Below are 224,055 nucleotides of genomic sequence, written 5' to 3'. Positions count from 1 at the left end.
ATCATCAGCGACGCGGCCGCCATGCCCGTCAGGAGGGAGAGCTGTGCGTTCCATTCCTCGACGGAGAGCGGATGCCGTCGCTCGATCGAGTAGCTTCCGTCGGCGCCGCGCACGACCTCTACGTCCGGAAGATTCAAGCTCGCTCCGCCGCGGAGCTTCTCCTGCGCGATCCGCAGAGCTCCGATCTCCGGCAGCAGTGCGGCCGGGCCGTCCTCGCCCCGGTCGAGTGCCGCCTGAGTGCTGGCGTAGTCGAGCTGGGCGCGCGAGCGGATCAGTGCGCGCTCGAGCCGGAAGTCCTCGACGACCCCTGCCGAATCGAGGGCGAAGGTCCAGACGAGCGCGGGACGATCCGCATCCGCCAGCAGCGAGGCGCGATCCTCGCTCAGTACCTTCGGATGCAGCGGGATCGTGCCGTCGGCCGCATACAACGTCTGACCGCGACGGCGGGCCTCCTCGTCCACCGCGCCGCCGGGCGTCACGAATCCCGGCACATCGGCGATCGCGTAGCGGACGGTGTATCCGGAACCCCGCCGTTCGAGGTGAAAGGCCTGATCGAGGTCACGCGACCCGCGGGGATCGAGCGTGGCGAAGGCGATGTCGCGCAGGTCGAGTTCGGGCGTCACGGCCTCCGACGCCGCTGCCTCGGCGAGCACTGCGGCAGGGAAGTCTGCGGGCGCGTCCATGGATTCCTTGAGCGCGGCGAGAGCCGTGGCGAGTTCCGTCTGCGCGGCGGACGGAGCAACGTGGGATCGGCGCTGAGGCATGCCCCCACACTATGTCGCCCGCCGTGAATGGGAGGAACCCCTCAGAAGGGTGGTGGTGTGTCGTCTTCGGCGGTCGTGGTGTTCTGCGCCGGAGGTGCGTCGACGTATATCCGGCCGGTCGGGCTGGTCCAAGCGAGGACGCCGTCGCCGAGACTCTCGACATGCCTGGGCGTGTGGTGCGTCAGCGGCCACCTGCTCCACCGTCGCATCCATCAATGCCGTCATAGCTGCATCACACCACCGACCATAGACATTCCTGCCCCAGATCAGGGGCGAAAACCCGCCCCCAGGTCTAGGACATCGACATGCCGGAACGAGACAACGGCTCGCAGACAGAACAGCGCTGCGAGAGCCGGGTCGATGAATGTCGGCGCGCTGCCCCGAACCTGTGATTCGCGTGTTCGTCCGGCCCCGACCGGAATGCTGGGCGTTAGCGTGGGGGCATGACCACTGCTGCGAAAGCCCAGACCCTGATCGGACTCTACGAAGCACCGGAGATCCTCCGCGTCGTGAATGTGTGGGACGTCGTCTCCGCCCGCGCCGTCGCGGCACTCCCCGAGACGAAGGCCATCGCCACCGCGGGGCACGGCATCGCCGCATCGTTCGGTTTCGAAGACGGCACCATCACCCGCGACATCATGATCGACATGGTCGGACGCATCGCGGCGGCCGTCTCGGTGCCCGTGACCGCCGACCTCGATGACGGATACGGCGACGCCGGCGAGACGACCCGCCTCGCGATCGGCGCAGGTGTCGTGGGCGCCAACATCGAGGACCGCCTCAAGCCCTTCGACGAGTCCGTCGCGGCGGTCGAGGCCATCGTCAAGGCCGCGGAGGCCGAGGGAGTCCCGTTCGCTCTCAACGCCCGCACGGACGCCTTCGTGCGCGCCGGCCACCGCCCGGTCGCCGAGAGCATCGCCGACGCGATCCAGCGCGGCCGCGCGTTCCTCGACGCGGGAGCCACGGCGGTGTTCGTGCCGGGCATGCTCGACGCCGCCATCACCCGCCAGCTCGTGGAGGGACTGGGGGAGGGGAAGCTCAGTGTCATCGGGCTCCCCGGCACCCTCGCAGCTTCCGAGTACGAGAAGCTCGGTGTCGCCCGCATCTCGTACGGACCCCTGCCGCAGCGGGTCGCGCTCACCGCGACCCAGGAGCTGGCGGCGAGCCTGTACGCGGGCGGAGTGATCCCCAACGGGCTCCCCGCGCTCAACTGACGCACCGTGAAGACGAGTGGCCGCGGTCAGTAGACTTGCCCCGTGGTCACTCGTCTTTCGAACTTCTTCCTCCGTACGCTCCGTGAAGACCCTGCAGGCGCAGAGGTCGCGAGCCATAAGCTGCTGATCCGCGCCGGATACATCCGACCGCAGGCCGCCGGGATCTTCGCCTGGCTGCCGCTGGGTCTGCGGGTCAAGGCCAAGATCGAGACCGTCGTCCGCGAGGAGATGGCCGCGGCCGGTGCCCAGGAGGTGCACTTCCCTGCGCTGATGCCGCGTGAGTCCTACGAGGCGACCGGTCGCTGGGAGGAGTACGGCGACCTGCTGTTCCGCCTCCAGGATCGCAAGGGCGGTGACTACCTGCTCGCGCCGACGCACGAGGAGGCCTTCACGCTGCTGGTGAAGGACCTCTACTCGTCGTACAAGGACCTGCCCCTGACGATCTATCAGATCCAGGACAAGTACCGCGATGAGGCCCGTCCCCGTGCCGGCCTGCTCCGCGGGCGCGAGTTCACGATGAAGGACGCCTACTCCTTCGACGCGTCCGACGAAGGCCTCGATGTCAGCTATCAGGCGCAGCGAGACGCGTACGAGCGCATCTTCCAGCGCCTCGGACTCGAGTACGTCATCGTCCAGGCGGATGCGGGGGCGATGGGAGGCTCGCGCAGCGAGGAGTTCCTGCACCCGACGCCCGTGGGCGAAGACACGTTCGTGCGCAGTGCCGGCGGCTACGCCGCGAACGTCGAGGCGTTCACCACGGCCGTCCCCGAGGCGGTGTCCTTCGACGCCGATGCGTCGCCCGTCATCTTCGACTCGCCCGACACTCCGACCATCGAGACCCTGGTCGCACACGTCAACGCGCATCTCGACGGCGAGTACACCGCGGCCCACACGCTCAAGAACGTCGTGCTCGCGCTCACCCACCTCGACGGCTCCCGTGAGCTCGTCGTCGTGGGGCTCCCCGGTGACCGCGAGGTCGACCAGAAGCGCGCCGAGGTCGCGTTCGCACCGGCCGAGGTCGACACCGCCACGGCCGACGACTTCGAGAACAACCCGCTGCTTGTCAAGGGATACATCGGCCCCTGGTCGACCACCGGCGCCGTGCTGGGCGAGGAATCGGCCACCGGCATCCGCTACCTGGTCGACCCGCGCGTGAGCGAGGGCACCTCGTGGATCACCGGCGCGAACATCGACCAGCAGCACGCCCACTCGGTCGTCGCGGGGCGGGACTTCTTCGCCGACGGCGTCGTCGAGATCGCTAACGTCCGTGCGGGCGACCCCGCACCCGACGGCTCCGGTCCGGTGGAACTCGCCCGCGGCATGGAGATCGGCCACGTCTTCCAGCTGGGGCGCAAGTACGCCGAGGCGCTCGGTCTCAAGGTGCTGAACGAGAACGGCAAGCTCGTCACGGTCACGATGGGCTCCTACGGGATCGGCGTGACCCGCATCCTCGCCATCATCGCCGAGCTGAACAACGATGAGAAGGGGCTCATCTGGCCCGCATCCGTCTCTCCGTTCGACGTGCAGGTCGTGGCCGCGGGCCGCGATCAGGTCGCGTTCGACGTGGCGGCGGACCTCGCCGCACAGCTCGAGTCGAGCGGACTCGACGTGCTCTACGACGACCGCCCCAAGGTCTCTCCCGGGGTGAAGTTCGGGGATGCGGAGCTCGTCGGCGTCCCGAAGATCGTCATCGTCGGCCGTGGTGCCGCCGACGGCCAGGTCGAGCTGTGGGACCGCAGCACAGGAGACCGGGATGCCGTGTCGATCGTCGAGGCCGTGGAGCGGCTCACGCAGCGCTGATCTCTCATGCAGAACGCCGCGCGTCCCTCGGGGCGCGCGGCGTTCTGCGTCAAGGGATGCGATCAGCGGACGATGCGCCCGTGGTTCATGGTGTCGTCGTCAGGGGTGTCTCGCGTGACCAGAGCCTTGAGCATCCCGGCGGCCAACGCGATCTTGCCCTTCGACGGCTCCCAGAACTCCGTCACCGTCGGGGTCACCTTCAGCAGCGCGATGCCGGGGGTGTCGAGCCCTTCCTCGAACCAGATGTCGAGCGACGGAGAGTAGAGCTCCTCCATCTTCGCCCGGTCGCGGACGACCGACGCGTTCCCCGCGACCGACACGTAGCGCATGCCGCCGGCATCGCAGTAGGAGAGCCCCACCTGGCGGTGCTCCTTCACCTCGTCGACCTTCTCGGTGTCCTCCGCGGTGAAGAACCAGATGTCGCCGGCCTCGTCCATCTGTCGGGTCGACATCGGGCGGCTGACCAGATTGCCGTCGTCGTCGATCGTCGTCAGCATCGTGAAGTCGATGTCCTCCACGAGCTCGGTGACTCGTGCCAGTGCCTCAGGTCCGGTGATCTCTGTCATGCCGACAATGCTGGTGCACCGCGGGCGGACGCGCACGGGGTTGACAGGTCTCGTGGCGCGTGCTGCGCCACGGGCTGTCGAATCCCGATCCGTGGCTCGTGCGTCTCGACGCTCGCGTGTGACAGGCTGGAGGCATGACCGACGACGTGCTGCCGGAATCGCTGAGTGCCGAGATCAACACCGTGCTCGATGAGGCGGGGGTCACGACGGACCGACGACTCGTCCTGCGCATGATGCGCACCGCTCTGCTTCTGGGCGAGGACGGCACCGACAGGCTGGACCTCAAGATCGCGTCCGCGGCGCTGGCCGAGATGCGCGACGCCTTCCGGCTCTTCGCCCCTTTCGAAGGAGTGCCCAAGGTCACGGTCTTCGGCTCCGCCCGTACGCGGCAGGACGATCCTCTCTACGTCCAGGCGCGAGACGTCGCCCAGGCCCTCGCCGCGGACGGCTGGATGGTCGTGACCGGCGCCGGCCCCGGCATCATGCAGGCAGCCGCCGAGGGTGCGGGTCCTGCGCTCTCACTGGGCGTGTCGATCCGGCTGCCGTTCGAGGAGAAGGCGAACAGCCTCGTCGCGGGGAGCGATCACGTCGTCGCGATGAAGTACTTCTTCACCCGCAAACTGATGCTGATCAAGGAATCCATCGGATTCATCTGCCTCCCCGGCGGCTTCGGCACCCTCGACGAGATGTTCGAGCTCCTCACTCTGCAGCAGACCGGCAAGGCCGAGCCGACCCCCATCGTGCTGCTCGACGAACCGGGCGGCACCTTCTGGAACGGGCTCAAGCGGTTCATCGATGAAGATCTCGCGCCCACCGGGGTGATCTCCGAGGGCGACTTCGACCGCGTCGTCATCACGGACTCGGTCCAGTCGGCGGCCGGCGTGATCGCCGGATTCTGGCGCAACTACGACTCGCTGCGGTGGGTGGGCGACACGCTCGTGCTCCGCCTCCGCGCAGAGCCGACCGATGCCGAGCTCGAGGCACTCAACGAGCAGTTCGCCGGGATGCTGATCAGTGGCCGTATCGAGCGGTCCGCGCCGCGGTCACCCGAGGTCGCCGACGACGATGTTCTGCATCTGCCGAGGCTCGCGCTCCACCTGGACCAGCGACAGGTCGGCAATCTGTTCCGTCTGATCGGCGCGATCAACGCGCTGGAGTCTGCTCCCGCGCTCTGATGCCTGCCGCGAAGGCGGCGGGGTCGACCGACCGACCGAGGATGCGCGCGGCGGCTCGGTGCCCCGAATAGTAGGCGGCCCCCACCGTGGCGGGTTCGTCTCCCCAGGTGGCCTCGCCCGCGAAGTGCAGCACGCCGTCGACCGGGCCGGCGAGGTCGTCGTGATCGCGGTGCGAGGACCCGACGGCGAGATGCGAGTACGACCCGTTCGAGAACGGGTCGTGTCCCCACCTGGTGATCCACCGTGCCGTGGGGGCTCCGACGGCGTCGCCGTACAGCCTGTGCAGGGCGGCGAGCACGTCTGCGACGATCTCGTCGTCGGGGAGTTCCTGCATCCGCTTCCCGAACGGGCCGGCGGCGAAGGTGAGGAGGGTGGGCAGACCGCTGACGGCCGACACGTCGTACCAGGAGTGCCAGTGCTCGCCCGCCTCGCCGAGCGCCCGTAGCACATAGCTGTCGTTGTCCCAGAAGCGCACCGGGAACTGGAGGAAGATCTTGTTGAAGACGCCCATTCCGAGACGCTCCACGGGGCCCGCGACGGCATCGGGCAGCGGAGGGGTGAAGTCGATCGAACCGGCCTTGAGCACGCCGAGCGGCACCGTGACCAGCGCGGTGCGGGCCGAGAATTCGCCCTCCGCCGTCGTGACGGTCACTCCGTCCGCGGTGCGCGCCACGCGCGTCACGACGTGGTCGAACCGGATGTCGAGGCCGGCAGCGATGCGCCGGGGGAGCTCGTCGTACCCACGGGGGAAGATCACCTCGTCGCCGTCGATCTCGTCCTCGTCGAGCCCGTGCGCGTCGAGGTCGCCGATCCACGCCCCGCACTGCTCCTCGACCCGGTGGCGGAAGAACTCGCGGATCTCGTCGATCCGCTCCGGCGCAAGGCCCGATCTGTCGAGGGCGCGCTCGGTGACATCGAGATAGGTGTCGCCGGGAGAGGAGGCCGCGATCTCCTCGACGAGCAGGCGATCGGCCTCGGCGACGTCCTCGACCCACTGAGCGGTGGTGGCGGCGTCCATACGCGCACCGTCTCCGTCGAAGTTCTCGATCGGTCGGCCGCCGGCCTGGAAGCTGCCGACCGTGTACTCGATGCTGGGGATGCCGAGTGCCTGCACGAGTTCCCAGAGCGGCGAGTCGTCGATCCCGTGGACCCACGAGGCACCGAGGTCGACGGGGAAGTCCGCGGAGCGGTCGGTGTTCATCCGTCCGCCGATGCGGTCGCGACCCTCCAGCACGAGCACCGACTCGCCGGCGTCCGCGAGCATCCGCGCCGCGGTCACGCCCGACATCCCGGCGCCGATCACGATCGTGTCGTACGTGGTCACTGGATCCTCCTGCGGGTGTCACCGGGCTGCGCTGCGCCGCACTCGTGGCACGGGCGGTGGGCACAGGGTATCGTGGTACGGATGTCGCGTGTGCACACCCGCGCGACGAGAGCTGAATAGGGAGTTGTCATGGATATCGAACTGAGTCTGCTGCGTGGGATCGAGAAGGAGAAGGCGATTCCCTTCGACGAACTCGTCTCGATCATCGAACAGGCCATCCTGACCGCCTACTCCAAGCACGTCTCCGAAGACGGCGCCACCCCTGAGGGCGTGCGCGTCGAGCTCGACCGCCGCACCGGCCACGTCGCCGTGCTGCAGGTCGTCAAGGACGACGAGGGCGCGATCATCGGCGAGGAGGATGCGACTCCCGGTGACTTCGGTCGTATCGCCGCTTTCGCCGCGAAGCAGGTCATCAGCCAGCGTCTTCGCGACATCGCCGACGACGTCGTGCTCGGCGACTTCAAGGACAAGGAAGGCGACATCGTCGCCGGCGTCGTGCAGCAGGGGCCGAACCCGCGCATGATCCACGTCGACCTCGGAGCCGTCGAGGCGATCCTGCCGCCCGAGGAGCAGGTCCCCGGCGAGGTGTACGCGCACGGTTCGCGTCTGCGCGTGTACGTCACCAGCGTCGCCAAGGGACTCAAGGGCCCGCAGATCACGGTCTCGCGCACGCACCCCGGACTCGTCCGCAAGCTGTTCGCGCTCGAGGTTCCCGAGATCGCCGCCGGGCTCGTCGAGATCGTGTCCCTCGCGCGAGAGGCCGGGCACCGCACCAAGATCGCCGTCAGGGCGAACGACCCCGCGATCAACGCCAAGGGCGCCTGCATCGGCGAGATGGGGCGACGCGTCCGCGCCGTCACCGAGGAGCTCGCGGGGGAGAAGATCGACATCGTCGACTACGACCCCGAGCTCGCTCCCTTCGTGGCCAACGCGCTGTCGCCGGCGAAGGTGACCAGCTCGTTCATCCTCGATGCGAACACCAAGGCCGTGCGCGCACTCGTGCCGGACTACCAGCTCTCGCTGGCGATCGGCAAGGAGGGGCAGAACGCGCGCCTCGCCGCCAAGCTCACCGGTGCGAAGATCGACATCCAGCCCGACAGCGTCCTCGACTGACCACGCGGCACGTACGACTCGCGGCTCTCACGTGAGTCGTACGGGAACTCAGGTGTAAGATGGAACCCGTACGAACGTGCGTCGGCTGTCGCACGCGTGCTCCCCGCTCCACTCTGCTCAGGGTGGTGTCCCAGAACGACATCCTCATCCTCGATGAGAGTGCTGTCCTGCCGGGGCGCGGCGCGTGGGTGCATCCGACACCGGAATGCATGGAAGCCGCTCTGCGGCGCCGCGCCTTCGGAAGAGCACTGCGCGTGACCAGCGAACTGGACACGCGGAACATCGCACAGCATCCACCAAGAAACAAAGGCTGAACAGCTATGGAAACAAAGTGAACGGCTCGAAATGAGACCCGTCCGCGACTAGTGGTCTGCCCTGTCTGGGTGGACCGACTCAGACAGGAGAATTGTGGCTGGTAAACCACGCGTACACGAGATCGCCGCCGAACTCGGCGTCGACAGCAAGATCGCACTTGCAAAGCTCAAGGAACTCGGAGAGTTCGTCAAGAGCCCCTCTTCGACCATCGAACCGCCGGTGGCGCGCAAGTTGCGCGCGGCGATCGAGGCGGATGCTTCGCTGAAGCCGTCCGCAGACACCACGTCGGCCGCGAAGCCCGGTGCCGCGAAGCCCGGTGCCGCCAAGACCGGTGCTGCCAAGCCCGCGGCCGCACGGCCCGGCGCCCCGACCCCCGGCCCCAAGCCCGGTCCGAAGCCGGCACCCGCGCCCGAGCAGCCCGCTGCTCCGGTCGAGGCGGCTCCGGCTCCGCAGGCTGCACCCGCAGCGGCGACCCCCGGACCCGCCGAGGCGAAACCCGCCGAGGCGAAGTCCGAAGAGGCGAAGCCCGCCGATGGTGGAGCGCCGAAGCCCGGTGCCCCCCGCCCCGGCAACAACCCGTTCTCGTCGGCTCAGGGCATGGGCCAGCGCCCGGCCGGCCCTCGTCCGGGCAACAACCCGTTCGCGTCGGCTCAGGGCATGGGCCAGCGCCCGAGCCCGACCCCCGGCAACATCCCGCGTCCGCAGGCGCCTCGTCCCGGCGCGCCGCGTCCGGGTGCGCCTCGTCCCGGTTCCCCCCGTCCCGGCGCTCCGCGCGGTGGTCAGGGTGGTCGTCCCGGCGGCGCACCGTTCCAGCAGCGTCCCGGCGGCCCCGGTCGTCCCGGCGGTGCCGGTGGACCCGGTGGTGCAGGTGGCCCCGGCGCACGTCCCGGTGGCGGCTTCGCAGGTCGTCCCGGTGGCGGCGGAGGCCGTGGTCGTGGTCCCGGTGGAGGTACCGCAGGTGCCTTCGGCAAGGGCGGCGGCAAGAGCAAGCAGCGCAAGTCGCGGCGGGCGAAGCGGCAAGAATTCGAGATGCGGAGTGCTCCGGTCGTCGGTGGCGTCAACGTCACCCGCGGTAACGGAGAGGTCATCCGCATGCGCCGTGGCGCGTCCATCGCGGACTTCGCCGACAAGATCGAGACGCTGACCGGCTACACGGTCCAGCCCGGAACCCTCGTGACGATCCTCTTCAACCTCGGCGAGATGGCCACGGCCACCGAGTCGCTGGACGAGGCGACGTTCGAGGTGCTCGGCGAGGAGCTCGGCTACAAGATCCAGATGGTCTCGCCCGAGGACGAGGACAAGGAGCTCCTCGAGGGCTTCGGTCTCGACCTCGAGGCCGAGCTGGAGGCGGAGAGCGAGGACGACCTCGAGATCCGTCCCCCGGTCGTCACCGTAATGGGTCACGTCGACCACGGTAAGACCCGACTGCTCGACGCGATCCGTCAGACCAACGTCATCGACGGCGAAGCGGGTGGCATCACCCAGCACATCGGTGCGTACCAGGTCTGGACGGAGCACGAGGGCATCGAGCGGGCCATCACCTTCATCGACACCCCGGGTCACGAGGCGTTCACCGCCATGCGTGCCCGTGGTGCGCAGGTGACCGACCTCGCGATCCTCGTGGTCGCGGCCGACGACGGCATCATGCCGCAGACGGTCGAGGCCCTCAACCACGCCCAGGCGGCCAATGTGCCGATCGTGGTCGCGGTGAACAAGGTCGACAAGCCTGACGCCAACCCGGCCAAGGTCCGTCAGCAGCTGACCGAGTACGGTCTGGTCGCTGAGGAGTACGGCGGAGACGTGCTGTTCGTCGATGTGTCGGCTCGTGCCAACACCGGCATCCAGGAACTCCTGGACGCGGTGCTGCTCACCGCCGATGCGGGTCTCGACCTCACCGCGAACCCGAACAAGGGTGCGCGTGGTGTGGCCATCGAGGCGAAGCTCGACAAGGGCCGCGGATCGGTCGCCACGGTGCTCATCCAGTCCGGAACGCTCCGGATCGGAGACGCCATCGTCGCCGGAACCGCGTACGGACGAGTTCGTGCGATGGCCGACGAGAACGGCGAGCAGGTCCTCGAGGCCTACCCGTCGCGTCCCGTGCAGGTCCAGGGTCTCAACTCGGTGCCTCGTGCCGGTGACGTCTTCATCGTGACCGAGGAAGACCGTATGGCTCGTCAGATCGCTGAGAAGCGTGAAGCGGTCGAGCGCAACGCGCAGCTGGCCAAGGCCCGCAAGCGCATCTCGCTCGAGGACTTCACACGCGCTCTCGAGGACGGCAAGGTCGAGTCGCTCAACCTCATCATCAAGGGTGACGTCTCCGGTGCCGTCGAGGCGCTGGAGGAGTCGCTGCTCAAGATCGAGGTCGACGACTCGGTGCAGCTCCGCATCATCCACCGCGGTGTCGGTGCGATCACGGAGTCCGACGTGAACCTGGCGACGATCGACAATGCGATCATCGTGGGCTTCAACGTCCGTCCCGACACGAAGGCGCGCGAGCGCGCTCAGCGTGAGGGCGTCGACATCCGGTTCTACTCGGTGATCTACAACGCGATCGACGAGATCGAGAGCTCGCTCAAGGGCATGCTCAAGCCGGAGTACGAAGAGATCCAGTCGGGTGTCGCCGAGATCCGCGAGGTGTTCCGCTCCTCGAAGTTCGGCAACATCGCCGGTGTCATCGTGCGGTCGGGAACGATCACGCGAAACGCCAAGGCTCGTGTCATCCGCGATGGCGTCGTCATCGCCGATGGTCTCGCCATCGAGTCGCTGCGTCGCTTCAAGGACGACGTCACCGAGGTGCGCACGGACTACGAGGCCGGTATCGGCCTCGGCAAGTTCAACGACATCCAGATCGGCGACGAGATCGAGACGACGGAACTGGTCGAGAAGCCGCGCGGCTGATCGAGTTCGATATATCTTCGGGCGTCCTTCGCTCCGGCTCCTCAGCGGGCCAGCGAGACGAAGGGCGCCCGAAGGGTACTCAGAGAGAGAGAACAATGGCTGGTGAACGTCAGGCCCGTCTGGCCGATCGGATCCGAGTGATCCTTGCCGAGCGACTGGAGAAGGGGCTGCGCGACCCGCGCCTCGGCTTCGTGACCATCACCGACTGCCGCGTCAGCGGCGATCTGCAGCACGCCTCCGTCTTCTACACCGTGCTCGGCACGGAGGAGGAGCGGATCGCCAGCGGTGCCGCCCTGGCATCGGCGACGGGCATGCTGCGCAGCGAGGTGGGACGGCAGCTGAGCACCCGACTGGTGCCGACGCTCGAGTTCATCCCGGATGCTCTGCCCGAGAACGCCGACCACATCTCCGCGCTGCTCCGCGAGGCGCAGCAGCGTGACGCGGAGGTCGCGGCGCTCGCGTCGTCGGCGTCGCACGCGGGAGAGGCTGACCCCTACTTGCATCCGGATGAGGACGACTCGCGCTCCTGACCTGTGCCTGCCCCGCTTCGAGTGCGAGGGCTTGCTACCCTCACCTGAACGAGCGGACGCTCGTACGGACTCGGGGGGTTCGGCATCGACGGATCGAGTGCGCGGGGGGCTGTCTCGATCGACCCCGCCTCACTGGAGGCTCTGGTCTCCGCATTGCTGGATGACGACCTGAGTTGTGCTCCGCACGTGGTCGCGAGGCTCGTGTCGGAGGTGACGGGAGACACGGCGACCGTCAGGGCCATGGCGGCCAGGCTCGATTTCGCGCAGCGCCAGGGGCTCAGGGCGCTGCCGTCACCGTTGCCCTCGGTGCCCGAGATCGACGCCCTCTACGAGAGCCTGCAGCTCGCCGAGCGCGATCGTGATCTGCTCCTCGCGGTGGCGCTGCACTTCAGCGACTCCCTCGAGCCGATCCTCGCGTTCGACGGGCGCACTGCCGGTGAGCTGGCGTCCGGCCCGGTCGGGGATCTGATCGAGATGCACGCCGGAAGGATCCGACTGATCGACCCCCGGCTCGCCATCTGGATGCAGGCCGGGACGCCCGCCTCGCAGACGGTGGCCGTGCACGCGCGTCTGCACCGTGTCTTCCTGGCCCGCGGGGAGCAGGTGTGCGCGGACTGGCATGCGGCGAGGTCGTCCACGTCTCCGAGCCCCGTGGCCGCGAGCGAGCTCATTCGCACGGCCCGCATCCTCTCGCAGGCCGGGCGGAGCGGGCGGGCGTTCCAGATCGCCGGCGAGGCGGCGTCCCACACGTCCGGCGCAGAGCACGACGAAGCCACGCTCGTGGCCGGGGTCTCGGCGATCGCCGCGGGCCACGCGGTGGACGCCGTGCGACTGCTCGTCGGGCTGTACCCCGATGCCGCCGAGCGCCACCGCCTGCAGGGTCTCGGGGGGCTGCTGGTCGCTCAGGCCTGCGTCCGGGGTGCCGTGCCGGAGCTGGACGCCCACACGTTCACGCCGCGGACCGACGACCTCGACGACTGGTATTCCTGGACGCGGGCCTCGGCGCTCGCGGCGTTCTTCTGCGCCGAGCGCGGCGATCGCCGGGGGATGCGTGCCTGGCTCGATGCCATGCGGGAGGGCAGCGCGAAGGTGGGCGCGGACCGCTGCCTGCGCGACCCCGTCGTGGCCCTCTCATGGTTGGTCCTCGGCGACAGGGACATCGACGACGTGCAGGGGACGGGTCCGCTCTCGCGTGGCATCCTCGGCGCGCTTCACGCGGGTATGGAGGGGGACATCGATCTCGGCCTCCGCCTGCTGGCCGCCTGGGACACGGGGATGGCCGCGGAGGTCGATCCGCTCGTCGCCGGGTTCGAGCGCAGTCCGCTGGTCGCCGCCTACCGCGCGGTGGTCGAGGTGCTGCTGCTGATGTGGCGGGGCGATATCGGTGCGGCCCGCATCAGGATGATGAGGGCGGCTGTCGCGCTGCCCGTCGCACTGCCGTTCGCGGGCCTCGGCGTGGTGATCACCCGCCGTCTCGACCTCGCCGTGCTCGGCACGCTCGGCCCCTTCGCCCGCGCTCTCACGGCCGCGCTCCCGACGCCGCAGCGGATAGATCGGCTGGTGGATCGGGGCATAGAGGCCTTCCTGTCCGGCGAGGAGGACGAGGCCATCGCGCTGATGCGACTGTGGCACGATCGCGGGGCGCCCCGGCCGGCGCTGTCGGTGCCGGGGCTGGAGGAGGCGAGTATCGAGCGCGACGAAGACCCGCCGCGGTCCGCGCCGATCGAACCACCAGAAATCGCCCTTGCCCGCAGGCTTCGCTCCCGCATCCTGAACCTGCCAGGACAGGAATGGCGGGCCGAGCGCGCCTCGATCTCCGAGGTGGCACGCACCCTCCGATCCCCGTTCACCCGCGGTCGCGTCGAGGCCATGATCGGCATCCGGTGGATTCGCGACGGCGAGGTCGCGGTCGGCCGCGACTACCTTGCGGCCGCCCGGCATCTGCTGGAGGTGTCGGGTGCGACCGCCTGGTCTCGCGCAGTGGAGAGTCGGATCGACCGGGTGGATGCCGAAGAGACGGCGCCGCTCGCGAAGGATCCCCTCTCCTCGTCGCGGCGGGTGTGGGAGGCGCAGCTGACCGCCCGCGAGCTCGAGGTGGCCATGCTGGCCGTGGAGGGGGCGTCGAACCGTGATATCGCCGATGCGCTGCACGTGTCCGTGCGAACCGTCGAGGTGCACCTCGGGCGGGTCTTCGGCAAGCTCGACGTGCGCACACGCGTCGAGCTCACGGTCCTGGCCCACCGGATCGGTGGGTAGCGTGACTGCTCGGCACGGATCGGCGTCCTGGCGAGGGGCGAGTGCTCAGCGGGGGAGAGAGATCAGCTCGCCGTCGGCCTCGGCCAGCCCGTCGGCGATGAGGGAGTCGATGGCACGGTGTCGTTGCAACGGGTCCGGCCATTCGGGCAGCACGGATTCGAGCGGCACCGAGTCCGGAGCGGCGTCGCGGAGGATCTTGAGCACCGCCCCGCGCGCCTGTCGATCCGAGCCTTCGAACGACGCCTGACGGCGCCGGACATCGCCGGTGTCCGGCCGACCGGCGGCGACCCAGGCGCAGCCCCCGAGGAGGGGGCAGGCCTCGCACCGGGGCGATCTCGAGGTGCACACCGTCGCGCCGAGCTCCATCGCCGCGGCGTTGAACACGGCAGATTCTCCGACGTCCTCCGGCAGGAGCTCTTCCATGAGCACCAGATCTCGGCGGGACGGAGGTCCGGGCTGCGCCTGCCCGAGGACCGCCCGGGCCAGCACCCTGCGGGTGTTCGTGTCGACGACGGGGTGACGGTCGGCGTAGGCGAACACGGCGACCGCCCGTGCCGTGTAGTCGCCGATCCCGGACAGTCTCAGCAACGCCTCCACGTCGCGCGGCACGACGCCGTCGTGGCGTTCCGTGATCTCGACGGCCGCCCGGTGCAGCCAGAGTGCGCGGCGGGGATAGCCGAGGTTGGCCCACTGCTGCACGACCTCGGCCGTCGTCGCCGCGGCGAGGGCCGACGGTGTGGGCCAGCGGGCGAGCCATGCCTCCAGATGCGGGATCACTCGATTCACCGGTGTCTGCTGCAGCATGAACTCGCTGACCAGCGTTCCCCAGGCGCCGAACTCGTCGTGGAACTCCGACCGTCTCCACGGGAGGTCGCGTGCGGCGTCGCGGTACCACCGGGCCAGAGGCATCGTCACGGCATCGGCGGGAGGGGAAGTCGAGCGCACCTCGACAGCCTAGGCGAACGGTGCCGGGCCGCGACCGCCCCGACGACCCTCGATGTCCGTGCCGATGCGGCGCCGGCCGCACCGTAGGCTTGAGGAATGGTCTCGCCCGGCATCCTCCTCGTCGACAAGCCCGCTGGGCTGACCAGCCACGATGTCGTCGCCCGCACGCGGCGCGCCCTCGGCACCCGCAAGGTCGGGCACGCCGGCACGCTCGATCCGATGGCCACGGGGCTGCTCGTGATCGGTGTCGAAGGAGCCACGCGACTGCTGACGTTCATCGTCGGTGCGGACAAGACGTACGAGGCGACGATCCGACTCGGACAGACCACGGGAACCGACGACGCGGACGGCGAGATCCTGACCCGCGCCCCCGAGCAGGCCTGGGCCGCGGTCACCCCCGAGCGCGTGGCCGCCGGCATCGCATCGCTCACCGGTGCGATCTCCCAGGTCCCGAGCTCCGTGTCCGCGATCAAGGTCGACGGACGTCGTGCCTACGATCGTGTGCGCGACGGCGAGGAGGTCGTCCTCGCGGCGCGCGAGGTGACCGTCTCCCGGTTCGATGTCCTCGCAGAGCGCCGCGGCGAGGGCTTCCTCGACCTCGATGTCGTCGTCGACTGCTCCTCGGGCACCTACATCCGCTCGCTTGCCCGCGATCTGGGCGCCGACCTCGGCGTCGGCGGTCACCTGACGGCGCTGCGCCGCACGCGCGTCGGGGACTTCGACGTCGCGGATGCCGTGCAGATCGAGGAGGCGACGGAGTCCGCGCTGCTCACCCCTGCGGCCGCAGCCGTGCGCGTGCTCGATGCCCTGCGGGTGTCGGACGACGAGGCACGCGACCTCCGGCACGGCAAACGGCTCGCACAGCAGGCCGTGCGCCTGAACGGGGCGCTCGCTGCCGCGATCGATGAGGAGGACGTCCTCGTCGGCGTGGTCGAGAAGCGCGGCACCGACCTGAAGAGCGTCATGAACATGCCCGAGGTGCAGCGATGATCCTGTGGCTGACTCTCGCGCAGGTGGCCGTCGCGGTCATAGCGGGTCTCTTCTGCCTCGTCGCCGGGCTCGCAGGCAGGCGTCCGAGCGACTACACGGTGGGTGCTCTCGCCCTCGTCGAGCTGCTGCTGCTGGTGCAGGTGGTCGTCGCCATCGTCGCACCGTTCGCGGGCAACCCTCCCACCGGCGATCTGCTCGAATACTGGGTCTACCTCGTCTCGGCCGTGCTGCTGCCGATCGGCGCCGTGCTCTGGGCTCTCATGGAGCGCAGCCGGTGGAGCACCGTCATCCTCGGGGTCGCCGGGCTCGCCGTCGCGATCATGGTGTGGCGCATGCACGTCATCTGGACGATCCAGATCGCCTGAGCCGCTGGGGCGCTGCCGGGGCGCGCATCTCGTGCCCCGGCCCGGAACTAGAATGGGTGGCGCTATGAGCACCACCGTCCCCACCTCCCGGATGACCGGCATCGGCCGCGTCCTCGTGATCATCTACGCCGTGATGGCACTGGCCGCGACCGGTCGGAGCTTCGTGCAGATCTTCCGACAGTTCGACGAGGCACCGGTGGCGTACGCGCTCTCGGCACTCGCCGCCGCCGTGTACATCCTCGCGACACTCGCCCTCGTGCTCGCCGGCAGTCGCGGCTGGTACGTCGTGGCCTGGGTGGCGATCGTGTTCGAGCTCACCGGCGTGCTGGTGGTCGGTGCGCTGAGCATCTTCCTTCCCGATCTGTTCCCGCACGACACCGTGTGGTCGATGTTCGGTCGCGGGTACCTGTTCATCCCGCTGGTCCTGCCGGTGTTCGGCATCTGGTGGCTCCGCACCCACCGGCCGGTCGACAGCACCGCGGCACGGGCGTCCGTCGAGGTGGGCGCATGATCGTCTTCCGCGACCCGAACGAGGTTCCGAAAGACTTCGGTGCCTCCGCCGTCGCGATCGGCAAGTTCGACGGGGTGCACGCGGGACACCGCGCGGTCATCCGCCGTCTGACGGAGGTCGCCGCCGAGTCCGGTCTGCGCACCGTCGCGGTCACGTTCGACCGCAACCCGCTCGCGGTGCTCCGCCCCGATCGGTGCCCCGAGAACGTGGTCACGGTCGATCGCAAGCTCGAGCTGCTCGGTGAGCTGGCTCTCGACGCCACCCTTCTGCTGACCTTCGACGCGGAGTTCGCCTCCCGCAGTGCCGAGGACTTCGTCACCGGCATCCTCGTCGATGCGCTCCGGGTCTCGACCGTGCTGGTGGGCGAGGATTTCCGATTCGGCCGCGGCGGAGAGGGCACGCCGGCTCTGCTGCGGGAACTCGGGCCGCGGTACGGGTTCACGGTGGAGGTGGTCGACGACGTCTTCCTCGACGGCTCCGACCGCCGTGTGTCCTCGACCTGGATCCGGGAGCTGCTGATGGACGGCGACGTGACGGCCGCCGCGCGGGTGCTCGATCGCAACGTCGACGTGCGCGGCGAGGTCGTGCATGGTCTCAAGCGCGGCCGAGAGCTGGGCTTCCCGACCGCCAACCTCTCGGCATCCGTCGACTCCTTCGTGCCGGCGGACGGTGTGTACGCGGGGTGGCTGATCGATCACGTGACCGGCATCCGTCATCGCTCCGCGATCTCGGTGGGCACCAACCCCACCTTCGACGACGTGCTCGAGCGTCAGGTCGAGGCCCACGTCATCGGCGAGACGGACCTCGATCTCTACGGTCATGACGTGACCGTCGAGTTCGTGAGCCGTCTGCGCGGCATGGTGGCCTTCGAGGGCATCGAGAAGCTCAAGGATCAGATGGCCGCCGACGTCGACGACGCGGAGCGCGTGCTCGCCGGGGCGCACTGACGGGATTCCGACTCTCCTGCGATGTTCCGCGTCCTCCGGCGTGATGGCATAGGATTGGCGTCGGTGGTTCACGGTCCTCGCGTCAGTCGTGTCGACGATCACCGGAATCACCGTTCGTACGGTCCTGGCTCACGCCACACGCGGACATCGAGAACGGCCTCTGCATCCCCGGGATGCTTCGGCCTTCACGCTCAGGAGGAGCATGCCGACCACGGCAACCGCCGCATCGCGGCGCAAGAAGACGTCTCGTCGCGATGACGAGGCACCACTCATCCCGATCCTCGCGCGCAAGGTGCGCGAGATCGAGGCGAAGTCCCAGCGCGGAAAGCTCGGCCCGACCAATCGGGTCAAGTTCCAGGTGATCGCCTTCCTGGTGCGCGAGGAGCGCGCCAGGGTGAAGGCGGACACCGAGATCGTCGACTCCGCCAGGGCGGAGCTGCTCAAGCGGCTCGACGGCGTGGCGACGATCCTGGCGAAGACCGCGGCGCGCGACACCTCGCTGATCCAGCTGCTCGAAGCGGATCAGGCGACGTCTCCGGTGGCGAAGCGCATGCGTCGCGACTGGCTGCTCGAATCGGGTGCGGAGCTCGCGCCCGAGGAACTGATCATCGCGGACGTCGCTCCGGTGCAGACGCCCGTCGTCTCCGCGGCGATCGCCGAGCGCCAGGTCACGCCGCCGTCCGTCGAGGCGCGCCAGCTCGCCAACCCGTTCCTCGTGCCCGACCTCACGCCTCGCGCGGCCACCACGCCCCGCCGTCGTCTGGACGGCTGGGAGCTCATGGGCCCGCTGTACAAGTCGTTCGAGACGGGAGCCGGGGGAGGGGCGGCCAGCATGGATCTGCCTCCCGCACCCGAGTACGACCACCTCTCGCCCAAGGGGCTCGAGATCATGGTGCACCAGTCCCGGTTCCTCGAGGCCGTGCGAGAGGGCCATCGGAGCTTCCTGCTCGCCGATGAGCCCGGCCTGGGCAAGACCGCGCAGTCGGTGCTGGCCGCCTCCGTCGCCGGGGCCTACCCGCTGCTGGTCGTCGTGCCCAACGTCGTGAAGATGAACTGGGCCCGCGAGGTCGAGCGGTGGACGCCGCAGCGGCGCGCGACGGTGATCCAGGGCGACGGAACGGACATCGACGCCTTCGCCGACATCTTCATCGTGAACTATGAGATCCTCGACCGGCACATGTCGTGGCTCGCCTCGATCGGACTGCGGGGCATGGTCGTCGATGAAGCGCACTTCATCAAGAACCTCAGCTCGCAGCGTTCGCAGAACGTGCTGTCGCTCGCCAACCGGGTGCGCGAGCGCACCCCGGGCGGAAAGCCGCTCATGCTGGCGCTCACCGGAACCCCGCTCATCAACGACGTCGAGGACTTCGACGCGATCTGGCGCTTCCTCGGCTGGACCACGGGCGAGAAGCCCGGACCGGAGCTGATGGAGAAGCTCGACGCGACCGGGTTCACGCCGGCCGACAAGGCCTTCTATCCCGAGGCGCGTGAAGCGGTGATCTCGATGGGGATCGTCCGTCGGAAGAAGAAGGACGTCGCCGCCGATCTGCCGGACAAGCTCATCGCCGATCTGCCCGTGCAGCTCGACGACGAGTTCGGGCGCAGCATCCGCCAGGCGGAGCGCGAGCTGGGCGAGCGGCTCGCCGCGCGCTACCGTCGCATCCTCGAGGCCCGCGGCGACCGCGGGCTCGCGCCGGGGGAGATCGACGACGACATCGTGCGTCTCGTCTCGCAGAACGAACTCGAGGAGTCCAAGGCCGCGGGAACCGGGGGCGACAACGTCTTCACCATGGTCCGCCGGATCGGACAGGCCAAGGCGCATCTCGCCGCGGACTACGCCGCCCAGCTGCAGCGCTCGGTCGGCAAGGTCGTGTTCTTCGCGAAGCACATCGACGTGATGGATCAGGCGGAGGCGCACTTCGCGTCTGTCGGGATCCGTGCGGTGTCGATCCGTGGAGATCAGACCACGACGACGCGCCAGCAGGCGATCGATGACTTCAACGGCGATCCGGGAGTCGGCATCGCCGTCTGCTCGCTCACCGCGGCGGGTGTGGGCCTCAACCTGCAGGCCGCATCGAACGTCGTGCTCGCGGAGCTCTCGTGGACGGCCGCCGAGCAGACGCAGGCGATCGACCGCGTGCACCGAATCGGTCAGGACGAGCCGGTGACCGCCTGGCGGATCATCGCGGCGCACACGATCGACGCGAAGATCGCAGAGCTCATCGACCAGAAGCAGGGGCTCGCCGCCCGTGCACTCGATGGTGAGGCCATGGACCAGGCTGCGGCCGAGCCCGTGCAGCTCGGTGCGCTCATGCACCTGCTCCGGGAGACGCTCGCCACCTCCTGAGCGAAGCAGTCCTCCGAGATCGGCGTCAAGAACCACGGTTCTTGACGCCGATTTCGCGCCGTACAGGGCGTGATCGCGAATATTCGGGAGATCGTGGCCGGACCTCGGGCAAGATCCGCGGTTTTCCTCCTCTCGAATGGCGCCCGCACGTCGCAGACCGATAGTGTCGATCGCAGGCACCGTCGCCTGTTCCCTTTCCCCCTGAACCCGTCTGAGGCAAGCATGAAGATCGGCATTCTGACGAGCGGCGGCGACTGCCCCGGACTCAACGCGGTCATCCGCGGCATCGTGCTCAAGGGCACCACCACGTACGATCTCGAGTTCGTCGGCATCCGCGACGGATGGCGCGGAGTCGTCGACGGCGACTTCTTCCCGCTCACCCGTCACGAGGTCAAGGGACTCTCGAAGGTCGGCGGCACGATCCTCGGCACGAGCCGGACGAACCCGTACGAGGGGGAGCGCGGCGGAGCGGAGAACATCGCCAAGACCCTGTACGGCCACAAGATCGACGGAATCATCGCGATCGGCGGCGAGGGGACCCTGGCCGCGGCCGACCGTCTCGCGAAGGACGGCATCAACGTCATCGGCGTGCCCAAGACGATCGACAACGACCTGCGGGCGACCGACTACTCCTTCGGCTTCGACACCGCCGTGAACATCGCCACGGACGCCATGGATCGACTGCGCACCACGGGCGACTCCCACCAGCGCTGCATGGTCGCCGAGGTCATGGGACGTCACGTCGGATGGATCGCGCTGCACGCCGGCATGGCCGCGGGCGCCCACGCGATCTGCATCCCCGAGGTCCCGATGTCGATCGACGACATCTGCGATCTCGTCTCGAGCGCCCACGATCGCGGTCGCGCCCCGCTGGTCGTGGTGTCCGAGGGCTTCAAGCTGCTCGGCATGGACGAGGCCTTCAGCGACAAGGGCCTGGATGCCTTCAACCGCCCGCGTCTCGGCGGCATCGGCGATCAGCTCGCCCCCGCCATCGAGCGGATCACCGGCATCGAGACGCGCGCGACGATCCTCGGGCACATCCAGCGCGGCGGCTCCCCGTCGGCATTCGACCGCGTGCTCGCCACGCGCCTCGGTCTGCACGCCGCGGACGCGATCGTCGAGGGCTCCTGGGGGCAGATGGTCGCCATGCAGGGCACCGACATCGTCCGGGTCCCGTTCGCCGAGGCGCTGGGCGAGCTCAACACGGTTCCGCGCAGCCGCTACGACGAGGCCGCGGCGCTCTTCGGCTGATCTCGGACTCGGCTACTGATCCCGCGGGGTGCCCACCCCGCGGGTCTCACTCCCGGGCGAGCCCCACCGTGTCGAGGATCCAGGCCAGCTCGAACGCGCGCTCCCGCCACGAGTTGTAGCGGCCGCTGACGCCGCCGTGCCCGGCGACCATCTCGCACTTGAGCAGCGCGTCCGCGGCACCGGCGACGCGCAGCGCGGCGATCCACTTCGCCGGCTCCACGTAGAGCACGCGCGTGTCGTTGAGTGAGGTCACCGCGAGGATGCGGGGGTAGGCGACGCCGTCACGGACGTTCTCGTAGGGCGAGTACGACTTCATGTACTCGTACACGTCGGCCCCGTGCAGCGGGTCTCCCCACTCGTCCCATTCGATGACGGTCAGGGGGAGCGACGGATCGAGGATCGTGGTGAGGGCGTCCACGAAGGGAACAGCCGCCAGCACTCCGGCGAAGAGCTCGGGAGCGAGGTTGGTGATCGCCCCCATCAGCAGTCCACCCGCGCTGCCGCCCTCGGCGACCAGCGTCTCGGCGGAGGTGATCCCCTCGTCGACGAGGTGCCTGGCGCACGCCACGAAATCGGTGAACGTATTGCGCTTGTTCAGCAGTTTGCCGTCCTCGTACCACTGGCGCCCCATCTCACCCCCGCCGCGGACGTGCGCGACGGCGAAGACGATGCCGCGGTCGAGCTCCGAGAGGCGTGCGACCGAGAAGCCCGGGTCGATCGAGTGCTCGTACGACCCGTAGCCGTAGAGGTGCACGGGGCGAGGCTCGGCTCCGGGGGTGCCGAACGAGCGCTTCCAGACGAGTGAGATCGGCACTCTCGTGCCGTCGGATGCCGTCGCCCAGGCGCGCTCCTGGCCGTAGTCGAGCGGGTCGTAGCCGCCCAGCACCGACACCTGCTTGCGCAGCTCGAGCTCACGGGTGGCGAGGTCGAGCTCGTAGACCGTCCCGGGAGTGACGAACGAGGTGTACCCGAGCCGGAGGAACGGCGAGTGCCACTCGGGGTTGCCGCTGACTCCCGCCGAGTACAGTGGCTCGTCGAAGACGACATCCTCCACGTCATCCGTCGCGTAGTCGAGGAGTCCGACGCGCTCCAGTCCCTCGCTGCGGTACTCCACGGTCGCGAAGTCGCGGAACGCGTCCATGCCGAGCAGTCGCCGGCCCGGCTCGTGCGCGAGCACCACACGCCGTTCGCCGAGAGGGTCGGCGGCGGTCACCGAGACGAGCTCGAAGTCCAGAGCGCCGTCGTTGTGCAGGATGTAGAGCCGGTCCTCGCCGTCGACCACGGCGTGCTCGAGCGAGTATTCGACGCCCTCGCGACGCGGCCACACGATCTGCGGCGCCGCGGTCAGGTCACCGGACAGGTCGACGAGGTACTCCTCGCTCGTGATGCTGGAGCCGACGGCGATCACGAGGTACTTCCGGCTGCGCGTGATGCCCGCGCCGAGCCAGTACTTCTCGTCGGGCTCGTGGAAGAGCTTCACGTCATCCGTCACGGGGGTGCCGAGGCGGTGCAGCCAGAGGGTGTCGGGACGCCAGGCGTCGTCGCGCGTCGTGTAGAGGATGCCGGTGCCGTCGGGGGTGAAGAACGCGCCGCCGGTGTCGGGGATCTCGTCGGCGAGGGTCTCGCCGGTCACGAGGTCTCGAACGTGCACCGTGTACAGCTCGTCACCCTCGAAGTCGGTGGCCCAGAGCATCTTCGTGGCATCGTCCGAGGTGTCGAAGGCGCCGAGCGAGAAGAACTCGTGTCCCTCTGCCTCGACGTTGCCGTCGAGCAGCACCGTCTCTCCCGGGACCGGGACGCCGGGTTCGAGGACAGGAGGAGTCCAGTCTCCCTCGGCCGCGGCGGTGCGGCAGTGGATGCCGTACTGGGCGCCCTCCTCGGTGCGGCTGTAGTACCACCAGTCGCCGCGGCGGGTGGGGACCGAGAGGTCCGTCTCCTGAACGCGTCCCTTGATCTCCTGGAACAGCGTCTCCCGCAGCGGAGCCAGGTGATCGAGTTCGGCGTCGGTGTGGGCGTTCTCGGCCTCGAGGTGCGCGATCACCTCGGGGGAGTCCTTCGCGCGAAGCCACTCGTACGGATCGTCGAACGTGTCGCCGTGGTGAGTGCGGAGGGTCGAGCGGCGGTCTGCGATCGGAGCATCAGTCACGGGATCCACGCTAGCCCAGGTCGAGTTGACCGGCACTCGGGAGGGTGGGAAGATTCAACGGGGCCGGTTAACGGAAGTCAAACCCACGGTGAACTCTTCGTTCGTCACGTCGATCACGTCGACATCTCCTTCTTCCTCAACGACCGAAAGCGACCGGTGGAAACCGCAGCCCTCATCGTCGTGCTGGTGATCCTGCTGGCACTCTTCTTCGACTTCACCAACGGGTTCCACGACACCGCGAACGCGATGGCCACGCCCATCGCGACCGGCGCCCTCAAGCCCAAGACCGCGGTCCTCCTCGCGGCCGTGCTCAATCTCGTCGGAGCCTTCCTCTCGACGGAGGTCTCGAAGACCGTCTCGCACGGCATCATCCGGGAGGACACGATCCAGGGCGATGCGTTCCTGCCCATGATCTTCGCCGGGCTGATCGGCGCGATCACCTGGAACATGTTGACCTGGCTGCTCGGCCTGCCCTCGAGCTCCTCGCACGCCCTGTTCGGCGGACTGATCGGCGCGACGCTGGTCGGCGTCGGCGTCGGAGGAATCGACTTCGGCATGGTGCTGTCGAAGATCATCCTCCCGGCTCTGATCGCGCCGCTGACCGCCGGCATCATCGCCTTCGCGGCCACCAAGCTCGCCTACTCGATCACCCGGCGCTACGACGGCAAGCCCGACGGACGCGACGGCTTCCGGTGGGGACAGATCTTCACGTCGTCGCTCGTCGCCCTCGCGCACGGCACGAACGACGCGCAGAAGACCATGGGCGTCATCACGCTCGCGCTGATCACCGTCGGCTGGCAGAGCAGCTCGCAGGCGGATCCGCACCTGTGGGTCATCATCGCCTGCGCCGTCACGATCGCCCTCGGCACGTACCTCGGCGGATGGCGCATCATCCGCACGCTCGGCAAGGGGCTCACCGAGGTCAAGCCGGCGCAGGGGTTCTCGGCCGAGAGCTCCACGGCCGCGACGATCCTCGCCTCCAGCGCGTTCGGCTTCGCGCTGTCGACCACTCAGGTCGCCTCGGGCTCGGTCATCGGCTCCGGTCTCGGCCGTCGCGGTTCGACCGTGCGCTGGCGGACAGCCGGGCGCATCGCGATCGGATGGCTGCTCACGCTTCCCGCCGCCGGCGCGGTCGGTGCTCTCGCGGCGCTGTTGATCACCTGGCTCGGCACCTGGGGCATCGCGATCGATGCGGTGCTCGCCCTCGTGGTCATCATCGGACTGTTCGTCCGTTCGCGCAAGGACGCCGTGACGCCTGCGAACGCGATGAGCGACGTGGCGGAATCCGGTCTCGCCGTCGAGCACCCGGACATGCCGCCGCCCACCCGCCGTCAGCAGCGGGCGATCGAGGCGAAGGCCGAGGCCAAGGCGCGTGCCGACGCGCGGGAGAAGGCCAAGGCGAAGGCGAAGGCCGAGGCCAAGGAGAAGGCCGCGGCCAAAGCTGCCAAGCGCGGACCGAGCACCGGTGCCGCGACAAGGATCGACAATGCCGGGACGACGGACAGCGAGGAGGCGAAGTGAGTGTCGACATCGACTGGAGCGCGTTCCTCCAGGTCTTCCTCGCCGCGCTGATCGGCGCATGCGCCGTCGTGACCTTCTACTCGCTGGGTCTGCGCCTGCTGGTGCGCAGCGGCCGTGCGCCGGTCGTGAGCCCGGCCGAGTTCACGGATGCCATCACCGTGATCACCGAGAAAGAGCTGCGTCGCGCGGCCAAGCAGGCGGCGAAGGCCGCGAAGAAGAGCCCGCTGACCGAGGCGCAGCGTCGGGTCGCACTGCTCGGCGCCTACGGCTGCTTCGGGCTGTGCGCGGTCGCCGTCGTCGCCGGCATCCTCATCATCGTCGTCGGGCACTGATCGTCGGCGGGCCCCGAGTCATCGTCCGGCGCTGAGCACCCGCTGAGATGCCGCTCCTGCGTCCTCAGCGCAGCAGCCCCGCCACGAGTCGGTCGATGATCTCGTCCGTCGAGGTGTCGGGGTCGATCGGCGTGGTCAGCCGGTCGAGCAGGAGACCGTCGATGGCGTAGTGGAACAGCGCGATCTCATGCCGTCCCCCGGGCAGAGAGGCAGAGGCGTTGAAGGCCACGTCGGCCTCGAACCCCGCCCGCTGCCAGGCACCGAGCAGCGCGGCGACCTCGGGGCGTCGGCTGCTCTCGAGCCTCAACTCGAACAGTGCCACCGTCACGTCGCGGTCATCGCTGAGCCGTCTGACGATGTCACGCAGGTAGTCGGCGAACAGCTCGGCGCTCGGGGTCGCCGATGCCCGACGCGCCAGGTCGTCCTCGCTCGGCGCCAGACGCTCCCCGATCCGATCGACCAGCCCCTCGATGAGGGCGTCACGACTGCGGAAGTAGTTCGACGTCGTGCCGACCGGGAGTCCTGCGACCACGTCGACCCCGCGATGGGTGAGTCCGCGCGAGCCCTCCGTCGCGAGGATCGTCAGTCCCGCGTCCGCGATGAGCCGTCTGCGTGCCTCGTTCTTCGCCATCCGAGAACCCTATCGTGATCACTACACCTGACGTGGTGCCGAGCCGGGCCGGTGTCGGAGCGCGGCCTAGGCTGGGAGCATGTCAGCGCATTCCGAGAGCGAGCACGTCTTCGGTCGCCACCAGCCCGCGTCCCACGTGATCATCCACGTGAGCGATCCGCACTTCCTCGCCGAGGGCGCGCGACTGGGCGGGCGGTACGACGTCGAGTCGAACTTCGCCCGGACGCTCGAGGCCGTCCGCGCCGTGCATCCGCACCCCACGGCGATCGTCGTCACCGGCGATCTCGCCGATCTCGGCGAGCCGGATGCCTATCGTCGGCTCCGTGCGGCGGTCGAGCCGGTGGCCGAGGAGCTGAGCACCACCGTGGTGTGGGTGGCCGGAAACCACGATGAGCGCCCGGCGCTGCGCGAGGGGCTGCTGGATCTGGAGCCGACCTCGGATCCGGTGACGGGGGTCTGGGATCTCGACGGACTGCGGCTCATCGCCCTCGACACGAGTGTTCCGGGCTGGCATCACGGCGATCTCGACGAGGGCCAGCTGTCGTGGCTGCGAGAGATCCTGAGTGAGCCGGCCCCGCACGGCACACTGCTCGCGATGCATCACCCGCCGCTGCCGAGTCACCTGCCGCTGTTCGACATCCTCGAGCTTCGTCATCAGGACGAGCTGGCCGAGGCGATCCGGGGGAGCGACGTGCGCGGGATCCTCGCCGGGCACCTGCACTATTCCGCACACGGGACCTTCGCGGGTGTGCCCGTCAGCGTCTCGTCGGCCACCTGCTACACCATGAACGTCGCGCGTCCCGCGGCCGACGTCAACGGCATGGATGCGGCGCAGGCGTTCCAGATCGTGCATGTGCGCGCCGACACGATCACGCACACCGTGGTGCCGGTCGTCGACGCGCCGACCGGAGACGTGTTCTCGCAGGCGTGGGTCGAGCGCATGGCCGCGCTCAGCCCCGAGGAGCGGCTCGAGGTCTTCTCGCGGAAACGCTGATCGGGACACGTATCCCGGTGTGCGCATGTGCTCGGGCGTAGACTTGGGTCATCCCCCGCACTCCACACTCGCCACTACCCACAAGGATGTGACATGGCTTCTGCCGCGCCTACCCGTACCCGCACCGAGACCGATTCGCTCGGGAGCATGGAGATTCCCGCCGACGCGTACTGGGGGATCCACACCGCTCGCGCCGATGCGAACTTCCCGATCACCAAGCGTCCGATCTCGGTCTACCCCGATCTCGTGGTCGCTCTCGCGATGGTCAAGCAGGCGAGCGCCCGTGCGAACCGACAGATCGGCGTCCTCGATGCCGAGCGTGCCGATCTGATCGATCGTGCGGCACAGCGGGTGATCGACGGCGAGTTCCACGACCAGTTCACGGTGGGCGTCATCCAGGGCGGTGCCGGCACCTCGACGAACATGAACGCGAATGAGGTCATCACCAACATCGCGCTCGAGCTCGCGGGTCGCGAGAAGGGCGACTACGCGTTCCTGTCGCCCATCGATCACACCAACCGCAGCCAGTCGACCAACGACGTCTACCCCACCGCGGTGAAGATCGGCCTCTCGCTCACACTGCGCTCGCTGCTCGAGGAACTCGATCTCCTGCGGATCTCCTTCCTCAACAAGTCGCGCGAGTTCCACGACGTGTTGAAGGTCGGTCGCACGCAGCTGCAGGATGCCGTGCCGATGACCCTCGGCCAGGAGTTCCACGGCTTCGCCTCGACGCTCGGCTACGACCACACGCGTCTGACCGAGAACGCGTCGCTGATGTTCGAGATCAACATGGGCGCGACGGCGATCGGCACGGGAATCACCACGCACGCCGATTACGCGCCCGCCGTGCTCAAGCACCTGCGCGAGATCACCACTCTCGACCTCGTGACCTCCGCCGACCTCGTCGAGGCCACCAGCGACACCGGTTCGTTCATGTCGTTCTCGTCGACCCTGAAGCGCAACGCGATGAAGCTGTCGAAGATCTGCAACGATCTGCGGCTGCTGTCGTCGGGGCCGCAGGCCGGTTTCGGCGAGATCAACCTCCCGGCGATGCAGGCCGGTTCCAGCATCATGCCGGGCAAGGTCAACCCGGTGATCCCCGAGGTCGTCAACCAGGTCGCCTTCGCCGTCGCGGGTGCCGACATGACCGTGACGATGGCGGCCGAGGCGGGTCAGCTGCAGCTGAACGCCTTCGAGCCGGTGATCGCGCACTCGATCTTCCAGTCGATCACCTGGATGCGTCAGGCCATGTGGACGCTTCGGGTGAACTGCGTCGACGGGATCACCGCGAACCGTGACCGTCTCGGCGCCATGGTCGGTGCATCCGTCGGCGTCATCACCGCACTCACCCCGTTCATCGGCTACGCGGCGGCTGCCGCCCTCGCGAAGACCGCTCTCCTCACGAACCGCAACGTCGCCGATCTGGTCGTCGAGGCCGGACTCATGTCTCGCGACGAGGTCATCAAGCAGCTGTCGCCTGCGCGCCTGTCGGGTCTTGAGGCGATCACCGCCGCGATCCCGATCATCGCCTCCGAGGATCTGATCGAGATCTGAGCGGACTCCGCACACGACGAAGGGCCCGGCGGAGTCGCCGGGCCCTTCGTCGTCCGCGATGATGCGGGGTCTGCGGTCAGTCCTGCACGCGGCAGTGGGTCGTGAGTTCGCCGATGCCGTCGATGCCGACGGTGACGGTGGAACGGTCGCGGAGGAAGATCTGCGGATCGCGCGAGTAGCCCGCACCGCCGGGGCTGCCGGTGGAGATCAGGGTTCCCGGCAGCAGGGTCAGCGACTGCGAGAGGTGCGCGATGAGCTTCGCGACGGACCGCACCATCTGGTCGGTGCTGGCGTCCTGCACGGTCTGCCCGTCGACGACGGCCCAGATGTGGAGGTCCTGAGGATCCGCGATCTCCTCGGCCGTGACGGCGAAGGGGCCGGTCGGGGTGAAGCCGTCGAACGACTTGCAGCGCGACCACTGCGCCTCGGAGAACTGCACGTTGCGCGCCGTGATGTCGTTGACGACGGTGTAGCCCCATACGTGCGACAGGGCCTCGGCCTCTGCGACGTCCTTCGCCGGGGTGCCGATGAGCACCCCGAGCTCGGCCTCGTAGTCGACGGCCTCGCTCAGCGCGCGCGGCCAGGAGGTGGTCTGCTCATGGCCGGTGAGCGAGTTCGGCCACAGCGTGAACACCGTCGGCGCCGCGTCGGTCTTCAGACCGAGTTCGCTGGAGTGCGCGGCGTAGTTGAGTCCCACGGCGAGCACCGCCGGGGGAGCGATGACGGCGGATGCGTAGTCCCAGCCGTCGAGCGGATGCCGGGGCGCCTCGCCGTCGGCGACCGCCGAGCGCAGCGCGGCGAGAGCCGGCTCACCGCCCTCGATCAGCTGCTGCAGAGTCGCAGGAGGGTCGGTGAGGAGATCGGAGACGAGGATGGCGTCGGCCCCCTCCACCACTGCGAGATGCACAGTCGAGGAGTCGGCACGGCGCAGATGAGCGAACCGCATACTCCTACGCTATCCGGTGCCGCCCCGGATCGGCTGGAGGAAGTCGCCAGACCCGGGCGGAGGAGCTTGTTCGCCATATGCTTTCGCTATGAGTTCCGGAGGACCGTCCCAGCCATCGCCCTACTCGCCGCCGCCCGCACAGCCGCAGCACCAGGGACAGCAGCCGCAGTACGCGCAGCCGCCGCAGTACTCGGCCCAGCAGTATGCGCGGTCGAACCACATGCCGCCGCAGTTCGCGCAGCAGCCCGTGTACGCATCGGTGCTCGCGCAGCCGACCCCGTACTCGCCGCCGGCTCCTGCCGCGCCGTCGCCGGCACAGGGGCTTCCCCCTCTTCCGCCGGGGCGACGGGGCGGCCGGATCGCTCTCTACTCGCTCTTCGGCTTCCTCGGTCTGCTGATGCTCGCTCTCGTGGCCTACTTCGGCCTGTTCCTCGGAGCGGCGGCGTCGGTCATCGGCCTGGTGCTCGCTCTCGTGCCGCTGGCCATCGTCTTCTTCGTCGTGCGCATGATCGACCGCTGGGAACCGGAGCCCAAGTCGCTGGTGTTCTTCGCGATCGCTTGGGGAGCCATCGCCGCGGTGGGCCTCACCCTGCTGGTCGATCTCGGCCTCACCGCGGTCCTCGGATTCCGCGGCGAGGTGGCGGGAGCAGTGGTCCAGGCCCCGATCGTCGAGGAGTTCTGGAAGGGCCTCGGCGTCTTCCTGATCTTCCTGATCGCGCGCCGGTCGTTCGACGGTCCGGTCGACGGCGTCGTCTACGGTGCGCTGGTCGGCGCCGGCTTCGCCTTCACCGAGAACATCCAGTACTTCGCGATCAGCCTCATCGAGGGCGGCGGCGGGCAGCTCACCGTGACCTTCATCCTGCGGGCGATCATGTCGCCGTTCGCGCACGCGATGTTCACCTCGCTGACGGGCCTGGCTATCGGCCTCGCGGCCCGGCGCCACGCCTCCGCCGGCGCGGCGCTCGGATTCGGCGTGCTCGGCATGCTCGGCGCGATGGTGCTGCACGGCCTGTGGAACGGATCGTCCTTCGTGAACTTCTTCCTGCTGTACTTCGTGCTGCAGGTTCCGCTGTTCGTCGGCTTCATCTTCGGCATCATCGCGTTGCGGCGGGAGGAGTCCCGCCTCACCAGGGCGCGACTCGGCGACTACGCCTCCGCCGGATGGTTCACCCCCGAGGAGGTCACGATGCTGGCGACGCCGGCCGGGCGCAAGACCGGGCTGGCCTGGGCATCGCAGCTGCGCGGCGACCGACGCCCCCTCATGCGGCAGTTCATCAAGGACGCGACGATGCTCGCCTCGGTGCGCCAGCGGGCGATCACCGGCCGCGACCCGATGGCCCCCGCCGACGAGCAGGCGCTGCTCGCGCGCACCCGTGCGGCGAGGGCGGCCCTGCTGGCGTACTGATCGCCGCGGCGGGGGAGTGATCGCCTCGAGCGGTGTGTCGGGTCTGTCGTGGCAAAGACTCAGCGCCCGGTGCTGCGGCGATGCCTGCATGTCTACCGGGCGCTGAGTTGATCTGTAAACAGGGTGCACCCGGTATCGACGGGTGTCAAGACCTCCTGCGCTCGTGAGGGCGGTCGCCCTGCCGGGCGAGCGGGCGGGTTCTGACGTGTTCGCTGTGAGCGGGCGCCGTCGCGTTGACCGTGCCCCCGGTGCTCGGGTTGGATGGACATCATGACTGATCGCACAAAGCCTGAGTTCGACGCCCCCACCGGCCCCGCACCCGCGGAGCTCGTGGTCCGCGACATCATCGAAGGAGACGGGGCCGAGGCGAAGCCCGGCGACACCGTCACCGTGCACTACGCCGGAGTCGAGTTCGAGTCCGGCGAGGAGTTCGACTCCTCGTGGGGTCGTGGGGAGACCATCCAGTTCCCGCTGCGCGGCCTAATCCAGGGATGGCAGGACGGAATCCCCGGCATGAAGGAGGGCGGCCGACGTGAGCTCGTCATCCCGCCGCACCTCGCCTACGGTCCCGTCGGGGGTGGGCACTTCCTCTCCGGCAAGACGCTCATCTTCATCATCGACCTCGTGAAGGTCGGCTGACGCCGACGAGCGACGAAGGCGCCGCACCCCGTCGGGGTCGGCGCCTTCTGCGAACGCGGACGACTTTTCGTCGCATACAGCGGAATATATGCGTACGCATGTAAGTTGTTACGCGTGACGCCGTGAACACGGCCCCTCATCCCTGCCGCCACCCGCGGCCCCCGTCTCCCGAGGAGAAAACCATGACCAGCATCGACATCCCGGGCTACCGTCCCGGCACCTACGTCCTCGACCCCGCTCACAGCGAGGTCACCTTCAGCGTCCGCCACATGATGATCTCCAAGGTGCGCGGCACCTTCGGTGTGAAGAGCGCGACGCTCACCGCCCCGGAGAACCCCCTCGAGACCACGGTCGAGGCCAGCGTCGACGTCACGTCCGTCGACACGAAGGACGAGGGCCGCGACCAGCACCTCCGCTCGGCCGAGTTCTTCGACACCGAGAACTTCCCGACCATGGACTTCGTCTCCACCGGTGCACGCGCCGAGAAGGGCGAGCTGTTCGTCGACGGTGACCTCACGATCCGCGGCATCACCAAGCCCGTCACGTTCGAGGTCGACTTCGGCGGCTTCGGCTCCGACCCGTGGGGCAACTACAAGGCGGGCGCGTCGGCGAAGGCCGTCATCAACCGCGAGGACTTCGGTCTGACCTGGAACGCCGCACTCGAGACCGGCGGCGTGCTCGTCGGCAAGGACGTCACGATCAACCTCGACCTGCAGGCGGCTCTGCAGCAGGACTGATCCCGCACCGCATCGGAGGACCCCGGGCCCGTGAGGGCTCGGGGTCCTCTCTGCATCCGGGGCCTGAGCGTTCGGAGTCTGCTCGCGTCGTGCGACGGGGCGGATGCCTGGTAGACTCGACAGGTTGCCGTTTGATCGGCCGCGGATAAAGAGAGCTCACGCATCAGGCGTCGGGCACCGCGCAACAAGCAGAGAGGGGATCGAATCTATGGCACTGGAAGCAGACGTCAAGAAGGCGATCATCGAAGAGTACGCGACGCACCCCGGTGACACCGGATCCCCCGAGGTGCAGGCCGCGATGCTGACGCAGCGCATCAAGGACCTCACCGAGCACCTGAAGGAGCACAAGCACGACCACCACTCGCGTCGTGGCCTCTTCCTGCTCGTGGGTCAGCGCCGTCGTCTGCTCGGCTACCTCCAGAGCGTCGACATCGAGCGTTACCGCTCGCTGATCGCTCGCCTGGGTCTCCGCCGATAACGCAGAGCGCTCGCGCGTACAATCGCGCAAAACATTCTTGAGAAGGCCGTCCCAGGTGTGGGGCGGCCTTCGTCATGTCCGGGGTTGATCTCTCGGTCGCTTTCCAGTAGGAAAGTAATGTGCTTTCCTACTGGAAAGCGATCGGAGGACACACGATGGAGCAGAAGCCGGTCCAGGGACAGGAGGCGCTCGCACCGCCGAGCGCGGAGCTCGCCCAGAGCTATCTCGACGAGGCGGATGCGGTGGTGCACCGACGCGGGCGTGTCGTCGATCGGCGAGGGCTGGCGTGGTTGCAGATCGCGAACGCCGTCATCACCGCCGTGTACCTCGTCGCGATGGCGGCGGCCCTGCGTGGCGACCATCACGCGGGGGCGAGCCAGGTGATGCTCTTCGGGTTCCTCCTGTGGGGGCAGCTGGCCAGCGGCATCGCGCAGCGCAATGGGATGCAGTGGCGCCTGACGCGGTCGCGTTGGCTGCTGTGGGTCTCAGGTGCGGTGTTGACGGTCGCGGCACTCGTCGTATTCGGCTTCGTGGTCTGGGATCCCCGATTTCCGACGATCGGGATGTGGATCCCTGCCGCGCTCGTACTCATCGGGTATGGCGGCTACGGGGTGGTGCAGCTCGCTCGGGCGGCCGATGACGGTCGCCCTCCACGGTCGCATCCTGCCCCGCTTCCGCGCGGCGTGCGGTGGGGAACGATCGGCGTCGGCGTCGCCGTCGGTGTGCTTGCGATGCTCGGGTCCTCGTCGGACGGGAATCTCACGAGCGCGCTGCTCCTGCTCGTCGTGCTGATGTTGTTCGCCTGGCTCATGGCGGCGCGCACGGAGATGGGGCTCCCGGCCGTCGGTGCCTCCTGGCGCTGGCCTCACCTCGCTGCCTTCGCCGTATCCGCCTCCGTGCTGTCGCTGGCGGTGCTCGTCGATGACCTTCCGATTCTGGTCGGCGTGCTGAGCGGTCTGGGCATCATCGCGCTGTTCATCGCCGTCTCGTTCGTCCCCGGGCGTGATCTGCGTGAGTGAGAGTCCATCTCGGCCGCACCCGCGGACCAGGCTCGACGACAACTTCGCTTCGCCGATCCGCTTCTCGCTCCTGGCATCGCTCGGCGACGGCGTCGAACTGGATTTCGCGGCGTTGCGCGAGATCCTCCAATGCGGCGACTCGCCATTGAGCAAGGCCATCTCGCACCTTCAGGCGGCGGAGTACGTCGTCGCCCGCAAGGGTAGCCTCGGCAATCGCCCACGCACGTGGGTCCACTCGACAGCCGCCGGTCGCGCGGCTTTCGCCGGCCACCTCCAGGCGCTGCGGGAGATCGTCGCGCTCGGCGGCGGCGCCTCGCTCTGATCGGTTCAGTCCCGGGGCGACACCAGGTCGGGGTGGTGGATCGCCGCGACATCCGGATGCGCGCGAAGGCGCGACTTCATCGCGTTCTCGCCATAGGTCGCGTGGATGGGGTTGCTCGGGTCCTCGGTGATCCCGGTCGCCTCGGCGGCGAGATCCGCGGGGAGCTCGAGCAGAGGCAGCTGCTGATCCAGCGCGGGGTTGAAGAAGAACGGGATCGAGATGCGCTCCTCGGGGGCGCGAGGCGAGATCACCCGGTGATTGGTCGCCTTGAGGTAACCACCGGTGGCGTACTCCAGAAGCTCACCGATGTTGACGACGAAGGCGCCGGGGACCGGCGGTGCGGACACCCATTCGCCGTCGCGCTCCACCTGGAGACCGCCCTTTCCCGGTTCGACCCACAGCAGCGTGAGCACGCCCGAGTCCTTGTGCGCGCCGACGCCCTGCTGCGGCTCGGGGTCGTGCGTGCCCGGATAGCGCACGATCTTGATGAGGGTCGACGGGTCGTGGAAGGGCTCGTCGAAGTAGGACTCGTCCGCCCCCAGGGTGAGCGCCCAGGCGCGCAGCAGCTTGCGGGCGATCTCGGTCAGGGTGTCGTGCCATTCGGTGACGACGGCCTTGAGCTCGGGCTGCGCGGCGGGCCACAGGTTCGGACCGGTCAGCCGGTTGAAGGCCGGGCCTCCCTCGAGGGGCTCGCGCTCGGGGCCGATGTCGATCTGCTCCCGCCAATCGACCTTGCCCTGCGTGCGCTCTCCGCCGATGCGCGTGTAGCCGCGGAAGTGCGGACTCTTCACGTTCTCGATGGCGAGCTTGTCCTCCTCCGGGAGCGCGAAGAAGTCGAGGGCCGCACGATGCAGACGTTCCTCGAGAGCGGGGGAGATGCCGGTGCCCGTCAGGTAGAAGAACCCCACGTCGTGGGTCGCGGCGCGCAGATCGTCACGGAACCGCGCCGCGGCCTCGGGGCCGGCGTCGAGCTGGGACAGGTCGAGGATGGGGAGCGAGAGATCAGCCATGACCCGAGCGTAATTCGGCCCCGTCGCGGGTGGCGCTGTGTTGCGTCGCGTTACCCGTGGACGGCCCGGTGGGCGTGTGGTGAAACACGCATGGGCGGTGGTGCTAAAGTCTCTGGAGGTAAGGGATGCCTTACCTCATTTCTTGTGTCAGAGAGTGTTCCTCCGTGCTCGCCACCTTCCTCATCGGCCTCCGTGAAGGCCTCGAAGCCGCACTCGTCGTCGGCATCCTCGTCGCCTACCTCCGTCGGCTCGGACGCGGCGATGCGCTGCCGAGGCTCTGGATCGGAGTCGGACTCGCCATCGCCCTGGCGCTGGGCATCGGAGCGATCCTCACCTTCGGCGCCTACACGCTCACCTTCGAAGCGCAGGAGCTGATCGGCGGTCTGCTCTCCCTGCTCGCGGTGGGCATGGTGACCTGGATGATCTTCTGGATGCAGAAGGCCGGCCGCACCATGAAGGCGACCCTCGAGGGCGGGCTCGACCGGGCGCTCACCCAGGGCGGCATCTGGGCGCTGATCGCGATCGGGTTCGTCTCCGTCGCACGCGAGGGCATCGAGACCACGCTTCTGCTGTGGTCGATGGTGCAGTCGTTCGGTGACGCACCGACCGCGCTCATCGGTGCCGTCCTCGGTCTGCTCGTCGCCGTGGTGATCGGCTGGCTCCTCGCACGCGGTGCGGTGCGACTCGACCTCCGTCGGTTCTTCACCTGGACGAGCGGATTCCTCGTCATCGTCGCGGCCGGTGTCCTCGCCTACGCCGTCATGGATCTGCAGGAGGCCGGCGCGCTGCCAGGGCCCTTCACGGCCGCGGCACCGATCGACGCGGTCACAGGCGCCGTGGCGCTCGGCTGGGCTGCGTTCCCCTTCGGCTGGGCCTTCGACGTCACGAGCGTCATCGCTCCGGACAGCGCCTGGGCGACCGTCCTCCAGGCGACCGTCGGCTTCATGCCCCGCATGACCTGGCTCCAGGTCGCCGCGTGGTCGGTGTACATCCTCATCGTCGGATTCTTCTTCATTCGCGGGCTGCGATCCCGTCGCCCCGCCACCCCGCGCCCGTCTGCCACCGTGTCCTCGGACAGCGGCGCGACGGCCACCCTCACCCAGCAAGGAGCAGCATGACCACCTCTCGTCGAATCCTCGGTGCCGTCGCCGCAGCAGGCGCGGCCGCACTCGTCCTGAGCGGATGCGTCGCGAAGAGCGACGTCGCCTCCGGTGCGGCGTTCGATGTGTCGTCGACGGATTCCGCGTGCGCCGTGTCCGGTGCCACGGCGGCGAGCGGCACCCTGACCTTCGACGTGAAGAACGACAGCGGGCAGACGTCCGAGTTCTACCTCCTGGCTGAGGACGGCCTGCGCATCGTCGGCGAGGTCGAGAACATCGCGCCGTCCGCGTCGCGCACATTGACCGTCGTCGCCCAGCCCGGGAAGTACTTCACCCTGTGCAAGCCGGGCATGATCGGCGAGGGCGTCGGCAAGTCGGAGTTCACGGTCACCGGAGACCGGGTCGAGGTCGCCGGTGAGGACTCCGAGCAGAAGCAGCAGGCAGTGGACCTCTACGCCGCCTTCGTGAAGGATCAGGTCGGACAGCTCGTGCCCTCCGTGGAGGAACTCGTCGCCGCGTACGAATCGGGCGACGACGAGACCGCGCGCACGCTCTTCCCGCAGACGCGCGCCTTCTACGAGCGCATCGAGCCTGTCGCCGAGGCGCTCGGAACACTCGACCCCCGCATCGACTACCGCGAGGTGGACGCCGTGGCGGAGGGGCTCGACTGGACGGGCTTCCACCGCATCGAGAAGGACCTGTGGGTGCCGGCGCAGGATGCCCTCAACGCCGACGGCGAGACGCCGGCCTGGCAGGACTGGGCGCCGTCGACGCCCCAGGAGCGCGCGGACTACGGCGACCAGCTGATGGCCGACGTGCAGGAGCTGTACGACTACGTGCACTCCGATGACTTCACCACGGCGCTGGACGATCAGGGCATCGGAGGTATCTCCAACGGCGCCATCGCGCTGCTCGACGAGGTCGCGACGGGCAAGATCTCGGGCGAGGAGGACTGGTGGTCCGGTACCGACCTCTACGACTTCGCGGCGAACGTCGAGGGGTCGAAGATGGCGTTCTCCCTGGTCCAGGACTTCGCGACGGCGCAGGGCGACGACGGCGCCGCGCTGGTGTCCGAGATCGAGGACGGATACACCGCCCTCGAGGGGTCTCTGGCGGCCCATGGCTCCCTCGCCGACGGATTCGTCGGCTACTCGGAGCTCACGGATGCCGACAAGCGCGAGTTCACCGATCTCATCAACGCCCTCGCGGAGCCGCTGTCGCAGCTCACCGGCACGGTCCTCGACTGATCCGAAGGGTACGGTCTCGCACGTGGACGAACGATCGAAGGACGCCGCAGCCGCGGACTCCGCGCCGGAGCCTGCGGCCGCGGCACCCTCGTCGGGTGGTCTGAGCCGGCGAGGTCTGCTCGGACTCGCGCTCGGCGGTGGGGTCGCCTCCCTCGCGGCAGGCGTCGGAGCGGGCTTCGTCGGTGGCGCCGCGGTGGCGAGAGCGGAGGCGGTCGAGGACGCGCAGCGAGCATACGACTTCTTCGGTGCGCATCAGGCGGGCATCACCACGCCCGTGCAGGAGCATCTGCACTTCGCCGCGTTCGACATGATGCCCCGGACCGACCGCGACGACCTGATCTCGCTGCTGCAGGACTGGTCGTACGCGGCATCCAGGATGGCTGCGGGACTCGAGGTGAGCGCCACCGGCGCTGTCGGCGGGGACGCCGAGGTGCCGCCCGACGACACCGGCGAGGCGCTGGGCCTGCCGGCAGCGTCGCTCACGATCACGATCGGCTTCGGCCCGAGCCTGTTCGAGAACGAGGAGGGGGATCGCTACGGCATCGCGGTGCGGCGACCCGAGGGGCTCGAACGGCTGCCGGCGTTCCTGGGTGATGACCTCGACCCGCAGTCCTCCCACGGCGACCTCTGCATCCAGGCCTGCGCCGACGACCCGCAGGTGGCGGTGCACGCGATCCGCAACCTCAGCCGCATCGCCTTTGGGCGCGCCCGGCTGCGCTGGTCGCAGCTCGGCTTCGGCAAGACGTCGCGCACCACCTCTGCGCAGGCCACTCCGCGCAATCTCTTCGGCTACAAGGACGGTACGGCCAACATCCTCGCGGACGACGCCGACGCCCTCGCGGCGCACGTCTGGGTCGGTGCGGACGACGAGCCCGACTGGTTGGCCGGAGGGTCGTACCTCGTGGCCCGCAGGATCGCGATGCTGATCGAGACCTGGGACCGGGTGCGCCTGTCGGAACAGGACACGATCGTCGGGCGGGACAAGGGCTCGGGGGCTCCTCTCTCCGGTGGTGACGAGTTCACCGCGCCCGACTTCGGCACGTCCGCCATCGACGCGAACTCGCACGTGCGGCTCGCGCACCCGGAGCAGAACGGAGGCATCCGCATCCTGCGCCGCGGCTTCAACTACGTCAACGGCAACAACGACCTCGGGCGCCTCGACGCGGGGCTGTTCTTCCTCTCGTACCAGCGGGATCCCGCGCAGTTCATCAGCCTCCAGCGAGCCCTCTCCACGGATCGCATGAACGAGTACATCCGACACGTGGGATCGGGTATCTGGGCCGTCCCGCGCGGCGCGCGACAGGGGTCCTACGTCGGCGCGGAGCTCTTCGCCTGACCTTCTCCGGCGTCAGGCGTCGAGGAGGTCGGCGACGAAGGCCGCGATCGAGTCCGCTCCGAAGTGGTCGTCGGCGCTGATGGTCACCACCGCATCCCCGGCGAAGAGGATCAGCTGACCGTGTGCGCCGTGCAGTCGCCACTGACGTCCGGGGCCGTCCCAGCCCGCGAGCGCATACCGCTGGTACCCGGGGGTCTCGCCTGAGGCGACCCAGTCGGAGTGCATCCCGTCGACGAGCTCTGCCGAGACGAGGCGCACGCCCTCCCATTCACCGCGGTCGCGGATGAGTCGTCCGAGTCTCGACATCTCCTCGGTGCGCAGAGCGATGCCGCTGCCGGCGACGACCCGACCCCGCGGGCAGCGCTCCCAGGAGATGTCGCCGAGACCCAGCGGGTCGAGCAGCCTCGGCCGCAGGTACTCGAGGATGTCGCCGGTCCGCGACGCCAGCACCGCCATCGCGGTGTAGCTGCTGGCATTGGAGTATTGGAAAACGCGTCCGCGCGCCGTCCGACCGAGGAACTCGCGGGCGAGATCGGGCCAGTCGGTCATCAGGGTCTCCGAGTAGGGAAGGTCGATTCCGCTCGACATCGTGAGCAGATGTCGGAGGGTCACCTCGTCGACACCGTCGCCGAGGACGACGTCCGGCACGTACTCGGCGACGGGTGCATCGAGGGAGACGAGTCCCTCGTCCGCGGCGATGCCGGCGGCGAGCACGCACACCGCCTTCGCCACCGAGTGGATCTCCTCGCGGACATCCTCGGTCCACCGGTGCTCGGCGACGTCGTCGCCGATGCGCACGTGCAGTCCGTGCGCGACGAAGCCCGTCGCGTCGCTCTGCTCGACGATGAGATCTCGGATCCGCTCGGCTCGGGTCACCGCTTCACACTCGCATCCGGGGTCTGCCGGGGACGACGGGAGCCGGTCGGGTCGCTGCGGTGGCCCTGCCTGCCGGTGAGCTCCGGATCGGCGAACAGCCAGCGCGGCCGGGGCTCGACGAGGGGGCGGAAGATCGACCGCACCGGCTTCGTCGCGAGAGCCAGGGCGAGGACGACCGACAGCAGGGTCACGAGCGGCAGCCACAGCCAGGTCGGATCGAGGTCGCGCAGCACTCCGGACTCTCGGAACGGGTAGAGCACGAAGGAGTGCAGCAGGAACACGTACATCGTGTACTGGCCGAACCGCGTCCACCAGTGGGTGCCGCGAGGGATGAGGGCGAAGAACGCGGCGCTGAGGACGACCGCCAGCAGCATCAACGCGATGCGCGCGCCGCCCGCCCACCACTGCTCGCCGCCGAGATCCGCATACGCGTCCTCATAGAAGAACCACCGACCGAGATCGACCTGCTTCCACACGTCGATCCAGTTCCACGCCGCGAAGCCCGCGATCGCGAGCACGCACAGTGCTGTCGCCCTGACCCACCACGGTCGCACGTCGAGCAGGCGGAGGCGCGTGACGATGTCGCGGTCGCGCAGCCACCATCCCAGCGCGAAGAACGGCAGCAGCCCGAGGGTGCGTGACAGCGAGAACGTGCTGTCGACATTGGGCAGATAGCCCACGCCCACCGAGATGATCACGGTCCACAGCAGCGGCCAGCGCAGCAGGGCGAGATAGGGGAGGACCAGACGGAAGATCCCCAGCGCCAGCAGGAACCAGAGCGTCCACGACGGCTTGGTGAAGTTCGGATCCGCCTGACCTTCGACGAACCACTTCGTCAGCGTCCAGAGGAACTCGAAGATGACGTAGGGGACGAGGATGTCGGTGATGACCCTCGCCATCTGCACCCGCGTGGGGGAGCCGGACTTCGAGAAGTAGCCGGAGATGATCGCGAACGCCGGCATGTGGAACGCGTACAGCGCGAGATACGCGGCGAGGGCGATGTCGGAGTCGTACGTGAGGCGCTGGATCGCGTGTCCGAGCACCACCAGCACGATGCAGGCGTACCGCGCGTTGTCCCAGAAGGGGACCCTCTTGCGCGGTCTCGGGGCGGACGTGGTGGCGGGGCTCGTCGGGTCGGCTCCGGTGCTGTGCATGCTCCGAGGCTACTCGGGGAATAAAGTTGCTGGCATCGCGTTGACTCAGATACATTCACATGAATAGAACCGGATGCGCGGCACCCGATTCGAGAAGACGGAGCAATCATGAGCGAGCAGGCAGGCGTCCCGGTGCAGTTCGGCATCATGTCGGTCAGCGACATCACCCGCGATCCCACGACCGGCGTCACGCCGAGCGAGCAGGAGCGCATCAAGGCGACCCTGCGGATCGCCACGCACGCGGAGGAGGTCGGTCTCGACGTCTTCGCGATCGGCGAGCACCACAACCCGCCGTTCTGGTCGTCCAGCCCCACCACGTTCCTCGCTGCGCTCGCCGCGCAGACCGAGCGTCTGATCGTGTCGACCTCGACGACCCTGATCACCACGAACGACCCGGTGCGCATCGCCGAGGAGTACGCGATGCTCCAGCACGTGTCGGACGGCCGCATGGACCTCATGCTGGGTCGCGGCAACACTGGACCGGTGTACCCGTGGTTCGGCCAGGACATCCGCCAGGGTCTTCCGCTCGCGATCGAGAACTACGCGCTGCTGCACAAGCTGTGGCGGGAGGACGTCGTGGACTGGGAGGGCAAATTCCGCACACCCCTGCAGGGCTTCACCTCGACGCCGCGTCCCCTCGACGGTGTCGCTCCATTCGTCTGGCACGGCTCGATCCGTACACCCGAGATCGCCGAGCAGGCCGCCTACTACGGCGACGGGTTCTTCGCGAACAACATCTTCTGGCCCAAGGAGCACTACCAGCGTCTGATCGAGCTGTACCGTCAGCGCTACGCGCACTACGGACACGGCGCGCCGGAGCAGGCGATCGTCGGTCTGGGCGGTCAGGTGTTCATGGCGGCGAAGTCGCAGGATGCCGTGAACCGGTTCCGCCCGTACTTCGACAACGCCCCTGTGTACGGGCACGGTCCGAGCATGGAGGACTTCACCGAGATGACCCCGCTCACTGTCGGGTCGCCGCAGCAGGTGATCGACCGCTATGCCGCGATGCGCGAGCACTACGGGGACTACCAGCGGCAGCTCTTCCTCATCGACCACGCCGGTCTTCCTCTGAAGACCGTGCTCGAGCAGCTCGACATCCTGGGCTCCGAGGTCGTGCCGGTACTGCGCAAGGAGCTGGCGAAGGATCGTCCGGCGAACGTCCCGGACGCGCCGACCCATGCGTCGCGGGTGCTGGCCGAGTTCGGCGACGGCCCGACCCGCCAGGCGCGGCCCGGAGCGAACCGGGGCGACAATCTCACGGGAGACTCGCCCTACCAGGACACGCCCGCTCCCGCCGGTTCCGCCTTCGGTCTGAGCCGGAAGGGTGCCTGAGATGGCCAGCCGTCGGATCGCCGTCGTCTCAGCCGGGCTCTCGAACCCGTCGTCCACGCGTATGCTGGCCGACCGGCTCGCTGCTGAGACCGTCAAGGCACTCGCCGGTCACGACATCGAGGCGACAGTCGACGTCGTCGAGCTGCGGGACTACGCGCACGACATCACGAACAACCTGCTCACGGGGTTCGCACCGCCGGCGCTGGACACGGCGATCAACACCGTGGTGTCCGCCGACGCGCTCATCGCGGTCACGCCGATCTTCTCCACGAGCTACAACGGCCTCTTCAAGTCGTTCATCGACGTGCTCGACCCCGACGCCCTCACCGGGATGCCCGTGCTGATCGGCGCGAACGCCGGCACGGCCCGGCATTCGCTCGCGATCGACTACGCGATCCGCCCGCTCTTCGCCTATCTGCATGCGGATGCCGTCTCGACGGGCGTGTTCGCGGCCTCCAGCGACTGGGGCGGGGCGGGCGACGACGTCGCCCCTCTCGCGAAGAGGGTGGAGAAGGGCGCGCGTGAGCTCGCCGAGGCCATCGCCCGACGGGACACCACCGAGGTCCTCGACCCGTACGATCCCGCGACCTACCTCGGCGAGGGGCGGTCGTTCGGTCACATGCTCGGCGGTCTCGCCGGAGAGTGACCTCGACGTGCGCCGCTCGACGACGATCGAGCGGCGCACGCGCGGTCTCGGGACCGCGCCCTGTCAGTCGTGACCGTCTGAACGCCGATTCCAGCCGTACTCGGTCTCCGGACGGCCCCGCGCCCCGTACCGTGCACTGCGGATGACCACTCCGGACGCGGCGAGGTGCTCGAGGTACCGGCGCACCGCGACGCGGGACATGCCGAGCCGCTCGGCCGCCTCGCTCGCCGACATCGCACCTCCGGCGCGCAGCGCGCCGGTGACCTTCTGCAGGGTGTCGTCGGAGAGCCCCTTGGGGACGAGGACGGTGCCGGTGGCGCGGCCCAGCAGGGCGTCGATCTCCGATTGGGTGGCCTCGCCGTCGGTCGATCGCGCCTGCTCGCGATACGAGCGGTAGGCGGTCAGACGCTCCTGGAAGACCGCGAACGGGAACGGCTTGACCAGGTACTGATACACCCCCAGAGCGGCCATCTGCCGAACGCTCTCGGCGTCCCGCACACCGGTGATCGCGATCACGTCGATCGCCGTGCCGCGCGCGCGAAGTGCGCGCAGGACGTCGATCCCCGAACCGTCGGGCATGGTCAGATCGAGCAGGACGAGGTCGAACGGCCGATCCGAAGGCTGCGCCAGCAGGGCCGAGAGCGCGGCGCGGGCTCCGGCGCACTCCCCGGCGACGACGAAGCCGTCGATCCGGTCGAGGTAGGACCGATGCAGTTCGATCGTCAGGGCGTCGTCGTCGACGAGCAGGGTGCGGATCACGTCGACGCCTTCCCCCGCGTCGGGGGGAGGACGACGCGGAAAGTCGTCGGATCCTCGGACACCGCCACAGTGCCCCCGGCCCCGAGCACCACCGAGCGGACCAGTGCGAGGCCCACGCCGCGTCCCTGCGTGTCCGTCTGCTTGGTCGAGAATCCCTGGACGAAGATCTGCTCGCGGAGCGGCGCGGGGATGCCGTGGCCGCTGTCCGAGACCTCCAGCAGGATGCCCCCGTCGGCGGACGTCTGCAGAGCGACCTCGACCCAGCGTTCCTCGGCCTCGCCCGCCGCATCCATGGCGTTGTCGATGAGGTTGCCGAGCACGGCGACGCTCTCGACCGCCGACAGCGGCGACCGCGGCGTGTCGGGATCTATGCGCACCCGCCAGTCGATGCCACGCTCCTTGGCCTGCGACGCTTTGCCGAGCAGCAGCGCGCCCACCGCAGGGTCGCCGGCGCGACGGGCCGTGACCTGGTCGACCAGGGATTGGCTCTGCCGCGACGTCTCGGTCAGGATCTCGATCGCCTCGTCCGTGCGTCCGAGCTCGAGCAGGGCGACGGCGGTGTGCATGCGGTTCCCGTGCTCGTGGGTCTGCGCCCGGATCGCGTCGCCGAGGGTGCGCAGGGACTCGTACGACGACACCGCGTCGCGCACCTGCCCCGGCGGCAGATCCCCGGCGATCCGGCGCGTGAACCGGCGAGCCGCCAGAGCGCCGAGCGCCCCGAACGCGACGAGCCCTGCGGTGATGCCGAGGGAGAGGGGGAGCCTGCGCACCAGGGTCTCCGAGATCGATTCGATGGTCACGCCGGAGGAGACCCAGCCCACCGCGGCGCCGCCGGGCCCGATCACGGGCACGATCGTGCGCACGGACGGGCCCAGCGTCCCGGTGAACACCTCCGTCAACGGGCGCGGCGCATCGGGGATGGTGCCGAGGTAGCGAGCGCCGATCTGATCGAGATCCGGATGCGTCACGCGCGTGCCGTCGAGGGTCATGATCGTCACGAAGTCCAGGCCCGCATCGGCGATGACGTCCAGCGCATACGGCTCGAGCGCGGCGCTGGTCGCCGCGACATCGTCGCCGCCGAGCGTGTCGACCACGAGCGGGGAGGATGCGACGGTCGCCGCCGTCGCCGCCGTGACCCGTTCGGCCTCGGCATGGGTGGCCCGCTGGGCATCCACCACCAGGAACACCGCGACCAGCGCTCCGAGGACGATCGCCGCGACCAGCAGCACGAGGAAGACCCGTGAGGCGATGCTGCGCGCGGGTCTCATCGGGTCCTTCCGATCGGCGGTGATCGCGGGTCTGTGATCCCGGTAGTGACCAATACGACCACAAATGGTGCCGCGGAGGGAAGTCGGCGACGGTGAAGACACCGACAGGCGACGACGCCGTCGGTCATGAGACGACGACGTTCATGATCAAGGAGGAAAACATGGCCATCACGACGGGGTTCTCCCTTCCCGGTTTCAATTCTCGCCGCGGCAAGCAGGCCTGGGACAGGCACACCTGGCTGTACGTGTCGGTGATCATCGCGGTCGTCCTCGGCGCGGCGGTCGGTCTGCTCTGGCCGCAGGTCGGTCAGAGCCTGGAGCCGATCGGCAAGGGGTTCGTGTCGCTCATCAAGATGATGATCGCCCCGATCATCTTCTGCACGATCGTGGTGGGCGTCGGATCGATCGCCAAGGCCGCCACCGTCGGCAAGATCGGCGGGCTGGCGCTGCTGTACTTCATGGTCATGTCGACGTTCGCCCTCGCGATCGGCCTCGTCGTCGGCAACATCATCCACCCCGGTTCCGGCCTCGACATGGCCAATTCGAACTACGACGCGACCGACACCGAGGCGAAGACCACGACCGAGTTCGTCCTCGGCATCATCCCCACCACGTTCTTCTCCGCGTTCACCGGTGAGAGCGTCCTCCAGGTGCTGTTCATCGCCCTCCTGGTCGGCTTCGCCCTGCAGGGACTCGGGGAGAAGGGCGCGCCGATCATGGATGCGGTGAAGAACCTGCAGAAGCTGGTGTTCCGCATCCTCGGGATGATCCTCTGGCTCGCGCCGCTCGGTGCCTTCGGCGCGATCGCCGCGGTCGTCGGCAAGACCGGCGTGGCTGCGATCTGGAGCCTGGGCGTGCTCATGATCGCGTTCTACATCACCTGCATCCTGTTCATCGTGGTCGTGCTGGGGACGCTGCTCTACGCGGTCACCCGCGTCAACATCTTCAGCCTCGTGAAGTACCTCGCCAGGGAGTACCTCCTGATCGTCGGCACGTCGTCGTCGGAGTCCGCACTGCCCCGACTGATCGCGAAGATGGAGCACATCGGCGTCTCGAAGCCGGTCGTCGGCATCACCGTGCCGACCGGATACTCGTTCAACCTCGACGGCACTGCGATCTACCTGACGATGGCCTCGCTGTTCATCGCCACGGGCATGGGCCAGCCGATGACGATCGGTGAGCAGATCGGTCTGCTCGTGTTCATGATCATCGCCAGCAAGGGCGCCGCCGGGGTCACCGGTGCAGGGCTCGCGACTCTCGCCGGCGGCCTGCAGGCCTACCGCCCCGACCTGGTCGACGGCGTCGGGGTCATCGTCGGCATCGACCGCTTCATGTCGGAGGGGCGTGCGCTCACCAACTTCACCGGTAATGCGGTCGCCACCCTGCTCATCGGCACGTGGACGCGTCAGATCGACCGTGACCGCGTGACGCAGGTGCTGAGCGGCCGGATCCCGTTCGAGGAGTCGCAGCTCGACGGCGTCGACGAGCACGGCATGGTCGACGAGGAGAAGGCCGTCGACGTGCAGGGGCTCAAGGAGTCCGCCCTCGATGAGATGGCGGCCAAGCAGGCACGGGCACGGGCCCGCGAGGTGCGCGGCTGAACCCGAGCCGAGGAGAGGGATGCGGGAGTCGGCGATTCGTCGGCTCCCGCATCCGTGCGGTCAACCGCTCTTGCGTCGGAACTCGCGCCGCGTCTGCGGGGCGGCTGCGCCGTGGACGGCGGAGTCGCCATCCAGGTGCGACTCGCCCTGACGGTGGTGCGCGTTCTTCTTCTCGAGCGCTTCCTTGAACTTGCGCTTCATGTCCTCGGTGGAGGAGGCGCCTTCTTCGGTGCTCATGCCCGCAAGCCTAGGCCACGTCGCTGCGCGGCGGCCGAGCGGAGTCCGACGATCCGCGTCGTCCGCGTCGCACCGCGAGGTCGATCACCGCACCGAGACCGAGAGCCACGGCGACAGAGACGACGACGGCCACCATCGGACCCCCGGGGATCACCGCGGCCACCACCGCGCCGACCGACGCCTGGTACGCGGCCCAGCCGAGAGCGGCCGTCGTCACGAGGCCGAGATACCGGCCGGGATGGATGCGCGAGGCACCGGCGACGAGGTTGATCGCCAACCGCGCGAAGGGGACGAAACGCGCCGTGAAGAGCACGCTCGCCATGCCGCTGTCGAGCCGGAGCCCTGCCCAGTCCAGCGCGGCCCGGATGCGAGGGCGACGCATCCACCCCCAGCGCTCGAGACCCACGCTGCGCCCGATGAGGTAGCAGGCGATGTCGCCCAGGGCCGCTGCCGCTCCCGCGCACCCGATGACCGCCCACAGCGAGGGCGACCCCGACGACGAGGCGATCGCGCCGAGGACGGTCACGGCGATCTCCCCGGGCACGACCACCAGGAAGGCGTCGCCGAAGACGAGGAGGCTCATGACGGGGAGGGCCCAGGGGCCGGTGAGCAGATCGAGCGGCACCCCTCCACAGTGCGCGCCGGAGGTGAACGGCAACCAACGTCGGGATAACCGGTGACCGGCGCTCCAGCATCCGGTGAACTTCTGGTGGCAGCAGCCCGTTCGCGCCTCAGCCGGGGCCGACACCGGGCATCCTGGGCGGGTGAGAGTCGCGATCGTGACCGAGTCCTTCCTTCCGCACATGAACGGTGTCACCGGATCCGTGCTGCAGATCCTCCGGCACCTCGAGCGCACGGGCCATGAGGCGCACGTGCTCGCACCGGATGCCGTCGGCCTGCCGACCGAGATCTCCGGCGCGGCCGTCGAAGCCATCCCGAGCCTGGCGCTCCCCGGCTACCGCAACGTCAGGGTGGGGACCTCGCCTGCGCATCGTGTGGCGGCCTCCCTCCGACGGTTCGAGCCCGACGTCGTGCACCTCGCCTCGCCGTTCGCGCTGGGATGGCGAGGTGCGCTCGCCGCAGAGCGTCTGGACGTGCCCTCGGTGGCGGCCTATCAGACCGATGTCGCGGCGTACGCGGCGAGATACCGGGTCCCGGCGACCACGGGGCTCGCCCACACCCACATCGCGCGCCTGCACCGGCGCGCGACCCTCACGCTCGCGCCCTCGGAGGACGCCGCGCTCCGACTCGCCGACCTCGGAGTCGATCGGGTCAGGCGATGGGGCAGGGGAGTCGATGCGGAGCGCTTCCAGCCGATGCGCCGGAGTGTGCAGCTGCGTGCCGAATGGGGTGCCGAGACGGTGATCGGCTACGTCGGCCGACTCGCTCCGGAGAAGCAGGTGGAAGACCTCGCGGTGCTGCAGGACATCCCCGGGGCGCGCCTCGTGATCGTGGGGGACGGGCCGACCCGACCCCGACTGGAAGCGCTGATGCCGAGCGCGGTGTTCCTCGGGCATCTCGAGGGGGATGCGCTCGCCGCCGCGCTGGCGTCCTTCGACGTGTTCGTGCACCCCGGCGAGAGCGAGACCTTCGGTCAGACGCTCCAGGAGGCGCACGCCAGCGGAGTGCCTGTCGTCGCCACCGGACGCGGCGGGCCGCTCGACCTCGTGCGGATGGGGATCGACGGATGGCTCTACCGCCCCGGAGATCTCGACGATCTGCGCATGCGCGTCGCCGATCTCGCCGGCGACGTCCGAAAGCGCAGAGCGTTCGGGGCCGCCGGGCATCAGGCCGTGCAGGGACGCAGCTGGGCCAGCGTCTGCGACCAGCTGCTGGGCCACTTCGACGAGGCGACCGCACTGCAGGCCGTCGACGCGGGAGCGCGTGCTCGCCGCAGGACCAGACCCGAGCCGTCTCGGCCGATCGTCGCCCGTCGCTGGCAGCGGTACGTCGCGCTGGGGGACTCGCTCACCGAGGGGCTGTGCGACCCCGGACCCGAGGGAACCCTGCGCGGCTGGGCGGACCGGCTGGCGCTGCTGCTCGCGTCCAGGGGAGGACTGCACTATGCCAACTTCGCCATCCGCTCGAAGCGCGTGCGCGATGTCTGCGAGATCCAGCTGCCGCGGGCGATCGAGCTTCGTCCCGACCTCGTGTCGGTGCTGATCGGGGCCAACGACCTCGTGAAACCCCGTGTCGACGTGCCCGCGCTCGCCGCAGAGCTCGAGAGCGCCGTGGCCCGCCTCCGCGGCATCGGCGCCGACGTGGTCCTGGTCACGCCCTTTCTCCCCGACCGCCGTGCGGCAGCCGTCTACGCCGCGCGCTTCGCGTCGTTCGCCACCGCACTGGCCGGTATCGCGGCACGCACCGGCGCGATCCTGATCGATACCGATCTGCATCCGACGCTGCCCGAGCGTCCCCACTGGGGTGAGGACCTCGTGCATCTCAGCAGCCGCGGTCATCGCTTCCTCGCATACCGGGTGGGGGAGGTGCTCGGCGTCCCGCACGCCGATGCGCTCGGTGCGCTCGACGCGTCGCTCCACGAGGACGAGGCGATCAGTGCCGGGCTGTGGTGGCGTCGCCACGCGCTGCCCTGGGTGTGGCGACGCCTGCACGGCCGTGCGGCCGGAGACGGCCGGGTCGCGAAGCACGACGACTACGTCTACCTCGGGCGCTCGCGAGCGCCGCGAGGGGTCAGCGTCGGCTGATCGTCGCTGCGGCTGCGAGTCAGCGGCGACCCATGCCGTGATACGACCAGCCGGCCGCGCGCCAGAGATCGGCGTCGAGGCAGTTCCTGCCGTCGATGATCACGCGCCCGGCGACCAGCGATCCCGCATGCTCGGGGGTGAGGTCCCGGCGGTACTCGTCCCATTCCGTGACGATCACGACGGCGTCCGCGTCACGCAGCGCGTCGTCGCGTTCGGCGGCGTATCCGAGCTGAGGGTGCGCGGCCGCCGCGTTGGCGAGCGCCGCCGGATCCGTCACCACGACGTCGGCGCCCAGCCCTCGCAGCCGCACAGCGACGTCGAGCGCGGGGGAGTCGCGGATGTCGTCGCTGAAGGGCTTGAACGCCGCGCCGAGCACCGCGACCCGTCGACCGAACACGAGCCCGCCCAGTGCGTCGACGACCATCTGCACCGCCCTGTCGCGACGACGCAGGTTGATCGCGTCGACCTCGCGGAGGAACCCCACGGCCTCTCCGCGTCCCAGCTCCTCGGCACGTGCCGTGAAGGCACGGATGTCCTTGGGCAGGCACCCGCCGCCGAAGCCGATCCCCGAGCCGAGGTAGCGTCTGCCGATGCGGGTGTCGTGGCCCAGCGCATCCGCGAGCAGTGCGACGTCGGCGCCCGCGGCCTCGGCGATCTCGGCCATCGCGTTGATGAACGAGATCTTGGTGGCGAGGAAGGCGTTCGCGGCGCCCTTGACGAGCTCGGCGGTCGCGAGATCGGTGACCAGGAACGGGCTGCCCGCGGTCACGGCGGAGGCGTACGCTTCCCGCAGCAGCGTCGCGGCCCTGACGCCCTCGGCTCCGTCGGGCACGCCGACGACGAGTCGATCGGGTGTGAGCGTGTCGTGCACAGCCCAGCCCTCGCGAAGGAACTCGGGGTTCCACACCAGTGTCGCGCCCGTCTCGTCGACAAGCGCGGCCAGTCGTTCCGCGGTGCCGACCGGCACCGTGGACTTGCCGGCGACGACATCGCCACGGCGGAGATGGGGGATCAGCGACTCCACGGCCGCGTCGACGAAGCGCAGATCGGCCGCATGCCCGCCCGCGACCTGCGGGGTGCCCACGGCGAGGAAGTGCACGTCGGATCCGCTCGCGTCCGCCATATCGCTGCTGAACCGCAGGCGCCCCGACGAGAGGCCCTCGCGCAGCAGCTCCTCGAGCCGTGGTTCGAAGAACGGCGCCGTGCCGCCCGCGAGCACCGCGACCTTGTGCTCGTCGACGTCGATACCGACGACATCGTGTCCGATCGAGGCCATCGCTGCGGCGTGCACGGCACCGAGGTACCCGCATCCGATCACTGACATGCGCATGTGCCCACGAGACCTGACGCTCCTCACGCGAGGGCGTCCGAGGGGTGAACGTCGCATGGACGGCGAATGTCGGAACAGCCGGCCGCCGAGCCCACGGGGCTTTTCGGGCCGCCGCTGATAGGCTGGAGGCGGTCGACGCGTGTCGACCGCATAACTTCATATCGACTCATGGAGCGATCGGCGGAGAGCTGGTCCCCTGTGGTGGGTTCCTCGGCGGGTCGCGTCGGGTGGCTTTCTACTGGTGGCCAGCGCAGGTGACATTCGCGGGAATGCCCGCGCGCCCATATCCTGCCGCATCCGCTCCTTCATGAATACGCTCGCGTGCCATACGGGTACGCGAGCCTAAACAAAGAAGGAGAGACCTCTTGGAAGGTCCTGAAATCACCGCCACCGAGGCCGTTCTCGACAACGGCCGCTTCGGCACCCGCACCATCCGCTTCGAGACCGGCCGCCTCGCGCAGCAGGCTCAGGGCGCAGTCGCCGCGTACCTCGACGGCGAGACCATGCTCCTCTCGGCCACCAGCGCAGGCAAGCACCCGCGCGAGGGCTTCGACTTCTTCCCGCTGACGGTCGACGTCGAGGAGCGCTCCTACGCCGCCGGCAAGATCCCCGGCTCGTTCTTCCGTCGTGAGGGCCGCCCCTCCACCGAGGCGATCCTCGTCTGCCGTCTGATCGACCGTCCGCTGCGTCCGTCGTTCGTCGACGGCCTGCGCAACGAGGTCCAGGTCGTCATCACGGTGATGTCGATCGCTCCCGGCGAGTACTACGACGCTCTCGCGATCAACGCGGCCTCCGCGTCGACGCAGATCTCGGGTCTGCCCTTCTCGGGTCCCGTCGCCGGTGTGCGCCTCGCGTTCGTTCCCGGCCACGGCGAGCACGCCGACCAGTGGGTCGCGTTCCCGAATGCCGAGCAGGTCGCAGAGGCCGTCTTCGACCTCATCGTCGCCGGTCGCGTCGTCACCAAGTCCGACGGCTCTGAAGACGTCGCGATCATGATGGTCGAGGCCGAGGCCACCGAGGGCAGCTGGAACCTGATCAAGGCCGGCGCCACCAAGCCCGACGAGACCATCGTCGCGCAGGGCCTCGAGGCGTCGAAGCCCTTCATCGCCCAGCTCGTCAAGGCTCAGGCCGAGCTCGCGGCGACCTCGTCGAAGGAGCCGGGCGTCTACCCGGTCTTCCCGGCGTACAGCCAGGAGGTCTACGACTTCGTCGCCGGCCGCTCCTACGACGAGCTCGTCGGCGTCTACCAGATCGCCGACAAGTCCGACCGTCAGGCTGCGGATGACGCGATCAAGGACCGCGTCCGGGCAGAGCTCATCGAGGCCACCGAGTCGGGTTCGCTCCCGGCCGGCGCCCCGCTGGAGTTCTCCGCGGCGTACAAGTCCGTGACGAAGAAGATCGTGCGCGGCCGCATCCTCACCGAGGGCGCTCGCATCGACGGCCGTGGCCTCGCCGACATCCGTCCGCTCGACGCCGAGGTGCAGGTCATCCCGCGCGTGCACGGATCAGCGATCTTCCAGCGCGGTGAGACCCAGATCCTGGGCGTCACCACGCTGAACATGCTCAAGATGGAGCAGCAGATCGACTCGCTGTCGCCCACCACGAGCAAGCGCTACATGCACCACTACAACTTCCCGCCCTACTCGACCGGTGAGACCGGCCGGGTCGGTTCGCCGAAGCGTCGCGAGATCGGGCACGGCTTCCTCGCCGAGCGCGCGCTCGTGCCGGTCCTGCCGAGCCGCGAGGAGTTCCCCTACGCGATCCGTCAGGTGTCCGAGGCGCTGAGCTCCAACGGCTCGACGTCGATGGGCTCGGTCTGCGCGTCGACCCTGTCGCTGCTGAACGCCGGTGTGCCGCTGCGCGCACCCGTCGCCGGCATCGCCATGGGCCTCGTCTCCGATGAGGTCGACGGTGAGACCCGCTACGCGGCGCTGACCGACATCCTCGGTGCGGAAGACGCTTTGGGCGACATGGACTTCAAGGTCGCGGGTACGGGTGAGTTCATCACCGCCATCCAGCTCGACACGAAGCTCGACGGCATCCCGACCTCGGTCCTCGCCGGTGCGCTCACGCAGGCTCGCGATGCCCGTCTGACGATCCTCAACGTCCTGAACGCCGCGATCGACGCGCCCGACGAGATGGCGCCCACCGCGCCTCGCGTCATCAGCGTGCAGATCCCGGTCGACAAGATCGGTGAGCTGATCGGCCCGAAGGGCAAGACGATCAACGCGATCCAGGACGAGACCGGCGCGCAGATCTCCATCGAGGAGGACGGCACCGTCTACATCGGCGCGACCGACGGACCGTCGGCCGAGGCCGCGCGCGCCCAGGTCAACGCGATCGCGAACCCGACCAACCCCGAGGTGGGTGAGCAGTTCCTCGGAACCGTCGTGAAGATCGCGACGTTCGGTGCGTTCGTCTCGCTGCTTCCGGGCAAGGACGGTCTGCTGCACGTCACCGAGGTGCGCAAGCTCGCCGGTGGCAAGCGCGTCGAGAACGTCGACGACGTCCTTTCCGTCGGACAGAAGATCCTCGTGAAGATCACGAAGATCGACGACCGCGGCAAGCTGTCGCTCGAGCCCGTCATCGACGAGGCTCCTGCGGATGCTGCCGCCGAGGAGTCCGCTGCGGAGTAATCCCCAGCGCTTCGACACGGAGCCCGGTCGTCCGTCAGGACGCCCGGGCTTCGTCGTCCCCGACGTGACCAAACCGTTATGGGAAGTTCGCTCGCCGTTCCCCGGATTGGTCGGGGAGTTCGCGGAACTCGCCTACTCTCGAAGTACGCACCGGGGGGTGTATTCGGGCAGTGATGCGGGCCGTGGTCCACGGCCGAAGCGGGGTGAGGATATGCGGTTGTTCGGCGTAGGCGCAGGAGCCTCGAACGACCGTGCGCAGGAGGGCGTGGCGGAGCATCCGTCGGCACCCATCCCGATCGTCGGACCCGGAATAGGGGAGGGCATCCGTGTCCCGCTCGGAGAGACGGGTTTCGAGACCTTCCCGCTCATGCTCGGCGCCGCGGAGTTCGGCTGGAACGTCGACCTGGAGACCAGTCACGGGATCCTCGATCGCTACGTCGAGTTCGGGGGGAATGCGATCCACACCGCCGACGGCTTCTCCGGCGGACGCAGCGAGCACATCATCGGCCAGTGGCTGCAGTCCCGCGGTCAGCGGGAACGCTCCGTCGTGAGCGTGCGCATCGGTGCGCACGCCGACAACCCGGGTCTCGGATCCGTCAACCTCGTTCGCGCCGTCGAAGGATCGCTCACCCGACTCGGAGTCGAGCGGATCGACGTGCTCTACCTCGACGCGACTCTCGACAGGACGACGAACCTCGAAGACACGCTGGCGACCGTCGAATGGATGGTCGACGCCGGCAAGATCGGCGCGCTCGGAGCCTTCGGCTTCGCGCCCGAACGCCTCGTCGAGGCGCGGATCCTCGCCTCGGCCGGATACCCGCGCATCGAGGTCATCGACTCTCCGTACAACCTGGTCAGGCGTCAGCCGTTCGAGGGGGATCTGCGACTCGTCGCGGGAGCGCAGAGTCTCGCCGTGACCCCGTCGCATGCGCTGGAGCACGGATTCCTGTCGGGGCGGCACCGCAGCAAGGCGCTGGCCTCGAAGGGCGTGCGCGGAGAGCAGCTGCGCGGACATCTGAACCGCCGCGGCACCAAGATCCTCCGCGCCCTCGATCAGGTCGCCACCGAGCTCGAGGTTCCCGTCGCCGCCGTGTCGATCGCGTGGCTGCTCGCCCAGCGCACGGTCGCTGCGCCGATCGTGAACGCCTTCGCCGCCGAGCACGTCGACGAGCTGATGCAGGGCGCCGGTGTGACGCTGTCGCGCGCACAGGTCGCAGAGCTCACGCGCGCCGGCAACTGAGCGGTGTCACGACGCTGTCATAGACCTGGCATAGGGTGGAGTGGAACCGACAAACGCTGTCGATGAAGCGAGCGAGTTGTGACGCATTACATATATCTGGTCAGACATGGCGAACATCAGGACGCCGAGCACGGCCTCGCCGACGGACCCCTGTCGCCCCGCGGTCAGCGCCAGGCCGAGCTGATCGCCGACCGCCTCTCGGGTCTTCCGCTCGACGCCGTCTGGCACTCGCCCCTGCTGCGGGCGAACGAGACGGCCAGGGCGATCGCCGCGCGCCTGCCGTCGGTCGACCCCGCACCGACGGCGCTCTTGTTCGACTGCGTGCCCACCGGCATGACCGACGAGACTCCCGCCGCGTACGAGCCGTTCTTCGGGGCCGTCACCGACGCCGAGCTCGAGGCCGGGCGGGCGCAGATGTTCGACGCCGTCAACGAGTTCCTGGTGCGCAAGCCGGGAGACGTCCACGAGGTCCTCATCACCCACAACTTCGTCATCTCCTGGTTCGTGCGCGAGGTGCTCGGAGCTCCGGAGTGGCGGTGGATGACCCTCAACCAGGCGCACTGCGGACTCACGGTCATCGCGCAGAAGCAGGGCAGGCCGTGGACGCTGCTCACGCACAACGACACCGGCCATCTTCCGGTCGAGCTCCGCACCGGCATCCCCGACACGATGCCGGTCTGATCCTCCTGCCCTCGGCCCGCCGCCGGGGCACGGAGCCGCAGCGAAATAGACTGGGCGCATGACCATCCAGGTAGCACTCGTCGGCGGAACCGGCAAGCTCGGCTCGATCATCCGCGCGGTGATCGACGACCTCGAGGGCTTCGAGGTGGGCCGCGTGCTCACATCGCGCAGCGATCTCGCCGAGCTGGACGGCGCCGGACTCGTGATCGACGCCACCACGCCCCAGGTGAGCATCGACGTCGTGCGCGCGGCGGTCGAGCGCCGCATCAACGTGCTCGTGGCGACCTCCGGCTGGTCGACCCAGCGGCTCGCACTGGTGCGTCCGCTCGTCGAGGATGCGGGTACCGGTGCGGTGTTCATCCCGAACTTCTCCCTCGGATCCGTGCTGGGGTCCGCCCTCGCCGCCGCGGCCGCGCCGTTCTTCGGGTCCGCGGAGATCGTCGAGGCGCACCACGAGGCGAAGGTCGATTCCCCGAGCGGCACCGCCGTGCGGACGGCCGAGCTGATCGCCGCCGCCAGGGCGGAGCAGGGGCCGGTGAGCGCGCCTCACGCCGACCAGCGTGCCCGTGGTCAGCAGGTGGGCAGTGTGCCCATCCATTCGCTGCGTCGTCCAGGCGTGATCGCGAAGCAGGAGGTCGTGCTCGCGGGCCCCGGGGAGTCGCTCACCTTCACCCACGACACCGTCGAGCCCGCTCTCGCCTACGCGCCCGGAATCCGCCTCGCGGTGCCGTTCGCCGCGCAGGCCACCGGCGTGCACGTCGGGCTGGAGAGCATGATCGACATCGGCATCCGCTCATGATGTCGAGGATCGGCGTCGCCCTCATGGCCGCGGCGCTGCTGGTCTACCTCGCGGTCGCGATCTGGCTCGCGGTGATGTTCTTCGCCGTCGGCACCGCGGTGTCGATCGGTATGGGAGTCGCATTGATCGTGCTCGCGCCGATCGGTGCCTGGGCGCTGGTGCGGGAGATGCAGTTCGGATTCGCGGCGGACCGTCTGGGCCGTGAACTCGATTCCGAGGGCGGCATGCCGGAGGCGGAGTCGGAGCTCACCCCCAGTGGGCGTATCGCTCGCGCGGATGCCGACCCGCTGATCGCGCGGTATGCAGCCGAGGCCGACGCTGCCCCGAGCGACTGGAGAGCACGGTATCGGCTCGGGGTGGTGCAGGACGCCGCAGGGCGCCGCAAGGACGCCCGCGCGAGCATCCGTGCGGCGATCCGCGCGGCGCGAGGCTGAGGCGACTCAGGCCAGCGTGGCCTCGAGCGTGATCTCGATGCCCGCGAGAGCCTGGGAGACCGGGCAGCCGACCTTGGCGTCGGCGGCGATCCGCTGGAAGTCCTCGGCGCTCAGCCCTGGTACGACGGCGTTGACGTTGAGGTGGCTGCCGGAGATCCCGACGCCCGGCTTGAAGGTGACCGAGGCGCTGGTGTCGACGCGCTCGGGCGGAGTGCCGTTCTCGGAGAGCGCGTGAGACAGCGCCATGCTGAAGCACGAGGCGTGAGCGGCGGCGATCAGCTCCTCCGGAGTGGTGGTCGTGTCGCTGCCTTCGCTGCGCGCCTTCCAGTTGATGGGGAAGGTGCCGAGCTTCGACGAGGAGAACGACACGGTGCCCGAGCCCTCCGCGAGGGATCCGGTCCAGGTGGTGGCGGCTTCGCTGGTGACGGGCATGATCTCTCCGATTCTCGCGCTGCGGGATGTGCGGACGCGTGTCCTGTCAGCCTACCGAGCGGGGCGAGGCGGGGGAACAGTGCTCGGGCGGGCGGCGCTTTATCCTCAAGTCGCGGCGGAGCCGCGCGCGACGAGTCCTGCGCGCTGCAGGAGCAGGTACAGCTGGCAGCCGAGGCAGACCGAGAAGGCGGCGTTCAGGAACGCGGCGACGAAGGCCGCGGCGGTCGCGATCGGAAGCGCCCACGGCACGCCGACCAGATGCAGGACGAGTCCGACGGTGACGACGAAGAGCCCGACGCCCTGTGCGAAGCGCGGCGGACGCGGGTCCTCGAGCTCGGTCGGGGGCGAGAGCCGAGGGCGCACGAACCGCCGGAAGACGACGCCCCAGGGTGCGGTCGAGGGCCATGCGACGCCCCAGAGGAACAGGAGCGCGATCACGACGGCGAGGAGGAAGCCCGGGTCGACTGCCCGCTGGGCGAGCGATGCCGAGGCGACCGCCCAGGTGCTGGATCCGAATTCCGCCGTCGCGAGCGGCTGGTACGCGAACCAGCCGAACGTCCGGGCTGTCGAGATCCCGATCAGACCGAGGAAGGTGGCCACCAGCAGGAGCACTGTCGTGATCGTGGCCGCGAAACGCGGCCCGCGCGGGTCGATACCGGGGGTGCTGGTCATCTCTGCTCCAGGATCTCTCGTCAGGCGGCGAGGGCGTCGGTCAGGGCGTGGCGCTGCGGTACGCCGTGGAAGCGGGCCACGACGGCGCCCGAGGCGTCGACGACGAAGGTGGTGGGGGTCTGGAGCACCCGATAGCGGGACGCCAGGTCGGGGCGATGGGTGAGATCGACCTCGACATGGTGCACGCCGTCGTGCTCGGCGACGTACGACGAGAGCATCCGTCGCACCTGCGGGCAGCGCGTGCACATCTCGGTGCTGAACTGCACCAGGGTGGCCTGAGAACCCAGAGCGCCGACGCCCGCATCGGCGGGGTCGAAACGCAGTCGACCGCCCGCTCGCCGGCGGCCGTCGCGGACGCGCAGCACGATGCCGACGGCGGTGGCGAGCGCGAGCAGAGCCACGGCCGCGGCGAGGGCGAGTGCGGGCGACATGGATCGAGGATACGGGGCCGATGACAGGCCGAGGGTGGTTGTGTCGGCTCATGACGATCGGGCATCCGCGCCCCGAGGGCGGGTAGTCTGGCAGACATGAGCGCAGCCGTCCCGACGCCGTATGAAGACTTGCTCCGCGACGTGCTGGAGTCCGGCACGCACAAGTCGGATCGCACCGGCACCGGGACCACCAGCGTCTTCGGCCGGCAGATCCGCTTCGATCTCTCCCAGGGCTTCCCCCTGATCACGACGAAGCGCGTGCACTTCAAATCGATCGCCTACGAGCTGCTCTGGTTCCTCCGCGGCGAGTCGAATGTCAGGTGGCTGCAGGACAACGGGGTCACGATCTGGGATGAATGGGCCGACGAGACCGGCGACCTCGGTCCGGTGTACGGCGTGCAGTGGCGCTCGTGGCCGACTCCGGACGGTCGGAGCATCGATCAGCTCGCCGAGGTGATCGAGCAGATCCGTCAGTCGCCCGACTCTCGTCGCCTCATCGTGTCGGCGTGGAACCCCGCCGACATCCCGGACATGGCCCTCGCGCCCTGCCACGCCCTCTTCCAGTTCTACGTCGCCGACGGCAGGCTCTCCTGCCAGCTCTACCAGCGCAGCGCCGATCTCTTCCTGGGAGTGCCGTTCAACATCGCCTCCTACGCGCTGCTCACCCTCATGGTCGCGCAGCAGGTGGGGCTCGAGCCCGGCGACTTCGTCTGGACCGGTGGCGACTGCCACATCTACGACAACCACGTCGAGCAGGTGCGCGAGCAGCTGAGCCGGGAGCCGTATCCCTATCCGACGCTGCGCTTCGCCCGCACCCCGGAGTCCGTGTTCGACTACCGGTACGAGGACTTCGTCGTCGACGACTACCAGCACCACGCCCCGATCCGCGCGGCGGTCGCGGTATGACCTGGGTCGGCCTCATCTGGGCGGAAGCCAGGGGAGGGGTCATCGGCGCCGAAGGCGGCATGCCCTGGAACGTCCCCGAGGACCTCGCCCACTTCAAGGAGACGACCCTCGGCGCGCCCGTGATCATGGGACGCAAGACCTGGGACTCTCTGCCCCCGCGGTTCCGTCCTCTTCCCGGTCGCGACAACATCGTGGTCACGAGACAGCAGGACTGGTCCGCGGAGGGCGCCACCCGTGCTGCCACCGTGATCGATGCGGTACGCGGACACGAGAGGGTCTGGATCATCGGCGGGGCGGAGATCTTCCGCCTGGTGATCGCCGATGCGGACCGCCTGGAGGTCACGGAGCTCGATCTCGACGTCACCGGCGACGCCTACGCGCCCGACAAGACCGGCTGGCGGCTGGTCGACGAGTCGGAGTGGGAGACGTCGCGCTCCGGCATCCGCTACCGCTTCCTCGGATACGAGCGCTGATGCCCACCGCACTCATCACGGGCGCGAGCGCCGGACTCGGCGCCGAGTTCGCCCGCGAGCTGGCTCGTCGACGGGCGGACCTGATCCTCGTCGCGCGGACGACCGAGGCTCTCGAAGACGTCGCCGCGGAACTGCGCGGCGAATACGGTGTGGCGGTGGAGGTGCTCGCGGCCGATCTGTCGATCACGGCCGATGTGCAGCGCGTGGCCGATCGTCTCGGCGATGCGTCGGACCCGGTGGACCTCCTGATCAACAACGCGGGCTTCGGGCTGCCGCTGCAGTTCGCCGACAACGACATCGACGACGAGGTGCGCCACCTGCGGGTGCATGTCGAGGCATCGATGCGCCTCATGCATGCCGCGCTCGGATCGATGCGCGGCCGCGGAGGACGCATCATCAACGTCGCCTCCGTCGCCGGCTTCATCTCTCGCTCCACCTACTCGGCGTGCAAGAGCTGGCTCATCGGCTTCAGTCGCTGGGCGAATGTCGAATACGCGTCCGAGAAGGTCAGCGTGACGGCGGTCTGCCCGGGGTTCACGCACACGACGTTCCATGAGCGGATGGGACTCGCCCCCGGTCACGAGGGCGTCCCGTCCTTCCTGTGGCTCGATGCGCGAGACGTGGTCCGTGAGGGTCTCCGCGATGCGGCGCGAGGCAGGGCCGTCTCGGTCCCGTCGCTGCGCTACAAGGCGATCGTGGCAGTCGCGAGCCTGCTCCCGAGCTCCGTGACATCGGGTGTGGCGAGGCGCGGGCGCGTCTGATCCGCGTGCTCGGAGCGATCGCCCTCGGGCGCACCGACGCCGTTCAGCGGAATCTGCGCAGGTGGATGCCGGCGTAGGCGAGCGCCGCCACGGTCTCCCCGTCGGTGATGCGCCCGTCGGCGATCATGCGCAGCGTCTCGGCGAACGGCACCCAGCTGACGGCATCGATGCCCTCCTCCGCCTGCGTGCGCGTGGAATCGTCCGCCGAGGTCAGGCTGCGGGCCAGGTACACGTGCTCGGGTGCATCCGCGATGCCGTTCAGGGCGTTCATGGTTCCGAGCGGCGTCCAGTCGGCGGCGACGAACCCCGTCTCCTCGAGCAGCTCGCGCTTCGCGGCCACGAGAGGGTCCTCGCCGTCGCTTCCCCCTGCCGGCACCTCGATCGAGACGCCCGTCGTGTACCGCTCGAGGGTGACGAGGCAGATCCGATCCTCGTCGTCGAGCGCGATCACGAAGACAGCCGGATGCCTCATCGTCACCACGCCGTAGATCCCGTCGCCGGCGGGGCCCGTGACCTGGTCCTCCCGCACCTCGATCCACCGGTTCGCGTAGACCGTCGACGACTCGTGTGTGACCCATGTCATGGTGTCGAGCCTAGGTGGCTCCGTAGGATCGTCCGTATGGGATGGCTGTTCGGAAGAAAGCGAGACGCCGAGGACGCGAACGAGGTGCTCCGGCGGTACAACGAGGCCGAGGCCGCGCGACTCACGGCGATGACCTCCGGTGCCGCGCCGGAGCCGGCGGTCGACGACAGGACGCGCCCTGCGGCATCCGGCATGCTCTCCGTGCACTCGACCGGGGCGGAGTTCCAGGTCGAGGACGTCTTCACGATCACAGGGCGCGGAATGGTCGCCACGGGCACGATGAGATCAGGCGTGCTGCGGGTGGACGATGACATCCAGGTGCTGCGTGAGGGCGTCGTGCAGGCGCAGACACGCATCACCGGCATCGAGATGTTCCGGAAGCATGTGAAAGAGGCCACGGTCGGTGAGTTGGTGGGTCTTCTACTCCGCGAGAAGATCGCCGTCGCCCGCGGCGACGTCATCCGCCCCGCCCCGTCTGCGTGAGCAGCAGCCGAAGCGATACGCTGGGGGGCATGACGCATTCGGGCAATCCCTTCGGACAGGTCCTCGTCGCGCTCGTCACTCCGATGACGGCCGACGGCGAAGTCGACTGGCCCGCCGTCGAGAAGCACATCGACGACGTCATCACCGCGGGTGCCGACGGCATCGTCGTGACGGGGACGACGGGGGAGACCTCCACGCTCACCGACCCCGAGAAGCTCAGGCTCGTCGAGGTCGGCAAGTCCGTCTCGTCCGGGCGCGCGAAGATCATCACCGGCGGTGGATCGAACGAGACCGCGCACGCGATCGAGCTGTATCGGGCCAGCGAGAAGGCCGGGGCGGACGGCATCATGATCGTCACCCCGTATTACAACAAGCCCACGCAGGCGGGGATCCTCACGCATTTCCGACTCGTGGCTGACGCCACCGATCTGCCGGTCATCCTCTACGACATCCCCGGGCGCACCGGCGTGCCGATCAAGTACGAGACCATCCTGCGCCTCGCGAAGCACCCGAACATCCTCGCGGTGAAGGATGCGAAGGGCGACTTCTCCGAAGTCAGCCGCGTGCTGAACCAGACCGATCTGATGTACTTCTCCGGCGACGACGCGAACGCGCTCCCGCATCTCTCGATCGGCGCCACCGGCCTGATCGGCGTGACCGCGAACATCACCGCCACCCCGTACCGCACGATCATCGACGCGGTGAACCGCGGCGATCTCGCCACAGCCACCGTCGAGCACAAGCGTCTCGAGCCCCTGGTGCGCGCGGTCATGACGCACGTGCCGGGAACGGTCGCGGCGAAGTACATCCTGCACGGCCTCGGGCGCATCTCGAGCCCCCGCGTGCGTCTGCCGCTCGTCGGTCCCGAAGAGTGGGAGGCCGCCCTCATCGAGGACGAGCTCGACCTCGTCAGCGATCTCGCCGGTGCCGACTTCTCCAACTTCCGCCCCGACCGCAACGCGGCCGCGGGCGGCGCCCTGCCGAAAGTGCACGGCACCACCCGCTGACACCTGACGCGCCGAGGCGCGTCGTAACGAACGAACGGATGCCTCGGGCATCCGACTGAGGAGACCACATGTCCATTCCGCTCTCAGAACCCGCTGCCCTCGCCGAGGGAACCCTCCGAGTGACCCCGCTCGGCGGACTCGGCGAGATCGGCCGCAACATGACGATCTTCGAGTTCGACGGAAAGATCCTGATCGTCGACTGCGGCGTGCTCTTCCCCGAGGAGCACCAGCCGGGCGTCGACCTGATCCTGCCGGACTTCGAGCCCATCAAGCACCGCCTCGACGACATCGTCGGTGTCGTGCTCACCCACGGCCACGAGGACCACATCGGCGCCGTGCCCTACCTGCTGCGCCTCAAGAGCGACATCCCGGTGATCGGTTCGGGCCTCACCCTCGCCCTCGTCGAGGCGAAGCTCAAGGAACACCGCATCAAGGCGTACACGCTGACGGTGAAGGAGGGGCAGAACGAGAAGGTCGGGCCCTTCGACCTCGAGTTCGTCGCCGTGAACCACTCGATCCCGGATGCTCTCGCGGTCGCGATCCGCACCCCCGCCGGCCTCGTCCTCGCCACCGGCGACTTCAAGATGGACCAGCTCCCGCTCGACGGCCGGATCACCGATCTGCGTGCCTTCGCGCGCCTCGGCGAGGAGGGCGTCGATCTCTTCCTCGTGGACTCCACGAACGCCGACGTCCCCGGATTCACCCCCACGGAGCGCTCGATCGGCCCCGTGCTCGATCAGGTCATCGGCAAGGCCCCGCGCCGGGTCATCGTCGCGAGCTTCTCCAGCCACGTCCACCGTGTGCAGCAGGTCCTCGACGCCGCCCACGCGCACGGCCGTCGCGTCGCCCTGCTCGGGCGGAGCATGCTGCGCAACATGACGATCGCCGAGGACCTCGGGTACCTGAAGGTGCCCAGCGGACTGCTGATCGACTACAAGAAGGCCAAGGACCTCCCCGACGACAAGATCGTGTACATGTCCACGGGGTCGCAGGGCGAGCCGATGGCCGTGCTCAGCCGCATGGCGAACCTCGACCACGCGATCGAGCCGGGACCCGGTGACACGGTCATCCTCGCGTCCAGCCTGATCCCGGGCAACGAGAACGCCGTCTACCGCGTGATCGACGGCCTGACCAAGCTCGGCGCGAACGTCGTGCACAAGGCGAACGCCAAGGTGCACGTCTCCGGTCACGCCGCCGCCGGCGAGCTCATCTACTGCTACAACATCCTCAAGCCCAAGAACGTCCTCCCCGTCCACGGGGAGTACCGGCACCTGATCGCGAACGCCAAGCTCGCCCAGGACACGGGCGTCGAGGCCGAGCGCACGATCATCGCGTCGAACGGCACCGTGATCGATCTGAAGGACGGCGACGCGCGCGTGGTCGGGCAGCTCGACCTCGGATTCGTCTATGTCGACGGCTCGACCGTCGGTGCCATCACCGATGCCGACCTCAAGGACCGTCGCATCCTCGCCGAGGAGGGGTTCGTCTCCGTCATCGTGGTCGTCGACGCCGCCACCGGCCGGATCATCTCCGGGCCCGAGATCCACGCCCGCGGCATCGCCGAGGACGACTCCGTGTTCGACGACGTGACGCCGAAGATCATCGCCGCGCTGAAGGAGGCCTCCGGCAACGGAGTCCGCGACACGCATGCGCTCTCGCAGGTGATCCGCAGGACCATCGGTCGCTGGGTGAACCAGAAGCTCCGTCGCCGTCCGATGATCGTCCCGCTCGTCATCGAGGCCTGATCCTCGGCCGCGACCCCGTTCACAGCCGCGCGTCATGCGGCTGTAACGCGGGCGTCGTACCCTCCAGGCATGCCGGACGCCTTCTCGATCCGCACCGCCACACAGGCGGACGGGAGCTTCCTCGGCGACATGGTCGTCGAGGCGGCGAACTGGCGTGCGGGGGGAGCCCGCGCGCGACATGAGATCCTCACCGCCGTCGAGCACCGTCGCTACGTGGCGGGGTGGATGCGACCGGCGGATGCGGGCTTCGTGGCTGTCGACTCCGACGACGGGCCGATCGGGGCGGCCTGGTACCGGATCCTCGCTCAGGACGACCCGGGATTCGGGTTCGTCGGCACGGCCGTGCCCGAACTCATCATCGGGGTGCGGCAGGTATGGCGGGCGCACGGGGTCGGTCGGGCGCTCCTGCGACGGCTGGTAGCCCATGCCCGCAGCCAGGGGCATCCCCGGATCAGCCTCAGCGTGGAGCACGACAACTTCGCGAAGACGCTCTACCGCTCCGAGGGCTTCATCGTCACCGAGTCGGGACCCGCGCGCGACACGATGGTGAATCGGATGTCCTGACCGTGCCGCCGGGGCGCGGAAGCGTCCGGAATGCCGCGTCATTACGGGGAATGTCGGCCTCTCGCCGTAACGTGAGAGCATGGCCAGGAGCACCACGAAATCAGCGCGCGCGTCCGAGAGCGCCACGCCTCGCCCGAAGAGGCAGGCCGCTCCGAAGGCTCAGGCGGCGCCCAAGAAGTACATCGACGAGATCGACAAGCCTCCGGTGGCGGTGCGGGTGTGGAACGGACTCGCCCACGGCGTGGGCGGACTCTTCCGGGCATTCGGGCCCGAGACCCTCGAGAAGGACGATCGCCGCGACGGCTTCCCGTTCCTGCTCGTGCTGCTGGCGATCGCCGGCGCGGTCAATGAGTGGTTCTTCATCGGCAACGAGGTCGCTGCGAACATCAGTGCCTACTCGGTGGGGCTTCTCGTCGGGCGCGTGGCCTTCGTCATGCCGGTCCTGCTCCTCCTGCTCGCCGGCTGGCTGTTCCGCCACCCGTCGTCCGTGCACGACAACGGACGCATCGGCATCGGGTTCGGGCTGTTCATCCTCGCTCTCGCGGGGTTCTGCCACACTGCGGCAGGCCGCGCGGATTCCGCGGGTCTCCTCGTGCGTCCGCAGCCCAAGGACGGCATGCCCGCTCTCAGCGAGGCAGGCGGTCTGTTCGGCTGGATGCTCGGGGAACCGCTGTCCTACCTCACCCCGATCGGCGCGTACATCCTGCTGTCGGTCCTCGCCGCCCTCAGCGTCCTGATCCTCACGAAGACGCCGCCCAACCGCATCGGCCAGCGCCTCGGCGACCTGTACGCGTGGATGTTCGACGCGGAGCGCACCGAGAAGCCCGCCAAGGACGCCGCATCGATCGACGACGCCGACAAGGTCGACGACCCCGATGTGCTGCCGTGGTGGCGACGCAACAAGACCGGACGCGAGGAGGACCCCGACGAGGGCACCCTCGGCTCCGACGACATCACGGCCCTGCTGACGACCGCTGAGCCGACGCCCGCCTACGATCAGGCCGTCGTCGTCGAAGACCCCTACGACGCGGCCACCGAGGTGCTGTCGGAGGTGCGCGCGGTCGCCGACTCGCTCGCCGGGCAGCAGACCACGGCGCTCCTCGACGACGGGTCCGACACCGGCGAGGCCCCCGAGCTTCCCGGTCTCGACGGCTTCGGAACGGCGGGGCCGGGGGAGCGCGGGCCGCAGGCTCCCGTCGCGCCGTACATCCTGCCCTCTCCTGGTCTCCTGGTCGAAGGGCCGCCTCCGGTCATGCGATCCGAGGCGACGGACAAGGTGATCGAGCAGATCACCAGCGTGCTGACCCAGTTCAAGGTCGATGCCAAGGTGACCGGCTTCTCGCGCGGTCCGACGGTCACCCAGTACGAGGTCGAGGTCGGTCACGGCGTCAAGGTCGAGAAGATCCTGCAGCTGAGCAACAACTTCGCGTATGCGGTGGCCTCCAACGATGTGCGCATCCTCTCGCCGATCCCCGGCAAGAGCGCCATCGGCATCGAGATCCCCAACGCCGACAAGGAGATGGTCGCGCTCGGCGACGTGCTCCGCTCGCCCGCGGCGCACAAGAGCACGCATCCCATGACCATCGGCGTCGGAAAGGACGTCGGGGGCAACATCGTCATCGCGAACCTGGCGAAGATGCCCCACCTGCTCGTGGCCGGATCCACCGGCTCGGGCAAGTCGAGCTTCGTGAACTCCATGATCACGAGCCTGCTGATGCGCGCGCGACCCAGCGATGTGCGGATGGTCCTCATCGACCCGAAGCGCGTCGAGCTGACGAGCTACGCGGGGGTCCCGCACCTCATCACGCCCATCATCACGAATCCGAAGAAGGCGGCCGAAGCGCTGCAGTGGGTCGTGAAGGAGATGGACATGCGGTACGACGATCTCGCATCGTTCGGTTTCCGACACATCGACGACTTCAACCGCGCGGTCCGCGCCGGCGAGGTGCAGCTTCCGGTGGGCAGCGAGCGCGTGCTCAAGCCGTATCCGTACCTGCTCGTGGTGGTCGACGAGCTCGCCGACCTGATGATGGTCGCCCCGCGTGACGTCGAGGACTCGATCGTGCGCATCACGCAGCTCGCGCGCGCGTCCGGCATCCACCTGGTGCTGGCCACGCAGCGTCCGAGCGTCGACGTGGTGACCGGCCTGATCAAGGCGAACGTGCCGTCCCGGCTCGCCTTCGCGGTGACCAGTGTCACCGACAGCCGGGTCATCCTCGACAGCCCCGGAGCCGACAAGCTGATCGGACAGGGCGACGCGCTCTTCTCTCCGATGGGTTCGTCCAAGCCGTTCCGTCTGCAGGGAGCGTGGGTCGACGAGAAGGAGATCGACGCCGTCGTCAAGCACGTCACGCGTCAGGCCCGCCCGGACTACCGGCCCGACGTGCAGGAGGCCCTGGAGCCGACGAAGAAGAAGGAGGTCGACGAGGACATCGGCGACGACCTCGAGCTCCTTCTCGCGGCCGCCGAGCTCATCGTCTCGTCGCAGTTCGGTTCGACGTCGATGCTCCAGCGCAAGCTGCGCGTCGGTTTCGCGAAGGCCGGACGCCTCATGGACCTCCTCGAATCGCGAGAGATCGTCGGACCCTCGGAAGGATCCAAGGCGCGCGACGTGCTGGCCACGGCCGAGCAGCTTCCCCAGGTCATGGCCAAGCTGCGCGGTGATGATGCTCCTGCCGCGAACGCCGCGCCGACGGCTGTCGGAGCCACGGCCGCTGGCACGCCGCACGATCCGGTCGAGGCACAGTTCCAGGGTCTGCCCGTGGTGGAGTCCGATGACGACGGCGATGAAGACGCCTGGGGATTGACGGGGCGCGACTGATGGGCATCCCACGCCAGCTCCCGAACGCGATCACGGTCGCTCGGATCCCGCTCGCCATCGTCTTCTTCGTCGTTCTCCTCCTCGGCGGAACGTACGGCATCGAGAGTCTCGCGATGCGATGGGTCGCCGGAATACTCTTCATCGTCGCGATCTCGACTGACTGGGTCGACGGCTACCTCGCCCGACGCTTCGACATCGTCAGCGACTTCGGCAAGCTGTGGGATCCGATCGCGGACAAGCTCCTCACCGGGGCCGGTTTCGTCGGACTGGCCATTCTCGGCGAACTGCAGTGGTGGCTCGTGATCGTCATCCTGATCCGCGAGGTCGGCATCACGGTGCACCGCCTGGTCGTCGCGAAGGAGCACGTCGTCGCCGCGGCATGGATGGGCAAGGTGAAGACCGCCGTGCAGGGCGTCGCACTCTCCTGGGCGCTGCTCCCGTTGCACGTGGTGATCGGTGCAGAGCTGTGGATAGTCATCACGGCGATCCTGATGATCGCGGTGCTGATCCTCACCGTCGCGAGCGGGATCGATTACATCGTCGCGCAGGTACGAGGGTCCCGGCGATCGTCGTGACCGCATCCTCCGCGGTCGTCGCAGCGCTCTCGGCGCGCGGGTGGACGCTGGGAATCGCCGAGTCGCTCACCGGCGGAGCCCTCGCGGCTGAGGTCGTCGCGGTTCCCGGAGCGTCGACCGTTCTTCTCGGCGGTGTCGTGGCGTATGCGACGCCTGTCAAGCACAGCCTTCTCGGCGTCGATGCAGAGCTGCTGGCGCGCCAGGGACCCGTGCATGCCGAGGTCGCTCTGCAGATGGCCTCCGGAGTGCGCCGAGCGGTGCAGGTGCACGGACGTGACGCCGATGTCGGTGTGTCGACCACCGGCATCGCGGGCCCCGACTCGCCCGACGGCCAGCCCGTCGGAACCGTGCACATCGCCGTCGTGACACCGGAGGCAGCGAGTGCAGAGGTCTTCGGGTTCTCGGGGGATCGGGCGCAGATCCGTGCCCTCACGGTCGAAGCCGCACTCGCGCTGCTCCTGCGCGTGGTCAGGGAATAGGAGCGGGCGATCGACGGTTATCTGCAATGTGCTCACACGGAAACCACAGCGTGCAAGGGTAGATTTTGTGAAGTTCGGTAGGACTAGACTGGCGGTCTCATCGAGGCAGACCTCGATCGGACGACTTGGGAGGAGGTTCCGATGATTCTTGTACGACAGGAAATCGGCGATGTGCTGAGGGACTTCCGCCTGCAGAAGGGGCGCACGCTCCGGCAGGTTGCGAGCAAGGCTTCTGTGGCCCTCGGTTACCTCAGTGAGGTGGAGCGCGGTCAGAAGGAGGCCTCGAGCGAGATCCTCGCATCGGTGGCCGACGCCCTCGACATTCCGATCTCGATCATCATGCGTGAAGTGGGAGACCGGATCTCGGTCCTCGAGGGCATCCAGGTGTTCCCGGATGTCGTTCCCGACGACCTCGTCGCATCGGTCGAGCCCGAGCTCTCGCTGCACTGACGCCCGGATCCCCGGACTCGCATGCGTCGTAGCGAATTCCTCCGCGCCGTCGATGCCGAGTTCGGCGGCCGTGCATCCTCTCTCGTCAACGACCTCTCCCTCCCTCAGCTCTCGGGTCGTACGGCCGACGAGGCTCTCGAGGCCGGCGTCCCGCCCCGTGACATCTGGTCGGCGCTCTGCGTCGAGACCGATGTCCCGCTCGAGCGGCGCCACGGAGCCGGACGGCTCGAGCCGCGCGGACGCTGACGTACCCACCCGTCATTCGTTCGGTAGGACGCGCCGTGGAATCGGCGTGTCGTCGAAGATGTGTTCGATATCGGCGTAGTGTTCTGCACAAGTGGTTCAGCGGAACTGTTCTCCCGAATTCTCGGTACCGACGACGCAATGTCGGAGGTGCCTCGTACGGTGAGGAACAAGCCGAAGAGCCATACGCCTTGTCGGAGAGTTCCGCCCAGCCGGGAGGACCGCGACAGCCTACAGGCGGCACCATGCGAGCATTAGGAGCACGACATGCCATCACCCGCTGACCGCGAGAAGTCCCTCGAGACCGCACTCGCACAGATCGATCGTCAGTTCGGAAAGGGCTCGGTCATGCGGCTGGGCAGCGACGAGCGCGCACCCGTCGCCGTCATCCCGACTGGCTCCATCGCCCTCGACGTCGCGCTCGGCGTCGGAGGACTGCCGCGTGGACGAATCGTCGAGATCTATGGACCGGAATCCTCCGGTAAGACGACGCTGACTCTGCACGCGATCGCCAACGCGCAGCGCGCCGGCGGCATCGCCGCCTTCATCGACGCCGAGCACGCGCTCGACCCGGACTACGCCGCCAAGCTCGGCGTCGACATCGACGCCCTCCTGGTCTCCCAGCCCGACACGGGTGAGCAGGCACTCGAGATCGCAGACATGCTCGTGCGCTCGGGAGCCATCGACCTGATCGTCATCGACTCGGTCGCCGCGCTCGTGCCGCGTGCCGAGATCGAGGGCGAGATGGGTGACTCGCACGTCGGACTCCAGGCCCGCCTGATGTCGCAGGCGCTGCGTAAGCTCACCGGTGGTCTCAATCAGACGAACACGACGATGATCTTCATCAACCAGCTGCGTGAGAAGATCGGCGTCTTCTTCGGTTCGCCCGAGACCACCGCCGGTGGAAAGGCACTCAAGTTCTACGCCTCCGTCCGCATGGACATCCGGCGTATCGAGACTCTGAAGGACGGCACCGACGCAGTCGGAAACCGCACCAGGGTCAAGGTCGTCAAGAACAAGATGGCCCCTCCGTTCAAGCAGGCGGAGTTCGACATCCTCTACGGAGTCGGCATCTCGCGTGAGGGCAGCCTGATCGACTTCGGTGTCGAGCACGCGATCGTCAAGAAGTCCGGCTCGTGGTACACCTACGACGGCGATCAGCTCGGTCAGGGTAAGGAGAACGCCCGCACGTTCCTCCTCAAGAATCCTGACATCGCTCTGGCGATCGAGACGCAGATCAAGCAGAAGCTCGGCATCGGCGGAGCCTCCGAGGCTCCCGCCGATGAGCTCGCCGAGCGCCGACCGGCGTGATCATCGGCCCGCGTCAGCTCCTCACTCGGAGTGAGCGATGAGTGATCACGGGGGCGAGCCGGAACAGCTCGCCCCCGTGATTCCGCTGTTCGGTCGGACGCCCCGTGTGACACCGGCCGACAGCGGGAGTGCGGATGCCGTCTCTACGCCGGCGCGTCCAGCGACCGAACCCGCAGACGGTGCCGCCGAGAGTGCAGGTGCCGGGAGCGCAGGCGTCGACAGCCAGCGCAACGCTGCCGATGGCATCGGTGCGTGGCGATCGACGTGGAGTGGCGGTTCGGCGACGGCAGGTGCAACGGCAGGTGCAGGTGCAGCGACGGGTCCGCGTGACCCGAGCGAGCGTCACCCGGCACGAGGAGCAGCGGCGAGATCGACTCCCAGGCTGCGGGCGCTGCACACGGGCGAGGACTCTGCAGGAGTCGAGGATTCCGCAGGAGGCCGAGAGGCGCCGGACGCCGATGCACTGCGTGAGGCGGCAGAGCAGGTGCTCGTACGCAAGCTCCGCTCCCGTTCCCTGTCCATCTCCGAATCGCGCATGGTGCTGAAGGGGTACGAGCAGGATCGGATCAGGCTCGAGACCGGTGTGATCGACGACATCATCGATGACTTCTGTCGGCGAGGGTATCTCGACGACGCCGTTCTCGCGGACCAGCTCGTCACCTCCGGGGTCGGACGCAAGGGGCAGGGCCGGGTCGCGCTCTCGCGGGCACTCTCGCAGAGAGGCCTCCCGCGCGACATCATCGACGCGGCGCTCGACGAACTGCCCGACGACGATGCGGAACGCGCGCTGGAGTTCGCGAGGTCCAAGGCGCAGAGCCTGTCCCGCCTCGACGCTGACACCGCACTGCGGCGACTGGTGGGTCAGCTCTCGCGGCGCGGGTACAACGGCTCGGTCGCCATGAACGCCGCCAAGACGGCACTCGCGGAGTCATCGTTCCGTGGACCGCGGTCCGGTGTGCGTTTCGTCGACTCCGACTGACGGTACGACCGCGCCGGATCATCCGGGACTGCGTCGGCGGGAGCCTTGGGGAGGGCGGCGTGCGCATCAGGGTTGCGTCGGTCCGGCGGCCCGCACACGGCATCCGCGATTAGGCGATCGTAGAATGGGAGGACCATGACTATTCCGCGCAGTGAGCCGACGATCATCAGTTCGTCGTCGGCGACAATCGACCTCGACGGACGCCAGCGCTCCTACGAAGTGCGTACCTTCGGATGCCAGATGAACGTCCACGATTCCGAGCGGCTGTCCGGCTCTCTGGAGAGCGCCGGGTATGTCCGCGCCACCGAGGGCGACGAAGCCGACGTCGTGATCATCAACACCTGCGCGGTCCGCGACAACGCCGCAGGCAAGCTCTACGGAACCCTCGGCCAGCTCGCTTCGGTCAAGCGTCGGAAAGACGGCATGCAGATAGCCGTCGGCGGCTGCCTGGCCCAGATGGACAAGCAGGCCGTACTCGACAAGGCACCGTGGGTCGACGTCGTCTTCGGCACACACAACATGGGCTCCCTGCCGGGGCTCCTCGAGCGTGCGCGTCACAACGGCGATGCCGAGCTCGAGATCCTGGAATCGCTCGAGGTCTTCCCCTCGACTCTGCCCACGAAACGGGACTCCGCGCACAGCGGCTGGGTGTCGATCTCCGTCGGATGCAACAACACCTGCACGTTCTGCATCGTCCCCAGCCTGCGCGGCAAGGAGAAGGATCGCCGACCGGGCGACATCCTCAACGAGATCCGGCTGCTCGTCGATGACGGGGCGATCGAGGTCACCCTGCTCGGCCAGAACGTCAACTCCTACGGCGTCGAGTTCGGAGACCGCCAGGCCTTCGGCAAGCTCCTGCGCGCCGCCGGCGAGATCGAGGGCCTCGAGCGCATCCGCTTCACCAGCCCGCACCCGGCGGCGTTCACGGACGACGTGATCGACGCGATGGCCGAGACCCCGAGCGTCATGCCGCAACTGCACATGCCGTTGCAGTCGGGCAGTGACAGCATCCTCAAGGCGATGCGGCGCTCGTACCGCAGCGATCGCTTCCTCGGCATCCTCGATCGCGTGCGGGAGCGCATCCCGCACGCGGCCATCACGACCGACATCATCGTCGGTTTCCCGGGGGAGACCGATGCGGACTTCGAGGACACGCTGCGTGTCGTCGAGAAGGCGCGATTCTCGAGCGCGTTCACCTTCCAGTACTCGATCCGCGAGGGCACGCCGGCGGCGACCATGGGTGACCAGGTCCCCAAGGCGGTCGTTCAGGAGCGGTACAACCGCCTGATCGCGCTTCAGGAGCGGATCTCCCTCGAGGAGAACCAGCGCCAGGTCGGCCGCGAGGTCGAGGTCCTCGTCTCGACGGGCGAGGGCAAGAAGGATGCCGAGACGCACCGGCTCACCGGGCGCGCTCAGGACAACCGGCTGGTGCACTTCGAGATCACGCCAGGGTCGGACGTTCCGCGCCCCGGTGACGTGGTGTCGGTGATCATCACCCACGCGGCACCGTTCCACCTGCTCGCCGACGATCCCTCCGCTGCGCCTCTGCGCATCCGTCGCACTCGCGGCGGGGACGCATGGGAGCGCGGCCAGGCGGAGTCCTGTGCCGTTCCGGCGCCGAGTTCCGGTGACGGGGCGCGGGCGGTCTCGCTCGGACTCCCCACCCTGCGCGTCGGCGTGTGACTTCCGCGCACGAGGCGGCGGACCCCACACCCTCCCGCGACCTCGGAGCTCCTCGCCTCTGGGCGATCGTCGGTGCGACGGGGACAGGCAAGAGCGATCTCGCTCTCGATCTCGCCGAGGCACTGCGCGCACGCGGCAACCCCGCGGAGATCGTGAACGCCGACGCGATGCAGCTCTATCGCGGCATGGACATCGGTACCGCGAAGCTGCCGCTCGACGAGCGCCGCGGTATCCCGCATCATCTCTTCGATGTGCGTGACGTCGACGAGGACGCGGCGGTGGCCTGGTATCAGCCGCTGGCGCGGGCGGCGGTCTCGGAGATCCAGCAGCGTGGAGGGGACGCCATCCTCGTCGGCGGCTCCGGTCTGTATGTCTCGAGCGTCGTGTTCGACTTCGCCTTCCCCCCACGAGACCCCGTCATCCGTGAGCGTCTCGAGCAGGAACTCGCGGTCGAGGGCGTCGGGGTGCTGCTCGATCGGCTCCGCCTGCTCGAACCCGAGACGGCGGCGCGGGTCGATCCACGGAACGATCGACGGGTCATCCGTGCTCTCGAAGTCATCGAGCAGGGGAGCCGCACGCACGGAGCTGCACTGCCGGAAGCCCCTGCTCTCTGGCAGGAGCACACGCGGCTGTGCGGACTCCATGTCGATCGCGGCGTCCTGGTCCACAGGCTCGATGCTCGAGTGGAGGGGATGTGGCGCGCAGGTCTCATCGACGAGGTGCGCGAGCTGCGCGAGCGGGGGCTCGAACGGGGGACGACCGCCCCTCGCGCGATCGGGTACGCCCAGGCGCTCGGACAGCTCGACGGGCGCCTCACAGAGCCGGAGGCCATCGCCGAGACACAGGCGCTCACCCGCCGCTACGCGCGTCGCCAGGTCTCCTGGTTCAAGCGCTACCCGGGACTGACCTGGCACGAGCCTCCGGTCGACGCGAAGACGCTGCTGCGCCTCTGACGCACGCCCTCCTGATGTCGGTGGCGCGTGCAAGGGTCGGAGCATGGCCATCCACTACTACACGTCCAGCAGCCTCGACGGATTCATCGCCACAGACGACCACTCGCTGGACTGGTTGCTGACTCAGGACATCGACCCCGAGGGGTCGATGTCGTACGCGGCGTTCGAGAAGTCCATCGGAGCATTGGCCATGGGGGCCTCGACCTTCGAGTGGGTCATGCGGCACGAAGAAGGGCGTTGGGGATACACGCAGCCCACCTGGGTCTTCACCCACAGAGAGCTCGATCTGCCGTCGGGCGCCGATATCCGCGCAGTGCAGGGCGACGTGGCGGACTTGCACCCCGACATGCTGGCCGCCGCGGACGGCAAGGACATCTGGATCGTCGGGGGAGGAGATCTCGCCGGGCAGTTTGCCGACGCCGGGCTGCTCGACGAGGTCTGGGTCCAGTACGCCCCGGTCACCCTCGGGTCCGGGGCGCCCCTGCTGCCCAGGGCATTGGACCTCGAACTCCTCGAGGTCGCACGCAACCGCGCCTTCCTGTGCGGTCGGTACCGCGTGCGACGAGGCTGAGAGCGGGCCGATCGTAGACTGGAGCCATGAGCTGGGCGGTACGGGCGTTCGAACGCGCTGACACGGAACCTGTGGTCGCGCTGTGGACGGAAGCCGGACTGACCCGGCCCTGGAACGATCCGCGACTCGACATCGAACGCAAGCTGCGGGTGCAACCGGAGCTGTTCCTCGTCGCCGAGGACACCTCGGGCGATGTCGGCGAGTCCGCCATCGTCGGCACGGTCATGGCGGGATATGACGGCCATCGGGGATGGATCTACTACCTGGCCAGCGCGGAGTCCCACCGTCACCACGGTATCGCCCGGGCACTGGTGCACGAGGTCGAACGACTGCTGGAGGAGATGGGCTGCCCGAAGGTCCAGCTCATGGTGCGAGAGGGCAACGACGGAGTCCTCGCCTTCTACGATGCTCTGGACTACGAGCCCTTCTCGGTCACGAACCTCGGCAAGCGGTTGATCGTCGACGGGTGATCGGTCTGGGCTGAGGGGCGACTCTAGACTGGACACATGGTCGCATTCACCAAGGGACACGGCACCGGCAACGACTTCGTCATCATCGCCGATCCCGAGGGTGCTCTCGAGCTCACCTCGGAGCAGGTGGCGGTCCTGTGCGATCGACACTTCGGTATCGGCGCCGACGGCATCCTCCGCGTCGTGCGCTCCGCCGCGATCAACGAGGGCCGCGCGTCGTTGCTCGAGGAACCCGCCGCCGAATGGTTCATGGACTACCGCAACGCGGACGGGTCCATCGCCGAGATGTGCGGCAACGGCATCCGGGTCTTCGCCCACTATCTCGTCCGCTCGGGGCTCGCGACCATCGAGCCCGGATCGACGCTGCCCATCGGCACGCGGGCGGGGGTTCGCGACGTGACCCGCAGCGAGACCGGATACCAGGTCGACCTCGGGCTGTGGAAGCTCTCCGGCGACGACCCGCTCGTGACCGCGGAGGGGCTGTCGGTCACCCGGCCCGGACTCGGAATCGACGTCGGCAACCCGCACGTGGTCGTGGCCCTCGCCTCCGAGGACGAGCTGGCTTCACTCGAGCTGCACCGTGCACCGGCGCTCGACCCGATCCTGCCTGCCGGAGCGAATGTCGAGTTCGTCGTGCCGGGGGAGCCCCTCGTGCGTGACGGGATCGGCCATGTCACCATGCGGGTGTCCGAGCGGGGAGTCGGCGAGACGCTCAGCTGCGGCACCGGCGTCGCGGCCACCGCTCTCGCGGTCAGGCACTGGGCGGGGGAGAAAGCCCCGAACCATTGGCGGGTCGAGGTTCCGGGGGGCACGCTCGGCGTGCGGATGTTCCCGGCGGAGGACGGCGAGCACGTCGCTCTCTCCGGCCCCGCACAGCTCGTCTACAGCGGCGAGGTCGACTTGATCTGATGCGGTTCTCGAGCCCGTTCGACCTCGTCATCTTCGACTGCGACGGCGTCCTCGTCGACAGTGAGAAGCTCTCGATCGAGCTGGATCGTCGGGTCCTGGCAGACCTCGGATGGTCGCTGTCGCACAGCGAGATCCTGCACCGGTTCGTCGGACGGTCGGCTGCCCACTTCCGTGCGGAGATCGAGCGCCACCTCGGTACCTCGCTCTCCGAGGACTGGGAGGCCCCGTATCAGAGCTGGTACGAGGACGCCTTCTCCCGCGAACTCACCGCCGTGCCCGGTGTGGAGTCGGCGCTGGATGAGATCCCGACTCGCACCTGCGTCGCGTCCAGCGGCTCTCACGCGAAGATCCGGCGCACGCTGGGCCTGACCGGGCTGCACTCCCGTTTCGCTGGACGGATCTTCAGTGCGGATGACGTCGTGGAGGGCAAACCCGCCCCCGATCTCTTCCTGCATGCGGCGGACAGCCTCGGAGTCGCTCCAGGACGCTGCGCCGTGGTGGAGGACAGCCGGTTCGGCGTGCAGGCCGCGCGGGCCGCGGGGATGCAGGTCTTCGGGTACTCCGGCGGTCTCACCCCGCCAGAGTGGCTCGAGCGCGAGGGTGCGACGGTGTTCTCGGACATGCGACGATTGCCCGCACTGCTGCGCGGGTGAACATCCTCGAGCCCGGACTCAGACGAGGGCGATGGGCTCGGTCGGGGGACTGCCGTGCTTGCGGACCTTGAGCACTCGATAGCCCTTGGAGGTCGTCGTGCGGTGGACGCTGTAACCGGGGCTGAACGTCGCGGCGATCCACCTCTGCAGCGAATCGGCGCCGAGGTTGCGCTGCACCACCAGCCACGCATCGCTGCGCTCGTCGAGGCGGGGTATCCACTTCTCCAGCAGTCCGTGCAGCTCGTTCTTGCCGACCCTGATCGGCGGATTCGACCGGATCGTCCGGAACGTCACGTCTGCGGGAACATCCTGCGGGAGCGAGGCGTTGACATTGGTGAGGCCGTGCGCCGCCGCGTTCCGACGAACGAGATCGAGTGCACGCTCGTTCACATCGACGGCCCACACCGTCGAGTGCGGAGCGGCGAGGGCCATCGAGAGCGTGATGGGACCCCATCCGCTTCCGAGGTCGAGAAGGTGACCTCCCGGCGGTACGGGAGGCATGTTCGCGAGTAGGACGGCAGTACCGGCATCCAGCCGATCCGGGCTGAAGACGCCACCGGCAGTGGTGACGGACAGCTCTCGGCCTGCGAGCGTCACGCGGATCGGACGCAGGTTCTCGGGGCTTGCCGGGGCCGCAGTGAAGTAATGGTCGGACCCCATACCGTGAGCGTAGCGGACACCGCGGGCTAAGGTTAAGGACCGCAACGAAACCCAGAGATTAGGAACGGATGACGGATACCACCTCACACTCCACCGGCGACGAAGCAGTCGATCGGGTACTTGCGAACGCGGAGAAGCGGACGGAGGCTCGAGTGTTCGGCGCCGCACAGGCGCTGCAGGACCGATCGACGGCGTCGCACGCGTCGTCGGACGGCGACCAGTGGGACTTGGAAGACCGCCACGCGCTGAGGCGCGTCGGCGGGCTCTCGACCGAGCTCGAAGACGTCACGGAGGTCGAGTACCGCCAGCTGCGGCTCGAGAACGTCGTCCTGGTGGGCGTGTACCCTCAGGGCGCTCAGGAGGATGCCGAGAACTCGCTCCGCGAGCTCGCGGCTCTCGCAGAGACCGCCGGCGCCGTCGTGCTCGACGGCGTGCTGCAGCGTCGCCCACACCCCGACGCCGCCACCTACATCGGGCGTGGCAAGGCGCAGGAGCTCAAGGACATCGTCGCGGCCACCGGTGCCGACACGGTGATCGCCGACACGGAGCTCGCGCCCAGCCAGCGCCGCGCTCTGGAGGACGTCGTCAAGGTCAAGGTCATCGACCGCACCACTGTGATCCTCGACATCTTCAGCCAGCACGCGAAGAGTCGCGAAGGCAAGGCGCAGGTCGAACTCGCGCAGCTCGAGTACCTGCTGCCGCGTCTGCGCGGCTGGGGTGACTCCATGAGCCGTCAGGCCGGTGGCCAGGTCGGCGCCGGCGGAGCCGGTATGGGATCCCGTGGACCGGGTGAGACGAAGATCGAGCTCGACCGCCGTCGCATCCGCACGAAGATGGCGTTGCTGCGCAAGCAGATCCGCGATTTCGGTCCCGCTCGCGAAGCGAAGCGCGCGGAGCGCAAACGCAACACGATCCCCTCCGTCGCGATCGCCGGATACACGAACGCCGGCAAGTCGAGCCTGCTGAACGCTCTGACGAGCGCCGGCGTACTGGTGGAGAACGCGCTTTTCGCGACGCTGGATGCGACGGTGCGCCGTTCCGAGACCTCGGACGGCCGCGTCTACACCCTCACCGACACGGTCGGATTCGTCCGGAACCTTCCCCACCAGCTCGTCGAGGCCTTCCGTTCCACCCTCGAGGAGGTCGGCGACGCCGACGTCGTGCTGCACGTCGTCGACGGTTCCCACCCCGACCCGGCGGGCCAGCTGCAGACGGTCCGCGATGTGATGGGCGACGTCGGCGTGCGCGACATGCCCGAGCTCGTGGTCTTCAACAAGGCCGACCTCATCGACGACGACGACCGTCTGGTGCTGCAGGGCCTCGAGCCCAAGGCGCACTTCGTCTCGTCGCGGTCGGGCGAAGGCGTCGAGGAGCTGCGTGCCGCGATCGAAGAAGCGCTGCCGAAGCCCGCGGTCGAGGTGCACGCGGTCGTCCCGTACGACCGAGGCGACCTCGTCGCGGCGATCCACGAGACGGGGATGCTGCTGTCGGTCGAGCACAGCGAGGACGGCACGGTCGTCCATGCACGGGTGTCGGAGCGGCTCGCCGCCGACCTGGCTCCGTTCGCCGCAGCCTGACGTCGTCCGCCCGGGGCCGAGCCCCGGACGGGCGGCTCAGCGGGCGATGAACCGCGCCTCGACGGTCGCCGTGATGACGATCTCATCGGGCTCGTAGGCCATCGACGCGCCGGTCATATCGCCCGATTCCTGAACCATGCCACGGAATTTCGCCATACCCGCGGCGGGATGTGCGGCGGTGGGCGTGATCAGCCCGACATCCGCGATCTCGACGGGCTCGACGTCGTGGAGTCCGAGTGCGGTCGCATATGCGCGGGCCCTGGCCACGGCCACCCCGACCGCCTCGGAGGCGACCTCGCTCTCGAGCCGGGCGTTCGTCTCGGGAGTGAGGTGCCAGTTCACCCACCCGACCTCGACGCCGTCCCATGGCGACACGTCCGAGACCCAGAGGGAGAGTTCGGATGCCTCGGTGAAGGTCGCCGTCAGATCGATGCTCGCGTAGTGCACCGGAGCGAGCCTCTTGCCCTCGTTGTTCCAGGGACGCTCGGCGCGCACGGACAGGCGCGTGCTCGTCCAGTCGACGACGGCGCCGGACTCCTTGCGCGCCGTGATGCTGTCGCGGACCGGCTCGGTGAGGCGCATCGCATGCTCGACGACGGAGGCGCGCTCCGGGCCCTCGGAACGCACACTGACGCGGATCGTGGCGCGCTCGGGGGCGACGCGGATCTCGTGTTCGCCGCGGACGGTGACGGTGACTTCACTCATGGGGCGACTCTACGCCAGCGCTTCGTCGGCGAGTGGAATGGCGGAGCGCGGTCGGACGTTGTAGTCTGTGATGCTCGGGCACTTCGGTTCCGAGCAGGTAATTCCACAGTGTGACAGCGGCTCCTTCGAGAGAAGGAACACGGGGCTGATCGGTTTCGACAGCGCCTGTTAATCCACGAGAAGCGGGCCGAGGATGCAGAGTTATCTCGTAAACGCTCTCTGCAAAAAAATAGTTGCCGAAACCAAGCGCAACGACTTCGCCCTCGCTGCATAAGCGAGCCCGATAGTCCGTCAGGCCGTATGTGATTCCGATACGGATCCTGGCGTCATTTAGGAATCTTGCTGCGTGATGGCGTCTGGACGTCACGTGGGACTCTTCCCAGGCTGGGCTTGTCGACTTAGGTGTCTGTGACAAAGGTCGGAGCCGAGTAGAACGTCTGCACAGACTGCGCCCGGAGAAGACGTGGAGTCTCAGCGTTGGACGGGGGTTCGATTCCCCCCAGCTCCACCAGGTCGCTGTCACAGGAAAGAGGCCCGCCTCCCCAGCAACCACTGGGGAGGCGGGCCTTTTTGCGTTGGCGGCGAGCCCTGCCCGCACTTCGCTCACATCTGCTGCTGTCGCACGTTCGTAGAGTCGGTTCGCGATGTCGTCGAGGTCGTCGTCGAAGAGGTCGGGATACGTGTCGAGGGTCATAGCCGCGGACTTATGGCCGAGTATTCGCTGCACGGCCTTCACATGCACGCCCGAGCTGATGGCGAGCGAGGCTGCGGTGTGCCGGAGGTCGTGAGGCGTGAGCCGCTCGAGGCGCGCTTCGTCTGTCGCTCTCGAGAACCAGGAGCCTGCGCCTTCGCTCGTCTTGGCGCGGCGGAGATAGTGCCCGCTCGCGTCTTGGGATCGAAGTACTCGCCAGTGGCCTTCGAGACGGTCACCGAGGCAAGGAAGAGCTCGGCTTCCTTCTTGGTGCGGAAGCCTCGCTTGTCGGTTTGCGACTTATCCGGCTTGCGATACCGGACTCGGTGACGCCGCCCGCCCGCTGTCTCGTAGGGCGTGATCGATCCCGCCATGTCAGGCGACCTCGATGCGCTCGTGCCACTGGCCGGCGCCCATCTGCGGGTCGACGTACGTGGTGTCTCCGATGCGCTGCAGTAGCCCTTGGTACGCGAGGACGATGCTCTTCATCACGCCGAGTTCGACGGCCATGCCGGCTGCGCGGCCGTGGTGTACTCCCTCGAGGTAGCGGTACGTGTCGAGGTCGATGAGGCGGAGCGCAGCCCATTCCTCGGCTCGCCGTTCCTGCTTCGCGTTGACCGGCCTGAACTTCGACGGGACGTCTCCCCACAGGGCATGCGCCAGCTCGTGCGCGAGGACGCTGCGGTGGTGCCGTGAGTGGATGCCGGGGCGGAGGTAGATCACTCGGCGCGCGTGGACGTACTGTCCGTCTCGGTCGGCGGGGAGCGATCGGTATTCGATGTGGACGTCAATGGCGTCGGCGAAGTCGAGGAGTCTCTGATCGATGGGGGTCATTGCTCGTCCGTGGGTTCCGTCTCCGCCGGCCGTGCGACCGCGGGCAGTTCCTCATCCTCATCGGAGCCTCTGACATCGCGAGTGGGGAACTGGTGGGTGGTCGCCTCGGTGACGGCCTCGCTCATCGGCTTGTCGAAGAGCGAGCCGGTGTCGGTCACGCCGAGCCGTCGGCCGACATCGAGCACGAGTGCTTCGTCGGTCGCAGCGTGGAGGGCGTTCTCGATGTCGCTGATGCCGATGTCCTCGGGGGCGAGGTGCCCGGTTGCGAGGAGGGCTGTGAGCACCGGGCGCTTGTAGGCTTAGGAGATCGATCGCACCAGCTCGAACGAGAGCGAGTCGTCGTTGGCCTGACGGTTCAGAGTCGCGTGGGTAGTGCCGATCTTCCGGGCCACTGCGCGGATCGAGTCGGAGCCTCGGACAGCGTCGAGCCACTTGCCTGGCTCTCCGACGTCGTCTACGAGATCCGCTCCTGGCCAGACCTTGACGAGCTCGAGGAGCAGCTCGTCCGCCTCATCCGCCGCGCACGCAGCCGCCTCGACACCCACTCCGCCCGCCGCGTCCGCCCGGAGCTCTGCACCCGCTGCGGCGAGAACGGCGTGATAGTCGACTGGATCGACGGCCCTGCCGGCCAAGCGCTGCTCTCCAAGGTCTGCCTCATCTGCCGAACTACCTACACATCTGCAGCTCCCGCCGTACCCGACGGAGGCCTCACAACATGACGGCTCAGAAGGCGACCATTCGCTCAACGCGGTCCGCGCCGTTTTCATCCAACCACCGGACCTCGACGGTTGTCGCTGCAGGGCTCGCGATCGACTTCCAGATCCCAAAGCTGAGCGAATTGCTAGGCGCGATATCTATAGCTTCGTCAGTAAGTCGAAGGATATCCGCCTGGTCGGACTTCGAGACGCCTGCGATAGTAACCTGTCGTGCAACCGCATTACCCGTGTTGTGTATCCGCCACCGATTCTTCGCCGAACGGTCGCGCTCGATTGTCCAACGCACAGACGAAGCGGCGGCATCGGAGACGGCCGCAGCGGGCCTGTCATTTGTCGCGGCTACCAGCTCGGCGATCGCGGCAACTTGTTCACGAGTGGCAGCAGCGCTCTCGTTGTATGCAAGAGCTGATGCCTTCAACGCCTCGACCTGGGCAGACTCAGCCACTTTGCGACTTGCATCAGCCCTGCGGTTGGCGCCAAACGTCAGAAGCGCAATGAGGAGTGTGGCGACAATGCCGATCGCTGTCAGCCACACCATCCACCATTCGGCGTCGGAAGCAGCTGCGGTAAACGCCGCAATCGTAGGCGTCGGAGATGGAGTCACAGAGCGCACTCTAGCGGCCCGCGGCTATCACCATGACCAACCGCACCTACCGCGAGGTCGCGAAGCGAGTGCGCCGATCGATCCGCACCATCAACCGTTGGCGCGAGGCCGGCCCCGGAAGTGCAGACGTCGACCGTCACGCTCTCCGGTCTCGCCGCGTTCCCTGACGAGATCCTCGCATCGATCTCGAAGCTCGAGGCACAGGTGCTCGGCCCTGGCCTACCGCCAGAAGCAGAGGAACCGCAGGATCCCGACGAGGATTGACGGGTCGTTCCCGCTGCACACCGTGCATGCCTGCCCGGACTCGTCGTAGTGGTTCCCGTCACACCCCTGGCACGCCGGACGCTCGCCTAGATCGACGGGCGGCGTCAGCGTTTCAGTGGTCATGGTCAGAGCGTACATGCGGCGTGAGTGCGTGACTAGATCAGGACGGGTCCATCGGGACCCATAGCCCACAGCATCACCCGACTATCGGCGGGCCCGTCGCGCCAATGGCCTTCGGTGTAGCTCGACACGACCGCTCGAAGTACCGTGCGGTTGATCTGGGTCTGAGCGGCGGCGGGGAGCATTCCGCTTACCGCGAGACCCGGATCTTTGCCATGCCAGAGAACGAGTATGGCGTCCGCGGGCAGGTGATCGGCGATGCCGTGGGTGCGCTGGAAAGTATGAATGTAGAACGGAGCGGGCTCGTTGTAGGCGCAGGGGTGCATCGGGATCGCCGATCCGTCGATGCGCTGAATGTTGTATTGATGAAGCCTGTCTACGATCTTGTCGTCCGGAATCTCCACAATCCGCCTTGCCCGCACCTCGACTTCCTTTGGGCGCTCGTCGAGCAGACGATCTAGTTCCCGACGTCCTTTTCGACTCAGAACGCCCAGCTCTGCGCGCATAGCCACGGTGAGGTTCGCCTTGCCCTGGGCGAAGTGGTGGAGCGCGAGCTTTCGTTCGAGATCAGCTCCATGGCTGCTGTGGCCGCACCCCCAAGGGAAGAACTCTCCGCGCGGCAAATCAAGCGCGAGGATCGCGCGGGTGACGCGCTTCCCTGAAACGAGCAGCGCCGCGGTGCGTTTCTGTTCCAGTATCTGTTGCAGCCCGTCGAACTGAGTCAAGAGTGCGCGGCTCACATCCTCGCTTCCGTTTCGCTGGTAGGGCTCTCCAGCGTCCGATCGAACGAATTTCTCGATGGTTACCAGCGCGTCCACGAGGTCTGTGTACTTTCCAGCGAGTTGTTCCCGACGCCACGACGCCACGGCCCCGCGGCGCTGAATCCATGCGACGAGTAACCCTGTTGTCGCGGCAAGCACTGCAGCGCCAGCGGTTGTCGCGATGGTCAGAGATTGAACGAGATCTTCCGGGGGCACTCACGCACCTTATCGCCCGCCCAGCTCCTGGGCTCGTCATTTCTCGGAGGGCATCATGTCTTATGCCAACGGCCGATACCCGCTGCACACCTTCGTGCACCGCGGCGGCAACATCTATCTCACGCCGAGCCTGAACGCTCGCTGGAATGAGGCGGTCAGGCTCGGCGTCGAGAAGTATGGCGTGCGCCTGTACATCACCGGCGACATCGACGGTCTCGGCGGGTGGAACGGCTACCGCCCATACGACCCGTAGGTCGCGTATCGGCGGCACTACGGCATCATGGCCGCGGTTCCCGGCACGTCGAGCCACGGCGGGAAGTACCAAGGCCGCGAGGTCTTCGCGCTCGACGTCGCCAACTGGCAGGCGCTCGCGCGCGGCAACCCGTCGCTCGCGTGGTCGCGGTTCGTCGCGCTCATGACGATCGTCGGCCTGACCATCGACTTCCTGAAGCCGCGCGAGCAGTGGTATGTCGGCGACTTCAACCCCGCATGGACGGTCCCGACCTTCGGTGCCGTCGCGATCAACCCCGGGACGACCAACCGTCCCACCGACGTCCACAAGGAGGACGAGATGGCACTCACTCGCTGGGCCAGCACCGGGGCAGTTTTCGTCCTCGGCTACGAGAAGATCTACTACGTCAATGACCCCGCGAGGGTTGGCACGCTTGAGAAGCGTCATGGGCCAATCATCGAGTGCAGCAACGACGACTTCACCGTCCAGCTGCAGTCAGAGAACATCCCGAGGGCGTCTGTCGAAGCCGTCCTGCGGGCCGCTGCTCAGGGCACAGATGGGCGCTTCTGGTCGCGGCTCACCGCGGAGGGCATCGCTATTCGCGGCGAGCAGGATCAGACGCAGGCCACGCTCGAGCAGGTGCAGAAGGTAGCGCTGGCGATCAAGGCCGCGAGCAGCTGATGCGCGACCGGCTCTGTCGGTGGGAAGGCGAACCGACCGTGATCCCTCGGGGGCGATGGTGACGAAGTACGTGTTCGCCACGCTCCTCGGGGTTGCGGTCGCGATCGCCACTGCACCGACGCTGGATCAGGTCACCTCGGCGTCGTACTCGTCTTTCTGGGCGCTCGGCATGGTGCTGACCGGAACTGTCGCGACGATCGGCTCGACGCGGAAGAAGTGGTGGCGGATCGAGTTCAGCGGCGCCATGTGCGTCGTCGCACTCCTCGCGGTCTACGCCTTCGCCCCGATCGTGCTGATCTTCGGCGGCGACGTCGAGCGGCTCGCGTACTCGGTGATCCTGCTCGGCTTCATGGTCTTCCCGACGACGAGGATCGTGACCCTCATCCGTCGAGGGGGTTCGGATGCTTGAGCTGATCTTCCAGTACGTCCTCCCCGGCACGATCGTCTCCCTTCTCGGCGGATGTTTCCTCCTCGCGGGGAAGCGTCGCGACAGGGTCGCCGCCGAAGCTGCATCGGAGCCCGCGCGGCACGAGAAGCAGTTCCCCGGCTGGCAGGAAGTCGTCGACGAGAACCGAGACCTTCGCGACGAGATGAAGAGCGTTCGCGATGAAGTCCTCGGGCTGCGCGCGGAACTCGGAGAAGTGCGCCGCGCGGACACGCGCAAGCTGCAGGCCGTCGCGCGCATCCTCCGGGCACTGTTCGACCAGTGGCCCGGGAACGACACCCCCAACCTCGACCCCGCGGACATCGCGGAGATCGAAGACGCCATCCCGCCCGCGTGGGTTCGTCGCCGGGCCGTCTGACCTAGGAGAACTGATGGACATCGCAAACCCCGCCGCGCCGCTCGGCGTGCTCACCCTGCTCGGCTTCTTCACCCCGTACGCGATCGGTGCGCTGAACGGTGCTCTGCCGTTCGTGAAGACCTCGTGGCAGAAGAAGGTCGTCACAGTCACAGTCACAGTCACGGTCGCGCTCGCCGCGGTCGTCATGGTCTTCTACTACGCGATCACGAAGGAACCGATCCCGACTGGTGGGTGTTCGCCCTCATCGCGATCGGCATCGTGAGCACCTCCTACACGCTGGTCACCCGCAGCTCGGCTTCCGCAATCGAGCGCGCGGCCGATCCGACGGTCGCGTGACACGAGGCGTCGTTCGCGGCCACCAACGACGCATCAGATGAAGCTCCCCCACCTAGCCTTCGGGCTAGGTGGGGGAGTTCTGTCGGTTATGGTGCGGGATCCGTCGAGGGCGAGGGCGAGGGGGTCGGTGACGGTTGGGTGTCACTGTCAGATTCCAGGCGCTCGATAACGCCAGTGATGATCTCTTCGACTTGCTCGGGTGAAACGTACTGGTCGGAAGGTGCCGGGTCTTCCGAGGGGGTAAGGGCAGTGGCCAAGCTGATCCCGTCGAGCACGAGACTGAGCGCGCTCATGACGATCGCGATCGACACTTGGTGTCGGTTCATCCACTGCCCCAGCCGGGACATTGCTGGCATCGCCGCAACTTCCTGGGCTGCCGCTTCAGGGGAAATCTTTCCTGCCTGCAAGCGGTCGATGACGTCCTGCAGGCCGAGGCGAAGTCCAGCGAGAGTGACGCTACTCATCTGCGTTCCGTCGGCGGCGGTCGCGTGGAAATCCGATCGCTTCTCGTTATCCGTCCCGCAGATAGGGCAGGGGATGACCACGATCAAGTTGCCCCCTGGCGCGATGGCGTTCGTGCTTATCGCGTAGACGGGCGAGATCCCTTCGTAGGCATACCGGCACTTCCAGCAGACGAGTTGAACCGTGGACGCGGCTCGGATGGCTTCCTGAAATTGCGGGGCGGTTGCTTCGTGGTCGGGGCGCCGTGGGGTGGGCCTACCCTTGCGTGCACGCTTCATGGACTCACCATATCGACGCTGCGCTCCTTATTCGGGGCAGTCATCTTAGGGTGTGGCGGAGGCCGAGCGGTGGCGTGGAATGAGCCCTCTGCGATCGACGCCGCGCCTCTTCGACGATCCACGGTTCGAGCCCAGGGAGTGCGCGCAGCGCGGTGCACAGCGTGCGCAGGTAGTCGTCCTCGAAGAACCCGACCCAGATGCCGACGGACTCCGTCAGGATGTCGAGCCGATCGCCGGCGGTCGCGTACAGTTCGGCGATGACGGGTTCGGGATCTTGCGTGTAGCGGTGGCCGTGAGCAGATCGCGTCGAGCGTGATGCTGAGCATCGTGTCGGGTGAGAGTCCTCGTGAGGGCATGGCCGGGTGTCCCTTCTCCGGCCGAGACGACGAGCCTACGGCCGCCGGCGGCCCGCGTCGCTGTCTCCCCGTCGTCTCCGCGCCGCGCCAGTTCCAAGGCGCAGTGGTCGAATAACTAGAATATTGGAATACCCGAAGAGGACCGTCGCACCACAGACGTCTCCGCGGGAACCGGTGTCGGCTCGAATCGCGTGAGCGGAACGAATCTCAGAACGCTCACGTCCTACTTGGGTGACCAAGTCATGGCCGGGATAAAGGAAACATGACTGGACCAAAGCGGGACTTCCGCACTGATCTGCAGGCACTCCGCGCGGTGGCCGTGCTCGCCGTGATCGTCAACCACATGTGGCCCGGGGTCCTTCCCGGCGGCTACATCGGCGTCGACGTCTTCTTCGTGATCAGCGGATTCCTCATCACGTCCCACCTCCTCCGCGAGTCGCGGAGCACCGGCAAGATCCGACTGGGCGCGTTCTGGGCCCGACGCGCCCGCCGCCTGCTGCCCGCCGCGCTGCTCGTACTCGCGGTGTGCGGCATCTTCACCGTCGTAATGATGCCCCTTCCCCAGTGGGAGAACGAGCTGTACCAGATCGGCGCCGCCGCGGTCTACGTACTCAACTGGGTGCTCGCCTCGAACTCTCTTGACTACTTCGCCCAGGGCGAGGCCCAGACCCTGGTCACTCACTACTGGTCACTCTCAGTCGAGGAGCAGTTCTACATCATCTGGCCGATCATCCTCTTGGCCGTAGCCTTGTTCACCTTCCGCCGCGCGAAGCGGACGCAGGTCGTCGTCACCGCTGTTGTCTTCGCGGTCATCGCGCTCGCCTCGCTCGCCTGGGCCGTCTATTCCACCGCCCAGACCCCGTCGGCCGCGTACTTCCAGACCACGGGACGTGCGTGGGAGTTCGCCGCAGGTGGCCTCGTCGCTCTGCTCCCCGTCCTCAGCGAGACGATCCGCCGCCGCCTCAGCGCGTTCGTCTGGCTCGGCTGGGCGCTCATCCTCGGCAGCGCCGTGCTCTTCGACTCGCAGTCCGGCGTCCCCGGACCCGCCGCCCTCATCCCCGTCCTCGGCGTCGTTCTCGTCATCGCGATCGGCGAGGCCGAACACACCTGGTCGACGCGAGCGATCACCTCGTTCCGCCCCGTGCAGATCATCGGCGACGTGAGCTACTCGGCGTACCTCTGGCACTGGCCACTCATCGTCGCCGCCCCCGTCATCCTTTCCCGACCGATCGGCACAGTAGACAAATTCGTTCTCCTCGCCATCACCCTGGTTCTCGCACTGCTCACCAAGCGTTTCATCGAAGACCCGGTGCGCCTCGGCCCGCTCGCCCGCACCCGCCCACGCTGGATCGCCGTCATGACCGTGGCCGCGATGGCCGTGGTCGTCGTCCCGTCCGCGCTCGGTGTGGTCGCGCTGCGGGACCACGGTGTCTCGGCGACCGCCTCACTCGTCGCCGCGTCGAAGGACCCCGGGGAATGCTTCGGCGCCCAGGCAGAACTCGGCACCGCTGACTGCTCCGACTCTCGCGAGCTCGGCGACCAGGGGTACCTGCTCTCCGAGAGCCACTTCAACCTCATCACCAGCACGACCGGCGGCACCATCTGTGAAGAGGTGACCACGGCCGATGGGGTCGTCAAGACCTGCTCGTGGGGAGCGCCGGAGGGGACGCAGGACCTCGATATCGCGATCGTCGGAGACTCACACGCCGAGATGTGGTCCGGCTCGCTCGACACCGTGGCGCCCGTGCACAACGCGCGCATCCACACCTTCCTCAAGGGAGGCTGCGCGGCGACCGCCGACCCCGCGGTGGGAACGATCAGCACGGATCCCGCCTACGTCGCCGACTGCCAGGCCTGGCGCACGGGCACGATCGACATGCTGGTCGAGGACCCCGACATCGACGTCATCATCACGACGGCCTGGTCGGGAAAGTACACCGTCAACGGCCAGCCCGACCCCGGCACCGGCTACGCCGACGCGTGGAACCAGTGGCTCGACTCTGGCAAGCGCGTCATCCTGATGGCCGAGCCCCCGGTGCTGCCCGTCGACGTCGTGGACTGCATCATCGACTCGTGCACCGTACCCGTCGAGAGCGTCGACACCGAGTCGGCGCTGACCCGCGCCGCGGCGATGATCGACAACGTGAATTTCAGTGTCGTCGACTTCTCCGACGTGTTCTGCGACGACGTCTGCTACCCGGTCGTCGGCGGAATCCCCGCGTATTTCGACAGCAACCACCTCACCGAAGCGCTCACGCGTTCGTTCGGCGAGGGCTGGCTCGAGGACGAGCTGACACAGCCGTTCGTGCAGCAGTGACCGCCCATTCCGCGGCATCCGCGGTTCGAGGCCGGCTCGGCTGGCGCGCGTGCGCGAGATGCGCACTTTCGGGGTAGTCCCGGGAGCATACGGGGCGCGGCATAGTTCGATTCCCCCCCAGGTCCACCAGGTCGCTGTCACAAGCACGAAGGCCCGCCTCCCTGGTAACACTAGGGAGGCGGGCCTTTTTCGATGTCCGCGGAGGCATCGCGGCGAGCGTGCGGCCGGATCAGGCTCGCGGGTCAGGTTCCAGGCGGATCCTCGATACCGCGGCGCGCGTGTTCGACCGCCGCCTCCGCATCCTCCACGGAGCGCGCTCGGGCCGCCTGCTCCGCATCCGCCTCCTCGAGCGCGGCTTGGGCTCGCGTTGCATCGCGGCGGATGGAGACGAGCTCTGCCTCGAGTTCGCGCTCCCGGCGATCCAGTTCCTCGACGCGCAGAGACGCGGCGCGCAGGCTGCGGTCCGCCGATGCCGCGTCGCGCACCGCTCGCTCCCTGCTCTGTTCGGCGGCACGCAGGGCGCGTTCGGCCTCCCGCCGTTCGCGGCGTGCCTTCACCTCATCGCGCGGTGCGGCAGCGGTATCCGGCAGCTCCGGAGCGCCACCGCCGACGAGGGCGTCCGCGCCCTCGTCGAAGACGCCCGACGGCTCCAGCTCGCGAATCAGCCGGCCCGAGGCGACCGCGACGGCAGCCACAGGATCGAAGAACGCGGCCGTGATCGTCTGCTGCACCGCCTCACGGGTCGAGGCGGTGACTCGCTCTCCTCGCGTCCCGGCGAGCTCTGCCGCGGCCGCGGCGAGCCGGTTGGTCAACGCTCGTCGGTCGCGACCCAGCTGCGCGAGCGCGCGGGCGTCCAGGTCCTCCTGAGCCTCCCGCAGCTCGTCGGCGAGGTGCAGCGCCTCCTCCAGCTGGGAGGCACGCTCCTGCGCGAACACGTTGACGATCCACGCGGCGACCGAGGGCTTCTTCAGTGCGCGGATCTCGGCGGCGAGTGTCGAGTCCGACGCGTCTGCGGCGCGGGCATTGCGTGCGGCGATGAACTCTGCGAGCGGAGTGACGTAGAGCTCTCTCGCGATGTCCGACAACCCAGAGGTCATGCGAGCGACGATACACCGGACCTGCGGCTGGAACGTGGCGGTCGCAACCGTCCTCGGAGCCGCGATCAGTCAGTACTCTGGGGGAATGGCCACGCTGTTCTACGGTGCGTCCGATGTCCCGATCCACATCGAGGACCGGGCGCTCGCGCACTTGAAGATCGTCATCGCGACGAAGCTGCGCCGGCAGGAGAGTTTCACGCTCTCGTGGCGGCATCCCGATGGCGATGCCGGCGGACGCTCCACCATCTGGATCCACCCGTCGATCCCGCTCCGGTTCACCTTCGACGACCCCGAACAGCCGGAACTCAACCCGCAGTGGGTCGACGACCTCATGCAGTCGGTCAACTCCACCGGCGGGATCATGCTGCTCGACGAGGTGCTGGACACGTCACAGAGGTGACGACGGTGCGCAGGCCGTTCTCGCCGATCGCACCGTCGATCCGGATGGGCGTCGCGGTCAGCCGGCCCACTCGATGAGGATGAGGCTCTGCCGGGTGTCCGCGAACTTCACCCATCCGTCACCGAAGAGATACGTCATGCCGTAGCCCTCCGTGTCCGTACCCATCGAGTACTGCGGGTTCTCGGTGATGTAGATGCCGTCATCCCCGTCCTCGCGGGTCCAGCCGGCGGCCAGCAGCGACGACTGCGCCTCGGTCGCGTCCTCCGCCGAGATGGGCGACCATCCGTAGAGCTGGCCGTGGTCGGAGGCGACGGTGTAGTCCGCCCAGAAGCACAGCAGACCGTCGGGCAGGGGCACACCGCCGATCACGAACTCCTTCTGCTGGAACGTCCATCCGGCGTCGGTGAGCACCTGGACGGTGCCGGCGGAGACGATCGTGTCACACGTCGGAGCGGTCGGTGTCGCAGGCGGCGGCGTCGGGCTCGGCTCCGTGCTCGCCTCGGCGGAGGGCAACGGCGACGGCGACGCCGGAGTGGCGGCGGCATCCGGAGCGCCGGCGCACGCCGCGAGCACGACGGCCAGTGTCAGAGCGCCCAGGGCGGCCGAGATCTTGCGGTTCGTCATCATGCGCTTTCGTCAGTCGTGCAGCAGCTCGAGGAAGGCATCGTGAAGGATGCCGTTGGTGGCGAGTGTCGACAGGTCGGAGATCGTCTCGGTGCCGTCGAATCCGGTCATCCGCCCGCCGGCTTCGCGCACGATGGGAACGGCCGCGGCGACGTCGTACTCCTTGACGCCGAACTCGGCGACCATGTCGATACGACCCTCAGCCAGCAGCATGTAGGCGTAGATGTCGCCGTAGGCGCGGTCGCGCCAGACGCGGTCGGCGAGCGTCAGCAGCTGGTCGAGGTGCCCCGACTGCGCCCACTGGGTGATGCTCTGGAAGCTCACGCTGGCGTCATCGAGAGACGACACGGCGGAGGTGCGGATGCGGCGCGGCTCGGCGTCCGTCGCCGTCCAGGCCCCGGCGCCCGCAGAGGCCCACCAGCGGCGCCCCAGGGCGGGCATGCTGACGACACCGACCTGCGGCACGCCGTCGACGGCCAGCGCGATCATGGTGCCCCACAGCGGCACGCCGCGCAGGAAATTGGCGGTCCCGTCGATCGGATCGATGATCCATTGGCGGTGCGTGCTGCCCTCCGCGCCGAACTCCTCTCCGAAGATCCCGTCGTCGGGTCGCTCGGTCGCGAGGATCGCGCGGATGGCGCGTTCGGTCGCGAGGTCGGCGTCGGTGACGTGGGAGCTGTCCGCCTTGGTCGACACCTCGAGGTCGGGGCTGTCGAACCGGGGAAGCGACTGCGCATCGGCGGCGTCGGCGAGGCGGAGCGCGAGGGCGAGGTCGAGGGAACGGCGGTCGGCGCTGGGGGAGGCAGTCACCCGTCCAGGATAGTCGCCCGACCCTTCGCGACCGCGAGCGCGCGACACGCTGCGACACGCGCGGCGGACCCGGAGGAGGAGGCTCGATTTCGCACCGCGACCGTCGGCTGGTAATGTAATTCCTCGGCCGGGGAAACCGGGCCACGCACCTCTAGCTCAATCGGCAGAGCAACTGACTCTTAATCAGTGGGTTCTCGGTTCAAGTCCGAGGGGGTGCACGGATCAGCCTCGATGACTCTCGCCAGTCATCGGGGCTTTTCTGCTTTCACGGCGCTGCTGCCCGGAGCCGCACGCGTGCGCTACCTTGAGGCACATGCGAAGGGGTGGCGATGCGGCGACGGATTATCGAGGGTGGGGCGGTGTTCGCCTGCGCGCTGCTCGCGCTGGTGCTGACGGGGTGCGCCGCTGGTTCTTCGGAGACCGTCGACTACACCACGTCAGCCGTGACGCTCGTGCCCGGTTCGGCGCTGGTCGTGGACTTCGGAGAGATCAATCCCACGGTCGGCGACGAGTGGGTGATCACGCGCGAACCGGATCCCGCCGTCCTCGATCCGGGTGCCGCCGACTCGCGTTATCTCGGTGAGGACGGGGAGGTCGGCGCGCCGAGCGAGTTCCGCTATCGCTTCGCTCCGGTCGGACTCGGCACCACGGTGATCGAGTTCGAGTACCGGTTCCGCGGTGCCGTGCCCGACGAGGAGAGCGACCGGCGAAGCGCCGAGATCACCGTGACGGTCAAGCAGTAGACAGGCTGCGTCCTCGCCTCATGCGGCATCGCCCACCAGGATGGCCGCGGCATCCTCGGCGGCCGGGTCCTCGGGGTCGTCGTCGATGTGCGCCAGGGTCTTCCTGCCGAGGAGGATCGTCAACGCTGCCACCAGCACCGCGATCGCCGCCACCAGGTAGGGGACGGTGGCGCTGAACGCGTGCCAGAGTGCCGCTGCGAGCGGCGGGGCGATCGCGCCACCGAGGAAGCGCACCGAGGAGTACGCCGACGACGCCACCGACCGGGGGAGGTCCGTCGCCTCCATGACGGCTTCCGTCAGCACGGTGTTCATCACTCCGAGCAGCAGGCCGCCGATCACGATGCAGATGACCAGCGCGACCGCGGACTCGACGAGGAGGCCGGCGACGACGAGATCGAGCGCGAGGAGCGGGAGCACCAGAAGGATCACCCGGGTGCGCGGCATCCGACGCATGAGCATCGGGGCGACCCAGACGCTGGTGACGGCGAGAGCGAGACCCCATCCGAAGAAGGTGAAGCCGATGCCCATCGCCCCGAACCCGAGGGGGAAGGGCGAGAATGCCAGCAGGATGAAGAATCCGATGTTGTAGAAGAACGCCGCGGTGGCGAGCACCGCGAGGGCGGGACGCCCGAGGGCTTTGAAGGGCGCGGAGAAGGCGACGGGGGTGCGCTTCTCGCCGGGTCCCCGCAGGAGCACCAGCACGGCGAGGAAGGCGATCGCCATGAGCACCACGACTCCGAAGAACGGCGCGCGCCAGCTCTGCTCCCCGAGCAGACCGCCCAGCAGGGGCCCGATCGCGATGCCGAGGCCCAGGGCGGCCTCGTAGAGGATGATCGCCGCCGAGCTGCCGCCGGACGCAGCCCCGACGATCGTGGCCAGAGCGGTGGAGATGAAGAGCGCGTTGCCCAGCCCCCACCCGGCGCGGAATCCGATGACCGCGTCGACGCTGCCGCTGAGGGCGCAGAAGAGCGCGAACACCACGATCAGAGCGAGTCCGATCAGCAGGGTCTTCTTCGCGCCGATGCGCGACGAGATCCAGCTGGTGACCAGCATGGCGAGGCCCGTCACCGCGAGGTAGCTGGTGAACAGCAGCTCGGTCTCAAACGGACTCGCCTGCAGGGACTCGGCGATCGCCGGGAGGATGGGATCGACCAGGCCGATGCCCATGAAGGCGACCACGCACGCGAACGCCACCGCCCAGACCTGTGCCGGCTGCTTCCATACGGAGGGGGTGGCGGTGCTCACTGTGCTGCTCCTGTCGGGTCGTTCGTGGTGTGCGCGGCGAGGATCTCCGCCGCACGCGTGAGAATGCTCCAGTCTTCGTCTGACAGCTCGGCGAAGCGCGGGGCCAGCGTGTCGCGGAATTCTGCGCGCCATGCCTGCAGCGCGTCCGATCCCGCCTCGGTGATGGCGACCGCGGTCGCTCTCGAGTCCTCAGCGACGGGGGAGCGGAGCACCAGACCGTCGCGCTCCAGGACGCCGACGAGTCGTGTCATGCCCGGTTGCGTGGTGCGTGCGGCCGCGGCGAGCTCACCCACCCTTCGTGGCCCGGATCGCTCCAGCAGATTGAGCACCCGCCACTGGGCGGCGGGCGCGTCGTTTCCCGCGTCCTGGGCGGCGATGCGCCCGAGTGCGTATCCCGAGAGCACGAGGGAGGGGATGACATCCTGACGTTGCATACCAAAAAGTATATACCCGATGGTATGAATTGGATTCGGCCGTGACCGTGTTCAGCGTCGCGCGCCGGCGATCCGTGCCGAGAGCTGGTGCGCGTGCGCGAGCAGGATGCGTCCGAGCTCGGTGATCCGCTCCGGTCCGAACCGGAAGCCGACGCCCGTGAGGCTCAGTGCCCATTCCGGGCGACCCGTCCGGTCGAACACCGCAGCGCCCAGCCCCCAGCTGCCTTCCACGATCAGCCCGGGGTTCACGGCGTATCCGCGCTCCTTCGTCTCGGCGAGCCGACTGCGCAGAGCGCTCGTGCCGTGCGTGCGGCCCCATGTGCTCTCCAGCTCCGGATGCCGCTCCAGGTATGCGTCCACATCGTGGTCGGGCAGGAAGGCGAGGATGGCGAGTCCGGCGCTGGCCACGCCGAGGGGGAACCGCACGCCCTCGCTCAGCACGAAGGAGCGGATCGGGAACGAGCCCTCCTCGCGCACGAGGCACACCGTCTCGTCCGCGCGGCGCACCGAGAGGAACGCGCTCTCCTCGGTCTTCACCGCGAGCGAGCGGACGATGTCACGCGCCAGTCCCGTCACGTCGTAGCGGGTCGCTGCCACCGACCCCATCAGGAACAGCTCGGGACCGGGCATCCATCGGGCGCTCACCTCGTCGCGGTCGACCAGTCCCTCGACGCGCAGGGCGGACAGGAGCCGGTGCGCGGTGGACCGCGACAGGTCCGCGGCGCGCGCGAGGTCCACCACCGAGGCGCCGTCCGCGCCGCTCGCCGTGACCGCGCGAAGGAGCCTCGCTGCACGGGCGATCGCCTGCGTGCCGGGAACGACCTGGGCTGGTATGTCCATGATATGGACGCTACGGGGAGATACGTCCACATCGCAAGCGGCGCTCTTCCCGATCGCGCGGTGCGGAGGGATGCTGGAGACAGCCACCCTTCGAAGGAGCACGCGTGATCGACAAACACTGGGCCTCTGCGGCCGACGCCGTCGCCGACATCTCGGACGGCTCCTCGCTCGCGGTCGGCGGGTTCGGGCTCTCCGGCAATCCGATCGCGCTGATCGAGGCGCTCCTCGCACAGGGGACGAAGGATCTGAGCGTCGTGAGCAACAACTGCGGGGTCGACGACTGGGGTCTCGGGGTGCTGCTCGCCGCCCAGCGCATCCGCAAGATGACCTCGTCGTACGTGGGCGAGAACCGCGAGTTCGAGCGGCAGTTCCTCTCGGGCGAGCTGGAGCTCGAGCTGACGCCGCAGGGCACGCTCGCGGAGAAGCTGCGGGCGGGCGGATCGGGTATCGCCGCCTTCTTCACGCAGACCGGGGTGGGGACCCAGGTCGCCGAGGGCGGGCTGCCTCGACGCTACGCACCCGACGGGTCGGTCGCCGTCGCTTCGCCCGTCAAGGACGTGCGCACCTTCGACAACGGCCAGGGGCCGCGGGAGTATGTGCTCGAGGAGGCCATCACGACGGACTTCTCGCTCGTGCACGCGCTGGCCGGCGACCGGCACGGCAATCTGGTCTTCAACAAAGCTGCACGCAACTTCAACCCGCTCGCCGCGATGGCCGGACGCATCTGCATCGCACAGGTCGAGGAGCTCGTGGAACCCGGGGAGCTCGACCCCGATCGCATCCATCTTCCCGGTGTGTTCGTGCACCGCGTGGTCGAGGTGGGCCGCGACATCCCCAAGCGCATCGAGCGACGCACGGTCGCCACGGAAGGATCCTGACATGGCTCTCACCCGCGACGAGATGGCCGCGAGGGCGGCAGCAGAACTGCAGGACGGGTCGTACGTGAACCTCGGGATCGGACTGCCGACGCTGGTCCCCAACCACGTGCCCGACGCGGTCACCGTGGTGCTGCAGTCCGAGAACGGCATTCTGGGTGTCGGCCCGTATCCGCGCGAGGACGCCGTGGATCCCGACCTCATCAACGCCGGTAAGGAGACCGTGACCGTGCGTCCGGGGGCGGCGTTCTTCGACTCGGCGACGAGTTTCGGGATGATCCGAGGCGGCAAGATCGACGCGGCCATCCTCGGGGCGATGCAGGTGTCGGCGACGGGCGACCTCGCGAACTGGATGATCCCGGGGAAGATGGTCAAGGGTCCTGGCGGTGCGATGGACCTCGTGCACGGTGCCGCTCGCGTCATCGTCCTCATGGAGCATGTGGCGCGGGACGGATCCGCCAAGATCGTCGACTCCTGTTCGCTGCCGCTCACAGGTCGCGGGGTCGTCGACCGGATCATCACCGATCTGGCCGTGATCGACGTCACCGGCGAAGGGCTCGTGCTCGTCGAGACCGCACCGGGCGTGAGCGTGGAGCAGGTCGTCGACGCGACCGAACCTCCCCTGATCATCGCCGATGACCTGCTGAACACGAACACGAACACGGAGAGCTGAAGATGACATCGACCGACCGGTCCACGACCCCAGCTGCAGACCACGACATCGTGATCGTCGCCGCCGCCCGCACCCCTCAGGGGCGCCTCAAGGGACAGCTGGCGAGCTTCACGGCGGTGCAACTCGGAGCCCTCGCGATCCGCGGTGCGCTGGAGCAGGCATCCGTGCCGCCCGACGCCGTCGACGCCGTGATCGTGGGGCAGGTGCTCGCCGCAGGCTCGGGGCAGAATGCCGCAAGGCAGGCGGCCATCGGCGCGGGCATCGGATGGAACGTCCCCGCGCACTCGGTGAACAAGGTGTGCCTCTCAGGGCTGACGGCGATCATCGACGCGGCACGGATGATCCGCACCGGGGACGCCACCGTGGTGGTCGCGGCCGGCATGGAGTCGATGACCCGCGCACCGCACCTGCTCATGGGCTCGCGCGACGGATGGACCTACGGCAGCGTGGAGGTTCTCGACCACATGGCGTTCGACGGCCTGACCGACGCCTACGACCAGGAGAGCATGGGGGCATCGACCGAGCGTCACAACGCCCGCTTCGACCTCACCCGCCGTGCGCAGGACGAGGTCGCCGCGCTGTCGCATCAGCGGGCCGCGTCCGCGCAGGCCGCCGGGATCTTCGACGACGAGATCGTTCCCGTCTCGGTGCCGCAGCGCCGGGGCGAGGCGCTGACGGTCACGGCGGACGAGGGCATCCGTCCCGACACCACGGTCGAGTCGCTGGGCACGCTTCGTGCGGCCTTCGCGGAAGGCGGGTCCATCACCGCGGGCAACTCGTCGCAGATCTCCGACGGGGCCTCCGCGGTCGTGGTGACCACCAGGGAGACGGCGGACCGACACGGATGGCCGGTGCTGGTGGCCATCGGCGCCAGCGGTCAGACGGCGGGGCCGGACAACTCCCTGCAGGCGCAGCCCGCGCGCGCGATCGAGCGGGCCTGCGAGAAACAGGGGATCGAGCCGTCCGATCTCGACCTCGTCGAGATCAACGAGGCGTTCGGGGCGGTCGTCGCGCGTTCGCAGACGGAACTCGGGCTGTCGAGCGGCATCGTGAACATCCACGGCGGCGGCATCGCCATCGGTCACCCGATCGGCGCGTCGGGGACGCGACTGGTCGTCCACGTCGCCCATGTGCTGGCGCGGCGGGGAGCGGGCACGGCTGCGGTCGCTCTGTGCGGAGGCGGCGGGCAGGGGGAGGCGCTGATCCTCACCCGGTGAGCATCAGCGCTTGATCGGCTTGATGCCCTTCTTCGCGTCCTTCTCCTGCTGCTTCTGCTGCTTCGCGTAGACGGGGGAGTCGGGCGAGACCGGGCGACCCTGCTTGGCGCGCCGCGTATCGATCGCGGCGCCGATCGCGAGGGCCATCGTGATGCCCCAGCTCACCCAGGCGAGAGCGGACCGCCACGTCAGCTTCGTGTCGCGAGAGCCGCGGAGCAGGTTCGCCCCGGTCATGAGAGATCCGAGGAGTCCGGTACCCGTGAGGTAGTTCATACCCTCACGCTACCCGGCCGAGTCCGTCGATGCTCCTGCTTGACAACCGGGCGACGCGCCTGGCATGCGGCAGCGCTCGCCCAGCCGTCGTTCGGATCGCCGCGCTATCATGGGGGAGTCGCGGCTGGTCCGCGGCCGCAATCCGTGTATCTACCGGCCGCCGGCACTCCGGCGGACAGCGGCGGCACCCGACCCCGCGTCCGCGGACGCGCGAGAGCCACGATGAGCCACGTCACCCCCACCCCGCAGCACTCACCCCGTTCGACCGCAGAGGGGCCGGGACTGCTCCGCATCGCGGGCCTTCCCTATTTCCTGATCGCGTTCATCGCCCGCCTCCCGTTCGCGATGATGGTCGTCGGCGTCCTGACGGTCGTCGTATCGGCGCGAGGCTCCCTGTCGCTCGGCGGACTCACCTCCGCTGCGGTGGGCCTCGGCACCGCGTGCTTCGGTCCGCTGCTCGGCGCCGCGGCCGACCGGTTCGGCCAGCGCACGGTGCTGCTGATCCTCGCCCTCGCCAACGGCGCGATGCTCGTGGTCTTCACGCTCGTCGTCTACACGGGCGCGGCCGACGCGCTGGTCCTCGTCTCCGCGTTCGGCATCGGGGCGACAGCGCCGCAGGTCGCCCCCATGTCGCGGTCGCGGCTCGTGACGATGATCGCGGACCGCATGCCGGAGGCCGTGCGCCCCCGGACGGTATCGGGAACCATGGCGTACGAGTCCGCGGCCGACGAGACCGTGTTCGTCTTCGGACCTTTCCTCGTCGGCATCCTCGCCTCCGTGCTCGCGCCCTGGGCGCCGCTCATCGGAGCCGCCGCTCTGACGGTGGTGTTCGTCGGCGCCTTCGCCCTGCACCCGAGCGCACGCGTGGTCTCGGTGCACCGTGGCGTCGACGGACGAGCGCCGTCCGCGGTCTCGGAGCTCTTCACTCCGCGCGTGCTCATCGTCGTCGTCGGCATCCTCGGCGTCGGCATGTTCTTCGGGACGATGCTCACCGCGCTGACCTCCTTCATGGCGGACCGCGGCGCCCCCGAGCAGGCGGGCCTGCTCTACGGGGTCATGGGGGTCGGCTCCGCCATCCTCGCGCTCGGCGTGGCCTGGCTTCCCGCACGGTTCTCGCTGCGGGCGCGCTGGCTGGCGTTCTCCGGCATCCTGCTCGGGGGGAGCCTGCTCCTGCTGCGCGTCGACACCCCGGAGCTCATGATGCTCGCCCTCGCGATCATGGGGATCGGGATCGGCCCGACCCTGGTCACCCAGTACAGCTTCGGGGCCGCGCGCAGTCCGCTCGGTCGCTCCGCGACGGTGATGACCATGCTCGGCTCCGGCATCGTCGTCGGCCAGTCGCTCGGGGCCGCGGTCGCGGGAGAGCTCGCGGAGAGCGCAGGGACGACCAGTGCGCTCGTGCTCCCGATCATCGCCGCGTCAGTAGCGTTCGCGGCGGGGCTTGTCAACTGGCGACTGAGCGCCGCCGAACCTCGCGTAGCCTCGGTCTGAGCTTCGGTAGCCTGAGAAGCACACCTTCCAGCGTCAGGAGATCTCGCCATGTCAGACGCAGAATTCGTCGTCGTCGCCAACCGACTGCCCGTAGACCGGGTCGTGGGCATCGACGGCGTGGAGGAGTGGCGGACGTCGCCCGGCGGACTCGTCGCGGCCCTCGAGCCGATGATGCGCACTGCGCACGGCGCGTGGGTGGGATGGCCCGGCCAGCCGGATGTGCACCTCGACCGCTTCGAGATCAACGGCATCGACCTCGTGCCCGTCGCGCTCAGCGCGGAAGAAGTGGCCGACTACTACGAGGGCTTCGCGAACGACACGATCTGGCCGCTGTACCACGATGTGATCGCGCCGCCCCAGTACCACCGCGAATGGTGGGACGCCTATGTCAAGGTCAACCGGCGCTTCGCCGAGGCCGCGGCCTCCGTGGCAGCGCCGAACGCCACGGTCTGGGTGCACGACTACCAGCTGCAGCTCGTGCCGCAGATGGTCCGCGAGCTGCGGGACGACGTGACGATCGGCTACTTCCACCACATCCCGTTCCCGGCCCACGGCCTGTACGCGCAGCTGCCGTGGCGAGACCAGGTGCTCACCGGTCTGCTGGGCGCCGACGTCATCGGCTTCCAGCGCGCGCAGGACGCGACGTACTTCCTCACCGCCGTGCGGCGGCGGCTGCGCCACGAGGTCAAGGGATCCGCGGTCGCCGTTCCCACGCCCGACGGCGGCACGCGCACCGCCCTGGCGAAGGCCTTCCCGATCTCCATCGACACCGAGCCGTACCTCGAACTCGCCGCACGCCCTGAGGTGCGGGCTCGAGCGGCCGAGATCCGCGCCAGTCTCGGCAACCCGAAGAAGATCCTGCTCGGCGTCGATCGACTCGACTACACCAAAGGCATCCGGCACCGCATCAAGGCCTACGGGGAGCTGCTCGACGACGGCATCCTGAGCGTCGAGGACATCACCTTCGTGCAGGTCGCCAGTCCGAGTCGGGAGCGGGTGGACGCCTATGTGCACCTGCGGGACGAGATCGAGCTCGCGGTGGGCCGGATCAACGGCGACCACGACACGATGGGCCACACCGCCATCCGCTACCTGCATCAGGGCTACCCGCGTGAGGAGATGGTCGCGCTGTATCTTGCCGCCGACGTCATGCTCGTGACCGCGCTGCGCGACGGCATGAACCTGGTCGCGAAGGAGTACGTCGCGACCAGGGCGGACAACCGCGGGGTGCTCGTGCTCAGCGAGTTCACCGGTGCCGCGGACGAGCTGCGTCAGGCGGTGCGGGTCAATCCGCACGACATCGCGGGCCTCAAGGACGCGATCATGACGGCGGTCGAGATGACTCCGTCGGAGCAGGGCAAGCGGATGCGGTCGCTGCGTCGGCGCGTGCTCGAGAACGACGTGAACGCCTGGTCCTCGTCGTTCCTGCGTGCGCTCGCGGAGGTCCGCGGGTCCTGACCCCGGCACCCATACTGGAGGGACCCGCCTCGATTGGAGACCCTGTGACCCGTACCTGGACCCCCGGAACCGCCGATGGGGCGCTTCGCGCGATCGCCGCGACGCCGCGACTCGTCGTCGCCCTCGATTTCGACGGCACGGCGTCACCGCTCGTCCCCGACCCCATGGCGGCGCGCGCACTGCCGGAGGTGGCCGCCCAGGTCGCGCGACTCGCGGCGATGCCCGACACGACCGTCGCCTACGTCTCGGGGCGCAGCATGCACGACCTCCGTGAGATCACGGAGCACACCGACGACTCGCCCATCGCTCTCGCAGGCTCTCATGGCGCCCAGTACTGGTTCCCCGGAACGGGCGAGGCCGACGCGACGGGGCCGGACACCGCCGAGGGCGACCGCGAGGAGCTGTGGGCGGCTGCGCGGCCGATCATCGATCGTCACGAGGGCGCCGAGTTCGAGCCCAAGACGTTCGGGATGGGCGTGCACACCCGCACCGCGACCGGGGAGGTCGAGAAGGAGGTGTTCGCCGAGATCGACGCGCTCGTCGCCGAACGCTTCCCGCACTGGCGTCGACGCGCCGGACACCGTGTGCTCGAGTTCTCGTCGCGCACCGAGGGCAAGGATGCCGCGATGGCGGCCCTCCGCGAGCGGTTCCATGCGACCGGCATCCTGTTCGCCGGCGACGACGTCACCGACGAGGACGCGATGCGGGTGCTGACCGCCGGAGATCTCGGCGTGCGCGTGGGCCCGGGGGACAGCGCCGCCGTGCTTCGTGTGGGGAATCCACAAGAGATGGCCCAGCTTCTGGAGGCGCTCGCGGACGAGCGCGCCTCTCGGCGGGAATAGACTTCCGTCATGTCCTCGCATGATCCCTCCAGCAGCGCGCCCATCGACATCAAGCCCCGCAGTCGTGTCGTCACCGACGGCATCGAAGCGACGACCTCCCGAGGCATGCTCCGTGCCGTCGGCATGGGAGACGCGGACTGGGACAAGCCGCAGATCGGGATCGCGTCCAGCTGGAACGAGATCACGCCCTGCAACCTGAGCCTCGACCGCCTGGCGCAGGGCGCCAAGGAGGGCGTGCACTCGGGCGGCGGCTACCCGCTGCAGTTCGGCACCATCTCCGTGTCGGACGGCATCTCGATGGGACACGAGGGCATGCACTTCTCCCTCGTGTCGCGCGAGGTCATCGCCGACTCGGTCGAGACCGTGATGATGGCCGAGCGGCTCGACGGATCCGTCCTGCTGGCCGGCTGTGACAAGTCGATCCCCGGCATGCTGATGGCCAGCGCCCGTCTGGACCTGTCGAGCGTGTTCCTGTACGCGGGATCGATCGCTCCGGGGTGGGTCAAGCTCTCCGACGGCACCGAGAAGGACGTCACGATCATCGACTCGTTCGAGGCCGTCGGCGCCTGCCGCGCCGGGCTCATGAGCGAAGAGGACCTCAAGCGCATCGAGTGCGCGATCGCCCCCGGCGAGGGCGCCTGCGGTGGCATGTACACCGCCAACACGATGGCATCCGTCGCCGAAGCGCTCGGTCTGAGCCTGCCGGGATCGGCTGCGCCGCCCGCGGCCGACCGGCGTCGCGACTACTTCGCGCACCGCTCGGGCGAAGCCGTCGTCAACCTGCTCCGCCAGGGGATCACGACCCGTGACATCCTCACCAAGGAGGCGTTCGAGAACGCGATCGCCCTCGCGATGGCACTGGGCGGCTCGACCAACGTGGTGCTGCACCTGCTCGCGATCGCCCGTGAGGCGGAGATCGACCTCTCGCTGCACGACTTCAACCGCATCGGCGACAAGGTGCCGCACGTCGCCGACATGAAGCCGTTCGGGAAGTACGTCATGAACGACGTCGACCGCCACGGCGGCATCCCGGTGATCATGAAGGCGATGCTCGACGAGGGGCTGCTGCACGGCGATGCCCTCACCGTCACCGGCAAGACTCTGGCGGAGAACCTCGCGGACCTCGACCCGCAGCCGATCGACGGCGAGGTCATCCACACCTTCGACAACCCGATCCACGCGACCGGCGGCCTGACGATCCTGCACGGCTCGCTGGCTCCGGAGGGCGCCGTCGTCAAGACCGCGGGCTTCGATGCCGCGGTCTTCGAAGGCCCCGCACGGGTCTTCGAGCGCGAGCGCGCGGCGATGGATGCCGTGGCGAACGGCGAGATCGAGGCGGGCACCGTGATCGTGATCCGTTACGAGGGTCCGAAGGGCGGACCCGGTATGCGCGAGATGCTCGCGATCACCGCGGCCATCAAGGGCGCAGGGCTCGGAAAAGATGTACTACTCTTGACTGACGGACGATTCTCAGGCGGCACAACCGGCCTGTGCATCGGCCACATAGCACCCGAAGCGGTGGACGCAGGTCCTATCGCCTTCGTGCGCGATGGTGATCTGATACGGGTCGATATCGCAGCTCGCTCTCTCGACCTACTCGTCGACGAGGCGGAGCTCGCCTCCCGCCGTTCTGGCTGGGAGCCGCTACCCCCGCGCTATACCCGTGGTGTCCTTGCCAAGTACTCGCGCCTCGTGCGGTCCGCCGCCGAAGGCGCGACGACCGGCTGATCCGCGTCGGCCTCCGGCTTCCGACGTCGCCACCAGACCATCAGAAGGAATCTCATGACTGCTGACACCGTCTCGGCTGTGCCGAGGCCCCCCGCACCCAAGTCGGCCGCGCCGGAGATCACCGGCGCCGAGGCCGTGGTCCGTACGCTCGAGCTCCTCGGCATCACCGATGTCTTCGGGCTTCCCGGCGGCGCCATCCTCCCCGTCTACGACCCGCTCATGGACGCGAAGGACCTCCGTCACATCCTCGTCCGCCACGAGCAGGGAGCCGGGCACGCCGCAGAGGGGTACGCCTCCTCCTCCGGCAAGGTCGGCGTCTGCATCGCGACCTCGGGCCCCGGGGCCACGAACCTCGTCACCGCGATCGCCGACGCGTACATGGACTCCGTGCCGTTGCTGGCCATCACCGGGCAGGTGTTCTCGACCCTCATGGGGACGGACGCCTTCCAGGAGGCGGACATCGTCGGCATCACGATGCCGGTGACCAAGCACTCCTTCCTCGTGAAGGACGCGTCCGAGATCCCCGGTGCCATCGCGGCCGCCTACGAGATCGCCTCCACGGGGCGTCCCGGACCGGTTCTGGTCGACATCACCAAGGACGCCCAGCAGGCGATCGCGCCGTTCATCTGGCCCGCCAAGATCGACCTGCCCGGCTACCGTCCGGTGACCAAGGCGCACGGCAAGCAGATCCAGGCCGCGGCCGCTCTTCTCGCCGACGCCAAGAAGCCCGTGCTCTACGTGGGCGGCGGTGTGATCCGCGGCCGCGCGTCGAAGGAGCTGCTCGCGCTGGCCGAGACGACCAACGCACCGGTCGTCACGACCCTGATGGCCCGCGGCGCCTTCCCGGACTCCCACCAGCAGCACCTCGGCATGCCGGGAATGCACGGCACGGTCCCGGCCGTGCTGGCGCTGCAGGAAGCAGACCTCATCGTGTCGCTCGGCGCGCGGTTCGACGACCGCGTGACGGGCAAGGCCGCGCTGTTCGCACCGAACGCGAAGGTCGTGCACGTCGACATCGACCCCGCCGAGATCTCGAAGATCCGCATGGCCGACGTCCCGATCGTGGGCGACGTCCGCGACGTGATGGTCGACCTCGAGTCCGCCTTCCGCACCGCGACGAGCACGACGACTCCCGACACCGAGGAGTGGTGGTCGTACCTCGACGGGCTGCGCACCGAGTTCCCGCTCGGGTATGCGCCGACCACCGACGGTCTGCTGGCACCCCAGCACGTGATCCAGCGCATCGGAGAGCTCACGGGGCCCGAGGGCATCTACGCGGCCGGCGTCGGTCAGCACCAGATGTGGGCGGCCCAGTTCATCAAGTACGAGCGCCCCAACTCCTGGCTGAACTCCGGAGGAGCGGGCACGATGGGCTACTCGGTTCCCGCGGCCATGGGCGCCAAGGTCGCCGAGCCCCACCGCACGGTGTGGGCGATCGACGGCGACGGATGCTTCCAGATGACCAATCAGGAACTCGCGACCTGCGCGATCAACAACATCCCGATCAAGGTCGCGATCATCAACAACTCCTCGCTGGGCATGGTGCGCCAGTGGCAGACGCTGTTCTACGACGGCCGTCACTCGAACACCGATCTGAACACGGGCCACGGCACCGTGCGCATCCCCGACTTCGTGAAGCTGGCCGAGGCCTACGGCTGCCTCGCGATCCGGGTGGAGAAGGAAGAGGAGGTGGACGCCGCGATCACGCTCGCCCTCGAGACGAACGATCGTCCGGTGGTCATCGACTTCGTGGTCAGCGCCGACTCCATGGTGTGGCCGATGGTCCCCCAGGGCGTGAGCAACAGCTACGTCCAGTACGCCCGCGAGCACGCGCCCGCCTTCGACGAGGAGGACTGACCATGTCGACTCACGTGCTGAGCCTCCTCGTGGAGAACACCCCGGGTCTGCTGACCCGTGTCGCAGGGCTCTTCGCCCGTCGCGGCTTCAACATCGACTCGCTCGCGGTGGGCGTCACCGAGGTGCCCGGCATCTCGCGCATCACGGTGGTCGTCGACCTCGATGAGCTGCCCCTCGAGCAGGTGACCAAGCAGCTCAACAAGCTGATCAACGTCATCAAGATCGTCGAGCTCGACTTCCCGACGTCCGTGCAGCGCGAGCACATGCTCGTCAAGGTGCGCACCGACAACGCGACGCGGTCGAACGTCATCGAAGTGGCGAACCTGTTCCGCGCCTCCGTCGTCGACTACGCATCCGATGCGCTCGTGATCGAGGTCACCGGCGATCGGGGCAAGGTCGATGCGCTGCTGCGGGCCCTCGAGCCGTTCGGCATCAAGGAGATCGCCCAGTCGGGGCTCCTCGCGATCGGTCGCGGCGGCAAGAGTATCACCGAGCGCGTCCTGCGCGGCTGATCAGACATCACACACGTACACGAACACCCAATCAAGGAGAGAAACCAGTGAGCACCGAGATCTTCTACGACGCAGACGCCGATCTGTCGATCATCCAGGGCAAGAAGGTCGCGATCGTCGGCTACGGCTCGCAGGGTCACGCGCACGCGCAGAACCTTCGCGACTCGGGCGTCGAGGTCGCGATCGCCCTCAAGGAGGGCTCGAAGTCGGCGCCGAAGGCGGAGGAGGCCGGTTTCGCGGTCAAGACCGTCGCGGAGGCGACCCAGTGGGCCGACCTCATCATGATCCTCGCGCCCGACCAGCACCAGCGCACGATCTACAGCGAGTCGATCGCCCCGAACCTGGCCGAGGGCAAGACCCTCGCGTTCGCGCACGGATTCAACATCCGCTTCGGCTACATCGACGCCCCCGAGGGCGTCGACGTGATCCTCGTCGCTCCGAAGGCTCCCGGCCACACGGTGCGTCGCGAGTTCGTCGCCGGCCGTGGCATCCCGGACATCATCGCGGTCGAGCGCGACGCCTCGGGCAACGCCTGGGCGACCGCGCTGTCGTACGCGAAGGCGATCGGCGGCACCCGTGCGGGTGTCATCAAGACCACCTTCACCGAAGAGACCGAGACCGACCTGTTCGGCGAGCAGGCCGTGCTGTGCGGTGGCGTCAGCCACCTCGTGCAGGCCGGCTTCGAGACGCTGACCGAGGCGGGCTACCAGCCGCAGATCGCGTACTTCGAGGTGCTGCACGAGCTGAAGCTCATCGTCGACCTCATGTGGGAGGGCGGCATCGCCAAGCAGCGCTGGTCGGTCTCCGACACGGCCGAGTACGGCGACTACGTCTCCGGTCCGCGCGTCGTCACCCCCGAGGTCAAGGAGTCGATGAAGGCGATCCTCGCCGACATCCAGAACGGCGCCTTCGCCAAGCGCTTCATCGACGACCAGGACAACGGCGCTGAGGAGTTCCTCGCGCTGCGTGCCAAGGAGGAGACGCACCCCATCGAGGCCACCGGCAAGGAGCTCCGCTCGCTCTTCGCCTGGAAGCAGCAGGATGAGGATTACGTCGACGGCAGCGCCGCACGCTGATCCGACGACTCACGCACGACAGAACGGGCATCCCTTCGGGGCTGCCCGTTCTGTCGTCCGCACGACCGCGTCCGGCGGTGCTACTCGGCCGGAGCGTCGTCGATCACGGGAGGCGCGTCTTCCCCGTTCGTCCACACGGGCGCCGGGAGGACGGTGTCCACCGCCCCGCCCTGGATCTCGCGCAGTGCATCTTCGATCTCGTCGGCGTTCTGCGGCACGGCGAGTCCGCAGGCCTTCAGCTCGGAGGCGAATTTGAGCGTCAGGCGGATCTTGCCCGCCTCCACCGCCTGCGCGGTCGTTCCGGTGCGCTTCTCGCTTCCGGTCTGGATGTCGGAGACGCTGTCGCACACGTGGTAGACCGATCCTCCGTCGACCCAGACCACCTCGTCCTCGCCGAGCAGCTGGATCACCGCCGACTGATCGGCCGTGTACTTCTCGACCGACGGCGGCGAGAAGTCGACGCCGATCACCGCGGCGATCACGGCGAGCACGATGCCGACGATGCCTGCGGTGGCCTTCTGGCCCTTGTCCATGTCCTTGTTCAGGAAGATGAGGATGATCAGCGGCAGGAAGGCGATGATCGCGATGATCGCGCCGAGCTGGTTCTGCACGAAGAACCGCAGGGTCTCCGCCCGACGCGCAGGGTCGAGGCGGTTCGCCTTCTTCCAGAGGATCGAGCCGGTGATCGCGAGTGCGGCGATCACGACGAGCAGCACGAGGAGTGCGATGAAGGCCCACTGCGGGAACTGCGCGGTGGCGCCCTGCGCCTCGAGGAGTCCCGTGTCGGGATCGCGCACGAGAGTCCCGTCGGCACCGACGAACTCGCGCTGACGCAGGAGCCAGAAGATGGCCACCGCTTCCGCCGCGATCGCGAGAACCCAGACCGCGACGGCGATCCAGCGGTAGGTGGTCGCCGTCGACCGCGCCGCGGCGGTCGGCACCCATCCGGCGGACGGATCCCGGACCTGGTCGGTCGGGTCCGACGACTCGTCCCTCTTGCTCTGCTCGGCCACGGTGATCCCTCCGGACGCGGGCCCCGGTGGCCCGGATGCCCTGAGCATAGTGGACGACGTGTTCTACGCTGGAGGGCATGACTTCCGATTCCGACGATGCGCTGAGCTGGGATGGCGATGAGGGCAGTGCTCGCGGGGAACCTGTTCGGAAGAAGCCCGCGCGGACGCCCTCGGGGTCTGCTGCGGCTGCGCCGAGCGAGCGCCCCGCCGACGACCCCACCCTGCCCGAGGGATGGAATGCCGTCGGCAGGGGGAGCGCCGACGTCGGGCGCCTCCGGAACGAGGATGAGGACGAGGACGAGCGTCCACCGCTCAGCACGGGGATGCTCCTGACTCTCGGAGTCGTCGGCGGCGTCTACCTGCTCTACAGCATCGGATGGGTCGTGGGCGGCATGAGGCTCAAGCCTCTCGCCAACCTGATCGTCGCCGATGCCATGTACATGCCGTGGTTCGTGCTCGCCGTCGCCGCCCCTGCGCTCTGGTTCCTCGCCGTGTGGGTGCTGACCCGCGCGAGGGCGGGATGGATCCGGGTCGCGCTCCTGCTCCTCGGAGTCGTACTTCTCGTGCCCTGGCCCTTCGTGACCGTGGGGGTGATCGGATCATGACCGCGCAGCAGATCGACGCGCCGCGTTCCTCGCCGTCGCCGAAGTGGCTCAGCGCCCTCGTGCTAGGGCTGGCCGGCCTGTTCTACGCGTACGCCATCTGGAATGCCGTCGCGCACATGGTCTCCATGGGGCAGGGCACCGGACTCACCGGACTCGGCTGGGTGACTCTCGGCTTCGGCGTGGTCTTCCCGGCGCTCGTGTTCGTGTTCGCCTACGTGATCGGCAGGCGTCGCCGCGCCGCAGAGCTCGGTCTCGTCCTGCTCGCGGGGCTGGGCGTGGTGGCGGTGTTCTGGCTGAGCCTGATCGGCTACAGCGTCCTGAACATGGCGGATCTGGTGAACGCCGCGCCCTGACCGCCCCCGTCACACGGCACGGAGCGCCCGGAGCCCTCGGGTACAGTTGACGTGATCGCGCCCCCATGGTGTGCGGCGCATCGGCCCCCTGTCGCGCTGCCCCGAAGGATCCCTGTGCCGAAGCCCGTCGTGCTCATCGCTGAAGTTCTCTCTCCTGCCACCATCGAGGCCCTCGGTCCCGACTTCGACGTGCGCAACGTCGACGGCACCGACCGCGAGGCGCTGTTCGCCGCCCTCGCCGACGCCCACGCGGTGCTCATCAGGTCGGCGACGCAGATCGACGAGGAGGCGCTGACCCACGCGCCGAACCTCAAGGTCGTCGCCCGCGCGGGTGTCGGCCTCGACAACGTCGACATCAAGGCCGCGACGACCGCGGGCGTCATGGTGGTCAACGCCCCGACCTCCAACATCGTCTCGGCCGCCGAGCTCACCGTGGGACACATCCTCAGCCTCGCCCGCCGCATCCCTGCCGCGCACGCGTCGCTCGCGGCCGGCGACTGGAAGCGCAGCTCCTTCACGGGCGCCGAGCTCTTCGAGAAGACCGTCGGCATCGTCGGCCTCGGTCGCATCGGCGCTCTCGTCGCGGCCCGTCTCGCCGCGTTCGACATGCGTGTCGTCGCCTACGACCCCTACGTCACGTCGGCGCGCGCGCAGCAGCTGGGTGTCCAGCTGCTGTCGCTCGACGAGCTCGTCGCCGAGTCCGACTTCCTGACGATCCACATGCCGAAGACCCCCGAGACCACCGGCATGATCGGTGCCGAGCAGTTCGCGGCCATGAAGCCGACCGCGTTCGTCGTCAACGTCGCTCGCGGCGGGCTGATCGATGAGGAGGCGCTGCACGCGGCCCTCGTCGCGGGCGAGATCGCCGGCGCGGGTCTCGACGTGTTCACCTCCGAGCCCCCGGCCGAGGGCGGCACGGCGCGTCCGCTGCTCGACCTGCCGAACGTGGTCGTCACTCCGCACCTCGGAGCCAGCACGGAGGAGGCACAGGAGAAGGCCGGCGTGTCCGTCGCCCGCTCGGTGCGTCTGGCCCTGGGCGGCGACCTCGTGCCGGATGCCGTCAACGTCGCCGGCGGCGTGATCGATCCCTACGTCCGCCCCGGCATCTCGCTCGTCGAGAAGCTCGGACAGATCTTCGCCGCCCTCTCGACCTCGCCGCTCACGAGCCTCGACGTCGAGGTGCACGGCGAGCTGAACGAGTACGACGTCAGCGTGCTCAAGCTCGCGGCCCTCAAGGGCGTCTTCACGAACATCGTGAGCGAGACGGTCTCGTACGTCAACGCGCCTCTTCTCGCCGAGCAGCGCGGCATCGCCGTGCGTCTGCTGAAGGACGACGTGAGCGACGAGTACCGCAACGTGATCACCCTCAGCGGAGCGCTGTCGGACGGGTCGCAGCTCTCGGTCTCCGGCACCCTGACAGGTCCGAAGCAGTCCGAGAAGCTGGTCGCCATCAACGACCACGCGCTCGAGCTGCCGATCGAGAAGCACCACGTCGTGATGCTCTACACCGATCGTCCGGGAATCGTCGCCGTGTACGGGCAGAAGTTCGGTGAGGCCGGCATCAACATCGCCGGCATGCAGATCTCGCGCCTCGGTGCGGGAGACCAGGCGCTCAGCGTCCTCACGCTGGATTCGCCCGTCTCGGACGAGCTGCTCGACGACGTGCGCGACTCGATCGACGCCGACCTGTTCCGTCAGATCGAGATCACCGAGGTCTGAGCGGGGGAGTCCCTGCATCAGCGGAGCGGGAGGGCGGCCGAGAGGCGCCTTCCCGCTCTCTGCGTGTGAGGCCGTGCGTCAGGGGGCCGTCGCGCGCAGCACGAGCGCGATCAGATCGGAGAGCTCGTCGCTGCGGGGGACCAGCCGTTCCGGTCCGTGCACGTCGAGCGAATTGTTGAAGTAGAGGCCGTCGCTCAGCAGCATGACGAGGTCGAGGCTCGCCGCATCCCGCACATGGGGACGGATGGTGTCCTCCCATCGGTCGCGATTCCTGCGCAGCGCGTCGGCGGCCGGGGCCGAGCCGCCCTGGGCGAGCCTGGTCGCGGCGATCAGGGCGCGATCCAGTGCGTCGTCCTCCATCACGGACGTGCGCACGTAGTACGCGACGGGTCCCTCCTCGGCTGTCGTCATCCGCTCGAGGTCGGTGGTGGTGAGGGCGTCGAGTCGCTCCAGCAGGCCTGCGGCCAGATCGTCCTTCGAGGCGAAATGGTAGAGCAGGCCACCCTTCGAGACCCCGGCGGCGCGGGCGGTGGCCTCGAGCGTCGCGGCGCGTTCGCCGTCTTCGATCACGATCGACTCGAATGCGTCCAGCACACGTTCGCGGGCCAGGGGCGGTCGGGGCATGGGGGTCCTCTGTTCGTCGTCCTTCACCGTAACGCGCGGAGATGACGATTCTGTTACTATACCATCTGGACGGTTTAGTAATTGGGCCGTCACGTTCCTGAGAGGTGTTCCATGTCCCGCACTGCGTCGATCCCGATGACAGAGACGGATGCCCCCCGCGTCGGGGCCCGCGGCTGGGCCGCGCTCGTCGTCCTGATGCTGCCTGTGCTCCTCGTGTCGGTCGACAACACGGTGCTGAGCTTCGCGCTGCCCGAGATCTCGCTCGCGCTCGCCCCCACCGGCGCAGAGCAGCTGTGGATCATCGACGTGTACCCGCTCGTCCTCGCGGGGCTCCTCGTCACGATGGGCACGCTGGGGGACCGCTTCGGTCGCCGCAGGATGCTCCTCATCGGCGCCACCGGTTTCGCTGCCGTGTCGGCGCTGGCGGCCTTCGCCCCGACAGCCGGGCTGCTGATCGCGGCCCGCGCGCTGCTCGGCCTCTTCGGCGCCATGCTCATGCCGTCGACCCTGTCGCTGCTGCGGTCGATCTTCCGCAACCGCGACCAGCGGCGACTGGCGATCGCGGTCTGGGCCTCGGCGTTCTCGGCGGGATCGGCCCTCGGCCCGATCGTCGGCGGTTTCCTGCTCGAGCACTTCGACTGGGGCTCCGTGTTCCTCATCGCCGTGCCGGTGCTCATCCCGCTGCTCGTCACCGCTCCGCTGCTGGTGCCCGAGAGCCGCGACCCGAACCCCGGCCGCATCGACCTCGTCAGCATCGTGCTGTCGATGGCCGCGATGATCCCGATCGTCTACGCGATCAAGTCGCTGGCGGTCGACGGTCCCAGCCTCACCGCGGGCGCCTGGGCGCTGCTCGGAGTCGTGATGGGCTACCTCTTCGTGCGGCGTCAGCTCTCCGCCGACGTGCCGATGCTCGACATGGCCCTCTTCCGTCGCGGGTCGTTCTCCGGAGCGATCCTCGTGAACCTGCTGAGCGTGGTCGCGCTGGTCGGCTTCCTGTACTTCGTGTCGCAGCATCTGCAGCTCGTGCTCGGTCTCTCCCCGATGACCGCGGGTGCCGCGCTCGTGCCCGGAATGCTGGCGATGATCGTGGCGGGGCTCTCGGTGGTGCCGATCTCGCGGCGGGTACGCCCGCACATCCTCGTGCCGGTGGGGCTCGTGTTCTCGCTGGCCGGATACCTGCTGGTGGCGTTCACGACCTCCGATCACGGCGTCGCGCCGCTGATCATCGCGTTCGTCGTGCTGGGCATCGGGATCGGCGGCGCGGAGACGATCTCGAACGAGCTCATCCTCTCCAGCGCCCCGGCCGAGAAGGCGGGCGCCGCGAGCGCGGTGTCCGAGACGGCGTACGAGCTCGGCGCGGTCCTCGGTACCGCGGTGCTGGGCGGTCTGATCACCGCGTTCTACCGCGGAGCGCTCGTCGTGCCCGCGGGTGTGCCCGCCGACGCCGCGCGCGCCGCCGAGGAGACACTGGCCGGGGCGTACACCGCCGCGCAGGGACTTCCCGATGCTCTCGGGACGGCACTGTGGGAGGCGGCATCCGCGGCGTTCGGCTCCGGAGTGATGGTGACCTCGCTGATCGGTGCCGGCCTGGTCGTGCTGGCCGGCGCGATCGCGGCCGTCACACTGCGCAAGGCCCCCACGCACTGACCAGTACGCTGGGAGGACCGGCCCGCTCGGCATCCGTCCGCGCGCGAGCCGGTCCATCCCGGTGCAAGGAGAGTCATGTCGCGTGTCGTGAAGCTGGCGGTCATCCCCGGCGACGGAATCGGCCCCGAGGTCGTCGCCGAGGCCGAGAAGGTGCTCGACGCGGTGACCGCGTCGTCGGAGGTCACCTTCGACAAGACCCGCTTCTCGCTGGGCGCTGCCCGCTATCTCGAGACGGGCGACACCCTGACGGACGACGACCTGCAGGCGATCGCCGGTCATGACGCGATCCTGCTCGGTGCGGTGGGCGGCACGCCCGGCGACCCGCGCCTCAAGGACGCGAACATCGAGCGCGGACTGCTCCTGAAGCTTCGTTTCACACTCGACCACTACGTGAACCTGCGTCCCTCGAAGCTGTTCGCGGGCGCGCCGGGACCGCTGTCGAACCCCGGCGAGATCGACTTCGTCGTGGTCCGCGAAGGCACCGAGGGGCCCTACGTCGGCAACGGCGGGGCGATCCGCACGGGCACACCGCACGAGGTGGCGAACGAGACCTCCGTCAACACGGCCTTCGGGGTCGAGCGGGTCGTCCGCTACGCGTTCGACCTCGCCGAGCGTCGCGGCAAGAAGGTCACGCTCGTGCACAAGACCAACGTGCTCGTGCACGCCGGGGCGATCTGGCAGCGCATCGTGAACGAGGTCGCCGCCGCGCACCCCGACGTCACGGTCGACTATCTGCACGTGGATGCCGCGACCATCTTCCTCGTCACCGACCCCTCGCGTTTCGACGTCATCGTGACCGACAACCTGTTCGGGGACATCCTCACCGACCTCGCCGGCGCGGTCACCGGGGGGATCGGTCTCGCGGCCTCCGGGAACATCAATCCGGACGGTGCGTTCCCGTCGATGTTCGAACCGGTGCACGGCTCCGCCCCCGACATCGCCGGTCAGCAGAAGGCGGATCCCACCGCGGCGATCCTGTCGGTGGCCCTGCTGCTCGACCATCTCGGCCTCACCGCCGAGGCGGCGCGGGTGAGCGCCGCCGTCGAGACGGACATCGCCACCCGCACGGGTGCGCGCACCACGGCGGACGTCGGCTCCGCGATCACCGCACTGCTCTGAACGACGGGCGTAGGCTGGACCCGCGCGAGGTTGCGCGCCGCACGAGGAATGGATGACGAGATGACGACCATCGATGCCGAGACCGCCACGACTCCGCTGGAGTTCCTGGTCAGGAAGAATCTGAGCGCGGCCACGCCCGCACGCGTCGCCGAGGTCCACGAGGACCCGGGCTTCGGCGTGGTGTTCACCGATCACATGGTCGACATCTGCTGGTCGGTCAAGGGCGGGTGGCATCGTCCGCGCGTGCAGCCGTACGGCCCGATCCCGCTCGACCCCGCAGCCTCCGTGCTGCACTACGGTCAGGAGATCTTCGAGGGCATCAAGGCCTACCGTCACGAGGACGGCTCGATCCACACCTTCCGCCCCGACCGCAACGCCGCACGTCTGCAGGCCAGTGCGCGTCGGCTGGCACTGCCCGAACTGCCCACCGAGTACTTCATCCAGTCGCTCCGCGAGCTCGTCGCGGTGGATGGCCGATGGGTGCCCTCCGGAGCCGACCAGAGCCTCTACCTGCGTCCGTTCATGTTCGCCAAGGAGGCCTTCCTCGGTGTCCGCGCCGCGCAGAAGGTCGCGTACTACGTGATCGCGAGTCCGGCGGGCGCGTACTTCAGCGGCGGCGTGAAGCCCGTGCGCATCTGGCTCTCCGAGGACTACGCCCGGGCAGGCAAGGGCGGCACCGGCAAGGCCAAGACCGGGGGCAACTACGCCTCCAGCCTGCTCGCGCAGAGCGAGGCCAGCGCGAAGGGCTGCGACCAGGTCGTGTTCCTCGACGAGAAGCGCAACGTCGAGGAGCTCGGCGGCATGAACGTCGTGTTCGTGTTCAAGGACGGCCGCATCGTGACCCCCGAGTCCGACAGCATCCTCGACGGGATCACGCGCGATTCCCTGCTGCAGCTCGCCGAGGACCGCGGCTACACGGTCGAGAGACGACCCATCTCGATCGACGAGTGGCGCGAAGGCGTCGCATCCGGCGACATCGTCGAGGTCTTCGCGTGCGGTACCGCCGCCGTCGTGACGCCGATCGGCGCGCTGGTCGGCGAGGGCTTCGACGAGCCGCAGCCGCTCGGCGAACTCGCGCTGTCGCTTCGCGAGGAGCTCACCGACATCCAGTACGGTCGCCGCGACGACACCCACGGCTGGCTTCTGCGTCTCGACGCCTGACTTCCGCATCATCCCCGAGACCCCGCCGTGCCCCACGCGCACGGCGGGGTCTCGTCGTCCGTGCGGCTGGCTAGGCTGGTCGTATGAAGATCGCCCGTTTCAGCCACGACGACGCCATCCTGTTCGGGATCGTCGACGACACCGACCTCGTCGTCCTCTCGGGCGACCCCCTCTTCGCCGGGTACGAGCCCACGGGAGACCGCGTGCCGATCGCGGATGCGGTGATCCTCGCCCCGGTGATCCCTCGCTCGAAGATCGTGTGCGTCGGCAAGAACTACCATGACCACGCGGCCGAGATGGGCGGAGAGGCTCCCGAGGAGCCGCTGCTCTTCCTCAAGCCGAACACGTCCGTGATCGGACCGGGAGACGCCATCGTGCGCCCGGCGATCTCGGAGCAGACCGAGTACGAGGGCGAGCTCGCGGTGGTGATCGGCAAGGTCGCGAAGAACGTCAGCCAGGCCGATGCGCTCGACCATGTGCTGGGCTACACGATCGCGAACGACGTCACCGCCCGCGACCTGCAGCGCAAGGACGGCCAGTGGGCGCGTGCGAAGGGCTTCGACACGTTCTGCCCGCTCGGGCCGACCATCAGCACCGACTTCGACCCGGCCGAGGCGACGATCGAGACCCGCGTCAACGGCGAGGTGCGTCAGAAGGCGCCGCTGTCGGACATGATCCACTCCGTCGAGGCGATCATCGAGCACGCGTCGGCGGTGTTCACCCTGCTGCCCGGCGACGTCATCCTCACCGGCACGCCCGCCGGTGTCGGCGAGTTCGGCGCGGGGGACACCGTCGAGGTCGAGATCACCGGACTGGGGATCCTGCGCAACACCGTGCGCGACGCCGCACGCGCGTCATGACCGATGCCGCTCTGACCGTGGCCGAGCAGGCCGCGGTCCAGCGGCGTACGGTCCTCGTCCTGTCGATCGGGCAGGTGCTCGGGGGGATCGCGTTCGGTGCGACGGTCTCGCTCGGCGCACTGCTCGCGGCCGACCTGTCCGGCGACGACGCGCTGTCGGGCCTCGCGACGGCATCCGTCACCCTGGGGGCTGCACTGTGCGCGATCCCGCTCGCCCGATTGGCGGCGCGGGTCGGGCGTCGTCGGGCGCTCACTCTCGGCAACATGTTCGCCCTCGTCGGCATCGCCGTGGTGATCCTGGCCGCATCGCTGCGGGTCTTCCCTCTGCTGCTCGTCGGCATCCTCATGATCGGCGCCGGCAACGCCGGCAACCTGCAGTCCCGCTTCGCCGCCACCGACCTCGCGGCCGCGAAGCACCGCGGGCGTGATCTCTCGATCGTCGTGTGGGCGACGACCATCGGCGGTGTGGCGGGCCCGCTTCTGCTCGGCCCCGGCGAGATCGTCGGCGAGGCGATCGGCATGCCGCCGCAGACCGGCTCGTACGCCTTCTCCTTCGTCGCGCAGTGCGCCGCGCTCGTGCTCTATCTCGTCGCGCTGCGTCCGGATCCGCTGCTGTCCGCGCAGCGACTCGCCACGGCGGCCGTCGCGGCGACCGGTGTGGCCGTCGCCGATCGCCCCGTGGTCGCTCGCTATGCGATCTTCGCCGTCGCGGGCTCGCACGTGGTGATGGCCTCGGTGATGGCCATGACGCCGGTGCACCTCGCCCACATGGCCCATGGTGCGCACGGCATGGCGCCCACGCCGGCCGATGTCTCGGCGCTGGTCGGGATCACCATCGCCCTGCACGTGGGCGGGATGTACGCGCTGTCGCCGCTGTTCGGCATCCTCGCCGACCGGTGGGGGCGACTGCGTGTGGTGCTGCTCGGCCAGCTGCTGCTCGGCGGGGCTCTCGCCTTCGCGGTGCTCGTGAACGATCAGGAGTGGGGCGTGATGGTCGCGCTGATCCTCCTGGGACTCGGGTGGAGCGCGGCGACGGTCGCGGGAGCGGCGCTGCTCACCGAGTCGAGTGCGCCCGAGGTCCGCACGCGACGGCAGGGGCGCAGCGACTCCCTGATGAGTCTGTCGGCGGCAGCAGGTGCCGTGCTCGCCGGGGTCGTGCTCTCGAACTTCCAGTACGCGGGGCTGGGCATCGCCGCATCGGTGATCGTCCTGGCCATCGTCGTGCTCTCGCCGCTCGGACGCGCGAAACGGTGAAGGGCACGGTGGGCGCGGACGCGACCGCGCCCACCGTCGCTCACGTGTACCAGGTCGGCTCGGGTACCTCGTTCTTCAGCACGAACGTGCCGACCTCGCGCTTCTTGTACGCGATCGGATCGTGCAGGCTGTGCGTACGCAGGTTGCGCCAAAAGATGTCGAGGCCGACCGAACTCGCCGACGCCCGAGCACCCGTGAGCTCGTAGACCTTCGTGGCGACCGTCAGCCCGTCGTCGACGACCCGCAGCTTTCCCGCCGCGACACGCACGGCGATCTCACCGCGTCGGCGAGCGGTCAGCTCCTCCCGTGGGGCGTGCAGCACGGCGCTGATCTCGCCGCCGACGGCGTCCAGCAGTGCCTCGTCGGCCCAGAGCGTCGACGCCAGTTCGCCATAGCCTTCGAGCAGGTACCACTCGTCGGTCGCGTGCTGCTTGTCGTCTCCTCCGTACGGCCAGGGGCGCGTGCGGGTGCGCGTGTATGCGGAGGCCGTCTCGAGCGCTCCCTGCGCGATGCCGAGGTAGAAGTTCGCGAACACGAGCTGGATCGTCGGCACGTTGAGGGTGTTGTAGGTCAGCGGCCGGAACTGCCTGTCGACGAAGCCGGCCGCCTCAGCCCACGGCACGCGGACATCGCGGATCTGCACCGAGCCGGACTCGGTCAGGCGCTGGCCCAGGCTGTCCCAGTCGTCTGCGAAGACGATGCCGTCCTGAGCGGTGGGGACGATGGCGAAGATGTGCGTGTCGGTGCCCTCGAGGACGCCTTCGAGCACCGTGAGATCCGAGATCTGGCCACCTGTGGAGAACGACTTGCGCCCCGAGAAGACGAGGTCGTCTCCGTCCTCTCGGATCACGAGGTCGGAATCGCGCGGATTGACCGCCCCGCCGAAGACGAAGGCGTTCGAGGTGTACAGCTCTTCGACGGCCGCGATCTGCTCCTCCGTCCCCACGAGCCGCGCGGCCCATGCCCAGAGGTAGTGGTACCCCAGGACCTGCCCGATCGACCCGTCCCCGCGAGCGACCGTTCTGATCACCCGATAGGCCGTCTCCCACGTCTCGCCGGCACCGCCGTGCGCTCGAGGGCCGAGCAGCGTGACCAGGCCGGAGTCCTTGAGCAGCTGCACCTCGGCGTGGGGCGTCCTGTTCGCGCGGTCCCTCTCGACGGCATCCACCGCGAGGATGTCGGCCACCTCCTGAGCGCGGCCGAGCCATTCGTCGGTGGTCTGCGGCCGTGCGCTCTCGCGCCAGCGGTCGCCGAGCCCTGTGGTCACTGCATCCGTGATCGTCACGTCTGTCCCCTTCCGGTTGGTCGATGCGGCAACGATAGGAGCACGATGCCGCTGTGCCGAGCGCTGTTACCCCGGGTGAGGGGGTGTGACGCCGGGTGAGCATCTGTGACTCGCCGTGACGGGAGGCGGGCACTCGCGAACCCCGGGGGACGGGCAGGTCTCGACGACTCGCGGCAACTAGAATCGGAGGGATATGGCTACCCCGCACCCCCTCACCACGACCGCCAGTGGCGCCGACGTCCGCGTCCGCTTCTGCCCCTCGCCGACCGGACTGCCGCATGTCGGCATGGTCCGCACGGCCCTGTTCAACTGGGCGTACGCGCGCCACACGGGCGGGAAGATGGTGTTCCGCATCGAAGACACCGACGCCGCGCGCGACAGCGAGGAGAGCTTCCGCCAGCTCGTCGACGCCCTGACCTGGCTCAAGATCGACTGGGACGAGGGTGTCGAGGTCGGTGGCCCGCACGCGCCGTACCGGCAGTCGGAGCGTCACGAGATCTACCGCGGCGTCATCGACAAGCTGCTCGCGACCGGTGCCCTCTACGAGAGCTACTCGACCGCCGAGGAGATCGACGCCCGCAACGAGGCCAACGGTCGCGCGAAGCAGCTCGGCTACGACAACTTCGATCGCACCCTGACCGAGGAGCAGAAGGCCGCGTTCCGTGCGGAGGGTCGCCAGCCCGCCCTCCGACTGCAGGCGCCTGACGATGACCTCACGTACGTCGACCTGATCCGCGGCGAGGTGACCTTCCCCGCGGGATCGTTCCCCGACTTCGTGGTGGTGCGCCCGAACGGCATCCCGCTCTACACCTTCGTCAACCCGGTCGACGATGCGCTGATGGGCATCACGCACGTGCTGCGCGGCGAGGACCTGATGCCGTCGACCGCGCGCCAGCTCGCGCTGTACGCCGCGCTGATCGAGGCGGGCGTCACGACGTTCGTCCCGCGCTTCGCGCACATGCCGCTGGTGCTGGGGGAGACGGGCAACAAGAAGCTCTCCAAGCGCGACCCGCAGGCCGACCTGTTCCTGCACCGCGATCGCGGGTTCATCCACGAGGGGCTGCTGAACTACCTCGCACTCCTCGGCTGGTCGATCAGCCATGACCGGGACATCTTCTCGCTCGAGGAGTTCACCACCGCCTTCGACATCGTCGACGTCAATCCGAACCCGGCCCGCTTCGACCAGAAGAAGGCCGAGTCGATCAACGGCGACCACATCAGGGCGCTCGACGGCAAGGACTTCGCCGAGCGGACCATCCCGTACCTCGCCGCCGCCGGGCTCTTCGACGAGCCGACGCACGAGCAGCTGGTGCTGGCATTCCGCGTCGCGCCGCTGGTGCAGGAGCGTGTGCAGCTGCTGGGTGAGGTGCCCGGTATGGTCGGGTTCCTGTTCACCGACGAAGTGTCGTACGACGCGGATGCGCTGAAGGGCCTGCCGGCGAACGCCGCCGAGGTGCTCGAGGCGTGCGCCACGGCACTCGAGCCGGTCGACGAGTTCACCCCGGACAGGATCCAGGAGGCTCTCGCCGAGGCTCTGGTCGAGAAGCTCGAGCTCAAGCCGCGCATCGCCTACGGACCCCCGCGCGTCGCGATCACGGGTCGTCGGGTCTCGCCGCCGTTGTTCGAGTCGATGGAGCTGCTGGGCAAGGACGAGTCGCTGCGGCGCCTGCGGGCGCTGTCCGCGTTCCTCGCCCGCTGAGTCGCAGAGCGGATGGCCGAGAGGGCGGGTGCCGACGGGCGCCCGCCCTCTCGCCGTCTTCGCGACGGACTGACAGCGCGGGAGACGGATCGGAGGGCGACGCGCCCGGCCCGGTCGGTGCGTTTTGGCATTAGAGCCGTGGCTCGGGTAGGCTTGACTCTCGGTGCGAGGCTCCGGTTTCGCCCTTGGGGTATGGTGTAATTGGCAACACGGCGGTTTCTGGTTCCGTTGTTCTTGGTTCGAGTCCAGGTACCCCAGCAAGACGAAAACCCCCGCTCAGGCGGGGGTTTCGTCGTTTCTGCGCCCGGCTTCTATTCGCACTCTCCGAGGAAGCCGAGGTAGCAGACGGCCTCGTGCGTCTCGGCGGGCCGGTAGTCGTCGTTGGACACCTGCCTCGTGTCGATCTCGGGCGTGCGGCTGAGTGTGCCGTAGGTGCCCAGGGTGGCCACGTAGTAGCCGTCGCCGTCCTGCGCCCTCATCTCGTCGATCGCGCCGCTGTACTCGGTGCAGAGGGCGGTCGCGGCTTCCGTGAGCTCCACGCCGACACAGGAGGCGGTGTAGGTGGCGGCCATGAGGTCCGTGCAGTCGGTCCAGTCCTGATTGACGGTGCAGGGGTTCGTCGAATCCATCGCCACGTCGTAGCGACCGGTCTCGAACTCCTCGCTGTGGAAGGTCTCGGGCTGCTCCGGCACGTCGGTCTTGGTCCAATGCCGTGCCGTCGTGAACGCGAAGACCACCACGATCGCCGCGATGAGGAACAGGGCGCCGAGGACCGAGAGGGTGACCCACAGGCCCACCCGCTTCTTCTTCACGGGCTGACCGTCGGGACCGGGCAGATGACCCGGGTATCCGGGAGCCGCCCCGTACCCGGGGTATGGCTGCGTCGCCGCATAGGCCTGACCGGCGGGTGCCGCGAACATCTGATCCGCCGGCGCTGCGGGGACGGTGTCGTGGATCGGGATCGTCGGCTGCGAATCCGCGTCAGGGGCGCTCTCGGATCCGGGCGGGGCGTACGGCGCGGACACGGCGTACGCGGGAGGCGGCGGGGGAGCGGCGGCCGGGGACGGCTGGATCGACAGCCAGTACGCGTGCCAGCTCTGCGTGGATGCGGGGTCGCCGGCGACCTGCTGCGCCTCGAGGTCGGTGAGCAGAAGTCCGAGCGTCGCCCTCAGATCGGGTCTGACCAGGGCAGCGTGGAAGTCCTCGAGCGACATCGTCATAGTCAGAGGATGGCAGACCTGCGCCGCGGTCGACAATCCGGCGATCGCGCCTAGCAGGTCGGATGCGGTCGGCGCCACACCCTTCCCGAGGTGCGCCGGGGGCGGGCATCGTAATAACGGTATTCCGCAGGACGGCGCCGCAGCGGCGGTGCAGGCAGGAGCAGACCATGGCACTCACCCGAGTCGTGCCCGGGCAGACCCCCGGCATCCGTCGCGTGCGATCGGGGTCGGGGTTCCGCTATCTCGACGCCGCGGGTCAGTCGGTCGTCGAGGCCGACCGCGAGCGCATCGAGGATCTCGTCATCCCGCCGCGGTGGCACGACGTGTGGATCGCGGCCGATCCGCTCGCGCACATCCAGGCCGTCGGCACCGACGATGCGGGCCGACGTCAGTACCTCTACCACCCGCTGTGGCGCACCGGTCGCGATCAGCGCAAGTTCGCCCGCGCGCTCAAGCTCGCCGCGGCGCTGCCCGCGGCGCGGGCGAAGGTCACGCGTGCCATCGGCGAGCCCGGCCTGTCGAAGGAGCGCGCCCTCGCCGTGGCTTTCCGCCTGCTCGACGACGGTGCGCTGCGCATCGGCTCGGAGCGATACCTCGTCAAGCACGGCAGCCGGGGGCTCAGCACGCTGCGGCGCCGTGACGTGCGCATCGAGGGGAGCACGGTCTCGCTCGAGTTCCCGGCCAAGAGCAGGCAGCTCGCCTCGATCGAGATCACCGACGGTCCGCTCGCAGAGGCCCTGTCGGAGTTCGCCGTGGGCTCGCCCCGGGAGACGCTTCTGGCGTATCGCAAAGGGCGGCGTCGAGTCCGACTGACATCGGGGGAGATCAACGCCTACCTGCGCACGGTCGCCGGGTCCGCGTTCACGGCGAAGGACTTCCGTACCCTCCACGGCACGATCCTCGCCGCGGACGCCCTCGCCCGTATCGGACGCCTCGAGACCAAGAACGAGCGGCGCCGAGCCGAGCGCCTGGCCGTGCAGGCCACGGCCTCGGCGCTCGGCAACACCATCGCGGTCGCCAGGGGGAGCTACATCGACCCGAAGGTGTTCCGGCTGTACGCCCGAGGGCGGCTGCTCGACCTCTCCGTGTCGCCCGAGACCGCCATCCGCAAGCTGCTCGCGCGGTGACGCCGTCTGCGGCGTCCGGTCGCTCCGGTCAGTTCGCGCGCGGGTACGTGTAGAAGCCTTCGCCCGTCGAGACGCCGAGCTTGCCCTTGTCGATGTACTGCTCCTTGAGCAGCTGCGCGAAGCGCTGCTGCTTCTCGCCGCCCATCCGGGAGATGTTGTAGGCCGTGGTGAGACCGACGATGTCGTAGATCTCGAACGGGCCGGCCGGCGCTCCGGTGCCGATCCGCCAGGTCGCGTCGATCGCCTCGGGGTCGGCGATGCCATCGACGAGGAGTCCGGCCCCGGCTTCGAGGAACGGCACGAGCATGGAGTTCAGGAGATAGCCCGCCTTCTCCTTCTTGATCGGGATCGGGACCATGCCGATCTCCGCCGCGAACGCGACGACCGCGTCGTAGACCGACGGGTCGGTCTCGGGAGTTCCCATCACCTCGGCGGTGTTGTGCGACCAGATCTCGTTGGCGAAGTGCAGGGCGAGGAACCGATCGGGGCGCCCCGTCGACGCGGCGAGTGCGCTGGGGAGCAGAGTCGAGGAGTTGGTCGCGAAGATGGTCGTCTCCGGCGCAGCGTCCGCGAGCGTGCGATAGATGTTCTGCTTCAGCTCCAGGTTCTCGGGGACCGCCTCGATGACGAGGTCGGCGGTGGCAGCGGCATCCGTCAGGTCGGAGGTGAGGCGGATGCGGGCGATGGCCGCCGCCGCTCGGCCGCCTGCGGCATTCTCCACACCGTCTGCGACGTATCGTGCGGCGAGTGCGTCGAACCGCTCGGCCGCGCGGTCGAGCGCGGCCTGATCGATGTCGTACGCCACGACGTCGAAGCCGTGGAAGGCGGTCTGGAACGCGATCTGCGATCCGAGGACGCCGGTGCCGAGAACGGTGATGTTCTTCATTTCTCTTCCTTCTGTGGGGGCCTTGTGGGCCGTGGTCACGATGTGACGTCGCCGCGGTCGAAGCGCTGGAGGTCGTGCGCGAAGCGCGAGACCTCGGCATCCGACCATCGAGCGAGATGGGTGTCGATCACGTCCTGCAGCGTGTCGAGCGTCCGTCGGAAGGCGTCTTCGCCGTCTGGTGTGAGTTCGAGGGGGCGACCGCGCCCCGCGGTTCCCGGCGCCTCGCGGACGAGCCCGAGCGTGATGAGGGAGGAGAGCTGCCGCGACACCGTCGAGCGGTTGAGCCGGAACATCTGCGCGATGTCGATGGACCGGATCCCCGGGGTGTCGGCGATCGCCATCACGATCGACTGATCGGTGATCGAGAGTCGGGTCTCGCCGGATCGGGCGTCCACCAGTCCTCGGCGGGTGATGGCGAGGAGGGATCGCAGCACCGCCGCACTGTCCGCTCCTCGCGCATCCGCGTCGTGCTCTTGTTGCATAGTGCAACTGTAAACCTTCATGTTGCGCAATGCAACGCAGAGCGTCGCAGGACTGCGACAGCCTTGCGACACCCTGGCGACCACCTGCCGCGATCCGCTTCCTACGCTGACGGCATGACCACTCCGTACCCGCCGCACCCGCTCTCGCCCGCACCGCCGTCGCGCACGAACGGTCTCGCCATCGCGACCCTCGTGCTGGGGATCTGCGGTTTCGCCATCATCCCGATCATCCTCGGTCACATCGCTCTGGCGCAGATCCGCGCGCGACATGAGGGCGGCGGCGGCATGGCGATCGCGGGCCTGGTGCTGGGGTATCTGACGTTCGCCGGGTACGCGGTGCTCGTCGTGGTGCTGGTCGCATCCGTGACGGGGGGAATCGTCTGGGGAGCCAGATGAAAGGATGGGGGTATGGACACAGCCAACCTCACGCGAGAGGAGACTGCCGCGCGATCCGCTGCGGTCTCGGTCCGCAGCATCCGCGTCGAACTCGATCTGACCGGAGCGCCCGAGCGGGCCCGCAGCGGATTCCCGACGGCGACGACGCTGGAGTTCGCCTCGACGGTCGAGACGACGTGGCTCGATTTCATCGGCGAGAGCGTGACGCGCCTCGTCGTCAACGGCGCAGAGCAGGAGATCGTCTACGACGGCGCCCGCATCGCGCTGCGCGGCCTCGCGAGCGTCAACACCGTCCGGGTCGAGGCCGTCGGCGCGTACAGCCGCTCCGGTGAGGGGCTGCACCGCTTCCACGACCCGGTCGACGACCGGACGTATCTGTACACGCAGTACGAACCCGCCGACTCCCGGCGGGTGATGGCCTGCTTCGAGCAGCCCGACATCAAGGCGCCCTACACGTTCGTGGTCGACGCGCCGTCGGGCTGGGAGGTGCTGTCGAATCAGACCGCCGCGGTCGTGGACGTCGGCGTCGGCGTGCAGCGCGTCGAGTTCGCCCCGACGCTCCCCATCTCCAGCTACATCACCGCGGTCGCGGCCGGCCCCTATCTCCGCGTCGACGGCGAGTGGCGGCGCGGCGAGCAGCACATCCCGCTCGGGCTGTTCGTCCGTCGGTCCCTGTCGCCGTACCTCGAATCCGATGAGATCCTCGAGGTCACCCGCCAGGGGCTCGACTTCTTCGACGAGTCGTTCGCCTCCCCGTACCCGTGGGGCAAGTACGACCAGATCTTCGTTCCCGAGTACAACCTCGGAGCCATGGAGAATCCGGGTCTCGTGACCTTCACCGAGGCGTATCTCTCGCGAGGGGCCGCGACCCAGGCCCAGCGCGCGGCGCGGGCGAACACGATCCTGCACGAGATGGCACACATGTGGTTCGGCGACCTCGTGACGATGAAGTGGTGGGACGATCTCTGGCTGAAGGAGTCCTTCGCCGACTACATGGGATCGCACGCCTCGGCCGTCGCGACCCGCTTCCACGACGCATGGGTGAAGTTCGCCGCGAACCGCAAGGCGTGGGCCTATCAGCAGGACCAGCTCCCCACCACGCATCCGATCGTCGCGGACATCACCGATCTCGAGGCGGCGAAACTCAACTTCGACGGCATCACGTACGCGAAGGGTGCGGCCGTGCTCAAGCAGCTCGTCGCGTTCGTCGGCGATGAGGCGTTCTTCGAGGGAGCGCGTCGCTACTTCGCCGCCAACGCGTTCGGCAACACGACGCTCGAGGACTTCCTCGTCGAACTCAGCGCGGTATCCGGTCGCGACATGTCGGAGTGGTCGCGAGCCTGGTTGCAGACGACCGGCGTGTCGACACTGTGGATCGAGCGGGATGCCGACGAGGCGACGGTGCTCGTGCAGAGCGATGCGCGACCGCACCGCCTGCGCGTGGGGTTCTACGAGCACGTGGACGGCCGGGTCGTCCGCCGCGAGCAGATCGCGCTGGACATCCACGACGAGCGCACTCGGGTCGAATTCCCTGACGCCGATCTCGTGCTGCTCAACGACGACGACCTGACCTACGCCAAGGTGCGCCTCGACGAGGCGTCACTGGTGACCGTCCACGACCTGCTGTCCGATGTCGAGGATCCGCTCGCGCGCGCGGTCATCTGGTCGTCGCTGTGGAACGCGACACGGGACGGCGAGCTGGCGGCGACCCGCTACACCTCGATCGTGCGAGCGCACGCGCCCGGGGAGACGAACATCGGCCTCCTGGGCGGTGTGCTCGCGAATGCGCTGTTCGCCGTCAGACACTACGTCACGGACGAGGACAGGCAGCACGAGCAGAGGCAGTGGGTGGAGGCCGCTTGGAGCGCGCTGCACGCGGCGGATGCGGGCAGCGACGCGCAGCTCTCCTGGGCGCGTGCGGTGGCGGCCGCATCGGCGTTCGATGACGTGCGTGTCGATGATCTCCGCGCGATGCTCGACGGCCAGGTGCCCGAGGGGCTCGTCGTCGACCCGGACCTGCGGTGGCAGCTGCTGACGGCGCTCGCGACGACGGGGCACGCGGGATCGAGCGAGATTGAGCACGAGCTGCAGCGTGACGACACCGGAAGCGGCCGCACCGCCGCGCGTCGGGCCCTCGCCGCGCGACCAGATGCGACGGTGCGAGCCGCCGCCTGGCACGCCGCCTGGACGGACGAGGGCCTCAGCAACGATCACCTCGATGCCGAGATCGCCGGGTTCCGTGCCGGTGGCCGCCGAGATCTCGTCGAGGGCTTCGACGAGGAGTACTTCGACCGCATCCTGCACGCGTGGCGTTCGCGGAGCATCGAGCTGGCGCGACGCCTGGTCGCGGGGCTCTTCCCCGCGATGCCGACGCTGCAGCGCGTCGACGCGTGGCTCGACGAGCACCACGACGCCCCGGCCGCCCTTCGCCGGATCGTCATCGAGCAGCGTGATCATCTCGCCCGGGACATCCGTGTGCGAGCGGCGCAGGCTCAGTCCGCCTCGAGCTCTGCGACGGTGCTCTGACCCACGGCGAGATGGTCCGGTCGATCGTCGCTCTGCGTCAGGAGGACGAGGGCGATGTACGCGGCCCAGGCTCGCGCGCGCACCCAGGTCGCGTCGTCGTAGCGAGAGCCGGTCGAGGCTCGGAACTCGGCGCGGCCTGGCGCGTCGAAGAGCATCCATGCCGACGCGAGGTCGTAGGCGGGGTCTCCCGATGTGACGTCGCCGAAGTCGATGAGCGCTGCGAGCGACCCGTCGCGAACCAGGAGGTTGCCGGGGTGCAGATCGCCGTGCACCCAGACCTGCTCGACGCTCGGCGGCGCCCCGAGGCCATCGGCCCACGCCTGTCGCAGCGCCGAGCGGGTCGGGAGCGCGTCGAGCCGAGGGCGCATCGCGCTCTCCCGTGTGCTCAAGACGCGACCGCGCACGGGATTGCGCGGGGCATCGGCGGGTGCCGGTGCGTGGAGGGCGAGAAGTGATGCGGCGAGCCGCGGTGCCCAGCGGGAATTCACGGTTCGTGATGACCGCAGCGCGGTCGTGCCATCGATCCAGGGGATGATCGACCACGGTCGGGGGAACGCCTCGGTCGGCTCGCCGGCGAGCACCGGGATCGGAGTGCGGATGCCGAGCGCCGCCAACACCGGCCCGATCTCTGCCAGTGCACGGTGCTCGTTGGCGATGAGAGGCACCGCGAGGGCACGTCTCGGCAGGCGCACGAGCAGCTCGGAGCCGAGCCGCCACATCGCGTTGTCCCAGCCCTCGGCGAAGAGCCGGAGGGGGAGTTCGGACAGGCGCGGCGCCGCCGTGCGGAGCAGCGCCCGCACGGCGACCTCGTCGACCGGATACTCTGCGGCGGGGGAGTCCGCCATGCTCAGATGTCGAGCGACTCGCCCGGTTCGAGGACCGAGAACTCTCCGCCGCCCTGTTCAGTGGCCCACTGCAGGCGCTGGCGGTGCATGGTCTTTCCCGCGACCGACAGCGTCATGTCGTGCGTCCCGAATGCACGACGGGGCGCGACCGCGAGCACGTAGTCCATCGCCTCGCCGACCTTCAGCCAGGGTGCGCCGAGCGGGGCGGCGAGCGTGCCGACCTCGACCCCCTCGGGTACCGCGTAGGAGTCGCCGGGGTAGTAGAACGTGTCGTTGACCAGCACGCCCACGTTGTCGACCGTGGGGAGCGAGGAGTGGATCACCTCGTGGGTGCCGCCGAAGAACCGCAGGGTGAACGCACCGACCTCCACCGTGTCTCCGGGAGCGACCACGGAGATCTCGTAGCCGCCGGCGGCGGCCGCGACGCCGGCGGGCGCATAGATCGGCGTGCCGGGGGCTGCTCGGAGGATGCGGTCGAGGTGTTCGGGGGTCCAATGATCGGGATGCTCGTGCGTGATGACGAGGGCGACCAGCCCGCCGAGGTCGTTCAGCGGAGCGGTGAACGAGCCCGGATCGATGAGGAGGATGTCGTCGCCCTGCTGGATGCGGAGAGCGGCATGTTCGAATTTGGTGACGCGCATGAGACGAGTCAACTCCTTCGCGACGGCGCTGGCAAACCCCTTGCGCGTGCGCCACGCCCGGGATTCGGATGGAGTTCGGCTCGATTTGGCGGCGCGAGAATCGTCATGGCATACTTGAACAGTTGTCGCGGCACGGAAACGTTCCGCCAGACGGCCCCATCGTATAGCGGCCTAGTACGCTGCCCTCTCACGGCGGTAACGCGGGTTCGAATCCCGCTGGGGTCACACAACACACGAAAGCCCTCGGTTCGCCGAGGGCTTTCGTCGTCTCCGGGTGTCTCCCTCCGTTCTCCGGGCGGGGCCCGACCCGGTTCTGTAGGTCAGCGCACGGCTGAGCGGGTCGTCGACATCAGTCGCAGCGCAGCCGCTGTCCCGATCAGCGCCGCCGCCGCGAGCGGGAAGTCGAGTCCGTACGCGGTGATCCCGACGACCGGAGTGACGAAGAGCAGCACGGCGGCGACGGTCGCACCGGCGCTCGGGTGACGGGCGACTCCGGCCGGCGGGGTCTTCTCGAACCGCACCAGCCACAGCGAGAGCGCCCACACGGCTCCGAGGACGACGAGCAGGAACAGCGGTCGCGTCCACCACCAGGCCGGACTCCCCGGCGCGGGAAGGGGGAGCGGCAACAGGAGGTGGATGCCGATGAGGATCATGATCACCGGCAGGTGCCACAGGTAGATCGTCATGAGGCGGGAGCCGATGAGGAACACCGCGCCCTGGGCCGCCCTGGTCCGCATGAGCGCAGTGAGAGGACGACGCAGAAGCGTCAGAGCGGATGCCTGGACGACGGCGAGCATCACCATCGCCGTGGTCGGCGGCCACTGGTTGCCGAGCATGTTCCAGGAGTAGCCGCCGAGCGACACCAGGCCCCAGAGCGCGGCGTATCCGGCGGCGATGAGCAGCATCAGCTGCCAGCCCCGCCTCGCGGCGAACCACCCGTCGAACAGGAAGAACCCGAGCTGCTGGGCGAACAGCCACACGAACACGATGTTGGGGATGCCGAACAGTTCCTGACCGAGGCCGTAGCCGGTGCCCGCGATCGGCTGGATCGCGAGCATCCCGCCCACGACCGTGAAGCGGAGCGTGTCGATGACCACGGCGCCCGCGAGAAGGACGATCAGCACGTGCATGCCGTGGCGTTCGTGCAGGCCCATCATCGTCGGGGCCAGGGCCTGGACGATCATGTACGCCGCCAGGAACCAGAGCGGCGATCCGATGCCGATGGCGACCACGTCGACGAGGGCGGGGTCGAGCCCGATCAGTCGGGCGGCGCCGAGCGCTGCGGTGAGGAAGACGAAGAGTGCGAGCGCGGGGCGTGCGAGCCGCAGCAGGCGCACGCGCACGAACACGTCTGCGGACTCGCCGCGGGCGACCGCCGACCGCCAGCCGGCGCGTGCCGCGTACCCGCCGACGACGAAGAACAGCGGCATGATGTTCGCCACCCATGAGGCGGCCGTGAACCACGGCTGCGCCTCGACCGTCCGCTCGATGAGCAGCGATCCGCCGGGCGCGCGCCCCACCCCGGTGAAGAGGATGTGCACGAACACGACCAGCAGCACGCACGTGACCCGCGCCAGATCGAGCGTGAGGTCGCGGCCCTGCGGGGCCGTGCGAGGCGTCGAGACTGCGGCGGCGCTGCTCATGCCGACGACTCTAGCGGTGCACGGCTCCCGGTCCGGGGAGCCTCACTCCGAGAACTCCTCGGCGGCAGGCACCGCGACCGTGCGGCGAGCGCGACGTGCTCGTCGGATCACCCAGATCGCGAGGAGGACGACGGCACCCAGTGCGAGCCAGGGGAGGACGAAGCCGAGTGCGATGACCAGGGCGTTCAGCGACACCACGAGGCCGTTCCAGCCGGCGAACAGGCCGTCGGCGAACCCGGCGGGATCGGCGGTCGTGGCGGGAGCCGTGCGGGTGAGCTGCACCTGCAGCGTCGACATGGAGACCTGATCTTCGAGGGCGGTGAGCTGCTGCTGGTAGGACTCGAGCTGCGCCTGTCGGTCCGTGAGCGCGACCTCGGCCTCGATGAGCTCCGCGACCGTCCCGGTCTGCGCCATGAGCTCGGTCAGCCGCTGCACCGACGCGGACGTCGCGTCGACCCTCGCGCGGAGGTCGATCGCCTCGGAGGTGACGTCCTGCTTCGAGATCGACGACGTGAGCACGTCGCCGGTCTCCGCGAGCTCGTCGACCACGGTGGTGAGGTCTGCGGAGGGCACCCTGATGCTGACCCACCCGTAGCCCGGATCCACGGGAGCGGGCGCGGAGGTGTCGTCGGTCGCCTCGCTCTTGCCGATCTCGGTGCTCTCGACGTAGCCGCCGTGCTTCTCCGCGAGGGCGGCGATCGCCGCCCCGGCATCCGCGATGTCCTTCACCTCGAGGGTGGCGTTGGCCGTCGCGATGATCTCGCGGTCCACCGCATCGTCGGCAGCGGGCGCCACCCCTGTCGACTCCGGGGCCGCATCGGAGGCGCTCTGGTCGACGCTGCCGGAGCGGGAGGTGTCGACGGCGACGCCGTGGGGCATCCCGCCCCCGTCGGCGGTGCTGGACGCGCTGCCGCCGACGATGCCGAGGATCGGCGGGGTGACGAGGACGCCCACCACGAAGGCGGCGGCCACCCCGGTGCCCGTCAGCCATCGGCGTCGGCGGGCCCGTGCTCGGGCCGCGGCCGGGGTCGGCCGGGGACGCCGGGCGGCGATCTCGTCGAACACGGCGGCCTCGATGCGCGAAGCCGCGGCATCCGACAGCTCGGGAAGGTCGTCGTGGGGTGTGTGGTCGTTCATGCGTCGCTCGCTTCCTTCACGGCACCGCGCAGTCGGGTGCGGACTCGGGAGAGACGGTTCCGGACGATCGCGTGACTCACGCCCAGCTCCTCCGCGGCAGCCTGGTACGCGTAGCCCTCCGCTGCGCAGAGCCGGAAGATCTCGCGGTCGAGGTCGCTCATCGTTCCGACCTCGGCCGCGATCCTCGCCGCCATCGCCGCGGTGATCACCTGCTCCTCGACGCTGATCGTGGAGGGGAGGGTGTCATCGACGGCCTCTGTCGTGTGCGCCCGATCCCGCAGTCGCTGGCGCAGACGGTTCGCGGCCTGGAACCGGCAGATCGTGGCCAGCCACGGGAGGATCGACTCTCCCCGCAGCTCGAGGTCCGGCAACTTGCGCCAGGCGGTCACGAAGGTCTCCTGGGTGACGTCCTCGGCGTCGGCGGGGGAGCCGAGGATGCCGTGGGCGATCCAGTAGACCGGGCGTACGTGCAGGCGGTACAGCTCGCGGAAGGCGCTCTCGTCGCCGGCCGCGGCCTGAGCCGCCCATCTCTGATCACTCGTCTGCACGGGCATCCTGTTTCCGTTCGGTGTCTCTCACCGGGGAAGTGTCGGCGGATGCCTCATCGTCTCAGATGGTCGACGAGATGTTCCTCGCGGCTGCCGGTGGTGCGTCATCTTGTGAGAGCGTGCGACCGAACGCTCCGCGCTCGGCTAGCATTGGCGACGCGAGAGGGAGTATCCCGTCAGCGCATCCGCCGTCATCACGAGCATCGACATCGCTGCTCCGGTAATGCGACGCACTTCGTGCGTGGGAGAGACTTTCGATCAACTCCCGACCCTCCGAAAGGTCAAGCACGCCCGTGGAAATCCCTCTCTGGTTCGAGATCACCTCGATGATCGTCCTGTCGATCATCCTGCTCGGCGACCTGCTCCTGATCCGCCTCCGCCCGCACATCCCCTCGACGAAGGAGTCGACCCTGTGGGTGGTGTTCTACGTCGGACTCGCGCTGCTCTTCGCGGTGCTTCTGGGGAACGTCGGCGGCTGGCGCAATGCGGGCGACTTCATCACCGGCTGGGCTCTGGAATACAGCCTCTCGATCGACAATCTCTTCGTGTTCGTGCTGATCATGGCGCAGTTCGCCGTGCCGCGGCGCCTGCAGCAGCAGGTGCTGATGGTCGGCATCATCATCGCGCTGGTCCTCCGCGGCGCGTTCATCCTCGTCGGCGTGACGATCGTCGAGCACTTCTCGCCGATCTTCTACATCTTCGGTGCGTTCCTCATCTACACCGCGATCAAGCAGGCCATGCCGGAGGGCGACCACGACGGCGAGGTGCAGCGGGAGAACTTCATCGTCCGCCTGCTGCGCCGCCGCATCGACATCAGCGAGACGTACGACGGATCGAAGCTGCGCACCACGGTCGACGGCACGCGCATGTGGACCCCGATGGTGATCGTCTTCATCACGATCGGCGTGACAGACCTCATCTTCGCGATCGACTCGATCCCGGCGATCTTCGAGATCACCACGAACGGCTTCCTCGTCTTCGCAGCCAACATCTTCGCCCTCATGGGGCTGCGCCAGCTCTACTTCCTGCTCGGCGATCTGCTCGACCGCCTTCGCTACCTGCACTACGGCATCGCCGTGATCCTCGGATTCATCGGCATCAAGCTGATCCTGCACGCCCTGCACGAGAACGAGCTGCCCTTCATCAACGGCGGCCAGCATGTGGAGTGGGTGCCCGACATCGACAACATGGTCTCGCTCGGGGTCATCGTCGTGGCGATGACCGTCGCGACGGTCGCGAGCCTGATCGCGTCCTCTCGCGAGAAGCGGGCGGCGAAGCGGCTCGACCAGCCGGTGGAGTGAGGGCATCGTGATGCGTCACTGGACACCGATGGCCGTCGTCTACCTCGTCCTGGCGGTGGCGGGACTCGTCGGCACCTGGGCGTTCAACGTCCTGGCCATCACGCAGATGGTGGACTTCATCGGTGACCTCGTCGGCAGCGGCCCTGCCGTGTCGTCGATCACCATCGACCTCCTGGTCGCGGCGATCGCCGGAAGCATCTTCATCATCGTCGAGGCACGACGGATCGGCATGCGACACGGCTGGCTGTACGTGGTCGCGTCAGGGGTGACGGCATTCGCCTTCATGTTCCCGCTGTTCCTCGCCATGCGTCAGCGGCACCTCACCCGGTTGTCCACAGAGACTCAGCCTCGAGCGTGAGGTCGATGACCTGGCGGAGCAGTGCGCCGAGCGAGGTAGATCGCAACAGGGTGTAACGGTCGTAGGCGCCCAACGGGGCGATCTCGGCGAGCTGCCATGACGAGGCGAGAGGGTCGTCGGCGAGGTCGGTGTCGGCACTCCAGGGCGAGTCGGCGCGTGCGAGCACCCGCCGCACGGTCGACTCGGCCAGGGTGCGCAGGGGAGTGAGGGCGTCGTCCCAGGTCAGCTCGGGCAGCGGCGTCACGGCCGCGCGGGGATGGGGCGCGTCATCGACCCACTCGTCGATCGAGAAGCGCGTGGTGCCGACAGCGACGATATGCAGCACGTCCGCATCGGCCGAGACGCTCGTGAGCCTCGCCATCGTGCCGATGCCGCTGCGCAGGTCGCCGCCGCCGACCTCCTGGCCCCGCTCGATGAGCACGACACCGAACTGAGGATCCTCCTCGTCGAGAAGGTGCCCGATCATCGTGAGATAGCGCGGCTCGAACACGCGGAGCGGAAGCGGGGTGTACGGGAAGAGCACCGAGCCAAGGGGAAACATCGGTAGTGCGGCCATGACCCCAGTCAACACTGCGAGACGTACAGTGAAAAGATGCGCAGACCGAGTCCCATCGTCCCGTCTCCCGGCCAGGAATCCGTCTGGGACTATCCGCGACCTCCGAGGATCGAGAAGGTGGACGAGCGTGTCACCATCCGCCTCGGCGGCGTGCTCGTCGCCGACACCCGGGCTGCGATGCGGGTGCTCGAGACGAGTCATCCCCCGGTGTACTACCTGCCGATAGCCGATTTCATCGACGGAGCGCTCGCCGATGCTCCCGGTTCGTCGTTCTGCGAGTTCAAGGGGGCCGCGCGCTACCTCGACGTGCGCGGCGGAGGTCTTGTGGCCGCGGGCGCCGCCTGGAACTACCCGGATCCCACCCCTGGATTCGAGGCGCTGAGCGATCGTGTCGCGGTCTACGCGGGGCCGATGGACGAGTGCACGGTGGGCGGTGAGCTCGTGGTCCCGCAGCCGGGCGGGTTCTACGGCGGCTGGGTGACGTCCTCCGTCGTCGGTCCGTTCAAGGGCGGGCCGGGCTCGATGGGCTGGTAGCCGGTCGCCAGATCGGTCAGAAGGCCTGCAGGTTCGCCTGCAGCCCGCCGTCGACGTGGTCGCGACGGAGCAGGCCCCGTCGGCGCAGCACCGGCACCAGCTCGTCCAGGGTGCGGTGCAGGGTGACGGGGTGGAAGTCGCCCCACAGCAGAACGCCGTCGTTGCCCCACTCGCCGAGCTCCTCGACCAGGTCGGCGAACTCCTCGGCGGTTCCGACGAAACCGGAGCGGTCGGAGAGACGCCCTGTGCGGGCGAGAGCAGTGAGGTGAGCGCGCAGCGGCGCCTCGTCGCCGCGGTCGCCGAGCAGGCGCTGGATGCTGCCCCGTGAGACGTGCTCGCCGAAGAACGAGGGGTCGAGGGGCCGGTCGAGATCCAGGGCGGTGAGGTCGGTCTCGAGATCGCTCGACTGCTTGCGGGCGATCTGCCGCAGCGCCTCGTCGTCCGGGTGCGCGGAGGCCGCGACGATCCGGTCCGCCTCCTCGGCCGAGGCCGTGATGACGGGCTGGATCGCGAACAGGATCTTGATGTCGTCGGGTCTGCGACCCGCCGCGATCGCCGCGTCGTGGATCTTGGCCCGGTAGGCGCGGACTGAGGCCTCGTGCAGAGGAGCCAGCGCGAGTTGCACATCGGAGTGGGCGCCGGCGAAGCCGAGTCCCCGCCCCGACCCTCCGGGCGAGACGATCGCCGGCGCGCCGTCGGTGAAGGGCACGGCGTTCAGCGGTCCGTCGAAGGCGAAATGCTCGCCGCGGTGGCGGACGGCGTGCAGCTTCGATCCGTCCGCGAACACCTCCGTGGCGCGGTCCTCGACGATGGCGCCCTCCTGCCAGCTTCCCCACAGCGCCCGAATGCCGTCCAGCCACTCCTCGGCACGGTCGTAGGCCGCATCGTGCCCCAGCTGCGCGTCCGCGGAGAAGTGACGCGCGCTCCCGGTGTCGGTGACGACGTTGAGTCCCAGACGATGGCCGCTGAGATGCTGCAGCGTGGCGAACTGCCTGGCCGCCGTGTACGGCAGGTAGGCCGCAGGGTTCACGGTGGGGACCACGCCGAGGTGGCGCGTGGCCTGGAACAGGTACGGCGCGAGCAGCAGCGGGTCGTGCTTGGGTCCGCCGAACGCGTGCCGCACCCGCAGGTCGATGGTCGAGGGGGACCCGAGCGAGGGGGCGTCCTCGATGATGACCAGATCGAATCCCGCCTGCTCCAGGGTGCGGGCCGCCTCCTGGTAGATGTCGGGTCTCGTCCAGTCGTAATCCCAGTCCAGAGAGGGCAGGCCCCAGCCCTGCGGTCCGAAGCCGCGGGCGAGGAACCAGCCGAAGTGCTGGAGCCGGCTCATGCCGCGACCTCCCGCGCCGGCTGGAGCACGCGATCGAGGTCGGCGATCAGGTCGGCGACGTCCTCGATGCCGATCGACAGCCGCAGCGTTCCCGGTCGCACGCCCAGCAGATCGCGCTCCTGCCGGCTGCGGTGCGAATGACTGGTCGTCTCGGGGTGCAGCACCAGCGATCGGACATCGCCGATGTGGGTCATGTGGGTGAACACCCCGACGCCGTCGACGAACGAGCGCGCCGCGTCGAGCCCGCCTCGCAGGGTGAAGGTGAACACCGAGCCGTGGCCGCCGACGAGGTACTTCTCCGCGAGGGCGTGATGGGGGTGCCCCTCCAGCCCGAGATAGTCGACGCTCTCGACCTCGTCATGGGCGGCGAGCCATCGCGCCACGTCGAGCGCATTCCGCGACTGACGCTCGACCCGGAGTCCGAGCGTCTCGGCGCCCTGGCCGATCAGGAAGGCGTTGAGCGGAGACGGTGAGGCGCCGAAACGCGGGGCGACGGACTCTCTCGCGTAGGCGATGCGCGCCGCGCCGCCGTGCCGGCTGGCGACGCTGGGGAATCCGCCGCGACCGGGGAGCACGAGGTGCGGGGCGTTGTGCCCGGCTGCGGTGGCGTCGAAGCGTCCGTCGTCGACGATGACGCCGCCGAGCACCGATCCGTGCCCGGCGAGGAATTTCGACGCCGAGTGCACGACGATCGAGGCCCCGTGCTCCAGCGGACGCACGAGGAACGGGGTGGCCAGCGTGTTGTCGACGATCAGGGGGATCGCCGCCTCGTCGGCGACGGCGCTGATCGCGGCGATGTCGAGAAGGTCGTTGCGGGCGTTCGCGATCGACTCCGCGAAGAGCGCGCGGGTGTTCGGGCGGATCTCTGCGCGCCAGGCGTCCGGGTCGCCGATGTCGTAGACGAAGGTCGTCTCGATGCCCAGTCGCGCGAGATTGTCGAGGAAGAGACCTCTGCTGCCCTCGTAGATGTGCGTCGACGAGATGATGTGATCGCCCGCCCCGGCGACCGTCAGCAGGGCGGTGACGACGGCGGCCTGACCGCTCGCGACGAGGACCGCGTCGACGCCGGACTCGAGGGCCGCGAGCTGACGTTCGACCGCACGGATGGTGGGATTCCCCGTACGGGTGTATCCGAATCCGCTGCCGGTGCCGAAGTGGTCGGCCGCGTGGTCGAAGTCCTCGAACTCGAAACCCGCGGTCAGATAGATCGGGGTCGCCCGAGATGTCGCGGCCGTCTGATTCCTGGCCGAGTGGAGGGCTCTGGTGGCGAAGCCGGTGGACTCGTCGGTCATGCTGGTGCCTCTCGAAGGTTCGTGTCAGTAGGGTGTCACGCGGCGACGCGGGGTGCGGAAGCGGTGGTAATCTGACGTCATGCGGATCGTGCTCCTTCTTAGCTGCCGCGACGAGAACTCGTTCTGAGCCCCTCCTCGTCGCGGAGTCCATCGTGGGCCGAACCGTCAGCTTCAGGAGAAACGCAATGAACAGCCCCGCAGCAGACTCCGCCTCTGTCCGCCCGAGAACCCTCGCCGAGAAGGTCTGGGACGACCACCTCGTCGTGAAGGGCGAGGACGGCGAGCCGGACCTCATCTACATCGATCTGCACCTCGTGCACGAGGTGACGAGTCCGCAGGCCTTCGACGGCCTGCGTGCCGAGGGTCGTCCCCTCCGGCGGCTCGATCTGACGATCGCCACGGAGGATCACAACACCCCGACCTGGGACATCGACAAGCCCATCGCTGACCTCACCAGCCGGACGCAGATCGAGACCCTCCGTCGCAACGCGTCCGAGTTCGGCGTGCGCCTGCATTCGCTCGGCGACGCCGAGCAGGGAATCGTCCACGTCGTCGGGCCGCAGCTCGGGCTCACCATGCCGGGCATCACCGTCGTCTGCGGAGACTCGCACACCTCCACCCACGGAGCTTTCGGGGCGATGGCCTTCGGGATCGGCACCAGCGAGGTGGAGCACGTCATGGCGACACAGACGCTCCCGCTGAAGCCGTTCAAGACGATGGCGATCACCGTCGACGGCACGCTGCGCCCCGGCGTCACCGCGAAGGACATCATCCTCGCCGTCATCGCGAAGATCACCACCGGCGGTGGCCAGGGATACGTGCTGGAGTTCCGCGGCAGCGCGATCCGTGCGCTGTCGATGGAAGGGCGCATGACGATCTGCAACATGTCGATCGAGGCGGGTGCCCGCGCCGGCATGGTGGCGCCCGACGAGACGACCTTCGAGTACCTCAAGGGTCGCCCGCACGCCCCGAAGGGGCAGGACTGGGACGACGCCGTCGCCTACTGGCGCACGCTGCCCACGGACGAGGGCGCGACCTTCGACGCGGAGGTCTTCATCGATGCCGACGAACTGGAGCCCTTCGTGACCTGGGGCACCAACCCCGGTCAGGGCAGCTCGCTGTCGGCATCCGTGCCCGATCCCGCCGACATCGCGGACCCGAACGAGCGCGCCGCGGCCCAGCGCGCGCTGGAGTACATGGACCTGGCACCGGGCACCCCGCTGAAGGAGGTTCCCGTCGACGCCGTGTTCATGGGCTCCTGCACCAACAGTCGCATCGAGGACCTGCGCGCCTTCGCCTCCATCGTCGAGGGCAGGAAGAAGGCCGACGGCGTGCGCGTCATGGTCGTCCCCGGCTCGGCGCGCGTTCGTCTCGAGGCGGAAGCCGAGGGCCTGGACAAGGTGATCACGGACTTCGGCGCCGAGTGGCGGTTCGCCGGCTGCTCGATGTGCCTCGGGATGAACCCGGATCAGCTCGCGCCGGGGGAGCGCTGCGCATCGACCTCGAACCGCAACTTCGAGGGCAGGCAGGGCAAGGGCGGTCGCACGCACCTGGTCTCGCCTCTGGTCGCCGCGGCGACGGCGATCCGCGGCACACTGTCGAGTCCCAGCGATCTGCACGAGATGGCGGAGGTCTGACCATGGAGAAGTTCACCACGCACACCGGCGTCGCCGCTCCTCTCAAGCGCTCGAACGTCGACACCGACCAGATCATCCCCGCCGTCTTCCTCAAGCGGGTCACCAAGACCGGCTTCGAGGACGCCCTCTTCCACGGATGGCGTCAGGATCCCGACTTCGTCCTGAACCAGCCGCAGTTCGAGGGGGCGTCCGTGCTCGTCGCCGGTCCGGACTTCGGTACCGGGTCGAGCCGGGAGCACGCGGTGTGGGCGCTGCGCGACTTCGGATTCGCCGTCGTGCTCAGCCCCCGTTTCGCCGACATCTTCCGTGGCAACTCCGGCAAGCAGGGCCTTCTCGCGGCGACGATCTCGGAAGAGGATCTCGAGCGCATCTGGGCCGAGATCGACCGCGATCCCGGGGCATCCATCACCGTGGACCTCGAGGCGCGCACCGCGTCGATCGGCGACGTCCAGGCTGAGATCGGCATCGACGATTACACTAGATGGCGGCTCCTCGAAGGGCTCGATGACATCGGGCTCACGCTGCGCAACGAAGACAAGATCGCGCAGTTCGAGGCCCGTCGCGAGTCGTGGCGGCCCCGGACCCTCCCCGTTCAGTGAACGGCGGGGCAGGGGGAGCCGAGGGCGACCCCGCCCCGAATTCCCTGAATGAAGTGAGGCTCCGAATGACCACACCTGTGCGCGACGCTCTTGCGGACGGAGTCCCCCCACTGACCGGAGACGTCCTCGCGATCCGCGGCGGACGACCGCTGCGCGGCCGTGTCGATGTCAAGGGCGCGAAGAACCTCGCGACCAAGGCGATGGTGGCCTCGCTGCTCGGCGAGACGGTGAGCACCCTTCGGGATGTTCCCGCGATCAGCGATGTCGCCGTGGTGCGCTCGCTGCTCGAGGTGCACGGTGTACGGGTGTCCGACGGCGATGAGCCCGGCGCGCTGGTGTTCGACCCGAGCGACGTCGAATCCGCGCACTTCGAGGAGATCGACGCGCACGCGGGTGCGTCGCGGATCCCGATCCTCTTCTGCGGTCCTCTGCTGCACCGTCTCGGACAGGCGTTCATTCCCGACCTCGGCGGCTGCCGCATCGGTGACCGCCCCATCGACTTCCACCTCGACGCACTGCGCAAGTTCGGTGCGATCGTCGAGAAGCTGCCGAGCGGCATCCGCCTGTCGACCGGTGGCGCGCGCCTGCACGGCGCGAACATCCACCTGCCGTACCCCAGCGTCGGAGCGACCGAGCAGGTCCTGCTGACGGCCGTCCGCGCCGAGGGCACCACCGAGCTGCGCAACGCGGCCATCGAGCCCGAGATCATGGACCTGATCGCCGTGCTGCAGAAGATGGGCGCGATCATCTCCTACGAGCCCAACCGCGTCATCGTCATCGAGGGCGTCGAGAAGCTCCGCGGATACGACCACCGCTCGATCTTCGACCGCAACGAGGCCGCGTCCTGGGCCTCCGCCGCACTGGCGACCGACGGCGAGATCTTCGTCGGCGGCGCCAAACAGCAGGAGATGCTCACCTTCCTCAACGTGTTCCGCAAGGCGGGGGGATGGTTCGACATCCAGGAGGACGGCATCCTCTTCCGTCGTGACGGCGAGCTCAAGCCCGTCGTCGTCGAGACCGACGTGCACCCCGGCTTCATGACCGACTGGCAGCAGCCTCTCGTGGTCGCGCTCACTCAGGCGAACGGCCGCTCGGTGGTCCACGAGACCGTCTACGAGAACCGACTCGGCTTCACCGACGCGCTGGTCAAGATGGGGGCCGACATCGTCGTGCACCCGCGCGGTCTGCAGGACGGCCCTCGTCGTGTGCCCCGCCGTGATCTGGAGCAGGCCGCCGTGATCACCGGACCGACGCCGCTGCACGCCGCAGACATCGTCGTCCCCGACCTCCGTGGCGGATACAGCCACGTGATCGCCGCGCTCACCGCCGAAGGCGAGTCGAGAGTCTCCGGCGTCGACATCCTCAGCCGCGGCTACGAGAAGTTCCTCACCAAGCTCGACGCCGTGGGTGCCGACTTCGACGTCATCCGGTGACCGCGATGGGTTCCCGCTCGCCGGAGTCCACGCGGCCCAGCGTGTTCTGGCCGCTGGCGGCGATCATCGTGCCGATCGTGTCTCTGATCGCGAAGATCCGCATCAGGGGCGGTGAGAAGCTTCCGCAGGACGGCGCGTACGTGCTCGCCCCCAATCACTACTCGGAGTTCGATCCGCTCATCGTCGCCGTGGCGGTGTGGCGGATCGGCCGCGCTCCGCGTTTCATGGCGAAGGAGAGCCTGTTCCGCGTCCCGGTGCTGGGTGCGGCACTGCGGGCCACCGGCATGATCCCGGTGGCGAGGTCGTCATCCGCGTCGGCGGCGAAGCAGACGCTCAAGCAGTCGGCGGAGCTCGTGGAGCACAGACGCGGCGTGATCGTCTACCCGGAGGGGACGCTGACGCGCGACCCCGACCTGTGGCCGATGCGCGGCAAGTCCGGTGCGGTGCGGCTGGCGCTGACGGACGGCATCCCGCTGATCCCGATGGCGCACTGGGGCGCTCAGGAGATCATGGGCCGCTACCAGAAGGGCCTGAGCCTGTGGCCGCTGCGCAAGCGGGTCGAGGTGGTCATCGGCGATCCGGTCGACGTGTCGGATCTGCAGGGGCGTGCGGGCGAGGCCTCGGCGCTGAACGAGGCGACCACCCGCCTGATGAACGCGATCACCGTGCTCCTCGAGGAGCTGCGAGACGAGAAGGCGCCGGCGGAGCGATGGAACCCCTCGACGCACGGACAGAAGGAGACGGGTCGCCTTGACTCCTAAACGCGGTGTGCCGACGGGACCGAGGGTCGCCGTCATCGGTGCCGGGAGCTGGGGCACCACGTTCGGCAAGATCCTCGCCGACGGCGGTGCCCAGGTCACGATGTGGGCCCGGCGCGCCGAGCTCGCGCACGAGATCGACGAGGCCAAGCGCAACTCGCGCTACCTGCCGGGCATCAACCTGCCCCGCACCATGGCGGCCACGCACGAGCTGGCGATCGCGCTGCGGGACGTCGATCAGGTGTACCTGTCGGTGCCGAGCCAGTCGCTGCGCGAGAACCTCAAGGCTCTGCGCCCGCTGCTGGCCGACAACGACGCGAAGATCGTCAGCCTGATGAAGGGCGTCGAGCGCACGACCGGACTGCGCATGAGCCAGGTCATCGAGCAGGAGCTGCGCTGCGACCCCGACCGCATCGCCGTGGCCTCGGGGCCCAACCTGGCGCTGGAGATCGCACGGGAGCAGCCCACCGCCGCCGTCATCTCCTCGCGCAGCCGGGAGACGGCCGAGGAGGTCGCGCGGGCTGCCCGCAACAGCTACTTCCGGACGTTCGTGAACACCGACGTCATCGGCACCGAGTTCGGCGGTGTGCTGAAGAACCTCATCGCCGTGGCCATCGGCATCGTCGACGGCGTCGGATACGGCGAGAACACGAAGGCATCGATCATCACGCGAGGCCTCGTCGAGATGACGGACTTCGCGGTGGCGAACGGCGCCCACCCCGAGACGCTTCAGGGACTCGCGGGGCTCGGCGATCTGATCGCCACGTGCCAGTCGCCGCTGAGCCGCAACAACACGGCCGGGCGCCTGCTCGGCCAGGGATACAGCTTCCAGGACGTCGTCAAGCAGATGCAGCAGACGGCCGAGGGACTCGCCTCCGTCGCACCGGTGCTGCAGCTGGCCCGCGAATCCGAGGTCGACATGCCCATCGTCGAGCAGGTGAAGATGGTGCTCGACGGCAAGATGAACCCGCGTGACATCGCACCCCACCTGACGACGGACGACGACACCCCGCAGGGTGAGAGGACCAACCATGGACAAGCAGACGGTGGTGGTGCTCTTCGGAGGGCGCTCCAGCGAGCATTCGATCAGTTCCGCAACGGCGGGAGGGGTGCTGGGCGCGATTGATCGCGACCGCTACGCCGTGATCCCGGTGGGGATCACCCGAGAGGGCGCCTTCGTGCTGGAGGACGACGATCCGGTGAAGTTCCCGCTCGATGCCGCGCATCTCCCCGAGGTGGCCGACAACGGCACGCGGGTGCGCTGGCCGGAGCCGGGGGGAGACCGCACTCTGCGCGTCGTGCGCCCCGACGGCACCGCCGACGACCTGGGCGAGATCGACATCGTGCTGCCGATCCTGCACGGGACGCATGGCGAGGACGGGACCATCCAGGGGTACTTCGACACCCTCGAGGTGCCCTACGCGGGTGGCGGCGTTCTGGATTCGGCGCTGTGCATGGACAAGCACTTCATGAAGATCGCGCTGGGCGCGGCAGGCATCTCGGTGGCCCCGGGGCTGACCGTGCGCGCCCGTCAGTGGCAGCAGGATGCCGAGCGCATCCGCTCGCAGGCGGTCGAGCTGGGTCTTCCCCTGTTCGTCAAGCCCGCGCGGGCCGGCTCCAGCGTGGGCGTCTCGAAGGTGACGCAGGCGCAGGAGCTGGACGCCGCCCTCGCGATCGCGTTCGCCGAAGACGACAAGGTGCTGATCGAGTCGGGCGTGGTGGGTCGCGAGATCGAGGTCGCCGTGCTCGAAGGGGCCGAGGGCGTGCGCGCGTCACTGCCCGGCGAGATCGTGCTGACCTCCCGAGGGTTCTACGACTTCGAGGGCAAGTACCTTGGTGGCGACGGCGTCGACGTGGTCTGCCCCGCCGAGCTCGAGCAGTCCGAGATCGCGTCGATCCAGGAGACCGCGATCCGTGCCTTCGAAGCGGTCGACGGGCGTGGGCTCGCGCGGGTGGACATGTTCCTCACCGCATCGGGGGAGCTCATCGTCAACGAGCTGAACACCATGCCGGGATTCACTCCGATCTCGATGTTCCCCAAGTGCTGGGTGGCCTCGGGCCTGAGCTACGGCGACCTGATCACCGAGCTCATCGAGGCGGGCCTGCGCCGCTGAGCGTCGGAGCTCACCCCTCGGGGGCGGGCTCGCTCTGTTCGTCGGTGGGGATGCGGTCGGTGCACCGTGCCGTGGCGGGTGCGAGACCCGCGCGGATGCCGGTCGACAGCCGCTCCACCACGGTACGGAAATCGATCTCCTCGCCACGGCGGATGATGACCTCTATCGCCGGATCGCGGCCGTAGGTCACGAGCCGCTGACGCTCCTCCTCCTGGTCGAGGACGAGCCAGTCGACGTTGCCGATGGTGGTGCACACCTCGGCGGAGGGAGCGGGAGGCTCGACCCCGCAGCGCAGCACGACGGTCGGGTCACCCCAGGCGCCGGTCGCCTGCGCGTCGGTCCACACGCGGTCGAGATCGCCGACGGCGTCGGGAAGGAGCACCGACACCTCTGCGCAGGCGGGGTTGTCGGCGTCGTCGGCCGGCTCGAGATGAACGGTGGTCGAGCATCCGGAGAGCACCGCGACGAGGGCCGCAGAAGCCGCGACGACGGCGAGACGACGAGATCGGGGCATGTGTCCAGGCTACCTTTGACTCCATGCCCTCCCGACCTCGCGACGCCGATCCTCTGCTGGCTGACCTCTCCGAGGGGGAGATCCTGCGGGCGATCCTGTCGCGGACCGCACGCGGCAGCCACACGCTGCTCGGCCCCGGCGACGATGCGGCGGTCATCGCCGCCCCGTCGGGATCTGTGGTCGCCACCACCGACACTCTCGTGCACGGCCCGGACTTCCGTCTCGCATGGTCGTCGGGGTACGACCTCGGCTGGAAGGCGGCAGCGGTCAACCTCGCCGATGTCGCGGCGATGGGAGCCCGTCCCACCGCGCTGCTCGTCGCGCTGGCGATCCCACGCGACCTGCGGCTGTCGTTCGTGGAGCGTCTGGCCGACGGCTTCCGGGAGGCCTGCGCAGCGCTCGCCCCGGGGTGCGCCGTGGTCGGGGGAGACCTGACCGTCTCCGACGTGCTCACGGTCGCGGTGACCGCGCTCGGCGACCTCGAGGGACGTGCGCCGGTGACGAGAGCGGGCGCGCGGATCGGGGACATCGTCGCGATCGCGGGGGAGCTCGGCCACGCCGCACGCGGACTGTCGGTCCTGTTCGGCAGGTTCCGCGAGGCGGGCACGGGGGTGCCGGTGCCCGTCGACGTGTCGGTCCTCCGCTCCGGAGAGAGAGCGGCGCTGCAGGCGCAGCTCCGGCCGACCCCGCCGATCGGGCTCGGTCCGTTCGCGGCGACCGCCGGCGCCACCGCGATGATGGACGTCTCGGACGGTCTCGCCCTCGACGCGCGACGGATGGCGGCGGCATCCGAGGTGACGATCGCCCTCGACGCGGCGACCCTCGGCGACGATCCTCTGCGTGCGCTCGCGGGCGGAGAGGATCATGCCCTGCTGGCCGCGTTCCCACCGGGGGCGCTGCCCGCGGGATTCCGCATCATCGGCGAGGTGCGTGCGCGTGGCGATCACGACCTGCTGGTCGACGACGCCCCTGTCGACGTCTCGGGCTGGGATCCCTACCGAGACTGGGACTCGGCGTCGGGCTGAGCGGCGTCCGCGCGGGCCGCCGGCTGCGCCCACCACAGGGTGGTGTCGCCGTACGACTTCTCGCGGATGAGCTCGAGCCCGGCGGCGTCGAGGTCCGGCGGCGTGGAACGGCGGGCCCGTTCGACGATCACCAGCGCGTCGGGTGCGAGCAGCGGCGCCAGACCCACGAGGTCGGCGGTCATCGCCGCGTCGTCGAGGTCGTAGGGAGGGTCGGAGAAGACGAGATCGTATGGGCCCGTCGCGCGCTGCAGGAACGCCCGGACGCTGCTCTGGTGCACGCGGGCCGAGGGGAGTCCCGCTTTGGCGACCGTCGCGGCGTTCCGTCGGATGAGCCCCGCCGCCGTCCGGCCCTGCTCGACGAGGTCGGCGCTCGCGGCTCCACGGCTGAGGGTCTCCAGTCCCAGCGCCCCGGAGCCGGCGTAGAGATCGAGCACGCGTGCGCCGATGATGACGTCGGCCGAGTCGAGACCGCCGAAGAGCGACTCCCGCACGCGGTCGCTGGTCGGTCGTGTTCCCGACGAGGGCACGTCGAGTCGCGCGCCTCCCGCCCTGCCCGCGATGATCCTCGTCACCTGATCACGATACGACAGCCGCGGTGCGCGTCGTGTCGGCGCCGCCTCCTAGACTCGGAGCATGTCGCTCACGCTCGATTCGTCGCTGGAGGACGCGCTCGGCGCGACACCGGCGAAGACCCTCGGTCGTGCATTCGGCATGAAGACGGTCGGCGACCTGCTCTCGCACTATCCGCGACGGTATGCCGACCCCGGCGAGCTCACGCCGATCCGGGAACTCCCGATCGGTGAGACCGTGACGATCGTCGCCGAGGTGCTGTCCTCGAGTGCACGGGCCATGCGCAACCGTCGGGGAGCGATGGTCGACGTGGTCATCGGCGACGGCATCGGCAAGATGTCGCTGACCTTCTTCGCGAAGAACCTGGCGGCGGCGAAATGGCGCTCCGACGACCTCGCGGTCGGGCGCCGTGGCGTGTTCTCCGGCAAGGTGGGCGAGTTCAACGGCATGACGCAGTTCGCGCATCCGGAATACGAGCTCTTCGACGATGAAGACGCCGCGCGGCGCCGCGCCGATGCCAGAGCAGCGGTGCTCATCCCGATCTATCCGGCGACCTCGACCCTGCAGACCTGGCAGATCGCGAAGTTCGTGGCTCGTGTCCTCGATGCGGTCGATGACGTCCCCGAACCGCTCGCCGACGACGTGCGGGCGCGGGAGGAGCTGCTGACGGCTCGCGAGGCGCTCGAACTGATCCACCGCCCCAAGACGCGCAACGACATCGACCCCGCGGTGCGCACCCTGCGCATGCACGAGGCGCTGACGCTGCAGACCGCGCTGCTGCAGCAGCGCGATGCGGTGCGGTCGCTCTCGGCGACGGCTCGACCTGCCAGGCCCGGAGGGCTGCTCGAGCGATTCGACGCATCCCTGCCCTACGACCTCACCCCCGATCAGCAGACGGTGGGAGCGCAGGTCGCCGACGACCTCGTCGGCTCCTGGCCGATGAACCGGCTGGTGCAGGGCGAGGTGGGCTCGGGAAAGACGCTAGTGGCGCTGCGCGCGATGCTCCAGGTCGCCGAGTCCGGTGGTCAGGCGGCGCTCATCGCACCGACCGAAGTGCTCGCCGGGCAGCACCTGCGCTCGATCGCCAAGATGCTCGGACCCCAGCTCGCGCCGTCGGTCATGCCGACGCTGCTGACCGGGCAGATGCCGGCGGCGGAGCGCCGCAAGGCGGCACTGCGGGTGGCGTCGGGTCAGGCGCTGATCGTGGTCGGCACGCATGCCCTGCTCGGTGAGAAGACGACCTTCGCGGATCTCGGTCTGGTCGTCGTCGACGAGCAGCACCGTTTCGGCGTGGAGCAGCGCGAGGCGCTCCGCGCGAAGGGATCGAGTCCGCACGCGCTCGTGCTCACGGCGACGCCCATCCCTCGCACCGTCGCGATGACGGTGTTCGGCGACCTCGACACCTCGGTGATCCGCACGATGCCGAAGGGCAGAGCGGGGATCGAGTCGTTCGTCGCACCGCTCGCGGAGCACCCGGGGTGGTTCAACCGGGTCTGGGACCGGGCTGCCGAGGAGATCGCGCAGGGGCGGCAGGTGTTCGCGGTCTGCGCCGCGATCGACACCGCGAAGAAGACGGCGGAGTCCGGCGAGCAGCCGCTCGCGCAACCGGAGGGGGCCACAGGTCCCCGGTGGGGCGTGGTGCAGCTCGACGAGGCGCTCGCGACGCACCCGCGGCTCGGAAGCGTGCGGCGCGCCGTGCTGCACGGACGCATGCCCTCGGACGAGAAGGACGCAGTGATGCAGGCCTTCGCCCGCGGAGAGATCGATCTGCTGGTGGCGACCACCGTGATCGAGGTCGGCGTCGATGTGCCGAACGCGTCGACGATGATCGTCCTCGACGCCGACCGGTTCGGCGTGTCGCAGCTGCATCAGCTGCGTGGCCGCGTGGGTCGAGGCGGAGTTCCCGGTCTCTGCCTGCTCGTGACCGAGGCGGAATCCGGCTCGGTCGCCCGCGAACGGGTCGATGCGGTGGCCGCCACCCTCGACGGGTTCGCCCTCGCCGAGGTGGATCTCGAGCTCCGCGGCGAGGGCGACGTGCTCGGCGCCGCGCAGGCGGGTGTGCGCTCGTCGCTCAAGCTGCTGCGCGTCGTCAAGGACTCCGGGCTCATCGTCAGGGCGCGGGAGCTCGCCGAGGGCATCCTCGCCGTCGACCCCGATCTCGTGGCCAACTCGGGTCTGCGATCGGCGATCGAGCGGCGTGTGACCGACGATGACCGCGCGGCACTCGCCAAGAACTGACCCCCGCGCCGCGTGCTTTAGGCTGGGGGAATGAGCAGTCGGATCGCTGTCGTCCCGGGTTCCTTCGATCCGCCGACCCTGGGTCATCTCGATGTGATCCGTCGCGCGGCGAAGCTGTATGACGAACTCCACGTGCTGGTCGTGCACAACCCCGGCAAAGAGGCGATGCTCCCGATCGCCCAGCGCATGTCGCTGATCGAGCAGTCCATTGCCGACGAGGGCATCGGTGACAACGTCGTGGTGGGCTCGTGGAGCATGGGCCTGCTCGTCGACTACGCGCGTGACGTGGGTGCAGGGGTGCTGGTCAAGGGCATCCGTTCGCAGATCGACGTCGCCTACGAATCGCCCATGGCGATCGTGAACCGTCACCTCGCCGACATCGAGACGGTCTTCCTGCTGCCCGATCCCGCGCACGCGCTCGTGTCGAGCTCGCTGGTGAGACAGGTCGCCGGTCTCGGCGGCGACGTGTCGCCGTTCGTACCGCCGGCCGTCGCGGCGTTCCTCGACACCGGCTCCCGCGGCATCTAGGACATCGCCGGGCGCCGTCGCGCTCAGCACGGAACCAGCCTCGGCCGCCCGAGAGCCGGTACCATTGCGGGGTGCGTTCCCGAATGAATGGTCCTTTCGTCCTGCCCGTCCGCGACATCGTCCGTAGGCCGGGCGAGATGCGCGAGCACGAGTTCTCGGTGACCCTGAAGGACGGCTGGGGAGAGGGGATCGTGGCCTTCGAGGCCGGGTCCGACCTCGACCTCGACGTCCGTCTGGAGTCCGTCCACGAGGGTATCCTGGTGTCCGGAACCGCCGATGCGGAGTACTCCGGTGTGTGCGGTCGCTGCCTCATCGACATCACCCGGCCCGTCGAAGTCGAGTTCCAAGAGCTTTTCGCGTATCCTGGTGAGGAAGAAACTGACTTCGAGGTTCAAGACGACCACGTGGATCTTGAAACTCTGGTCAGGGATGCTGCCGTACTGGCACTTCCTTTTCAGCCGGTGTGTCAGCCGGATTGCCCGGGTCTCGACCCGGAAACGGGCGAGAGGCTGACCGAGAGCACCGGAACGGAGCAGGCCGCTCCCATCGATCCTCGATGGAGTGCGCTCCAGAACATCACAGACCAAGACGGCACGGATGAATCTCGTGCCGCCGAGAAAGAAGAGAGCTAGTCATGGCTGGTAACCCCCCGAAGCGCAAGGTATCCCGTTCGAACACCCGCTCGCGCCGCGCGCAGTGGAAGGCGGCGCCCGTCGCGCTCGTCAAGACCATCGAGAACGGCCAGGTCGTCTACAGCCGCCCGCACCAGGCGAAGGTCGTCACCGACTCGCAGGGCACCGAGCTGTTCCTCGAGTACAAGGGTCGCAAGGTCGCCGACGTCTGAGTCGCGACTTCACTACTGTGACGAAGGTCCCTGAGGGGACGAGACCTCTCCCAGAGAAGCTCCGCGTCGATATCGACGCGGAGCTTCTGGAGTTGGCTCTCACCCATCGCTCCTACGCCTACGAGCATGGGGGCATCCCTCATAATGAGCGTCTGGAGTTCCTCGGCGACTCCGTTCTCGGCCAGGCCGTCACGGTGATGCTCTTCACCACGCACCCCACGCTCGACGAGGGGGAGCTCGCCAAGCGGCGCGCCAGCGTGGTGTCGACCGTCGCCCTGGCGGAGGTCGCACGAGCCATCGGGCTCGGCAGTCACCTGCGGTTGGGTCGGGGCGAGGAGCAGACCGGCGGACGCGACAAGGACTCGATCCTCGCCGACACCATGGAGGCCGTGATCGGGGCGACGTACCTGTCAGCAGGGCCCGACGCCGCGACCGAGCTCGTGCTGCGACTGACTGCACCGCTGCTGGCGGATCCCGAGCGCTACGGCGCCGCGATGGACCCGAAGACGAGTCTTCAGGAGCTCGCGGCTCGCGCCGGTTCGCCTCCGCCCGTGTACTCGGTCGAGGCGAGCGGTCCCGATCATGACCGTCGCTTCCTCGCGACCGTCGTCGTCGGCGATGTCGCGATGACCGGCAAGGGCAGCAGCAAGAAGACCGCCGAGATGGCTGCTGCTCTCAGCGCGTGGCGACTGCTGAACGAGCGTGCCTGAGCTTCCCGAGGTAGAAGTCGTCAGAGCCGGCCTCGCTCCGGCGGCCACGGGATCGACGATCACTGCGGTCTCGGTCCTCGATGAGAGGGCTCTCACCCGTCACCTCGCCGGCGCGGCCGACTTCGTGTCCCGTCTCGAGGGCCGCACGTTCTCCGGAGCCGAGCGGCGTGGCAAGTTCCTCTGGCTGCCGCTCGACTCCGACGACGATGCACTGATCGCGCACCTGGGCATGAGCGGACAGATGCTCCTGCGTGCTCCGGATGCCGCAGCCGAACGCCATGAGCGGATCCGCATCTTCGTCGAGCATCCTCAGCACGGCGAGCTCGCGATCGTCTTCGCCGACCAGCGCACCTTCGGCTCGCTCGCCGTCGATCGTCTGGTGCCGGACGGCCCGTCTCGCATCCCCACCCAGGTCGTGCACATCGCGCGGGACCCCGTCGATCCGCTCTTCCACGACGCCGACTTCGTGCGCGCGCTGCGACGCCGCCGCAGTGCCGTCAAGCGGGTGCTGCTCGACCAGCAGGTCATCAGCGGCGTGGGGAACATCTACGCCGACGAGTCGCTGTGGGCGGCGCGCATCCACCCCGAGACTCCCGCCGACGCGATCTCGACCGCGGCGGTGAAGCGGCTGCTCGCCGAGATCAGGATCGTGCTGGCGAAGGCACTCGCCGAGGGCGGGACGAGCTTCGATTCGCAGTACGTGAACGTGAACGGCCAGGCCGGCTACTTCGCGCACTCCCTGAACGCGTACGGGCGGGGCGGCCAGCCGTGCCCCCGATGCGGCACCCTGATCGTCCGTGAGGCGTTCATGAACCGTTCGAGCCACTACTGCCCGAGGTGCCAGCGACGCCGCTGAGCGCTCGCTCGCACCTCGGACCTGCGCCCTCGTCCTGCGGGGGATGAGGCACACGGCGTCATACAGCGCGGAACGAGCGGCCCAGCAGCGGCGCGGTCGCCCGGGTGCTGGCCCACACCACCGCGATGCCGAGCGCAAGGACTCCTCCGATCGTGAGCAGGGATTCCGGGGCGACGATCAGCGCGATGCCGAGCAGTGGGAATACGAGCACGGCCGCGCACAGGGCGGAACCGAGCGCGGTGATCAGCAGCGGCGACATGATCGCACGCTGACGGGCACGGTCGACGGTCGAGACCGGCACACCGAGTCGGTGCAGACTCTGGTGCAGCTCTCTCTGGTCGAGAACAGCGGACGCCTGGTTCACCCCGACGGACGCGGCGACCATCAGGAACGAGCCGACGAGTGTGATGATGAGCCCCGTGCGCATGTCGGCGGCGAGCGCGGCGTCCGAGGCCGCGGCGGCCTCGCTGCCCATCGCGTTGATCAGCGAGACGCCGGTTCCGGCGAACACGGCCATGAAGCTGGCCATGGCGATTCCGCTGACCTGACGCCAGGCAGCCTTGGGCGCGTCGAGCACCATGCGCGCGGCGAGCAGCCTCTCGGGTGTCTGCGCTCGACGCAGGTGTCGCGATGCGGTGATCTTGAGCACCCATGGTCCGATGACGTTGAGCACCGCGAGTGCGAGCGCGAACGTGATCGCGAGCACGGTGATCGTGACGGCGAGTCCGGCGACCGTGGGGAAGACCTTCACCACGGCGAATGCGACCACGATGGCCGCGACGCCGAGGACGGCACGAATCCAGTGCACGGGTGCGGCCGTCGCCCGCAACCGCACGCCCAGCGGCGAGATGATCACGCGCCGCAGTCCGAGGGCGGAGCTTCCCGCGGCGACGACGAGGATGCCGCCGACGACCGCTGCGACGCCCCCCGGGTTCAGCAGCACCGCGTCGAGCCCGAGGGAGGCACCACGGAAGGGGATCAGTCCGATCAGCGGTGAGATCAGGAGGTAGGCGAGCACCCCGATGATCGCACCGGCAGCGGCGACCACGACCGACTCGATCACTGTGGCGACCCCCACACCCATCGGCGTGACGCCGAGCAGACGCAGGGTGGAGAGCCGCTCGTCCCGCCGTCGAGCGGAGAGTCGGGCCGCGGCGCCGCCGAGGGTCGTCAGCGGCACCACCAGCAGTACGAGAGCGATCGCGGCCAGCGCCTGATAGATCGGGGCGAAGTCGTCGGTCCATCCCCAGAACGACTGTGCGCCGCCGACGACGGTGAGCACGAGGGCGGTCACCACGCCGAAGGCGACGATGGGCAGCACCACCACACCGGTCTGCTCCTTCGTGGGACGCAGGAGCAACGCGAGCACGTTCGGGTTCATGCGGACACCCCCGAGGACGCGGCCATGCCATCGCGGACCGCGACGATGCGGGAGCACCGTGCGGCGACCTCAGGGTCGTGGGTGACGACGAGCAGGGTGCGTCCCTGGCCGGTCGTCGACCACAGGAGCGCGTCCATCACCTCCTGCGAGGTATGCGAGTCCAGGGCGCCGGTGGGCTCGTCGGCGAACACCAGATCGGCGCCGGTCGCCTGTGCGCGCGCGATCGCGACGCGTTGGGCCTGACCGCCGGAGAGCTCGCCGATGCGGCGATCCTCCATTCCGGCGAGACCGAGCGCCGCGAGCCAGGCGGCCGCGTGCGTCACGGCATCCGCTCGCTTCACGCCGTTGATCATCGAGGCGAGCGCGACGTTCTCGACGGCGGTGAGCTCGGGGATGAGCAGGCCCTGCTGGAAGACGAAGCCGAACCGCTCCCGTCTCAGACGCGAGCGTGCGGACTCGCCGAGAGCGGACAGCTCGATCGCGGCGCCGGTCGCGGGGCGGTACGTCACGGATCCGGTGTCAGGGACGATGATGCCGGCGAGCACGTGCAGCAGGGTGGATTTACCCGAGCCGGATGCGCCCATGATCGCGACGGATTCGCCGCGTGTGATGGACAGATCCACTCCGGCGAGAGCATGTGTCTCGCCGTAGGTCTTGGTCAGAGCGTGCGCGTCGAGGACGGAGTTGTTCATGTGTCCAGCCTCGCTGCAGACACCCGATCGGTGCATCGGTCAGGCGGATGATCCGCCTCGCGCCGAGTACACCGATCGGATGACCTTCACAGCCGCTTCTGCCATGCCCCCGAGTACGAGACCGGGACGAAGCCGAGGGCTTCGTTGATGCTCAGCATCGGACGGTTCTCCTCCGCGTTGAAGGTCGAGACCGTCGACGACCGGGGCATGACCTCGCGCCAGTGCAGGAGGTTCACGGTCTTCACCAGTGCGCCCAGACGGTGACCTCGGTGCGCGCTCGAGACCAGTGTGCCGAACTGATGGGTCACTCCGGTGCGGTCCGCGCCGATGAGCAGCTCGTTGTAGGCGACGATCTCGCCCGTGGGGATGTGCTGCACGGCCACGATCGAAAGCGCCTGCCCGGCTCCGGTGAGGCGTCGCTCCCGGCGCTTCACCCGGTCGGCGTCCCACACCTCGGCCACGAAGTCCATGTCGCCGCTCGGCGCATCCGTCGAGAGACGAGCGAGGATCGCCGCGTACCCGGGGCGGAGCTGCGGGGGAGTCGGCGCCATCCACTGCAGGACGCGATAATCCTGACCGGCGGCCGACTCCGCGGCCAGCCTCGCCGCGTGCAGGGGCGCCGGGTCCGCGCGGAGGTCGAACTCACTGTTGCGCTCGACCTGCTCGAGTTCGTATCCGTGTGCCTCCAGCAGGTCGGACAGGGGGATCGCCGGGATGCGCCCCCACCCGGTGCGCGGCGCGAGCATGCGCTCCTTCTCGAGGGGGCGGTGCAGCGACCAGATCTGCACCAGCGAGCGACCGTGGGCGCGTGCCTCGGTCTCGGCCAGCGAGAGCAGGGCGTCTTCGACCCCCTGCCCCCAGTACCGCTCGGGCACCATCAGGTCGACCTCCGCGGCGTGCGCGTCCTCCTCCTGGGCGTAGTCGATCGTGATCATGCCGACGATCTCGTCTCCGCGCCGCGCGACGAAACCCGTGTGGAGGGTGTCGGTCCCGTCCTGCCACCCGGCCAGCAGCTGAGCGGCGTCAGGGGCGAGATCCGGGAGACCGACGCTCTCGTCGCAGATCTGCCGGTTCAGGTCCGCATAGGCGCGGAAGTCCGCGGCATCCTCGTCATCGAGCGAGCTCGGAACGGTCAGAGGGGAGATGGTCGGTGCGATCTCGATGGTGGTCATGTCAGGTCTTTCTTCCAGGCGCCCTCATAGGCGATGGCTGTGAAGCCCATGGCCTCGTTGATGGCGAGCATGGGCCGATTCTCCTCGGCGTTGTAGGTGATGATGTCCGTCGACTCCGGTGCGATGTCGATCCACGAGAGCATCGCGGCGCACTTCACCAGCTGGCCGAGACGGTGGCCACGGTGCTCTTTCAGGACCAGAGTGTCGTGCTGATGCGTCGTGCCCGTGCGGTCGGGGCCGATGCCGAGCTCGGTGAAAGCCGCCAGCGCACCCGTCTCGAGGTGCTGTGCGACCGTGACCTGGAATTCCTGGCCCATCTCGGCCAGACGCGCCTCACCCGCGATCAGGCGCTCCGCATCCCACGCCTCCTCGTCCGCTTCGAGATCCGCCGACGGGGCGTCGGTGGACATACGCGACTTGAGCCATGCGTAGCCGTCCCGGTGCTCGGGTGGGGTGGGCGCCATCCACTGTCGCACTCGATAGCCCGGTGAATGCGCCTTCGCCTCCTCGAGAAGCGAGGCGGCGAGAGCGCGCGCATCCGGCGTCAGGTCGAGACGGCTCACGCGATACACCTGCTCGAGGGTGAAGCCGTGGCGCAGCAGGAACCGCGCGACATGGTCGTCCGGCACGCTTCCGAACCCGGTGCGCGCCTCCAACCGTGCGCCGTCGCTCGCCTGCTGCTCGGTCCAGTTCTGGATGACGGTGCGACCGTGCGCGCGCACGACAGCCTCCAGGTGCGGCAGGACGGCCGTCCCGATGCCGCGACCCCAGACCCGCGGATGCAGTTCGATCGAGGCGATGGCGACCTTCGACCCCTCTTCGTGAGGGATGTCGACCACCGCGCGACCGACCATCTCGCCGGCGTCGCGCACGATCCACGCGACCGTGGTCCGCTCCGCCCGGGAGCGGAGCAGAGGCAGCAGCGCCTCGGGGGTGAGGTCCTGCTCGGTGCGCCCCGTCAACTCGCGGTACACCTCGTTGCGGACACGGGACAGCTCGCGGAACTCGGCCGCGTCCGCGGCATCCGCCCGTGCCGGCAGCACGAGCGGATGCAGCGTCGCGTCCTCGATCAGAGAGATGCTCATCTGAGGCCTCCAGGTCATCGCAGCTGACGCTGCAGGTCGTAGGTGAGCAGGGCGAACGATTCGGCGGGGGGTCGTTCCCGGCGGTCGAGATGCAGCGAGTCGTACGCCGCGGGCGGTGCGACACGCCGCTCGCGACGCGGTCGCTGCGCCCGCTGGAGCAGCCAGAGGCCGATCCGCAGTGACAGACGATCCGCGAGCGCGAGACGACGCAGCTCGTCGGGAGCGGGGAGATGGAGGACCAGCTGGTCCTCGGTATCGGGCGGGTGGGTGAGGTTGCGGTGCAACGTCGTGTTCACGATGGTCCTTCGAGTGTGTGTGGTGCGGGGAGCAGCACGGGCGCCGTCGACGCGGAGCGGGGGCGCGGTGCAGCGGTGCGCGATCCGGGTCGCGCCGAAGGCGCGACCGCCGGATGCGGCGGGGATCCGTGCTCCGAGGCAGAGCAGAGGGTGGGCGTGCGGACACGCGTCAGAGGATGCCCGAGACGGGCGGTGCGCAGCGGATGGCGCCGCGCGGGGTCCTCGGCTCTACGAGAGAGAGCTGGTGTGGACGCCGGCGGCTACCGAATGCGCGAGACGCGGCGCGAACGGCGCGGCGAGGCCAGTGGCCTGTGCAGTGATTGTGATCATCATCGGTAACCTCCTTTCGTGTGGCGATCCGCAGGTTACGGTAGCGACACCCGGGCGTGTCCGTCAAGCACAGGCGTGTCCGGTCGGCGTGTCGCGAGGGCATCGAGTTCACCGACGGCCAGCGCGGGATGCCTGTCCTGCCGCGTGATTCCGGTAGCGTATGGGCGTGATCCACCCCCGAAGCGCGGTACGCGCATGCATCTGAAGAGCCTGACCCTCAAGGGGTTCAAGTCCTTCGCGCAGCCCACGAGCTTCGTCTTCGAACCGGGTGTCACCTGCATCGTCGGGCCCAACGGATCCGGCAAGTCCAACGTCGTCGACGCCCTCGCCTGGGTCATGGGCGAACAGGGGGCCAAGACCCTGCGTGGCGGCAAGATGGAGGACGTCATCTTCGCCGGGACCTCGACGAGGGGGCCGCTGGGGCGTGCCGAGGTGCAGCTCACGATCGACAACAGCGACGGCGCGCTGCCCATCGAGTTCGCAGAGGTGACGATCAGCAGGACCCTGTTCCGCAGCGGCTCGAGCGAATACGCCATCAACGGGGAGACCTGTCGCCTGCTCGACCTGCAGGAACTGCTCAGCGACTCCGGGCTCGGGCGCGAGATGCACGTCATCGTCGGCCAGGGTCGTCTCGACACCGTGCTGCAGGCGTCCCCCGAGGACCGACGCGGCTTCATCGAAGAAGCCGCAGGCATTCTCAAGCACCGGCGGCGCAAGGAGAAGACGCTCCGCAAGCTCGATGCGATGGAGACGAACCTCACACGCCTCAGCGACCTCGCGGGGGAGATCCGCCGCCAGCTGAAGCCGCTCGGGCGCCAGGCCGAGGTGGCCAGAGAAGCTGCGACGATCGCCGCCGTGGTCCGCGACGCCAAAGCCCGTATCTTCGCCGACGACGTCGTCGCGCTCCGGACCGCTCTGGCAGACCACACCCGCACGGAGCACGAGCGTCACACCGAGCGTCTGGTGCTCTCGGATCAGGCCGAGGCCGTTCGAGCCGGCATCGCGCGGCTCGAACAGGACCAGAACTCCGTCGCGGTCGACCAGGCACGCGGGGTCGCCTTCGGGCTCGAACAGGTTCAGGAGCGGATGCGAGGGCTGTACACCCTCGCGAATCAGCGACTCGCGCTCCTCGGTTCCGAGGAGGACGATGCGGCCGTGACCTCGGTCACCGTGACGCAGAGCACGATCGATGAGGCGAAGGACGAGATCACCGAGATCTCGGCCGGACTCGGCGATGCCCAGGAATCGGCGACGGCGGCGAGCAGGGAGGTCATGCTGGCGCGGGCCGAACTCGACACCCTCGACGTCGACATCGCCGAGCAGAGCGCTCTGGTCTCGGCCTACGACATGCGCATCAGCTCTCTGCGGGGCACGGCGGATGCTGCGGCATCGGCTCTGGCAGCTGTGCGCGGCGCGGTGCTCCGCCAGCAGAACGCGCTCGAGGCCGCCGAGAACCGGCGACGCGAGGCCGCGGAGGCGCTCGAGGCGATCGACGACACCGAGGCACCCGAGGGGACGGCGGCCGAGCACTCAGCCGCATACGAGACCGCGCAGCGCGCTGCGACGGCTGCGGAGACCGAGCGCGAGGCATTGCGGGAGCGGCTGCACGCGGCGGAGCGCGAAGTCGACGCGCTCACCGCGAAGTCCGCCGCACTCGGCAGCGCATTGGCCATCTCCGGCGGCGCGGCGGAGATCGTCAAGGCCGGCGGTCGCGGCATCCGTGGTCTGGTCGGCGATTCCGTGCAGGTCAGAGCCGGATTCGAAGCGGCCATCGCCGCGGTCCTCGGCCCGCTCGCCGAGGGGGTGCTGGTCGGCGATTCCGCCGACGCGTTCTCCCTCGCCCACGATGCGGCCACACAGCGCAGGGGAGTGGTCGACTTCGTGGTCGCCGATGCTCCGAGGCCTGTGGTCCAGCTCCCCGAGATCGATGGCGTGACTCCCGCGGTCGACACGGTCACCGCACCTGAGGGGGTGCTCGGCATCCTCTCGCACGTGCTGATCGCCGACGGGCTGGACGCGGCTCGCGGCGCCCGCGCCGCACTCGATGCCACCGGAGACACCACCACGACGATCGTCACCACCGGAGGCGATGTCGTCACCGCGCAGACTCTGCGCACAGGGTCGGGTGGCGAGCGATCGAGACTCGAGCTCGCGGCTGAGCGTGATGCCGCGAACGAGCGGCTCGCTGAGGTGCAGGTGATCGTCGACACTCTGCGCGAGGCGCGCGAGGAGGCGAACGAGACCGTCGAGGTCTCTCGTCGACACGCCAAGGACGCGCTGCGGGCTCTGCGCGAGCACGACGCAGCGCTCGCCAGCCACGCCGAGCAGGTGAACCGCATCACGGTCACGCATGAGTCGGCGGTCGCCGAGTGCGAGCGCCTCGAGGCCGGTATGGAGCAGGCGCAGACGGCTGTCGAAGACGCCGCGGCGAAGGCGGAGTCCACGAAGGCCGAGTTGGAGGCTGCGGTATCGGCGCCGCGCCCTGTGCTCGATGCATCCGCTCGCGACGGACTTCTGGAGACGCTCGAACTCGCCCGGGAGGCCGAGGTGCGGGCGCGACTCGACATCGAGACGCTGCGAGAGCGCGTGCGCTCGGCGCAGTCGCGGGTCGCGAGTCTGGAGCGACAGCGCGAACAGGAGCGGGATGCCGCGGCCGAGGCCGCCCGCCGTGCGGTCATCAGGAGGGCGCAGCGCGAAGCCGCCGCCGGTGTCGCATCGGAGCTGCCGCGGATCCTGGATTCGATAGATCGTTCCGTCACCGAGGCGCGAGTCGTGCTGGCGGAGGCGGAGGCTGCGCGATCGGCGCAGAACGAGGAGCTCACCGCGCTGCGTGCGCAGGAGTCGTCGCTGCGCGAGCGTCTCGCCGGGCTCACCGAGAGCGTGCACGGACTCGAACTGCAGATCCACGAGAAGAAGCTCCACCTCAACAGCCTCCTGGAGCGCGTCGCCTCGGAGCTCGCGCTCGACGAAGATATTCTCGTTACGGAATATGGTCCGGACCAGCTCGTTCCTCGCGACCCCGGCGCCGCGCCGAGCGATGAGGACCACGCGGACGACTCGGCGATCCCGTTCGATCGCCGCATCCAGCAGCGTCGACTCGCCGACGCGGAACGCAAGCTCGCCCAGCTCGGTCGCGTCAATCCGCTCGCGCTGGAGGAGTTCGCGGCCCTCGAGCAGCGGCACGCCTTCCTCACCGAGCAGCTGGCAGATCTGACCCAGACCCGCCAGGACCTGCTGACCATCATCGCCGACCTCGACGAGCGCATGCAGATCATCTTCGCGAGCGCCTTCGAGGACACCAAACGGGCATTCGGCGAAGTGTTCCCGCTGCTCTTCCCCGGTGGTTCCGGCAGTATCTCGCTCACCGATCCCGACAACATGCTGACCACCGGCATCGAGGTCTCTGTGCGACCTGTCGGCAAGAAGATCGAGCGGCTGTCGCTGCTCTCCGGTGGTGAGCGCTCGCTCGCGGCGGTGGCGCTGCTGGTCGCCATCTTCAAAGCGCGGCCGAGCCCGTTCTACATCCTCGACGAGGTCGAGGCGGCTCTCGACGACGCGAACCTCGGTCGGCTCCTGACGGTGTTCGAACAGCTTCGCGAGAGCTCGCAGCTCCTGGTCATCACGCACCAGAAGCGCACGATGGAGATCGCGGATGCGCTCTACGGCGTCTCGATGCGCCAGGACGGCGTCTCCGCCGTCGTCGGACAGCGTGTCGGAGACCGCGCCGCCGGCTGACGCGGCATCCTCAGGTCGACACGCCGCTTCACACCTCCGCCTGCCGCTCGGGCGTGGATTCGCCCCGCCCGGGTACGGATTCGGATGCCGTGTCGCGCCACGCCGGCCGGAGATTCGGATAGCGGGCGCGCCGCCTCCGTCATCCGAAGTTGTGCTCAGGGCGCGGCCGGAGCCGGTGTGGGGGATCGTCAGGCGCGGAGATCTGCAGTGAAACTGCTCACGAGTTCGCGGAAGCCCGGGGCATCCTGCGGTCTGTGCCCGTGACCGCTCAGGATCTCGTGGGCGGCACCTCCACGCGTGAGGTCGGCGGCGATCTGCTCGTACTCGTCGTTCCAGCCACCGGTCACGACCAGGGTCGGGATGCCGTGCAGCATCCGCTCGCGCACTCCGTGGCCCCAGGGAAGAGCTGTCCGAGCCCAGCGCTGGGCGAGGGCCTGCTCGGCGTCCCACTGCTCGGGCCGGAAGGACCCTCCGAACATGGCGGGGCGCAGCATCATCCAGAATCCACGGAGATCACCGGCTGCGGCCAGTGCCCGAGCCTCGGTGACGATCGCGATGTGGCGTTCGACGGATGCGTGCCCGCGGGAGATGTCGTACAGGGCCGGCTCGACGAGGACCATCCCGGCCACGTCGAGGTGAGCTGCGGCGAGCACGGTCGGCACCGCGCCGATGGAGTGAGCGACGAAGAGCGTTCGAGCGTGCGCTCGTGTCGACAGGAGCTCGCTCACCTGCGTGGAGATCGCGCTGTCGGGGGTGAACGAGACGAAGTCGCCGTCCGCGGCGTCGATCCTCGGCCATGCGTCCGTGCCACGCCGTCCGGCGCCATGGACGAACACGTGTTCGGGAGGCATCTCAGGATGGTACCCGTAGGCTGGACCCATGGCGGAGAAGTCCTGGTCCCTCACCCGAGCACTGCGCGGGATGTTCGTCAAGCCCACGATCGATGAGACGACGTGGGAGGACCTCGAGACGGCCCTGATCACGGCCGACTTCGGCCCGGACATCAGCGAGCGCGTCGTCGACGAGCTGCGCGAGAAGGTCGAGCGCTTCCGCACGACCGATCCACAGGATCTGCAGCGCATGCTCCGTGAGACTCTCGAGGAGCATTTCGCGAAGTTCGATACGACGCTGAAGCTCACCGAACGCCCGGCCGTGGTGCTCGTCGTCGGAGTGAACGGGGTCGGCAAGACCACGACCATCGGAAAGTTCACCAAGTTCCTCCGCGGATTCCAGCGCAGCGTGGTCGTCGGCGCTGCGGACACGTTCCGCGCGGCCGCGGTCGATCAGCTCGCCACCTGGGCTCAGCGTGGCGGCGCGGCTATCGTGCGCCCGCAGCAGGAGGGGCAGGATCCGGCATCCGTCGCGTTCCAGACCATCGAGTACGCCAAGCGCGAAGGCATCGAGATCGCGATCATCGACACTGCCGGTCGGCTGCACACCAAGGGTGGACTGATGGACGAGCTCACCAAGATCCGTCGGGTGATCGAGAAGCAGGCTCCGATCAGCGAGGTCCTGCTCGTCCTCGACGCCACCACCGGGCAGAACGGCGTCATGCAGGCCGAGGCGTTCCTCGAGCACGCGGGGGTGACGGGACTCGTCCTCACGAAGCTCGACGGCTCCGCCAAAGCGGGCTTCGTCCTCGCCGTCCAGGAGCGCACCGGCATCCCGGTCAAGCTCCTCGGACAGGGCGAGGGAATCGACGACCTCACCGGATTCACCCCCCATGTCTTCGTCCAGTCGCTCGTCGGCTGACGACGGGACTACCGCCGCGAGCACGAGGCTGGTTTCATAGCGTTATGGCGATCGAACACGACTACTTCGGACTCCTGTCGTCAGGACCCGACGGCTCGATCTTCTGGTCGGAGACCGTGGAGCTCGGCGACCAGAGCGTCACCGTCGATCTCACGGCCCCCGATCAGGACGACGTCTCCACCGACGCCCTGGACATCGCGGCATCGCTGATCGCCGGGCTGGAGAGCGTCGATGACACCTCCCGCCGCGGGATGCTCGCAGAGGTCGACGATCGCACCAGCGAGGTGACCGAGTACATCCTGCAGCAGCAGGAGGCGTACGGCGACGAGCTGGAGGAGGTGCTGGTCGATGTGAGCGGCGATGCCGCCGTCGACATCATCCGCTCGCTGCGGTTGATGAGCATGACGATCCTGGCTGACGAGCACGGGGGATCCGAGCCGTTCGCGGTGCTCGAGTACGCACTCGACGCCGGCACCACCGACGACGTGCTGCTCGTGAACCTCGGTTCCGACGGCAGCGTGCAGTCGGTGATGAGCGCCGACTGAGAGGTCGGCACCGGCGGGACTCCGTATGGCGGACGCCGGTGCTCAGACGGCCTGAGCGAACCCGAGGTCGGCGCTCTCTGCGATGTGCGCGAGGTGCGGGGGGATCTCCCGTCCCTTCGACACCATCGACTGAGCCCACAGGCGGCCCGCGCGGTACGACGAGCGCACCAGCGGACCCGCGAGCACGCCGAGGAACCCGATCCGCTCCGCTTCCTCCTTGAACTCCACGAACTCGGCGGGCTTGACCCAGCGGGACACCGGCAGGTGCCGGGGCGACGGGCGCAGGTACTGCGTGATGGTGATGATGTCGCACCCGGCGTCATGCAGGTCGTGCAGCGCCTGAACCACCTCCTCCGGCTCCTCGCCCATGCCGAGGATGAGATTGGACTTGGTGATCAGGCCCGCGTTGCGTCCCTGCGTGAGGACGTCGAGGGAGCGCTCGTAACGGAACGCCGGACGGATGCGCTTGAAGATGCGGGGCACCGTCTCGACATTGTGCGCGAACACCTCGGGACGCGCGTCGAAGATCTGGCCGAGGAATGCGGGATCGGCATTGTGCTCGTTGGCGAGCAGCTCGACACCGGTGTTCGGGTTGAGCTCGTGGATCCTGCGGACGGTCTCGGCGTTGAGCCATGCGCCCGTGTCGGGGAGGTCGTCGCGGGCCACGCTCGTCACGGTGGCGTAGCGGAGGTTCATACGCGCGACGCTCTCGGCGACGCGGCGGGGCTCGTCGGTGTCGTAGGCATCCGGCTTCCCCGTGTCGATCTGGCAGAAGTCGCAGCGTCTCGTGCACTGCGAACCGCCGATGAGGAACGTCGCCTCCCGATCCTCCCAGCACTCGAAGATGTTGGGGCAGCCGGCCTCCTGGCACACCGTGTGCAGGTCTTCGCTCTTCACCAGCGAATGCAGAGCCGTGTACTCGGGTCCCATCTTCGCCTTGGTCTTGATCCACTCGGGCTTGCGCTCGATCGGGGTCTCCGCATTGCGGATCTCGAGGCGGAGGAGCTTGCGTCCCTCGGGTGCGGCGGTCATGCGGGAACTCCTGCGTGGTGGGGGGTCGAGTACTCGGCGAGGAAGGCGGTGGACACCGCGTCGATGACGTCGGCGGGGGAGATGTCCGCTCCGACGACCTCGCTCACCGTCGTGACGCCTGCGTCGGTGATGCCGCAGGGGATGATGCCCCCGAAGCCGGCGAGGCTGTTGTCGCAGTTGATCGCGAAGCCGTGCATGGTGACGCCCTGCTGCACGCGCACGCCGATCGCGGCGACCTTGTCCTCCGAGAGGGGGCGACGCACCCAGACGCCGCTGCGGCCGTCGACCTGATACCCGTCGACTCCGAGCGGACGGAGCACGTCGATCAGCAGGCGCTCGAGGCGGCGGACATGGGCGACCACGTCCATCGGCTCGGGAAGACGGACGATCGGATATCCCACGAGCTGCCCCGGACCGTGCCAGGTGATCTTCCCTCCTCGGTCGACATCGATGACGGGCGTGCCGTCGTGAGGTCTCTCCTGCGGTTCCGTGCGCTTCCCCGCCGTGTACACGGCCTCGTGCTCCAGCAGGATCAGGGTGTCGGGGCGATCGCCCGCGACCACGTCGGCATGCACGCGGCGCTGCAGATCCCATCCCTCGGGATAGGGGACGTAGTCGGGCGCGAGGCGCGGAGTCAGGATGTCGAGCGTGGTCATGTCACTCCCACTCGGGATAGATGGATTGCGTCTAACAATACCCCTCACTGCGATCCGCGTCGCGGCGACGCGGAGCGCGGTAGCGTGTGAGCATGATCAGCTCGAGCCGCGCCGGACGCCCGAGGGCCTCGTCCCGCGAGACGCTGGCCGATGCCGCCTGTGAGCTCTTCCTCGAGCGCGGCTACGACGCGACGTCCGTCGCCGACATCACCCAGCGGGCGGGAGTGAGCCGGTCGAGCTTCTTCAACTACTTCTCCTCGAAGAGCGACGTGCTGTGGTCGGGCTTGGACGACCGGATCGCCGGAGCCGTCGAGGACCTGAGCGCCGTGCCGCAGGATCGTCAGGGAAGCGAGGTCAGGCGCATCCTCACGACGCTGGTCGCGGACTTCGCACCCGACAGTCTCGCTCTCGCGATGACGAACGCCTCGGCGATGGGGCTCGACGACGAGTTGGTGCAGGATGCGGCGGTGCGCCAGGCACGGCTGTCTGCGGCGCTGCGTGACCTCGCACTGCGATCCGGCGTCACTCCGGTCTCCGCCGACATCGTCGCTGCGACCTGGTCGGCGGCCGTCCTCGCAGCGGTGCGGGCCTGGGCGGAGAGCGGGGCCGGTCGGGGCACCGTCTCGGAGAGGTTCGACGACGCGGTGCGGGCCGTCGACGCACTGCCCTGGCGGGCTTCGACGCGCTGACCGCGTTCGCGCGCATCCCGCGCCGTGATGTGTCTGCGAGTCGCGTAAACTCGGTGTCACCATGGCTACCTTTGGCACGCTCTCCGATCGGCTCACCGAGACCTTCCGCAATCTGCGCACGAAGGGAAAGCTCACGGCGGCCGACGTCGACGGCACCGTGCGCGAGATCCGTCGCGCACTGCTCGATGCCGACGTCGCACTCGTCGTCGTCAAGGAGTTCACCGCGAAGGTGCGTGAGCGGGCACTGGGCGATGAGGTCAACAAGGCCCTCAACCCGGCGCAGCAGGTCGTGCAGATCGTCAATGAGGAGCTGGTCCAGATCCTCGGTGGCGAGCAGCGCCGCCTGCGGTTCGCCAAGACCGCGCCGACCGTGATCATGCTCGCGGGACTGCAGGGCTCGGGAAAGACGACCTTCGCCGGCAAGCTCGCGAAGCAGCTCGAGGGGGAGGGGCACACGCCTCTGCTCGTCGCCGCCGACCTCCAGCGTCCGAACGCCGTCAATCAGCTGCAGGTCGTGGCCGAGCAGGCGGGCGCGACGATCTACGCCCCCGAACCCGGCAACGGCGTCGGTGACCCGGTGCGTGTGTCACGCGACGGCGTCGAGCACGCGCGTCGCCACCAGCACGACGTCGTCATCATCGACACCGCCGGTCGTCTCGGCGTCGATGCCGAGCTGATGAAGCAGGCCTCGGACATCCGCAAGGCCACGGATCCCGACGAGGTCCTCTTCGTCATCGACGCCATGATCGGTCAGGATGCCGTCAACACCGCGAAGGCCTTCCAGGAGGGCGTGGACTTCACCGGCGTCGTGCTGTCCAAGCTCGACGGTGACGCGCGCGGTGGCGCAGCGCTCTCCGTCGCCTCGGTGACCGGGCGCCCGATCATCTTCGCGTCGACCGGCGAGCGACTCGAAGACCTCGAGCCCTTCTACCCGGACCGTATGGCGAGTCGCATCCTCGACCTCGGCGACATCCTCACCCTCATCGAGCAGGCCCAGCAGGCCTTCGATGAGGAAGAGGCCGTCAAGATGGCCGAGAAGCTCGCCACCGAGCAGTTCACCCTCGAAGACTTCCTCGACCAGCTTCAGCAGATGAAGAAGATGGGATCGATGAAGAAGATGCTGGGGATGCTCCCCGGCATGGGGCAGATGAAGCAGCAGCTCGACGACTTCGATGAGCGTGAGATCGATCGCACCGAGGCCATCATCCGGTCGATGACGCCCGGCGAGCGCCGCAACCCGAAGGTGCTGAACGGATCTCGTCGACTGCGCATCGCGCGCGGTTCAGGGATGACGGTCACGGACGTCAACCAGCTCGTGCAGCGCTTCGACCAGGCGGCCAAGATGATGAAGACCGTCGCCCGCGGCGGCACCCCGAACATCCCGGGGATGGGATCGATGCCCGGGATGGGCAAGCCGGGAGCATCGTCGAAGCGCGGCAAGAAGGGCAAGTCCGCGGCAACATCCCGCTCGGGCAATCCCGCGAAGCGCGCCGCCGAGAACGCCGGGATCGCACCGTCCTCGACCCCGACGGGATCGGGCTTCGGCCTCGGTGGTGCGAAGGCGCCCAGCGAAGCCGACCTCGCCGAGATCCAGAAGCTGTTCGGCAAGGGCTGACGCTCAGGCGCGCGGGCGGCGCAGTGCTCCGAGCTGTCCCGCGACGAGAGCCAGCAGGACCAGCGCGAGGCCGACCGTCTGCACAGGCGTGAACCTCTCTCCGGCGACCAGTGTGCCCAGAATCGCTGCGACCACGGGGGAGAGCAGCGCGAGCAACCCCGGTGCGATCACGGGCAGCTGCTGGATGCCGCGGAACCAGAGCGTGTACGCGAGCAGGCCGCCGACGCTCCCGAGCCACAGGTAGCCGAGGGCCGCGGTGCCGTCGATCGCCGGGGGGAGACCTTCGAACATGAGGGTGAGCGGCAGCAGGAAGAGCCCGCCTGCGGTCAGCTGCCAGCCCGCATACGCGACCGGTCCGACGCCGGACGGCCGACCCCAGCGCTTGGTGAGGACCATTCCGAGCGCGGTCGCGGTCACGCCCCCGATCGCCGCGAGCACGCCGAGCAGGTCGAGCGATGCCGCCGGACCGAGCACGATCAGAGCCACGCCGCCCGCGCCCACCACGGCGGCGGTCGCCGTCGTCGGGCGGATGCGCTCCTGTACGACCAGGGCACCCAACGCGAGGATGATCAGCGGCTGCACGCCGGAGACGGCGGCCGCGACACCTCCGGGCAGGCGCTCGGCCGCGAGGAACAGGAGCGCGAAGAAGGCGCCGATATTGAGGATGCCCAGGATCAGCGCTTTGGCCCACCAGCCCCGCCGCGGCAGCGTCCCTCCTATCGCGAGAGCGATGAGGCCCGCGGGGAGGGATCTCAGCAGACCCGCCAGAAGTGGATGACCCGCGGGGAGGAGAGCAGTCGTCACCAGGTAGGTGCTGCCCCAGGAGAGAGGCGCCAGCGCGGTGAGGAGAAGTGTCGTCGTGCGGTTCATCCCTCCAGCGTGCGATCTCTGCGTCAATGAGTCCAATGCATGGTTGTCACCGCAGTCATGACGAGAGATCATGTTCACATGGAGCTGCAGCAGCTGAGGTACGTCATCGAGGTCGCGGCGACGCGGAGCTTCACCCGCGCGGCGGAGCGGTGCTTCGTGACGCAGTCCGCACTCAGTCATCAGGTCGCAGCCCTCGAGCGCGAGCTCGGAGAACGGCTGTTCGTCCGCTCCAGTCGCAGCGTGCGCGTCACCGAGGCGGGGGAGGCCTTCCTCGTACATGCGCGTGCCGCGGTCACCGCGGCCGACACGGCCAGGGAAGCGGCGACCTCGACAGGCGGGCGGGTCGTGGGCACGCTCCGACTGGGCATCATCCCCACCGTCACCGCGCTCGATGTGCCCGTGCTCATCGCGCGATTCCGCTCCGCCCATCCGGACGCCAGAGTCGAGCTCACCGTCGGCAACAGCGACGCGCTCGTCGAGGCGCTGCGTCGGGGTGAGCTCGATGCCGCACTGCTCGGTCTGCGAGCGGACGCGGAGCCGCAGGGGGTCGCCGTGCGGGAGCTCTCCCGGGAGCGGCTCGTGGCTGCGGTGCCAAGTGGGCACCGGCTGGCAGCGCGTCGGCGCGTGCGCCTGGCAGACCTCGCGGATGAGACCTTCGCCGACTTCCCCTCCGGGACCTCGGGGCGCGCACAGAGCGACGCGGCGTTCGCCGCGGCGGGGATCCTCCGCGACGTCGCCTTCGAGGCGGACTCCGCCGCGCTCATCCTCGGCCTCGTGAGCGCCGGCGTCGCCGTGACGCTGCTGGCGCCGGGAGTGGTCGCCTCCGCCCCGTCCGAGGTGGTCGCGGTCGCGCTGGTCGACGGGCCCGAGCGGATCGAGTACGCGGCGTGGGACGCCCGTTCGCCGCGCGGCGTCACATCCGCGCTGCTCCGCGCGCTGGAGACGTCGACCCGGACCGGGAGCGGCACGGGGGTCTCGGATGACGAAGCGGGCCCGGAGGAATCCTCCGAGCCCGCTCCCTCACGACACTGAGGTCACTTCACGTCGTCGTCGACCCAGTCCATCGACTTGTCGACGGCCTTGCGCCACAGACGCAGCTGGCGATCGCGCTCGGCCGCATCGAGCGACGGCTCCCACCGGCGGTCTTCCTGCCAGTTCGCGGAGAGGTCGTCGAGACCGTTCCAGAACCCGACGGCGAGCCCGGCGGCGTACGCCGCGCCGAGGGCGGTGGTCTCAGCGACCACGGGGCGGACCACCGGGACACCGAGGACATCCGCCTGGAACTGCATGAGCGCATCGTTGGCGACCATGCCGCCGTCGACCTTGAGCTCCGTGAGGTCCACACCCGCATCTGCGTTCACGGCGTCGAGCACGTCGCGGGTCTGGAAGGCCACGGCCTCCAGAGCGGCGCGCGCGATGTGGTTCTTGTTCGCATAGCGGGTGAGGCCGACGATCGCACCGCGCGCGTCCGGACGCCAGTACGGGGCGAAGAGGCCGGAGAAGGCCGGCACGATGTACACGCCGCCGTTGTCCTCGACCTTCTCGGCCAGCTCCTCGACCTCGGGAGCGGACGAGATGATCCCGAGCTGGTCGCGCAGCCACTGGATCAGCGACCCGGTGACGGCGATCGAGCCTTCGAGCGCGTAGTGCGTGGGCTGGTCGCCGAGCTTGTAGCCGACGGTGGTGAGCAGACCGTTCTTCGAGTGGACGATCTCCTCGCCCGTGTTGAAGATCAGGAAGCAGCCGGTGCCGTAGGTGTTCTTGCTCTCACCCTGCTGGAATGCGGCCTGGCCGAAGGTGGCAGCCTGCTGGTCACCGAGGATGCCCGCGATCGGGGTCTCGCGCAGCAGCGAGGAGTCCTCTGCGGCGCCGTAGACCTCGGAGGAGGAGCGGATCTCCGGCATCATCGAGCGCGGAACGCCGAAGGCCTCGAGGATGTCGTCGCGCCACTCGAGCGTCTCGAGATCCATGAACATCGTGCGAGAGGCGTTCGTGACATCCGTGACGTGCACGCCGCCGTCGACGCCGCCGGTGAGGTTCCAGAGCACCCAGCTGTCGGTGGTGCCGAAGATCAGGTCACCGGCCTCCGCCTTCTCGCGGGCCCCGTCGACGTTCTCGAGGATCCAGGCGATCTTGGTTCCCGAGAAGTAGGTCGCGAGCGGGAGGCCGACGATGGGCTTGAAGCGCTCGACGCCGCCGTCCGCCGCCAGGCGGTCGACGATCGCCTGTGTACGGGTGTCCTGCCAGACGATGGCGTTGTAGGCGGGCTTGCCGGTGGTCTTGTCCCAGACGACCGCGGTCTCGCGCTGATTGGTGATGCCGACCGCGGCGATGTCGTGGCGGGTCAGGTCGGCGCGGCTCAGCGCCAGACCGATGACCTCCTGCACGTTGCGCCAGATCTCGGAGGCGTCGTGCTCGACCCACCCGGCCTTGGGCAGGATCTGCTCGTGCTCCTTCTGGCCCGTCGCGATGATGCTCCCCTTCTTGTCGAAGATGATCGCGCGGCTCGAGGTGGTGCCCTGGTCGATGGCGAGGATGTAGTCAGCCATGGTGTTCTCCTTTGAAGTCAGGTTCGGATCAGGCGAGGTTCAGCAGGACCGGGGCGGCGAGAGCGGCGAGTGCTCCACCGATCAGCGGACCCACGACGGGGACCCACGAGTAGGACCAGTCGCTGGAGCCCTTGCCCTTGATCGGCAGGATGGCGTGCGCGATACGAGGACCGAGGTCACGTGCGGGGTTGATGGCGTATCCGGTCGGTCCACCGAGCGACGCGCCGATGGCCACCACGACGAGGGCGACGGGCAGAGCGCTGAGCGGTCCGAGGCCTCCGGGGGTGCCGATGTCCGCGACGCCGTAGTCGGCGAACGCGAAGACCGCGAAGACGAGCACGAAGGTGCCGATCACCTCGGTGACCAGGTTCCATCCGTAGGAGCGGATCGCGGGACCGGTCGAGAAGACGCCGAGCTTGTTCGCCGCGTCGGGCTCCTCGTCGAAGTGCTGCTTGTAGGCGAGCCAGGTGAGGATCGCACCGACGATGGCACCGAGGAGCTCGGCGCCGGTGGCGACGGCGAACTGCGAGAAGTCGATCTTCCCGCCGATCAGGAGTCCGATGCCGACGGCGGGGTTCAGGATCGCACCGGAGTACGCGGAGGCGAGGACACCGACGAAGACCGCGAGGCCCCATCCCCAGTTGACCATCAGGAAGCCGCCGCCGAAGCCCTTGTTCTTCGCCAGGGCGACGTTCGCGACCACACCACAACCCAGGAGGATCAGCATCGCTGTGCCGACGAACTCCGACAGGAAGTAGAGACCGAGATTCACATCAGTCATGTCTTCATTGACCTTTCTTGAGTGCCGGGGCCCCATAGCCCCGGCACTTGTTGGGAGTTACACCGCGTGGAGGGCGGCGTTCGGATCTCTCGTCAGCCGCGTGCGCGAGACGAGATCTGGAGTCCATGTCGTTCGTTCAGGAGCAGTCGCGTCTGCTCGAGTTCGGCATCGTGCCGTGCCCGGTCCCAGTCGAGCAGAGAAGCGAGCGCGTCTGCAAGCTCCTCGAGCACATCCGCGTCTGCATTGCCGGTGAAGGCGATGCTGGTGCGGCGCAGGATCACGTCCTGCAGTCGGGCGACCATCTCGTTCTCGACCATCCAGGCGAGCTCACGGGTGGACAGGTCGCCGCCGGCGAGGGGTGCGTCCTCGCCCTGCTCGATGTGGGCCCAGACCTGGGCGGCGCGCGTGCCGTACCGGGCGAGAAGACGCTCGGCGCGATCTCCGGCGCCGGGCAGGTTCTCCTGGATCCAGATCCGACGCGCCTTCTCGGTGCGAGGGAAGTCTCGGCCGCCACCGATGGCGCGACCGGCGGTCGACACCGTGCGGGTGCGTCCGAGGAGTCCAAGGACCACGTCCGACAGGGACTCGCCGAGAGCGCGGAAGGTCGTCCACTTTCCTCCGACGAGGCTGACGAGCGGGGCGGCGCCCTTCTCGTCGACCTCGATGCGGTAGTCACGGGATACGAAACCGGGTGCGGTGTCCTCATGGCGAGGAAGCGGGCGGATGCCGGAGAAGTTGAAGACGATCTGCTCGCGCGTCACATCGATCTCGGGGAACACATGGTGGATGAGGTCGAAGAAGTAGTCGATCTCCTCTTCCGTGCACACCGGGACCTCGCGCGGGTCGGCGTCGATGTCGGTGGTCCCGACGAGCACGCGGCCCTTGAGCGGGTAGATGAGCACGATGCGTCCGTCGGAGTGCTCGAAGAAGATCTCGCGTCCGCGGGTCGCCTCGAGCAGCTCCGGGTGATCCAGCACGATGTGCGAGCCCTTGGTGCCGCCCATGAAGCGGGTGTCGGTGCCGAGCGCGTCGTTGGTGAGGTCGGTCCACGGACCCGAGGCGTTGACGACGACGTCGGCGGTGATCGGGAACTCCGTGCCGCTCTCGCGGTCGCGCAGCACGACGTTCGCTCCGTCGCGCGAGATCGCCTCGACGTAGTTCAGTGCGACCGCTCCCGGGTGCGCGGCGAGTCCGTCCTGGAGGACGTCGAGGGCCAGGCGCTCGGGATCGTGCATCGAGGCGTCGTAGTAGGTCGCCGTGTACTTGATGTTCGGGTCGATCGCGGGAAGCTCGGCGAGCGACTTCTTGCGTCCGAGGAACCGGTGACGCGGCACGGTGCCGCCATCGCGGGAGAACGTGTCGTAGATCGTGAGACCGATCTTGATCAGGAACGCACCGCGCTCCTGGGGCTTCCCGCTCTTGTGCGTGAGGAAGCGCAGCGGCGCCGAGAGGATGCCCGAGAACGTGGAGTAGATCGGGATCGTGGTCTGCAGCGGCTTGACGTAGTGCGGAGCGATCTTGAGCAGGCCGTTGCGCTCCTCGACCGACTCGCGGACGAGTCGGAATTCGCCGTTCTCCAGGTAGCGGATGCCGCCGTGGATCATGTGGCTCGACGCGGCGGACGCACCCGAGGCGAAATCCCCGCGCTCGACGAGCACGACGTCGACGCCCTGAAGGGCGAGATCTCGGAATGTGGAGATGCCGTTGATGCCGGCTCCGATGACAAGGACGGTCGTACGTCCGGATTCACGGACCGCGCGGACTTCGGCGCGTTCCGGTGATGAGTGTGTCGACTCGATCATCTTTGACCCTTCTCTCTCTGCTTGCACCCAGCTTCGACCCATGCGCCCGTTACGCGCAAGCCAGCTGCACATATGTGCAAGTATCGAGGGGAGGAGGTCGTCATGAGCCAGTCCGACGCGGGATTCCGCGACGCGAAGCTGATCGCCGCGCTCACCGCCGCGCAGCTCTATTACATGCAGGACAAGACGATGGAGGTCATCGCCAAGGAGTTGAAGACGTCGCGATCCTCGGTGTCGCGGCTGCTCAGTTTCGCGCGGGAGAGCGGACTCGTCGACATCCGCATCAATTCCCCGCTGGAACGGCTCGGGATGCTGGAGCAGCACATCAAGGATCGCTATCACGTGGTCGCGCACGTCGTGCCGATCCCTGAGATCGTCAGCGAGGTCGAGCGCCTCGACCGCGTCGCCCTGACGGCGGGGCGCCTGCTCTCGCAGTTCGTGGACTCCAACATGATCGTCGGTGTGGCCTGGGGGTCGACGATCAGCGCGGTCAGCAGGGGGCTCACCCAGAAGGAGACCCACAACACCACGTTCGTGCAGCTCAACGGCGCGGGCAACACGCAGACCAGCGGCGTGGAGTACTCCAGCGACATCCTGCAGAGATTCGGCAGCGCCTTCGGAGCGCAGGTGCAGCAGTTCCCGGTGCCGGCGTTCTTCGACGACCCGTCGACCCGGGAGGCGATGTGGCGAGAGCGCAGCACGCGTCGGGTGCTCGATCTGCAGTCCAAGATGGACATCGCCGTGTTCAGCCTCGGTTCTCCCGCGGCCGAAGTGCCGAGCCGCGTGTATGTCGGCGGCTACCTCAGCCGCGACGACTACCGCAGTCTGCGCGAGGACCACGCGATCGGCGACGTCGCCACCGTGTTCTTCCGTGCGGACGGGTCGTGGCGGGACATCCGCGTCAATGCCCGGGCGACGGGCCCGGGACTCGACCGGCTCCGCCGCGTGCCACGGCGGGTGTGCGTGGTCTCCGGCGTGCCCAAGCTCGTCAGTCTGCGCGCGGCGATCGCGGCCGAGCTCGTCACCGACGTCGTCCTCGATGAGGGGCTCGCGCGCCGACTCCTCGACGACTGAGGACTACGGCTCCTGCGTCGATGACTCCGGGCCGGTGCGGAACTCTCTGATCAGATGCTGCACCACCGCGCGGAGATCGCCGCCGGTCGCGTTCGCGATGGTCAGCTGGCGCTCGTAGCTGGCACCGTCGCTCAGGATCGTGCCGATGCTGCCGAACTCCCGGACGCACCCGAGTTCGACCGCGATCGGAGCCAGCTCCTCGAGGATCTCGACGAGATGCTCTCGCACCGGGCGCTGGGCGCCGTCGGCATCCACGATCACGCGCGCGTCGAGTCCGTACCGTGCGGCACGCCACTTGTTCTCGCGGTGGAACCAGGCCGGCATCCGGGAGAGGGAGCGCCCCTCGTCGATCTGACGCGAGAGATGCTCCACGAGGACCTGTACGAGTGCTGCGACCGCGGCCAGCTCGGGCAGCGAGGAGAGGCCGTCGCACGCGCGCACCTCGATCGTGCCCCACCGCGGTGCCGGACGGATGTCCCACCGCACCTCTGTGGCATCGGCCATGACTCCCGTGCGCACCATATCGTCGAGGTACGACTCGTACTCCGACCAGTCCTGCAGCGGCCAGGGCAGGCCGGCCGTCGGGAGCTGCTGGAACACCAGCGCGCGGTTCGAGGCGTAACCCGTGCGCTCGCCCGCCCAGAACGGGCTGGATGCCGACAGCGCCTGCAGATGAGGCAGGTAGGCGGCGAGGGCGTTGATGATCGGGATGACCTTGCGCTGATCCTCGACGCCGATGTGGACGTGGATGCCCCAGATCATCATGTTGCGGCCCCACCACTGGGTGCGCTCGATCAGCGTGTGATAGCGCGTCTTGTCGGTGACCGCCTGATCGAACCACTGGGCGAACGGGTGGCTTCCGGCGGAGAGCAGCTCGATCCCGGCGGGATCCGTGGCGGAGCGGACCGCGGCGATCGCGTTGGCGATGTCGTCGACCGCGTGGGCCACCGAATCGCCGATCCCACTGGTCACCTCGATCGTGTTGGTGAGAAGCTCGCCGGTCACCGTGTGGCGCTCGTGGGCGCTCTCCGCCTCGAGAGCGGAGAGGAGGTCGGGCGCGCGTCCGACCAGATCGCCGCTCACCGGATCGGCGAGCATGATCTCCCACTCCAGGCCGACGGTGGACCGCGCCGACGGCGCGAATTCGAGCTTCACGAGCACAGTCTGACACGCGTCGTCGGCGACACGGCACCCGCCGTGTCGCCGCGTTTCGCTCCTGAGCCGGGGATCTGGCAGAATAGAAGGTCGGACGACGTGCTCGACCCTCTATCCAGCGCTCGTCCTCCTATTTGAGCTTCCGCCGGGTGTGCACCCCACGCTCCAGGCGATCGGTTCGTCACCTTCCACACAATTCAGGAGAATCGTGGCTGTCAAGATTCGTCTCAAGCGCCTGGGCAAGATCCGCGCGCCTTACTACCGCATCGTCGTCGCCGACTCGAAGACCAAGCGCGATGGTCGCGTCATCGAGGAGATCGGCAAGTACCACCCCACCGAGGAGCCCTCGTTCATCGAGATCGACTCCGAGCGTGCGCAGTACTGGCTCTCCGTCGGCGCACAGCCGACCGAGCAGGTCGCCGCTCTGCTCAAGATCACGGGCGACTGGGGCAAGTTCAAGGGCGACAAGAACGCCAAGTCGACGCTGAAGGTCAAGGAGCCCAAGGTTCCGTTCGAGATCGACTCGTCGAAGAAGTCCGTCGTCAAGCCCAAGGCCGAGAAGAAGGTGGAGGCCCCCGCTGAGGAGGCTCCCGCCAAGGCCGACGCGGAGGCCGCTGAGGCTCCCGCCGCCGACGCAGAGTAATCCGTCGTGCTCGCCGCCGCGCTCGAACACATCGTCAAGGGGATCGTCGATCACCCTGAGGATGTCCGTATCAACGCCTCCACATCGCCGCGAGGCGACATCCTCGAGGTGCGTGTGCACCCCGATGACCGTGGACGCGTGATCGGGCGCGGCGGCCGCACCGCGAAGGCACTGCGTACGCTCATCTCGGCGCTGGCCGATGGGCGTCGCGTCCGCGTCGATGTCGCGGACGACTGACGTGGTTGCGAAGGATCGCAACCAGGGCAAGAACCAGCTGCGCGTCGGGCGTCTCGTCAAGGCCCATGGCCTCAAGGGGGCACTCAAGCTGGAGCTGTACACCGACAACCCGGAGCGACGCTTCACGCCGGGTGCGGAGTTCACGTTGCAGGTGCCCGAGGCATCTCCGTGGCACGGCAAGACCGTCACCGTCCGCGAGTACCGCGTGATGAACGGCAATCCTGTCGTCTTCCTGAACGACGTCGACGACCGAGAGGGTGCCGAGACGCTCGTCCGGGCCATCCTCTGGATCGACCAGGACGTCGACGAGGTCGAGGACGACGCATGGTTCGACCACCAGCTCGTCGGGCTCGACGTGGTCCGTGACGAGGTCGTGATCGGCAAGGTCGCCCGCGTCGAGCACTTCCCGGCACAGGATCTGCTGATCGTCCGTGCCGGTGAGGCCGAGATCCTCGTCCCGTTCGTCAAGGCGATCGTCCCCACCGTCGATGTCGCGGCAGGGCGGGTCATCGTGACGCCCCCTCCCGGGCTCTTCGAAGAGCTTCCCGACACCGCGGATGCGGGGGAGCCCGAGGGCTCCGACGCATCCGAGTGACCGCGGGTACGGTTCCTCCGTGCGCATCGACGTCCTCTCGATCTTCCCGTCGTACTTCGACGGTCTGACTCTCTCGCTGCTGGGCAGGGCGCAGAGCTCCGGCATCCTCGACCTGCGCGTGCGCGATCTGCGCGACTGGACCTCGGACCGCCATCGCACCGTCGACGACACTCCGTACGGCGGCGGTGCGGGCATGGTCATGAAGCCCGAGCCGTGGGGACTCGCGATCGACGAGCTGACGACGCCGCCGGAGTCCGTCGGGACGACCGCGCCGACGATCATCTTCCCCTCGCCCGCCGGCGAGGTGTTCACCCAGGCGACGGCCCGCGATCTGAGCACCCGCGATCACCTCATCTTCGGCTGCGGTCGCTACGAGGGCATCGACGAGCGGGTCTTCGAGTACGCAGCGTCGCGAGGCGAGGTGCGCCTGATCAGCCTCGGCGACTACGTGCTCAACGGGGGCGAGGTCGCCACCATGGCGATGATCGAGGCGATCGGTCGGCTCATACCCGGCGTGGTGGGTAATCCCGAGAGCCTGGTGGAGGAGTCCCACGAGGACGGTCTGCTCGAGTACCCCTCCTACACGAAGCCCGCGGTCTGGCGGGAGCGAGCGGTTCCCGATGTCCTGCTCAGCGGCAACCATGGCGTGATCGCCTCCTGGCGCCGAGACCAGCAGATCGAGCGGACCCGTCGGCGGCGGCCCGACCTGCTGCCCGACGACCCCTCTTAGAGAGGTCCGCTCCTTCTCGCTGATAGCGTCGCACCATGGCTGATGAGGTGCTGGCGAAGTCTTTCGAGCTGATCGGGACCGAGTACGACCGGTACCGCCCCGGGTTTCCCGCGGCGGCGGTCGATGTGCTCTGTCCCCACCCCGTGCGCGCCGCTCTCGATCTCGGTGCCGGCACCGGCAAGTTCACGGAGCTGCTCGCCGACAGGGCGGAGCGTGTCAGTGCGGTCGAACCCTCCCCGGCGATGATCTCCGTGCTGCGTTCCAAGCTCCTGGACGTCGATGCCATGCTCGGCAGCGCCGAGCAGATCCCGGTGGAGTCGGGATCGATCGACCTCGTCACCGTCGCGCAGGCCTTCCACTGGTTCGACCGGGAACCGGCCTGCGCGGAGATCGCCAGGGTCCTCGTCAGCGGGGGAGCGCTCGGGCTGATCTGGAACCACTCGGATCCGGAGTGCCCCTGGGATCGAGCGGCGCACCGGATCGCGCACCCCGCCGTGGCCGCGTCGGATGACACCACCAGCAGCGCCGGCGAGGAGCTGCCGGGATTCGAGTTCGTCCGGCGAGAGCAGATCCGGTGGGTGGAGAGGATCCGCCGTGACGCCTACCTGAAGCGCTGGTCGACGGTCAGCACGTTCCTGGTGGCGGACGACGCGACCAGGGCGGAGATGTCCGCGCAGATCGAGGCCGTGCTCGATGCCGACCCGCAGACGCACGGCCGCACGGAGTTCGACCTTCCGGTCGTCACCGACGTCTATCTGTACCGGAGCCTCTGAGAGGGTCGGGCACGTCTCAGTCGACGCCGAGGAAGGAACGGTCGGTGAGGACGATCGGCCCGTCGGCTGTCACGGCGACCGTGTGCTCGGAGTGCGCTCCGCGTGAGCCGTCGACACTGCGCAGCGTCCAGCCGTCGGGGTCGGTGACGAGTTCGTCCGTCGTCTCGAGCAGCCAGGGCTCGAGTGCGAACACGAGACCCTCTCGAAGCGGGAATCCCCGGCCGGCGCGGCCGTCGTTCGGCACGTGCGGATCGCCGTGCATGATGCGCCCGACGCCGTGGCCGCCGAAGTCGGTGTTGATGGAATAGCCCTCGCCGTGCGAGATCGCGGCGATGGCGGCCGAGATGTCACCGATCCGGTTGCCCACCACGGCGGCGGCGATGGCGGCGTCCAGCGCACGCTCCGTCGTCTCGATGATCCGCAGATCCTCGTCCCGCGGGGTCCCGACCACGAAGGACACGGCCGAGTCCGCGACCCAGCCGTCGACGGAGACGGCGAAGTCGAGGGAGACCAGATCGCCGTCTCGCAGCACGTAGTCGTGGGGGAGTCCGTGCAGCACGGCGTCGTTGATCGACGTGCAGATCACCTTGCCGAAGGGGCTCGCTCCGAAGGACGGGTGATAGTCGATGTAGCAGGACTCCGCGCCTGCCTTCCGGATCAGATCGTGCGCGCGACGGTCGATCGACAGCAGATTGGTGCCGACCTTCGTCTCCTCGCGCAGGGTGGCCAGCGTCTCGGCCACGAAGCGGCCCGCGGCGCGCATCTCGTCGATCTCGGCAGGTGTGCGCAGTTCGATCATCGGGGGTGTCCTCTCGTCTCCTCCATTCTCGCCGATCCGTGCGGTTCCGGCGTTCGCCGAGACGGGGCCGCACGAGCATCCCGCCCCGCTCTCAGCGAACACCGAGTGCCGACCGCCCCGTGGGTCGTAGCATCGAGGCATGAGGTTGCGTCAGGCGTTCTTCCGGTGGTTGATCCCCTCGGCCTTCCTGCTGCCCCTGTGGCTGTTCATCGGCTGGGGAGTGTTCCAGGGTGGGTGGGCGATCCTCTGGGTGCTGTTCATCGCGGTGCCGTCGGTGTTCGTCGGACAGCTCTTCCTCACCCTCCTCACGCGATCGCGTCCGTCGGTGCGCGCCGAGCGCGCGGTGTCCTGGTGGGACGTCGCGGGGTTCACCGTCTGGCACGGACTGACCATCGCCGTCGGATGCTTCATCGACGGCGCGTTCGGGTGGTTGCTCGCCGCGGCCGTCGTGGTCGGCATCGGCCTGGTCTGGCTGCAGCTCTGGCAGCTGTGGAGCGAGGCGAAGGGCAACGGCGCGCGCTTCCGGGAGACGATCGCCTGGTCGACCGTGCCGGGTATGGACGAACCGGCACCGGCGACCCGAGCGCATGAGGTCATCGTGGTGCGCGAGAGCGACGAGCGGGCCTGAGCCCCGACTCGGCGACGGTCCGGCGACGTTTTGGTCGCACGCGTCATCCGTGGCAGAATGAATGTTTGTGCCGTGACCGGCTCTGCCCCAGGGGAGCCCGCGGACGCTTAGGCGCCGTTCAGCACACATCGTTCTTATTCCTTCCTACATCATGCATCCGACCTGAGGCGAGTGCAGAGAGAGACGATCATGCAGATCCTCGACGCCGTCGACGCAGCATCGCTGCGTACCGACGTTCCCGTTTTCAACCCCGGTGACACGGTCAACGTGCACGTGAACATCACCGAGGGCACCCGTTCGCGTATCCAGGTCTTCAAGGGCGTCGTCATCGGCCGCCAGGGCGATGGCGTGCGCGAGACCTTCACCGTTCGCAAGATCAGCTTCCAGGTGGGCGTTGAGCGTACCTTCCCGGTGCACTCCCCGGTGATCGACCACATCGAGGTCGTCACCCGCGGTGATGTGCGTCGCGCGAAGCTGTACTACCTCCGCCAGCTGCGGGGCAAGAAGGCCAAGATCAAGGAGAAGCGCTTCAACTGACGCGCAGGTTCTCCACAGCACCCCGGGACACGATGTCCCGGGGTGCTGTGTTCTCCCCGGGGTGTGCGACCCTTGATACTGCCGTCTCCGAGCGGTGCGAGACAGTGAAGGAACATGATGACGAACGACTCCGCGACCGCATCCACGCCGTCCACCGGACGACGCCGCGGGTTCCTCGTCTTCCTGCGCGACGTACTGGTGATCGTGGTCATCGCCGCGCTCGTGTCGTTCGTCGTGAAGACGTTCATCGTGCGATCGTTCTACATCCCCTCGGCCTCGATGGAGCGCACGCTCATCGTGGACGACCGCATCCTCGTCGACGAGCTCACTCCGCGTTGGGCGCCCTATGAGCGGGGCGACGTCGTGGTGTTCAAGGATCCGGGCGGGTGGCTCGACGGCCAGCCGCAGACGCCCGCGCAACCTCCGCTGATCGAGGCCGTCGACTGGGTGCTCACGCTCGTCGGCATCTCGGCCACCGACTCTCAAGACCATCTCGTCAAGCGCGTGATCGGTCTTCCCGGCGACCACGTCGTATGCTGCAACGCCCTCGGTCAGATCACGATCAACGGTGCGCCGATCGACGAGCTCAGCTATCTCAACCTGCCTGACGGCGACACCGCCGCCTCCAACGAGCCGTTCGACGTCGTCGTCCCGGCAGGCTCGCTGTGGCTCCTCGGTGACAATCGCGATCGGTCGCGCGATGCGCGCGCGCACCAGGATCTGCCGTCCGGGGGATTCGTGCCGATCGACAACGTCGTCGGCAAGGCGTTCCTCACCACGTGGCCGTTCGACCGCCTCGGTCCGATCGACGGGCACCATGACATCTTCAACGGCGTCCCGGACCCGGAATGAGCATGGTGGCTCCCACGCTCGCTCTCGAGCGTCGTCTGCTGCGCGAGTGCGAGATCGTGATCTCCCTCGATGAGGTCGGACGCGGCGCGCTCGCGGGTCCCGTCGCGGTCGGTGCGGCGGTGATGGACGCTGCAGGAGCGCGTCGGCGTGTTCCCGAGGGACTGCGGGATTCGAAGCTCGTCACCGAGAAGCGACGGCCCGATGTCGCCGCGCGGGCGACCGCCTGGGTGCAGGCGTCGAGCGTGGGCTGGGCCAGCGCCGCGGAAGTGGACCAGGTCGGCATCATGCGTGCACTGGGACTCGCTGCTTCCCGGGCGGTGCAGAGCGTGCTCGACCAGGGGATCGCCGCCGAGGGCGCGCTGGTGCTGCTCGACGGCAATCACGATTACCTCTCGGCCGTGCATCCCGCGCCGCTGAGCGTGCGACCCGTGGTCAAGGCGGACCGCGACTGCGCCTCGGTGTCGGCGGCGTCGGTGATCGCGAAGGTGGCGCGCGACACGTACATGGCGGAGCTCCACGACGGCCATCCCGCCTATCAGTGGAACCGCAACAAGGGGTATGCGAGCCTGGAACACCGGGATGCGATCCGGACTCTCGGGTTGTCTCCGCACCACCGGGCGTCCTGGGCCATCGCGGATGCGCCGACCCTGTTCTGAGCTGCAGTGCGTCATGGTTCCTCCGCCGACTCTAGGATGGAGTGATCATGGATGAGGAAGCCTTCGACGACTACGACCGCGAGCTCGAGCTGGCACTGTTCCGCGAGTACCGCGATGTTGTCGCACAGTTCCAGTACGTCGTGGAGACCGAGCGACGCTTCTACCTGGCCAATGAGGTCAATGTGGTGCGGCGCGACACCGAGCACGACTTCTACTTCGAGATCTCGATGAGCGACGTCTGGGTGTGGGACATCTATCGGGCAGACCGCTTCGTGAAAGCCGTCCGTGTGCTCACCTTCAAGGACGTCAACGTCGAGGAGCTCCAGCGGCGCGAGTTCGAGATCCCTCAGGAACTGTCGCTCGACGGAGAGTGATCTCTCCTGCCCGATGCAGCACCCTGACGGGTTATCCTCAGCGGCCGGGGGATCGAGCGATCGGGAGCGTCGACGGGCCCTCGCGCACGAGACGCTGTGCTCATGGCAGCGAAAGACGAACTCGGCAGAGACGGTGAACAGCGCGCGGTCCATCATCTGACGGAAGCCGGCTACGAGGTGGTCGATCGCAACTGGCGGTGTCCACAGGGAGAGATCGACATCGTCGCTGTGCGCGGCGAGATCCTGGCGATCGTCGAGGTGAAGACGCGGCGAACGATCGGTTTCGGGCATCCGCTTGAAGCGATCGATGCCCGCAAGGCGCGCAGGCTCTGGCAGCTCGCGCACGCCTGGGCCGCCGCGCATCCCGAGACGGCGCGAGGACGCACGATACGCGTCGAGGCGATCGGCATCGTCGGCGACCCCGCTGACGGCACGATCGAGCACCTCGAGGATGTGTCGTGACGACGGCCCGCACCTGGGCTGTCGCGCTCACCGGAGTGGACGGACATCTCGTCGAGGTCGAGGCCGACCTCTCGAATCAGACACCCGACTTCAAGATCATCGGGCTGCCCGACAAGTCGCTGGCCGAAGCCGTCCAGCGCGTGCACAACGCGTGCAAGAACTCCGCTCTGGATCTGCCGCGGCGGCGGCTCACCGTGAATCTGTCCCCGGCGAGCCTGCCGAAGCAGGGGTCGGCATTCGACCTGAGCATCGCGGTGTCCGCTCTCGCTGCAGGGGGAGCGCTGTCGACCCGTGCGATCGCGGGTACGGTGCACCTCGGTGAACTCGGTCTCGACGGCCGGCTGCGCCCTGTGCCCGGCGTCCTGCCCGCGGTCTTCGCGGCTGCTCGAGCCGGATTCGAGACCGTGATCGTTCCTCGCGCCAACGAGGCTGAGGCCCGTCTCGTCCCCGGGGTGGAGGTGCGTTCCGCCGGCACTCTGTCGGAGGTCGCCGTCTGGCACGGGGCCGACATCGAGGTTCTGGACGCCGACCCCGTGTCCGTGGCTGCCCCCGTGGTCGAAGAGGCGCCTGACCTCGACCTCGCCGATGTCGTGGGGCAGGAGGACGCGGTGAACGCTCTGGTCGCTGCCGCCGCCGGAGGACATCACCTGCTCCTCAGCGGGCCCCCGGGGGCGGGAAAGACCATGCTGGCCCGCAGGCTCCCCGGAATCCTGCCCCCGCTCTCCGAGGAGGAGTCGTTGGAGGTCGCGTCGATCCGCTCGCTCTCCGGCGAGTCCGTGCGGAGCCTCAGCGTGATGCCACCCCTCGAGGCCCCGCACCACAGTGCGTCAGTGGGAGCCCTCGTCGGCGGCGGGTCGAGGGTGGTGAGGCCCGGGGCGATCTCGCGAGCCCACAGAGGCGTGCTCTTCCTCGACGAGGCGGCGGAGTTCTCGAGGGTCGCGCTCGACGCGCTGAGGCAGCCGCTCGAGACCGGAGCCATCGAAGTGAGCCGATCCGGAATGACCGCATTGTTCCCTGCGCGGTTCCAACTCGTCATGGCACTGAATCCGTGCCCGTGCGGCAACTACGGCGTGCGCGGTGCCGAATGTCTCTGTCCCTCGCTCGCGATCCGACGATATGCGACGAGGCTGTCGGGGCCGCTACGAGACCGCATCGACATCGAACTGCGCGTCGCGCGCGTGTCCGCGAGCCGTGCGATGACCGGCGATCGGGCGGCTCTGACCAGCGAGGTCGCCAGGCGTCGGGTTCTGGAGGCGCGGGAGTGTGCGACCGAGCGGTGGCGCGGGACGCCGTGGCGACGCAACGGAGATGTGCCGGGCACGCGCCTGCGCCAGCCCGACATCAGGATCGCGGCGGCCGCGCGGGCTCCGCTCGACCGCGCACTGGAGCGGGGCACGCTGACGCTCCGCGGCTATGACCGCGTGCTGAGACTGGCGTGGACTATGGCGGATCTGGAGGGGGCGGGGCGGCCGGGGCCCGACGAGGTCGGACGCGCGCTGTATCTGAAGCGAGGTTTCGGGTCATGATCGACGAACTGCGAAGCGACCGGGGACTCGTCTCGGCGATGGCGGCGGTCCGCGGCGCGGGCGGTGACGAGGACGCGCTGGCCAGGGTGGCGTGGTCCGTCATCGCAGAGCCGGGCGACGGGGTCGCGGGTGCGCTGGTGGAGGCGCTGGGGGCCACGGAGGCGCTGAGGGCCGCTCTCGATGAGGGTGTGGGTCCCACCCCTGGGCGAGGCGCCTCGGCTCTGGCCGAGGGGCGGGCACGGTGGCGGGTGCGCGCAGAGGTCCGAGCAGTGGCCGATGCCGTCGGAGCCGCGGGCGATGTGCGGGCCCGACTGCTGATACCCGGCGATTCCGAGTGGCCGCGGGCCGTCGATGATCTCGGCGTGCATGCGCCGATGGTGCTCTGGGTGCGCGGCGACGCATCGCTGCTCTCCGCCGAACCTCGCGTGGCGATCGTCGGGGCGCGCGCCGCGAGCGGTTACGGAGAGATGCTGGCGGGCGATTTCGCCGGCGAGCTGGCCGGCTCCGGCGCGGTCATCGTCTCCGGGGGCGCGTACGGGATCGACGGCGCCGCGCATCGGGCTGCCCTCGGCGTCGAGGGTCGCACGATCGCATTCCTCGCCGGCGGAGTCGACCGCGCTTATCCGCAGGGGCATCGACAGCTGCTGCAGCGCATCGTCGAGACGGGGGCCGTGGTGAGCGAGGTCCCCTGCGGCACGGCGCCGACGAAGTGGCGGTTCCTCGCGCGCAATCGGCTCATCGCTGCGCTGGCTGATGCGACCGTCGTCGTCGAGGCGGGGTGGCGCAGCGGCTCGCTCAACACCGCCGGACACGCCGCCGCACTGGGGCGTCCGCTGGGTGCCGTGCCGGGGCCGGTGACATCCGCCGCATCGGCGGGCTGCCACCGGCTGCTCCGTGAATACGATGCGCGCTGCGTGACGACGTCGGAGGAGATCCGCGAGCTGTGGGGCGTCGCGGGTCAACCGCAGGGTGGCGCGCAGGGTGGTGAGGGCGTCGACCCCGAGCGACGGCGTCTGCAGGACGCGCTGAGTGTTCGCACGCCGTCGACCGTCACCGAGTTGGCCCGACGCTCGGGCCTGGCACCCACGCGCGTGAGCGCCCTTCTCGGCCTCCTCGAGCTGGAGGGCGATGCCCGTCGCACCGACGGCGGGTGGCTGAGCGGGCACAGCGATCGGCGATGAGCGGTCGAGTGCCCGCGGTGCCGGCCGACTGGCCGTGTTCGGCGGGGGAGCGCGGGCGGCGCGGCTGACGTCATGGCGGCAGGAGGTCCGGCAAGCTGGGGCGCATGGAGTTCCCGGCGGCAGTGGATGCCTTCGCCGACCATCTCGAGCGAGTGCGTCGGCTGTCCTCGGCGACCGTGCGCGCCTACCGGTCCGACCTCCGGGACCTCGGCGCGTCCGCGCCCGGTCTCTCTCTGGAGCAGATCACGCTGGACACGCTGCGGGACTGGCTGTGGGCGGCCACGCAGCGAGGAGACGCCCGTTCGACTCTCTCCCGTCGCGCCGCCGCCGCTCGGTCCTTCTTCAGCTGGGCGGTGGAGCAGGAGGTGCTCACGCATGATCCGAGCCTGCGTCTGATCGCCCCCAAGCGGGGGAGGACGCTGCCGACCGTCGCCTCGAAAGATGCCATGACGGCACTCCTCGAGACCCAGCGGCAGGCGGCGGAGTCCGGTGAGCCGACGGCGCTGCGCGACCACGGTGTCCTCGAGCTCCTCTACGGTGCGGGCATCCGCGTCTCGGAGCTGTGCGGCATGGACGTCGACGACCTCGACCTCGATCGTGGCACTGCACGGGTGCTGGGAAAAGGCGCCAAGGAGCGGGTCGTCCCGTTCGGGGTGCCCGCTCGTGATGCCATCGGCGCCTATCTCACCCGGGGTCGCCCGGCGCTCCTCGCCCGTGCCGCCCACCCGTCCGCCGCGCTGTTCCTGGGGAGTCGTGGGGGCCGCATCGGACCCCGCGCGGTCTACACTCTGGTCGCCGAGGTGCTCGCCCCCTTCGTGGGGGCCGACACGGTGGGGCCCCACGCATTGCGGCACACCGCGGCCACGCACCTGCTCGACGGCGGCGCCGACCTGCGCGCGGTGCAGGAGATCCTCGGACACGCGAGCCTGGGGACCACGCAGATCTACACGCACGTCTCGGCGGAGCGCCTCACCGCCACGTACCGCCTGGCGCACCCCCGCGCGTGACACCCACGGGTCACGACCCGTCGCAGCAGGGGAGGAGCACCGCTCTCGGCACCGGCCCGAACAGGAGCAGGGGGTCGATGTACGCCCCGTGCGATCTGACCCCGAGATGCAGCGTGCCTGCCACGGCATGGCCGCCGACGGCGACGGTCCCGATGACATCGCCGGCGGTCACCGTGTCGCCGGGTTGCCAGGTAGAGATCAGCGGTTCGAACGTCGACACATAGCCGCCGGGATGCTCGATGGTGAGCAGCGGCCTGTCGACGACGGACCCGCGGAAGGCGACCCGACCCTCCGCCGGTGCGCTGACCTCGGCGCCGACAGACGTCATCGCGTCGATGCCACGGTGCCCGGCTCCGTACTCGTGGGCGGGTGCCCGATACGGCGACGTCACGTCGCGGGGCCCTTCGAGCGGCCAGTCCCAACGGGGATGGACGGCGTCGGGAGCCGGATCCGCGCCCTCGACGATGCTGCGCGCCCGCGTCGCGGTCATCACGGACGCATCCGCGCGACCCCCCAGCGAGACGAGAACCAGGAGGAGGGCGAGGACGATCATCGGCGCGCGCATGGGCGGGTGGGTTCGCATCGGATCATCCTGTGCGCTCCCGTCTGCTCGCGCCTCGCGTCGCCCGTGATCTCCCCGGCAGGTGTGCGCCATACGGTCGATACGCCTTCGGTGCAGAGCGGGTGCGCGGGCCGCGCGTCCTGTATGCTGGAGGAGCACCTCGATCTCGAGGTGACTACGCGTGCCCACAGCGACTTCGGTCGTGGCATCCACTCCCACAGGTCTCGCCTCACGGCGGGCGGGTGTGCGCCGGGTACCAGGGAGTTCGATCGTTCCGATCGACTTGACAACCTCAACGACGCAGAACCGCGTCAGAACAAGGAGACGACCATGGCTGTGGTCACCATCCGCCAGCTGCTCGACAGCGGCGTGCACTTCGGACACCAGACCCGTCGGTGGAACCCGAAGGTGAAGCGCTTCATCCTCACCGAGCGCAGCGGAATCCACATCATCGACCTGCAGCAGTCGCTCGGGTACATCGACAAGGCCTACGACTTCGTCAAGGAGACCGTCGCCCACGGCGGCACGATCCTCTTCGTCGGCACCAAGAAGCAGGCGCAGGAGATCCTCGCAGAGCAGGCGACCCGCGTCGGCCAGCCCTTCGTGAACCAGCGCTGGCTCGGTGGCCTCCTCACCAACTTCCAGACGATCTCCAAGCGACTCGCTCGCATGAAGGAGCTCGAGGAGCTCGACTACGAGACCCCTGCGAACAGTGGTTTCACGAAGAAGGAGCTGCTGCTCAAGAAGCGTGAGCTCGACAAGCTGCACAAGTCGCTCGGCGGAATCCGCAACCTCACGAAGACGCCGTCGGCCATCTGGGTCGTCGACGCCAAGCGCGAGCACCTCGCGATCGATGAGGCCAAGAAGCTCGGCATCCCCGTGATCGGAATCCTCGACACGAACGCCGACCCGGACGACTTCCAGTACCCGATCCCCGGTAACGACGACGCGATCCGCTCCGTCTCGCTGCTCACCCGCATCATCGCGGATGCCGCGGCCGAGGGCCTGCAGCAGAAGCACAACCCCGAGACGGGTGACGCCGAGCCGCTCGCCGACTGGGAGAAGGAGCTTCTCGAGACTCCCGTCCAGGAGTCCGCGGACGCCGCGACCGTCGAGACCGCCGCCGATGAGGCTGCCGTCGTCGAGACGCCGGCCGCCGACGAGACCGCCGCTGACGCGGCCGGTGCCGAGGCTCACGACGAGGCGATCGCCGCCGCTTCCGGTGAGGAGACCTCCGAGGTCGCCGCCGCCGAGGCCGCAGACGCCAAGTAATCCCGCGACCACCACACATTACGAAGCAAGGAGCCACCACACATGGCCAACTTCACCATCGCTGACCTCAAGGCGCTGCGTGAGCAGCTCGGTACCGGAATGGTCGACACCAAGAAGGCACTCGAGGAGGCTGACGGAGACGTCGAGAAGGCCACCGAGATCCTGCGTCTCAAGGGTGCCAAGGGCAACGCGAAGCGTGCCGACCGTTCCACCAGCGAGGGACTCGTCGTCGCTCGCGAGCAGGACGGCGCCGTGACGCTCATCGAGCTCGCCTGCGAGACCGACTTCGTCGCGAAGAACGAGCGCTTCATCACGCTCGCCGAGAAGGTCGCTGATGCCGTCGCCGCCGTCAAGGCGGACTCGGTCGAGGCGGCTCTGGCCGCACCCGCCGGCGACAAGAGCGTCGAGCAGGTCATCTCGGAAGAGGCCGCGATCATCGGCGAGAAGGTCGAGCTGCGCCGCGTGCGCACCATCTCGGGCGACCACGTCGAGGTCTACCTGCACCGCACCAGCAAGGACCTGCCGCCGCAGATCGGTGTCGTCGTCGCCTACTCGGGTGACGATGCCGAGACCGCTCGCAGCATCGCCCAGCACATCTCGTTCGCGAACCCGTCGTACCTGTCTCGCGAGGACGTCCCGGCTGACGCCGTGGAGAAGGAACGCGTGATCGTCACCGAGATCTCCCGCAACGAGGGCAAGCCGGAAGCGGCACTGCCCAAGATCGTCGAGGGTCGCGTCTCCGCGTTCATCAAGCAGGTCGCACTGCTCGAGCAGGACTACGCGAAGGACAACAAGCTCTCTGTCGCCCAGGTGGCGAAGGACGCCGGTATCACCGTGACGGACTTCGCGCGCTTCAAGGTCGGCGCGTAGCAGAGTCGAAGGGGTTCGGATCAACGAGATCCGAACCCCTTCTTCATGCCCACAAGGCACTATCTTGAATCGGGACGAGAGGAACACCCCCATGACCGAAGGCACTGGACGCCGTCGCGTACTTCTGAAGCTCTCCGGCGAGGCGTTCGGCGCCGGCCAGCTGGGAGTCAACCCCGACATCGTCAGCCAGATCGCGCGCGACATCGCCGCGGCGGTCGATCGTGTCGAGATCGCCATCGTGGTCGGCGGCGGCAACTTCTTCCGCGGCGCCGAGCTCAGCCAGCGCGGCATGGACCGCGGTCGCGCGGACTACATGGGCATGCTCGGGACCGTGATGAACGCCCTCGCGCTGCAGGACTTCCTCGAGCAGGCCGGTGCGCCGACGCGCGTGCAGTCCGCGATCTCGATGACGCAGGTCGCTGAGCCCTACATCCCTCTCCGCGCCGAGCGCCACATGGAGAAGGGACGCGTCGTGATCTTCGGCGCAGGAGCGGGGCTTCCGTACTTCTCCACCGACACCGTCGCCGCGCAGCGTGCCCTCGAGATCGGTGCGCAGGAGGTCCTCGTCGCCAAGAACGGCGTCGACGCGATCTACACGGCGGATCCCAACAAGCACGCGGATGCCGAGCGCATCGAACGGGTCACCTACCGTGATGCTCTCCAGCGCGGTCTGAAGGTCGTCGACTCGACCGCGTTCAGCCTGTGCATGGACAACAACATGGACATGCGCGTCTTCGGCATGGAGCCCGCGGGCAACGTCACGCGCGCACTGCTCGGAGAGCCCATCGGAACTCTCGTCACGTCCTGAGCGCCTGCGGATGCCCGGCGTCCGCGACCGATAGAATTTCAGAACACCCCGACGATAGGAGTCACCGTGATCGCGGATGTCCTCGCTGAAACAACCTCCCGTATGGCGCGCGCCGTCGAGGCCGCCAAGGAGGACTTCTCCACGGTCCGCACCGGCCGCGCCAACCCGCAGCTCTTCCAGAAGGTGCTCATCGACTACTACGGGACGCCGACTCCGCTCTCGCAGCTCGCCTCTCTGGCGAACCAGGAGGCGCGCACGCTCATCATCACGCCGTACGACAAGTCGGCGCTGAAGAGCATCGAGCAGGCGATCCGCGACATGCCCAACCTCGGTGCGAACCCGACGAACGACGGCAACCTCGTGCGTGTGACCATGCCCGAGCTCACCGCCGACCGTCGCAAGGAGTACGTCAAGCTCGTGAAGACCAAGGGCGAGGACGCGAAGGTCCACGTCCGCGGCATCCGCCGCAAGGCGAAGGACGAGCTCGATGCTCTCAAGAGCGAACTCGGTGAAGACGAGATCGCTCGGGGGGAGAAGGAGCTCGATGCCCTCACGCGCCAGCACGTCGACCTGATCGACGACGCACTCAAGCGCAAAGAGGCTGAGCTCCTCGAGGTGTAGGCGGCATGTCCGACGATCCCACCGCTGACGACACCGACACGCCGCCGATGCGCCGCGAGGTGCGCGATTCGGCGACCCCGAGTGGCGGCGGACCCCTCGCGGACGGGGCGTTCCCGGCGTTCGACCCCGCAGTGGTGCCGCCCCGGCCGCCCGCACCCGCGGTCTCCGCTCCGGCGGCTCCCTCCTCCTCGATCCCGTCTTCGCTCGACACCGCCGATCACAACGCGATCAGGGAGCAGTGGCGCGCGGCCAGGGATGAGCTGGGCACGCACGTGTCGAACGCCCGTGGTCAGCTCGATCAGGCCAATGAGCGCATCAAGGAGCGCACGGGCCGCGACCTGATCCTCGCGATCCTGATCGGTCTGGCGTTCGGTGCCGCGCTGCTCGCATCGCTGCTCTTCATCAAGGTGCTCTTCGTGCCCTTCGCTCTGGCAGCGGCACTGCTCGGCGTCTACGAGCTGTCGTTGGCGCTGCGAGGTTCAGGACGTCGGATCGACGTGGCGCCGCAGTTCGCGGCAGCGACGATGATCGTGCTGTCGGCGTTCTTCCTCGATCTGTGGCTCGTCTGGATCGTCCTGTTCCTCGCCGTCGCCTTCGTCATCGTCTGGCGCCTGGTCGGGCAGATGATCGCCGCGGACGGTCGGACGTACGGCGACGTGCTCGGCGACGTCGTCATCGGCGGCTTCGTGCAGATCTACGTCCCGTTCCTCGCCGCCATCGCGCTGATCCTCCTCAAGCAGGAGGACGGGCAGTGGTGGGTGCTGAGCTTCATCGCCATCGCCGTGGCCGCGGACACGGGCGCGTATGCGGCCGGCCTCGCTTTCGGACGGCATCCGATGGCTCCGAAGATCAGCCCCAAGAAGACCTGGGAGGGCTTCGCCGGTGCCGTGGTCGCGTCGGTCGCGGCCGGAGTGCTCCTCGCCCTCTTCCTGCTGCACCTTCCCTGGTGGATCGGCGTGATCTTCGGCGCGGCGATCCTGCTGTCCGCGACGTTGGGCGACCTCGGCGAGTCCATGCTCAAGCGGGATCTCGGGATCAAGGACATGAGTTCCTGGCTCCCCGGCCACGGCGGACTGCTGGATCGCCTCGACAGCATCCTGCCGTCGACGATCCCGGCTCTGTGCCTCTACTTCCTCTTCTCCTCCTGGACGGTGCTCTGATGGTTGACGATGTCGAACGGGTCGCTGACGGTGCCGAACAGGCGCTTCCGGCATTCTCGGTGACGAGCGGCAGAGTGCGCGGATACCACCGCGCCGCCGTCGACACCTTCCTCGCCGCAGCGCGGACGGCGTTCGAAGCGGACGGCGACGACCTCAGTGCCGCCGACGTGCGCGTCGCCTCGTTCCCCCTGGTCAAGAACGGCTACGTCGTCGCCGAGGTCGACGCCGCTCTCGGTCGTGTGGAGGACGCTCTTGCAGCACGCGCACGCGAACGCGCAGTGCGTTCCGCGGGGGCCGGCGCCTGGGTGGAGCAGGCCCGAGACGAGGCTCAGGTCATCCTGGATCATCTCGCGCGCCCGGCGAAGCACCGCTTCGCGCGGACCGGTGTGCTCACCTTCGGCTACCGGATCGATGAGGTCGACCACGTCAGCGGACGGATCGCCCGGTATCTCCGCGACGGAGAGCCGCTGACCGCCGAGCAACTGCGGTCCGCGGCGTTCCGGATGCAGCGGGGCGGGTACCGCGAGGAGCAGGTCGATGCCCTGCTCGACGCGGCCGTCGACGTGATCCTGGCCGTTCGCTGAGCGTTCTCGTGGCCTCTTCGGAGCGCACCGGGTAGACTCCCCTCTATCGTGAACTCCCGAAACGACATGACCCCCCTCCGCGACGACGTCTCGCCGATGCCTGCATCAGCGACTCTCTCGGCGCGCTCGGGCAGTCGTCGACGTAGTGTGGTCGGGTTCTTCAGCGCTCTGGCGGTCGTGGGTTTCGCCGCCGCCATGGTCGCTCCGACGGGCGTGGCGCTGGCTGAGCAGCCCCTGGCCGAGGGGCCGGAATCCGCATACGCAGCGGCGCTCACCGAGACGCAGAACCTCACCGTGACGGTCGAGGGCGCCGAGATCGCTCCGATCCAGCGCGGCACCTTCTCGGTGTACGTCACACCGAAGCCGACCCCGACGCCCACCCCCTCGACCGCCTCCTCCGGTGACTCCGGCTCGGGCTCGGGAGGCGGCGGACCGCTCTTCTACACCGGCGGCGGCGCTCCTGCGGAGTGGATGGCTGCGGCCGGAATCGCCGAGTCCGACTGGGGCTACGTCGACTACATCGTCTCGCGAGAGAGCGGGTGGAACCCGAACGCGACGAACAAGTCGTCGGGTGCCTGCGGTCTCGTCCAGGCTCTCCCGTGCAGCAAGGTGCCGGGCAACGGCTACGACCCTGTCGACAACCTTCGGTGGGCGACGGGATACGCGACCGGTCGGTACGGCAGCTGGGCCGGCGCGCACGCGTTCTGGACGAACAACCACTGGTGGTGAGCGGCCGTCATGGCCCGCTCCCGCAGACGCCGTCCGTCGCGCCCGGACGCTGAGGATTCGCTCGACCGCCTGCTCGCCTCCTGGAAGCGCTCCGAGGTGCGCCGCGGCGCGCAGTGGACGGTGCAGCCGGTGTCGGCGGCACAGGCGCTCAAGGAGTACATCTGCCCGGGGTGCGGACGCACCGTCGCGCCGGGCACGGCCCACCTGGTCGTCTGGCGCGCCGATGGCGTACTGGGCGACGCGGCAGATCTCGCCTCCCGGCGACACTGGCACACACACTGTTGGAGGATCGCATGAGCATCGAGATTCGTGGACCGCTCGAGCTTCCGGCTCGACGCGAGGACATCGTCCTGGAGACGGCCGACGGGCTGAGCCTCGTCGGCGAGCTGGCGATGCCGGAATCGTCGTCGGGCCCGGTGGCGACGCTCGTCACGCTGCATCCGCTGCCCACCGCCGGTGGCTTCATGGACTCCCACATCATCCGCAAGGCGGCGGCACGTCTCCCGGCACTGGCGGACCTCGCCGTGCTGCGCTTCAACACCCGGGGCACCACCTCGCCGCGAGGCACCAGCGACGGGGCGTTCGACGGGGGAGCGGCGGAGCAGTTCGACGTGGCCGCCGCGATGGACTTCGTGCGCGAACGCGGCTTGCCTCGTCCCTGGTTGCTCGGTTGGTCGTTCGGCACGGAGCTCGCGCTCAAGTACGGGCGCCAGCACGACGTGGAGGGCATCATCCTCCTCTCGCCTCCGCTGCACCGTGCGACAGCCGCAGAGGTCGCGGCGTGGGCGGATTCGGACGTCGACGTGGTCGTCCTCGTGCCTGAGCTCGACGACTACCTCCGCCCGCCCGAGGCCCGGGAGCGCTTCGCCTCCATCCCGCACGCGACACTGATCGCGGTCGAGGGCGGCAAGCACCTGTGGGTGGGGGAGAGCCAGACGCGCCGCGTGCTGACGGAGATCGTCGCAGCGGTGAATCCGACGGCGCTTCCGCTGCCGACCGAGTGGCCGTCGGCCTAGAGCTCGTTCATCCGCGGGATCAGCACCTGGCGGTAGAGGATCAGGATGCTCGCTGCCACCGGGATGGCGATCAGAGCGCCGAGAAGGCCCAGCAGGCTTCCACCCGCGAGCGCCGCGACCACGACGACCGCGCCAGGCACGGAGACGGCCCGGCTCATGATGCGCGGCGAGATCACGTACGCCTCGATCTGCATGTAGATGAGGTAGTAGACCGCCGCGGCGATCGCGGTGGCCGGTGAGCCGAGGCCCGGGATCAGGCACACGAGCACGATGATCGTCGAACCCGTGAGTGTTCCCACGAGCGGGATCAGAGAGAAGAAGAAGGCGACGACGGCGAGCACGGCCGGGAACGGCGCATCGATGATCGTGAGGAAGATCATGCTCAGGATGCCGTTGATCACCCCCTGCGTGACCTGCCCCATGACGTAGTAGCCGACGGAGTCCGTGATCTGCTCGGCCAGGTCGATGAAGCGCTCCCGCTTCGACGCGGGGGCGAGCTGGTAGACAGCGCGCTTCAGCGACGGAGTGGAGGCGGTCAGATAGATCGTCAGGATGAGGACGATGAACGCGCCGAAGAGCCCGCTGACCACGGCGCCGCTCGCCGCGAGAACGCTCTGGCCGATGGATCCGCCGATCTGCGCGAGGTTGGTCTCGAGCCAGTTCGTGACGTAGGCGAACACCTCATCGACCTTCAGGTTCGGGAAGGTGTCGACCATCCACTGCCGCAGATCCTCGAGGAAGGTGCCGCGCTGCACGATGGCCGTGATCTGGGCGATGAGCTGCGAGATCTGGTCGACCAGCACCGGGATGACGATCAGGATGATGCCGGCGAAGATGCTGAGGACGCCGAGGATCGTGATCAGCACCGCGACCCAGCGAGGCAGCTTCTTGCGCTCGAGGAACGAGACGAGCGGATCGAGTCCCAGGCTCAGGAAGAGGGCGGTGCCGACGTAGAGCAGCACGGTCGACAGACTCTCGACGCTGCCGATCAGCAGGATGCCGAGTCCCACGCCAAGCGTCGCCACCAGGGCGGTGCGGAACGGGTTGTGGATCTTCATCGCGGCTCCTCGGGAATACGGGTGCTGCAAGGCTATCGAGCGCACCGGGACTCGCCGACACGACGTGCCGCGCGACCGGGTGAGGCATGCCCTCGTGGGCAACACTCAGGAGCTTTCGCTAGTCTGAAACGTCGAGTGTTGCGACTCGGGTGTGCGCCCGCGTCGTGTGAGGAGACTATTCGTGCGTTTCGTATGGGCCGTCGTGGCCTTCGTGCTGGCCGCGGGACTGATCGCTGCAGGCATAGCCCAGCGAACCATCTTCATGGGTCCGTCGATCCAGGAGGCGGCGGTCGCCGTGGAAGAACCCGCCCCGTATGTGCTGCTGGACGGCGACGTCCTGCGTGAGCACCCGGGCGCTCAGACCCTCCTCGTCCGTGGTGACGGCGACATCTTCGCGGCGTATGGCAGGACCGCCGACATGGAGGCGTGGCTCGCCGGTTCGTCGTACAACCACGCCTCGGTCGGCGCGGACGGCGACATCGACGTCGCGTTCGTCGACGCCGCAGAGCCGGAGGATGACGGAGGCGACACGGCGGGGGAGACCCCGGCCCCGGAGGAGACCCCTGCGGTGGAGGAGACTCCCGCACCCGAGGAGTCCGCTGCCACGGAGGAGACTCCCGCCACCGAGGAGACCCCCGCGGCAGAAGAGACGCCGACCACCGAGGAGGCTCCCGCGGAGGAGGCTCCGGCGGCGGAGACCACGACCGGACGCAGCCCTGTGGGCTCCGACCTCTGGCTCGACTCCTTCACCGACACCGATTCGCTCATCGCCGACATGCAGCTCCCGGAGGGCGTGAGCGTGATCATCGCGCGCGACGGCACCGCAGACGCACCCGAGGACATCGCGGTCTCCTGGCCGCTGGACACGTCGACGCCGCTCGCGGGGCCGCTGCTCTCCGCCGGAGCCGCGATGCTCCTCGTCGGCCTCGTCCTCTACGTCCTGGCGATCCGCCATCAGCGCCGCGGTCGCGGTCCGCGCCGCAAGGGCCCTGGCCCTCTTCCCCCCACGGAGCCCATCGACATCGCACAGCTTCCGCCGGCGGAGCGTGCGGCGATCGAGGAGACGCCGTCGGCGCCCGCGCCGGACACCTCGGCGCCGGACACCTCGGCGACTGACGCTCCGGCACCGGACACCTCGGCGACTGACGCTCCGGCACCGGATGGGAAGCCCGCGGACGCGTCGGCCACGCCCGGCAGCGACACGTCCGGCAGCGATGTCCGCACCTCGGAGCGACGCGCATCCGCACCGGCACGCCGGCGACGTCTGCTGGCTATCCCGGCGATCGCTCTGACCGCGCTCATCGCGACCGGGTGCTCGGCCGAGTCCTGGCCGCAATTCGGTGAGGGCACCCCGTCGCCGTCGCCGACCGCGACGATCATCGCGCCGGAGAACCAGAAGCCGCCGGCCGTCACCGAGGCGCAGGCGAAGCGCATCCTGCAGGAGGTCTCGGCCACGCTGTCCGACGCGGATGCCGCGATGGACATCGATCTGGCGGCCACGAGGCTCGACGGACCGGCGCTGACTGCTCGCACGACCGAGTACGCGCTGCGCACCGCTCTGCCCGACACCACCCCTCCCGCGGCGATCCCGACCGATGAGGTCGAGGTCGTGCTCCCCGAGGCGACCGACCGCTGGCCGCGCACCGTGCTGCTGCTGTCCAAGAGCAGCGGGGACGACACGATCCCGCCGGTCATCCTGACGATGACGCAGCAGGACCCGTGGTCGAACTACAAGGTCGACAACATGGCCGAGATGTCGGCGGACGCCGCCTTCCCGAAGGTCGCCGCAGCCTGGCTCGGCACGTCGCTCATCCCCGACGACTCCGCATTCCTGAGCATCCGACCCGCCGACCTCGCGACGATGTTCGCGGATGCGGTCGACGAGGGCGAGCAGAGTGCGTCGTACGGACAGTTCGACGAGCTCTCGCAGAACCTCGCGCAGTCGATCCGCGACAGCCGACAGTCTGTGGTTCAGAACCTGGCGGACAACGGCGCGGCCGAGACCAGCCAGACCTCGTTCGACATCGTGCCCGCGGATCCCGCGCCGGTGTCGATGGCCACGCTCGACAGCGGTGCGATCGTCGCGGTCTCGCTCATCGACACCGAGTCGGTGACGCCGACCTCTGCCGATGCGGTCATCCGCTTCGGCGACAACGCCCAGGCGAAAGCGCTGACCGGGGTGACCGAGTCCGCCAAGGGCGTCACCACCAAGTACGAATTCCAGTTGTTCTTCTCCGTCCCCGCCCAGGGTTCCTCTGAGCAGATCCGGCTTCTCGCCGTGCGCCAGGACCTTCTCTCCGTCGAGGTGATCAAGTGACCGAAATGTCTCCCGCCGCTCTCCGAAATGCTGTCGACCTCTCCTCCCTCCGCAATCGTCCCGCGGCTCCCGCGCCCGGCGCGCAGCCTCAGACAGGGGCGCCCATGGCCGATGTGGTCGTCGACGCGACGGACGAGTCGTTCGGCCAGATCCTCGAGCTGTCGCGCACCGTTCCGGTGGTCGTCGACCTCTGGGCGGAGTGGTGCGGACCCTGCAAGCAGCTCAGCCCCATCATCGAGAAGGTCACGCGCGAGCTCGGCGGCAAGGTGCTGCTCGCGAAGGTCGATGTCGATGCCAACCCGCAGCTCGCTCAGGGGTTCCGTGCGCAGTCGATCCCCATGGTGGTCGCGCTGATCGCGGGTCAGCCGGTCCCCATGTTCACCGGAGCGGTGCCGGAGCAGCAGGTGCGCGAGGTGTTCGCGCAGCTTCTGCAGCTCGCGGCCCAGAACGGCGTCACCGGCTCGCTCGATGTGGGAGCGCCCTCCGAGCAGCCTGACGTGCCCGAAGAGCCGCCGATGCCGCCGCTGCACGCGGAGGCGTTCGCCGCGATCGAGATGGGCGATTACGCGGCCGCGATCGTCGCCTACGAGAAGGCGCTCGCGGAGAACCCCCGCGACGAGGATGCCATCGCGGGACTGGGGCAGGTGCGTCTGCTGGAGCGCGTCCAGAAGCTCGACCTCCAGGACGCACGGGCCGCGGCGGCAGCGGATCCGCTGGACATCGCGGCGCAGTTCGACGTCGCCGACCTCGATCTCGCCGGCGGACACGTCGACGATGCCTTCGGTCGGCTGCTGGACCTCTTCGCTCAGCTGCCGTCGGACGAGCGCACGCCGGTGCGCGAGCGCCTCGTCGAGCTCTTCGGGCTCATCGGCGTGACCGACCCCCGAGTCGTCACGGCGCGCAACAGGCTCACGTCACTGCTTTTCTGAGGCGTCCGCCGCGCGGGCGACACTCGGCATCTGCCGATCAGCGTCCGTGCGGCGCAGACGGTCACCCGTGGGTGATCGTCGGGACGTGCGGCTCTCCCTCGTAGCGCAGCCAGATCGTCGACAGCGCGGGCAGCGTCATGGTCGCGGACGCGACGCCGTCGCCGTCGTCATGAGCGACGACCATCCCGAGATTTCCCGAGCCCCGTCCGCCGTAGGCGGCAGCATCCGTGTTGAGGATCTCCTGCCACACCCCGGCTCCGGGGAGGGTCAGGCGGTATCCGCTGCGCTCCAGGCCGGCGAAGTTGCTGATCACGGCCACCCGACCGCCGTGCGCGTCGCGGCGCTCGAACGCGATCACGTTCGGATCCCAGCTCGGTGCCCCGAGCCGCGAGAACGAGGATCCGTCGCTGTCGCGCTCCCACAGCGGCGCCTGCGCGCGGTAGGCGCGGTTGAGTTCGCCGACGAAGCCCTGCAGCTGCGCGTGCGAGGGCTGATCGAGCAGCCACCAGTCGAGTTCGCGAGACTCGGACCATTCGCCGAGCTGCCCGAACTCCTGACCCATGAAGAGGAGCTTCTTGCCGGGGTGCCCCCACATGTACCCGAGGTACGCCCGCACATTCGCGAGCTTGTGCCAGTGGTCGCCCGGCATCTTCGAGACGAGGCTGCCCTTGCCGTGCACGACCTCGTCGTGGCTGATCGGCAGCAGATAGTTCTCGCCGAAGGCGTAGACGAACGAGAAGGTCATCTCGCCCTCGTGGTGCGCCCGGTACATGGGATCGCGCTCGATGTACTGGAGCGAGTCGTTCATCCAGCCCATGTTCCACTTGAAACCGAACCCCAGGCCCGCGTGATCGGTCGGGGCGGTGACACCGGGGAAGCTGGTGGACTCCTCCGCGATCATCAGCACACCGGGGTGCACGCGGTATGCGGTGGCGTTGACCTCCTGGAGGAACCGGATGGCCTCGAGATTCTCCCTGCCGCCGTGGATGTTCGGTTCCCATTCACCGTTGTTGCGCGAGTAGTCGAGGTACAGCATCGATGCGACGGCATCGACACGGAGCCCGTCGACATGGAACTCGCTGAGCCAGAACAGTGCGTTCGCGACCAGGAAGCCCCGCACCTCGGCGCGGCCGTAGTCGAAGATGAGCGTGCCCCAGTCCTGGTGCTCGCCGCGGCGCGGATCCGGGTGCTCGTACAGGGGCTGTCCGTCGAACCGGGCGAGTGCGAAGGCATCCTTGGGGAAGTGCCCAGGAACCCAGTCCATGATCACGCCGATGCCCGCCTGATGCAGGCGGTCGATCAGGTATCGCAGATCGTCGGGGCTGCCGAAACGGCTCGTGGCGGCGTAGTACCCGCTCACCTGGTAGCCCCAGGAACCTCCGAACGGATGCTCCGCCAGAGGCATGAACTCGACGTGGGTGAAGCCGGTCTCCGTCACGTGCTCGATCAGCGGATCCGCCGCATCACGGTAGCTGAGGCCGCCCCGCCAAGATCCCAGGTGCACCTCGTAGACCGAGAGCGGCTGAGCGACCGCGTGCGTCGCCGCACGCCTCGTCATCCACGCACCGTCCGACCAGGCGTACGTCGACTGCGTGATGACCGAGGCGGTCTCCGGCGGGACCTGCGCGGCCTGCGCCATCGGGTCCGCCTTGAAGATCCAGGAACCGTCTCTGGTGCGGATCTCGTACTTGTAGGTCGTGCCCGCAGCGAGGTCGGGGACGAACAGCTCCCAGATCCCGCTTCCGCCCATCGAGCGCATCGCGTGGGACTCGCCGCTCCAGCCGTTGACGTCGCCGACGACGCGCACCGCGGTCGCGTTCGGAGCCCAGACGGCGAACGCCACACCGGACTCTCCGTCGACCACGCGCGGGTGGGCGCCGAGTGCGTCCCACAGCCGTTCGTGGCGTCCCTCCGCGATCAGATGCAGATCGAGCTCTCCGAGCGTGGGTCCGTGCCGGTACGGGTCTCCGGCGAGTGTCTCCTCGCCTCCCGCATAGGCCGTGGCGAGACGGTAGGCGACAGCTGCCCCGGCATGCTGAGCCTCCCAGATGCCCTCTGCGACGTGGGCGAGCTGCAGGCGCGAGCCGTCCTCGAACACCGCTGCGACGGACTCGGCCAGCGGCCGCCGCGCGCGGATGACGGTGACGGTGCGTCCGCTCGCATCGGTGGCCGGGTGCGAGCCGAGGACGGCGTGCGGGTCGTGGTGGCTCCCCGCCGCGACCGCGGTCCATTCCGACCTCGTCGTCGTATCTTCTGCGTGGCTCATGCTCGGCTCCTCACCTTCAGGATGTGCACCGGCTCGGCGAAGGCGTCGAGGCGCACGTAGTTGTGATCGGCCCAGGTCCAGACAGCTCCGGTGAGCAGATCCTCGACCTCGAAGGTCTCGCCAGGCTCGACACCCCAGACGGTGGTGTCGAGATGAACGGTGGTCTCCCGCACCGAGTGCGGGTCGACGTTGGCGATCACGAGGATCGTGTCGGGGGAGCCGGTCCCGGTGAACGTGGCGTCCAGATGCTTGCTGTAGACGAGCACGGCATCGTCGTCGCTCCAGTGCACCGAGAGGTTGCGCAGCTGACGCAGCGCGGGGTGGGTACCCCGGATCTCGTTGAGCCGGCGCAGCAGGGGCGCCAGTGAGTCGCCCGCGGCCTCGGCACCTTCCCAGTCCCTGACCTTGTACTCGTATTTCTCGTTGTCGATGTTCTCCTCGGAGCCCGGGCGGGCGACGTTCTCGAAGAGCTCGTACCCCGCGTACACGCCGTACACGGGGGAGGCCGTCGCGGCGATGCACGCGCGGATGCGGTAGGCGGCCCTCCCGCCGAACTGCAGGTACTCGGTGAGGATGTCGTGGGTGTTGACGAACAGGTTCGGCCGCATGTAGTCGCTGGTGTCGTGCGAGACGCTGGAGAGGAACTCCTCGAGCTCCGCCTTCGTGTTCCGCCACGTGAAGTAGCTGTAGCTCTGCTGGAACCCGACGGCGGCCAGCGCCCGCATGACGGCGGGGCGGGTGAATGCCTCGGCGAGGAAGATGACGTCGGGATCCACGGCGTTCACCGTGGCGATCAGCCACTCCCAGAACTGCAACGGCTTGGTGTGCGGATTGTCGACACGGAAGATCTTCACGCCCTCGCGCACCCAGTGCTGGACGATCCGCAGCATCTCGCGGTAGATGCCCTCAGGGTCGTTGTCGAAGTTGAGCGGGTAGATGTCCTGATACTTCTTCGGAGGGTTCTCCGCATACGCGATCGTGCCGTCGGGCAGCGTCGTGAACCACTCCGGGTGCTCTGCGACCCACGGGTGGTCGGGCGAGGCCTGCAGCGCCAGGTCGAGGGCCACCTCGAGCCCCTCCGCCCGAGCGGCACGCACGAACGCCCGGAAGTCGGCGGGCTTGCCCAGGTCGGGGTGGATGGCGTCGTGACCACCCTCTGCGGCGCCGATCGCATACGGCGAGCCGGGGTCGGCGGGCTCGGTGGTGAGCGTGTTGTTCCGTCCCTTGCGGTTGGTCACGCCGATCGGGTGCACCGGAACGAGGTAGATCACGTCGAAGCCCATGGCCGCCACCGCGGGCAGGCGCTTGGCTGCGGTACGGAACGTGCCGCTCTTGATCGAGCCGTCCTTCAGCCGGCGCGCGCCCTCGGAGCGCGGGAAGAACTCGTACCAGGCACCCACGCCCGCCGCGGTGCGCTCGACCAGCAGACGGTGCGGGGCAGAGACGGAGCGCAGGGAGGTCAGCGGCCGGTCGGCGAAGATGTGCGCGAGCTCCGGGTCGGTCGACACGGCGATGGTCGTCGCGGCGTCTCCGTCGGCGAGCGAGGCGGCGACGCCGGCCAGCCTCTTGCGCTGCGCCGCGGGCCGGTCCTTCTCCGCAGCGGCGCGGGACAGCAGCTGGGCGCCCAGAGCAGCCATCACCGGCACATCCACACCTGCCGCAACCTTGAGCTCGGCGGCGTGGGCCCAGGTCGCGAAGTCGTCGGCGAATCCCTCGAAGCGGAAGGACCAGTCGCCCTGCACGTCGATGGCGACGTCGGCGGCCCACCGATCGGTGCCGTCGAGCAGCGGCGTGAGACGGTGCAGACTCTCGTCGCCGTCCGGCGCGGTAAGACGCAGGTGCACCCCGATGATGTCGTGGCCCTCGCGGAACGACACCACGCTGAACGGCACGACCTCGCCGACCACGGCCTTGGGCGGGAATCCCTCGGGGACGCGGGGGCGGGCATCCAGCAGCGGGATCCTGGTCGTGCGGAGGCCCTCGCCATCCGATATGGCGCCGACGGGGCGCAACGGGATCTGAGACGGGCTCCGGAGAGCATTCGGACGGATGCTGCTTGTACGTGCGGCCACTCCCCGAATGTACCGCCCCGGACGCACAGCGGGTAGCGCGCCGACGGCTCCGGCGCGCCGCACGTCACTCCACCCGGAACAGTCGCATCGAGGTGCCGGGGATGGGCAGGATGTGCCCGGGGGCGAAGGTCTCCTCGACGGTGCTCGGACGCTCGTCGGCGCTCGACCACAACGACACGAAGCGCGTCGCATCCTCGAGGTCTTCCGGCAGTCGCACGTCGATCGGGGACTCCGTGCCGTGCACGATCAGCAGGATCCGGTTCGCCTCTTCGCGATCGGGCGTCGACGCCGCGACGTACTGCAGCGTGCGGTTGCCGGGGTCGGTCCACTGCTCGCTCTCCATCGTCTCGCCGTTCTGGTCGAACCAGTCCATGACGGAGGCGTTGGGGATGTGCTCGCCCAGACGCGCGTACCGGCTGGGCCGGAGGGCGGGATTCTCCGATCGCAGTCGGATCAGCCGCGCGACGTGCGCGCGCAGGTCGTCCTGCCACGGCTCCGGTTCCCAGCTCAGCCAGGTCATCGCGGAGTCCTGCGCATAGGCGTTGTTGTTGCCGCGCTGTGTGCGTCCGACCTCGTCGCCGGCCGTGAGCATAGGGATGCCCGCCGACAGCAGCAGCGTTCCCAGCAGGTTCCGCAGGGCCTTGCGGCGAGCGGCGAGGATGGTCGCATCGTCGGTCGGGCCCTCGATCCCGTGGTTGAACGCGCGGTTCATGTCAGCGCCGTCGCGATTGTGCTCGCCGTTGGCCTCGTTGTGCTTCACGTCGTAGGACACGAGGTCGTGCAGGGTGAAGCCGTCGTGCGCGGTGACGAAGTTGATGCTGGCGAGCGGACCGCGCTCGTCTGCGAAGGTGTTCGAGGATCCGGCCAGTCTGGTCGCGAACCCGCCGACCCCGACCGGGGCGGAGGCGCGGCGCGCGTAGTCGATGTCGCTCAGCCAGAAGTTCCGCACGCGATCGCGGTAGCGGTCGTTCCACTCCATCCAGCCGCGGGGGAAGTTCCCCGTCTGCCAGCCGCCCATGCCCACGTCCCACGGCTCGGCGATGAGCTTGGTGTCTTTCAGGATCGGATCGTTCGCGATGGCGGTGAGCAGCGGATGATCCGGGGTGTACGTGTGCGCGGAGTCACGGGCGATCGCCGCCGCGAGGTCGAACCGGAACCCGTCGATCTGCATCTCCTCGGCCCAGTAGCGCAGCGAGTCGAGGACCAGTCGGGCGCCTGCGTCGGTCGAGGTGTCGAGCGTGTTGCCGCATCCGGTGGTGTCGATGTAGGCGCCCGAGGCGTCCTGCCGGTAGTACGCAGCGTTGTCGATGCCGCGGAAGCTCGAACGGGGTCCGCCGAGTCCTTCCTCGGACGTGTGGTTGTAGACCACGTCGAGGATGACCTCGAGGCCCGCCTCGTGCAGCAGCCTGACCATGCCCTTGAACTCGGCGAGGACGGCTTCGGGGCCGCCCTTGCGGGCATCCTCGGTGGCATAGGCGTTGTGCGGGGTGAAGAAGTTGAGGGTGTTGTACCCCCAGTAGTTCGTGAGGCCGCGTTCGAGCAGACGGGGCTCGGGCACGAAGGCGTGCACCGGGAGCAGCTCGATCGAGGTGATGCCCAGCTCGTGGAAGTACTCGATCATCGCCGGGTGGGCGAGACCCGCGTAGGTGCCGTGCAGGGCCGGCGGGACATCGGGCTGCCGCTTGGTGAGTCCCTTGAGATGTCCCTCGTAGATCACCGTGCGATCGAGGGGGATGCGCGGCTTCGCCGACTGCCCCCAGTCGAATCCGTCGACGATGACCACCGACCGCCACTCCTCGTACCCGTCTCCCTGGGCGAGACCCCGGGCGTAGGGGTCGAGCAGCAGGGTCTCGGGGTTGAACGTGTTCCCGGGGCCGTGGGGGCCGCCGACCCTGATCGCGTAGCGTGTGCCCGGCTGCAGCAGCTCCGTCGTGACCTCCCACACACCGCCGGGGAGTCGCTCGAGCGTCGCCTGATCGACCACCCAGTCGAGGTCCGTGGCGTCGAAGACGACGAGCTCGATCGACGAGGCGTTCTGCGACCAGACGCGGAGCGTGCCGACGCCGTCGTGGAGGCGGACGCCGAGGTCGTCGAGTACAGGACCGCCGGGCACGGTGAAGTCTCGGTTCGCGGGCATGAGTACACCTTAGAGGTCCGGGCCATGGTGCCAGGACAGGGTGCGCCGGGGTGCCTGCGAGCCGGGAGCCCCAGAAATGCGGGAGAGTGGAGGGATGCAGCACTATCTCGACCACGCGGCGACCACACCGCTGCGCCCCGAGGCGCGGAGCGCATGGCTGGCCGCGAGCGAGACGGTGGGCAACGCGTCGTCCACCCACGGCGCGGGCCAGGACGCGCGGCGACTTCTCGAGGAGTCGCGCGAGCGTGCGGCGGCAGTGCTCGGCTGCGATCCCATCGAGGTCGTCTTCACCTCCGGGGGCACCGAGTCGATCAACCTCGCGGTGCAGGGGCTCTGGCATGCGCGCCCCGTGGACACCGATGCCATCGTGATGCCGGATGCCGAGCACCATGCGACCGTGGACACGGTCGAGGCGCTGCTCGCGGCGGGGGCGACCCTGCGCGCCGTCCCGGTGGATCGCACGGCCGCGATCGATCTGGGCGTCTTCTCCGCTCGGCTGCCCGGCGCGGCACTGGCCACAGCGCTGATCGCCAACAACGAGGCGGGGACGATCAACGACGCGGCCGCGCTGGCGGCCGCGGCGGCCGCGGCGCGGGTCCCGCTGCACCTCGATGCGGTGTCCGCGCTCGGGCACGTCCCGCTCTCGTTCCGCGGGCTGCGCGGCGACGCGCCCGACGCCGCAGGTCTCGTCGCGATGAGTGTCGCCGGCCACAAGATCGGCGCCCCGGCCGGAGTGGGCGCGCTCGTCGCGGCACGGACGGCCCGTCTCGCCGCGATCCTGCGCGGAGGCGCGCAGCAGCGTGGTCTGCGTGCGGGGACCCAGGATGTCGCCGGTGCCGCTGCGTTCGCCGTCGCGCTGGAGCTCGCCGAGGCTGAGCGGGAGGCCGAGCATTCGCGACTGCAGACGTTGCGGGATCGTCTGATCGACGGCATCCTGCACCGCGTGCCGCAGGCGCGGCTCCTGGGCGATCCCCACGAGAGGCTCCCCGGCAACGCGCACCTCCTCTTTCCCGGCGCCGTCGGCGAGAGCCTGCTCTTCCTGCTCGACATGGCCGGCATCGCTGCGTCGACCGGATCCGCCTGCCAGGCGGGAGTGGCGGAGCCGTCGCACGTGGTGATGGCGATGGGGCGCAGCGAACAGGACGCGCGCAGCGTCCTCAGGTTCTCCCTCGGGCGCACGTCGAACGATGACGACATCGATGCGGTGCTCGACGCCATCGCCGATGCGTACTCGCGCGCATCCGGCTCCGGCTCAGCCGAGCGCTCGTAGACTGGCAGCATGAGGATTCTTGCGGCCATGAGCGGTGGCGTCGACTCGGCCGTCGCGGCCGCCCGCGCCGTCGACGCCGGCCACGACGTCGTCGGCGTGCATCTTGCTCTCTCGCGTGCCGGCGGCACGCTGCGCACCGGAAGCAGGGGCTGCTGCACGATCGAGGATGCGCTGGACGCCCGTCGTGCGGCTGATCTGCTCGGCATCCCGTTCTACGTGTGGGACTTCTCCGAGCGCTTCCGCGACGATGTGATCGCCGACTTCGTGTCGGAGTATCAGGCGGGTCGCACTCCGAATCCCTGCATGCGCTGCAACGAGAAGATCAAGTTCGCCGCGCTGCTCGAGCGCGCGATCGAGCTGGGCTTCGACGCGGTCTGCACCGGGCACTACGCCACCCTGATCCCGACGGACGCCGGCCTCGAGCTGCACCGCGCGGCCGACAACGCGAAGGATCAGTCGTACGTGCTCGGAGTGCTGACGGCCGAGCAGCTCGCCCACACCTACTTCCCGCTCGGCACGACGCCCTCGAAGGCCGTCGTGAGGGCGGAGGCCGCGGAGCGCGGGTTGACCGTCGCGCAGAAGCCCGACAGTCACGACATCTGCTTCATCCCCGACGGCGACACCCGTGGCTGGCTCGCCGAGAAGGTCGGCACGGCGACGGGCGAGATCGTCGACCGTACGGGCGAGATCGTGGGGTCGCACGAGGGCGCGCATGCGTTCACCGTGGGTCAGCGTCGAGGACTCAAGCTCGGAGTTCCGGCGGCGGACGGCAAGCCCCGGTTCGTGCTCGAGGTGCGACCCGTCTCGAACACGGTCGTGGTCGGTCCGAAGGAGGCGCTCGCGATCCGCGAGATCTCCGGTGAGCGATTCAGCTGGGCCGGGGCGGCTCCGGTGGAGTCGGAGTTCGAGTGCGAGGTGCAGATCCGCGCCCACGCCGAGCCCGAGCCCGCCCGCGCCTTCGTGTCGTCCGACGGCGTGCGCGTCGAGCCGGAGCAGCCGCTCAACGGCGTCGCACCGGGGCAGACCGCCGTGCTCTATGTCGGCACCCGCGTGCTCGGTCAGTTCACGATCGACCGCACGGTCTCGGCGGTGCCGGTCGACGCGTAGTGCCTCCCTCGGGATGTCGGTGGCCGCTCGTAGACTGGGGTAGTGCCGGAGAACATCTCGCTGGAAGACGCCCGTATCGAAGCCGAGGAGCTGACCACTCGCATCCTCGATGCGAAGGACGCGTACTACGGGCGCGACACCTCCGTGGTCGACGACGCCACCTACGACGGCTGGATGCACCGGCTCGAAGAGCTCGAGCGGCTGCATCCGGAGCTGCAGGGCCAGGATTCTCCCACCCAGATGGTCGGCGCAGCCGAGGTGACGGGACTCGCGACCATCGAGCACGCCGAGCGCATGCTGAGCCTCGACAACGTGTTCTCGATCGACGAGCTCCGTGAGTGGGCCGCGAAGACGCGCGCCGCGGCAGGACGAGATGTCGACTGGCTGACCGAGCTCAAGATCGACGGACTCGCGATCAATCTGCGCTATGAGAACGGGGTCCTGACGTCGGCGGCGACGCGGGGCGACGGCCGGGTCGGCGAGATCGTCACCGAGAACGCGCTGCGTCTTCCCGAGATCCCCCGGGAACTCCGCGGAGACGGTCATCCCGAGATCGTCGAGGTCCGCGGCGAGGTGTTCATCCCCGTGGCCGCCTTCGAGCGGCTCAACGCCGCTCAGGCCTCCTTCCGCGACAGGGCGTATGCCGAGGCACGGGCCCGCTGGGAGGTCAGGGGCGGGGCGAAGAAGCCGTTCGATGAAGAGAAGGCTCGCACCGCGGCGGCCCGGCGCTTCCCCTCGTTCGCGAATCCGAGGAACGCGGCGAGCGGCGGTCTGCGTCAGCAGATCGACAAGAAAGACGGACTCGAGCTCGAAGCGGGGATGCTGCGGATCGAATCCCTCGCGCTCTACGTGCACGGCATCGGTGCATGGGAGAACCCCCCGGTGGCCGCGCAGAGCCAGATGTACGACACCCTGTCCGAGTGGGGGCTGCCCACGAGCCCGCACACCAGGGTCTGCACGAGCATCGACGAGGTCGCGGAGTTCGTCGAGTACTTCGGAGAGCACCGGCACGACATCGAGCACGAGCTCGACGGCATCGTCGTGAAGGTCGACGAACTCTCCCTGCACGATGAACTGGGAGCCACGAGCCGAGCGCCGCGCTGGGCGATCGCGTACAAGTACCCGCCCGAAGAGGTGCAGACGAAGCTCCTCGACATCGTCGTGTCCGTCGGGCGGACCGGGCGGGCCACTCCCTTCGCGGTGATGGCTCCCGCGCACGTCGCGGGGTCCGTCGTCAGACAGGCGACACTGCACAACAAAGACGTCGTGAAGGCGAAGGGCGTGCTGATCGGCGACACGGTCGTGCTGCGCAAGGCGGGCGACGTGATCCCCGAGGTCCTCGGACCGGTCGTCGAGAAGCGCGACGGCACCGAACGGGAGTTCGTGATGCCGGTCGACTGCCCCGAGTGCGGCACGCCGCTGCGTGCGATGAAGGAGGGCGACATCGATCTGCGCTGCCCGAACGCGCGCTCATGTCCCGCCCAGGTGCGCGGGCGCGTCGAGCACATCGGATCGCGCGGCGCTCTCGACATCGAGGCGCTCGGCGAGGTCACGGCGGCCGCGCTGACGCAGCCCACGTCACCCGTCACACCCCCTCTCGAGACCGAGGCGGGGCTGTTCGCACTGACCCTCGACGAGATCGTGCCGATCGAGCTGTTCGTGCGCGATGCCGAGACCGGGCTCCCCAAGGAAGACGACGACGGACTGGTGAAGACCAGGGCGCCGTTCCGCCGCAACCCGACCGCGGCCGAGAAGAAGTCCGGCCTCGAGGGGCCTCAGCCCTCGTCCCAGGCGCTCACGCTGCTGGCGGAGCTCGAGAAGGCCAAGACGAAGGATCTCTGGCGTCTTCTCGTCTCCTTGAACATCCGTCACGTCGGCCCCGTCGCCGCGCGTGCGCTCGCGCAGTGGTTCGGCTCGCTCGACGCCATCCGTGCGGCGTCGCGTGAGGATCTCGCGGCGGTCGAAGGGGTCGGCGGCATCATCGCGGATTCGCTGCTCGCCTGGTTCGACGTGGACTGGCATCAGGAGATCGTGCGGCGATGGGCCGAAGCCGGCGTGCAGTGGTCGACCCCCGGGCACCCGGGGCCCGGCGCGGCGGTCGTCGAGGGCGGTGTGCTCGAGGGACTCACCATCGTGGCGACCGGGTCGCTCGACGGCTACACCCGCGACGGCGCGCAGGAGGCCATCATCAAGGCGGGCGGTAAGGCCGCGTCGAGCGTCTCGAAGAAGACGGACTTCGTGGCGGCTGGGCCGGGGGCCGGCTCGAAGCTCGGCAAAGCAGAGGAGCTCGGCATCCGCATCCTCGACGCCGCGCAGTTCCACATCCTCGTGACCGAAGGGCCGGACGCGCTCGGATGAAGCGCTACGGACCGCTGATCGTCGTTCCCGGCGCGCTGGCCATCGGCGATCCCGGCAGGCACCACCTCCGGCTCACGCCGGATGCGGTGCTGTTCCGGAGGGGTACGGAGGACACCGGGACGGTCGCCTGGTCGCAGGTCGATCGAGTGATGCTCGATGTGCCGACCACACGCTTCCGGCTGCCCGGCCTCGCCAGCACCCTCGTGATCGGCGCTCTGACGTTCCTGACTCTCGACAGTCTCGATCTCGACCCCGACGACGGATCGATCGAGGTGACGATAGGGGGCGAGCCGACCACAGGGCCACTCAGTCGCCATCATGTCGGCGGCTATTGGGCGCCCACGGTCGACGGGGCGCACCGACTGCTTCGGCATCTCATCGCGCATCCCGAGCAGCGCGCGCTGCTCGCACGCCCGGAATCGCTTCTCGACGTCGCAGCCAAGCTCGCACGCAGATGACCCCCGGGCTGAGCCCGAGGGTCATCTGCACAGCGGCTACGGCAGGCGGTCAGGCCTTGTGCCGCGGCTTGCGGAACGGCTTCTCGTCGCGGTCGCCCCGAGAGGGACGCTCGTCACGGTCGTAGCGCGGACGCTCGTCGCGACGCTCGAACCCGCCACGCGCACCGTCACGAGGGCCGTCGGTGCGTCGCGCCCCGGGCCCGCGGTCGGGCTTGATCTCGATGAGGCGTCCCGAGATGCGGGTGTCCTTCAGCTTTTCCAGCACCGACGAGTCCATGTTCGCGGGCAGCTCGACGACGGTGAAGTCCGGGCGGATGTTGATCGCTCCGAAGTCATCGCGGCCGAGGCCTCCCTCGTTCGCGAGCGCGCCGACGATCTGACGCGGCTCGACCCGGTGACGGCGTCCGACCTCGATGCGGTACGGCGCGTAGTCACCGCGCCCGCGACGCTCGCGCGGCTCGCGGGTCTCGCGCCGATCGCCGCGGCCGCTGTTCTCACGCGGCGGACGATTGTCGTACTCGACCGCCTTCGACAGGGGGTCGTCGGCGGGGTCGAGGAGCAGCGGAGTGTCGCCCTGCGCGACGACCGCGAGAGCGGCAGCCACATCGGCCTCCGGCACGTCGTGATTGCGCACGTAGTGATCGATGACGTCGCGGAACTTCTCGATGCGCGCGGCATCGCCGAGAGCCGCTGTGATCGCGTCATCGAACCTGGTGAGACGTGTGGTGTTCACGTCGTCCAGAGTCGGCAGCTGCATCTGCGTGGGCTGTTGACGCGTGGCCTTCTCGATGGACTTCAGCAGGTAGCGCTCACGCGGCGTGATGAAGCTGATCGCATCTCCGCTGCGGCCGGCGCGTCCCGTGCGACCGATGCGGTGCACGTAGGACTCGGTGTCCGTCGGGATGTCGAAGTTGACGACGTGGCTGATCCGCTCCACGTCGAGACCACGCGCCGCGACATCGGTCGCGACGAGGATGTCGAGCTTGCTCGCCTTGAGCTGGTTGACGCTGCGCTCGCGCTGCACCTGCGGCACATCGCCGTTGATCGCGGCAGCGGAATATCCGCGGGCGCGGAGCTTCTCGGCCAGCGTCTCGGTCTCGTTCTTGGTGCGGACGAACACGATCATCCCGTCGAAGTTCTCGACCTCGAGGATGCGGGTGAGCGCGTCGACCTTCTGCGCGTACGACACCACGAGGTAGCGCTGGGTGATGTTCGTGCCCGTCGCGGTCTTCGACTTGATGCTGATCTCTTCCGGCTCGCGCAGGTACTTCTGTGCGAGGCGGCGGATCTGCGGGGGCATGGTCGCCGAGAACAGGGCGACCTGCTTCTCCTCGGGAGTCTGCGCGAGGATCTGCTCGACGTCCTCGGCGAAGCCCATCTTCAGCATCTCGTCGGCCTCGTCGAGCACAAGGTACTGCAGCTGGGACAGATCCAGCGTCCCCTTGGCGAGGTGGTCCATGATGCGGCCGGGGGTTCCGACGATCACGTGCACGCCGCGGCGGAGCGCCGAGAGCTGCACGCCATAGCCCTGTCCGCCGTAGACGGGGAGGACGTGGACGCCCTTCATCTTCGAGGCGTACGACTCGAAGGCCTCGCAGACCTGCAGGGCGAGTTCACGGGTCGGTGCGAGCACGAGGGCCTGCGGGGTCTTCTGCGACACGTCGAGGCGCTCCAGAACGGGGAGCGCGAAGGCCGCGGTCTTTCCCGTTCCGGTCTGCGCCATGCCGACGACATCGCGTCCGGACAGGAGAGTCGGGATCGTCGCGGCCTGGATGGGGGAGGGGGTCTCGTAGCCGAGGTCCTTGATGGCCTTGAGGACGGGGCCGGTGATGCCGAGCTCCTCGAATCCAGGGGTCTCGGGGGCGTCGGTGGGCACAGCGTCTTCAGGAGTCACTGACCAAGGGTAGCGCCTTCCGAGTTCCGGCGCCTGTGAGGGCGCCCTCAGGGGGCGCTGAGCGCGAGGAGCGTCTCTCTGACCTGGCGTCGGAGCACCTTGCCGATCAGGGACTTCGGCAGGTCGTCGACGATGAAGACGCGCCGGGGCACCTTGTACGGAGTGAGGATGCTGCGGGCGTACTCGCGGATGGCTTCGACATCGACATCCGCCGCTCCGTCGACCACGATCGCCGCCACGACCTCTTCGCCGGAATGCTCGCTGGGGAGGCCCACCACCGCCGCATCCACGACCAGCGGATGCTGTCGAAGAGCGTTCTCGACCTCGGTCGGGGCCACGTTGAATCCGCCCGTGATGATGAGCTCCTTGATGCGGTCGACGATCCGGATGAACCCCGCCGGGTCGATCGTCACGATGTCGCCGGTGCGGAACCAGCCGTCGATGAACACGGCCTCGGTCTCCTCGGGCTTGCCGTAGTAGCCGGAGAACACCTGCGGGCCGCGCACGAGCAGCTCACCCGGAGCGCCCTCGTCGACGTCGACGCTCGGGTTCTCGGGATCCACCACCCGGCACTCGGTGCCGGGGAGTGGAAGGCCGACGGTGCCGGGGACCCGGTTGTCCGCGACCGGATTCGCCATCAGCACCGGGGAGCACTCGCTCAGCCCGTACCCCTCGACGAGGAAGCCGTGCGTGGCGGCCTCGAACGGCACCACCAGATCGTGCGGCAGTGCCATCGCCCCGGAGATCGCCACCTCGATGCCGTCGAGGGAGACTCCCTGCTCCGTCGCAGCCGCGAGCAGGCGGTCGGCGATCGGCGGCACCAGGGGCAGGAACGTCGCCGGATGCTTCTTCATCACGTCGAGGACCAGGTCGGGGTCGAACTTCGGGAAGAGCACGAGACGCGCTCCCATCGACATCGCGAAGGTCAGGCACAGCGTCAGGCCGTACGCATGGAACATCGGCAGCACCGCGTACACGACGCAGCCCTTGCCGCGCTGGATCGACGGCACCCAGGCACGGGACTGCGCCGCGTTCGCGAGCAGATTGCGATGCGTGAGCGCCGCGCCCTTCGGCGTGCCCGTCGTGCCGGACGTGTACTGGATGATCGCCAGGTCGTCGGTCGAGGGAGTGGGGTGCGTGGCGGGGAGCGGTGCGGAGCGCAGCAGCGTCTCCCACGCCACGGTGCCGCGGACGCGCGCGGTCAGCGCCGCGCGGGAGTCACGGGCCTTGGCCACAGGCAGCCGGAGTGCGACGCGGGTGAGAAGCGGCATCGCCCGCGTCACATCGACCGAGATCAGATTCGTGACCGCGAGGTCGGTCGGGAACTCCTGGACGGTGGCGACGACCTTGTTCCACACGATCGCGTGCTTCGCCCCGTGGTCCTCGAACTGCTTGCGCAGCTCGCGCGGTGTATAGAGCGGGTTGTGCTCCACCACGACCGCGCCGAGCCGCAGCACGGCGTAGAACGCGATGATGTGCTGAGGGCAGTTCGGGAGGACGATCGCCACAGGATCGCCCGCACGCACACCGAGATCTCGGAGTCCCGCGGCGGCGCGGTCGATCGCGTCCTGCATCCGCGCGTAGGTGGTCTCCCGCCCGAAGAACTGCAGCGCCGGGGCGTCGGGGTAATCCCTGACCGACGCCGCGACGATGTCGATCAGCGATCCGGACACGGGGGAGAGGTCTTCGGGGACGCCTGCGGCGTAGCTGTCGACCCACGGACGAGGAGGCTGGAACGAGCTCACCAGCTCAGCATAGGGGTGGGGTGTGCTCACGGCGGGGCGACGGCAGGACCGCTGACTACACTGGAAGCGTGTCTGAAATCACCCCTGAACTCGTACGCCATCTCGGCGTGCTCGCGCGCATCCAGCTCAACGACGACGAGGTGACCCGGCTCACGGGCCAGCTCGACGCCATCGTCGACAACATCGCGAAGGTGTCGGAGGTGGCAGGCCCCGAGGTCGCCGCGACGAGCCATCCGATCCCGCTGAGCAACGTCTACCGCCCCGACGTGGTCGGCGAGACCCTGACGCATGAGCAGGTCCTCCAGAACGCACCGGACCAGGCCGACGGCCGCTTCCGCGTCACCGCGATCCTGGGAGAAGAACAGTGAGCGACATCATCCGTCTGACCGCGGCCGAACTCGCCGACAAGCTCGCGAGCCGCGAGATCTCCAGCGTCGAGGCGACCCGCGCGCACCTCGACCGCATCGCGGCCGTCGACGGCGACGTCCACGCCTTCCTGCACGTCAACGAGGGCGCACTCGACGCGGCGGCCGACATCGACGCCCGACGCGCGGCAGGGGAGCAGCTCGGCCCGATCGCCGGCGTCCCCCTCGCCATCAAGGACGTGCTGGTCACGACCGACCAGCCGACCACCAGCGGGTCGCGGATCCTCGAGGGCTACCGCTCTCCGTACGACGCCACCGTCGTCGCCCGCTCTCGTGCGGCCGGACTCATCCCTCTCGGCAAGACCAACATGGACGAGTTCGCCATGGGGTCGTCGACGGAGCACTCGGCGTACGGTCCGACCCGCAACCCGTGGGATCTCGACCGGATCCCCGGCGGGTCCGGCGGCGGGTCCGCCGCGGCCGTCGCCGCCTTCGAGGCGCCTCTCGCGCTCGGATCCGACACGGGCGGTTCGATCCGTCAGCCTGCACACGTCACGGGAACGGTCGGCGTGAAGCCCACCTATGGCGGTGTCAGCCGTTACGGGGCGATCGCCCTCGCCTCGAGCCTCGACCAGGTCGGTCCGGTCACCCGCACAGTGCTCGACGCGGGCCTGCTGCACGACGCGATCGGCGGACACGATCCGAAGGACTCCACGTCGCTGCGCGAGGAGTGGCCGTCGTTCGCGGATGCCGCCCGTGAGGGCGCTCGTGGAGACGTGCTCAAGGGGCTCAAGGTCGGAGTGATCCGTGAGCTGCCCGACAGCGGGTTCCAGCCCGGCGTCGCGGAGTCGTTCCGCAGCGCACTCGCCCTCATGGAGGCGCAGGGGGCGGAGATCGTCGAGATCGGCGCACCGCACTTCGAGTACGGCGTGGCCGCGTACTACCTGATCCTGCCGGCAGAGGCCTCCAGCAACCTCGCGAAGTTCGACTCCGTGCGCTTCGGTCTCCGCGTCACTCCTGACGGCAACCCCACCGTCGAAGACGTCATGTCGGCGACGCGAGACGCCGGTTTCGGCGACGAGGTCAAGCGTCGCATCATCCTGGGCACGTACGCACTGTCGGCGGGGTACTACGACGCGTACTACGGCAGCGCGCAGAAGGTCCGCACGCTCATCCAGCAGGACTTCGACAACGCATTCGCCGAGGTCGACGTGATCGCGACGCCGTCTGCGCCGACCACGGCGTTCAAGATCGGCGAGAAGATCGACGACCCGCTGCAGATGTACCTGAACGACATCACGACCATCCCGGTGAACCTCGCCGGAGTGCCCGGCATCTCGATCCCGAGCGGTCTCGCCTCCGACGACGGTCTGCCCGTCGGCATCCAGTTCATCGCGCCGGCGCGGCAGGACGCCCGTCTCTACAGGGTCGGTGCTGCCGTCGAGACGCTGCTGGTCGATTCGTGGGGGGCTCCGCTCCTCACCCGTGCACCCCAGCTCGCAGGAGGGAACCGCTGATGGCCGCCGCCAAGCTCATGGACTTCGACAAGGCCCTCGAACTGTTCGAGCCCGTCCTCGGATTCGAGGTGCACGTCGAACTCAACACGAACACGAAGATGTTCTCGGACGCGCCGAATCCCGCCAACGAGCTCTACCACGCCGCCGAGCCGAACACGCTGATCGCTCCCGTCGACCTCGGCCTCCCCGGGGCGCTCCCCGTCGTGAACGAGACGGCGATCCGTTCGTCGATCAGCCTGGGCCTCGCGCTCGGATGCTCGATCGCTCCGTCGAGCCGTTTCGCGCGCAAGAACTACTTCTACCCGGATCTCGGCAAGAACTATCAGATCTCCCAGTTCGATGAGCCGATCGCGTTCGAGGGATCCGTCGAGGTCGAGCTCGAAGACGGCACGATCGTGCAGATCCCGATCGAGCGCGCGCATATGGAGGAGGACGCCGGCAAGCTCACGCACATGGGTGGGGCGACCGGCCGCATCCAGGGCGCCGAGTACTCCCTCGTCGACTACAACCGCGCGGGTGTCCCGCTGGTCGAGATCGTCACGAAGGTGATCTTCGGTGCGGAGCACCGCGCCCCCGAGGTCGCCAAGGCCTACGTCGCGACGATCCGCGACATCGTGCGCAGCCTGGGGATCTCCGAGGCTCGACTGGAGCGCGGCAACCTGCGATGCGACGCCAACGTCTCGCTGCGCCCGCGCGGACAGGAGAAGCTCGGGACCCGCACCGAGACGAAGAACGTCAACTCGATGCGCTCGGTCGAGCGTGCCGTCCGCTACGAGATCCAGCGCCAGGCGCAGATCCTCGCTGACGGCGGCACGATCACGCAGGAGACACGTCACTGGCACGAGGACACCGGCACCACCTCGCCCGGTCGTCCGAAGTCGGATGCCGACGACTACCGCTACTTCCCTGAGCCCGACCTCGTTCCGGTGGAGCCGGCGCCCGAGCTGATCGAGGAGCTGCGCGCGCAGCTGCCCGAGCAGCCCGTGGCTCGTCGCCGTCGGCTCATGGCCGAGTGGGCGTTCACCGACCTGGAGTTCCAGGATGTGCGCAACGGCGGCCTGCTCGATGTCGTCGAGGCGACGATCGCGGCCGGGGCCGCACCGGCCTCGGCGCGCAAGTGGTGGACGGGTGAGATCACCCGCCTCGCGAACGCGCAGGAGAAGGATGCGGCGCAGCTGATCTCGCCGCAGAATGTCGCCGCCCTGCAGAAGCTCGTCGATGCGGGGACCCTCACCGACAAGCTCGCACGCCAGGTGCTCGAGGGCGTCATCGCCGGCGAGGGCACGCCGCAAGAGGTCGTCGACAGCCGCGGTCTGGCCGTGGTCTCCGACGACGGAGCGCTGATCGCCGCCATCGACCAGGCCCTGGCTGCACAGCCCGACGTGCTCGCCAAGATCAAGGACGGCAAGGTGCAGGCCGCCGGGGCCGTCATCGGCGCCGTGATGAAGGCGATGAAGGGCCAGGCCGACGCCGCGCGCGTCCGCGAACTCGTTCTCGAGCGCGCTGCGCAGTAACCGGGTCCCCCGGGCCTCATGTCGGAGGTCCGGGGGACAATGGTCTCATGGGACACGGTGATGGCAGAGGGCGCATCGTCTCGCCCGCCGACGCCGATGATGCCGGTACGAGCATCCTCCATGTCGACATGGATGCGTTCTACGCCGCGGTCGAGGTGCTCGACGACCCGACTCTTCGTGGGCTGCCGCTGATCATCGGAGCGCCCGATGGTCGGTCCGTGGTCTCGAGCGCGTCCTACGAGGCGCGCCGCTACGGAGTTCGCGCCGCCATGCCGGTGTCTCAGGCCTTGCGCCTGTGCCCCTCGGCGAGGATCGTGCCCCCGCACTTCCCTCGATACCACGAGGTCTCGCGCCAGGTGATGGCGATCTTCGAGTCCTTCACCCCTCTCGTCGAGCCACTGTCGGTCGACGAGGCTTTTCTGGATGTCCGCGGCGTGCGCCGTCTGTGGGGGAGTCCCGCCCGGATCGCTCAGCTGGTGCGCGAGCGCGTGCACGATGAGGTCGGCATCACCTGCAGCGTCGGGGTCGCCGCGACCAAGCACGTGGCCAAGATCGCCTCCACGGTCTCGAAGCCGGACGGCATGCTCGTCGTCGCCGCAGCCGACACGCAGGCGTTCCTCGATCCACGCTCGGTCCGCGCGATGTGGGGCGTGGGCCCGAAGGCCGCTGAGGCACTGGAGGGGCGCGGCATCCGCACGATCCGCGACATCCGCACCGCATCGCGCCCCGTGCTCGACCGAGCCGTCGGACCCGCTCTGGCCACCAGATTGACGCAACTCGCCCGCGGCGAAGACGCTCGCTCCGTCGAGACCGAGCGCATCGAGAAGAGCATCGGTCATGAGGAGACGTTCGACACCGATGTCACCGATCGCTCGTACCTTCGGGCGGAGCTGCTTCGTCTCGCCGATCGGGTGGGCGCTCGACTGCGCAGGGCGGAATGGGAGACGTCGACCGTCGCCATCAAAGTGCGCTTCGACGACTTCCGCACGCTCAGCCGTTCGCTGACGCTCCCGGAGCCCACAGCGGTGAGTCAGCGGATCGGCGAGGCCGCTCAGGCGCTCTTCGACCAGATCGACCGGCGTGACCCTGTGCGGCTCGTCGGTGTGCGGGCGGAGAAGCTGCGGCCCGCCGGAGGGGGCGGTTTCGGTCTCTGGGACGATGACGAGGACTGGCGTCGGGTCGAGGGGGCGGTCGATGACGCCGTAGCTCGCTTCGGGTCGGCGATGATCGGTCGGGCGCGCCACATCGGCCGAGGCGAGGGCCGGGGGTCTGCTCAGCATCCGAAGGCGCACGGAGTGGATTGATCCCTCGACCGTGCGTCGACTGGGCTAGCGTGGGGGAATGCCCAACATTGCACTGGAACTCGGAAAGCAGACGGCGTCGTTCGGCGTGAAGAGCGCGTACGGCGAGACGCTGGATGTCGACGGCGTGAGCATCACTCCGGTCGCGTTCACGTATTCAGGCTTCGGCGGAGGCAGCGGCGACGGCGCAGAGGGTGGCGGCGGTGGCGGTGTGTCCGTGCCGGTCGGCGTCTACGTGCGCCGTGAGGAAGGACTCAGGTTCGAGCCGAACATCGTCACTCTGATCGTCGTCGCCATCCCGTTCGTCTGGACCGCAGGACGCGCTCTCTCTCGCATCATCCGTGCCCTCAAGAAGTGACGATCCCGTCGCGGCCGCTCTCGAGCTGGCCGCGACGTCGATCATCGCCGACGTGCGCGCCCTCGCCGCGTCGAACCCGGTCGTCCTGATCGATGGCCGCAGCGGGGCGGGCAAGACCACGCTCGCCCGCACGCTCGTCGAGCGGTGGCCGATCGCGGGACGCGTGCAGCTGATCGCTCTCGACTCCCTCTACCCCGGGTGGGATGGGCTGGAGGAGGGCGTGTCGCGCGCTCTCGACGGGATTCTCCGGCCGCACGGTCGCGGGTGCCTCGGGTCCTGGCAGCGCTGGGATTGGGGTGCGGGCACGGAGGCCGAGACTCACGCGGTCGATCCCGCCCTCGGCGTCATCGTGGAGGGCAGCGGGATACTCACGCCGGCGACGGCCGCGATCGCCGACGTGGGCATCTGGCTGGAGTCGGGGGAGAGCGGACGCAAGACACGGGCGCTGCGACGTGACGGTGACACCTATCGCCCGCACTGGGATCGCTGGGCGGCGCAGGAGCAAGACCACATCGTCCTCGATGACCCACGGGGCCTCGCGACGCGCGTCGTCGATGTGCCATGACACCGGGGCGCGCCCGCGTCAGAGCAGTTCGTCGGCTGCCTCGATGATGAGCTCCAGGCGGTACCCGAGCCAGTCGTAGACTCCGAACCTCGCATCGTCCGGATCGTGGTCTTCGTCGGACTCGATGCCCAATCGCGCGGCGATCACGAGTCGCAGCGCCGTGAGAGTGCGCATCCACGCGTCGACGTCCGATTCCGGGATCTCGATGACGTGCTCTTCGAATGCTTCGGACTGTGTGATCGCATCGAGGTCGGCTCGGAGAGCATCGAGGGCGGCGCGTACCGTGTCGGCGTCGAGGGCGCGGCGGTCCAGCAGATCGTCACGCGTCGTCTCTCGGAACGAGCGTGAGGCGTCGACATCTTCGGGGTACGGATCGGGGACGAGACGATCGATGGCGGGATCGGTGAGGTCGCGGTCGGCCCCGACCAGGTCGCGGAGGTCGTCGACGAGGCGGGCCAGCTGAGCACCCTCGACTCTGGCCATCTCGATGTGGACGATGTCGCCCGTCATGCGGCCGATCTCCTCACGGTCGCCCAGAGTCCGTAGTCGTGCATCGCCTGCGCATGAACTTCCATGGTCTCGCGGGGCCCGGTCGCGACGATCGCGTGACCGTCATGGTGCACCGAGCGCATCAGTTGCGTGGCTCGCTCGACCGAGTATCCGAAGTACGTGCGGAACACCCTGACGACATAGCTCATCAGATTGACCGGGTCGTTCCACACGACGACCTCCCAGGGCTCGAGGGGTGCCGCGGACAGATCCGTGGTCTCGTCGAGGTCCGGCGTGGCGAGCGGTGTCATGCCCACCCCAATCCATGCAGCTGGTCGTCGTCGATTCCGTAGAAGTGCGCGATCTCGTGCACGAGCGTGGTGTGGACCTCGTCGCGGAGTTCGTCTTCGTTCTCGCAGGCCGCGAGGTGCGGCTCGCGGTAGACGACGATCCGGTCGGGAAGCTCGCCTGACCCGTACTGAGTCCGTTCTGTCAGCGCCAGACCGTCATAGAGCCCGAAAAGGTCGAGGCTTCCGTCCTCCGGTCGGTCCTCGACGACGAAGACGACGTTCTCGAGGCCGTTGACCATCTCATCGGGCAGACGATCGAGCTCGTCGACGACGAGTTGTTCGAAGGGGGCAGCATCCATCTCCATCGTCTTCAGCCTATTGCCCGCCGATGTCGCCCGCGTCTCCGGCGTCAGTGCAGGAAGACGAGGAGCCCGGCGACGGCGATGAACAGCACACCGAAGACCGAGTTCAGCATGCGCTGTCCGCGGGACGTGCGAGTGAGCCTGCGGAACGGCCGCGCTGCGACGGCGAAGAAGCCCCACATCACCGCGACGTCCACGACGATCACGGTGGCGATGAGAGCGAGGTACTGGGGGAGCTGCGGCTGATCGAGACGGATGAACTGGGGGATGAACGCGAGGAAGAACACGATCGCTTTCGGGTTCAGCAGATTCACCCAGAAGCCTCGTCTGATCATCGGCCAGTGTCCTTCACGGAGATCGACCGTCTCTTGGTCGACTGCATCCGGTGTGCTCGCTTTGGCGAGGATCAATCGGACCCCGAGGAACACGAGGTACGCGGCGCCGGCATAGCGGATGACCGTGAACAGCACCTCAGACCGCGACACGATGAGCCCGAGACCTGCGGCGACGATGGCCGCGTGCACGATGAGGGCGAGCTGCTGCCCGATGATGCCCCAGATCGCACGTCTCCAGCCCTGGTTGAGAGCATTGGACATGGTGTTTATGGCACCCGCGCCCGGCGTGAAGCTGATCACCACGCACGCTGTCAGGAGCGAGAACCAGACGGCGAGGGACATCAGGCAATCCTATGGGCGAGCTTCGGGAGTGCCGCCGACGGGCGACGTGAAATCAGAGGTGATACGAGAGAAGGCCCGGGTCTCGGACCCGGGCCTTCTCGCTGTGGGGTGAGTAACGGGACTCGAACCCGCGACATCCGGCACCACAAGCCAGCGCTCTACCAGCTGAGCTATACCCACCATGCGCCAACCGGAGTTGGCAACCAGACGAGTCTATTACATGTTGAGAGTGAACTCTGACACGGTGCGTGTCGCGATGTCGCGGGCGTCGTCGCTCGACGGCCCGGGCTCGTCGACGAACACCGCCTCGCGGTAGTAGCGCAGCTCGCGGATGGACTCGAGGATGTCGGCGAGGGCGCGATGCCCGCCGTCCTTGCTGGGGGCCTGGAAGAAGACCCGCGGGTACCAGCGACGCGAGAGCTCTTTGATGCTCGAGACGTCGACGTTCCGGTAATGCAGCCAGTTGTCGACCTGCGGCATGTACTTCGCGAGGAACATGCGGTCGGTGCCGATCGTGTTGCCGGCCAGGGGTGCCTTGCGCTCCACGGGCGCGAATCGCTTGATGTAGGCGAGGGTCTGCTCCTCGGCCTCGGCCAGCGAGACGCCGTCAGGGATCTCGGTGATGAGTCCCGAGGTCTCGTGCATCTTCGTGACGAAGTCGTTCATGTTCTCGAGCGACGCCGCACTCGGGCGGATCACCACCTGGAAACCCGGGTCGACCGGTCGCAGTTCGAAATCGGTGATGACCACCGCGATCTCGACGAGCTCATCGATGGAGAGATCGAGGCCGGTCATCTCGCAGTCGATCCACACGAGGCGGTCGTTCTCTGAGGCAGATACCATTTCGCCATCCTATCGACGGCTCCGACATCGCAGCCCGGGACGGTACGCTGGATGCGTGCGCCTCCGTAGCTCAGGGGATAGAGCAGGAGCCTTCTAATCTCTTGGTCGCAGGTTCGAATCCTGCCGGGGGCACCATTCCTCCGCGGTTTCCCGGTCGTGAGCTGCGCGGTCGGCGGTCATCACCCGGCTCGGAGCGCGGCGACCGCGTCATCAGGGTTCCAGAAGTCGCCCACCAGACGGAACGTCGCGGTGGCGAGATGCAGACGCTCCGCGCGATAGCGGATGCCGAGCGGATGCGGCACGAGGCGCAGATGCCCCAGGACTCGGCCGTCGTCGCCCTGCACACGCCAGAGGTGGTCGGACGCGCGCACGAGGTGCGTTCGGGGACTGGACAGCCGGGGGGTCGCGTAGGGAACCTCGGGCAGGGACGTGGTCAGGGTGTCGGACATGGAATCTCCTCTCATTCCTCGAACATACGATCGACCACCGACATTGCGACTCGCCCGGCGGGCAGGCGGACGAGACCGCCTCTTCTGCACGATTCATGGGTTCACGAGGTTGTCCCGTCGTCGTGTGTTCGACCGCGGAACGCTGCCTCGACCTGACGCACTCTGGATCGATCCGGGGCAGTCCCGGGCCACAGAGGAGGCATCATGCACGACACGGTCACCATTGTCGGAAACGTCGCGACGGACCCCACGCAGGGGCGGACGGCAGGCGGCATCCCCGTCACAAACTTCCGGCTCGCGAGCACGCATCGACGCTTCGACGAGGCGACGCAGAGGTGGATCGACGTGGGGACGAACTGGTACTCCGTCGCCGCGTTCCGGCAGCTCGCGGAGAACGCGAAGACCTCGCTCCGTTCCGGGGACAGCGTGATCGTCACCGGGCGGATGAAGATCCGCACATGGGAGAACAACGGCAAGCAGGGCACGAGCGTCGACATCGATGCGGAGGTCATCGGGCACGATCTTCGCTGGGGGACGACCGCCTATCGGCGCAGCGCGCGGTCCACGTCGCCCGAGCAGGCCTCCCGCGGCACCGCCGGAGCCGGGCAGGCGGACGAGGTCGCGGGGGAGGGATCCGCCGAGCACGAGGGACGCGAGATCCAGACGCCGTGGGCGGCGGACGATGCCGACTACACCCCGAACGGCCAACACGAGGAGGAGGCGGCGGCTGAACGGTGACGCGCTCGGCGCACGCTTGCGGACGCGCACCCTAGACTCGGTTCGTGCTTCGACGATCGGACTCCCACGTAAGCCGCGTCCTCGGCGTGGTCGGCGCCACGACGATGCTGATGCTCGTTCTGGCCTCCTGCGGTCCGACTCCATCCCCGGATCCCGTGCGGTCGCCCGCGGTGGAGAGCCCCGGCGCCACCGAAGAGCCGGCGGGACCGAGCTATGTGCCCGACGGGACGGCCGATGACAATCTCCCGCTCTTCTCGGCCATCGTGGCCCAGGTCTGGGCATCCGATCAGCGGGCCTCGGGCCGGGCGTACATCGACGCGCTGATCGGTGCGGGCTTCGACCGCTCGGCGATGCAGGTGACGCAGGATTCGACGACCGTGGGGAACCCGGCGGAGAGTCTGCAGTTCTCCGTGCGGTGGGGCGAGAAGGAGTGCCTGGTCGGTCAGGTGGGTCCGTCCACCGGCGACCCGGTGACGGTCGTGCTGCCGCAGCTGGCCGAGGGGCGGTGCCTCATCGGCACCACCCGTGCCATCGACTGGTGACGACCTTCGCCTGACAGCGCTCTCGGTGGTCCCGGCTGTAATCGCCGGTAGGCTGGAGTGTCGATCTTCGACGCCAACAGAAGGAGCGGTTTTCGGTGGCTGAGTACATCTACCACGACCTATCCCGCTAGTGTGTCGAGGAAGAACGTTCGTGCAGGAGGAGGGCGATTCCCTGATGGCCTACGTAGGCACCCCGCCCAGCGAGACTCACGGCTTCAGTCAGATCAAGATATCCGGATGGCGCCAGTTCGGTGACCTAGAGATCGACTTCCATAAGCGGCTGACGATACTCACTGGGGCGAACGCTACCGGGAAAAGCACCCTGCTTGGCCTTCTTGCTCGGCACTTCAGCTGGGACCGGCGATACTCGGGTTCACCGTTGCGTCGTCGAGATCGGGATGGCAACTGGACCGCCGTGTCGAACCGGAGCGCGAACATTGTGCTCGCGATGCAGGACGGCTGGGTTGGCTTTGGTTCGCTAACGTACGGGAACGGAGCGACAAGTTCGCTCGAGCTTCCGACCGAGCTTGGCTCTGGCACGCAGCAATATGATGTGCTACTCAGAGAACAGCGAGAGGTTGTCGGAGTCTATCTCGCCTCTCATCGACTCGCATCGGGCAACTACAATCGTGTCGAGAGTGTGCCTACATCCTTCGGATCCTCCGATGAGGTACTTGAGTCCTTCATCGCGCAACTCCGGTCGCGTCTCGCTGGCGAGTGGACACAGAAGACGCCGATGCTGGTACTGAAGGAAACTCTCCTTGCCTCAGCAGCCTGGGGCCAGACGTCGACCGACACCCTGGACCAGAACGCGGTGGCGGCGGAGATCTGGACAAAATTTCAGGACGTGCTTCGTGCGATATTTCCCGAGACGCTCGGGTTTGTGCGCCTTATCGCTCGCACGCCCGAGGTAGTAATCGAAACTTCCACAGGCGAGTTTCTCTTGGATGAAGCTTCGGGCGGGTTAACGGCACTGGTCGAAGTGTCCTGGCAGATTTTTCTGCGCTCACTCGGTCACAAACACTTCACAGTATTACTGGACGAACCAGAAAATCACTTGCATCCCACTTTGCAGCGAGACATCATGCCTGGTCTGCTTCGGGCATTCCCAACAGTTCAGTTTATAGTCGCGACTCACAGCCCGTTTGTCGTCACGGCCACGCCGGATTCCGCGGTGTATGCGCTTGACTACGACGACGCGCGACAAGTATTTGCCAGAAAATTGGA

General features: G+C 68.6%; 227 protein-coding genes, 5 tRNA genes, 1 other RNA gene and 1 pseudogene (2 of these 234 only partly in view). 154 read left to right on the top strand and 80 right to left on the bottom strand.

What is annotated here, in order from left to right; translation table 11 throughout:
• On the bottom strand, positions 1-764 hold the 5' portion of the coding sequence (locus FQ142_RS10595; protein WP_149423239.1) for an RNB domain-containing ribonuclease. 652 nt of this gene lie to the left of the window's left edge; 764 of the gene's 1,416 nt are visible here — the first part of the coding sequence; its start codon is at positions 762-764; its stop codon lies off the left edge, out of view.
• Between the two features lie 443 nt (positions 765-1,207).
• On the opposite strand from FQ142_RS10595, the gene FQ142_RS10590 reads away from it, so the two are divergent.
• Together FQ142_RS10590 and FQ142_RS10585 are read left to right on the top strand one after the other, a co-directional pair.
• Entirely contained in the window at positions 1,208-1,978 is a 771-nt protein-coding gene (locus FQ142_RS10590; RefSeq protein WP_056416734.1) for an isocitrate lyase/phosphoenolpyruvate mutase family protein, read from the top strand.
• 42 nt (positions 1,979-2,020) lie between these two features.
• Entirely contained in the window at positions 2,021-3,778 is a 1,758-nt protein-coding gene (locus FQ142_RS10585) for a proline--tRNA ligase (protein ID WP_149423238.1), read from the top strand.
• 62 nt (positions 3,779-3,840) lie between these two features.
• Here the strand turns inward: FQ142_RS10585 and FQ142_RS10580 are convergent, their stop codons facing one another.
• Positions 3,841-4,344 carry a pyridoxamine 5'-phosphate oxidase family protein gene (locus FQ142_RS10580; RefSeq protein ID WP_149423237.1) on the bottom strand — a complete coding sequence of 168 codons (504 nt, stop codon included), beginning with the start codon at positions 4,342-4,344 and terminating at the stop codon, positions 3,841-3,843.
• A 134-nt stretch (positions 4,345-4,478) separates the two neighbouring features.
• Here FQ142_RS10580 and FQ142_RS10575 point away from each other — a divergent pair, with 134 nt between their 5' ends.
• On the top strand, positions 4,479-5,519 hold the full coding sequence (locus FQ142_RS10575) for a TIGR00730 family Rossman fold protein (RefSeq protein ID WP_149423236.1): 1,041 nt from the start codon (positions 4,479-4,481) through the stop codon (positions 5,517-5,519).
• Here FQ142_RS10575 and FQ142_RS10570 read toward each other — a convergent pair.
• Positions 5,488-6,843, bottom strand: a complete 1,356-nt coding sequence (locus tag FQ142_RS10570; RefSeq protein WP_149423235.1) for a flavin monoamine oxidase family protein — start codon at positions 6,841-6,843, stop codon at positions 5,488-5,490. The two genes, FQ142_RS10575 and FQ142_RS10570, sit on opposite strands and share 32 nt — an antisense overlap.
• A 129-nt stretch (positions 6,844-6,972) precedes the next feature.
• On the opposite strand from FQ142_RS10570, the gene nusA reads away from it, so the two are divergent.
• The 5 genes from nusA (at position 6,973) to FQ142_RS17680 (ending at position 13,955) form a co-directional block, all read left to right on the top strand.
• Positions 6,973-7,956 carry a transcription termination factor NusA gene (gene nusA, locus FQ142_RS10565; RefSeq protein ID WP_045255356.1) on the top strand — a complete coding sequence of 328 codons (984 nt, stop codon included), beginning with the start codon at positions 6,973-6,975 and terminating at the stop codon, positions 7,954-7,956.
• A gap of 59 nt (positions 7,957-8,015) precedes the next feature.
• Entirely contained in the window at positions 8,016-8,270 is a 255-nt protein-coding gene (locus tag FQ142_RS10560) for a YlxR family protein (protein WP_082539347.1), read from the top strand.
• Between the two features lie 94 nt (positions 8,271-8,364).
• A complete protein-coding gene (gene infB / locus FQ142_RS10555) occupies positions 8,365-11,169 on the top strand; it encodes a translation initiation factor IF-2 (protein WP_149423234.1) in 2,805 nt (934 codons plus the stop codon).
• 95 nt (positions 11,170-11,264) lie between these two features.
• Complete coding sequence (rbfA, locus tag FQ142_RS10550) at positions 11,265-11,699, top strand: 30S ribosome-binding factor RbfA (RefSeq protein WP_149423233.1); 435 nt, start codon at positions 11,265-11,267, stop codon at positions 11,697-11,699.
• Positions 11,700-11,885: 186 nt separating this feature from the next.
• Positions 11,886-13,955, top strand: coding sequence for a helix-turn-helix transcriptional regulator (locus FQ142_RS17680; protein ID WP_149423232.1), 2,070 nt, complete (start codon positions 11,886-11,888; stop codon positions 13,953-13,955).
• 45 nt (positions 13,956-14,000) lie between these two features.
• On the opposite strand, the gene FQ142_RS10540 is transcribed toward FQ142_RS17680, so the two are convergent.
• Positions 14,001-14,864 (bottom strand): A/G-specific adenine glycosylase, encoded by an 864-nt coding sequence (locus tag FQ142_RS10540; RefSeq protein ID WP_149423518.1) that lies wholly within the window; start codon positions 14,862-14,864, stop codon positions 14,001-14,003.
• Between the two features lie 132 nt (positions 14,865-14,996).
• Here FQ142_RS10540 and truB point away from each other — a divergent pair, with 132 nt between their 5' ends.
• The 6 genes from truB (at position 14,997) to FQ142_RS10510 (ending at position 21,311) form a co-directional block, all read left to right on the top strand.
• Entirely contained in the window at positions 14,997-15,890 is an 894-nt protein-coding gene (truB, locus tag FQ142_RS10535) for a tRNA pseudouridine(55) synthase TruB (protein WP_149423231.1), read from the top strand.
• Complete coding sequence (locus FQ142_RS10530) at positions 15,887-16,255, top strand: hypothetical protein (RefSeq protein ID WP_149423230.1); 369 nt, start codon at positions 15,887-15,889, stop codon at positions 16,253-16,255. The genes truB and FQ142_RS10530 overlap by 4 nt, the downstream gene beginning before the upstream one ends.
• Positions 16,256-16,319: 64 nt before the next feature.
• Entirely contained in the window at positions 16,320-16,766 is a 447-nt protein-coding gene (locus FQ142_RS10525; protein WP_262492124.1) for a hypothetical protein, read from the top strand.
• A complete protein-coding gene (locus FQ142_RS10520) occupies positions 16,763-17,713 on the top strand; it encodes a bifunctional riboflavin kinase/FAD synthetase (RefSeq protein ID WP_149423228.1) in 951 nt (316 codons plus the stop codon). Before FQ142_RS10525 ends, FQ142_RS10520 begins: the two co-directional genes overlap by 4 nt.
• A 202-nt stretch (positions 17,714-17,915) precedes the next feature.
• Positions 17,916-20,060 (top strand): DEAD/DEAH box helicase, encoded by a 2,145-nt coding sequence (locus tag FQ142_RS10515; protein WP_149423227.1) that lies wholly within the window; start codon positions 17,916-17,918, stop codon positions 20,058-20,060.
• Between the two features lie 222 nt (positions 20,061-20,282).
• Positions 20,283-21,311, top strand: a complete 1,029-nt coding sequence (locus FQ142_RS10510) for an ATP-dependent 6-phosphofructokinase (protein WP_056416771.1) — start codon at positions 20,283-20,285, stop codon at positions 21,309-21,311.
• Positions 21,312-21,357: 46 nt separating this feature from the next.
• Here FQ142_RS10510 and FQ142_RS10505 read toward each other — a convergent pair whose 3' ends face one another.
• Positions 21,358-23,457, bottom strand: coding sequence for a S9 family peptidase (locus tag FQ142_RS10505; protein WP_149423226.1), 2,100 nt, complete (start codon positions 23,455-23,457; stop codon positions 21,358-21,360).
• Positions 23,458-23,613: 156 nt separating this feature from the next.
• On the opposite strand from FQ142_RS10505, the gene FQ142_RS10500 reads away from it, so the two are divergent.
• Positions 23,614-24,978 (top strand): inorganic phosphate transporter, encoded by a 1,365-nt coding sequence (locus tag FQ142_RS10500; RefSeq protein WP_149423225.1) that lies wholly within the window; start codon positions 23,614-23,616, stop codon positions 24,976-24,978.
• The gene (locus FQ142_RS10495) at positions 24,975-25,310 is read left to right on the top strand and encodes a peptidase (RefSeq protein WP_149423224.1); all 336 of its coding nucleotides are present in this window, start codon (positions 24,975-24,977) and stop codon (positions 25,308-25,310) included. The genes FQ142_RS10500 and FQ142_RS10495 overlap by 4 nt, the downstream gene beginning before the upstream one ends.
• A 64-nt stretch (positions 25,311-25,374) precedes the next feature.
• On the opposite strand, the gene FQ142_RS10490 is transcribed toward FQ142_RS10495, so the two are convergent.
• Positions 25,375-25,941 (bottom strand): TetR/AcrR family transcriptional regulator, encoded by a 567-nt coding sequence (locus tag FQ142_RS10490; RefSeq protein WP_056416784.1) that lies wholly within the window; start codon positions 25,939-25,941, stop codon positions 25,375-25,377.
• A gap of 79 nt (positions 25,942-26,020) precedes the next feature.
• On the opposite strand from FQ142_RS10490, the gene FQ142_RS10485 reads away from it, so the two are divergent.
• Both FQ142_RS10485 and FQ142_RS10480 read left to right on the top strand, forming a co-directional pair.
• Entirely contained in the window at positions 26,021-26,935 is a 915-nt protein-coding gene (locus FQ142_RS10485; protein ID WP_149423223.1) for a metallophosphoesterase, read from the top strand.
• A 93-nt stretch (positions 26,936-27,028) separates the two neighbouring features.
• Positions 27,029-28,489, top strand: a complete 1,461-nt coding sequence (locus FQ142_RS10480; RefSeq protein WP_056416790.1) for an aspartate ammonia-lyase — start codon at positions 27,029-27,031, stop codon at positions 28,487-28,489.
• Positions 28,490-28,565: 76 nt separating this feature from the next.
• On the opposite strand, the gene FQ142_RS10475 is transcribed toward FQ142_RS10480, so the two are convergent.
• Positions 28,566-29,435: a fumarylacetoacetate hydrolase family protein gene (locus FQ142_RS10475; RefSeq protein WP_149423222.1), complete on the bottom strand. Its 870-nt coding sequence runs from the start codon at positions 29,433-29,435 to the stop codon at positions 28,566-28,568.
• Positions 29,436-29,523: 88 nt separating this feature from the next.
• Here FQ142_RS10475 and FQ142_RS10470 point away from each other — a divergent pair, with 88 nt between their 5' ends.
• From FQ142_RS10470 to FQ142_RS10445, 6 genes are all read left to right on the top strand, one after another.
• Positions 29,524-30,840, top strand: a complete 1,317-nt coding sequence (locus FQ142_RS10470) for a PrsW family intramembrane metalloprotease (protein WP_262492123.1) — start codon at positions 29,524-29,526, stop codon at positions 30,838-30,840.
• 270 nt (positions 30,841-31,110) lie between these two features.
• Positions 31,111-31,479, top strand: coding sequence for an FKBP-type peptidyl-prolyl cis-trans isomerase (locus FQ142_RS10465; protein ID WP_045255339.1), 369 nt, complete (start codon positions 31,111-31,113; stop codon positions 31,477-31,479).
• Between the two features lie 182 nt (positions 31,480-31,661).
• Positions 31,662-32,216, top strand: a complete 555-nt coding sequence (locus FQ142_RS10460) for a YceI family protein (RefSeq protein WP_056416795.1) — start codon at positions 31,662-31,664, stop codon at positions 32,214-32,216.
• Between the two features lie 208 nt (positions 32,217-32,424).
• Positions 32,425-32,694 carry a 30S ribosomal protein S15 gene (rpsO, locus tag FQ142_RS10455; protein WP_017203073.1) on the top strand — a complete coding sequence of 90 codons (270 nt, stop codon included), beginning with the start codon at positions 32,425-32,427 and terminating at the stop codon, positions 32,692-32,694.
• 119 nt (positions 32,695-32,813) lie between these two features.
• The gene (locus FQ142_RS10450) at positions 32,814-33,713 is read left to right on the top strand and encodes a hypothetical protein (protein WP_262492122.1); all 900 of its coding nucleotides are present in this window, start codon (positions 32,814-32,816) and stop codon (positions 33,711-33,713) included.
• The gene (locus tag FQ142_RS10445) at positions 33,706-34,035 is read left to right on the top strand and encodes a transcriptional regulator (protein WP_149423221.1); all 330 of its coding nucleotides are present in this window, start codon (positions 33,706-33,708) and stop codon (positions 34,033-34,035) included. The genes FQ142_RS10450 and FQ142_RS10445 overlap by 8 nt, the downstream gene beginning before the upstream one ends.
• A gap of 5 nt (positions 34,036-34,040) precedes the next feature.
• Here the strand turns inward: FQ142_RS10445 and FQ142_RS10440 are convergent, their stop codons facing one another.
• Positions 34,041-35,045, bottom strand: a complete 1,005-nt coding sequence (locus FQ142_RS10440) for an isopenicillin N synthase family dioxygenase (RefSeq protein WP_149423220.1) — start codon at positions 35,043-35,045, stop codon at positions 34,041-34,043.
• Between the two features lie 164 nt (positions 35,046-35,209).
• Between FQ142_RS10440 and efeU the strand changes: the two genes are divergently transcribed.
• The 3 genes from efeU to efeB are packed head-to-tail and all read left to right on the top strand — an operon-like array spanning position 35,210 to position 38,728.
• Entirely contained in the window at positions 35,210-36,163 is a 954-nt protein-coding gene (efeU, locus tag FQ142_RS10435) for an iron uptake transporter permease EfeU (protein ID WP_149423219.1), read from the top strand.
• Positions 36,160-37,392, top strand: a complete 1,233-nt coding sequence (efeO, locus tag FQ142_RS10430) for an iron uptake system protein EfeO (protein ID WP_149423218.1) — start codon at positions 36,160-36,162, stop codon at positions 37,390-37,392. Before efeU ends, efeO begins: the two co-directional genes overlap by 4 nt.
• Before the next feature lie 22 nt (positions 37,393-37,414).
• Entirely contained in the window at positions 37,415-38,728 is a 1,314-nt protein-coding gene (gene efeB, locus FQ142_RS10425) for an iron uptake transporter deferrochelatase/peroxidase subunit (RefSeq protein ID WP_410477434.1), read from the top strand.
• A gap of 12 nt (positions 38,729-38,740) precedes the next feature.
• Here efeB and FQ142_RS10420 read toward each other — a convergent pair whose 3' ends face one another.
• Together FQ142_RS10420 and FQ142_RS10415 are read right to left on the bottom strand one after the other, a co-directional pair.
• On the bottom strand, positions 38,741-39,604 hold the full coding sequence (locus FQ142_RS10420; RefSeq protein ID WP_149423216.1) for a serine hydrolase domain-containing protein: 864 nt from the start codon (positions 39,602-39,604) through the stop codon (positions 38,741-38,743).
• Positions 39,601-40,758 carry an acyltransferase family protein gene (locus tag FQ142_RS10415; RefSeq protein WP_149423215.1) on the bottom strand — a complete coding sequence of 386 codons (1,158 nt, stop codon included), beginning with the start codon at positions 40,756-40,758 and terminating at the stop codon, positions 39,601-39,603. Before FQ142_RS10415 ends, FQ142_RS10420 begins: the two co-directional genes overlap by 4 nt.
• 108 nt (positions 40,759-40,866) lie before the next feature.
• On the opposite strand from FQ142_RS10415, the gene FQ142_RS10410 reads away from it, so the two are divergent.
• Positions 40,867-42,090 carry an LLM class flavin-dependent oxidoreductase gene (locus FQ142_RS10410; protein ID WP_149423214.1) on the top strand — a complete coding sequence of 408 codons (1,224 nt, stop codon included), beginning with the start codon at positions 40,867-40,869 and terminating at the stop codon, positions 42,088-42,090.
• A gap of 1 nt (position 42,091) precedes the next feature.
• Positions 42,092-42,736, top strand: a complete 645-nt coding sequence (locus FQ142_RS10405) for an FMN reductase (protein WP_149423213.1) — start codon at positions 42,092-42,094, stop codon at positions 42,734-42,736.
• A 63-nt stretch (positions 42,737-42,799) separates the two neighbouring features.
• Here the strand turns inward: FQ142_RS10405 and FQ142_RS10400 are convergent, their stop codons facing one another.
• On the bottom strand, positions 42,800-43,495 hold the full coding sequence (locus tag FQ142_RS10400; protein ID WP_149423212.1) for a response regulator: 696 nt from the start codon (positions 43,493-43,495) through the stop codon (positions 42,800-42,802).
• Positions 43,492-44,763, bottom strand: coding sequence for an ATP-binding protein (locus FQ142_RS10395; protein ID WP_149423211.1), 1,272 nt, complete (start codon positions 44,761-44,763; stop codon positions 43,492-43,494). The genes FQ142_RS10400 and FQ142_RS10395 overlap by 4 nt, the downstream gene beginning before the upstream one ends.
• A gap of 161 nt (positions 44,764-44,924) precedes the next feature.
• Between FQ142_RS10395 and FQ142_RS10390 the strand changes: the two genes are divergently transcribed.
• Positions 44,925-46,364 (top strand): cation:dicarboxylate symporter family transporter, encoded by a 1,440-nt coding sequence (locus tag FQ142_RS10390; RefSeq protein WP_149423515.1) that lies wholly within the window; start codon positions 44,925-44,927, stop codon positions 46,362-46,364.
• A 60-nt stretch (positions 46,365-46,424) separates the two neighbouring features.
• Here the strand turns inward: FQ142_RS10390 and FQ142_RS17490 are convergent, their stop codons facing one another.
• Both FQ142_RS17490 and FQ142_RS10385 read right to left on the bottom strand, forming a co-directional pair.
• Complete coding sequence (locus FQ142_RS17490) at positions 46,425-46,601, bottom strand: DUF5302 domain-containing protein (RefSeq protein WP_162247495.1); 177 nt, start codon at positions 46,599-46,601, stop codon at positions 46,425-46,427.
• Between the two features lie 10 nt (positions 46,602-46,611).
• Positions 46,612-47,226, bottom strand: coding sequence for a DedA family protein (locus tag FQ142_RS10385; protein WP_262492121.1), 615 nt, complete (start codon positions 47,224-47,226; stop codon positions 46,612-46,614).
• Positions 47,227-47,380: 154 nt separating this feature from the next.
• Here FQ142_RS10385 and FQ142_RS10380 point away from each other — a divergent pair, with 154 nt between their 5' ends.
• The gene (locus tag FQ142_RS10380; RefSeq protein ID WP_253385941.1) at positions 47,381-49,306 is read left to right on the top strand and encodes a GDSL-type esterase/lipase family protein; all 1,926 of its coding nucleotides are present in this window, start codon (positions 47,381-47,383) and stop codon (positions 49,304-49,306) included.
• 19 nt (positions 49,307-49,325) lie between these two features.
• On the opposite strand, the gene FQ142_RS10375 is transcribed toward FQ142_RS10380, so the two are convergent.
• A complete protein-coding gene (locus tag FQ142_RS10375) occupies positions 49,326-50,636 on the bottom strand; it encodes a UDP-glucose dehydrogenase family protein (RefSeq protein ID WP_149423208.1) in 1,311 nt (436 codons plus the stop codon).
• Positions 50,637-51,001: 365 nt separating this feature from the next.
• Here FQ142_RS10375 and FQ142_RS10370 point away from each other — a divergent pair, with 365 nt between their 5' ends.
• The 5 genes from FQ142_RS10370 to FQ142_RS10350 all read left to right on the top strand — a co-directional run bounded on the left by FQ142_RS10370 (position 51,002) and on the right by FQ142_RS10350 (position 56,426).
• The gene (locus tag FQ142_RS10370) at positions 51,002-53,272 is read left to right on the top strand and encodes a polyribonucleotide nucleotidyltransferase (protein WP_056416836.1); all 2,271 of its coding nucleotides are present in this window, start codon (positions 51,002-51,004) and stop codon (positions 53,270-53,272) included.
• A 211-nt stretch (positions 53,273-53,483) separates the two neighbouring features.
• Positions 53,484-54,512, top strand: a complete 1,029-nt coding sequence (locus FQ142_RS10365; protein ID WP_056416840.1) for an aldo/keto reductase — start codon at positions 53,484-53,486, stop codon at positions 54,510-54,512.
• Between the two features lie 78 nt (positions 54,513-54,590).
• Entirely contained in the window at positions 54,591-55,193 is a 603-nt protein-coding gene (locus FQ142_RS10360; protein WP_056416844.1) for a histidine phosphatase family protein, read from the top strand.
• 58 nt (positions 55,194-55,251) lie between these two features.
• Positions 55,252-55,992: a 4-hydroxy-tetrahydrodipicolinate reductase gene (gene dapB / locus FQ142_RS10355; protein ID WP_149423207.1), complete on the top strand. Its 741-nt coding sequence runs from the start codon at positions 55,252-55,254 to the stop codon at positions 55,990-55,992.
• Entirely contained in the window at positions 55,989-56,426 is a 438-nt protein-coding gene (locus tag FQ142_RS10350; protein ID WP_262492120.1) for a hypothetical protein, read from the top strand. Before dapB ends, FQ142_RS10350 begins: the two co-directional genes overlap by 4 nt.
• A 6-nt stretch (positions 56,427-56,432) precedes the next feature.
• Here FQ142_RS10350 and FQ142_RS10345 read toward each other — a convergent pair whose 3' ends face one another.
• From FQ142_RS10345 to FQ142_RS10335, 3 genes are all read right to left on the bottom strand, one after another.
• Positions 56,433-56,858 carry an OsmC family peroxiredoxin gene (locus FQ142_RS10345; protein WP_056416857.1) on the bottom strand — a complete coding sequence of 142 codons (426 nt, stop codon included), beginning with the start codon at positions 56,856-56,858 and terminating at the stop codon, positions 56,433-56,435.
• A 105-nt stretch (positions 56,859-56,963) separates the two neighbouring features.
• Positions 56,964-57,530 carry a DUF4395 domain-containing protein gene (locus FQ142_RS10340; RefSeq protein WP_149423206.1) on the bottom strand — a complete coding sequence of 189 codons (567 nt, stop codon included), beginning with the start codon at positions 57,528-57,530 and terminating at the stop codon, positions 56,964-56,966.
• A 20-nt stretch (positions 57,531-57,550) separates the two neighbouring features.
• Positions 57,551-57,961, bottom strand: a complete 411-nt coding sequence (locus FQ142_RS10335; RefSeq protein WP_149423205.1) for a thioredoxin family protein — start codon at positions 57,959-57,961, stop codon at positions 57,551-57,553.
• 96 nt (positions 57,962-58,057) lie between these two features.
• On the opposite strand from FQ142_RS10335, the gene FQ142_RS10330 reads away from it, so the two are divergent.
• The 3 genes from FQ142_RS10330 to FQ142_RS10320 are packed head-to-tail and all read left to right on the top strand — an operon-like array spanning position 58,058 to position 60,101.
• On the top strand, positions 58,058-58,867 hold the full coding sequence (locus FQ142_RS10330; RefSeq protein ID WP_149423204.1) for a thymidylate synthase: 810 nt from the start codon (positions 58,058-58,060) through the stop codon (positions 58,865-58,867).
• Positions 58,864-59,340 (top strand): dihydrofolate reductase, encoded by a 477-nt coding sequence (locus FQ142_RS10325; RefSeq protein ID WP_149423203.1) that lies wholly within the window; start codon positions 58,864-58,866, stop codon positions 59,338-59,340. The genes FQ142_RS10330 and FQ142_RS10325 overlap by 4 nt, the downstream gene beginning before the upstream one ends.
• Positions 59,340-60,101, top strand: a complete 762-nt coding sequence (locus tag FQ142_RS10320; protein WP_149423202.1) for an SDR family NAD(P)-dependent oxidoreductase — start codon at positions 59,340-59,342, stop codon at positions 60,099-60,101. The genes FQ142_RS10325 and FQ142_RS10320 overlap by 1 nt, the downstream gene beginning before the upstream one ends.
• Before the next feature lie 43 nt (positions 60,102-60,144).
• Here FQ142_RS10320 and FQ142_RS10315 read toward each other — a convergent pair whose 3' ends face one another.
• Positions 60,145-60,684 (bottom strand): NUDIX domain-containing protein, encoded by a 540-nt coding sequence (locus FQ142_RS10315; protein WP_149423201.1) that lies wholly within the window; start codon positions 60,682-60,684, stop codon positions 60,145-60,147.
• Positions 60,685-60,720: 36 nt separating this feature from the next.
• Between FQ142_RS10315 and FQ142_RS10310 the strand changes: the two genes are divergently transcribed.
• The 17 genes from FQ142_RS10310 to FQ142_RS10230 all read left to right on the top strand — a co-directional run bounded on the left by FQ142_RS10310 (position 60,721) and on the right by FQ142_RS10230 (position 76,580).
• Positions 60,721-61,167 (top strand): EF-Tu/IF-2/RF-3 family GTPase, encoded by a 447-nt coding sequence (locus tag FQ142_RS10310; RefSeq protein ID WP_188042366.1) that lies wholly within the window; start codon positions 60,721-60,723, stop codon positions 61,165-61,167.
• 29 nt (positions 61,168-61,196) lie between these two features.
• Positions 61,197-62,174, top strand: coding sequence for a 4-hydroxy-tetrahydrodipicolinate synthase (gene dapA / locus FQ142_RS10305; protein ID WP_149423199.1), 978 nt, complete (start codon positions 61,197-61,199; stop codon positions 62,172-62,174).
• A 68-nt stretch (positions 62,175-62,242) separates the two neighbouring features.
• Positions 62,243-63,919, top strand: a complete 1,677-nt coding sequence (locus FQ142_RS10300) for a ribonuclease J (RefSeq protein WP_056416885.1) — start codon at positions 62,243-62,245, stop codon at positions 63,917-63,919.
• 69 nt (positions 63,920-63,988) lie between these two features.
• Positions 63,989-64,483, top strand: a complete 495-nt coding sequence (locus FQ142_RS10295) for a GNAT family N-acetyltransferase (RefSeq protein ID WP_149423198.1) — start codon at positions 63,989-63,991, stop codon at positions 64,481-64,483.
• 79 nt (positions 64,484-64,562) lie between these two features.
• The gene (locus FQ142_RS10290) at positions 64,563-67,304 is read left to right on the top strand and encodes an FtsK/SpoIIIE family DNA translocase (RefSeq protein ID WP_149423197.1); all 2,742 of its coding nucleotides are present in this window, start codon (positions 64,563-64,565) and stop codon (positions 67,302-67,304) included.
• Complete coding sequence (pgsA, locus tag FQ142_RS10285) at positions 67,304-67,879, top strand: CDP-diacylglycerol--glycerol-3-phosphate 3-phosphatidyltransferase (protein WP_149423196.1); 576 nt, start codon at positions 67,304-67,306, stop codon at positions 67,877-67,879. Before FQ142_RS10290 ends, pgsA begins: the two co-directional genes overlap by 1 nt.
• A complete protein-coding gene (locus tag FQ142_RS10280) occupies positions 67,870-68,358 on the top strand; it encodes a CinA family protein (RefSeq protein ID WP_410477439.1) in 489 nt (162 codons plus the stop codon). The genes pgsA and FQ142_RS10280 overlap by 10 nt, the downstream gene beginning before the upstream one ends.
• 141 nt (positions 68,359-68,499) lie before the next feature.
• Positions 68,500-68,808 (top strand): helix-turn-helix domain-containing protein, encoded by a 309-nt coding sequence (locus tag FQ142_RS10275; protein WP_149423194.1) that lies wholly within the window; start codon positions 68,500-68,502, stop codon positions 68,806-68,808.
• Between the two features lie 21 nt (positions 68,809-68,829).
• Positions 68,830-69,054 (top strand): DUF3046 domain-containing protein, encoded by a 225-nt coding sequence (locus FQ142_RS10270; protein ID WP_056416901.1) that lies wholly within the window; start codon positions 68,830-68,832, stop codon positions 69,052-69,054.
• Positions 69,055-69,318: 264 nt separating this feature from the next.
• On the top strand, positions 69,319-70,362 hold the full coding sequence (gene recA / locus FQ142_RS10265) for a recombinase RecA (protein WP_056416904.1): 1,044 nt from the start codon (positions 69,319-69,321) through the stop codon (positions 70,360-70,362).
• Positions 70,363-70,846: 484 nt separating this feature from the next.
• Positions 70,847-71,341 (top strand): regulatory protein RecX, encoded by a 495-nt coding sequence (locus tag FQ142_RS10260; protein WP_262492119.1) that lies wholly within the window; start codon positions 70,847-70,849, stop codon positions 71,339-71,341.
• 135 nt (positions 71,342-71,476) lie between these two features.
• A complete protein-coding gene (miaB, locus tag FQ142_RS10255; RefSeq protein ID WP_149423193.1) occupies positions 71,477-73,024 on the top strand; it encodes a tRNA (N6-isopentenyl adenosine(37)-C2)-methylthiotransferase MiaB in 1,548 nt (515 codons plus the stop codon).
• Positions 73,021-73,977: a tRNA (adenosine(37)-N6)-dimethylallyltransferase MiaA gene (gene miaA / locus FQ142_RS10250; protein ID WP_149423192.1), complete on the top strand. Its 957-nt coding sequence runs from the start codon at positions 73,021-73,023 to the stop codon at positions 73,975-73,977. Before miaB ends, miaA begins: the two co-directional genes overlap by 4 nt.
• Before the next feature lie 43 nt (positions 73,978-74,020).
• A complete protein-coding gene (locus FQ142_RS10245) occupies positions 74,021-74,548 on the top strand; it encodes a dihydrofolate reductase family protein (protein ID WP_149423191.1) in 528 nt (175 codons plus the stop codon).
• A gap of 26 nt (positions 74,549-74,574) precedes the next feature.
• Positions 74,575-75,018, top strand: coding sequence for a GNAT family acetyltransferase (locus FQ142_RS10240; protein WP_149423190.1), 444 nt, complete (start codon positions 74,575-74,577; stop codon positions 75,016-75,018).
• A 36-nt stretch (positions 75,019-75,054) separates the two neighbouring features.
• On the top strand, positions 75,055-75,927 hold the full coding sequence (gene dapF / locus FQ142_RS10235) for a diaminopimelate epimerase (RefSeq protein ID WP_149423189.1): 873 nt from the start codon (positions 75,055-75,057) through the stop codon (positions 75,925-75,927).
• Positions 75,927-76,580 carry an HAD family hydrolase gene (locus FQ142_RS10230; protein WP_149423188.1) on the top strand — a complete coding sequence of 218 codons (654 nt, stop codon included), beginning with the start codon at positions 75,927-75,929 and terminating at the stop codon, positions 76,578-76,580. The genes dapF and FQ142_RS10230 overlap by 1 nt, the downstream gene beginning before the upstream one ends.
• Positions 76,581-76,598: 18 nt before the next feature.
• Here FQ142_RS10230 and FQ142_RS10225 read toward each other — a convergent pair whose 3' ends face one another.
• Entirely contained in the window at positions 76,599-77,240 is a 642-nt protein-coding gene (locus tag FQ142_RS10225) for a class I SAM-dependent methyltransferase (RefSeq protein WP_056416926.1), read from the bottom strand.
• A 68-nt stretch (positions 77,241-77,308) separates the two neighbouring features.
• On the opposite strand from FQ142_RS10225, the gene hflX reads away from it, so the two are divergent.
• Complete coding sequence (hflX, locus tag FQ142_RS10220) at positions 77,309-78,817, top strand: GTPase HflX (RefSeq protein ID WP_149423187.1); 1,509 nt, start codon at positions 77,309-77,311, stop codon at positions 78,815-78,817.
• 36 nt (positions 78,818-78,853) lie between these two features.
• Here hflX and FQ142_RS10215 read toward each other — a convergent pair whose 3' ends face one another.
• Positions 78,854-79,522: an SIMPL domain-containing protein gene (locus tag FQ142_RS10215; RefSeq protein ID WP_149423186.1), complete on the bottom strand. Its 669-nt coding sequence runs from the start codon at positions 79,520-79,522 to the stop codon at positions 78,854-78,856.
• 141 nt (positions 79,523-79,663) lie between these two features.
• Between FQ142_RS10215 and ssrA the strand changes: the two genes are divergently transcribed.
• Positions 79,664-80,033: a transfer-messenger RNA gene (gene ssrA / locus FQ142_RS10205) on the top strand.
• Between the two features lie 111 nt (positions 80,034-80,144).
• Here ssrA and FQ142_RS17675 read toward each other — a convergent pair.
• From FQ142_RS17675 to FQ142_RS10180, 6 genes and pseudogenes are all read right to left on the bottom strand, one after another.
• A pseudogene (locus FQ142_RS17675) lies at positions 80,145-80,321 on the bottom strand (tyrosine-type recombinase/integrase); the annotation flags it as partial.
• Positions 80,255-80,587 (bottom strand): Arm DNA-binding domain-containing protein, encoded by a 333-nt coding sequence (locus FQ142_RS17750; protein WP_410477433.1) that lies wholly within the window; start codon positions 80,585-80,587, stop codon positions 80,255-80,257. The gene FQ142_RS17750 and the pseudogene FQ142_RS17675, both read right to left, overlap by 67 nt.
• 1 nt (position 80,588) lies before the next feature.
• The gene (locus tag FQ142_RS10195) at positions 80,589-81,047 is read right to left on the bottom strand and encodes an ImmA/IrrE family metallo-endopeptidase (RefSeq protein ID WP_149423185.1); all 459 of its coding nucleotides are present in this window, start codon (positions 81,045-81,047) and stop codon (positions 80,589-80,591) included.
• On the bottom strand, positions 81,044-81,331 hold the full coding sequence (locus FQ142_RS10190; RefSeq protein WP_149423184.1) for a hypothetical protein: 288 nt from the start codon (positions 81,329-81,331) through the stop codon (positions 81,044-81,046). Before FQ142_RS10190 ends, FQ142_RS10195 begins: the two co-directional genes overlap by 4 nt.
• A gap of 15 nt (positions 81,332-81,346) precedes the next feature.
• Positions 81,347-81,679 (bottom strand): hypothetical protein, encoded by a 333-nt coding sequence (locus tag FQ142_RS10185; protein ID WP_149423183.1) that lies wholly within the window; start codon positions 81,677-81,679, stop codon positions 81,347-81,349.
• Positions 81,680-81,770: 91 nt separating this feature from the next.
• Positions 81,771-82,367, bottom strand: coding sequence for a hypothetical protein (locus tag FQ142_RS10180; RefSeq protein ID WP_149423182.1), 597 nt, complete (start codon positions 82,365-82,367; stop codon positions 81,771-81,773).
• A gap of 32 nt (positions 82,368-82,399) precedes the next feature.
• Between FQ142_RS10180 and FQ142_RS17665 the strand changes: the two genes are divergently transcribed.
• Positions 82,400-82,534 (top strand): hypothetical protein, encoded by a 135-nt coding sequence (locus FQ142_RS17665; RefSeq protein ID WP_262492118.1) that lies wholly within the window; start codon positions 82,400-82,402, stop codon positions 82,532-82,534.
• Positions 82,535-82,786: 252 nt separating this feature from the next.
• On the opposite strand, the gene FQ142_RS10175 is transcribed toward FQ142_RS17665, so the two are convergent.
• Positions 82,787-83,569 (bottom strand): hypothetical protein, encoded by a 783-nt coding sequence (locus FQ142_RS10175; protein WP_149423181.1) that lies wholly within the window; start codon positions 83,567-83,569, stop codon positions 82,787-82,789.
• 214 nt (positions 83,570-83,783) lie between these two features.
• On the opposite strand from FQ142_RS10175, the gene FQ142_RS10170 reads away from it, so the two are divergent.
• The 5 genes from FQ142_RS10170 to FQ142_RS10155 are packed head-to-tail and all read left to right on the top strand — an operon-like array spanning position 83,784 to position 85,706.
• The gene (locus tag FQ142_RS10170) at positions 83,784-83,981 is read left to right on the top strand and encodes a hypothetical protein (protein WP_149423180.1); all 198 of its coding nucleotides are present in this window, start codon (positions 83,784-83,786) and stop codon (positions 83,979-83,981) included.
• Positions 83,982-84,008: 27 nt separating this feature from the next.
• On the top strand, positions 84,009-84,641 hold the full coding sequence (locus FQ142_RS10165) for a hypothetical protein (protein ID WP_149423179.1): 633 nt from the start codon (positions 84,009-84,011) through the stop codon (positions 84,639-84,641).
• Between the two features lie 19 nt (positions 84,642-84,660).
• Positions 84,661-85,050, top strand: a complete 390-nt coding sequence (locus tag FQ142_RS17485) for a hypothetical protein (protein WP_188042365.1) — start codon at positions 84,661-84,663, stop codon at positions 85,048-85,050.
• Entirely contained in the window at positions 85,043-85,444 is a 402-nt protein-coding gene (locus FQ142_RS10160; RefSeq protein WP_149423178.1) for a hypothetical protein, read from the top strand. Before FQ142_RS17485 ends, FQ142_RS10160 begins: the two co-directional genes overlap by 8 nt.
• Before the next feature lie 13 nt (positions 85,445-85,457).
• The gene (locus tag FQ142_RS10155) at positions 85,458-85,706 is read left to right on the top strand and encodes a hypothetical protein (RefSeq protein ID WP_149423177.1); all 249 of its coding nucleotides are present in this window, start codon (positions 85,458-85,460) and stop codon (positions 85,704-85,706) included.
• A gap of 160 nt (positions 85,707-85,866) precedes the next feature.
• Here the strand turns inward: FQ142_RS10155 and FQ142_RS10150 are convergent, their stop codons facing one another.
• Positions 85,867-86,520 carry a hypothetical protein gene (locus FQ142_RS10150; RefSeq protein ID WP_149423176.1) on the bottom strand — a complete coding sequence of 218 codons (654 nt, stop codon included), beginning with the start codon at positions 86,518-86,520 and terminating at the stop codon, positions 85,867-85,869.
• 618 nt (positions 86,521-87,138) lie between these two features.
• On the opposite strand from FQ142_RS10150, the gene FQ142_RS10145 reads away from it, so the two are divergent.
• Complete coding sequence (locus tag FQ142_RS10145) at positions 87,139-89,193, top strand: acyltransferase family protein (RefSeq protein WP_149423175.1); 2,055 nt, start codon at positions 87,139-87,141, stop codon at positions 89,191-89,193.
• Positions 89,194-89,435: 242 nt separating this feature from the next.
• Here FQ142_RS10145 and FQ142_RS10140 read toward each other — a convergent pair whose 3' ends face one another.
• Positions 89,436-90,290 (bottom strand): transposase, encoded by an 855-nt coding sequence (locus FQ142_RS10140; protein WP_149423174.1) that lies wholly within the window; start codon positions 90,288-90,290, stop codon positions 89,436-89,438.
• Positions 90,291-90,375: 85 nt separating this feature from the next.
• On the opposite strand from FQ142_RS10140, the gene FQ142_RS10135 reads away from it, so the two are divergent.
• On the top strand, positions 90,376-90,690 hold the full coding sequence (locus FQ142_RS10135; protein ID WP_056416939.1) for a hypothetical protein: 315 nt from the start codon (positions 90,376-90,378) through the stop codon (positions 90,688-90,690).
• Between the two features lie 57 nt (positions 90,691-90,747).
• Here the strand turns inward: FQ142_RS10135 and FQ142_RS10130 are convergent, their stop codons facing one another.
• Positions 90,748-91,317, bottom strand: coding sequence for a hypothetical protein (locus tag FQ142_RS10130; RefSeq protein WP_262492117.1), 570 nt, complete (start codon positions 91,315-91,317; stop codon positions 90,748-90,750).
• Between the two features lie 9 nt (positions 91,318-91,326).
• Positions 91,327-92,124, bottom strand: coding sequence for a histidinol-phosphatase (gene hisN / locus FQ142_RS10125; protein ID WP_149423173.1), 798 nt, complete (start codon positions 92,122-92,124; stop codon positions 91,327-91,329).
• Between the two features lie 145 nt (positions 92,125-92,269).
• Between hisN and FQ142_RS10120 the strand changes: the two genes are divergently transcribed.
• Both FQ142_RS10120 and FQ142_RS10115 read left to right on the top strand, forming a co-directional pair.
• Positions 92,270-92,342: transfer RNA gene (locus tag FQ142_RS10120), tRNA-Lys, on the top strand.
• Positions 92,343-92,453: 111 nt separating this feature from the next.
• Positions 92,454-92,867, top strand: a complete 414-nt coding sequence (locus FQ142_RS10115) for a protease inhibitor I42 family protein (protein ID WP_149423172.1) — start codon at positions 92,454-92,456, stop codon at positions 92,865-92,867.
• An 18-nt stretch (positions 92,868-92,885) separates the two neighbouring features.
• Here FQ142_RS10115 and FQ142_RS10110 read toward each other — a convergent pair whose 3' ends face one another.
• Genes FQ142_RS10110 through FQ142_RS10100 form a run of 3 tightly spaced genes read right to left on the bottom strand, consistent with a single transcriptional unit; the run spans position 92,886 to position 95,386 of the window.
• Positions 92,886-94,112 carry an MFS transporter gene (locus tag FQ142_RS10110; RefSeq protein ID WP_262492116.1) on the bottom strand — a complete coding sequence of 409 codons (1,227 nt, stop codon included), beginning with the start codon at positions 94,110-94,112 and terminating at the stop codon, positions 92,886-92,888.
• The gene (locus tag FQ142_RS17660; protein WP_149423170.1) at positions 94,109-94,546 is read right to left on the bottom strand and encodes a MarR family winged helix-turn-helix transcriptional regulator; all 438 of its coding nucleotides are present in this window, start codon (positions 94,544-94,546) and stop codon (positions 94,109-94,111) included. Before FQ142_RS17660 ends, FQ142_RS10110 begins: the two co-directional genes overlap by 4 nt.
• 51 nt (positions 94,547-94,597) lie before the next feature.
• Positions 94,598-95,386 carry an IclR family transcriptional regulator gene (locus tag FQ142_RS10100; protein WP_149423169.1) on the bottom strand — a complete coding sequence of 263 codons (789 nt, stop codon included), beginning with the start codon at positions 95,384-95,386 and terminating at the stop codon, positions 94,598-94,600.
• Between the two features lie 104 nt (positions 95,387-95,490).
• Between FQ142_RS10100 and FQ142_RS10095 the strand changes: the two genes are divergently transcribed.
• From FQ142_RS10095 to FQ142_RS10085, 3 genes are read left to right on the top strand one after another with little or no spacing between them, the layout of a single operon-like run.
• Positions 95,491-96,264 carry a CoA transferase subunit A gene (locus FQ142_RS10095; protein ID WP_056416959.1) on the top strand — a complete coding sequence of 258 codons (774 nt, stop codon included), beginning with the start codon at positions 95,491-95,493 and terminating at the stop codon, positions 96,262-96,264.
• A gap of 1 nt (position 96,265) precedes the next feature.
• On the top strand, positions 96,266-96,934 hold the full coding sequence (locus tag FQ142_RS10090) for a CoA transferase subunit B (RefSeq protein ID WP_188042364.1): 669 nt from the start codon (positions 96,266-96,268) through the stop codon (positions 96,932-96,934).
• A gap of 2 nt (positions 96,935-96,936) precedes the next feature.
• Positions 96,937-98,151 (top strand): acetyl-CoA C-acetyltransferase, encoded by a 1,215-nt coding sequence (locus FQ142_RS10085; protein WP_149423168.1) that lies wholly within the window; start codon positions 96,937-96,939, stop codon positions 98,149-98,151.
• Positions 98,152-98,154: 3 nt separating this feature from the next.
• On the opposite strand, the gene FQ142_RS10080 is transcribed toward FQ142_RS10085, so the two are convergent.
• A complete protein-coding gene (locus FQ142_RS10080; RefSeq protein WP_149423167.1) occupies positions 98,155-98,424 on the bottom strand; it encodes a hypothetical protein in 270 nt (89 codons plus the stop codon).
• A 222-nt stretch (positions 98,425-98,646) separates the two neighbouring features.
• Here FQ142_RS10080 and FQ142_RS10075 point away from each other — a divergent pair, with 222 nt between their 5' ends.
• The 7 genes from FQ142_RS10075 to ilvC are packed head-to-tail and all read left to right on the top strand — an operon-like array spanning position 98,647 to position 107,388.
• A complete protein-coding gene (locus FQ142_RS10075; protein WP_149423166.1) occupies positions 98,647-99,915 on the top strand; it encodes an MFS transporter in 1,269 nt (422 codons plus the stop codon).
• 48 nt (positions 99,916-99,963) lie between these two features.
• Positions 99,964-101,373, top strand: a complete 1,410-nt coding sequence (locus FQ142_RS10070) for a trehalose-6-phosphate synthase (protein ID WP_056416973.1) — start codon at positions 99,964-99,966, stop codon at positions 101,371-101,373.
• 44 nt (positions 101,374-101,417) lie between these two features.
• Positions 101,418-102,215, top strand: coding sequence for a trehalose-phosphatase (otsB, locus tag FQ142_RS10065; RefSeq protein WP_149423165.1), 798 nt, complete (start codon positions 101,418-101,420; stop codon positions 102,213-102,215).
• Between the two features lie 9 nt (positions 102,216-102,224).
• Complete coding sequence (gene ilvD / locus FQ142_RS10060; RefSeq protein WP_056416979.1) at positions 102,225-103,943, top strand: dihydroxy-acid dehydratase; 1,719 nt, start codon at positions 102,225-102,227, stop codon at positions 103,941-103,943.
• Positions 103,944-103,997: 54 nt separating this feature from the next.
• Positions 103,998-105,800: an acetolactate synthase large subunit gene (locus tag FQ142_RS10055; RefSeq protein WP_056416982.1), complete on the top strand. Its 1,803-nt coding sequence runs from the start codon at positions 103,998-104,000 to the stop codon at positions 105,798-105,800.
• A 2-nt stretch (positions 105,801-105,802) separates the two neighbouring features.
• A complete protein-coding gene (gene ilvN / locus FQ142_RS10050; RefSeq protein WP_045255283.1) occupies positions 105,803-106,312 on the top strand; it encodes an acetolactate synthase small subunit in 510 nt (169 codons plus the stop codon).
• A gap of 47 nt (positions 106,313-106,359) precedes the next feature.
• A complete protein-coding gene (gene ilvC, locus FQ142_RS10045; RefSeq protein ID WP_045255282.1) occupies positions 106,360-107,388 on the top strand; it encodes a ketol-acid reductoisomerase in 1,029 nt (342 codons plus the stop codon).
• A gap of 80 nt (positions 107,389-107,468) precedes the next feature.
• Here ilvC and FQ142_RS10040 read toward each other — a convergent pair whose 3' ends face one another.
• Positions 107,469-108,401, bottom strand: a complete 933-nt coding sequence (locus FQ142_RS10040; protein ID WP_149423164.1) for a hypothetical protein — start codon at positions 108,399-108,401, stop codon at positions 107,469-107,471.
• A 77-nt stretch (positions 108,402-108,478) separates the two neighbouring features.
• Here FQ142_RS10040 and FQ142_RS10035 point away from each other — a divergent pair, with 77 nt between their 5' ends.
• From FQ142_RS10035 to serA, 3 genes are all read left to right on the top strand, one after another.
• On the top strand, positions 108,479-109,006 hold the full coding sequence (locus FQ142_RS10035; RefSeq protein ID WP_149423163.1) for a hypothetical protein: 528 nt from the start codon (positions 108,479-108,481) through the stop codon (positions 109,004-109,006).
• Positions 109,003-109,359: a hypothetical protein gene (locus tag FQ142_RS10030; protein WP_149423162.1), complete on the top strand. Its 357-nt coding sequence runs from the start codon at positions 109,003-109,005 to the stop codon at positions 109,357-109,359. The genes FQ142_RS10035 and FQ142_RS10030 overlap by 4 nt, the downstream gene beginning before the upstream one ends.
• A gap of 114 nt (positions 109,360-109,473) precedes the next feature.
• Positions 109,474-111,078 (top strand): phosphoglycerate dehydrogenase, encoded by a 1,605-nt coding sequence (gene serA / locus FQ142_RS10025; RefSeq protein WP_045255280.1) that lies wholly within the window; start codon positions 109,474-109,476, stop codon positions 111,076-111,078.
• 78 nt (positions 111,079-111,156) lie between these two features.
• Here serA and FQ142_RS10020 read toward each other — a convergent pair whose 3' ends face one another.
• The gene (locus FQ142_RS10020) at positions 111,157-111,702 is read right to left on the bottom strand and encodes a TetR/AcrR family transcriptional regulator (RefSeq protein ID WP_056416991.1); all 546 of its coding nucleotides are present in this window, start codon (positions 111,700-111,702) and stop codon (positions 111,157-111,159) included.
• Between the two features lie 111 nt (positions 111,703-111,813).
• Between FQ142_RS10020 and FQ142_RS10015 the strand changes: the two genes are divergently transcribed.
• The 5 genes from FQ142_RS10015 (at position 111,814) to FQ142_RS09995 (ending at position 117,742) form a co-directional block, all read left to right on the top strand.
• Entirely contained in the window at positions 111,814-113,349 is a 1,536-nt protein-coding gene (locus FQ142_RS10015; protein WP_149423161.1) for an MFS transporter, read from the top strand.
• A 75-nt stretch (positions 113,350-113,424) separates the two neighbouring features.
• The gene (locus FQ142_RS10010) at positions 113,425-114,468 is read left to right on the top strand and encodes a 3-isopropylmalate dehydrogenase (protein ID WP_056416998.1); all 1,044 of its coding nucleotides are present in this window, start codon (positions 113,425-113,427) and stop codon (positions 114,466-114,468) included.
• A gap of 60 nt (positions 114,469-114,528) precedes the next feature.
• Positions 114,529-115,629, top strand: a complete 1,101-nt coding sequence (locus FQ142_RS10005; RefSeq protein WP_056419459.1) for a branched-chain amino acid aminotransferase — start codon at positions 114,529-114,531, stop codon at positions 115,627-115,629.
• A gap of 83 nt (positions 115,630-115,712) precedes the next feature.
• Positions 115,713-116,489, top strand: a complete 777-nt coding sequence (locus FQ142_RS10000) for a fumarylacetoacetate hydrolase family protein (RefSeq protein WP_056417002.1) — start codon at positions 115,713-115,715, stop codon at positions 116,487-116,489.
• A complete protein-coding gene (locus FQ142_RS09995) occupies positions 116,486-117,742 on the top strand; it encodes an MFS transporter (RefSeq protein WP_056417006.1) in 1,257 nt (418 codons plus the stop codon). The genes FQ142_RS10000 and FQ142_RS09995 overlap by 4 nt, the downstream gene beginning before the upstream one ends.
• Positions 117,743-117,782: 40 nt before the next feature.
• Here FQ142_RS09995 and FQ142_RS09990 read toward each other — a convergent pair whose 3' ends face one another.
• Entirely contained in the window at positions 117,783-119,027 is a 1,245-nt protein-coding gene (locus FQ142_RS09990; protein ID WP_253385977.1) for an acyl-CoA dehydrogenase family protein, read from the bottom strand.
• A gap of 193 nt (positions 119,028-119,220) precedes the next feature.
• Between FQ142_RS09990 and gltX the strand changes: the two genes are divergently transcribed.
• Both gltX and FQ142_RS09980 read left to right on the top strand, forming a co-directional pair.
• Positions 119,221-120,726 (top strand): glutamate--tRNA ligase, encoded by a 1,506-nt coding sequence (gene gltX / locus FQ142_RS09985; protein WP_149423160.1) that lies wholly within the window; start codon positions 119,221-119,223, stop codon positions 120,724-120,726.
• Positions 120,727-120,912: 186 nt separating this feature from the next.
• Positions 120,913-120,984 (top strand) — tRNA-Gln (locus FQ142_RS09980).
• Positions 120,985-121,037: 53 nt separating this feature from the next.
• On the opposite strand, the gene FQ142_RS09975 is transcribed toward FQ142_RS09980, so the two are convergent.
• Entirely contained in the window at positions 121,038-121,946 is a 909-nt protein-coding gene (locus tag FQ142_RS09975) for a hypothetical protein (RefSeq protein WP_149423159.1), read from the bottom strand.
• Between the two features lie 167 nt (positions 121,947-122,113).
• Here FQ142_RS09975 and FQ142_RS09970 point away from each other — a divergent pair, with 167 nt between their 5' ends.
• Positions 122,114-123,073 (top strand): DNA topoisomerase IB, encoded by a 960-nt coding sequence (locus FQ142_RS09970; protein ID WP_149423158.1) that lies wholly within the window; start codon positions 122,114-122,116, stop codon positions 123,071-123,073.
• Between the two features lie 28 nt (positions 123,074-123,101).
• Here the strand turns inward: FQ142_RS09970 and FQ142_RS09965 are convergent, their stop codons facing one another.
• Both FQ142_RS09965 and FQ142_RS09960 read right to left on the bottom strand, forming a co-directional pair.
• Positions 123,102-123,959, bottom strand: coding sequence for a 3-hydroxyacyl-CoA dehydrogenase (locus tag FQ142_RS09965; protein ID WP_149423157.1), 858 nt, complete (start codon positions 123,957-123,959; stop codon positions 123,102-123,104).
• 35 nt (positions 123,960-123,994) lie between these two features.
• On the bottom strand, positions 123,995-124,441 hold the full coding sequence (locus FQ142_RS09960) for a MarR family winged helix-turn-helix transcriptional regulator (RefSeq protein ID WP_149423156.1): 447 nt from the start codon (positions 124,439-124,441) through the stop codon (positions 123,995-123,997).
• A 114-nt stretch (positions 124,442-124,555) separates the two neighbouring features.
• Here FQ142_RS09960 and FQ142_RS09955 point away from each other — a divergent pair, with 114 nt between their 5' ends.
• Both FQ142_RS09955 and pepN read left to right on the top strand, forming a co-directional pair.
• Positions 124,556-124,837 carry a DUF4190 domain-containing protein gene (locus tag FQ142_RS09955; protein ID WP_056417023.1) on the top strand — a complete coding sequence of 94 codons (282 nt, stop codon included), beginning with the start codon at positions 124,556-124,558 and terminating at the stop codon, positions 124,835-124,837.
• 12 nt (positions 124,838-124,849) lie between these two features.
• Complete coding sequence (pepN, locus tag FQ142_RS09950; protein ID WP_149423155.1) at positions 124,850-127,363, top strand: aminopeptidase N; 2,514 nt, start codon at positions 124,850-124,852, stop codon at positions 127,361-127,363.
• Here the strand turns inward: pepN and FQ142_RS09945 are convergent.
• Positions 127,330-128,208 carry an aminoglycoside phosphotransferase family protein gene (locus FQ142_RS09945; protein ID WP_149423154.1) on the bottom strand — a complete coding sequence of 293 codons (879 nt, stop codon included), beginning with the start codon at positions 128,206-128,208 and terminating at the stop codon, positions 127,330-127,332. The genes pepN and FQ142_RS09945 overlap by 34 nt on opposite strands.
• Before the next feature lie 2 nt (positions 128,209-128,210).
• On the bottom strand, positions 128,211-128,849 hold the full coding sequence (locus FQ142_RS09940; RefSeq protein WP_056417033.1) for an MBL fold metallo-hydrolase: 639 nt from the start codon (positions 128,847-128,849) through the stop codon (positions 128,211-128,213).
• Positions 128,850-129,001: 152 nt separating this feature from the next.
• Between FQ142_RS09940 and FQ142_RS09935 the strand changes: the two genes are divergently transcribed.
• Positions 129,002-129,074 (top strand) — tRNA-Glu (locus tag FQ142_RS09935).
• 95 nt (positions 129,075-129,169) lie between these two features.
• Here FQ142_RS09935 and FQ142_RS09930 read toward each other — a convergent pair.
• Genes FQ142_RS09930 through FQ142_RS09920 form a run of 3 tightly spaced genes read right to left on the bottom strand, consistent with a single transcriptional unit; the run spans position 129,170 to position 132,183 of the window.
• Positions 129,170-130,492, bottom strand: coding sequence for an acyltransferase family protein (locus FQ142_RS09930; RefSeq protein ID WP_149423153.1), 1,323 nt, complete (start codon positions 130,490-130,492; stop codon positions 129,170-129,172).
• Between the two features lie 42 nt (positions 130,493-130,534).
• Entirely contained in the window at positions 130,535-131,629 is a 1,095-nt protein-coding gene (locus tag FQ142_RS09925; RefSeq protein ID WP_149423152.1) for a DUF4349 domain-containing protein, read from the bottom strand.
• Positions 131,626-132,183, bottom strand: a complete 558-nt coding sequence (locus FQ142_RS09920) for an RNA polymerase sigma factor (RefSeq protein WP_149423151.1) — start codon at positions 132,181-132,183, stop codon at positions 131,626-131,628. Before FQ142_RS09920 ends, FQ142_RS09925 begins: the two co-directional genes overlap by 4 nt.
• A 287-nt stretch (positions 132,184-132,470) precedes the next feature.
• Between FQ142_RS09920 and FQ142_RS09915 the strand changes: the two genes are divergently transcribed.
• Both FQ142_RS09915 and FQ142_RS09910 read left to right on the top strand, forming a co-directional pair.
• Positions 132,471-133,478: a TerC/Alx family metal homeostasis membrane protein gene (locus FQ142_RS09915; protein WP_149423150.1), complete on the top strand. Its 1,008-nt coding sequence runs from the start codon at positions 132,471-132,473 to the stop codon at positions 133,476-133,478.
• A gap of 7 nt (positions 133,479-133,485) precedes the next feature.
• Positions 133,486-133,836: a DUF2834 domain-containing protein gene (locus tag FQ142_RS09910; protein WP_149423149.1), complete on the top strand. Its 351-nt coding sequence runs from the start codon at positions 133,486-133,488 to the stop codon at positions 133,834-133,836.
• On the opposite strand, the gene FQ142_RS09905 is transcribed toward FQ142_RS09910, so the two are convergent.
• Complete coding sequence (locus tag FQ142_RS09905; protein WP_149423148.1) at positions 133,799-134,392, bottom strand: LON peptidase substrate-binding domain-containing protein; 594 nt, start codon at positions 134,390-134,392, stop codon at positions 133,799-133,801. The genes FQ142_RS09910 and FQ142_RS09905 overlap by 38 nt on opposite strands.
• Before the next feature lie 36 nt (positions 134,393-134,428).
• Between FQ142_RS09905 and FQ142_RS09900 the strand changes: the two genes are divergently transcribed.
• On the top strand, positions 134,429-134,926 hold the full coding sequence (locus tag FQ142_RS09900) for a DUF427 domain-containing protein (RefSeq protein WP_149423147.1): 498 nt from the start codon (positions 134,429-134,431) through the stop codon (positions 134,924-134,926).
• A gap of 16 nt (positions 134,927-134,942) precedes the next feature.
• On the opposite strand, the gene FQ142_RS09895 is transcribed toward FQ142_RS09900, so the two are convergent.
• Together FQ142_RS09895 and FQ142_RS09890 are read right to left on the bottom strand one after the other, a co-directional pair.
• Positions 134,943-136,256 (bottom strand): LLM class flavin-dependent oxidoreductase, encoded by a 1,314-nt coding sequence (locus FQ142_RS09895; protein WP_149423146.1) that lies wholly within the window; start codon positions 136,254-136,256, stop codon positions 134,943-134,945.
• A complete protein-coding gene (locus tag FQ142_RS09890; RefSeq protein ID WP_149423145.1) occupies positions 136,253-137,548 on the bottom strand; it encodes an O-acetylhomoserine aminocarboxypropyltransferase/cysteine synthase family protein in 1,296 nt (431 codons plus the stop codon). Before FQ142_RS09890 ends, FQ142_RS09895 begins: the two co-directional genes overlap by 4 nt.
• Before the next feature lie 185 nt (positions 137,549-137,733).
• On the opposite strand from FQ142_RS09890, the gene leuC reads away from it, so the two are divergent.
• The 6 genes from leuC (at position 137,734) to FQ142_RS09860 (ending at position 144,089) form a co-directional block, all read left to right on the top strand.
• Positions 137,734-139,185 carry a 3-isopropylmalate dehydratase large subunit gene (leuC, locus tag FQ142_RS09885; RefSeq protein ID WP_056417064.1) on the top strand — a complete coding sequence of 484 codons (1,452 nt, stop codon included), beginning with the start codon at positions 137,734-137,736 and terminating at the stop codon, positions 139,183-139,185.
• A 2-nt stretch (positions 139,186-139,187) separates the two neighbouring features.
• Positions 139,188-139,784 carry a 3-isopropylmalate dehydratase small subunit gene (gene leuD, locus FQ142_RS09880; RefSeq protein ID WP_149423144.1) on the top strand — a complete coding sequence of 199 codons (597 nt, stop codon included), beginning with the start codon at positions 139,188-139,190 and terminating at the stop codon, positions 139,782-139,784.
• Between the two features lie 65 nt (positions 139,785-139,849).
• The gene (gene murA / locus FQ142_RS09875; RefSeq protein WP_045255255.1) at positions 139,850-141,217 is read left to right on the top strand and encodes a UDP-N-acetylglucosamine 1-carboxyvinyltransferase; all 1,368 of its coding nucleotides are present in this window, start codon (positions 139,850-139,852) and stop codon (positions 141,215-141,217) included.
• Positions 141,218-141,222: 5 nt separating this feature from the next.
• Entirely contained in the window at positions 141,223-141,978 is a 756-nt protein-coding gene (locus FQ142_RS09870) for a lysophospholipid acyltransferase family protein (protein WP_056419465.1), read from the top strand.
• The gene (locus FQ142_RS09865) at positions 141,968-143,101 is read left to right on the top strand and encodes an NAD(P)H-dependent glycerol-3-phosphate dehydrogenase (RefSeq protein WP_056417070.1); all 1,134 of its coding nucleotides are present in this window, start codon (positions 141,968-141,970) and stop codon (positions 143,099-143,101) included. The genes FQ142_RS09870 and FQ142_RS09865 overlap by 11 nt, the downstream gene beginning before the upstream one ends.
• Positions 143,007-144,089 (top strand): D-alanine--D-alanine ligase family protein, encoded by a 1,083-nt coding sequence (locus FQ142_RS09860; RefSeq protein ID WP_149423143.1) that lies wholly within the window; start codon positions 143,007-143,009, stop codon positions 144,087-144,089. The genes FQ142_RS09865 and FQ142_RS09860 overlap by 95 nt, the downstream gene beginning before the upstream one ends.
• Positions 144,090-144,099: 10 nt before the next feature.
• Here the strand turns inward: FQ142_RS09860 and FQ142_RS09855 are convergent, their stop codons facing one another.
• Positions 144,100-144,603 carry a DUF3515 family protein gene (locus FQ142_RS09855; protein WP_149423142.1) on the bottom strand — a complete coding sequence of 168 codons (504 nt, stop codon included), beginning with the start codon at positions 144,601-144,603 and terminating at the stop codon, positions 144,100-144,102.
• 23 nt (positions 144,604-144,626) lie between these two features.
• Here FQ142_RS09855 and thiL point away from each other — a divergent pair, with 23 nt between their 5' ends.
• The gene (gene thiL / locus FQ142_RS09850; RefSeq protein ID WP_149423141.1) at positions 144,627-145,628 is read left to right on the top strand and encodes a thiamine-phosphate kinase; all 1,002 of its coding nucleotides are present in this window, start codon (positions 144,627-144,629) and stop codon (positions 145,626-145,628) included.
• Here thiL and rsmD read toward each other — a convergent pair.
• Positions 145,598-146,200: a 16S rRNA (guanine(966)-N(2))-methyltransferase RsmD gene (gene rsmD, locus FQ142_RS09845; protein ID WP_149423140.1), complete on the bottom strand. Its 603-nt coding sequence runs from the start codon at positions 146,198-146,200 to the stop codon at positions 145,598-145,600. The genes thiL and rsmD overlap by 31 nt on opposite strands.
• A gap of 61 nt (positions 146,201-146,261) precedes the next feature.
• On the opposite strand from rsmD, the gene FQ142_RS09840 reads away from it, so the two are divergent.
• The 6 genes from FQ142_RS09840 to mutM all read left to right on the top strand — a co-directional run bounded on the left by FQ142_RS09840 (position 146,262) and on the right by mutM (position 151,374).
• Entirely contained in the window at positions 146,262-148,436 is a 2,175-nt protein-coding gene (locus FQ142_RS09840) for an ATP-dependent DNA helicase RecG (protein ID WP_149423139.1), read from the top strand.
• A gap of 30 nt (positions 148,437-148,466) precedes the next feature.
• On the top strand, positions 148,467-148,964 hold the full coding sequence (gene coaD / locus FQ142_RS09835) for a pantetheine-phosphate adenylyltransferase (protein ID WP_045255248.1): 498 nt from the start codon (positions 148,467-148,469) through the stop codon (positions 148,962-148,964).
• Positions 148,965-149,047: 83 nt separating this feature from the next.
• Positions 149,048-149,596 carry a YceD family protein gene (locus FQ142_RS09830; RefSeq protein WP_056417088.1) on the top strand — a complete coding sequence of 183 codons (549 nt, stop codon included), beginning with the start codon at positions 149,048-149,050 and terminating at the stop codon, positions 149,594-149,596.
• Between the two features lie 2 nt (positions 149,597-149,598).
• On the top strand, positions 149,599-149,808 hold the full coding sequence (gene rpmF / locus FQ142_RS09825; protein WP_017830754.1) for a 50S ribosomal protein L32: 210 nt from the start codon (positions 149,599-149,601) through the stop codon (positions 149,806-149,808).
• A 17-nt stretch (positions 149,809-149,825) separates the two neighbouring features.
• Positions 149,826-150,518 (top strand): ribonuclease III, encoded by a 693-nt coding sequence (gene rnc, locus FQ142_RS09820; protein WP_149423138.1) that lies wholly within the window; start codon positions 149,826-149,828, stop codon positions 150,516-150,518.
• Complete coding sequence (gene mutM / locus FQ142_RS09815) at positions 150,511-151,374, top strand: bifunctional DNA-formamidopyrimidine glycosylase/DNA-(apurinic or apyrimidinic site) lyase (RefSeq protein WP_149423137.1); 864 nt, start codon at positions 150,511-150,513, stop codon at positions 151,372-151,374. Before rnc ends, mutM begins: the two co-directional genes overlap by 8 nt.
• A 58-nt stretch (positions 151,375-151,432) precedes the next feature.
• Here the strand turns inward: mutM and FQ142_RS09810 are convergent, their stop codons facing one another.
• From FQ142_RS09810 to FQ142_RS09790, 5 genes are all read right to left on the bottom strand, one after another.
• A complete protein-coding gene (locus tag FQ142_RS09810) occupies positions 151,433-152,755 on the bottom strand; it encodes an FtsX-like permease family protein (RefSeq protein ID WP_149423136.1) in 1,323 nt (440 codons plus the stop codon).
• Entirely contained in the window at positions 152,752-153,447 is a 696-nt protein-coding gene (locus tag FQ142_RS09805; protein ID WP_149423135.1) for an ABC transporter ATP-binding protein, read from the bottom strand. Before FQ142_RS09805 ends, FQ142_RS09810 begins: the two co-directional genes overlap by 4 nt.
• A gap of 86 nt (positions 153,448-153,533) precedes the next feature.
• The gene (locus FQ142_RS09800; RefSeq protein ID WP_149423134.1) at positions 153,534-154,619 is read right to left on the bottom strand and encodes a GNAT family N-acetyltransferase; all 1,086 of its coding nucleotides are present in this window, start codon (positions 154,617-154,619) and stop codon (positions 153,534-153,536) included.
• Positions 154,616-155,704 carry a GNAT family N-acetyltransferase gene (locus FQ142_RS09795; protein WP_149423133.1) on the bottom strand — a complete coding sequence of 363 codons (1,089 nt, stop codon included), beginning with the start codon at positions 155,702-155,704 and terminating at the stop codon, positions 154,616-154,618. Before FQ142_RS09795 ends, FQ142_RS09800 begins: the two co-directional genes overlap by 4 nt.
• Before the next feature lie 14 nt (positions 155,705-155,718).
• Positions 155,719-156,000: a hypothetical protein gene (locus FQ142_RS09790; RefSeq protein ID WP_149423132.1), complete on the bottom strand. Its 282-nt coding sequence runs from the start codon at positions 155,998-156,000 to the stop codon at positions 155,719-155,721.
• Between the two features lie 525 nt (positions 156,001-156,525).
• On the opposite strand from FQ142_RS09790, the gene smc reads away from it, so the two are divergent.
• Positions 156,526-160,065: a chromosome segregation protein SMC gene (gene smc, locus FQ142_RS09785; protein ID WP_149423131.1), complete on the top strand. Its 3,540-nt coding sequence runs from the start codon at positions 156,526-156,528 to the stop codon at positions 160,063-160,065.
• 188 nt (positions 160,066-160,253) lie between these two features.
• On the opposite strand, the gene FQ142_RS09780 is transcribed toward smc, so the two are convergent.
• Positions 160,254-160,916, bottom strand: a complete 663-nt coding sequence (locus tag FQ142_RS09780) for a hypothetical protein (protein WP_149423130.1) — start codon at positions 160,914-160,916, stop codon at positions 160,254-160,256.
• A 28-nt stretch (positions 160,917-160,944) separates the two neighbouring features.
• Between FQ142_RS09780 and ftsY the strand changes: the two genes are divergently transcribed.
• On the top strand, positions 160,945-161,817 hold the full coding sequence (gene ftsY / locus FQ142_RS09775) for a signal recognition particle-docking protein FtsY (protein WP_045255238.1): 873 nt from the start codon (positions 160,945-160,947) through the stop codon (positions 161,815-161,817).
• 44 nt (positions 161,818-161,861) lie between these two features.
• The gene (locus tag FQ142_RS09770; protein WP_056417120.1) at positions 161,862-162,362 is read left to right on the top strand and encodes a DUF2004 domain-containing protein; all 501 of its coding nucleotides are present in this window, start codon (positions 161,862-161,864) and stop codon (positions 162,360-162,362) included.
• 42 nt (positions 162,363-162,404) lie between these two features.
• Here the strand turns inward: FQ142_RS09770 and lipA are convergent, their stop codons facing one another.
• Positions 162,405-163,394, bottom strand: coding sequence for a lipoyl synthase (gene lipA / locus FQ142_RS09765; protein ID WP_149423129.1), 990 nt, complete (start codon positions 163,392-163,394; stop codon positions 162,405-162,407).
• Positions 163,391-164,050, bottom strand: a complete 660-nt coding sequence (lipB, locus tag FQ142_RS09760) for a lipoyl(octanoyl) transferase LipB (protein ID WP_149423128.1) — start codon at positions 164,048-164,050, stop codon at positions 163,391-163,393. Before lipB ends, lipA begins: the two co-directional genes overlap by 4 nt.
• 92 nt (positions 164,051-164,142) lie before the next feature.
• Between lipB and FQ142_RS09755 the strand changes: the two genes are divergently transcribed.
• Positions 164,143-164,739, top strand: coding sequence for a TetR/AcrR family transcriptional regulator (locus FQ142_RS09755; RefSeq protein ID WP_149423127.1), 597 nt, complete (start codon positions 164,143-164,145; stop codon positions 164,737-164,739).
• 61 nt (positions 164,740-164,800) lie between these two features.
• Positions 164,801-166,354 carry a signal recognition particle protein gene (ffh, locus tag FQ142_RS09750; RefSeq protein WP_056417131.1) on the top strand — a complete coding sequence of 518 codons (1,554 nt, stop codon included), beginning with the start codon at positions 164,801-164,803 and terminating at the stop codon, positions 166,352-166,354.
• 3 nt (positions 166,355-166,357) lie between these two features.
• On the opposite strand, the gene FQ142_RS09745 is transcribed toward ffh, so the two are convergent.
• Positions 166,358-167,224 (bottom strand): EamA family transporter, encoded by an 867-nt coding sequence (locus FQ142_RS09745; RefSeq protein ID WP_149423126.1) that lies wholly within the window; start codon positions 167,222-167,224, stop codon positions 166,358-166,360.
• A gap of 78 nt (positions 167,225-167,302) precedes the next feature.
• On the opposite strand from FQ142_RS09745, the gene FQ142_RS09740 reads away from it, so the two are divergent.
• Complete coding sequence (locus FQ142_RS09740; protein WP_149423125.1) at positions 167,303-168,256, top strand: LysR family transcriptional regulator; 954 nt, start codon at positions 167,303-167,305, stop codon at positions 168,254-168,256.
• A 2-nt stretch (positions 168,257-168,258) separates the two neighbouring features.
• On the opposite strand, the gene glpK is transcribed toward FQ142_RS09740, so the two are convergent.
• From glpK to FQ142_RS09725, 3 genes are all read right to left on the bottom strand, one after another.
• On the bottom strand, positions 168,259-169,773 hold the full coding sequence (gene glpK, locus FQ142_RS09735; RefSeq protein ID WP_149423124.1) for a glycerol kinase GlpK: 1,515 nt from the start codon (positions 169,771-169,773) through the stop codon (positions 168,259-168,261).
• A 28-nt stretch (positions 169,774-169,801) separates the two neighbouring features.
• The gene (locus tag FQ142_RS09730; RefSeq protein ID WP_056417141.1) at positions 169,802-170,554 is read right to left on the bottom strand and encodes an MIP/aquaporin family protein; all 753 of its coding nucleotides are present in this window, start codon (positions 170,552-170,554) and stop codon (positions 169,802-169,804) included.
• A 92-nt stretch (positions 170,555-170,646) separates the two neighbouring features.
• Entirely contained in the window at positions 170,647-172,356 is a 1,710-nt protein-coding gene (locus tag FQ142_RS09725; RefSeq protein ID WP_056417143.1) for a glycerol-3-phosphate dehydrogenase/oxidase, read from the bottom strand.
• 102 nt (positions 172,357-172,458) lie between these two features.
• On the opposite strand from FQ142_RS09725, the gene FQ142_RS09720 reads away from it, so the two are divergent.
• Positions 172,459-173,430: a sugar-binding transcriptional regulator gene (locus FQ142_RS09720; RefSeq protein ID WP_082539353.1), complete on the top strand. Its 972-nt coding sequence runs from the start codon at positions 172,459-172,461 to the stop codon at positions 173,428-173,430.
• A 3-nt stretch (positions 173,431-173,433) separates the two neighbouring features.
• Here the strand turns inward: FQ142_RS09720 and FQ142_RS09715 are convergent, their stop codons facing one another.
• Positions 173,434-174,585 carry a glutamate--cysteine ligase gene (locus FQ142_RS09715; protein WP_149423123.1) on the bottom strand — a complete coding sequence of 384 codons (1,152 nt, stop codon included), beginning with the start codon at positions 174,583-174,585 and terminating at the stop codon, positions 173,434-173,436.
• Between the two features lie 208 nt (positions 174,586-174,793).
• Here FQ142_RS09715 and rpsP point away from each other — a divergent pair, with 208 nt between their 5' ends.
• Genes rpsP through FQ142_RS09690 form a run of 5 tightly spaced genes read left to right on the top strand, consistent with a single transcriptional unit; the run spans position 174,794 to position 177,563 of the window.
• Positions 174,794-175,228 (top strand): 30S ribosomal protein S16, encoded by a 435-nt coding sequence (rpsP, locus tag FQ142_RS09710; RefSeq protein WP_056417146.1) that lies wholly within the window; start codon positions 174,794-174,796, stop codon positions 175,226-175,228.
• A gap of 6 nt (positions 175,229-175,234) precedes the next feature.
• On the top strand, positions 175,235-175,465 hold the full coding sequence (locus FQ142_RS09705; RefSeq protein ID WP_045255226.1) for an RNA-binding protein: 231 nt from the start codon (positions 175,235-175,237) through the stop codon (positions 175,463-175,465).
• On the top strand, positions 175,449-176,060 hold the full coding sequence (gene rimM, locus FQ142_RS09700; protein ID WP_149423122.1) for a ribosome maturation factor RimM: 612 nt from the start codon (positions 175,449-175,451) through the stop codon (positions 176,058-176,060). Before FQ142_RS09705 ends, rimM begins: the two co-directional genes overlap by 17 nt.
• Before the next feature lie 19 nt (positions 176,061-176,079).
• Entirely contained in the window at positions 176,080-176,790 is a 711-nt protein-coding gene (gene trmD / locus FQ142_RS09695; protein ID WP_149423121.1) for a tRNA (guanosine(37)-N1)-methyltransferase TrmD, read from the top strand.
• Between the two features lie 35 nt (positions 176,791-176,825).
• Entirely contained in the window at positions 176,826-177,563 is a 738-nt protein-coding gene (locus tag FQ142_RS09690; protein WP_149423120.1) for a class I SAM-dependent methyltransferase, read from the top strand.
• A gap of 16 nt (positions 177,564-177,579) precedes the next feature.
• Here the strand turns inward: FQ142_RS09690 and map are convergent, their stop codons facing one another.
• Positions 177,580-178,362 (bottom strand): type I methionyl aminopeptidase, encoded by a 783-nt coding sequence (map, locus tag FQ142_RS09685; protein ID WP_056419480.1) that lies wholly within the window; start codon positions 178,360-178,362, stop codon positions 177,580-177,582.
• Between the two features lie 139 nt (positions 178,363-178,501).
• Here map and FQ142_RS09680 point away from each other — a divergent pair, with 139 nt between their 5' ends.
• The 9 genes from FQ142_RS09680 (at position 178,502) to FQ142_RS09640 (ending at position 185,585) form a co-directional block, all read left to right on the top strand.
• Positions 178,502-178,990: an MFS transporter permease gene (locus FQ142_RS09680; protein ID WP_149423119.1), complete on the top strand. Its 489-nt coding sequence runs from the start codon at positions 178,502-178,504 to the stop codon at positions 178,988-178,990.
• Positions 178,991-179,179: 189 nt separating this feature from the next.
• Positions 179,180-179,527, top strand: coding sequence for a 50S ribosomal protein L19 (gene rplS / locus FQ142_RS09675; RefSeq protein WP_056419484.1), 348 nt, complete (start codon positions 179,180-179,182; stop codon positions 179,525-179,527).
• A gap of 117 nt (positions 179,528-179,644) precedes the next feature.
• Positions 179,645-180,379: a signal peptidase I gene (lepB, locus tag FQ142_RS09670; RefSeq protein WP_149423118.1), complete on the top strand. Its 735-nt coding sequence runs from the start codon at positions 179,645-179,647 to the stop codon at positions 180,377-180,379.
• Complete coding sequence (locus tag FQ142_RS09665; RefSeq protein WP_149423117.1) at positions 180,376-181,035, top strand: ribonuclease HII; 660 nt, start codon at positions 180,376-180,378, stop codon at positions 181,033-181,035. The genes lepB and FQ142_RS09665 overlap by 4 nt, the downstream gene beginning before the upstream one ends.
• A gap of 47 nt (positions 181,036-181,082) precedes the next feature.
• Positions 181,083-181,409, top strand: a complete 327-nt coding sequence (locus FQ142_RS09660; RefSeq protein WP_056419488.1) for a DUF2469 family protein — start codon at positions 181,083-181,085, stop codon at positions 181,407-181,409.
• A 102-nt stretch (positions 181,410-181,511) separates the two neighbouring features.
• Positions 181,512-181,871, top strand: a complete 360-nt coding sequence (locus FQ142_RS09655; protein ID WP_149423116.1) for a YraN family protein — start codon at positions 181,512-181,514, stop codon at positions 181,869-181,871.
• Positions 181,868-183,397, top strand: a complete 1,530-nt coding sequence (locus tag FQ142_RS09650) for a YifB family Mg chelatase-like AAA ATPase (RefSeq protein WP_149423115.1) — start codon at positions 181,868-181,870, stop codon at positions 183,395-183,397. Before FQ142_RS09655 ends, FQ142_RS09650 begins: the two co-directional genes overlap by 4 nt.
• Positions 183,394-184,578 carry a DNA-processing protein DprA gene (dprA, locus tag FQ142_RS09645; protein ID WP_149423114.1) on the top strand — a complete coding sequence of 395 codons (1,185 nt, stop codon included), beginning with the start codon at positions 183,394-183,396 and terminating at the stop codon, positions 184,576-184,578. The genes FQ142_RS09650 and dprA overlap by 4 nt, the downstream gene beginning before the upstream one ends.
• Before the next feature lie 104 nt (positions 184,579-184,682).
• The gene (locus FQ142_RS09640) at positions 184,683-185,585 is read left to right on the top strand and encodes a tyrosine recombinase XerC (RefSeq protein WP_056417182.1); all 903 of its coding nucleotides are present in this window, start codon (positions 184,683-184,685) and stop codon (positions 185,583-185,585) included.
• 10 nt (positions 185,586-185,595) lie between these two features.
• Here FQ142_RS09640 and FQ142_RS09635 read toward each other — a convergent pair whose 3' ends face one another.
• Positions 185,596-186,168, bottom strand: coding sequence for a murein hydrolase activator EnvC family protein (locus FQ142_RS09635; protein WP_262492115.1), 573 nt, complete (start codon positions 186,166-186,168; stop codon positions 185,596-185,598).
• Between the two features lie 309 nt (positions 186,169-186,477).
• Between FQ142_RS09635 and rpsB the strand changes: the two genes are divergently transcribed.
• The 9 genes from rpsB to FQ142_RS09590 all read left to right on the top strand — a co-directional run bounded on the left by rpsB (position 186,478) and on the right by FQ142_RS09590 (position 193,207).
• Positions 186,478-187,419 (top strand): 30S ribosomal protein S2, encoded by a 942-nt coding sequence (rpsB, locus tag FQ142_RS09630; RefSeq protein ID WP_056417199.1) that lies wholly within the window; start codon positions 186,478-186,480, stop codon positions 187,417-187,419.
• A 42-nt stretch (positions 187,420-187,461) separates the two neighbouring features.
• Positions 187,462-188,289 carry a translation elongation factor Ts gene (gene tsf / locus FQ142_RS09625; protein ID WP_056417202.1) on the top strand — a complete coding sequence of 276 codons (828 nt, stop codon included), beginning with the start codon at positions 187,462-187,464 and terminating at the stop codon, positions 188,287-188,289.
• Positions 188,290-188,380: 91 nt separating this feature from the next.
• Positions 188,381-189,097, top strand: coding sequence for a UMP kinase (gene pyrH, locus FQ142_RS09620; protein ID WP_045255213.1), 717 nt, complete (start codon positions 188,381-188,383; stop codon positions 189,095-189,097).
• Between the two features lie 66 nt (positions 189,098-189,163).
• Positions 189,164-189,718, top strand: a complete 555-nt coding sequence (frr, locus tag FQ142_RS09615; protein WP_056417204.1) for a ribosome recycling factor — start codon at positions 189,164-189,166, stop codon at positions 189,716-189,718.
• 5 nt (positions 189,719-189,723) lie between these two features.
• Positions 189,724-190,878, top strand: a complete 1,155-nt coding sequence (locus FQ142_RS09610) for a phosphatidate cytidylyltransferase (protein ID WP_262492114.1) — start codon at positions 189,724-189,726, stop codon at positions 190,876-190,878.
• Positions 190,878-191,462 (top strand): DivIVA domain-containing protein, encoded by a 585-nt coding sequence (locus FQ142_RS09605; RefSeq protein ID WP_149423113.1) that lies wholly within the window; start codon positions 190,878-190,880, stop codon positions 191,460-191,462. The genes FQ142_RS09610 and FQ142_RS09605 overlap by 1 nt, the downstream gene beginning before the upstream one ends.
• Positions 191,463-191,528: 66 nt before the next feature.
• On the top strand, positions 191,529-192,191 hold the full coding sequence (locus FQ142_RS09600) for a lytic transglycosylase domain-containing protein (RefSeq protein WP_262492113.1): 663 nt from the start codon (positions 191,529-191,531) through the stop codon (positions 192,189-192,191).
• A gap of 9 nt (positions 192,192-192,200) precedes the next feature.
• Positions 192,201-192,488, top strand: coding sequence for a hypothetical protein (locus FQ142_RS09595; RefSeq protein WP_149423112.1), 288 nt, complete (start codon positions 192,201-192,203; stop codon positions 192,486-192,488).
• On the top strand, positions 192,485-193,207 hold the full coding sequence (locus FQ142_RS09590) for an alpha/beta hydrolase (RefSeq protein WP_188042362.1): 723 nt from the start codon (positions 192,485-192,487) through the stop codon (positions 193,205-193,207). Before FQ142_RS09595 ends, FQ142_RS09590 begins: the two co-directional genes overlap by 4 nt.
• Here the strand turns inward: FQ142_RS09590 and FQ142_RS09585 are convergent.
• The gene (locus tag FQ142_RS09585) at positions 193,204-194,265 is read right to left on the bottom strand and encodes an AI-2E family transporter (RefSeq protein WP_149423111.1); all 1,062 of its coding nucleotides are present in this window, start codon (positions 194,263-194,265) and stop codon (positions 193,204-193,206) included. The two genes, FQ142_RS09590 and FQ142_RS09585, sit on opposite strands and share 4 nt — an antisense overlap.
• A 181-nt stretch (positions 194,266-194,446) precedes the next feature.
• Here FQ142_RS09585 and FQ142_RS17480 point away from each other — a divergent pair, with 181 nt between their 5' ends.
• Both FQ142_RS17480 and FQ142_RS09575 read left to right on the top strand, forming a co-directional pair.
• Positions 194,447-196,582 (top strand): glycosyl transferase, encoded by a 2,136-nt coding sequence (locus FQ142_RS17480; RefSeq protein WP_188042361.1) that lies wholly within the window; start codon positions 194,447-194,449, stop codon positions 196,580-196,582.
• 5 nt (positions 196,583-196,587) lie between these two features.
• Positions 196,588-197,511 (top strand): tetratricopeptide repeat protein, encoded by a 924-nt coding sequence (locus tag FQ142_RS09575; RefSeq protein ID WP_149423505.1) that lies wholly within the window; start codon positions 196,588-196,590, stop codon positions 197,509-197,511.
• 61 nt (positions 197,512-197,572) lie between these two features.
• Here FQ142_RS09575 and glgB read toward each other — a convergent pair whose 3' ends face one another.
• The 3 genes from glgB to glgX form a co-directional block, all read right to left on the bottom strand.
• Positions 197,573-199,777 (bottom strand): 1,4-alpha-glucan branching protein GlgB, encoded by a 2,205-nt coding sequence (gene glgB / locus FQ142_RS09570; RefSeq protein ID WP_149423110.1) that lies wholly within the window; start codon positions 199,775-199,777, stop codon positions 197,573-197,575.
• A complete protein-coding gene (locus tag FQ142_RS09565) occupies positions 199,774-201,849 on the bottom strand; it encodes an alpha-1,4-glucan--maltose-1-phosphate maltosyltransferase (RefSeq protein ID WP_149423109.1) in 2,076 nt (691 codons plus the stop codon). Before FQ142_RS09565 ends, glgB begins: the two co-directional genes overlap by 4 nt.
• Before the next feature lie 64 nt (positions 201,850-201,913).
• Complete coding sequence (gene glgX, locus FQ142_RS09560) at positions 201,914-203,986, bottom strand: glycogen debranching protein GlgX (RefSeq protein WP_056417231.1); 2,073 nt, start codon at positions 203,984-203,986, stop codon at positions 201,914-201,916.
• Between the two features lie 94 nt (positions 203,987-204,080).
• On the opposite strand from glgX, the gene FQ142_RS09555 reads away from it, so the two are divergent.
• From FQ142_RS09555 to FQ142_RS09540, 4 genes are read left to right on the top strand one after another with little or no spacing between them, the layout of a single operon-like run.
• Complete coding sequence (locus FQ142_RS09555; protein ID WP_149423108.1) at positions 204,081-205,256, top strand: cysteine desulfurase family protein; 1,176 nt, start codon at positions 204,081-204,083, stop codon at positions 205,254-205,256.
• 9 nt (positions 205,257-205,265) lie between these two features.
• Entirely contained in the window at positions 205,266-206,363 is a 1,098-nt protein-coding gene (mnmA, locus tag FQ142_RS09550; RefSeq protein ID WP_149423107.1) for a tRNA 2-thiouridine(34) synthase MnmA, read from the top strand.
• 42 nt (positions 206,364-206,405) lie between these two features.
• On the top strand, positions 206,406-208,721 hold the full coding sequence (gene ligA, locus FQ142_RS09545) for an NAD-dependent DNA ligase LigA (protein WP_149423106.1): 2,316 nt from the start codon (positions 206,406-206,408) through the stop codon (positions 208,719-208,721).
• On the top strand, positions 208,718-209,179 hold the full coding sequence (locus tag FQ142_RS09540; RefSeq protein WP_149423105.1) for a hypothetical protein: 462 nt from the start codon (positions 208,718-208,720) through the stop codon (positions 209,177-209,179). Before ligA ends, FQ142_RS09540 begins: the two co-directional genes overlap by 4 nt.
• 49 nt (positions 209,180-209,228) lie before the next feature.
• Here the strand turns inward: FQ142_RS09540 and FQ142_RS09535 are convergent, their stop codons facing one another.
• Together FQ142_RS09535 and FQ142_RS09530 are read right to left on the bottom strand one after the other, a co-directional pair.
• Entirely contained in the window at positions 209,229-211,073 is a 1,845-nt protein-coding gene (locus FQ142_RS09535) for a DEAD/DEAH box helicase (RefSeq protein ID WP_262492112.1), read from the bottom strand.
• Between the two features lie 47 nt (positions 211,074-211,120).
• Positions 211,121-212,818 (bottom strand): long-chain-fatty-acid--CoA ligase, encoded by a 1,698-nt coding sequence (locus tag FQ142_RS09530; RefSeq protein WP_149423104.1) that lies wholly within the window; start codon positions 212,816-212,818, stop codon positions 211,121-211,123.
• Positions 212,819-212,886: 68 nt separating this feature from the next.
• Here FQ142_RS09530 and gatC point away from each other — a divergent pair, with 68 nt between their 5' ends.
• Genes gatC through FQ142_RS09500 form a run of 6 tightly spaced genes read left to right on the top strand, consistent with a single transcriptional unit; the run spans position 212,887 to position 218,438 of the window.
• On the top strand, positions 212,887-213,186 hold the full coding sequence (gene gatC, locus FQ142_RS09525) for an Asp-tRNA(Asn)/Glu-tRNA(Gln) amidotransferase subunit GatC (protein WP_056417254.1): 300 nt from the start codon (positions 212,887-212,889) through the stop codon (positions 213,184-213,186).
• On the top strand, positions 213,183-214,700 hold the full coding sequence (gene gatA / locus FQ142_RS09520) for an Asp-tRNA(Asn)/Glu-tRNA(Gln) amidotransferase subunit GatA (protein ID WP_056417256.1): 1,518 nt from the start codon (positions 213,183-213,185) through the stop codon (positions 214,698-214,700). Before gatC ends, gatA begins: the two co-directional genes overlap by 4 nt.
• On the top strand, positions 214,700-216,214 hold the full coding sequence (gene gatB, locus FQ142_RS09515) for an Asp-tRNA(Asn)/Glu-tRNA(Gln) amidotransferase subunit GatB (RefSeq protein WP_056417259.1): 1,515 nt from the start codon (positions 214,700-214,702) through the stop codon (positions 216,212-216,214). Before gatA ends, gatB begins: the two co-directional genes overlap by 1 nt.
• Positions 216,215-216,261: 47 nt before the next feature.
• Positions 216,262-217,518, top strand: coding sequence for a DNA polymerase IV (gene dinB / locus FQ142_RS09510; RefSeq protein ID WP_149423103.1), 1,257 nt, complete (start codon positions 216,262-216,264; stop codon positions 217,516-217,518).
• 37 nt (positions 217,519-217,555) lie between these two features.
• Complete coding sequence (locus FQ142_RS09505; protein WP_045255191.1) at positions 217,556-217,873, top strand: hypothetical protein; 318 nt, start codon at positions 217,556-217,558, stop codon at positions 217,871-217,873.
• On the top strand, positions 217,857-218,438 hold the full coding sequence (locus FQ142_RS09500; protein ID WP_149423102.1) for a hypothetical protein: 582 nt from the start codon (positions 217,857-217,859) through the stop codon (positions 218,436-218,438). Before FQ142_RS09505 ends, FQ142_RS09500 begins: the two co-directional genes overlap by 17 nt.
• Positions 218,439-218,456: 18 nt before the next feature.
• On the opposite strand, the gene FQ142_RS09495 is transcribed toward FQ142_RS09500, so the two are convergent.
• The 6 genes from FQ142_RS09495 to orn all read right to left on the bottom strand — a co-directional run bounded on the left by FQ142_RS09495 (position 218,457) and on the right by orn (position 221,099).
• Positions 218,457-218,948, bottom strand: a complete 492-nt coding sequence (locus FQ142_RS09495; RefSeq protein ID WP_149423101.1) for a DUF2017 family protein — start codon at positions 218,946-218,948, stop codon at positions 218,457-218,459.
• Positions 218,945-219,238, bottom strand: coding sequence for an ATP-dependent Clp protease adapter ClpS (clpS, locus tag FQ142_RS09490; RefSeq protein ID WP_056419508.1), 294 nt, complete (start codon positions 219,236-219,238; stop codon positions 218,945-218,947). The genes FQ142_RS09495 and clpS overlap by 4 nt, the downstream gene beginning before the upstream one ends.
• Positions 219,235-219,582, bottom strand: coding sequence for a metallopeptidase family protein (locus FQ142_RS09485; protein ID WP_149423100.1), 348 nt, complete (start codon positions 219,580-219,582; stop codon positions 219,235-219,237). The genes clpS and FQ142_RS09485 overlap by 4 nt, the downstream gene beginning before the upstream one ends.
• A gap of 44 nt (positions 219,583-219,626) precedes the next feature.
• Positions 219,627-220,256, bottom strand: a complete 630-nt coding sequence (locus FQ142_RS09480) for a LysE family transporter (protein WP_149423099.1) — start codon at positions 220,254-220,256, stop codon at positions 219,627-219,629.
• Positions 220,257-220,360: 104 nt separating this feature from the next.
• Positions 220,361-220,436 (bottom strand) — tRNA-His (locus FQ142_RS09475).
• Positions 220,437-220,472: 36 nt separating this feature from the next.
• A complete protein-coding gene (orn, locus tag FQ142_RS09470) occupies positions 220,473-221,099 on the bottom strand; it encodes an oligoribonuclease (protein WP_056417275.1) in 627 nt (208 codons plus the stop codon).
• A gap of 59 nt (positions 221,100-221,158) precedes the next feature.
• On the opposite strand from orn, the gene FQ142_RS09465 reads away from it, so the two are divergent.
• Positions 221,159-221,234 (top strand) — tRNA-Arg (locus FQ142_RS09465).
• Positions 221,235-221,278: 44 nt separating this feature from the next.
• On the opposite strand, the gene FQ142_RS09460 is transcribed toward FQ142_RS09465, so the two are convergent.
• Positions 221,279-221,548 carry a hypothetical protein gene (locus FQ142_RS09460; protein WP_056417278.1) on the bottom strand — a complete coding sequence of 90 codons (270 nt, stop codon included), beginning with the start codon at positions 221,546-221,548 and terminating at the stop codon, positions 221,279-221,281.
• 204 nt (positions 221,549-221,752) lie between these two features.
• Between FQ142_RS09460 and FQ142_RS09455 the strand changes: the two genes are divergently transcribed.
• The 3 genes from FQ142_RS09455 to FQ142_RS09445 all read left to right on the top strand — a co-directional run.
• Complete coding sequence (locus FQ142_RS09455) at positions 221,753-222,286, top strand: single-stranded DNA-binding protein (RefSeq protein ID WP_149423098.1); 534 nt, start codon at positions 221,753-221,755, stop codon at positions 222,284-222,286.
• 44 nt (positions 222,287-222,330) lie between these two features.
• On the top strand, positions 222,331-222,828 hold the full coding sequence (locus FQ142_RS17475; protein ID WP_188042360.1) for a DUF6993 domain-containing protein: 498 nt from the start codon (positions 222,331-222,333) through the stop codon (positions 222,826-222,828).
• 175 nt (positions 222,829-223,003) lie between these two features.
• Positions 223,004-224,055, top strand: partial view of an AAA family ATPase gene (locus FQ142_RS09445; RefSeq protein WP_149423097.1) — the 5' portion only. It continues 253 nt past the right edge of the window; 1,052 of the gene's 1,305 nt are visible here — the first part of the coding sequence; its start codon is at positions 223,004-223,006; the stop codon falls past the right edge of the window.

The organism is Microbacterium sp. ANT_H45B (assembly GCF_008369345.1).
Lineage (GTDB): Bacteria > Actinomycetota > Actinomycetes > Actinomycetales > Microbacteriaceae > Microbacterium.
The sequence above is the reverse complement of the archived record's forward strand: the minus strand, read 5'-3'. Positions and strand labels throughout refer to the sequence as shown.

Bases quoted from the DNA above. Each gene is read 5' to 3' on its own strand.
- FQ142_RS10590 (WP_056416734.1), top strand. From the start codon at position 1,208: ATGACCACTGCTGCGAAAGCCCAGACCCTGATCGGACTCTACGAAGCA.
- FQ142_RS10580 (WP_149423237.1), bottom strand. From the start codon at position 4,344: ATGACAGAGATCACCGGACCTGAGGCACTGGCACGAGTCACCGAGCTC.
- FQ142_RS10575 (WP_149423236.1), top strand. From the start codon at position 4,479: ATGACCGACGACGTGCTGCCGGAATCGCTGAGTGCCGAGATCAACACC.
- nusA (WP_045255356.1), top strand. From the start codon at position 6,973: ATGGATATCGAACTGAGTCTGCTGCGTGGGATCGAGAAGGAGAAGGCG.
- FQ142_RS10560 (WP_082539347.1), top strand. From the start codon at position 8,016: ATGGAACCCGTACGAACGTGCGTCGGCTGTCGCACGCGTGCTCCCCGC.
- rbfA (WP_149423233.1), top strand. From the start codon at position 11,265: ATGGCTGGTGAACGTCAGGCCCGTCTGGCCGATCGGATCCGAGTGATC.
- FQ142_RS10540 (WP_149423518.1), bottom strand. From the start codon at position 14,864: ATGCCTCTGGCCCGGTGGTACCGCGACGCCGCACGCGACCTCCCGTGG.
- truB (WP_149423231.1), top strand. From the start codon at position 14,997: ATGGTCTCGCCCGGCATCCTCCTCGTCGACAAGCCCGCTGGGCTGACC.
- FQ142_RS10530 (WP_149423230.1), top strand. From the start codon at position 15,887: ATGATCCTGTGGCTGACTCTCGCGCAGGTGGCCGTCGCGGTCATAGCG.
- FQ142_RS10525 (WP_262492124.1), top strand. From the start codon at position 16,320: ATGAGCACCACCGTCCCCACCTCCCGGATGACCGGCATCGGCCGCGTC.
- FQ142_RS10520 (WP_149423228.1), top strand. From the start codon at position 16,763: ATGATCGTCTTCCGCGACCCGAACGAGGTTCCGAAAGACTTCGGTGCC.
- FQ142_RS10515 (WP_149423227.1), top strand. From the start codon at position 17,916: ATGCCGACCACGGCAACCGCCGCATCGCGGCGCAAGAAGACGTCTCGT.
- FQ142_RS10510 (WP_056416771.1), top strand. From the start codon at position 20,283: ATGAAGATCGGCATTCTGACGAGCGGCGGCGACTGCCCCGGACTCAAC.
- FQ142_RS10490 (WP_056416784.1), bottom strand. From the start codon at position 25,941: ATGGCGAAGAACGAGGCACGCAGACGGCTCATCGCGGACGCGGGACTG.
- FQ142_RS10485 (WP_149423223.1), top strand. From the start codon at position 26,021: ATGTCAGCGCATTCCGAGAGCGAGCACGTCTTCGGTCGCCACCAGCCC.
- FQ142_RS10480 (WP_056416790.1), top strand. From the start codon at position 27,029: ATGGCTTCTGCCGCGCCTACCCGTACCCGCACCGAGACCGATTCGCTC.
- FQ142_RS10475 (WP_149423222.1), bottom strand. From the start codon at position 29,435: ATGCGGTTCGCTCATCTGCGCCGTGCCGACTCCTCGACTGTGCATCTC.
- FQ142_RS10470 (WP_262492123.1), top strand. From the start codon at position 29,524: ATGAGTTCCGGAGGACCGTCCCAGCCATCGCCCTACTCGCCGCCGCCC.
- FQ142_RS10465 (WP_045255339.1), top strand. From the start codon at position 31,111: ATGACTGATCGCACAAAGCCTGAGTTCGACGCCCCCACCGGCCCCGCA.
- FQ142_RS10460 (WP_056416795.1), top strand. From the start codon at position 31,662: ATGACCAGCATCGACATCCCGGGCTACCGTCCCGGCACCTACGTCCTC.
- rpsO (WP_017203073.1), top strand. From the start codon at position 32,425: ATGGCACTGGAAGCAGACGTCAAGAAGGCGATCATCGAAGAGTACGCG.
- FQ142_RS10440 (WP_149423220.1), bottom strand. From the start codon at position 35,045: ATGGCTGATCTCTCGCTCCCCATCCTCGACCTGTCCCAGCTCGACGCC.
- efeO (WP_149423218.1), top strand. From the start codon at position 36,160: ATGACCACCTCTCGTCGAATCCTCGGTGCCGTCGCCGCAGCAGGCGCG.
- FQ142_RS10415 (WP_149423215.1), bottom strand. From the start codon at position 40,758: ATGCACAGCACCGGAGCCGACCCGACGAGCCCCGCCACCACGTCCGCC.
- FQ142_RS10410 (WP_149423214.1), top strand. From the start codon at position 40,867: ATGAGCGAGCAGGCAGGCGTCCCGGTGCAGTTCGGCATCATGTCGGTC.
- FQ142_RS10405 (WP_149423213.1), top strand. From the start codon at position 42,092: ATGGCCAGCCGTCGGATCGCCGTCGTCTCAGCCGGGCTCTCGAACCCG.
- FQ142_RS10395 (WP_149423211.1), bottom strand. From the start codon at position 44,763: ATGAGACCCGCGCGCAGCATCGCCTCACGGGTCTTCCTCGTGCTGCTG.
- FQ142_RS10390 (WP_149423515.1), top strand. From the start codon at position 44,925: ATGGCCATCACGACGGGGTTCTCCCTTCCCGGTTTCAATTCTCGCCGC.
- FQ142_RS17490 (WP_162247495.1), bottom strand. From the start codon at position 46,601: ATGAGCACCGAAGAAGGCGCCTCCTCCACCGAGGACATGAAGCGCAAG.
- FQ142_RS10375 (WP_149423208.1), bottom strand. From the start codon at position 50,636: ATGCGCATGTCAGTGATCGGATGCGGGTACCTCGGTGCCGTGCACGCC.
- FQ142_RS10365 (WP_056416840.1), top strand. From the start codon at position 53,484: ATGCGGTTGTTCGGCGTAGGCGCAGGAGCCTCGAACGACCGTGCGCAG.
- dapB (WP_149423207.1), top strand. From the start codon at position 55,252: ATGACCATCCAGGTAGCACTCGTCGGCGGAACCGGCAAGCTCGGCTCG.
- FQ142_RS10350 (WP_262492120.1), top strand. From the start codon at position 55,989: ATGATGTCGAGGATCGGCGTCGCCCTCATGGCCGCGGCGCTGCTGGTC.
- FQ142_RS10345 (WP_056416857.1), bottom strand. From the start codon at position 56,858: ATGCCCGTCACCAGCGAAGCCGCCACCACCTGGACCGGATCCCTCGCG.
- FQ142_RS10340 (WP_149423206.1), bottom strand. From the start codon at position 57,530: ATGACCAGCACCCCCGGTATCGACCCGCGCGGGCCGCGTTTCGCGGCC.
- FQ142_RS10335 (WP_149423205.1), bottom strand. From the start codon at position 57,961: ATGTCGCCCGCACTCGCCCTCGCCGCGGCCGTGGCTCTGCTCGCGCTC.
- FQ142_RS10330 (WP_149423204.1), top strand. From the start codon at position 58,058: ATGAGCGCAGCCGTCCCGACGCCGTATGAAGACTTGCTCCGCGACGTG.
- FQ142_RS10325 (WP_149423203.1), top strand. From the start codon at position 58,864: ATGACCTGGGTCGGCCTCATCTGGGCGGAAGCCAGGGGAGGGGTCATC.
- FQ142_RS10320 (WP_149423202.1), top strand. From the start codon at position 59,340: ATGCCCACCGCACTCATCACGGGCGCGAGCGCCGGACTCGGCGCCGAG.
- FQ142_RS10315 (WP_149423201.1), bottom strand. From the start codon at position 60,684: ATGACATGGGTCACACACGAGTCGTCGACGGTCTACGCGAACCGGTGG.
- FQ142_RS10310 (WP_188042366.1), top strand. From the start codon at position 60,721: ATGGGATGGCTGTTCGGAAGAAAGCGAGACGCCGAGGACGCGAACGAG.
- dapA (WP_149423199.1), top strand. From the start codon at position 61,197: ATGACGCATTCGGGCAATCCCTTCGGACAGGTCCTCGTCGCGCTCGTC.
- FQ142_RS10300 (WP_056416885.1), top strand. From the start codon at position 62,243: ATGTCCATTCCGCTCTCAGAACCCGCTGCCCTCGCCGAGGGAACCCTC.
- FQ142_RS10295 (WP_149423198.1), top strand. From the start codon at position 63,989: ATGCCGGACGCCTTCTCGATCCGCACCGCCACACAGGCGGACGGGAGC.
- FQ142_RS10290 (WP_149423197.1), top strand. From the start codon at position 64,563: ATGGCCAGGAGCACCACGAAATCAGCGCGCGCGTCCGAGAGCGCCACG.
- pgsA (WP_149423196.1), top strand. From the start codon at position 67,304: ATGGGCATCCCACGCCAGCTCCCGAACGCGATCACGGTCGCTCGGATC.
- FQ142_RS10275 (WP_149423194.1), top strand. From the start codon at position 68,500: ATGATTCTTGTACGACAGGAAATCGGCGATGTGCTGAGGGACTTCCGC.
- FQ142_RS10270 (WP_056416901.1), top strand. From the start codon at position 68,830: ATGCGTCGTAGCGAATTCCTCCGCGCCGTCGATGCCGAGTTCGGCGGC.
- recA (WP_056416904.1), top strand. From the start codon at position 69,319: ATGCCATCACCCGCTGACCGCGAGAAGTCCCTCGAGACCGCACTCGCA.
- miaB (WP_149423193.1), top strand. From the start codon at position 71,477: ATGACTATTCCGCGCAGTGAGCCGACGATCATCAGTTCGTCGTCGGCG.
- FQ142_RS10245 (WP_149423191.1), top strand. From the start codon at position 74,021: ATGGCCATCCACTACTACACGTCCAGCAGCCTCGACGGATTCATCGCC.
- FQ142_RS10240 (WP_149423190.1), top strand. From the start codon at position 74,575: ATGAGCTGGGCGGTACGGGCGTTCGAACGCGCTGACACGGAACCTGTG.
- dapF (WP_149423189.1), top strand. From the start codon at position 75,055: ATGGTCGCATTCACCAAGGGACACGGCACCGGCAACGACTTCGTCATC.
- FQ142_RS10230 (WP_149423188.1), top strand. From the start codon at position 75,927: ATGCGGTTCTCGAGCCCGTTCGACCTCGTCATCTTCGACTGCGACGGC.
- FQ142_RS10225 (WP_056416926.1), bottom strand. From the start codon at position 77,240: ATGGGGTCCGACCATTACTTCACTGCGGCCCCGGCAAGCCCCGAGAAC.
- hflX (WP_149423187.1), top strand. From the start codon at position 77,309: ATGACGGATACCACCTCACACTCCACCGGCGACGAAGCAGTCGATCGG.
- FQ142_RS10215 (WP_149423186.1), bottom strand. From the start codon at position 79,522: ATGAGTGAAGTCACCGTCACCGTCCGCGGCGAACACGAGATCCGCGTC.
- FQ142_RS17750 (WP_410477433.1), bottom strand. From the start codon at position 80,587: ATGGCGGGATCGATCACGCCCTACGAGACAGCGGGCGGGCGGCGTCAC.
- FQ142_RS10195 (WP_149423185.1), bottom strand. From the start codon at position 81,047: ATGACCCCCATCGATCAGAGACTCCTCGACTTCGCCGACGCCATTGAC.
- FQ142_RS17665 (WP_262492118.1), top strand. From the start codon at position 82,400: ATGACCAACCGCACCTACCGCGAGGTCGCGAAGCGAGTGCGCCGATCG.
- FQ142_RS10170 (WP_149423180.1), top strand. From the start codon at position 83,784: ATGTCTTATGCCAACGGCCGATACCCGCTGCACACCTTCGTGCACCGC.
- FQ142_RS10165 (WP_149423179.1), top strand. From the start codon at position 84,009: ATGGCCGCGGTTCCCGGCACGTCGAGCCACGGCGGGAAGTACCAAGGC.
- FQ142_RS10160 (WP_149423178.1), top strand. From the start codon at position 85,043: ATGCTTGAGCTGATCTTCCAGTACGTCCTCCCCGGCACGATCGTCTCC.
- FQ142_RS10155 (WP_149423177.1), top strand. From the start codon at position 85,458: ATGGACATCGCAAACCCCGCCGCGCCGCTCGGCGTGCTCACCCTGCTC.
- FQ142_RS10150 (WP_149423176.1), bottom strand. From the start codon at position 86,520: ATGAAGCGTGCACGCAAGGGTAGGCCCACCCCACGGCGCCCCGACCAC.
- FQ142_RS10145 (WP_149423175.1), top strand. From the start codon at position 87,139: ATGACTGGACCAAAGCGGGACTTCCGCACTGATCTGCAGGCACTCCGC.
- FQ142_RS10140 (WP_149423174.1), bottom strand. From the start codon at position 90,290: ATGACCTCTGGGTTGTCGGACATCGCGAGAGAGCTCTACGTCACTCCG.
- FQ142_RS10135 (WP_056416939.1), top strand. From the start codon at position 90,376: ATGGCCACGCTGTTCTACGGTGCGTCCGATGTCCCGATCCACATCGAG.
- FQ142_RS10130 (WP_262492117.1), bottom strand. From the start codon at position 91,317: ATGATGACGAACCGCAAGATCTCGGCCGCCCTGGGCGCTCTGACACTG.
- FQ142_RS10115 (WP_149423172.1), top strand. From the start codon at position 92,454: ATGCGGCGACGGATTATCGAGGGTGGGGCGGTGTTCGCCTGCGCGCTG.
- FQ142_RS17660 (WP_149423170.1), bottom strand. From the start codon at position 94,546: ATGCAACGTCAGGATGTCATCCCCTCCCTCGTGCTCTCGGGATACGCA.
- FQ142_RS10100 (WP_149423169.1), bottom strand. From the start codon at position 95,386: ATGGACATACCAGCCCAGGTCGTTCCCGGCACGCAGGCGATCGCCCGT.
- FQ142_RS10090 (WP_188042364.1), top strand. From the start codon at position 96,266: ATGGCTCTCACCCGCGACGAGATGGCCGCGAGGGCGGCAGCAGAACTG.
- FQ142_RS10085 (WP_149423168.1), top strand. From the start codon at position 96,937: ATGACATCGACCGACCGGTCCACGACCCCAGCTGCAGACCACGACATC.
- FQ142_RS10080 (WP_149423167.1), bottom strand. From the start codon at position 98,424: ATGAACTACCTCACGGGTACCGGACTCCTCGGATCTCTCATGACCGGG.
- FQ142_RS10075 (WP_149423166.1), top strand. From the start codon at position 98,647: ATGAGCCACGTCACCCCCACCCCGCAGCACTCACCCCGTTCGACCGCA.
- FQ142_RS10070 (WP_056416973.1), top strand. From the start codon at position 99,964: ATGTCAGACGCAGAATTCGTCGTCGTCGCCAACCGACTGCCCGTAGAC.
- ilvD (WP_056416979.1), top strand. From the start codon at position 102,225: ATGTCCTCGCATGATCCCTCCAGCAGCGCGCCCATCGACATCAAGCCC.
- FQ142_RS10055 (WP_056416982.1), top strand. From the start codon at position 103,998: ATGACTGCTGACACCGTCTCGGCTGTGCCGAGGCCCCCCGCACCCAAG.
- ilvN (WP_045255283.1), top strand. From the start codon at position 105,803: ATGTCGACTCACGTGCTGAGCCTCCTCGTGGAGAACACCCCGGGTCTG.
- FQ142_RS10035 (WP_149423163.1), top strand. From the start codon at position 108,479: ATGACTTCCGATTCCGACGATGCGCTGAGCTGGGATGGCGATGAGGGC.
- FQ142_RS10030 (WP_149423162.1), top strand. From the start codon at position 109,003: ATGACCGCGCAGCAGATCGACGCGCCGCGTTCCTCGCCGTCGCCGAAG.
- FQ142_RS10020 (WP_056416991.1), bottom strand. From the start codon at position 111,702: ATGCCCCGACCGCCCCTGGCCCGCGAACGTGTGCTGGACGCATTCGAG.
- FQ142_RS10015 (WP_149423161.1), top strand. From the start codon at position 111,814: ATGTCCCGCACTGCGTCGATCCCGATGACAGAGACGGATGCCCCCCGC.
- FQ142_RS10010 (WP_056416998.1), top strand. From the start codon at position 113,425: ATGTCGCGTGTCGTGAAGCTGGCGGTCATCCCCGGCGACGGAATCGGC.
- FQ142_RS10005 (WP_056419459.1), top strand. From the start codon at position 114,529: ATGACGACCATCGATGCCGAGACCGCCACGACTCCGCTGGAGTTCCTG.
- FQ142_RS10000 (WP_056417002.1), top strand. From the start codon at position 115,713: ATGAAGATCGCCCGTTTCAGCCACGACGACGCCATCCTGTTCGGGATC.
- FQ142_RS09995 (WP_056417006.1), top strand. From the start codon at position 116,486: ATGACCGATGCCGCTCTGACCGTGGCCGAGCAGGCCGCGGTCCAGCGG.
- gltX (WP_149423160.1), top strand. From the start codon at position 119,221: ATGGCTACCCCGCACCCCCTCACCACGACCGCCAGTGGCGCCGACGTC.
- FQ142_RS09975 (WP_149423159.1), bottom strand. From the start codon at position 121,946: ATGACGATGTCGCTCGAGGACTTCCACGCTGCCCTGGTCAGACCCGAT.
- FQ142_RS09970 (WP_149423158.1), top strand. From the start codon at position 122,114: ATGGCACTCACCCGAGTCGTGCCCGGGCAGACCCCCGGCATCCGTCGC.
- FQ142_RS09965 (WP_149423157.1), bottom strand. From the start codon at position 123,959: ATGAAGAACATCACCGTTCTCGGCACCGGCGTCCTCGGATCGCAGATC.
- FQ142_RS09960 (WP_149423156.1), bottom strand. From the start codon at position 124,441: ATGCAACAAGAGCACGACGCGGATGCGCGAGGAGCGGACAGTGCGGCG.
- FQ142_RS09955 (WP_056417023.1), top strand. From the start codon at position 124,556: ATGACCACTCCGTACCCGCCGCACCCGCTCTCGCCCGCACCGCCGTCG.
- pepN (WP_149423155.1), top strand. From the start codon at position 124,850: ATGGACACAGCCAACCTCACGCGAGAGGAGACTGCCGCGCGATCCGCT.
- FQ142_RS09945 (WP_149423154.1), bottom strand. From the start codon at position 128,208: ATGGCGGACTCCCCCGCCGCAGAGTATCCGGTCGACGAGGTCGCCGTG.
- FQ142_RS09940 (WP_056417033.1), bottom strand. From the start codon at position 128,849: ATGCGCGTCACCAAATTCGAACATGCCGCTCTCCGCATCCAGCAGGGC.
- FQ142_RS09930 (WP_149423153.1), bottom strand. From the start codon at position 130,492: ATGAGCAGCGCCGCCGCAGTCTCGACGCCTCGCACGGCCCCGCAGGGC.
- FQ142_RS09925 (WP_149423152.1), bottom strand. From the start codon at position 131,629: ATGAACGACCACACACCCCACGACGACCTTCCCGAGCTGTCGGATGCC.
- FQ142_RS09920 (WP_149423151.1), bottom strand. From the start codon at position 132,183: ATGCCCGTGCAGACGAGTGATCAGAGATGGGCGGCTCAGGCCGCGGCC.
- FQ142_RS09905 (WP_149423148.1), bottom strand. From the start codon at position 134,392: ATGGCCGCACTACCGATGTTTCCCCTTGGCTCGGTGCTCTTCCCGTAC.
- FQ142_RS09900 (WP_149423147.1), top strand. From the start codon at position 134,429: ATGCGCAGACCGAGTCCCATCGTCCCGTCTCCCGGCCAGGAATCCGTC.
- FQ142_RS09895 (WP_149423146.1), bottom strand. From the start codon at position 136,256: ATGAGCCGGCTCCAGCACTTCGGCTGGTTCCTCGCCCGCGGCTTCGGA.
- FQ142_RS09890 (WP_149423145.1), bottom strand. From the start codon at position 137,548: ATGACCGACGAGTCCACCGGCTTCGCCACCAGAGCCCTCCACTCGGCC.
- leuC (WP_056417064.1), top strand. From the start codon at position 137,734: ATGAACAGCCCCGCAGCAGACTCCGCCTCTGTCCGCCCGAGAACCCTC.
- leuD (WP_149423144.1), top strand. From the start codon at position 139,188: ATGGAGAAGTTCACCACGCACACCGGCGTCGCCGCTCCTCTCAAGCGC.
- murA (WP_045255255.1), top strand. From the start codon at position 139,850: ATGACCACACCTGTGCGCGACGCTCTTGCGGACGGAGTCCCCCCACTG.
- FQ142_RS09870 (WP_056419465.1), top strand. From the start codon at position 141,223: ATGGGTTCCCGCTCGCCGGAGTCCACGCGGCCCAGCGTGTTCTGGCCG.
- FQ142_RS09860 (WP_149423143.1), top strand. From the start codon at position 143,007: ATGGACAAGCAGACGGTGGTGGTGCTCTTCGGAGGGCGCTCCAGCGAG.
- FQ142_RS09855 (WP_149423142.1), bottom strand. From the start codon at position 144,603: ATGCCCCGATCTCGTCGTCTCGCCGTCGTCGCGGCTTCTGCGGCCCTC.
- thiL (WP_149423141.1), top strand. From the start codon at position 144,627: ATGCCCTCCCGACCTCGCGACGCCGATCCTCTGCTGGCTGACCTCTCC.
- FQ142_RS09840 (WP_149423139.1), top strand. From the start codon at position 146,262: ATGTCGCTCACGCTCGATTCGTCGCTGGAGGACGCGCTCGGCGCGACA.
- coaD (WP_045255248.1), top strand. From the start codon at position 148,467: ATGAGCAGTCGGATCGCTGTCGTCCCGGGTTCCTTCGATCCGCCGACC.
- FQ142_RS09830 (WP_056417088.1), top strand. From the start codon at position 149,048: ATGAATGGTCCTTTCGTCCTGCCCGTCCGCGACATCGTCCGTAGGCCG.
- rpmF (WP_017830754.1), top strand. From the start codon at position 149,599: ATGGCTGGTAACCCCCCGAAGCGCAAGGTATCCCGTTCGAACACCCGC.
- FQ142_RS09810 (WP_149423136.1), bottom strand. From the start codon at position 152,755: ATGAACCCGAACGTGCTCGCGTTGCTCCTGCGTCCCACGAAGGAGCAG.
- FQ142_RS09805 (WP_149423135.1), bottom strand. From the start codon at position 153,447: ATGAACAACTCCGTCCTCGACGCGCACGCTCTGACCAAGACCTACGGC.
- FQ142_RS09800 (WP_149423134.1), bottom strand. From the start codon at position 154,619: ATGACCACCATCGAGATCGCACCGACCATCTCCCCTCTGACCGTTCCG.
- FQ142_RS09795 (WP_149423133.1), bottom strand. From the start codon at position 155,704: ATGAGCATCTCTCTGATCGAGGACGCGACGCTGCATCCGCTCGTGCTG.
- smc (WP_149423131.1), top strand. From the start codon at position 156,526: ATGCATCTGAAGAGCCTGACCCTCAAGGGGTTCAAGTCCTTCGCGCAG.
- FQ142_RS09780 (WP_149423130.1), bottom strand. From the start codon at position 160,916: ATGCCTCCCGAACACGTGTTCGTCCATGGCGCCGGACGGCGTGGCACG.
- ftsY (WP_045255238.1), top strand. From the start codon at position 160,945: ATGGCGGAGAAGTCCTGGTCCCTCACCCGAGCACTGCGCGGGATGTTC.
- FQ142_RS09770 (WP_056417120.1), top strand. From the start codon at position 161,862: ATGGCGATCGAACACGACTACTTCGGACTCCTGTCGTCAGGACCCGAC.
- lipA (WP_149423129.1), bottom strand. From the start codon at position 163,394: ATGACCGCCGCACCCGAGGGACGCAAGCTCCTCCGCCTCGAGATCCGC.
- lipB (WP_149423128.1), bottom strand. From the start codon at position 164,050: ATGACCACGCTCGACATCCTGACTCCGCGCCTCGCGCCCGACTACGTC.
- FQ142_RS09755 (WP_149423127.1), top strand. From the start codon at position 164,143: ATGATCAGCTCGAGCCGCGCCGGACGCCCGAGGGCCTCGTCCCGCGAG.
- ffh (WP_056417131.1), top strand. From the start codon at position 164,801: ATGGCTACCTTTGGCACGCTCTCCGATCGGCTCACCGAGACCTTCCGC.
- FQ142_RS09745 (WP_149423126.1), bottom strand. From the start codon at position 167,224: ATGAACCGCACGACGACACTTCTCCTCACCGCGCTGGCGCCTCTCTCC.
- FQ142_RS09740 (WP_149423125.1), top strand. From the start codon at position 167,303: ATGGAGCTGCAGCAGCTGAGGTACGTCATCGAGGTCGCGGCGACGCGG.
- glpK (WP_149423124.1), bottom strand. From the start codon at position 169,773: ATGGCTGACTACATCCTCGCCATCGACCAGGGCACCACCTCGAGCCGC.
- FQ142_RS09730 (WP_056417141.1), bottom strand. From the start codon at position 170,554: ATGACTGATGTGAATCTCGGTCTCTACTTCCTGTCGGAGTTCGTCGGC.
- FQ142_RS09725 (WP_056417143.1), bottom strand. From the start codon at position 172,356: ATGATCGAGTCGACACACTCATCACCGGAACGCGCCGAAGTCCGCGCG.
- FQ142_RS09720 (WP_082539353.1), top strand. From the start codon at position 172,459: ATGAGCCAGTCCGACGCGGGATTCCGCGACGCGAAGCTGATCGCCGCG.
- rimM (WP_149423122.1), top strand. From the start codon at position 175,449: ATGTCGCGGACGACTGACGTGGTTGCGAAGGATCGCAACCAGGGCAAG.
- FQ142_RS09690 (WP_149423120.1), top strand. From the start codon at position 176,826: ATGGCTGATGAGGTGCTGGCGAAGTCTTTCGAGCTGATCGGGACCGAG.
- map (WP_056419480.1), bottom strand. From the start codon at position 178,362: ATGATCGAACTGCGCACACCTGCCGAGATCGACGAGATGCGCGCCGCG.
- FQ142_RS09680 (WP_149423119.1), top strand. From the start codon at position 178,502: ATGAGGTTGCGTCAGGCGTTCTTCCGGTGGTTGATCCCCTCGGCCTTC.
- rplS (WP_056419484.1), top strand. From the start codon at position 179,180: ATGCAGATCCTCGACGCCGTCGACGCAGCATCGCTGCGTACCGACGTT.
- lepB (WP_149423118.1), top strand. From the start codon at position 179,645: ATGACGAACGACTCCGCGACCGCATCCACGCCGTCCACCGGACGACGC.
- FQ142_RS09665 (WP_149423117.1), top strand. From the start codon at position 180,376: ATGAGCATGGTGGCTCCCACGCTCGCTCTCGAGCGTCGTCTGCTGCGC.
- FQ142_RS09660 (WP_056419488.1), top strand. From the start codon at position 181,083: ATGGATGAGGAAGCCTTCGACGACTACGACCGCGAGCTCGAGCTGGCA.
- FQ142_RS09655 (WP_149423116.1), top strand. From the start codon at position 181,512: ATGGCAGCGAAAGACGAACTCGGCAGAGACGGTGAACAGCGCGCGGTC.
- dprA (WP_149423114.1), top strand. From the start codon at position 183,394: ATGATCGACGAACTGCGAAGCGACCGGGGACTCGTCTCGGCGATGGCG.
- FQ142_RS09640 (WP_056417182.1), top strand. From the start codon at position 184,683: ATGGAGTTCCCGGCGGCAGTGGATGCCTTCGCCGACCATCTCGAGCGA.
- FQ142_RS09635 (WP_262492115.1), bottom strand. From the start codon at position 186,168: ATGCGAACCCACCCGCCCATGCGCGCGCCGATGATCGTCCTCGCCCTC.
- rpsB (WP_056417199.1), top strand. From the start codon at position 186,478: ATGGCTGTGGTCACCATCCGCCAGCTGCTCGACAGCGGCGTGCACTTC.
- tsf (WP_056417202.1), top strand. From the start codon at position 187,462: ATGGCCAACTTCACCATCGCTGACCTCAAGGCGCTGCGTGAGCAGCTC.
- pyrH (WP_045255213.1), top strand. From the start codon at position 188,381: ATGACCGAAGGCACTGGACGCCGTCGCGTACTTCTGAAGCTCTCCGGC.
- FQ142_RS09610 (WP_262492114.1), top strand. From the start codon at position 189,724: ATGTCCGACGATCCCACCGCTGACGACACCGACACGCCGCCGATGCGC.
- FQ142_RS09605 (WP_149423113.1), top strand. From the start codon at position 190,878: ATGGTTGACGATGTCGAACGGGTCGCTGACGGTGCCGAACAGGCGCTT.
- FQ142_RS09600 (WP_262492113.1), top strand. From the start codon at position 191,529: ATGACCCCCCTCCGCGACGACGTCTCGCCGATGCCTGCATCAGCGACT.
- FQ142_RS09595 (WP_149423112.1), top strand. From the start codon at position 192,201: ATGGCCCGCTCCCGCAGACGCCGTCCGTCGCGCCCGGACGCTGAGGAT.
- FQ142_RS09590 (WP_188042362.1), top strand. From the start codon at position 192,485: ATGAGCATCGAGATTCGTGGACCGCTCGAGCTTCCGGCTCGACGCGAG.
- FQ142_RS09585 (WP_149423111.1), bottom strand. From the start codon at position 194,265: ATGAAGATCCACAACCCGTTCCGCACCGCCCTGGTGGCGACGCTTGGC.
- FQ142_RS09575 (WP_149423505.1), top strand. From the start codon at position 196,588: ATGTCTCCCGCCGCTCTCCGAAATGCTGTCGACCTCTCCTCCCTCCGC.
- glgB (WP_149423110.1), bottom strand. From the start codon at position 199,777: ATGAGCCACGCAGAAGATACGACGACGAGGTCGGAATGGACCGCGGTC.
- glgX (WP_056417231.1), bottom strand. From the start codon at position 203,986: ATGCCCGCGAACCGAGACTTCACCGTGCCCGGCGGTCCTGTACTCGAC.
- FQ142_RS09555 (WP_149423108.1), top strand. From the start codon at position 204,081: ATGCAGCACTATCTCGACCACGCGGCGACCACACCGCTGCGCCCCGAG.
- mnmA (WP_149423107.1), top strand. From the start codon at position 205,266: ATGAGGATTCTTGCGGCCATGAGCGGTGGCGTCGACTCGGCCGTCGCG.
- FQ142_RS09540 (WP_149423105.1), top strand. From the start codon at position 208,718: ATGAAGCGCTACGGACCGCTGATCGTCGTTCCCGGCGCGCTGGCCATC.
- gatB (WP_056417259.1), top strand. From the start codon at position 214,700: ATGGCCGCCGCCAAGCTCATGGACTTCGACAAGGCCCTCGAACTGTTC.
- dinB (WP_149423103.1), top strand. From the start codon at position 216,262: ATGGGACACGGTGATGGCAGAGGGCGCATCGTCTCGCCCGCCGACGCC.
- FQ142_RS09505 (WP_045255191.1), top strand. From the start codon at position 217,556: ATGCCCAACATTGCACTGGAACTCGGAAAGCAGACGGCGTCGTTCGGC.
- FQ142_RS09495 (WP_149423101.1), bottom strand. From the start codon at position 218,948: ATGACGGGCGACATCGTCCACATCGAGATGGCCAGAGTCGAGGGTGCT.
- clpS (WP_056419508.1), bottom strand. From the start codon at position 219,238: ATGACACCGCTCGCCACGCCGGACCTCGACGAGACCACGGATCTGTCC.
- FQ142_RS09485 (WP_149423100.1), bottom strand. From the start codon at position 219,582: ATGGAGATGGATGCTGCCCCCTTCGAACAACTCGTCGTCGACGAGCTC.
- FQ142_RS09480 (WP_149423099.1), bottom strand. From the start codon at position 220,256: ATGTCCCTCGCCGTCTGGTTCTCGCTCCTGACAGCGTGCGTGGTGATC.
- orn (WP_056417275.1), bottom strand. From the start codon at position 221,099: ATGGTATCTGCCTCAGAGAACGACCGCCTCGTGTGGATCGACTGCGAG.
- FQ142_RS09460 (WP_056417278.1), bottom strand. From the start codon at position 221,548: ATGTCCGACACCCTGACCACGTCCCTGCCCGAGGTTCCCTACGCGACC.
- FQ142_RS09455 (WP_149423098.1), top strand. From the start codon at position 221,753: ATGCACGACACGGTCACCATTGTCGGAAACGTCGCGACGGACCCCACG.